This window comes from Saccharopolyspora halophila, assembly GCF_039531955.1.
Taxonomy (GTDB): Bacteria; Actinomycetota; Actinomycetes; order Mycobacteriales; family Pseudonocardiaceae; genus Saccharopolyspora; species Saccharopolyspora halophila.
On the sequence record NZ_BAAARA010000007.1, the window covers coordinates 113,370 to 309,941 of the forward strand.

Below are 196,572 nucleotides of genomic sequence, written 5' to 3' on the forward strand. Positions count from 1 at the left end.
CGCCAGCAGCCGCTCAGCCCCGTCCAGCGGGTGCGCCGAGACGTAGAGGCCGAGCATCTCGCGCTCGTAGGCCAGCAGTTGCTTGCGCGGCCACTCCTCGTCGGTGAACTGCAGGTGCGCCAGCGGCGACGTCTCGTCGGGGGGTCCCGCGTCGTCGCCGCCGAACAGGTCGAACTGGCCCATCGCCTGCTGCCGCTTGAGCCCGATCACGGCATCGACCGCGGCCTCGTGGTGCTGGTTCAGCGACATGCGGCTGTGCCCCAGCGAGTCGAAGGCGCCCGCCTTGATCAGCGATTCCACCACTCGCTTGTTGCACGCGGTGATCTCGATCTTGTCGAGGAAGTCGGTGAACGAGGCGTACTCGCCCTTCTCCTCGCGGCTCTTGATGATCGAGTCGACCACGTTCGAACCGACGTTGCGGATCGCGCTCAGCCCGAAGCGGATGTCGCCGTTGACCGCGGCGTGCCCCGAGGAGGACTCGTTGACGTCCGGCGGCAGCACCCGGATGCCCATCCGGCGGCACTCGGACAGGTAGACGGCGGTCTTGTCCTTGTTGTTCGAGTTCGCGGTCAGCAGCGCGGCCATGTACTCGGCCGGGTAGTGCGCCTTCAGGTAGGCGGTCCAGTAGGTAACCAGGCCGTAGGCCGCCGCGTGCGACTTGTTGAACGCGTAACCGGCGAAGGGCAGCACGGTCGCCCACAGCTGCTCGATGGCTTCGTTCGAGTAGCCGTTCTCGCTCATCCCGGCCTGGAACTTGGCGAACTGCTCGTCCATCACCTCCTTCTTCTTCTTGCCCATCGCGCGGCGGAGCAGGTCGGCTTGTCCGAGGCTGTAACCGGCGACCTTCTGGGCGATGGCCATGATCTGCTCCTGATACACGATCAGACCGTAGGTCTCGCCGAGAATGTCCTGCAGCGGTTCGTCGAGCTCCTGGTGGATCGGCTCGACCGGCTTCTTGCCGTTCTTGCGGTCGGCGTAGTCCAGGTGCGCGTTGACGTCCATCGGGCCCGGCCGGTACAGCGCAACGCAGGCCACGATGTCGCCGAAGCGGGTGGGCTGCATGCGCTTGAGCAGCGACTGCATGCCGCCACCTTCGAGCTGGAACACGCCCAGGCTCTCGCCGCCGCCGAGCATCTCGTAGGTCTTGGTGTCGTCGAGCGCGATCTGGAGCGGTTCGACCTCGTCACCGTGGTTGGCCCTCACCATCCGCACGGTGTCGTCGATCATGGTCATGTTGACCAGCCCGAGAATATCGATCTTGAGCAGACCCACGTCCTCGCACTGCGGACCGTCCCAGCCGGTGATGATCTCGCCGTCGTCGCGCTTCCACAGCGGCAGCACGTCCAGCAGCGGCTCGCGCGAGATGATGTGCGCGCACGCGTGCACGCCCGCGTTGCGGATCAGGCCCTCCAGGCCGCGGGCGGTGTCGAAGATCTTGCCGATCTGCGGATCGTTCTCGATCAGGCTGCGCACCTCGGCGGCCTCGGCGTAGCGCTCGTGCTCCGGGTCGACGATCCCGGCCAGCGGGATGTCCTTGGCCGCGATCGGCGCGGGCAGCGCCTTGGAGAACTGGTCGGCGACCTGGAAGCCCGGCTGGCCCAGGTGCACGCGCGCGGCGTCCTTGAAGGCCGCCTTCGTCTTAATCGTGCCGTAGGTGATGACCTTGGCGAAGTACTCCTCGCCGTACTTCTCCTTGGCGTACTGGATGACCCGCTCGCGCTGGCGCTCGTCGAAGTCGATGTCGATGTCGGGCGGCGAGTCGCGCTCGGGGTTGAGGAACCGCTCGAACAGCAGACCGTGCCGCAGCGGGTCGATGTCGATGATGTGCAGCACGTAGGACAGCAGCGCACCGGCCGCCGAACCACGACCGGGACCGACCCGGATGCCGTTGTTCTTGGCCCACCGGATCATGTCGCCGACCACCAGGAAGTACGAGGAGTACCCCTTCTCGGTGATGACCTTGAGCTCCCATTCGAGCTGGTCGCGGTAGGCCTGGGTGAACTCGCCCTCGGCGAACCGGGTCGGGATGAACTCCTCGACCTCGTCGCGCAGCACCTCCACGTCGGTGCGGCCGACCTCGATCTTGGCCTGCGGCATCCGGTTGTGCGGCGCGAAGGCGTCCTCGTAGCCCTCGACCATGTCGGTGATCAGCAGGGTCGAGTCGCAGGCGTCCGGGACCTCCTGGTCCCAGTACTCGCGCATCTCCGCGGAGGACTTGATGTGGTAGCCGTCGCCCTGGAACTTGAACCGGTCGGTGTCGGCCAGCATCGATCGCGTCTGCAGGCACAGCAACGCGTCGTGGTGCCCGGCCTGGTCCTGGGTGACGTAGTGGCTGTCGTTGGTCGCGACCGTGCGCAGATCGAGCTGCTTGGCGATGTCGAGCAGCTCGCCGCGGATGTTGCGCTCCATCTGGATGCCGTGGTCCATCACCTCGATGAAGAACCGGTCGGCGCCGAAGATGTCCTTGTAGTCCGAGGCCGCCTGCAACGCCTCCTGCTTCTGCCCGAGCCGCAGCCGGGTGAGCACCTCGCCCGCCAGGCAGCCGCTGGTGGCGATGATGCCCTCGGCGTGCTCGGCGATGAGCTCCTTGTCCATCCGGGGCTTCTTGAAGAAGCCCTGCATCGAGGCCAGCGAGCTCAGCTTGAACAGGTTGCGCAGCCCGGCCGAGTTCTGCGCGAGCATGGTCATGTGGGTGTAGGCACCCGCGCCCGAGACGTCGCCGCCCTCTTCCTCGTCCTTCTTGCCGGTCACCGCCCGGGATCCCCAGAACACCGGCTTCTTGTGGTACCGGCTCTCCGGAGCCACGTACGCCTCGATGCCGATGATCGGCTTGACCCCGGCCTTCGTCGCCTGGGCGTAGAAGCCGTGCGCGCCGAACATGTTCCCGTGGTCGGTCATCGCCACCGCGGGCTGCTCGAGCCGAGCCACCTCGGCGAACAGCTTGTCGTGCTGGGCGGCACCGTCGAGCATGCTGAACTCGGTGTGCACGTGCAGGTGAACGAACTGATCAGACACTCAAACATCTCCGAGGACATCGGCGTGGCGGGATCCCCCGACTCTAGCCGCCTCACTCGGCGTACCCGCGCACCCTGGGCCCCGTGTTGCCCGCGCCGAATCCCTTGCGCCCCTAGCCCACTCGAGCTCGGCGAAATCCGGAATCCTACCTGCACCTGCGCGAACAACAGGGGTGTTCTGCATCAAACGACCCCGGTGAGCTACCTGCGCGCCCGGGCTGATCGGCGGACCTCTGCACTGCCCTCAACGGTGGGTGCGAGCGGCCAAGGCTGCAGCCGTTCCAACACCGCGGCCATCCGGATCAGGCGCAGTTCTCGTCCGCGCGCGGCGATCATCTGCAGCCCGGTCGGCGCTCCCGTGTCGTCCATGCCCGCGGGCACCGTCAGCGCCGGATGCCCGCTCAGGTTGAATGCCCAGGTCAGGTCGACGCTCATCTGATCTCCGGGCCCGCTGTGCCCGTGCGGGGGCATCGGAGTCGTGGGCGTGAAGAGGAGATCTGCGTCGGCGAAGACCTCGTCCAACGCGGCGTCGTTGACCCCGCGCAGTCGCTCCCCTTCGGGCAAGGAGAGTCGCGCGGCGTGCCGACGCAACCCGAGCCAGGCCTCCCCCGGATCGGTCAGTCGCACCGCAGCGCGCCGCAGGTGCAGCGCGCCGGCCCCGGAAAGCGAACTCGCGGCCCTTTCGGCCACAGCAGCTGTGCGCGGTTCGGCGTGGGCGAACCCCAGGTCTGCCGAGAAGACCGCACGAGCCGGCTCACTGCTGTCGATGCCAGCACCGAAGTCAGTTTCCAGCGTGACAGCGAGATAGGTCGCGGCGTCGGCCACGGAACGTGCGATCGGCCCGCCGATCGCAAGCTGCGACACATCTCGGGAGGGCAATCGGCCCCGCGTGGGTTTGACCCCGACGACACCGCACCAAGCCGCCGGGATCCGCGTAGAACCAGCACCGTCCACTCCGGTAGCCATCGGGACGATCCCCGCAGCTACCGCAGCCGCCGAACCCGCCGACGAGCCACCCGGCGTCCAGTCCGGCCCCCAAGGGTTCCGGGTGTGCCCGCGGTCGGTACAACCCCAGGTCTGCCAACTGGTTCCACGCGGCACCGATGTCGCCCCGATCGGCACGCAGCCCGCGTTGAGCAGGCGGCGCACCTGCACCGAACGCAGTCCTTCGCTGGCCTTGATCGCCAAGGGCACCCCGGCGAGCGGAAGCCGCGCACCAGCGGCCACCGCGCGATCCACCGCGCGGGCACGCGCTCGGGCTCGTCCCGGCCAGGTTCGTCGAAAACAACGCAGGTAGTCGTCCTGGCTCTCCAGCTCGGCGAAGGCCCGGTCGACGACTTGCACGGCGGTCGTCCTGCCCTCCGTCACCGCCGCGCTGATCGACCGCGCACCCCAGTGCCGGTAGGAACCCTCCAGCAAAACCCGATTCACCAGAACATTCCCAGCGGCCGAGGATCAGTCGGAGACGCCGCGACCGGCCGCGATCGCGGCTTCGATGCGCAGTCCGCTGCCGGCTACCGCGAGCAGAACCGCCAGCAAGTCCGGCCAACGGTCATACCCGGTACCAACGGCTTGCAGAACAACGATGATGAACGCGGCGAACAGGGCCGCAGTCCCAAACGCGGCCCTGCCCGTCGCAGCACTCTTGGTGCTCGTCCCTGTACTCATGATCCTGATTATGTCCTAAACACCTGGATGGCCTTCTGCAGTGCAGGAGGCGCGCCGGAGGAGTAGCTCAGCGAGAAACCCGCGATGCCGATGCCGAAACTCCAGCCGCCGTCCTGGTTGTGCTCGAAGTAGTATCGCGCCTGCAGTGGCTGTCCGGCACAACCTGCGGATTGACGTTTGAAGCTGATCGTGTGGCTACCGTTGTCGGTGAGCATCGTAAAGTTCGACGCAGCATCTTCGACAGCGAACACGCTCGCGGTCAAACCGGCGTTCTGGAGGATGAGCGGCCCTCCGTAACTATTCCCCTGATAATCGAACGCGCTGATCCACTCACCATCATTCACCCAGCAGCTCGGGACGTCCGCCGCCAGGCCACTCGCGTCCCTCGGTGCGCTGCCGTTGACGTAGTCATTTCGGAAGTTCCAAGTACCCGTAGCGTTCCACCATTCCCCGTACTGATCTTGAACGTGGCACCAAGCCCCGCTTACGTCGAATGAGTTCGCTGGCACATCGAACGCTTCGGCATCTTCGGAAACCCGCGGGCCGACAGCCTGATCGTACAATCGTTGTGCCTCGCCAGCCGAGAGTTCACCGCGCCCCTCCGCGGCGAACTTCACGCAATCACCACCAGCCTCATGGATGGCCTGCTCGAGCCCCACATAATCATGTGGATGGCGAGCGGAGTACTCAGCGACGACCTTGGCACTCGTACTTCGCCGGCAGTTGCCGCCTTGCGTGATCGGCGGTGGCGACTCCAGCTGCCGCGCCGTTGAAAGACAGGGCGACAACAAGGCCCCACAGCATCATTCTTCGCGCAGTTGAGCGCACAAACCCTCCCAGAATCCACTGCTAGCAAAGCGCGCCAGCTCGACCCGAGTTCAGGTCGGGCAGCGACCTTACGACCCTACCCGGGAACGGAATCCGCAAACGCCACTTTATGGGTGCATAGAAGTTCTCCCTGACGCAGTTTTCACGTTTTTCGGGCCGAAAAACTCGTCGAACTCGTCCCCACGGAGGGAGAGGCGATCGCGCCATGTCAGCACCCGAGTCCGGCGGGCCTGGCCGTCCCGCAGGCGACGCGGAGGGCCTCCCCGGGAAGGAACCGCTCGGCCTCGGCGGGGTTCCTGCGGGCGGCGCGTAATAATTGCCCGGTGACCGAGCGCCATCCCCAGGCGGGGCCTCCCGAGCATCCCGGCGGACGTCGAGCGCGGTCCGGACAGGGTGGATGGCGACCACCACCCGCCGACCGGCAGCAACCGCCTCCGCCCGGAGCTCAGCCGCCTCCGCGCCGCAGGGCCGAGCAGCCGCAGCAGCGCGAGACCTCGCCACGGCGGCACCGGTCCGAACCCGAGGAGCCGCGCCCCGCGCGTCCGCCCGAGGCGCGGCGCAAGCGCGATCCCGAGGAGCAGGCGCGACCCGCCGCACCGCGCCGCGCCAAGCGCCGCAGGACGCCGGAACCCACCAGCGGCCACGGGCACGGCCACGGCCACGGCTCGGCCCCGCCCGCGTCGAAGCGGGTCCGGATCTGGCTGGCCGCGCTGCTGGTGCCCTTCGCCCTCGCGTCGATCGTCGGGATGCTCGTGCTCTACCCGTTCGGGCACACCCAGCAGACCGGGGCGGACATCGGTTTCGGGCAGGACCCGGTCAACGGCGAGATCACCGCCGCCCGGACCTCCGACTGCACCCAGGGCGGCGGATCGAGCGGCGGGTCCGGTGACGGCTGCGTGACGCTGCAGGTGCGGATGCAGGACGGTCCGCGCCCGAACCAGACCATCGAGCAGGTCATGCCCACCGACCCCAGCACCCCGCACTTCGCCGTCGGCGACCAGGTGGTGCTGAGCTACGCCGGGACCAACCCGCAGGACCCGTCCTCGTTCCAGGTCGTGGACTTCCAGCGGGGAACCCCGCTGCTGGTGCTGGCGCTGGTGTTCGTCGCCGCCGTGCTGGTTCTCGGCCGCTGGCAGGGCCTCAAGTCGTTGATCGGGCTCGGGTTGAGCCTGGCGGTGCTGATCGGGTTCGTGCTGCCGGCCATCCTGGCCGGGGAGAACCCGCTGCTGGTCGCGGTGGCCGGAGCCGGGGCCACCATGTTCGTGGTGCTGTACCTGACGCACGGCATATCCGCGCGCACCTCCGCCGCGGTGCTCGGCACGATGGTGAGCCTGGCGCTGATCGGCGTGCTCAGCGCGGTGTTCTCGGCGGCCACGAACCTCACCGGGCTCGACGAGGACACCTCGAACCTGATCGGCGTGCTGGGCGCTCCGATCGATGCGCGCGGGCTGCTGCTGGCCGGGATCGTCATCGGTGCGCTGGGCGTGCTCGACGACGTCACGATCACCCAGACCAGCGCGGTGTGGGAGCTGCGCGCCGCCAACCCCGCCCTGACCTGGCGGCAGCTGTACGGCTCGGCGCTGCGCATCGGGCGCGACCACGTGTCCTCGGCGGTCAACACGCTGGTGCTGGCCTACGCCGGCGCCGCGCTGCCGATGCTGCTCGCCTACACGCTGTCCGGCCGGAGCTTCGGCGAGATCGTCAGCTCGCAGACCGTGGCCCAGGAGGTGGTGCGCACGCTGGTCGGCAGCATCGGGCTGGTCGCGGCCATCCCGGTCACCACCGCGCTGGCGGCCCTGGTCGTCACCCGCCAACCCGCGGGCGGCGAACCGCACGAGCCCACCCCTGGCGACGAGATCGGCGAGGGAGCCGAGCGCAGCGCCGAAGAGGCGCTCTGGTGGCGCCCCACCCAGAAGATCTCGCTGCCGAAGAAGCCCTGATCGCCGGGGATCACAGCGCGGCGACGAACCTGGCCACCGCGTCCGAGTTGAGGCGCTTGGCCATGCTTCCCTGCGGGGCCTGCGAGGCCAGTTGGTAGAGCGGCCGGTTCGGAGCCGCTTCGCCCCTGGCCTCGGCCTGCAGCTGCGCGACGATCAGCTGGGAGAGCACCAGCGCCCTGGTGTCCGCGTTGCCCGCGAGGGTGTCGGCCAGCCTGCGGAGCCCGTAGATGCCGAGCTCGCGGCCGCCAGTGCCCGCGTACATCGCCAGCGAGACGCTGACCGCCTTGCCGTTGCCGCCGATCAGGACGTTGATCGTGCGCGTGCCGCGCAGATCGGTGACGAACAGGTCGAAGCGGGTCGCCTCGTGCACGTCCACCACGCGGCTGCCCAGCGCCTTCGCGACGACCTCGTGACCGCGCAGCTGCACCGTCTTGCGCGATTCGGTCAGCGCCAGCAGCAGCAGCGGGATCGCCACCACCGCTGCGGTGACGCCGAAACCGAGGGGCCCGGCGAAGAGGCTCACGATGCCGCCGAGCGCGGCGGCCACCACGACCGCCGCGATCGCCACGTTGCGGGCCCGCGCTCGCACGGCGCGCCGATCCAGCAGGTCCAGCGACACCGTCTCCGCTTCGCCCATCAGCGGCCCAGCGCCTCGCGCACGCCGGAGACCAGCGAGTCCAGCGAGACCTGCCGCTGCTCACCGGTCGCCAGCTCCTTGAGCTGCGCCGAACCGGACTCCAGGTCCCGCTCGCCGACCACGAGCGCGAACCGGGCGCCCGAGCGGTCGGCGGCCTTCATGGCGCCCTTGAGGCCCTTGCCGCCGTAGGCGAGATCGACCCGCACGCCCGCGTCGCGCAGCCCGCCCGCGGCCTCGACCAGCTTCCGCTTGGCGGTCTCTCCCATCGGCACGCAGTAGACGTCGCAGCGCGCCTGGTCGCCGACGGCCAGCCCCTCGGCCTGGCAGGCGAGCAGCGTGCGGTCCACGCCGAGGCCGAATCCGATGCCGGACAACTCCTGGCCGCCCAGTTCGGACATCAGGCCGTCGTAGCGGCCGCCGCCACCGATGCCGGACTGCGAGCCGAGTCCGTCGTGGACGAACTCGAAGGTCGTCTTGGTGTAGTAGTCCAGACCGCGCACCATCCGCGGGTTCTCGGTGAACGCAACTCCCAGGTCGATCAGGTGCGACTTGACCTCTTCGTAGTGCTCCTTGGCCTCCGCCGACAGGTGGTCGACCATCAGCGGGGCGTCGGCCATCATCTCGCGCACCTCGGGCCGCTTGTCGTCGAGCACCCGCAGCGGGTTGAGCTCGGCGCGACGCCGGGTCTCCTCGTCCAGCGGCAGCTTCGCGAGGAACTCCTGCAGCTTGGCGCGGTAGGGCGGGCGGCAGGTGCTGTCGCCGAGGGAGGTCAGCTCGATGCGGTGACCCGTGATGCCCAGGCGCCGGTAGGCCTCGTCGGCGATCGCGATGACCTCGGCGTCCAGCGCCGGGTCGTCCACGCCGATGGCCTCCACGCCGACCTGCTGCAGCTGCCGGTAGCGGCCGGCCTGCGGGCGCTCGTAGCGGAAGAACGCGCCGGAGTAGTACAGCTTCACCGGCAGCTGGCCCCGGTCCAGGCCGTGCTCGATCACCGAACGGATCACGCCCGCAGTGCCCTCCGGGCGCAGCGTCACCGACCGACCGCCGCGGTCGGCGAAGGTGTACATCTCCTTGCTGACCACGTCGGTGGACTCGCCGACACCGCGCGCGAACAGCGAGGTGTCCTCGAAGAGGGGCAGCTCGATGTAGCCGTAACCCGCGCGGCGCGCGGCGTCCGAGAACGCCTCGCGAACCGCGAGGAAGCCGGCCGATTCCGGCGGGTAGTACTCCGGGATGCCCTTGGGGGCGTTGAACTCGCTCATGCTCTCTGGTCGCAGTCCTCGTCAGTGGGCGTCGGCGGGCAGGCCCAGGATGAACGGGTTGCCCGCGCGCTCGCGCCCGATGGTGGTGGTCGGCCCGTGGCCCGGCAGCACGACGGTCTCGTCGTCCAACGGCAGCACCTTGGTGCTCAGCGACTCGAGCATCTGGCCGTGGTCGCCGCCGGGCAGATCGGTGCGCCCGATGGCGCCGGTGAACAGGGTGTCGCCGGACAGCAGCAGCCGTCCTCCCTCGTCCGTGCCGACGCCGAACAGCACCGACCCGCCGGTATGGCCCGGGGTGTGCGTGACGTCGATGCGCAGGCCCGCGATTTCCAGCACGTCGCCGTCGGCGAGCTCGCGGACGTCGGCGGGTTCTTCCCCTGCCGGGCCGTCGCCGAACAGCTGCTTGCCCATCTCGCCCAGGGCGGCGCCCGGGTCGGCGAGCATGTAGCGGTCGGCCGGGTGGATGTGCGCCGGGATGTCGTGGTCCGCGCAGAGCTGCGCGGCCGCGAAGACGTGATCGAAGTGCCCGTGGGTCAGCAGCACGGCCTCCGGGGTGAGGCCGTGCTTGTCCAGCTGCTGGGCCACCGGCTCGGCTGCGTCCTGCCCCGGATCGACGACCACGCACGGCTCGCCTTCGCCGCGAGCCAGCAGGTAGCAGTTCGCCTGCAGCGGTCCGGCCGGAAACCCGAGGACTAGCACGTGGGCCCTTTCGTCGAAGGAGGTGAGCCGCCCCAGGTTATCGTCCGCCGCTCCCGCACCCGCGCACACCGGCGCGGGCTCTCAGCAAAACGAATCGGACGACCCCATAAACTGCGAGGACGACATCACGGACAGTATTGGGGAGGGAGCAGGTGCCCAGCAACGAGCAGCGGCGCGAGGCGGCCAAGCGAAAGCTCGAGCGCCAGATGGAGCGCCGGGCGGAGCAGGCCAAACGGCGCCGGATGATCACCATCGGCACCACGATCGTCGTGGTCGTCGCGGTCGTGGTCGGCGTTTTCTACTTCACCCACGGCAGCGACAGCTCCGCGGCGCCGCAGGAAGCGGCGAACCAGTCGAAGCAGCAGCCGAAGGTCGACATCCCTACCGAGAAGGCGCCGGTGCCCGAGCGGCCGCAGCCCTTGGCCGACCCGGTCTCGTGCACCTACCGCCCGGACGGCGAGCCGAGCAAGCCGGTGCAGCGGCCCGCCGACGGCGAGGTCTCCTCGAAGGGCACCGTGCAGGCCACCATCGCGACCAACCAGGGCGACATCCCGCTGACCCTGGACCGCTCGCTGGCCCCGTGCACGGTCAACAGCTTCGTCCACCTGGCCGAGCAGTCGTTCTACGACGGCACCAGCTGCCACCGGTTGGGCACCGACGGCCTGCAGATGCTGCAGTGCGGCGACCCGACCGGCAAGGGCAGCGGCGGTCCCGGCTACGCCTTCGACGACGAGACCTTCCCGGAGCTCAACTACGGCCGCGGCATCCTGGCGATGGCCAACTCGGGCCCGAACACCAACGGAAGCCAGTTCTTCATGGTCTTCGGCGAGGCTCCCCTGCCGCCGAACTACACGGTGTTCGGCACCATCTCCGAGGAGGGCCTGAAGGTCATCGACGACATCGCCCGCGCGGGCACCGACGGCGCCTTCGAACCGTCGCCAGGTGGCGGTCACCCGAACAAGGAGGTCACCTTCGAGAAGGTCGACGTCCAGGCCTGACCCGCAACGCGAGACGAGGCGCCGCCGGAGTTCCGGTGGCGCCTCGTTCTCTCGGCCCGGGTCAGGTCGCCGAGGTCACGCGGTAGACGTCGTAGACGCCCTCGATGTTGCGGACCGCCTTGAGCACGTGGCCGAGGTGCTTCGGATCGCCCATCTCGAAGGAGAAGCGGCTGACCGCCACCCGGTCCTTCGAGGTGGTCACCGACGCGGACAGGATGTTGACCCGCTCGTCGGCCAGCACCTTGGTGACGTCCGAGAGCAGCCGGTGCCGGTCCAGGGCCTCCACCTGGATGGCCACCAGGAACACCGAGGACGACGACGGCGCCCAGTGGACCTCGACCAGCCGCTCCGGCGTGGAGCGGAGCTCGTCGGCGTTGGTGCAATCGGTGCGGTGCACGCTGACCCAGCCGCCCCGGGTGATGAACCCGAGGATCTCGTCCCCGGGAACCGGCGTGCAGCAGCGCGCGAGCTTGGCGTACACGTCGTTGAGGTCCTGCACGACCACACCGGAGTCGCCGCTGACCCGCCGCTTGCCGCGCAGCGTGGACGGGGTGGCGCGCTCGGCGACCTCGTCGGCGGCCTGCTCCGGACCGCCCATCCCGGCGACCAGGCGCTGCACCAGGTGCTGCGCGGAGAGCTGCTTCTCGCCCACCGCCGCGTACAGCGCGGTGACGTCGACGTAGTGCAACTCGCGGGCGACCGCGCCCAGCGCCTCGGCCGTGACCAGCCGCTGGACCGGGAGCCCGAGTCGCCGGACCTCCTTGGTGATCAGCTCCTTGCCGGACTCGATGGCCTCTTCGCGGCGCTCCTTGGCGAACCACTGCTTGATCTTGGCCTTGGCGCGCGGCGAGGCGACGAACGACAGCCAGTCCCTGCTCGGCCCGGAGCCCTCGGCCTTGGACGTGAAGATCTCCACGACCTCGCCGTTCTCCAGCTTGCGCTCCAGCGCCACCAACCTGCCGTTGACCCGGGAGCCGATGCAGCGGTGCCCGACCTCGGTGTGCACCGCGTAGGCGAAGTCCACCGGCGTCGAACCGCTGGGCAGGGTGATCACGTCGCCCTTGGGGGTGAAGACGAAGATCTCCCTGGTGGCCAGGTCGTAGCGCAGCGACTCCAGGAACTCGCCCGGGTCGGCGGCCTCGCGCTGCCAGTCCAGCAGCTGACGCATCCAGGCCATCTCGTCGGCCTCGACGGTGCCCTGCCCGCTGCCGGAGTTGCGGCCCTTGGTCTCCTTGTAGCGCCAGTGCGCTGCGATGCCGTACTCGGCCGTGCGGTGCATGTCGTGGGTGCGGATCTGCACCTCGAGCGGCTTGCCCTCGGGGCCGACGACCGTGGTGTGCAGCGACTGGTAGACGCCGAAGCGGGGCTGGGCGATGTAGTCCTTGAACCGGCCGGGCATCGGCTGCCACAGCGCGTGCACCACGCCCATGGCCGCGTAGCAGTCGCGGATCTCGTCGACCAGGATCCGCACGCCCACCAGGTCGTGGATGTCGTCGAAGTCGCGCCCGCGCACGATCATCTTCTGGTGGATCGAGTAGTAGTGCTTCGGCCTGCCCTCGACCTTGGCGGCCAGCCGGGCGGCGTCGAGGTGCTGGGAGATCTCGTCGACCACGCCGCGCAGGTAGGTGTCGCGGGACGGGGCGCGGTTGGCGACCAGCCGCACGATCTCGTCGTACTTCTTGGGCTGCAGGATGGCGAAGGCCAGGTCCTCCAGCTCCCACTTGATCGTGGCCATCCCGAGCCGGTGCGCCAGCGGCGCGAGGACCTCGAGCGTCTCGCGGGCCTTGCGGGCCTGCTTCTCCGGCGGCAGGAAGCGCATGGTGCGCATGTTGTGCAGCCGGTCGGCGAGCTTGATCACCAGCACCCGGGGGTCGCGGGCCATCGCGATGACCATCTTGCGGATGGTCTCGGCCTCGGCGGCCGCGCCGAGCTTGACCTTGTCCAGCTTGGTGACGCCATCGACCAGGTGCGAGACCTCGTCGCCGAAGTCGGCGCCCAGCCGCTCCAGCGAGTAGTCGGTGTCCTCGACCGTGTCGTGCAGCAGGCCGGCCACCAGCGTCGTGGTGTCCATGCCCAGCTCGGCGAGGATCGTGGCCACGGCGAGCGGGTGGGTGATGTAGGGATCGCCGGACTTGCGCTGCTGGGTGCGGTGCTTCTCCTCGGCGACGTCGTAGGCGCGTTGCAGCAGTCCCAGATCGGCCTGCGGGTGGAGTTCGCGATGGACCGCGGCGAGGGGCTCGAGAACCTGTTTTACCTGCGCAGCGCGCTGCGCCGTGATCCTCCGCGCCAGGCGCGCCCGCACGCGGCGGGTGGCCCCCGCGCGCGGTTCGGCAACCTGGTCGGTTGCCGAGGCGGGGGAATCAACGTGATGGCTCACCGCACGCTCCCGGGCTCAGGCGTTGCATTGAAGTCCCAGGTCCGGGGGACCCGGACACTGAGAATAACGCTCATCGGGTCCACGCCCTTCCCCGGTGTGGCCGTCAATACGCTCAGCGGTCCCGTTCGACAGCCGAAACGACCACCGCAGTTCGGCTGAACCGATCACCCGCGCCGGTCGGCCGGGCCGGAAATGAAGAATCCCCCGGGCTCCCGCATCGGGAGCCCGGGGGATTCCGAGCTTGCTCGCGTGCCTGGTCAGGCCTTGAGCAGCGTGCGAATCTCGGTGCCGCTGACGTTGTCCCGGCCCCGCAGCCCGGTGAGCTCCATGACCACCGCGGCCGCGGTGACCTCGGCGCCCGCTTGAGCGATCAGGTGGCAGGCCGCGCCCAGCGTGCCGCCGGTGGCCAGCACGTCGTCGACGACCAGGACCCGCTGCCCCGCGGCGAGCGTGTCGGCGGGCAGCTCCAGGGTCGCGTGGCCGTACTCCAGCTCGTAGGAGATGGAGTCGGCGACCGCCGGGAGCTTGCCGGGTTTGCGCAGCCCGATGACACCCGTGCCGAAGTGCTGCGCCACGGCCGCGCCGAGCAGGAAGCCGCGAGCCTCGACCCCGGCCACCACGTCGAACTCGAGATCGCGGCCCAGCGCCGCGGTGATCGCCCGCAGCGCCGTCGAGTCCGACAGCATCGGACCGATGTCGCGGAACAGCACGCCCGGCTCCGGGAAGTCCGGAACCTCCCGGATCAGGTCGACCGACCGCACGAGCTCGGCATCGGTCTCGTCGGTGACCTGGACGGACGTCATCGCTTCCTGCACTGCTTCCTCACTCACAACTCAACGCCGCTTCTTGCCGCTCGGCCGCTGCGCCTTGCCCGCGGGCCGGGCGGCGGGGCGCTTGGCGCCCGCACCCGCGGCCACCGGGGGCTTGGGCTCCTCGGTCTGCTGCTGCTCGGCGACCTCTTCGCCGGTCTCGCGTCCCGCGGCCCTGGCCCGGCGCTGCTCGACCTTGGCAGCGTGCGCGCGGTACTTCGGCTCGCGCATCTTCAGGTCCACCAGCAGCGGCGTGGCCAGGAAGATCGACGAGACCATACCGGCGAGCATGCCGACCAGCTGCACCAGCCCCAGGTCGCGCAGCACGCCGACGCCCAGCATCCCGGCGCCGACGATCAGCAGGCCCAGCACCGGCAGCAGCGCGATGACCGAGGTGTTGATCGAGCGCATCAGCGTCTGGTTGACCGCCAGGTTCGCCGCCTCCGGATAGGTCCGGCGGGTCAACGACAGCAGGCCGCGGGTGTTCTCCTTGACCTTGTCGAAGACGACCACGGTGTCGTACAGCGAGAAACCGAGGATGGTCAGCAGACCGATCACGGTGCTCGGCGTGACCTCGAAGCCCACCAGGGCGTAGATGCCCATGGTGATGACCACGTCGTGCACCAGCGCGACCAGCGCGGCCACGGCCATCCACTTCTCGAAGTAGAACGCCAGGAAGATCGTGACCAGCACCAGGAACACCGCCAGCGCGATCAGCGCCTGCTGGGTGATCTCGCCGCCCCAGGTGCCCGAGACGGCGCTGTCGCTGATCACCGCCTCGCTGGGCTGTCCGTTGGCGGCCAGCGGCTGGGTGGCCTGGTAGATCTCCTGCTTGGCCGCGGCGACCTCGTCCACGGACAGCGAGGTGGCCCGCACCTGGATGCTCCGGTTGGCACCGGAACCCACCTCCTGGGTGGTCGCGGGCGGGTGGCCGACCGCCTCGGCGAAGGCGTCCTCCACCTCGTCAGGCTGGATCGGGCCCTGGGCGCCGACCGCGGGCATGGACAGCTGGGTACCGCCCACGAAGTCGATGCCCAGGTTGAAGCCCTTGAAGCCCATCCCGCCGATGCAGATCAGCACCAGCAGGCCCAGCGCGATGTAGAACCGGGATCGCTTGCCGACGATGTCGAAGGCGCCGGTACCGGTGTGCAGCCGGTGGAAGACGCTGCCCTGCTCCTTCACGTCTTCGGTACCTGGAGTCGTCACCTTCACGCCTCCTTGGCGGTGGTCGCGTTCGCCTTGCGGCGGGAGGCCCGGTTCCGGTCACCGATCTTCTGCACTGCGCCCAGACCGGAGACCGAGGGCTTGGACAGGAACTTGTTCTTCGAGGCCATCGCGACCAGCGGGTGCGTCACCAGGAAGACCACGATCAGGTCCAGCACGGTGGACATCCCGAGGGTGAACGCGAAGCCCTTCACCTGCCCCACGGCCAGGATGTAGAGCACGGCGGCGGCCAGGAAGCTGACCGCGTCGGCGGACAGGATCGTCTTGCGCGCCCGCACCCAGGCCCGCGGAACCGCCGAGCGGAACGTGCGGCCTTCCCGGACCTCGTCCTTGAGTCTCTCGAAGAAGACGATGAACGAGTCGGCGGTGATGCCGATCGCGACGATGAAGCCAGCCACACCCGCCAGGTCCAGCGTGAATCCGATCCAGCGCCCCAGCAGCACCAGCACCGCGTACACGATGCCGCCGGAGAGCACCAGCGAAAGGATGGTCAGCAGGCCCAGCACCCGGTAGTAGAGCAGGCAATAGATCGCGACGAGTGCCAGACCGATGGCACCGGCGAACAGACCCGCCTCCAGCGAGGCCACGCCCAGCGTGGGCGAGACCGTCTGGGCCTCGGACTGGTCGAAGGCCAGCGGCAGCGAGCCGTACTTGAGGATCTGGGCGAGGTCGCCCGCGCTCTGCTGGTTGAACTGCCCCGTGACCCGAGCGCTACCGCCCGGCATCGCCTCGGTGATGGACGGCGCGGAGACGACCTCTCCGTCGAGCACGAAGGCCGCCCGCTCCTGGACGTTGTTCGCGGTGAAGCTGGCCCACTGCTGGCCGCCCTCGGCCTTGAAGTCGACGTTGACCGTCCAGCCCGCGCTGCCGCCGCCCTGCGTGCTCGGCGGCTGGGCCTGCGCGTCGGCGATCTGCTTGCCCTGGATCACCACGGGTTCGAGGACGAACTTCTGGGTCCCGTCGCGGTTGCAGGTGACCAGCGGCAGGCTCGGGTCGGCGTTGCCGCGCAGCGGGTCCTTGGCATTGCAGTCGAGCGCCTGCAGCGCCTGCAGCTGGGTCGCCTGGTCGGTGCTCTGCCGGGTGGCCTTGGCCTCCTCGATGGCCTTGGCGTGGTCGTCCGGGTCGATCGCCTGCTGCGGCGTGGTGCCCGCGGGCGGCGCCTGCCCCGCCGGAATGGCCTGAGCGACCTTGCGGATGTTGAGCTTGGCGGTCTGGCCGAGTTGCTTGGCCTGCTCGCCACCGGCGCCGGGCACCGTGATGACCAGGTTGTTGCCCTCGAGCGCTACCTCGGAGCCGCTGATGCCCATGCCGTTGACGCGGGTCTCGATGATCGACCGCGCCTGGTCGAGCGATTCCTTGCTCGGGGGCTGACCATCGGTGGTGCGCGCGGTGAGCGTGACCCGCGTGCCTCCCTGCAGGTCGATGCCCAGTTTCGGTTTGGGCTCACCACCGCCGGTGAAGAACACCAGCGAGTACAGCGCAGCCGCGATCAGCACGAAGATCGCGAGATAACGCCCTGGGCGGATCTGCCCGGCCGGAGGTGCCACGGTGCGTAGTTCTCCTGTTCAGGGTCAGTGCGGATGCGCGGCCCGAGCGAGCCCGGCCGCGCAGGGGCCGACGAAATGCCACCGTCAAAACTACCGTCGGTTCTACACCGGCCGATCCGATCGATGCGATTTCGTGTCGATCTTCGCCACGGTCGGTGGGCACTGCGGTCGAGCCGACGGCGGCGCCACCACGTTCGGCACCCCAGTCTCCCAGGGCCGCACCCGGCGACGACGATGCGGGGTGGGCGACGAATTGATCACGCACAGTGAGTTCGGGCAAAACAGTGACGCGGACCCGCAACACGTGCGGATCCGCGTCATGGTTCTGCCGAGGCGCGCAACGCCCCCGGGCGGCTCGTCGCGCAGCGCCCGCTATCGGCCGGTGGCCAGCTCGATCAGCTGGTCTTCTGCTCCTCGGCCTTGACCTCGGAGGTCTCCTCGACGTCCGTGCTCTCGGCGTCCTCGGTGCTCTCGGCCTGAGCGGCTTCCTCGGTGTTGACCTTCTCGCGGACCGCCTGGCGCACCCAGGTGGTGGTCAGGCCCGGGGCCAGCTCCAGGTCGAGGGTGTCGTCGCCGGTGGCCACGACGGTGCCGAACACACCGGAGGTGGTCATGACCCGGTCACCCACCTCGATGGAGTTCTGCAGCTTCTGCTGCTCGGCCATCGCGCGCTTCTGCTTGCGGGCCTGCAGGAACAGCGGCACCGCCAGCAGGACGATCAGCAGCGGGAGGATCAGGGATTGGAGGTCCATCGTGCTCCGTTCAGCGGACGCTTCGGGGCGAGCCCTCGCAGCACTGCGCCCGAATTGTTCGGATGTTTAAGCCCCAGTGTGCCAGGCCGACATCGGTCGACCCGCTTTCCACCAGGTTGTCTTGGGTCTTCACGGCCGAGGCCCGGTGCGCACCGCCCGGTATCGCCGGGGCGGGACGTGACGAGGATAACGTCAAGCCCAGCCCGCCTGTCGGCGCCCCGACCGCGGTACCGGACGCCACCGTAGTGGCGCTTGGTCACCATTGGGTCACTGCTGAAAGAGCGATGGTGTCGCTTCTCCCGGCGCGTGCTCCGGCGGCGTCATGCCCAAGTGGTACCAGGCGGCCGCGGTGGCCACGCGCCCGCGCGGGGTCCGCGCCAGCATGCCGATCCGCACCAGGTACGGCTCGCAGACCTCCTCCACCGTAGTGGACTCCTCGCCCACGGCCACGGCGAGCGTGGAGATGCCCACCGGACCGCCGTGGAAGGACTTGATCAGCGCGCGCAGCACCGCGCGGTCCAGGCGGTCGAGGCCGATCTCGTCGACGTCGTAGACCTCGAGCGCGGCACGGGCGATCTCGCGGGTGACCGCGCCGTCCGAGCGCACCTCGGCGTAGTCGCGGACCCGGCGCAGCAGCCGGTTGGCGATGCGCGGTGTGCCGCGGGACCGGGTGGCGATCTCGGTGGCACCGTCATCGCGCAGGTCCACGCCGAGGATGCTCGCCGAACGGCGCACGACCAGGTCCAGCTCGTCTGCGGTGTAGAACTCCATGTGCGCGGTGAACCCGAACCGGTCGCGCAGCGGCCCGGTCAGCGATCCCGATCGGGTGGTGGCGCCGACCAGCGTGAAGGGCGCCAGCTCGAGCGGGATGCTGGTGGCTCCGGGGCCCTTGCCGACCACGATGTCCACCCGGTAGTCCTCCATCGCCAGGTAGAGCATCTCCTCGGCGGGACGCGCGATGCGGTGGATCTCGTCGATGAACAGCACGTCGCCCTCGGTGAGGTTGGACAGCATCGCCGCCAGATCACCGGGCTTCTCCAGGGCAGGGCCGGAGGTGACGCGGATCGCCGAACCGATCTCGGCGGCGATGATCATCGACAGGCTGGTCTTGCCCAGGCCGGGCGGGCCGGCGAACAGCACGTGGTCTGGCTGATCACCGCGTCGCAGGGCGCCGTGCAGCACCAGTTCGAGCTGTTCGCGCACGCGTCCCTGACCGACGAACTCGCCGAGCTTGCGGGGACGCAGCGAGGTCTCGACGTCCTGGTCGGCCGACTCCTGGTGCGGGGTCAGCGAAACGGCGTCGCCCGGCGCGGGCCACTCCTGCGGTTCCTCGTGCATCGGCTACCTCACTTGGGCCCGAGAGCGGCCAGCGCCTTGCGCAGCACCGCCGAGGTGTCCAGCTCGGCGCCGCCGTTGGACAGCACCTGCTCCACGCTCTGGTCCGCCTGCTTGCTCGAGAAGCCCAGGCCCACCAGCGCTTCGGAGACCTCGCTGCGGATCTGGCCGTGGTCGGGAGCCGCCTGCGCCGGGGTCTCGGTGGCGCCGGCCAGGACGCCGACCTTGTCGCGCAGCTCCAGGATCAGGCGCTCGGCGCTCTTGCGGCCGATGCCCGGAACCTGGGTGAGCACCGTGAGGTTCCCGTCGGCCAGCGCCTGGCTGAGCTGGTCCGGGGAGAGCACCGCCAGGGTGGCCAGCGCGAGGCGCGGGCCCACACCGGAGGCGGTCTGCAGCAGGGCGAACAGGTCGCGGGCCTCGGCGTCGGCGAACCCGTAGAGCGTCAGCGAGTCCTCGCGCACGATCAGCGTGGTCCACAACCGGGTCTCCTCGCCGCGGCGCAGCCCGGCGAGAGTGCTCGGCGTGGCGTAGACCGCCATGCCCACGCCGCCGACCTCGATCACGGCGTGGTCCAGCCCGATCGAGAGCACCGGGCCGCGCACCGTGGAGATCATTTCTTCTTCCCTCCTGTCCGGGCCTGGGTGGCCTGCTGCGCCTGCTTGAGGCGGGCGCGGTGGTTGCGGGCGAGCTCCGCGGCGCGCGCCTCGGCCTGCGCCAGCCGGTCCATCATCGGCGCCCGCCACAGGTGGCAGACGGCCAGGGCCAGGGCGTCGGCGGCGTCGGCCGGCTTCGGCGCGGAGGACAGCCCGAGGATCTTGGTGATCATGGTGGTCACCTGGTTCTTGTCCGCCCGGCCCGAGCCGCTGATGGCGGCCTTGACCTCGCTGGGCGTGTGGAAGACCACCGGCAGCTCGCGGCGCGCGGCCGCCAGCGCGATCACGCCGGAGATCTGCGCGGTGCCCATCACGGTGCGCACGTTGTGCTGGCTGAAGACGCGTTCGATCGCGACGACCTCGGGGCGGTGGGCGTCCATCCAGCGCTCGACCTCGTCACCGACGGCCAGCAGCCGCGATGCCAGCTCGTCCTCCGCCGACGACCGCGCGACCCCCACGGCCACGCAGTCGGCCTCGCGCCCGCGCCCGCCGTCGACGATCCCGAGCCCGCAACGCGTCAGCCCCGGATCGACTCCCAGCACGCGCACGACGCCACCCACTAACTCCGCAGAAGAACACCCGTTCGAACTCTATCGAACGCGAACCACCCCAGAAGGACCGACACGCCAATCCCTCCCCCGCCCGAGTGGCCCGCGACAGTTTTGCCTAAAACCGTGCGGCTCCGGCGCCCGAAATGTCCGGGACAGTTATAGGCAAAACTGTCAGGGGCCGTCCACGCCGGGGGTCCAGGACTCCGGGGATCCCGAGTCGGTGAGGATCGGCTGGTACTCCGCGAACCCGCCCGGGGCGTCCGGCTGCCAGGGGAACTTCGCGTCCTCCGGACTGGAGACGATCAGCTGCAGCGCCGGGAAGTCCGGGCCGCTGTAGACCAGGAAGGCGCTGCCCAGGTACTCCGGGTAGTGCTGCAGCGCGATCTTCTCGAAGGTCACCGGGCAGCCCTGCAGGAAGCCGTCGTAGAGCAGGCCGGGCTTGAAGCGCTCGCCCTGACCCGCGCGCTGCACGTAGGTGTTGACCACCGCGTGCGCGACCTCCTGGGGCAGCCCGATGACCACGACCTCCGGCTTGCCGAAGCGGCGCCAGGCCCCCACCGAGAACGCGTACGAGGCCCCGCTGTCATCTCCGGCGACGTGCATGACCGCGGCGCCGTGCTCCTCCGCGGTGTTGACCATCCACCTGCGCAAACCCTCATCCGTGTCGACCACGGCGCCATTGTGCACACAACGGCAATCTCCCCCGCCCGCGGACCTCACCGGACACGCGAACCGACACCGCGGGGCCTTTCGCCCCTACCGTGCGTATACGACCGGGGAGGATTCTCTGGGTAACCGCATCGTCGGATGGTTACCGAGGGGTTGATCCGAATGACCGCCGAACAGCCCTACTACCCGCAACAGCTGCCATCCGTCGTGCCGCCGCAAGCCCCCACGAACGGCATGGCGGTCGCCGCGCTGGTGCTGGGCATCCTCGGCATCGCCCCGCTGGCGGTGATCTTCGGGCACATCGCCGCGCGGGACATCAGGAACAACCCACCGCAGTCGGGACACGGCATGGCGGTCGCGGGCCTCGTGCTGGGATACGTGGTCCTGGCTGTCTGGGCCATCCTCATCCTGCTCCTGATCGTCCTGATCGGAGTCTCCAGCACCGGCGCGACGAGCTAAAGCGCGGCCACGCGCCGACGAGTCGGTGATGCAGCGATGAACCCCGGCAAGCACGCCGCCCTGATCGCCGGACTCGCGCTGGCCCTGTCCGGCTGCATCGGCACCGCGGAGGAGGAGAAACCCGCTCCACCTCCACCATCGGTGAGCGAGCAGGAGCAACCTCCGCCGTCGCAGGACGTCGAACCCGCACCAGCCGCACCACCCGCCGGATCCCCTGCGGACAACTGCGAGCTGAACCCAGCGGACGTGGACGCGCAGACGAAGGCCCGATGCGGGTTGTCGACTAGCGGGTCCTCGACCGGACCATCACCGGGCTCGGGCGCGCCCCCGGAGGGCGATCACTCCTTCGAAACGTTCTGCAGCGAGGGGCTGCTCGGGCCCGAGCACGGCTGCCCGAGCGCGCTCACACCGGAGGACGACGGGCCGGGCAGCTCGTACACCAACCCGGAGTCCCCGCAGTACCAGCAGTACCGCGAGGACACCGGCTACCCGTACCCGGAAGAGCAGTACGACGAGCTCCACGGCTACCAGCAGTGCGGCACCGCCTGCGGACAGGACCCCACCAGCGGCGAGCTCCAGCACCAGCACGGGTGCGAGCAGGGCTACATCACCGAGGGCTGCTGAACGCCCCAGCACGCGGAAAACGGCCGGAACCCACCCCTGCGGGAACCGGCCGCTGCGCGCGTCGGTCGAGGTCAGCCGACCTCGGCCATGACCTCGTCGGAGACGTCGAAGGCGGCGTAGACGTTCTGCACGTCGTCGCAGTCCTCCAGGGCCTCGATCAGCTTGAAGATCTTGCGGGCACCCTCGGCGTCGAGCTCGACGTTGGTGGTGGCCAGGAAGTTGGTCTCGGCCGAGTCGTACTCGATGCCCTCGGCCTGCAACGCCTTGCGGACGTCGACCAGATCACTGGGGTCGGTGAGGATCTCGAAGCTCTCACCGAGGTCGTTGATCTCCTCGGCGCCCGCGTCGAGGACCACCGCGAGCAGGTCGTCCTCGGTCATCCCGGCCTTCGGCAGCAGCACCACGCCGCGGCGGTTGAACATGTAGGCGACCGAGCCCGCGTCGGCCATCGAGCCACCGCTGCGGTTCATCGCGGTGCGCACCTCGCCCGCGGCGCGGTTCTTGTTGTCCGTCAGGCACTCCACCAGAACGCCGACGCCGTTCGGGGCGTAGCCCTCGTACATGACGGTCTGCCAGTCGGCGCCACCGGCTTCCTCACCGGCACCGCGCTTGCGCGCGCGCTCGATGTTGTCGGCGGGAACGGAGTTCTTCCGCGCCTTCTGCATCGCGTCGTACAGCGTCGGGTTGCCCTCCGGATCGCCTCCACCGGTGCGGGCGGCAACCTCAACGTTCTTGATCAGCTTCGCGAAGAGCTTGCCGCGCTTGGCGTCGAGGGCGGCCTTCTTGTGCTTGGTGGTGGCCCACTTGGAGTGGCCGCTCATCTCTCCTCCGTATTTCCACGCCTGCGCTGCGAGTTCAGCGCGCGCGGACGATCTGTACGAAATAGCGGTGCACGCGCTCGTCCCCCGCGACCAGTTCCGGGTGGAAGGCCGTGGCGAGCACCGCTCCCTGCTGAACCGCAACGATCCTACCGGCGGCCTCCGAGCGCTCGGACACATCCGGCCCTTCAGGCACGACGGCCAGGACCGACACGCCGTCACCGATCTTGTCCACCCACGGAGCACGGATGAACACCGCGTGCACCTGGCCGTCGATCCCGGCGAATTCCAGGTCGGTCTCGAAGGAGTCGACCTGCCTGCCGAAGGCGTTCCGGCGCACGGACACGTCCAGCGCGCCCAGCGGGCGCACCGCAGGAGCTGCGGCTCCGTCCCCACCATCGCATACCGCGCCGGACAGCATGATCATCCCCGCGCACGAGCCGTACGCGGGCAGCCCGCCCGCCAGCTTCTCGCGCAACGGCTCGTGGAGCTCGAAGACGTCCAGCAGCCGGCTCATGGTGGTCGACTCCCCGCCGGGCAGCACGATCCCGTGCAGACCGTCGAGCTCCTCGGCCCGCCGCACCGGCCGCGCCCGGGCTCCGGAACGCTCCAGCGCGGCCAGGTGCTCGGCCACCCCGCCCTGCAATGCCAGCACTCCGACGACAGGCGTACCCAAAGTTCCTCCTCATCCCTTCAACCACATGGCCAACCGAACGACGAATCCCCCGGACCCGCCCACCGAGAACCGGGGAACTCGTGCGGCGGCTCCGAGGGATCGGTCTCCCGTCGGTGGGGCTCTCACCAGCCGCGGTCGGCGTAGCGCTGGTTCTCCGGGAGGTCGGTGACGTTGAGCCCGACCATGGCCTCGCCGAGGCCGCGGGAGACCTTGGCCAGCACGTCCGGGTCGTCGTAGAAGGTGGCGGCCTTGACGATGGCCTCGGCGCGCCCGACCGGATCCCCGGACTTGAAGATGCCGGAACCGACGAACACGCCCTCGGCGCCGAGCTGACGCATCATCGCCGCGTCCGCCGGGGTGGCGATGCCACCGGCGGTGAACAGCACGACCGGGAGCTCGCCCGTGCGAGCGATCTCCTTGACCAGCTCGACCGGGGCGCGCAGCTCCTTGGCCGCCACGTAGAGCTCGTCGGAATCCAGCACCGACAGCCTGCGGATGTCGGCGCGGATCTGGCGCATGTGGCGGGTCGCCTCGACGACGTTGCCGGTTCCCGCCTCTCCCTTGGAGCGGATCATCGCCGCGCCCTCACCGATCCGGCGCAGCGCCTCGCCGAGGTTCGTCGCGCCGCAGACGAACGGCGCGGTGAACGCCCACTTGTCGATGTGGTTGGCCTCGTCGGCCGGGGTGAGCACCTCGGACTCGTCGATGTAGTCCACCCCGAGCGCCTGCAGGATCTGGGACTCGACGAAGTGCCCGATGCGGGCCTTGGCCATCACCGGGATGGACACCGAGTTGACGATTCCCTCGATCATGTCCGGGTCCGACATCCGGGCCACGCCGCCCTGCGAGCGGATGTCGGCGGGAACCCGTTCCAGGGCCATCACCGCGACCGCGCCGGCCTGCTCGGCGATCTTCGCTTGCTCCGGGGTGACCACGTCCATGATCACGCCGCCCTTGAGCATCTCGGCCATGCCCCGCTTGACGCCGTCGGTGCCGGTGGGAGCCACATCCGCTGCGGTAGCCAACTTCGACCATCCTTGAAAGCTCGTCGGTTCTGCCGCCACCAGCCTAGATGCGAACTGGACCATTCCCACGGTCCAGTTGGGGGCGATTTCAGTAGTCCACTTCGTGCCGTGGGCGTGTCATCCGACAGCGCCCTTGCGCCCCGAAAAGGCCGGGTGTGTGATCGGAGACACATCCGCACGCGCGCCCGAGTGCCCTTTCCTCCAGGGAGCAAGCCATGGGAAGCAAGCAAACCGGCACAGCAGGGGGGCCGGTCGTCCCGGCCCCCGCAGATCCCGCGCAGATCCGCAACGTCGTCCTGGTCGGCCCATCCGCGGCGGGAAAGACCACGCTCGTCGAGGCGATGCTGACCGCGAGCTCGACCATCCCGCGCCCCGGCGCGGTCACCGAGGGCAGCACCGTCTGCGACCACGAACCCGCTTCGATCGAGCAGCAGCGCTCGATCTCGGTGTCCATCGCTCCGCTGCAGCACGACGAGTGCAAGATCAACCTGATCGACACCCCCGGCTACGCGGACTTCGTCGGCGAACTGCGCGCCGGGTTGCGCGCTGCGGACGCGGCGCTGTTCGTGGTGGCCGCGACCGAGGGCGTCGACGCAGCGACCCGTGCGATCTGGCACGAGTGCGCCGAGGTCGGGATGCCGCGCGCCGTGGTGATCTCCCGGCTGGACCAGCCGCGCGCGGACTTCGACACCGCGTTGCTGAACTGCCAGGACGCCTTCGGCTCCGGGGTGCTGCCGCTGTACCTGCCGACGATGGACGGCGGCGAGCTCACCGGCTTGCTCGGCTGCCTGACCGAGAGCCACTACACCGCCGACGGCGTCCGTCCCGCGGATGCCCGGTTGCGCGAGGTCCTGGAGCAACCGCGCGGCGAGCTGATCGAGGCGATCATCGCCGAGAGCGAGAACGAGGCGCTGATGGAGCGCTACCTCGACGGCGAGCAGGTCGACGAGGACGCCCTCATCGCCGACCTGGAGAAGGCGGTGGCAGGCGGCGGCCTGCACCCGGTGCTGCCGGCCTCGGCGCTGAGCGGGGTGGGCGTGCCGCAGATCCTCGACGGCATCCGGCGCGGTTTCCCCAGCCCGCTGGAGCACCTGCTGCCGGAGTTCACGGACCCGCAGGGCGCCCACCCGCGGGTGCTCACCCCGGATCCGAGCGGACCGCTGGCCGCCGAGGTGGTGCACACCTCGGTCGACTCCTACGTCGGACGCGTCTCGCTGGCCAGGGTGTTCTCCGGCACGATGCTGCCCGAGCGACCCGTCCACGTCTCCGGGCACGGCATGGCCGAGCGCGGGCACCCCGACCACGACGAGGACGAGCGGGTCGCGCACCTGTACTCGCCGCTGGGCTCGAACCTGCGGGAGGTGCCGCGCTGCGTCGCGGGCGACCTGTGCGCGCTGACCAAGCTCGGCTCCGCCGAGACCGGTGACACGTTGTCCGACCCCGCCGACCCGCTGCTGCTCACACCCTGGCCGATGCCCGAACCGCAGCTGCCGATGGCGGTCGTCGCGCACAACCGCTCCGACGAGGACGCCCTGGCGCGCAATCTCAACCGGCTCATCGCCGCGGATCCGAGCCTGCGCCTGGAGCGCGACACCGAGACCCACCAGCTGGTGCTGTGGTGCACCGGCGAGGCGCACGCCGAAGTGGTGCTGCAACGGCTGCGCGAGGGCGGTGCCGAGGTCGACACCGAACCGGTGCGGGTACCGCTGCGGCAGACCTTCGCGCAGGCCGCAAAGGGGCACGGCAGGCACATCAAGCAGTCCGGCGGGCACGGCCAGTACGCGGTCTGCGACATCGAGGTCGAACCGCTGCCCCGCGGTTCTGGCGTCGAGTTCGTCGAGAAGGTCGTCGGTGGCGCGGTGCCCAGGCAGTTCATCCCGAGCGTCGAGAAGGGCGCGCGGGCGCAGCTGACCAAGGGCATCACCGAGGGCTGCCCGGTGGTGGACGTGCGGATCACGCTCGTCGACGGCAAGGCGCACAGCGTGGATTCCTCCGACCAGGCGTTCCAGGCGGCGGGCGCCCTCGCCGTCAAGGCAGCTGCCGAGCAGGCCGGCATGCGGACCCTCGAACCCGTCGACGAAGTCGCGGTGCACATCCCGGAGGAGCACCTCGGCGCGATCCTCGGCGATCTCTCCAGCCGCCGCGGCAAGGTCGTCGGCACCGAGCCCGAGAACGGCGGCTGGACGGTGGTCCGCGCCCACGTGCCTGCCAGCGAGCTGACCCACTACACGGTCAACGTCCGCTCGCTGACCTCGGGCAGCGCCACCTTCACCCGCCACTTCGAAACGTACGAACCCATGCCGGAGAACCTCGTCCCCAAGTGATGGTTGCACCTACCGGAATACCCCGGTTCGCGACGGTGCGGGCAGCGACGCTGACAGTTTTGCCTAAAACTGTCCGGACATTTCGGGCGCCGAAGCCGCACAGTTTTAGGCAAAACTGTCAGTCGTGCTCGTCGGGGGAGGACGCGTGGACCGCTGCTAGGCGTTGGGCGATGGTGATCAGGGAGAGGGCGACCAGCAGCCAGATGGCCAGGTCCAGGACGTAGGGGACGCCGAGTCCGTGCAGGCCCGTGCCGGTGAGCACGATCAGGAAGCGTTCGGCGCGCTCGGCCAGGCCGCCGCCGGCCTGCAGGCCGTTGGCCTCGGCGCGAGCCTTCACGTAGGAGATGACCTGGGCGGCCACCAAGCAGATGAGCAGGCCGAGACCGCGCGCCCGGTCGTCGTCGACGACCAGCGCCCACCACACCAGCGCGCCGAACAGGACGCCGTCGACCAGGCGGTCGCAGCTGGCGTCGAGCACGCCGCCGAAGCGCGTGACGGCTCCGCCCACCCGCGCCATGGCGCCGTCGAGCAGGTCGAAGAGCAGGAAGACCGCCGTCACGACCGTGCCGACGAACAGCTCGCCGCGCGGGAAGAACCACAACGCCGACGTGGCGGCGGCCAAGGCGCCCGCCACGGTGATGCCGTTCGGCGTCAACCCGAACCGGACCAGCGCCGCGCCGATCGGATTGGTCACCCGGGCCAGACTCGCCCGCGCGAAGATGTTGATCATGTGCCTTCAGATGCCAGCCGTCGGTCTGTGAATCGCTCCCTCCACGCAGATTAGCCGCGTTGCGATCATCCGAATCACCTGGTGCGCAGCCGACCGCTACGAGTGACCGCCGACACATCCGGGAATGGTTGAAACTTCAACAGTGTTTGGCAGACTAGACGTCAGCACGACCCGACTTGGAGGAATCACGATGACTGCGACCGAGCAGATTTCCGGCTACACGGTGGGCACCTGGGACATCGACGCGGTGCACTCGGACATCATCTTCAGCCTGCGGCACATGGGCGTCGGCAAGTCCAAGGGCCGCTTCGGCAACTTCGAGGGCGAGATCGTCACCGCGGCCGACCCGCTCGAGTCCTCGGTGACCGCCAAGATCGACATCACCTCGATCGACACCAGCAACGCCGACCGGGACGCGCACGTGCGCAGCGCCGACTTCTTCGACGCCGAGCAGTACCCGACCGCGACCTTCCGCTCCACCGGTATCCGGCAGGACGGCGAGGACTTCCTGATCGACGGCGAGCTCACCATCAAGGGCGTCACCAAGCCGGTGACCCTGCAGACCGAGCTCGGCGGCTTCAACGGCGAGGGCCTGGTCGGCCTCTCGGCGACCACCACGATCAACCGGACCGACTTCGGCATCGGCCCGGCAGGCGGCGCCATGCTCGGCGAGAAGGTCACCCTGACCCTCGACATCGAGGCCCAGCAGCGCAGCTGAGCTGCTGAGCCTCCGCCACCGGCGGAAGCGACACCGCACGAGAAGGAGCCCGGGACGGTGAATCCGTCCCGGGCTCCTTCTCGTGCGGTGAGCTCACCAAGCGTCGGCGAGCAGTTTCCGGGTCTCCCCCAGCAGCTGCGGCAGCACCTTGGTGTGCCCGATGACCGGCATGAAGTTGGAGTCACCGCCCCAGCGCGGGACCACGTGCTGGTGCAGGTGCGCGGCGATGCCAGCACCGGCGACCGGCCCCTGGTTGAGGCCGATGTTGAACCCGTGCGGCGCCGAGACCTCGCGGATGACCCGCATCGCGTGCTGGGTGTACTCGGCGACCGCGACCGTCTCCTCCGGCGTGAGCTCGGTGTAGTCGGCGACGTGCCGGTACGGCAGCACCATCAGGTGCCCCGGGTTGTACGGGTACAGGTTCAGGATCGCGAAGACCAGCTCGTCGCGGGCCACGATCAGCGTGTCGTCATCCGGCTTGCCGGACTCCACCAGGCGGCAGAACGGGCAGCCGTCGCTGTGGTCGCTCTCGGGCTTGTTCTCGCCCTGGATGTAGGCCATCCGGTGCGGGGTCCACAGCCGCTGCAGCGCGTCGGAGACCCCGACGCCCTCCTGCGCGGTCAGCTCGACGTTCTCGGGTCCGCTCACACCGCCTCCACCACGAAGTTCTCAGCGGTCGGCGAGGCGTTCTCCCGCCGCTGCACCCAGTCGACCAGCGCGTTGACCGCGTCGTCGACCGGAACGCCGTTGATCTGCGAACCATCGCGGAAGCGGAACGACACCGCGCCCGCCTCGACGTCCTTGCCACCGGCGAGCAGCAGGAACGGCACCTTCTGCGTGGTGTGGTTGCGGATCTTCTTCTGCATCCGGTCGTCGCTGGTGTCGATGTCGACGCGCAGCCCCTTGGCGCGCAGCGCACGCGAGACGGACTGCAGGTGCTCGACGTGCTCGTCGGCGATCGGGATGCCCATGACCTGCACCGGCGAGAGCCATGCCGGGAACGCGCCCGCGTAGTGCTCGGTGAGCACGCCGAAGAACCGCTCGATGGAGCCGAACAGCGCGCGGTGGATCTTGATCGGCCGCTGCTTGTTCCCGTCCGGGCCGGTGTACTCCAGGTCGAAGCGCTCCGGCAGGTGGTAGTCGACCTGGATGGTGGACATCTGCCAGGTGCGGCCCAGCGCGTCGCGGGCCTGCACCGAGACCTTCGGCCCGTAGAAGGCCGCGCCGCCCGGGTCCGGCACCAGCTCGAGCCCGGAGCTCTCGGCCGCGCTGCGCAGCGCCTCGGTGGCCACGTCCCAGCTCTCGTCGTCACCGACGTACTTCTCGTCGTTGCGGGTGGACAGCTCCAGGTAGAAGTCGTCCAGGCCGTAGTCGCGCAGCAGGTCCAGCACGAAGCCCAGCAGCGACTTGAGCTCGTCCTGCAGCTGCTCGGGCATGCAGTAGATGTGCGCGTCGTCCTGGGTCATGCCGCGCACGCGAGTCAGCCCGTGCACCACGCCGGACTTCTCGTAGCGGTAGACCGATCCGAACTCGAACATCCGCAGCGGCAGCTCGCGGTAGGAGCGCCCGCGCGAGCGGAAGATCAGGTTGTGGAACGGGCAGTTCATCGGCTTGAGGAAGTAGTCCACGCCCGGCTTGCGGACCTCGCCCTCGGCATCGCGCTCCTCGTCGAGGTGCATCGCCGGGAACATGCCGTCCTGGTACCAGTCGAGGTGACCCGAGGTCTTGAACAGCGTGTCCTTGGTGATGTGCGGCGAGTTGACGAACTCGTAGCCGGCTTCCTCGTGCCGCTTGCGCGAGTAGTCCTCCATCTCGCGGCGGATGATGCCGCCCTTGGGATGGAAGACCGGCAGGCCCGAACCGATCTCGTCCGGGAAGGAGAACAGGTCGAGCTCGGCACCGAGGCGGCGGTGGTCTCGGCGCTCGGCCTCGGCCAGCCACTCGAGGTGCTCGTCGAGCTTCTCCTTGGACTCCCAGGCGGTGCCGTAGACGCGCTGCAGCTGCTGGTTGTTCTGGTCACCGCGCCAGTAGGCGGCGGCCACGCGGGTGAGCTTGACGGCCGGGATGAACCGGGTGTGCGGCACGTGCGGGCCGCGGCAGAGGTCGCCCCAGACCCGCTCGCCGTGCCGGTCGATGTTGTCGTAGACGGTCAGCTCGCCGCCGCCGACCTCCATCACCTCGTCGGTGTCCACATCGGACTTGAGATCGACCAGCTCCAGCTTGTACGGCTCGTCGGCGAGCTCTTCCTTCGCGGCGTCGGTGGACTCCACCAACCTGCGGGAGAACTTCTGGCCGGACTTGAGGATCTGCTTCATGCGCTTCTCCAGCGCCTGCAGGTCGTCCGGGGTGAACGGCTTGTCCACGGCGAAGTCGTAGTAGAAGCCGTCCTTGACCGGCGGGCCGATGCCCAGCTTCGCGTCCGGGAACAGGTTCTGCACCGCCTGGGCCAGCACGTGCGCGGCGGAGTGCCGGATGACGCTGCGGCCGTCCTCGGTCCCGGCCGCCACGGCCTCGACCTCGGCGTCCGACTCCGGCGCCCAATCCAGGTCGCGCAGCGCGCCCTCGGCGTCGCGGACCACCACGATCGCCTCCGGACCCTTGCTCGGCAGGCCTGCCTCGGCCACGGCGGAGCCCGCTGTAGTGCCCGCCGGAACCTTCACCCGGGGTGCTTGCTGGGCTTGGGAAGGCTGTACGGACACGATCACTCCTAGACTGGGCCGGAGATCACCGGCACTGGGGTTAAAAACTTCGCAACCCGATGCTATCGGCCAGGGCTGTTCGGTTAACGCGCAGCTCCCGCCGCGCTCGGGCACCCCCGGCGACCGGTTCAGCCCGCGACCGCCACTTCGAGTTCCAGCGCCGAGCTGCGCTCTCCCGCGTAGGGCCCCAGGACGGTTCGCACCCCCACCTCGCGCAGCCGGTCGGCCTGCATCACCCCCTGGATGCCACCGGCCATCACGGGCAGCCCCATCAGATCCGCCGCCTGGGCGGCGGCGCGAACCAGGTGGGCGTCCAGGGCATCGGCTCCCGCGGGGTCGGCGAAGGCCTCCAGGTGCGGACCGTCCACCCGCACGCCGTGCAGCGGGAGACCGCGCAACCGCCCCAGCCGGGTGTAGTCGTCACCGAACTGGTCGACGATCAGCCGGATGCCCATCTGGGCGAAGATCTCGACGATGTCCACCGGGTCGCCCTCGTGGTCGAACAGCGCCGACTCGGGCATGCCCAGCGCCAGCCGGTCCGGCGGCAACCCGGACTCGCGCAACATCCGCCGCACGTCGTTGACCAGCTCGGGATCCCGGCAGTGCCGGCGCGAGAGGTTCAGCACCGCGATCGGGGCGTCATCGCCGAGCCGCTCGGTCCAGCGGGCCGCGTGCTCGCAGACCTGCTCCAGGGCCCACCGCCCGAGGCGAGTGATCAGCCCGGTCTCCTCGGCCAGACCCAGGAAGGACTCCTGGCCGAGCTCGCCGAACTCGGGGTGGTCCCAGCGGATCGTCGCCGCGGCACCCACGATCTTGTCGCGGGCCAGGTTCCAACCCGCCAGGTCGTCATCGGTGAGCGAAACGATCGGCTCGTACTCGACGAACAGCTCGTACTGGTCCAGCGCGGCTGGCAAACCCGCGGAGAGCTTGAACCGGTCGCGCGCCTCGGCGTTGCGCTCGGGGTCGAACAGCACCCATTGCGCGCGGCCGTCCTCCTTGGCGCGGTAGAGCGTGGTGTCCGCGTCGCGCAGCAGGCTCTCGCCGTCGGTCTCGGCGACCGGGCGCTCGACCACGCCGACGCTGGCCGAGGCCGCCAGCTCGTGGCAGCCGATGCGGCACGGCCGGGTGATCTCGGCCAGCATCGCCTCGACGCGCTCGACCAGCTGCGCGGCGCCGGAGGTGTCGGGCACCAGCACGACGAACTCGTCACCGCCCATCCGGGCGGGCAGCGCACCCATCTCCGCGGTCTGCGCCTGGATCCGCTGGGCGATGGCGCGCAGCAGCTGGTCGCCGACCGCGTGCCCGAGGCTGTCGTTGACCGCTTTGAACCCGTCCAGGTCGAAGAAGCACAGCCCGACCCGGCGACCCGGATGCGAGCGCTCCAGCGCGTGGTCGAGGCTGGTCTGCAGCTGCGTCCGGTTGGCCAGTCCGGTCAGCGGGTCGTGCACGGCCTGGCGGCGGAACTGCTCCTGGAGCATGTGCCGATCGGTGATGTCCTCGTAGAGCAGGACCTGGTAGTCGGGCCCGCCGGTGGGGTCGCGCACCAGCGAAGCCGACAGCTGGGTCCAGACGTGCGAACCGTGCTGCTCGGTGAACCGGGTCTCGAGCTGGTAGCGATCCACCCGGCCGCGGACCAGGTCCGCGTTGGCCCCGGTCAGCTCGGCGAGCCACGTCGCATCGGTGAGTTCGAAGATCGTGCGCCCCACCATCTCCTCGCTGCGGCGGCGGAAGATCCGGGTCATCGAGGGGTTGATCTCCTCGATGACGCCGTCGAGCGTGACCACCGCGATGCCCAGCGCCGAGGAGGCGAACACCGCCCGGGATCGGGCTTCCGACGAGCGCAGCGCGGTCTCGGCTGCGGCGCGCGCGTCCAGCACCGACTTCTTGATCAGCTCCTGCTCAGCGAGGGTCTGCTCGCGCAGCGCGCCCGCGAACCCGGCGGAGACCGCGCCGAGCACCTCGACGAGCCGCTGCTGGTCCACACCCGTGCAGCGCGGCAGCACACCGCCCAGGTGCGTCACGGTGCGGTGCAGCGCGACCGGGCTGGTGAAGTGCACGTCGACCAGGCGCTCGCCCACCATCCGAGCGGATTCCAGGGGGCCGTCGCAGGCCGCGAACACGTCGTCGAGGCACTTGGCCAGGAACGCCTCGAGTTCCGGACGCCCCATCGCGACGTAGCTGGTGTGGATGATCTCGCGAGTCCACTGCCGGACGACCGCGCGAAGCTCATCGCGGTCGACGAATCCGTCCGTGGCGGACATTCTCATTCACCTTCTGGTGCCGGCCGGGTGATCCGGTCGGCGGATCTCCCGGTCCCGAGCGTTCGTTGTCAGACCTTGCGACCGACGAGCCCGTAGACGATGGATTCCTCGGGCTTGTCGGTGACGTCCTCGGGATCGTCGGGATGCCACTCGGGCACGTAGACCACGCCCGGGTCGACCAGGTCGAAGTCCGAGACCAGCTCGGCGACCTCGGCGCGGGTGCGCAGCGTGACGGGGTTGCTGCTGTTCTCGTAGAGCTTGACCAGCCCGGTGGTGCCCTCCGGGTAGTCGTCGCCGGTCACGTGCGAGAAGCCCAGGTAGCTGCCGGCGGGCAACCGGTCGTAGTAGCGGCGGATCACCTCGCGGGGACGCTCGCTGTCCGGCACGAAGTGCACCAGCGCCACCATCATCACCGCGATGGGCTGCGAGAAGTCCAGCAACCTGCGAGTTGCCGGTGCGTCGAGCACCTCGTCCACGTCGAGCAGGTCGGCCTGGACCACCGAGGCGTTGTCCACGCCGTCGAGGATGGTGTTGCTGTGCGCCACCGCGACCGGCTCGTTGTCCACGTAGACCACGCGGGCCTGCTGATCCACCGCGTGCGCGATCTCGTGCACGTTGCCCGCGGTGGGAATCCCGGAACCGATGTCGAGGAACTGGCGGATCCCCTGATCTAAGCAGTACCGCACGGCTCGGCGCAGGAACGCGCGGTTGTGCAGGGCGATCTCTTGAACGTTCGGGACCACTTCCATGACCTTGCGGCCGAGTTCGCGGTCCACGGCGAAGTTGTGCGCTCCGCCCAGGTAGAAGTCGTAGCAACGGGCGGCGCTGGCGGTCTCGAGATCGACGCCATCGGGTATCCAGTCAGGGTGCTGCTCCACGAGTTCGACCTCCCGGTGGTGGACTGACGGGGAGAGGCGGCCTGCTCGGCCGCCGGAGTTCTTCGTCGATCAACATCGTTCGGAGGGGAGCCGAACGGGTTGATCAAGTAGGCAATACTACTGTTACGGACCGCAGTCAGTCACCCACCTGGCGTGAGAATCGTCGCCCGGCCAAGGGATGCAGGTCAGGCGCGCTCCTGCACGAGCCCGCCGATTTCGATCGCCGACAACCGGTCGCTGACGTGCGGGCCCTGGATCATCGAGACACCCAGTTCGCTCAACCGGTGGGCCTGGCGCTCGTTGGTCACACCGGTGGCGAGCACCGGGAGCCCCATCAGGCGGGCGGCGCCGACCGCGCTGTGCACCAGGTGCTCGCTGAGCGGGTCGGCGCCCTCGGGATCGGCCATCCCGGCGATGTGCGGACCGTCGAGCTTCACCCCGGCCAGCGGCAGATCGCGCAACCGGTCCACGCGGGAGTAGTGCGACCCGAATTCCTGCACGAACAGGCGAATTCCGAGTTCGGCGAAGATCTCCACGGTGTCCACCGGATCACCCTGGTGGTCGAACAGCGCGGCTTCCGGCAAGCACAGCACCAGCGACTCGGCGGGTAACCCGGTGCGATCCAGGATGTCGCGCACCTCGCGCACGAGGTCGGGCTCGCGGCAATGCCGGGCGGAAAGCGTCACCGCCAGCAGCGGTGCCCGCGATCCCAGCTCGCCGGCCCAGCGCGCGGCGTGCCCCCCGGCCTGCTCGAGGGTCCAGGCGCCGAGCTTGGTGAGCAGGCCGATCTCCTCGGCGAATCCGATGAAGCGCTCCGCGCCCAGCTCGCCGAGCTCTGGGTGGTCCCAGCGGATGTTGGCCGCCGCGGCCACCACCGCGCCGGTGCCCAGATCCAGGATCGGGTCGTACTCGACGAAGAGCTCGTTCGACTGCAACGCGGCGGGCAGCGTGGCGGCGAGCCGGAAGTTCTCGTGCTCCCTGGCGTTGCGCTCGGGGTCGAACAGCACCCACAGCGCGCGGCCGTCGCGCTTCGCCCGGTAGAGCGTGATGTCGGCATCGCGCAGCAACGCCTCGGCGTCGGTGCCGAGAACCTCGCGCTCGACGATGCCCACGCTGGCCGAGGCGCTCAGCTCGTGCTGGCCGATGCCCATCGGCCGGGCGATCTCCTGCAGCAGCCGCTCCACCAGGTCGACCACCGCGTTCGCGTCGATGGAGTCCGGGATGGCCACGGCGAACTCGTCGCCACCGGTGCGGGCGACCACCGCGCTGTCCGGAGCGGCCAGCGTACGCAACCGGTGCGCCACTTCGCGCAGCAGCCGGTTGCCGACGCGGTGGCCGAGGCTGTCGTTGACGGCCTTGAACCCGTCCAGGTCGAACAGGCACAGGCCGATCCGGCGGCCCGGGTAGACCGGGGTCAGGGCGGCGTGCAGGCAGGATTCCAGCTGGGTGCGATTGGCCAGCCCGGTGAGCGGATCCTGCACGTTCTGCCTGCGGAACTGCTCCTGCAGCATGTGCCGGTGGGTGATGTCCTCGCACATCACCACCAGGTAGTCCGGGTCACCGTCCGCGTCGCGCACCAGCGATGCCGACACCCGGGCCCAGACCTGGGTGTCGTCCGGCAGCGTGCGCCGCACGTCCAGGCCCGCGCGCTCGTCCGCGCCCGCGGCCAGCTCGGCCAGCGCGGCGGTGACGCCGGCGCGCCACCGCTGATCGACCAGGTCGGTGATCAGCACGCCGACCAGGCTCCCGGGTTCGCGGCCGAAGAGCTGACCGAGCGCCCCGTTGGCCTCCGTGATCACGCCGTTGATGCCCGCGACGGCCATGCCCAGCGCCGCGGAGTCGAACACCGCGTTGAACCGCTCCCTGCTGGCGCGCAGCGCCTCGTTGCCCGCCTCGCGGGTGTGGCCGACGGCGTGCTTGAGCACCAGCGCCTGCTCGTCGACCGTCTTCTCGCGCAGCTTGCCCGCGAAACCGCCCGCGAACTCGCCCAGGACACCGAACAGGCGTTCCGGGGCGACCTCGGGCAGCAGTTCCGGGAGCTCGAGCGCCAGCAGCTTCAGCGAACGCGAGAGCATCGCGGGGCTGGTGAAGTGCAGGGAGACCAGATCGGCGCCCGCCTGCCTGGCCTCACCGGCGCGGTCCGGGCACGCGAGTTCGCCGAGCACGTGCTCCAGGCAGTCGGCCAACTGGTCGTCGACGTCGCTGCGCTGCAGCGGGACGTACCCGGCGTGGGCGATCTCGTGCTTCCATCGCCGGACGAGCTCCAGTCGGTCCACCTTGGTGATCACGATTCGGCTCCGTCGGGTCCGTGTGGCCTGCGCCGCCTTCCCAACCCCTGCGCTCTTCGCATGCCGTCACCACATGTGATCGTGCTGGCGAAGCGCACCGGCGCGGTTAATCCGGTCAGGATCTTACTGTCACGCACCGCACCGGGTCACGCGCTCAGCGCAGAAGAATTCGGGCCCGGTTCGACCGGCTACGGCGAATCGCCGGATTCGCCGCAAACGTGATTCGCGGCACGGCTCCGTCGGCGGAGGTCACGCCGCTATGAGCATTGTCACCAGCCCGCATCGCGGGATCGGGGGTAAGGGGGCCCTAAGCTGGAATTGATTCCGCGCAGAGCAGCCACCCGGAATTCGGGTGCGCGCCCGCGCGGCTTCGTAGTCGAGCGCGCCGAGCACGGCGCACAGGAGGAGAGTGCATGACCCGCCCGTTGCGCGTCGCGATCGTCGGGGCCGGCCCGGCCGGCGTTTACGCCGCCGACATCCTGACCAAGTCCGAGACCCCGGTCGAGATCGACCTGCTGGACCGGATGCCTGCACCCTACGGCCTGATCCGCTACGGCGTGTCGCCCGACCACCCTCGAATCAAGGGCATCATCACCGCCCTGCAGCGGATCATGGAGAAGCCGGAGATCCGCTTCCTCGGGCACGTCAACTACGGCGTGGACCTCAAGCTCGAGGACCTGCAGCGGCACTACGACACGGTCATCTTCGCGACCGGTGCCGATCAGGACCGCCCGCTGGACATCCCCGGCATCGACCTGCCGGGCAGCCACGGCGCCGCGGAGTTCGTCTACTGGTACGACGGCTACCCCGAGGCGCCGCGCGAGTGGACCCTCGACGGTGAGCAGGTCGCGGTGATCGGCGCGGGCAACGTCGCGCTGGACGTGGCGCGCGTGCTGGCCAAGCAGGCCGACGATCTGCTGACCACCGAGATCCCGGACAACGTCTACGCCGGGTTGAAGGACTCCGCGGTCACCGACGTCCACCTGTTCGCCCGGCGCGGCCCGGCGCAGGCGAAGTTCACCCCGCTGGAGCTGCGCGAGCTCGACCACCAGAACGAGGTCGAGATCATCCTGCACCCGGAGGGCTTCGAGCTGGACGAGGCCAGCGAAGAGGAGATCCGGACCAACAACCAGACCAAGACCATCGTCAAGACCCTGCAGGACTGGGCGCTGCGCGACCCGCAGTACAACACCAAGCGGCGGCTGCACCTGCACTTCCTGCGCTCCCCCGTCGCGGTGGAGGGCACCGACCGGGTCGAGGGCTTCAAGGTCGAGGTCATGGAGCTCACCGGCGACGGCAACGTGCGCGGCACCGGCGAGTACGAGACCCACCCGGCCCAGCAGGTCTACCGCGCGGTCGGCTACCTGAGCTCGCCGATCCCGGACATCCCGTTCGACCACAAGAAGGGCACGGTGCCCAACGAGGCCGGCCGGGTGCTGGACCTCGACGGCGAGCACATCCCGGGCGTCTACACCACGGGTTGGATCAAGCGGGGCCCGGTGGGCCTGATCGGCCACACCAAGGGCGACGCGCTGGAGACGATCAACAACCTGCTCGACGACCTCGACGGCCTGCCCGAGGCCGAGCAGCCGGATGCCGACAGCATCATCGCGCTGCTCGAGGAGCGCGGCGTGGAGTACACGACCTGGGACGGCTGGATCAAGCTCAACGCCCACGAGCAGTCCCTCGGCGAGTCGCACGGCCGCGAGCGCATCAAGGTCGTCCCCCGCGAGGACATGGTCAAGATCTCCCGCGGAGAGTGACCACCACCCCTGAAAAACCCCTGCTTCCCACTCGGGAGGCAGGGGTTTGACAGTTAAAACTGTGCAGACCAAACGAACATGATCATGCGGTGCGGGTGTGGTGGTGGGCGTAGTAGCCGCCCAGGGCGGTGATCAGTGCCAGGAACACCAGCAGCGTTGCCGTCGACCAGGATTGCTCGTCGCTGGCGATCAGGAGGGCGCTCGCCGCGAGGGGGACGAAGCCGCTGAGCAGGCCGCTGAAGTTCGACGAGATCGCGACGCCGCTGTAGCGCAGGTGCACCGGGAACAGGCCCGCCAGCAACGATCCCGACACCGCGTACGGGATGGACAGGCAGTTGATGCCGAGCACGACGGCAGCGATCACCAGCGCGGGGTTGCGCGTGTCGATCAGCCAGAAGACCGGGAACGCCACGACCGCCGAGAGCACCCCACCCCACAGGCAGACCTTGCCGGGGCTGAACCTGTCGGCGAGCCTGCCGCCGAAGGTCAGCGTCAGGACCTGGCCCGCTGCGGCCAGCAACGTCGCACCCAGCATCAGCGACTTCGGCAGGTCCAGCTGACCGACGCCGTAGCTGATCACGAACGTGGTCAGCAGGTAGAACCCGCCGATGCCGATCAGCGAGGCCGCGACACCGATCAGCACCTGCCGCCACGCGGTGCGGAACAGCTCCACCGCGGGCACCGAGGCGCGGTCGTGCTCGGCGAGCATCTGCTCGAACAGCGGCGACTCGCCCACCCGCCTGCGCAAGTACAGGGCCACGCCCAGCAGCGGGAAGGCGGCGAGGAACGGCAGCCGCCAGCCCCACGCGTCGAACGAGTCGTCCGGCATCATCGCGACCAGGTAGAAGCCGCCGGAGGACAGCAGAGTGCCGATGGGCGAGCCGATCTGCGGCAGTGCCGCGAACCGGCCGCGCTGCTCGGGCGGTGCGTGCTCCACGGCGAGCGTGATCGCGCCGCCCCACTCGCCGCCGACGGCGATGCCCTGCAGCAGGCGCAACGACGTCAGCAGCAGCGGCGCGGCCAGACCGATCGCCGCGAAGTCCGGCAGCAGGCCGATCAGACCGGTCACCACGCTGATCAGCGTGACCGTGACGAGCAGGCAGCGCCTGCGGCCGATGCGGTCGCCGAGGTGCCCGAACAGCACGGCGCCGAACGGCCTGGCGACGAACCCGACGGCGAACGAGGCGAAGGCGGCGAGCGTGGCCACCGCCGGGTCCTCGGTCGCGAAGTACAACCGGTCGAACACGATCGACGCGGCCGTGCCGTAGAGGAAGTAGTCGTACCACTCCAGCGCGGTACCGACGAACGCGGCGAACGCGACCTTGCGCGCCTCTTCGGGATGGATGCGTGAAGTGCTTGCCGTACCGGCGGTTTCGGTCACGGTGCCTCCCTGCTCTGTGCGGTCCGGGACACCCGGGCCCGGCCACCCGCGGCGAGTCGCTCACCGGGTCGCCGGGCCGGGATCAGGTGGGGACTTCTGGGAACTCCTCCGCGCCGTGCACCGCGCGACCGGCGACGAACGTGGCGCGCACGTCGATGTCGCCGATCGCCGGGGCGGCCACGGCGGTCGGATCGTCGTCGAGCAGCACGAGATCGGCGAACATGCCCGCGCCGATGCGGCCTCGCTCGTGCTCCTGACCAGCCGCCCACGCGGCGTGGGTGGTGTAAGCGCGCAGCGCTTCCTCCGCGTCGACGCTCTCGCCGGGACTGAGCACGCGACCGGCCCTGGTCGTGCGTTCGACCATCGAGCGCATCCCGAGCAGCGGCGCTCCGTTCGAAACGCACGGCCGGTCGGAACTCCCGGGCACCACCAACCCCGCGTCCAAGAAGGACCGCTGCCGGTAGAGCCACGGAACGCGCTCCTCGCCGAGGGCCTCGACCATCGTGTCGCCGATCTCGTAGAGGAACCGCGACTGCGGCACCGGGACGACGCCGAGCGCGGCCATCCGGGAGAGCTGGTCTGGTCGCACCATCGCCGAGTGCTCGATGCGGTGCCGGGCCTGCGGCCTCGGCATCTCGCGCTGCGCCTGCTCGAAGACCTCCAGAGTCAGATCGATCGCGCGGTCGCCGATCGCGTGCGCGGCGACCCGCCAGCCACCGCGGTGCGCGGTCAGGATCCGCTCGCGCAGCACGTCCGGGTCGTCGCCGAGCACGCCGTGGCCGCCGTGACCGAGGAAGGGCTCGGTCACCGCCGCCGTGCGGCTCGACAGCGCACCGTCGGTGAAGATCTTCATCGGCCCGATGCGCAGGAAGTCGTCGCCGAACCCGGTGCGCAGGCCCAGATCCAGACCGAACGCGTCGGGCCCGACCGGGTGCAGCACCTCCGCGGCGGGCATCAGCTCGGCGCGCAACGGCAGCTCGCCGCGCATCCGCGCGAGCTGGTAAGCGGCGGCCTCCGCGGGGCTGTGCCCGATCCAGCCGCCGCCGATGCCAGCCTCGGTGACGTGCGTGAGCCCTTCGGCGAGGTAGCGCTTCGCGGCCCTGCCGATCGCCGCCGCCAGCTCCTCCACCGGATACGGCTTGACCAGCGCGTCGACCAGCTGCTGGGCCTGCTCGGCGAGCAGACCGGTCGGCGCGCCGTCCTCGGCGCGCTCCACGACGCCGCCCTCCGGCACGCGCGCCGAGCCGTCCAGCACGCCCGCCTCGGCGAGGATCTCGGTGCTGGCCACGCACATGTGCGCGGAGCGGTGCTTGAGCCACACCGGCCTGCCGCCGCCCGCGCGATCGAGCGCCGCGCGGTCGGGATGACCGCCGAGCGCGAAGTCGTCGTAGCCGGACCCGATGACCCAGGCATCGGAGGGCAGTTCCGCGGCCCGCCGGGCCACGAGGTCGTAGAGCTCGTCCGCCGACCGGCACCCGGAGAGGTCCAGCTCGCCCAGCGACAACCCGTACCAGACCATGTGGTTGTGCGAGTCGGCGAAACCGGGCGTGACGACGGCGCCGTCGCCGCGCACCACGCGCTCGGCGGGCAGCTCGGCGACCTCGTCGTCCACTCCGACGATCCGGCCGCCGAGCACGCCGATCGCGTGCGCCACGGGGTGTTCCGGGTTCATGGTCAGCGCGCGCACGTCGCGCAGCAGCAGGTCCAGCACTTCTCGGTCCCTTCTCAGGCCAGGTGGTGCAGCCGGGTCAGCGGCAGCGTGGGTGCCCGGTGGACGTCGACCTCCGCGCCGTCGACGAGCACCGGACCCGGATCGCGCGGTACGTCGACCCGCGGGGTCGCGGTGTTGCGCACCATGTCGGCCCTGGTGAGCTGCCTGCTGTCGCGCACGGACGCGTAGTTCGGGCCGCTGGGCAGGCGCGCGCGGTCGGCGGCGTCGGCGACGAACACCGTCGACAGCCTGCGCGGCGCGGCCCCGAGCCCGCCGAAGAACGGACGCATGACCCTCGGTTGAGTGAGTCGGGTCGAGCCCGATCCGGAACCGCCTGCGCCCCAGGCGACGAAACCGGACTTGATCACCAGCTCGGGTTCCGCTCCGAACCACGCCGGTTGCCACAGCACCAGGTCGGCGAGCCTGCCCGGCCGCAGCGAGCCGACCTCGTGGGCCATGCCGTGCGCGATCGCCGGGTTGAGCGTGATCTTCGCGAGGTAGCGCAGCGCGCGTTCGTTGTCCGGGTTCTCCGGGCCGGTGCTGCCCGCCAGCGCGGCCTGCACGTGCGCGAGCTGCCAGGTGCGCCGCGCGGTCTCGGCGATGCGCCCCATGCCCATCGAGTCGGAGTTGACGATGCTGATCGCGCCCGAGTCGTGCAGCGCGTTCTCCGCGGCGATCCCGTGCTCGCGCACCCGGCTCCCCGCGATCCCCCTGTCGCTGTCCACGAGGGAGTGTCCTTTGTGCACTGTCATGGTCATCGGGAACAGCTCGTCCACCGTGGCGGGCGTCAGCGGCAGCGTCGGCGTGGTCGAGGAAGTCAGCACGTGCGGACTGCCGACGATCTCCAGCAGATCGGGGTGACCGCCGCCGCCCTCGACGTGGTAGGCGTGCACCGTGCGGCCCCGGGTGGCATCGAGCGTGTCGGCGAGGAAACCGGACTCGTTGAGCGTGTCGGTGTGCAGCGCGACGGGCAGGTCCGCCTCGTCGGCGACCCCGAGGCAGGTGTCCACGATGTGCGGTGTCGCGCCCCAGTCCTCGTGGATCTTGAACCCGCCCGCACCGGAGAGCACGGCCCGTTCGAGCAGGTCGTTCGACGACGAGGAGCCACGCGCGAGGAACGCGACGTTGATCGGCACGTCCCGCCACGCCTCGATCATCGAGTGCAGGTTGTAGGCGGGGTTGGCACCGACGTCCCACACGCCGCCCATGCCCATGCCCACCAGCGAGGTCACACCCGCCGCGAGCGCGGACGGCACCACCTCCGGGCTGGACAGGTGCACGTGGGAGTCCACCACACCCGGCGTGGCGATCATCCCCTCGCCGGTGATCATCGCGGTGTGCGAGTCGACGACCAGCTCGACGCCGTCGATGGCCTGCGGGTTGCCCGCGCGGCCGACCCCGACGATCCGGCCCTCCTTGATGCCGATGTTGGTCTTGCGCACGCCCAGCAGCGGATCGAGCAGGAGCACGCCGAGGACGACCATGTCCAGCGCGCTGTCGCGTCCCGCCTTCGGCGCGACCAGCAGTCCGTCGCGAGTCGTCTTCGCACAGCCGCCGAGCATCTCCTCGCCCGGTTCGGTGTCGTCCTGCTCGACGCGGACCCACAGATCGGTGTCACCCAGCCGCACCAGGTCGCCCGTGGTCGGTCCGTACAGCGCCGCGTAGCGCTCGCGGGACAGGCTCGTCACTCGGCACCTCCCATTGCCACGACGGTGAGTTCCCTGCTCTCCCCCGGCTCCAGGCACACCGCCATGCCCGCGGGGATCGCCAGCCGGTAACCGGCGAGCTCGACATCGGCGCGCACGGCCCCGTTGAGCTGGCTCAACGGGAAGTGCGAGGAGATCCACACGGAGCGCTCGCCCTCGTTGAGCAACGTCACGTCCCGGTGCTCGCGCCCCGCGGCCAGCTCGATCTCGCCCGCGGCCGCGCGGACGGCACCGGGCGCGTCCTCCCCGGGCGGGCCGAACGGCCGGGCCACGTGCACCAGCGAGCTGCCGTGCGGGAACAGCGCCTCGACCTGGATGACCGGGACCGCTGCGGGCACCCCGGGTTGCAACCGGTCGGGTCCGAGCAACTCGCCGGCGCGGCGCACGATCTCCTCGAGATCGACGCCGTCCCAGGCCAGTTCGAGGATCTCGTCGCACACGTAGGCCACGGCGTCCGCGGCGCCGAGCAGCGCGCCGCGGGCCAGCCTGCGGCGCGCCAGCTCGGCCGCGGAGAACAGCGTCAACCGCTCCTGCTCTCGGGGTGTGAGGTGCATGGGAGCACAGTCCTCTGTTCACCGGCCCAGAACAATGATGGATCTACCCCGTTTCGCGGTTCTAGATTGGGCAGATGCACACCCCGTTTCACGCGCCCGTTACCCCGGACGAGTCGCTGCGCAGGCTCGTGCACGCCTGCCTGGACGACCTCGACGAGCTCGTCGCGGTGTTCCTGGCCGAGCTGCGCGCGATGGAGCCCTACGCCAGCGATGCCGTCCCGTGGCCGGAGCTGCGCGAGCACGCCGAGGAGAGCATGGAGCTGCTGCTGCGGCTCATCGGCGGCGGATCCGTGCCCGACCGGCTCTCGGACCTGTGCGAGCGGATCGGCCGGAGCCGCGCGCAGGCGGGGGTTCCGCTGGAGGTGCTGCTGCACGCGGTGCGGATGGACTTCCGGGTGCTGTGGGACGCGCTCGTCCGCCGGGTGTCCCAGCAGGACCTGCCCTCGCTGGTGCACAGCGCCGCCCTCGTGTGGGCCGCGGTCGACCACCACACCACCCGGATCCACCTCGCCTACCTGGCCGAGGCCGCGGTACTCGCCCGGGAGCAGGAGCACGAGCGCAGCCAGCTCGTGGCCCGGCTGCTGACCACCGACGCGCGGGATCCGCAGGTCGTCGCTCAGGTGGCGACGGCGCTGGACGTGGCGCCGGGAGCGGACTTCGCGGTGGCGGCCGCGCCGCTGTCGGAAACGCGACCGCTGCGGCACGCCGTCGACGGGCTCGCGGCCCGCGGCATCGCGGTGCACCTGCAGGACGTCGACCGCAGGCCGGTCCTCATCGCACAACTGCCCGCGGGCACCCGGGAGCTCCCGCCGCGCTGGCTGCGCGACGTGCCGTGCGGGCTGGCCCCGGTCGCGCAGGCGCTCACCGGGGTGCCGCGCGCGGTGCGGATCGCGGTCGAGCTGGCGGGCACCAGCGCGGCCGAGGGCGGCCCGAGCGCGCTGACCGACGTGTGGCCCTCGCTCGTGGCGGGCAGGCTCGGCGAACTCGGCGACGCGCTGGCGAGCGGGGTGTTCGCCAGCCTGCGCGGCACCGGCGCGAGCGAGCGGGGCCGGCTGCTGGAGACCGCAGCGGCCTACCTGCGCACCGGCTCGGCCGGTGCGGTGGCCGCGGAGCTCTACTGCCACCGCAACACGGTGCTCAACCGGCTGCGCAGGATCGCCGACCTGACCGGCTGCGACCTCACCAAGCCCGACCAGGCCGCGCTGTTCACCGTCGCCGAAGCCTGCCGGCGCGACGGCGCCCCCCTTTCCCATCAGCGCACCGCCGCGACGCGCGGGAGGCGAATCGCGGGTGCGTGATTTCGAACGGCGTGCGGCGTTCCGGTTGTTCGAGGTACTACGGTGAACACGACCCCTCTCGTATCGTGCAAAGGATGGGACGTTGACCGCGACTCAGATCCCGGACACCACCCAAGCCGAACTCGACAGCGCGCTGCAGCGCGCCGCCGACGCCGCCGAACCCTTCGGCGCGCAATCCCCGGCTGAGCGCGCCCGTCAGCTGCGCGCCGTCGCCGACGCGCTCGACGCCAACGCGGGCGACCTGATCCCGCTGGCCATGGACGAATCCAACCTGGGCGAGGGCCGGCTGACCGGCGAGCTCAAGCGCACCACCTTCCAGCTGCGGCTGTTCGCCGAGGTCCTCGACGAGGGCTCCTACCTGCAGGTCACCTTCGACCGCCCGGACGCGGACTTCGCGCTCGGGCCGAAGCCGGACCTGCGCCGGATGCAGCTGCCGATCGGGCCGGTCCTGGTGTTCGCCGCCAGCAACTTCCCGTTCGCCTTCTCGGTCGCCGGTGGCGACACCGCCTCCGCGCTCGCCGCGGGCTGCCCGGTGGTGCTCAAGGGCCACCCCGGCCACCCGGAGCTGTCGGTGCGCACCGGTGAGATCGTCGCCGAGGCGCTGCGCTCGGCGGGCGCCCCGGAGGGCGCGTTCACCGTGGTGCTCGGCTTCGAGATCGGCACCACGGCGCTGCGCGACGAGCGGATCAAGGCCGCCGCGTTCACCGGTTCGGTCCCGGCCGGGCGCGCCCTGTTCGACATCGCCAACTCGCGCCCGAAGCCGATCCCGTTCTTCGGCGAGCTGGGCAGCCTGAACCCGGTCTTCGCCGCCCCCGAGGCGGTGGCCGCCCGCGGCGAGGAGATCGCGAAGGGCTTCGTGACCTCCTACTCGGGGAACGCGGGCCAGCTGTGCACCAAGCCCGGCCTGCTGTTCCTGCCCGCCGAGCACGGCCTGGAGAACGTGCTGGCCGAGGAGTCGGCGAAGGTCTCCGCGCACCGGCTGCTCAACGAGAAGCTGCACGGCGGCTACTGCGACCGCCGCACCGCGGTCACCGAGGTGCCGGGCGTGCGGGTGCTGGCCGAGGGCTCGGCGGACAGCTCCGCCGCCGACGACGGCGCGCTGCCGACGCTGCTCACCACCGATGTGGACACCCTGCTGGCCAACCGGGAGGCGCTGCTGGAGGAGGTGTTCGGGCCGCTGTCCATCGTGGTCACCTACTCCTCGGCGGACGAGGCCCGTCGCGCGGCCGAGGCGTTCGAGGGCAACCTCACCGCCACGGTGCACGCCGACGACGCCGACACCGAGTTCGCCGGGTCGCTGGTGCCGCTGCTGCGCGACCGCGCGGGCAGGTTGCTGTTCAACGGCTGGCCGACCGGTGTGGCCGTCTCGCCCGCGATGCAGCACGGCGGTCCGTACCCGGCCACCACCGACGCCCGCTTCACCTCGGTGGGCACCGCGTCGATCGACCGGTTCGTGCGCCCGGTGACCTACCAGAACGTCCCGGCCGCGCTGCTGCCGCCGGCGCTGCGCGACGACAACCCGTGGGGCGTCCCGCAGCGGGTGCACCACCCGCGCTGATCTCCCGGCCGAGGAGATGTTTCCGTTCGCGGTTCGCGCGGCGGAACCTCGGACGTCGCCGGGCTGCGGGATCCCCGCGACTCGAGCAGCGGCCTGCGCGGCGCCGCGGCTGTCCTCGCCCGGCGACGTCCGAGAACCCGCCGAGGTGCGGGCTGAGTCCTGCACCGCACGCGGCCGGCGCCGCATGCTGCAAGGAGCCCCGAGCCGTCCTCGCACCCGGGTGCGGGGACGGCTTCGTCACGTGCGCCGGTAGGTCGCGACGGTCACCGACGCGGTGGCCGCCACCGGATCGCCCAGGTCGCGGACGCGCTCGCGCAGCTCTTCCGATCCGGTGTGCCAGGCGCTCGGCCCCATCGCCACCGCGGATTCGGCCTCCTCGTGCGAGAGCACCAGCGGGAACTCCAGCGTGTCCGAAGCGGACGGCGCGAAGCGGCCCGCCAGCTGATCCGAAAGCCGCTGCCGCTTCTGCGCGTCCACGTTGAGCAGGCCCAGTTCGTCGACGAGCCCGGCCAGGTGACCGGAGTTGGGCACCACCACGACGAGCTCGCCGCCCGGCCGCAGCACGCGGTGCATCTCCGCGGCGTTGCGCGGCGCGAACACGTTGAGCAGCACCGAAGCGGCACCGGAGCGGATCGGCAGGCCGTGCCAGGCATCGGCGACCGCGGCCCCCACCCGCGGATGCGCCTTGGCCGCCCGGCGGCAGGCGTACTTGGACACGTCCAGCGCGACGCCCGCGCGGCCGGATTCCCCCAGCGCCCGCGCGAGGTAGTAGCCGGTCCCGGCTCCCACGTCGACCACGGGACCGTCGCCGGAGACCGCCTCCGCAACCGCCTCCGCGATCGGCGCGTAGTGCCCGGCGGCTTGGAAGGCCGCGCGCGCCGCGATCATCTCCGCGGTGTCGCCGACGACCTTGCTCCCGCCCGGAAGCAGGCTGACGTAGCCCTGCCGCGCGATGTCGAACACGTGGTGCGACGTGCAGCGCAGCGCACCCCCGATGCGGTCCAGGCTCGAACCGCAGTGCGGGCAGGCCAGCAGCTCCACCACGTCGTCCAGCAAACCGAGCCTCCACACCGGGTCACAACCGGTGAGATTCTAGTTCCCGCCACCCCGGCGACCCGGCGAGGCGGTTCCGGCGGCGGCTCGCCCGCACCCCTCGCACCGGTCCTACGATGCGACTGCGACCCGTGCACGTCGTGGAGATGCCCCCGGCGAACCGGAAGGAGTCGGCGATGTGGCAGTGGCTGAGCGCGCCGGACTACTGGTCCGCCCGATTGGTGGTGTCGCACCTGCTGGCGCTGGGCTACCTGATCGGCTTCGTCTGCTTCTTGCGGCAGTTCCGCGGCCTGCTGGGTTCGCGGGGCATGACGCCGATCGCCGACCACGTCGAGCGGGTGCCGTTCAAGCGTTCGCCCAGCCTGTTCCACCTGCGCAGCTCGGATCGCTGGCTGACGGCGGCGGGCTGGACCGGTGTGGTGGCCAGTCTGCTGGCACAGGTCGCCGACTTCGCCCCGCTGTGGGCTTGGCCGCTGCTGTGGGGACTGCTGTGGGTGCTCTACCTGTCGATCGTCAACGTCGGACAGATCTGGTACTCGTTCGGCTGGGAGTCGCTGCTGCTGGAGGCCGGGTTCCTGGCGATCTTCCTGGGACCTGCGCACCTGGCACCGCCCGCACCGGTGCTGTGGCTGCTGTGCTGGCTGCTCTTCCGGGTGGAGTTCGGCGCCGGGTTGATCAAGTTGCGCGGTGACTCCTGCTGGCGCGATCTCACCGCGCTGCACTACCACCACGAGACCCAGCCGATGCCCGGTCCGCTGAGCCGCTGGTTCCACCGGATCCCGCGTCCGCTGCACAAGGTCGAGGTCCTGGCCAACCACGCGACGCAGCTCGTGGTGCCGTTCCTGCTGTTCGCCCCGCAACCCGCCGCGGGGATCGCGGGCCTGATCATCGTGATCACCCAGCTGTGGCTGATGCTCAGCGGCAACTTCGCCTGGCTGAACTTCATCACGATCGCACTGGCGTTCGCGGGCATGGGCTCGTGGCTGCTGGACCCGGTCACCCCCGCTCCCCCGCCGCTGCAGGACTCGCCCGCGTGGTTCGCGGTCCCGGTGCTGGTGGTGACCGCCCTGTTCGTGGTGCTGGCCTGGTGGCCGATCCAGAACATGCTCGGCAGCGCGCAGGTGATGAACCGCAGCTTCAACAAGCTCCACCTGGGCAACACCTACGGCGCCTTCGGCAGCATCACCCGCACCCGCTACGAGGTCATCGTCGAGGGCGCCGCCGGCCCGCACGGCCCGTGGCTGGAGTACGAGTTCAAGGGCAAACCCGGCGACCCGCACCGCAGGCCCCCGCAGGTCGCCCCGTACCACCTGCGGCTGGACTGGCTGATGTGGTTCCTGGCGATCTCGCCCAGCTACGGCCGCTCCTGGCTGCCCGGCTTCCTGGAAGCGCTGCTGCGCAACGAACCCGAGGTGCTGAAGCTGCTGCGCGACAACCCGTTCCCGGACGAGCCGCCGAAGCTCGTCCGCGCCGACCTGTACCGCTACCGCTTCAACACCCGCAGCGAGCGCAAGACCACCGGCCGCCACTGGACCAGGACCAAGACCTCGGAATTCATCCGCCCGCTCGGCCTGGAAGACCTCCGCTGACCGCGCTTCGGCGGATCAGCGAGCTCGCCAGGAGCGCAGCTCGAGCGCGGCGGCCACGTGGACCGCGTTCTCCGACAGCGGGCGCGGCAGCAGGTCGTCGATGCGCCGGAGCCTGCGGATCACCGTGTTGCGGTGGGTGTAGAGCCGCTCGGCGGTGCGGGTGACGTTGCCGAGCTCGCGCAGGTAGGTCAGCGCGACCTCGCGCAGCTCCGGGTCCGCTTCGGCGAGATCGCCGAGCGTGTGCTCCAGGAAGGCGTCGGCGGCCTTGGCATCGCGCTCCAGCAGGCCGACCAGCTGCACCTCGTCGTAGGAGGCGATGCCCGCGCGCATGTCCGCGCGATCGACGACCTGCTGAGTCGTGAGCGCTTCGAGGTGGCTCGAGCGGAAGCCGGCCAGGTCCCGGCCGGGACGACCGACGGCGATGCGGACGCCGTCCGGAACGGCGATCGGCGGCATCTCGCGCGGGGAGACCGCCGCGGGCAGCCACACCCACAGGGTCGCCGCGTTGGCCACCAGGGTCAGCCGCCGCTCGGCGCCCGCGGCTTCGAGCAGGCCCTCCGCCGCTTCCTCCAGCCGCGCGCTGTCCACATCCGGCGGGCCCCAGACGATCGCCGCGGTGTGCGGGCCGGTGAGCCGGTGGCCGAGCCGCGCTTCGGCCTGGCGGACCGTGATCGGCGCGCCCTCCACCAGCAGCGTCACCGTCGCCAGCCGCTCGGCGTGGCTGCCGCGGGCGAGGTCGTCGCGCTCGGCGTTCATCTGCTCGCGGATCGCCTCGACGGTGTCGTCGAGGTAGGTGCTGATCGACAGCTCGCTGATCTCCAGCAGCTGGTGCAGCTCGTCCGGGTCGTCGGTGAGCCCGAAGCACACGTCCATCCAGCGCCGCCACGCGGCCGACTGCCCCTTGCGGAAGGCATCCAGCGCATCGGTGTCGAGCCCGCGCCGCACCAGGTCGCGCGCGTTGGCGATCGAGTCCGGTGACAACGAAGGCGGCACGCGGGTTCCCGGCTTGTCGATGTTGTGCGCGACCCAGGCCAGCAGGTTGGCCACGTTGGCCCGGCGGGTCGACTCGGCCAGCACCGGGTCGGCGGCGACCGCGCGCATCCCCGGGCCGCTGAGGGCGGCCTCGTGCAGCTCGCGCCACCACTCCTCGCCGGGGTCGGCGACCTCCTGCGCGCCGCGGCGGATCAGTTCGGCGATGCGCGGCGGTACCACCGGCCAGGGTTCGGGAGCCTGCACGCCGCACATTGTGCACCACCTACCATCGAGATCGGGTGCGATCCGAAACTCCCTTCCCGGACCCGGCCGGGCCAGGCTGGTGGCACCCGCGACCGGAGGAGATCGATGACCAGCGCACCCCACCTCGAGCACGTCGACGTCCTGATCGTCGGTGCGGGCATCTCCGGCATCGGTGCCGCCCGCTACCTGAACGTGGAGCACCCGCACCGCTCCGTGGCGATCCTGGAGGGGCGCGAGAACGCCGGAGGCACCTGGGACCTGTTCCGGTACCCGGGAATCCGGTCGGATTCCGACCTGCACACCTTCGGCTACGAGTTCAAGCCGTGGCGGGACGAGGAGTCGATCGCGGACGCCGAGCAGATCCTGCGGTACCTGCGCGAGACGATCGAGGAGAACGGCCTCGCCGACCGGATCCGCTACCGGCACCGGGTGGAGGCCGCGGATTGGTCGAGCGAGAGCGCGCGCTGGATCGTCACCGTGCGGGGACCCGACGGCGAGCGGTTCCGGATGAGCGCGGGCTGGATCTTCAGCGGCACCGGCTACTACCGCTACGACCAGGGCTACACGCCGACCTTCCCGGGCCGGGAGCGGTTCACCGGCGAGATCGTGCACCCGCAGCACTGGCCCGAGGACCTGGACTACGCGGGCAAGCGCGTCGTGGTCATCGGCAGCGGGGCCACCGCGGTGACCCTGGTTCCAGCCATGGCCGAGCAGGCAGCGCAGGTCACGATGCTCCAGCGCACGCCCACCTACATCCTCCCGGTGCCCAAGGTCGACCCCTTCGCCCGCGCGGTCCAGCGGATCTTCGGCGCCGAACGCGGCTACGCGATCGCCCGTCGCAAGAACATCCTGCAGCAGAGCGCGATCTGGCGTTTCTGCCAGCGCTTCCCGAAGGCGGCGCGAGCGATCATCCGCTACGTCAACAAGAAGCAACTTCCCGAGGGCTTCGACGTCGACCGGCACTTCAACCCGCCGTACAACCCCTGGGACCAGCGATTGTGCGCGGTTCCCGACGGCGACCTGTTCAAGACCATCCGCCGCGGCGAAGCCGACGTGGTCACCGACCGGATCGAGACCTTCACCGAGACCGGCATCAAGTTGCGCGGCGGGCAGCACCTCGACGCCGACGTGATCGTCACGGCCACCGGGTTGAACCTGCAGCTGTTCGGCGGCATGGAGCTGGCCGTCGACGGCGAGCCGGTGGTTCCCTCGGAGACGGTGATCCACCGCGGCACGATGCTCTCCGGCGTGCCGAACTTCTCGCTGGCCATCGGCTACACGAACTCCTCGTGGACGCTCAAGATCGGGATCCTCTGCGAGTACCTCTGCCACCTGCTCAAGCGGATGGACGCGCGCGGGCACGACACCGCGTGGGTGGTGGCTGACCCAGACCTGCCCACCCGGCCGCTGCTCGACTTCGACGCGGGCTACGTGCAGCGCTCCCTCGACGAGCTGCCCAGGCAGGGCCCGCGCGCGCCGTGGCTGATGTCCATGAGCTACCTCGAAGACCGGCGGCTGCTCGACGGTCCGCTCGTCTCCGAGGGACTGCGCTTCGCCGGCCCCGCCGATCGCACGACCTCGCAGGCGTCCTCCGCCGAGGCCACCGCATGACGGCGGGGATCGAGGAGCACATCGTCGGGCTGTCCACCGGGATCACGGTCTGCCACACCGTCGACGGCCCCGGCGACGGCGTTCCGCTGCTGCTCGTGGCCGGTCTCGGCCAGCACCTGCACGCCTGGCCCGCCGAACTGGTGGACGGCCTGGTGCAGCGCGGGTTCCGGGTGATCCGGCTGGACAACCGCGATGCCGGGCGCTCCGCGCGGATCGACGCCCCGCCACCGACGAACTGGCGAAAACTGCGGGGACGCGCGCGTTCCGATTCCTACACCCTGGAGGACATGGCCGCGGACGTGGTCGGGCTGCTCGACCACCTCGGAGTGCGACGGACGCACGTCGCCGGGATGTCGATGGGCGGGATGATCGCCCAGACCCTCGCCGCCGGACACCCCGAGCGGGTGCTGAGCCTGACCTCGATCATCTCCACCACCGGCCGGTCCGGCGTCGGGCAACCCGCCTGGTCGACCAAGGTCCGGCTGGCACGGCGCCCGGCGCGCACCCGCGCCGAATCGATCGAACGGCACCTGGGGATGACCGCGCACCTGGCGGGCACCGCGCACCCGATCGACCCCGCGGTGGAAACGGCCTACGCCGAACTCGCCTGGGACCGCGTCGAAGATCCGCGCGCGACGAGCGCGGGTACCGGGCGTCAGATCCAGGCCATCCAGGCCTCCGGGGACCGCACCGCGCAACTGCGCCGGATCACCGCGCCCACGCTGGTGGTGCACGGAGATCGCGACCTGATCGTGCACCCCTCGGGCGGGCGCGCGACCGCGGAGGCGATCCCGGGCGCGGACCTGGTGACCATCCCGGGAATGGGCCACCACCTCGCCCCCGGCCTGCTGCCCCGGTTCTGCGACCTCATCTCCCGACACGCCCGAGGAGTCAGCGCATGAGCAGGTACCCGGTCCGCGGCAAGGTCGCCGCCATCACCGGAGCGGGTTCGGGCATCGGCCGCGCCCTCGCCGTGGAGCTCAGTCGCCGGGGCGCCTCGGTGGCGCTCAGCGACATCGACGAGGTGGGGCTCGAGGAGACCGCCGACCAGCTGACCGGCCCCGCGCACACCGCGCTGGTCGACACCAGCGACCGCGATGCCGTGATGTCCTGGGCCTCGGAGGTGACCGGGCGCTTCGGCGCGGTCCACCAGGTCTACAACAACGCGGGGATCGCGACCAACCGCCCGGTGCTGGAGAGCACCTGGCAGGACTACGAGCGGGTCTTCGCGGTGAACCTGGCAGGCGTGATCCACGGGACGCAGGCGTTCCTGCCGCAGCTGATCGCCTCCGGCGACGGCGCCGTGGTCAACCTCTCGAGCCTCAACGGCTACCTCGCCCAGCCCGGGATGTCCCAGTACTGCGCGGCCAAGTTCGGCGTCCGCGGCTTCACCGAGGCGCTGCGCGCCGAGATGCTGCGCGACGGCCACCCGGTCCGGGTGAGCGTCGTGCACCCGGGCGGCGTCCGGACCGCGATCGCGGACAACGCCACCCGCATCGCCGAGGAGGCCGGCGAGGTGCTCACGCCCGCTCAGCGCGCGCGCCAGCGGGTCTACCGCGAGAAGCTGCTCAAGCTCCCGCCGGCTGACGCGGCGCGCATCATCGCCGACGGCGTCGAACGGGGCCGCCCCCGCATCCGCGTGGGACGCGACGCGGTCGCCGTCGACCTGCTCACCCGAGCGGCCCCGGCCCTGGCCACCCGCTTGGCCGTCTCCCTCGAGCGCAAGATCTTCCCGGCCTCCGGGCGGTGAAGCGCGCCGCGGCGGCTGCTCAACCGCGAGCGGCCTCCTCGAGTTGGGCGATGTCGAGCTTGACCATGTCGAGCATGGCCTTCATGACCCGGTCGGTGGTGGCCTCGTCGCCGGTGGCCAGCAGCTCGTTGAGGCGTTGCGGCACGACCTGCCAGGACAGGCCGTAGCGGTCCTTGAGCCAGCCGCACTGCACGTACGAGCCGCCCTCGCCGAGCCGGTTCCAGTAGTGCTCGACCTCCTGCTGGTCGGCGCAGACGATCTCCAGCGAGATCGCCTCGGTGAAGGTGAACATCGGTCCGCCGTTGATGCCGACGAAGCGCTGACCGGCGAGCTCGAACTCCACGGTCACCACGGTCCCGGGCTCGCCGGGGCCGACCTCGGTGTAGTGCTGCTTGGTCACGATCCGCGAATCCGGGAAGACGCCGCAGTAGAACTCAGCTGCTTCCTCGGCTTGGCCGTCGAACCACAGGTTCGTTCGGATCTTCTGCTTGATCTCGCCCATGACCGGTCCGTCCCTTCGACTCGAATTCCATGCCGAAGGGACAGACCGGCCGGTGCGGCGAAACTCATCGCTCACCAGTCGAGGCGAAGCGGCATCCTCGCGTCTGTGTCGTCGAGCTTGGTGCCCAGCACCTGGTGCAGCTGGACGACGTTGCGCTCGAAGCCGAGCCTGCAGGCCGCCATGTACAGCCGCCAGACCCGCGCGCGGTCCAGGCCCGCCTCGGCGACCGCGGCGTCCCAGTTGCGGTCGAGGTTGGCGCACCAGCCCGCCAGGGTCAGCGCGTAGTGCTCGCGGAGGTTCTCCTCGTGGCGCACCTCGAAACCGTTGTCGTTCATCTCCGAGACCAGCGTGCCCACCGGCTCGAGCTCGCCGTCCGGGAACACGTAGCGGCTGATGAACTTGCCGGGGCGCGAGCCGTGCGTGCCGTCGGGCCGGGTGATGCAGTGGTTGAGCAACCGGCCACCGGGCACCAGCTTGTCGGCCAGCGTCGAGAAGTACGACGGCAGCTGCTTGAGCCCGATGTGCTCGGTGAGCCCGATCGAGCTGATCGCGTCGAAACCCGTCTCGGCCACGTCGCGGTAGTCCATGTGCCGGACCTCGGCGAGATCGGCCAGGCCGCGTTCGGCGATGGTCTTCTGCGCCCACTGGGCCTGCTGCCGCGACAGCGTCACGCCCAGCGCGCGCACGCCGTAGTGCTCGGCGGCGTGCATGACCATGCCGCCCCAGCCGCAGCCCACGTCGAGCAGCCGCTGCCCCTCCTCGAGGCCGAGCTTGCGGGCGACGAGGTCGTGCTTCTCGTGCTGCGCCTGCTCCAGCGTGGCCTCGGCCGAGGGGAAGACCGCGCAGGTGTAGGCCATCGAATCGCCCAGGACGTACTCGTAGAACCGGTTCGAGACGTCGTAGTGGTACGAGATCACCTCGCTGTCCCGGCTCTTGGAGTGCCTGCGCCAGGCGCGCTTCGGCCGGTGCTCCACCGCGGGGACCTTGACCGGCCACCACAGCCGGTAGGCCGCGAGCTTGACCGCCAGCTCGCGGCGCAGCTCCGGCGCGAGGTCGCCCAGCGCCACCGCGGGGAACGACGCCAGCGCGGCGTACATGTCGCCGTGAACCTCGATCGCGCCGCTGGCGTAGGCGCGGGCCAGACCCAGCTCGCCGGGCGCGGCCGCCAGGTGTGACAGCGCCAGCGGCGAGCGGATCTCCAGGCTCACGTCCGCGTCCCGCCCGCCTGCGCGGCTACCGTCGAAGGCGCGGATCTCCACCGACAGATCGCTGCCGAGGATCCGCGTGAACACATCTGCCCACCCCATCAGCGGATCTCCTTTCGATTCGTTCTCGAGTTTTTCGGTGCCGCCCCGGAGCACTCGCACCGCTGCGGGTTCTCAGACGTCCCCCGGTGAGGACGACGGCGGCGCCGCGCGTTCGGCGTGCACGGATCTCGGGTCCCGGAGCCGGGAAGCGTCCGAGGTTCGGCCACCGGAACCTGACGGCAAGACGAGCACCTCCCCCGTTCCCACTCACTTCTCGCGCACGCACTTCTCGTACAGACCGGGAAGGCGGTTCTTCGGGTCGTAGCGGGCCTTGAGCTCGTCGTAGGCGGGCCGGTTGTAGAGCCGCCAGAACTCGTCCTCGGTGTAGTAGGAGTTCGAGTACAACGACTTGTGCCCGTCGAGCTCGGTGACCGCCTGTTCGATCGCGCGGTTGTGCCTGCCGGGAAGCTCGCCCAGCTCCAGCGGCACCGTCGCCCAGAAGCCGACGTTGACGTACAGCGTTTCCGGGTCCATCGGGTACAGCGGCCAGCCCTGCCCGTCGCGCAGCCGCACCGGGCACAGCCAGATCGGCGAGATCCCGATCTCGCGGTGGAAGAACTCCAGGAACTCGGCCAGCCGGTCGACCGGGATCTCCACGTCCTGGATCACCGGCTCGTTGACGCCCTTGCCCTGCAGCACGGCGATCCGATCGGTGATCGAGTGCCGCCGGTCCCAGGCGACCGCGCGCCGGTAGACGTCCGAGCGCTTGTACCGCCTGGGCCAGAACGGCCGGATCAGCGGGTGCTGGACGCCCAGCGCGCGCGAGCACCAGAACCAGTCGGTGTCCCAGCGCCACAGGTAGTCGTGAACGGTCAGGTAGTCGCGTCCGATCTCCTGCATGGACCGGTAGTAGATCCGGCGCCCGGTGTAGTCGCTGACGAACGGCGCGTCGTCCACGTAGGAGCCGAGCGTGAGGTAGTGCTCCCCGGCGGAGAAGACCGTGCCGTCGACGAAGTCCACGCGTTCGCCGTCGAAGGCGCTCTCGGCGCACACCGCCGCTATGGCCTCGGCGCACTCCTCGGCGGTGGAGAACCGGATGTGCCGCAGCTGGACGTAGGGCTTAACCCGTTCGAGTTCAATCTCCAGGCGCAGGGTGTAGCCGAGCGTGCCGTAGGAGTTGGGGAATCCCCGGAACAGCGCCGCGTGCTCGTTGTCCGGCCGCGCTCGCACGACCTCACCGGATCCGGTGAGGACCTCCAGCTCCCGCACCGACTCGTGCGGCAGGCCGTTGCGGTAGGAGGTCGACTCGATGCCGAGGCCGGCGATCGCGCCACCGAGCGTGATGGTCTTGAGCTGCGGCACCACCTCGGGCATGTGCCCGGTGGGCAGCAGCGCGTCCACCAGCCGCTCGTAGGTGGTCATCCCCTGCACCTGGGCGGTTCCGCGCGCGGAATCGATCTCCAGCACCTGGTTGAACCGGCCCACGTCCAGCCCCGGGGAATCGCCCTCCTCCCGGAACCGGAACAGGTTCGACGTCGGCTTCGCCAGCCGTACCGGAGCCCCCTCCGGCAGCTGCTCGTACTGCGCGACCAGCTCGGCCACGTCGTCGGAATGCTCGCCCCGCACCGATGATCCCGAATCCGCCATACCCTGACTGTATTGCCGCGCGCAGTCGCAGGCACCCCTGCAAAATCAGGATGGTTGTGTCAGACAACCGGACTAATCGGGCAAAGCGACACTTCGGTGCGTGACCGGGCGAGCACGACCACCCGGAGAATCCCTGCTTAGCCGATCATGAACGATCGCCAACAGGCTCATTTGCTTGGCGCATGCAAATTCATCGGGATCTCGATCACATTTGCGCTGGCTGCTCCCCGCCCGCCCGGCGCAGTGCCCAGGCGCGCAACCCGCGGAAGCTCTGCACCTTGGTCGGTCCCACCGAGATCAGGCGAAACGCCGAGTCCCCGCGCAACGCGGCGGCGACCTCCCGGTCCACCAGCACCGATGCGGGCCGGGCCACCGAGGTCAGCCTGCTGGCGATGTTGACCGTGGACCCGTAGACGTCACCGAACCGCGCCAGCACCGGTCCCTTGGCCAGGCCGATGCGCAGCGGGGGCAGCAGGTCGGTCTTGGCGATCTCCTCGTTGAGCGCCAGCGCGATCTCCGCGGCCTCGGCGGCGCCCTCGGTGGCGAACAGCACCTCGTCGCCCACGGTCTTGATCACCCGGCCGTGGTTCTGCGCGACCACGCCACCGGCCAGCGACTCGAAGCCGTCGATCAGCCGGGCCAGCTCCAGCTCGGTGAAGTCGCGAATCAGGCGGGTGTAGCCGACCAGGTCGGCGAATCCGATGACCTGCACCCGCTCGTCGCCGGGATCGCGCTGGTCGAGCTCCCGGGAAACCGTGGCGGCCAGGTGCCTGCGCCACACGTAGTTCTGCAGGCGCTCCATCACCGGCAGGATCGCCGAGGCGACCTCCGAGGTTGCCTCCAGGTCCGAGAACTGATCGCCCAGCAGCGATTTGAAGATCCCGGTCTGCCACTCGGCCAGCCGCGACATCGTCTGCGCCAGCGAGCGGGCCACCGCCGACTCCAGGTCGGTCGGGATCACCTCCGCCGACACGAGCGAGACCAGAGCGCGCAGCGCCGCGATGTCGGCCTCGGTGAACACCGCGTCATCGGGACCGACGTGGGCGAACCCCATCGCCTGCCAGAGATCCTCCGCGCGCTCGATCGGAACTCCGGCGGCTTCGGTCACCTCGCCCTTGGTGTAGTGCGGCGGGCTGCCGAGGACCGTCTCCTCCACCCGCCGCATCCGGTCATCGCGATGTTCGGACAACGAGCACGTCGCAATCAGATCGGCGGGACACTTCGGAAGGCACCGACCCGAGGATGCGTCCCTTGAGCGTGTTCAGCCCGCGGCTGCCCACGACCAGGAGGTCGGCGCCGTGCTTGTCGGCCGCGGCCAGCAGCACGGCGATCGGCTCGCCCACCGAGGCGAAGGTCTCGATCTCGCCGCTCGCCCCGGCCGCGCGCGCCGTGTCGGAAGCCGTGCGCAGCGTGTCCTCGGCAGGCGCAGAACCCATGACCTGGAAGGCCTCGTCGCCGAGCTCGTCCTGAGCGCGTTCGAGGTCCTTCGGATCGGTCGGGTAGTAGGCACAGACGATCACCAGTCGCGCCCCCGCATCAGCGGCCACCGACGCGGCGCGGGACACCGCGCGCAACGACGGCGCCGATCCGTCGGTTCCGACGACAACGGTGCGGTAATTGGACATCGCACTCTCACTTCCACGAGCAGGCCGACATTCGACACACCAGGTGAGAACACTAACGAGCGCGGGCGCGCGCGGAAACGCTCCGGCACGTTCGGTTGTGCCCCCGTTACTCCGGCCCCGCCGCGCGGGTGCTCGACGTAACACTCGATCTTGCAGCCTACCCGCCCGCGAAGCCCTTTCCGCAGCCGTGCGCACCGCGGCGCGGCGGCCTTGATCGGTCGAGCCGCACCGACCGCCTGCGCAGGTGAAGCGGGTTCGTTGACCGGTTCGAGTGTCTGGTGCGTCTCAGCGTGCACTGAATCACAGCGTTGCACCGCCGCGAAGGCCTAGGGTTCTGACGTCCTAGGGTTTTGCGGGCATCTCCGGCGAACCGGCGGTGCCGCGGTGTTGCCCGGCCTCGATGCTGAGGGGTGCTTTGTGACGCGCGTACGCGAACTGAGCCCGTACGTGGAGCTGAATCGCGCGCAGTGGCGCGAGCTGCGCGACTCGTTGCCCCTCCCGCTGAGCGAGGACGAACTCGTCGCGCTCCGCGGCCTGGGCGAACCGGTCGATCTCGACGAGGTCGCCGACGTGTACCTGCCGCTGTCGCGGCTGATCAACCTGCAGGTGGCCGCGCGGCAGCACGCCCACTCGACTACCACGGGATTCCTCGGCGAGGACTGCGGCACGAAGGTGCCGTTCGTGATCGGCGTGGCCGGCAGCGTCGCGGTCGGCAAGTCCACCACCGCGCGGATCCTGCGCACGCTGCTGGCCCGCTGGCCCGACCACCCGCGCGTGGACCTGGTGACCACCGACGGTTTCCTCTACCCCAAGGCCGAGCTGGTGCGGCGCGGCCTGATGCACCGCAAGGGCTTCCCGGAGAGCTACGACCGGCGCTCGCTGCTGCGGTTCGTCACCGAGGTCAAATCCGGTGCGCGCGAAGTATCCGCGCCGGTGTACTCGCACACGGCTTACGACATCGTGCCCGACGAGCAGCACGTGGTGCGTCAGCCGGACATCCTCATCGTCGAAGGCCTCAACGTGCTGCAGCCCGGCCCGAGCCTCAGCGTCTCCGACCTGTTCGACTTCTCGATCTACGTCGACGCCCGGACCGAGCACATCGCCAGCTGGTACGTCGACCGGTTCCTGGCGCTGCGCGAGACCGCCTTCGCCAACCCGAACTCGCACTTCCACCACTTCGCCGAGCTGTCCGACCCGGAAGCCCGCGTCGAGGCCGAGCACCTCTGGAGCACCATCAACGAGCCGAACCTGGTGGACAACATCCTGCCGACCCGTCCCCGGGCAACCCTGGTGCTGCGCAAGGACATCGACCACTCCATCAACCGAGTCCGCCTCCGCAAGCTCTGAACGCCTCGACCTCCGAGGAAACCAGCCGCACCCGACGAGACGCCCGGCGTCGAGCCCACTTCCCCTCATCACGCGATCGTCCAGACAGGGCATCACCGCGCTGAGCGAACCCGAGAACCGGGAGCTGCGGATGACTTCGGGGCGGCGCCCGTGACAGTTTTGCCTAAAACTGTGCGGACATTTCGGGCTCCGCAGCCGTACAGTTTTAGGCAAAACTGTTGCGGACTGGAGGGACCGTGTCGACGGGAAGTCGCAACGAGGCGGGGGCCTCGATCGCGCTGGTCGCTATTTTCACGCCGTTGTCAGTACTTTTCGCGACTCGAGGTTGGTGGGTCGGCTTCGCGTTCGCCTTCGTCGCGATGCTGGCCGCCATCTCGTGGATGGGCGCGCAGTGGGCGCGGTCGCGCTGAGCGAGCGGCTCAGCGGCGTGCCCGCTTCGCCAGCAGCAGCTGGAGGTGCGTGTTGAGGCGTTCGGTCGGGCTGGTGAGGTCGATGCCGGTGAGGTCGCCCGCTCGACGGACGCGATAGCGCAGGGTGTTCGGGTGCACGTGCAGGGCGGCGCTGGCGCTGCGGACCTCGCCGAAGTGCTCCAGGTAGGTCAGCAGACTCCGGGCCAGCTCTGCGCCGTGCTCGGCGTCGTGCTCGTGCAGGACCTCGAGCCGCGAGTCCCGGTAGCGGTCGTTGCCCTGCAGCATGGTGAGGATCTCGCTGACCACCACCTGCGCCCGGACGTCGGAGATGGTGGCGACCTCGGTGCCACCATCGTGCAGCAGCGCCTCCAGCACCCGGTCGGCCTCGGCCCGCGACTCCACGACGTCGTCCAGAGTGGACACCGCAGACCCCACACCCACCTGCACCCGAGCGCGCAGGTGTTGCCCGGCTGCGGTGACGATCTCCTTGGTCAGCTGCAACGCCGCCGAACCCGCCGAGCGCTCGGGCAGTTCCGGCAGCAGCACGTACACCCGCGATCCGATGGTGGTGACCAGGGCGCTGCGCCGGTACGCCGAAGCGTGCACCGAGATCAGGCCGGTCATCTCCGAGCGCTGCAGCTCCAGCTCGGAGCGGTCCGCGCCGCCCGCCGGGCGCAGGGTGAACACCGCGACCACCGCGGGACGCTCCGCGTCGGCACCGATGTTGTCGGCCACCGAGCGGGCGTCGACCCGCCCATCGAGCAGTCCGGCCAGCAGGTTCTCCCGCAGGCGCGGTTCGCCGCCTACCTCCGAGCGCTGCCGGATCAGCTGCACCGCGGCCAGCCGCGCCGCCCCGAGCAGGGCGCGCTCGGACCTCTCGGAGAGCGGGCGCGCGCCCTCCTGCACCCAGATCGAGCCCAGCGGCTGACTGCCCGCGTGGATGCCGACCGCCATCCGCCGCCGAATCCCCAGGTCGGGCCGCTCCTCCAGGCGCACCACGTCCTCACCGGCGCGTAGCCGGTGGTAGACACCCCACTCGCGCAGCATCGCCAGGTAGGCCTCCGGCCCCTGCCGCCCCAGGATGGACAGCCTGCGCAGCTCGTCGACCTCGTCATCGGAGCGCGAATAGGCCAGCACGCGGCTGGCGGTGTCCTCGATGCTGACGATCCCGTCGGTCATCGCCGCCACGGTCTGGGCCAACGAGAACAGGTCGCCGAGCGCCTCGCCCAGATCGGCATCGGTGGTCAGCCGCGCGTTGTCGATCGCGGTGTGCGCGTAGGACTCGAGTCGCTCCCAGCGAACCTCGGGCCGCACGCCCAGCAGCGCGATACCGGTGTCGATGGCGGTGTCGCGCAGCGCCCCGGCGTCGGCCTCGGAACCGATCTTGACCGCCACGGCGGTCGCACCGCCGCGCGCGGCGTCGCGCACCAGCCGCATCGCGGCCCGGCCGCGCGCGCCGATGACCAGTACGAAGTCGCCGCTTCGAGAGCTGCCGGACTCCTCTTCCGGGTCGACAATGACCACATCACGCACTTCGACATCCAGACCGGCGGGCGCGGCGAGCACGTCCACCAGGGGGTCGCCGATGGTGGTCAGCAGCTGCCGCAGCGGCACTCCGACCTCGGTCACGTCGACCGAGTCAACCTCGCCAGCCATTTTGTCCAATCCCACAACTCCACCACCCCAAATATAGCCGATCCGACAGGCTCGAGCGCCCAGCAAGTCCTTAATCTCCCAAGCAACGAACACTTCAACGACTCAAGGAGGCGGGTCATGGACGCGATCACCTCGGTACCGGTGCCCTACAACGAGCCGGTCAAGGGCTATGCGCCCGGATCGCCCGAGCGCGAGTCGTTGCAGAAGCGGATGGCCGAGCTCGAATCCGAGCGCTTCGACCTGACGCAGACCATCGGTGGCGTCCAGCGGATGGCCGGCGGCGAGCGCTTCGACGTCGTCCAGCCGCACGACCACCAGCACGTGCTGGGCACCTGCGCGCAAGCCACCGCCGACGACGTCGCCGAGGCGGTCCAGGCGGCCAAGGACGCCGCCGAGAGCTGGGCGGCCACCCCGTTCGACGAGCGGGCCGCGGTGCTGCTGCGCGCCGCCGACCTGCTGGCCGGTCCGTGGCGCGACACCATCAACGCAGCCACCATCCTGGGTCAGTCGAAGTCGGTGCAGCAGGCCGAGATCGACGCGGCCTGCGAGTTCATCGACTTCCTGCGGTTCAACGTGCACTACGCGCGCCAGATCATGGCCGAGCAGCCGCGCTCGGTGCCCGGCGAGTGGAACCGGATGGACTACCGGCCGCTGGACGGGTTCGTCACCGCGATCACGCCGTTCAACTTCACCGCCATCGCGGGCAACCTGCCGACCGCCCCGGCTCTGATGGGCAACACGGTCGTGTGGAAGCCGACGCCGTCGCAGCAGTTCGCCGCGCACTTCACCATGCGCATGCTCGAGGCCGCAGGCCTGCCGCCCGGCGTGATCAACATGGTCACCGGCGACGGTGAAGCGGTCAGCGATGTCGCGCTGACCGACCCGGGCTTCGCCGGGCTGCACTTCACCGGTTCCACCGCGACGTTCAAGAAGCTCTGGCGCACCATCGGGGACAACCTCGACGCCTACGGCTGCTACCCGCGCATCGTGGGCGAGACCGGCGGCAAGGACTTCATCGTGGTCCACCCGTCGGCCGACCCGGCGCCGCTGGCCACCGCCTTCGCCCGGGGCGCCTTCGAGTTCCAGGGCCAGAAGTGCTCGGCGGCCTCCCGCGCCTACGTCCCGCGCTCCATCTGGGAGGGCGGCCTGCGCGAGGAGCTGGCCGACCTCGCGGGCAGCATCAAGTTCGGCGACGTCACCGACTTCTCCAACTTCGGCGGTGCGGTCATCGACTCCCGCGCCTTCGCCAAGCACAAGCGCGCGCTGGACCGCGCCAAGGAGACCTCCTCGATCGAGGTGCTCGCCGGTGGCGGCTACGACGACTCGGTGGGCTACTTCGTCGAGCCCACGGTGCTGGTCGGCAGCGACCCGAACGACGAGGTGTTCACCACCGAGTACTTCGGCCCGATCATCGCGGTGCACGTCTACGAGGACGCCGAGTACTCCTCGCTCCTGGACGTGGTGGACTCCTCCAGCCCGTACGCGCTGACCGGTGCGGTCTTCGCCACCGACCGCAGCGCCATCGAGGAGGCGCACCGCAAGTTGCGCGGTGCGGCTGGCAACTTCTACGTCAACGACAAGCCGACCGGTTCGATCGTGTCCCGTCAGCCCTTCGGCGGCAGCCGGGCGTCGGGCACCAACGACAAGGCCGGTTCGCTGATGAACATCCAGCGCTGGACGAGCCCGCGGGCCATCAAGGAGACCTGGGACGCGCCGACCAGTCACGAATACCCCCACATGGGGTGATTTCCGGGCGGGGCGCCCGTGGTGGGCGTCCCGCTTCGCGTCGGTCTTCGTTGTCTCGTAGGAGGTTTCGGTGTTGCGTACTGCGTTGCTGACCGCTGGGCGGTCGGAGAGCGTGCGTCGGCTGGTGGAGGCGAATCCGCTGACGCGCCCGGTGGTTCAGCGGTTCGTGGCGGCAGCCACGCCGCAGGAAGCGGCCGCGGCGACGCGGCGACTGCGCGAGCAGGGACTGCACGTCACCCTGGACCGGCTCGGCGAGGACACGCTCGATTCCGGTCAGGCCGCCGAGACCGTCGCCGGTTACCAGGAGATGCTGCGGCTGCTGGCATCCGAAGGCCTGGCGCAGCACGCCGAGGTGTCGGTCAAGCTCTCGGCGGTCGGGCAGTTCCTGCCCGCCGACGGCGAGAAGATCGCGCTGGACAACGCCCGGCTGATCTGCGAGGCGGCGCAGGCCGCCGGGACCACGGTCACGCTGGACATGGAAGACCACACCACCGTGGACTCCACGCTGAGCATCCTGCGGGATCTGCGGGTGGACTTCCCCTGGGTGGGCGCGGTGCTGCAGGCCTACCTCCGGCGCACCGAGCAGGACTGCCGCGACCTGGCGGGCGAGGGTTCGCGGGTGCGGCTGTGCAAGGGCGCCTACGCCGAACCCGCGTCGGTGGCCTACCAGGACAAGTCCGAAGTGGACCGCTCCTACGTCCGCTGCCTGAAGATCCTCATGCAGGGCGAGGGCTACCCGATGGTCGCCAGCCACGACCCGAGGCTGGTCGCCATCGCGGGTGAGCTGGCGGCACGCGCGGGCCGCGGTGCCGACGACTTCGAGTACCAGATGCTCTTCGGCATCCGCCCCGACGAGCAGCGGCGGATCGCCGAGGAAGGCGGCAAGCTCCGCGTCTACGTCGCCTACGGCGACGAGTGGTACGGCTACTTCATGCGCCGCCTCGCGGAACGCCCCGCCAACCTCGCCTTCTTCCTCCGCTCCCTCGCCACCCGAGGCTGACCACCCCGAACTCCTGGAAATCGGGCCCCTGAATTCCCTGGAATTCGGGGGCCCGTTTTCGAGGGTTTTGCGGGGACCGCTCGGTGCGGGTCTGGTGGGGCGGGTTGGTGGGTGCTCCTGGTCTGGGCCTCGGTGCGGGGTCAGTGGGGCATGTGCAGGATCGGTTTGATCGTGGCGCCGTCGCGGCTGTCGGCGATCGCCTGATCGAGGTCGGCGAGCGCGTAGTGAGCGGTCAGGCGGTCGAACGGGAACCTGCCCTGGGCGTGCAGGTCGATCAGGCCACCGATCAAGACCTCGCTGCGACCGCTGCCCCCGAGGGTTCCCACGATCCGCTTGCCCCACAGGGTCGACAGGTGGTCGAGCGTGACCTCGGCACCGGCGGGCGCACCCCCGATGAGCACGCACGTGCCGCGCAGCCCCACGCTGTCGGCGGCCCGGCGAACCACGTCGATGACTCCGGTGCATTCCAGCGAGTAGTCCGCCGGGCCGCCGCAGATCCGGTGCACCTCGGCGAGCACGTCCCGCTCTTGCGCGTTGATGGTGTGCGTGGCGCCCAGCTCCCCGGCCAGCTCCAGCCTGCCGGGATACCGGTCGACGGCGATGATCGTGGTGGCCGCGGACAGCCGAGCCGCCATCACCGCCGCCAAGCCGACCGCACCGGCGCCGAAGACCACGAGCCGATCCCCGATGCCGGGCCGCACGGTGTTGAACACGGCGCCCGCACCGGTGGAGATCCCGCAGGCCAGCGGCCCGAGCAGTTCCAGCGGCGCCGACCCGGGCACCCGAACCAGCCAGTCCGCCCAGGTCAGCGAATGGGTGGCCAACGAGGACTGACCGAAGAAGTGGCTGTGCACCCGCGATCCGTCCGGCCGGCGCAGCGCGGGTTGCCCGGCGCGCTGGCCGAGCAGCCGGGCACCACCTGCCACGGCCTCGCCGATGCGGACGCAGTACCGCGGTTCGCCGTCGCGGCAGTTGCGGCAGCCGCCGCAGGACGGCCAGCCCAGCACCACCCGATCACCGGGCGAGACCGAGGAGACGCCGTCGCCGACCGCCACGACCTCACCCGCGCCCTCGTGGCCGAGCACCCCCGGCAACGGCATCGGCAGATCGCCGTCCCGCGTGATCACATCGGTGTGGCACAGCCCGGTGGCGACGACCTTCACCAGGGCCTCGCCCGGCCCCGGTTCGTCGACCTCGAGCTCCTCCAGCCGGAACGGTCCGCCCGTTTCGGCCACGACTGCGGCGTTCACTCGCATGCTCAACCTCCCGAGGAACCGAGCCTGGTGGACCGGACGCCCGCGCGGAACCCGATTTCGCACGGCGAATCGGGTTCGGGTGTCCGGATTCGACGGCGCTACTGGCCGCGGGCCTCCGCTCGGAAGGTCAGCGGGGTTCTGCCGTCGTGCTTGCGGAAGAACTTGGTGAAATCTCCCGGGCCGGGAAAGCCGAGGTGGCGGGCCACGTCCGCGGCGGAGGCGTCGGTGTGCACCAGCAGGCGCTTGGCCTCCAGGACGATGCGGGCGTCGAGGTAGGCCTTGGCCGTCGTTCCGGTGGCGGCCAAGGTCGCGCGGGTGAGGGTCCGCGTGCTGTAGCCGAGCGCGGCCGCGTAGTCCGCGACCCGGTGGGTGCTCGCGAAATCGTGCTCCACGGCGGTCCGGAACCGGTCGAACGGGCCGTCCGGAGGAATCTCGGTCGCGGGCGGCGGACCGGCGTTGGCCAGTCGCACCAGCAGCACCGACAGCAGCATCCGCAGCGTCGTGTTGTGCGCCTGCAGGCTCAACGTGCCCAGGTGCCCGTACTCGGCGAGCAGGTGATCCAGCGCCATCCGCACCAGCTCGCGATCGGAACCCGTTGGTGACAGCGGCTCCTCGTCGGGCATGTCGGCGGTGACGAAACCCGGCCGCCAGATCACGATCGTGCCGCGGGTTCGTTCCAGGACCTCCTCGGCGGCGAACTGGTGCACCCGGCCGGGCCGCACCCACAGCCAGCCGTCCGGCGGGATCAGGTGCGTCGTGAAGTCCACGGTGTGCCGCAGCGGATCGCCGCCCGCCTCGACGTGGATCAGGTGGTGGAAGTCGGGGCGCTGCGGCTCCGACAGGTCGATCTCCCGGCGGCGGCCGCGCTCGCACAGCTCGGCGAAACCCACGACGTCCATGCCGATCGGCACGCTCAACCACGGCCGATAGGCGACCTCGGTGATGTGTTGACCGATTTTCCCCATAGATTGTCGCAATCGTACCCGCTCACCTGCGCTGCGGCGTCCTAGCGTGGATGTGTCGGAACGAAATGACCGAAAAGGACAAGCGTGCGACTGATCGTGGGGATGACCGGCGCCACCGGTGCGCCGATCGCGGTACGGCTACTGGAGCAGCTGCGCGAGCTACCCGAGGTGGAGACCCACCTGGTGCTCAGCCGCTGGGCACGAGCCACGCTCGAACTGGAGACGGGACGCTCGGTCAAGCAGATCGGCGAGCTGTCCGACGTGGTCTACAACCCCGAGGACCAGGGCGCCAGCATCTCCTCCGGGTCGTTTCGCACCGACGGCATGGTGATCGTGCCCTGCTCGATGAAGACCCTCGCCGGAATCCGCACGGGCTACGCCGACGGCCTGGTGGCCCGCGCGGCGGACGTGACCATCAAGGAGCGCAGACCGCTGGTGCTGGTTCCGCGCGAAACGCCGCTGAGCGAGATCCACCTGGAGAACATGCTCGCGCTCTCGCGGATGGGGGCGCGCATCGTGCCGCCGATGCCCGCCTTCTACAACCACCCGCTGACCATCGACGACTTCGTCGAGCACATCACCGCCCGAGTCCTGGACCAGCTCGACCTCCCGGCACCGGCCGCTCGCCGGTGGGAGGGCATGCGCGAAGCGCGGCTGCAGGGCAGGGCTTCCTGAAGAAGCGACGAGGAGAGTTTCACATGGCCTACGACGACCTGAGGTCGTTCCTGGACGCCCTGGACGAGCAGGGGCAGCTGCTGCGGATCAGCGAGGAGGTCGCGCCCGAGCCGGACCTGGCCGCCGCGGCCAACGCCGCGGGCCGCATCGGCGAGGGCGCACCCGCGCTGTGGTTCGACAACGTCACCGGCTTCACCGACGCGCGCATCGCGATGAACGTGCACGGTTCCTGGCGCAACCACGCGATGGCGCTGGGCTTGCCGAAGGAGACCTCCACGCGCGAGCAGGTCGAGGAGTTCGCCCGCCGCTGGGACGAGTTCCCGGTCGCCCCGGAGCGTCGCGAGGACGCGCCCTGGAAGGAGAACAGCGTCGAGGGCGCCGGCATCGACCTGTTCGACGTGCTGCCGCTGTTCCGGCTCAACGACGGCGACGGCGGTTTCTACCTGGACAAGGCGGCCGTGGTCTCCCGCGACCCGGATGATGCCGGCAACTTCGACAAGCAGAACCTGGGCATCTACCGCATCGAGGTGATGGGCGCGGACCGGCTGGCGCTGCAGCCGGTGCCGATGCACGACATCGCCCAGCACCTGCGCAAGGCCGAGGAGCTCGACGAGGACCTGCCGATCGCGATCACCCTCGGCAACGATCCGGTCGTGCCGATCGTCGCGGGGATGCCGATGGGCTACGACCAGTCCGAGTACGAGATGGCGGGCGCCCTGCGCCAGTCCCCGATGCCGATCGCGACCGCCCCGCTGACCGGCCTGGACGTGCCGTGGGGCGCGGAGGTCGTCATCGAGGGCCACATCGAATCGCGCAAGCGCGAGCTGGAGGGCCCGTTCGGCGAGTTCACCGGGCACTACTCGGGCGGGCGCCGGATGCCCGTGGTGCGCGTCGAGAAGATCTCCTACCGCACCAACCCGATCTTCGAGTCGCTGTACCTGGGCATGCCCTGGACCGAGTGCGACTACCTGGTCGGGCCGAACACCTGCGTGCCGCTGCTCAAGCAGCTGCGCGCGGAGTTCCCCGAGGTCAAGGCCGTCAACGCGATGTACACCCACGGGCTGCTGGTGATCATCTCCACGGCCAAGCGCTACGGCGGTTTCGCCAAGGCCGTCGGCATGCGCGCCATGACCACGCCGCACGGCCTGGGCTACGTCAGCCAGGTCATCGTGGTCGACGAGGACGTGGACCCGTTCGACCTGCCGCAGGTGATGTGGGCGCAGTCGTCGAAGGTCAACCCGTCCGACGACGTGGTCGTCATCCCGAACCTGTCGGTGGTGGGCCTCGCTCCGGCATCGGAGCCCGCAGGCGTGATCAGCAAGATGGTCATCGACGCGACCACGCCGGTAGAGCCCGATGTGCGCGGCAACTTCGGCACCCCGACCAAGGACCTGCCCGAGACCGCCGAGTGGACCGAGCGGCTTCGCTCGATGCTGGCCAACCGCTGAATCACGTCGTAGCGAGGAGTTTTCGCATGAGCGCACAGGAAACCGTCTGCCCGCGCTGCGCGGACCCGAACATCCGCAGCGTCACCACTTCCCCGGTGCCGGGTGCCTGGGAGGTGCTGCAGTGCCCGCGCTGCCTGTACATGTGGCGCACCACCGAGCCCGCCAGGCGCAGCAGCCGGGAGCACTACCCGGAGCAGTACCGGCTGACCGAACAGGACATCGAAATCGCCTCGGAGGTACCGGCGATCCCGCCGCTGCGGTGATTCAGGAGACGCTGCGGCTAGGAGTTCGCGTGGCGGTGCGCGCAGCGGAACCTCGGACGCCGGGCGGGACCCGCGACTCGAGCAAGCGACCTGCGCGGCGCCGCCGTCGTCCTCGCCCGGCGTCCGAGAACCCGCCGCAGCGCGGGCTGAGTCCCACACCGCATGCGGATCCGCCGCGTTCTCCATGGACCCGTTAACGTCTAGAGGCGCTCGGTGAGCATCGGCATCCCTCGTCCGTCGAGATCACCGAGCGCCTCCTTCCGTCCGGCCAGGGCTAGCAGCAACGCTTCGCCCGGGCCGGTGACCTCGGGTCCTTCGCCGTGCGTCCAGTCGAGATCGGTGGCACGCGCGGTCAGGCCCTCGGCCCGCTTCTTCGCACCGGTCGGCGGGGCTTTGAGCGCCAGATCGAGCACCACGCGCAGCCGCTCCGCCGGGATCTGCCTGGGCATGCCCAGCGGGCGCCGGATGTCTTGGTGGTGGATCGTGCCGTCGACCAGCGGGATCTGGCCACCGAGCGCCGTGATCGGCCCCGTGGGGCGCAGATTCGCGCGCAGCACGGCGAGGAGTCGTTCCGCGCCGAGTTCCGCGTAGTCGGCGACCCCGAGCTCGTTGATTCGGTCCGGCCGGAAACCGCCGCGCACGGCTCGCTTGAACACGCCGAACCAGCTCAGCTCGTCGTAGCTGATCACATGAGCGACCACGCGGCGCACGCTCCAGCCCGCGCACAAGCTGGGCGATTCCCACTGCTCGGGCGTCAGCGTCTCGAGGAAGGTCAGCAGATCGGTGCGCTCCTGCACCGCCATCTCCAGAACCTCTGCCCGATCCGCCATCTTTGCCCCCGTTGTCCGATGTGCACCCAAGCCTGGCCGGACCCCGCAGCGGTGTCAATCGCCGCCCTCGCGGATGCCCCGCGCGCACCCCGTGATCACTCCGGCAGACCCGGCCCCCGGCAGTGCCGGTCCCGGCGCGGGAGCTCGCCGTCGACCAGGTAGGCGGCGACCGCGTCGTCCACGCAACGGATCCGCTGGCTGGCGAACACGCCGTGCGAGTAGCTGCGGTCCGCGGTGATCATGCGGGAACCCGGCAGTTCGGCCTGCATGCGCAAGGCCCCGGCCCGCGGCGTGGTCGGGTCGTGCTCTGCCTGCGTGAGCAGGATCGGCGGCATGGCGGGATCACCGAAGCGGGCCGGTTCTTCCGGAGCCGCCCAGTAGGCGCACACGTCGGCTTCCAGCCCGGTCAGGATCGGGAGCGGATCGGCGCGGCGCAGCGCCCGGACGTCCTCGACGACCTCGGCGGGGCCGGGCCGACGACTGTCCGCGCACTTCACCGCGCGCAAGGCGGCTTCGTAGTTGCGGGACTCGGCGTCGGTTTCGGGCAGCTGCGGTTCGAGCCCCGCGGCATCGCCGGTCCGGACGTAGGAGCCCAGCGCCCGCGCGAACGGTCGCCAGCGCTGGGTGCGCGACAGCGTCCGGTAGACGAGGTTGTCGAACTCGGCCGCTCCGAAGGTGCCGCGCGCCGGATGCTCGGCGAGGTCCGCGCGGGCGCGGGCGTATGCCGCGCGGACCTGCTCGCGCGTGTCGCCAAGGGCGAACTCCGGACGGTCAGCGATCCACTCGAAGAGGGTTTCGCGCTGATCGAGCATGGCGACGGCCTGGTGGACGTCGAAGTCGTGCCAGTCATCCGGACTCACCACGCTGTCCAGGACCATCCGACCGACGTGGTCGGGATGCTCGGCGGCGTAGGCGGCACCGAGGTAGCTGCCGTAGGAAACGCCGAGGAAGTTGAGTTCGCTCTCCCCCAGCGCTCCCGGACGCGGTCGACATCGCGCGCGGTGTTCGTCGTGCTCATCAGCGCCGCGTCCGGGCTTTCCCGCAGGCAATCCCCCGCCATCGCGCGCGATCGGCTCAGCCGGTCCTGTTCGGACGTATCATCGGCCGGAACCGGTTCCGGAGCGGGATGTTCGAAGAGACCGCCGAGCTCAGCGCGGTCCAGCGGAGCGCTGCGGCCGACGCCGCGCGGGTCGAAGCCGATGATGTCGTAGGAGCGCCGCACCCGCTCGGGCAGTTTGGCGCCCTTCTCCACCGCGTACTCCAACCCGGAACCGCCCGGACCGCCCGGATTGACCAGCAGCGCGCCCCGGTACTCGTCCGGATCACCCGATGCCCGCACGCGCGAAACCGCGATCGAGATCCACCGGCCGTCCGGATCGGCCGTATCGACCGGCGCCCGCACCTCGGAGCACTCCGCCCCCTCGAACGGGCAGGGGCCGAACACCAGCGGATCCGCGCGCACCGGAGCGGCGCTCAACAACGGGACCACCAGAACCGGGGCGAGCAGCGGACACAGCGTTCGGGTGATCACGATCGGTCACATCACTTTCACCGGATGGAAGGTTGAGCCACTTCTTGAAAACGATTATCATCACCGATCGTTGCCCCGTAAACATCGGATAGGAGTCGTCGTGGGTCACCTCTTGTTGGTGGAGAGCTGGGTAGGCGCGATGAGCACGCTGCTGCCCAGAGGCATCCGCGAGGGCGGCCACCGGTTCAGCTTCGCCACCCGGGACCTGCAGCACTACCTGCGCTCGACACCCGGCCCTGGACCGCATCCGCTGCTGGGCGCGGGCAACGTGCTGACCGTCGAGACCAACGACCCCGACGAGCTGCTGCCGCACCTGGAGCGGCTGCAGCCGATCCTGAACTTCGACGGCGTCGCGACCTCGTGCGACTACTACCTCGGCACCGCCGCCCGACTGGCCGAACGACTCGGCCTGCCCGGACCGCCACCCGAAGCCGTCGAGCGGGCCTGCGCCAAGGACCGCACCCGGCTCGCGCTGCGCGAAGCCGATGTGCCGGGGCCCGCTTTCGCGCTCGCCGAATCGCTGCGCGGGTTGGAAGAGGGCGCGGCGGCGCTGGGCTATCCGCTGGTGGTCAAGCCGGCGGATCTGTGCGCGGGGATGTTCGTGCGCGAGGTGGCCGATGCCGGTCAGCTCCGCGAGGCCTTCGAGGACATCCGGAGTTTCCCGGTCAACGCCCGAGGCCAGCAGCGCAGTCCCGTGGTGCTGTTGGAGGAACGGCTGACCGGGGCCGAGGTGAGCGTGGAAACGGTCACCTTCGGCGGGCGGACCGCGGTCGTCGGCGTCACCGACAAGAGCGTCGCCGGCGCACCGTGGTTCGTCGAGACCGGGCACATGTTCCCGGCCGCGCTCGACGCAGCCACCGAGCACCGGGTCACCGAGACCGCGGTGGCCGCCATCGAGGCCCTCGGGCTGGACAACACCGTGTGCCACACCGAGCTCAAGCTCACCGAGGACGGGCCGAAGCTCGTTGAGGTCAACCCGCGACCGGCGGGCAACCAGATCACCGAGCTCGTCCGGCGGGTCACCGGTATCGACCTGCCCGCCGCCTACGCGCAGGTCGCACTTGGCGAGAAACCGGACCTGTCCAGGGTGGACACCGGAGCCGCGAGCGCGGCCATCTCCTTCCTGCTGCCACCGAGGTCCGGACCGATCGAGGAGATCCGCGGCACCGAGGCGCTGCGAGACCCGGCGGTGGCCGATTTCCGGGTCAAGCCCAGCGGGCATCACGCCGGCGCGGCCACCAGCAACAACAACTACCTCGGGCACGTGATGGTCACCAGCGAGCGGCCGGGCGCGGCGCGCGCCCGCGCCGAGGCGCTGATCGGGTCGCTGGACGTGCGCTACGCCGAGGACGCCGCATGACCGCGCCGCGATCGATGGACGAGCTGATCGAACAGGTCCACGACGGACACCACGGCGAGCAGCTCGCGGACGCCTCGGTCAGCGTGGGATTTCTTACCCAGCAGGGAGTTCGGCACGCGTCACGACGAAGCTCCTACCGCAACCACGTGCTGAGCCTGCGGGTCGACGAGGCCGTTGGCTCCTGCGCGGTGGAGCCGGGAGAACTCGGCGAGGACGTGGTGCTGGACTGCGTCGGCGAACCGGTGCGCGAGCTCCTGCGGCATCCGCTGCCCGCGGTCCGGGTGGCCGCGCTGGACGGCTACCTGCAGTCCGTCCGCCCGCACCACCGCCACGCCGAGGAGGTCACCACCGGCCGCGGCAGCTCGCTGCAGAAGTCGCTGGACCGCGCGAAGCTCGTGGTCGATCTGCTTCCCGAGGTGCGCCGGGTGCTGGTGATCGGGGTGGTCAACTCGCTGCTGCACCAGCTGCGGGAACGCGGCACCGAATACATCGCGTGCGATCACAAGGGCGGTGCGACCGAGTGGGGCGAACCGGTGCGCACCGATGCCGCGGCCGTGCTGGACGACTGCGACGCCGTGCTGGCGTCCGGAATGGTGCTGGGCAACGGCACGTTCCAGCCGCTGCTGGAGCACGCGCGCGCCACCGGCAAGCCGCTGGTGCTGTTCGCGCAGACCGGTAGCGGGATCCTGCCGCGCTTCCTCGGCGCCGGTGTCACAGCCGTCTCCGCCGAGCCCTACCCGTTCTTCTGGCTCGACGGCGGCGCCAGCCTGCTCTACCGCTACCCGGGGGAGGTCCTGGATTGAATCCCGATCTGCTCGACCTGGTGCGCGATACCCCGCTGGCGCGGGTGTCGGCACCGCTGCCGCAACCGCATCCGGGATTCTGGGCGAAGCTGGAATGCCTCAGCGCCGGTGGGATGAAGGCACGTGCGGCCCTGTCCATGCTGCGCGGCGCGCGGCGTCGCGGCGAGCTCGCGTCGGGTGCGCCGGTGGTGGAGTCGACCAGCGGCACCCTCGGCGTGGGACTGGCTTTCGCGGGCAACGCGCTAGGCCACCCGATCGTGCTGGTGGTCGACAGCGATCTGGAACCCGGCATGCGGGCGCTGCTGCGCGCGCACGGAGCCCGGCTGGAGGTCGTCGACCAGCCCCATCCCGAAGGCGGCTGGCAGCAGGCGAGGCTGGACCGAGTTCGGGAGATCCGCCGAGCGCTGCCCGGCGCCTACTGGCCGGACCAGTACAACAACCCGGACAACCCCGCCGGATACGCCGAGATGGGCGCCGAGATCGTGCGCGGGCTGAACCGGGTGGACGTGCTGGTGTGCAGCGTCGGTTCCGGCGGGCACAGCGCCGGAGTGATCCGCGCGGTCCGGCGGCGCTGGCCGCACGCGCGGCTCATCGGGGTGGACACCGTGGGCTCGACCATCTTCGGCCAGCCGGCGCGCCCGCGCGTGATGCGCGGGCTGGGCAGCAGCATTCACCCGCGCAACGTCGACTACGCGCAGTTCGACGAGGTGCACTGGGTCGGCCCCGGGGAGGCGGTGTCCGCCTGCCGGACGCTGGCGCGGGACTCGTTCGTCACCGGCGGCTGGAGCACCGGTGCGGTCGCCGTGGTGGCGGCGTGGGCGTCGCGGGTCGAGCCCGGCGCGAACGTGGTGACCATCTTCCCCGACGGGCCGCACCGCTACCTGGGGACCGTCTTCGACGACGACTTCTGCCGAGCGCGCGGACTGCTGGACGACCCGATCGCGACCCGGCCGATCGAGGTCGCCCACCCCGATGTCGAGGCGACCGGGTGGACGCGCTGCCGGGTGGTCGTCGATCCGCTGCTGAACGTGGAGGTTCCCGCGTGAGGTTCACCTGGGCGGCAACCGGTCTCGCGCTGCGCGAGCCGTTCCGGATCTCGCGTTCGGTGATGACCGAGCGCGAGGCCGTGACGATCACCGCCGAGCACGAGGGCGTCGCGGGCCACGGCGAAGTGGTCACCAGCGTCTACTACGGACTCGACGTGTCCCGCATCGAGGAGGAGCTCGAAGCGGCGCAGCGGCAGCTCGCCGGGAGGACACCGGACGAGGCGCTGGTCGGCGAGCTGCCCGCGGTCTCTGCGGGCGTTCGCGCGGGGCTGGACGCCGCCCTGCACGATCTGGTCGCGCGGATGCGCGGCGTGCCGGTCCACGAGCTCGTCGGGGCCGCTCTGCGGCAGCCGGTACCGACGGCGCGCACGATAGGGATCGTCCCGACCGCCCGGGCCGTGGCGGCGGCCGGTGACCTGACCCGGCGAGGGTTCCAGGTGCTCAAGATCAAGCTCGCCGGCGGCGCCGACGAGATCGCCCGCCTGGCCGCGATCCGCGAGGTCGCTCCGGACGCCCGGCTGCTGCTGGACCCCAACGGCGCGTGGGAGGTCGCCGAGGCGAAGCGGATGCTCTCCGCCGCAGCGGAATTCGAAGTCGACGCGGTGGAACAGCCGATCGCGCCGGGACACCCGGACCTCCTCGCCGAGGTCGCCGAGTCGTCTCCGGTACCGGTGATCGCCGACGAGGACGCCCGCAGCGCCGAAGACGTGCGTCGGCTCGGTTCGCGAGTGCACGGGGTCAACGTCAAGCTGCCCGAGTGCGGTGGAATTCGTGCCGCGCGCGAGATCATCGACACCGCACGCGGTTTCGGCGTCGAGGTGATGCTGGGCTGCCAGGTCGCCAGCTCGCTGGGCATCGCTCCCGCGGTGCACCTGAGCGGCCTGGCTCGCTGGGTCGATCTCGACGGCCACCTGCTGCTCTCCCGCGACCCGTGGACCGGCCTGGGCGGCGAGAACGGTCTGCTGCGCATCGCGGGCGACGTCGGTTTAGGGGTGCATCCCTCGTGAGCACCTGGCGGCTCCTGCGCGGCCATCCGCTCGCCGTGCAGGTACTGCTGGTCAACCAGCTCGGCGTCAACACCGGCTTCTACCTGCTCATCCCCTACCTCGCCGGTTATCTGGGGCGGGATATCGGGCTGTCGGCGGCCGTCGTCGGGGTGATCCTGGGCGTGCGCAACCTCAGCCAGCAGGGCCTGTTCCTGCTCGGCGGGTCTGCATCGGACCGGCTCGGCGCGCGCGGCGTGATCATCGCGGGCTGCGCGCTGCGCTCGATCGGGTTCGGCATGTTCGCCTTCGGCACCGCGCTGCCGGTGCTGCTGACGGCCTCGGTGCTGACCGGACTGGCCGGGGCGCTGTTCAACCCGGCGGTGCGCTCCTACCTCGCGCAGGAGGCCGACGATCGGCGGGCCGAGATGTTCTCGCTGTTCAACGTCTTCGCCAACGTCGGGATGCTGCTCGGCCCGCTGCTGGGCAGCGCACTGCTGCTGGTCGACTTCCGCGCTTCGGCGGTCGTGGCCGCGGTGATCTTCGCGCTGCTGACCATCGCGCAGGTCCTGGTGCTACCGGCCCGAGCGGTAGTGCGATCGGAGACCTCGGTGCTCGCCGATTGGCGCGGGGTGCTCACCGACCGCCGGTTCCTGGCCTTCACCGGGGCGATGACCGGGCTGTTCGCGCTGCAGAACCAGCTGTACCTGGTGCTGCCGATGCAGGCGCAACGCTTCACCGGCACTTCCGCATCGGTCTCGGTGATCTTCCTGGTGTCCACGGCCGCGAGCCTGCTGCTGCAAGTGCGGCTCACCCGATGGTTCAGCGGGCGCTGGAGCCGCGGTCGATCGATCACCACCGGACTCGCGGTGATGGGCGGCGGTTTCGCGATCACCGCGATCGCCGCGACCCTGATGCCGGAGCAACCGGCCGCCAGCGCTGCCAGCGCGGCCCTGCGACTGATGCCGGTGCTGGCGACCGCCTTCGCTCTGTCGGTCGGCGTGATGCTGGCCCAGCCGTTCGTCTACGAGCTCATCCCGTCCTTCGGCCGCACCGAGCTGTCCGGCACCTACTTCGGCGTGTTCTACCTGGCCTCGGGTCTGACCGCGGCGGGCGGGAACGCCTTGATCGGCATGGCCACCGACGTGGCCGGGGCGCGCTGGCCGTGGCTGCCCTCGGTGCTGTGTGTAGCCATCGGCCTGGCCTCGGCGCTGGCCGCGCTCATCGCGCACCGGCGCGGCGTCATCGATCCGCGCACCGAATCGAACGAGGAGATGGCGTGCCCAACTTCCTGACCGACAACCCGGCCATCTACGAATCCTGGTTCCCCGATCCCGAGCACGTCGCCGCCCGGTTCGTCGAGGACCTGGTGCACCGCTTCGGCGGCGGCGGCGACCTGCTCGACATCGGTTGCGGCACCGGACGTGACGCGCGCTACTGGAGCGCGCGGGGATACCGGGTCACCGGGCTCGACAGCTCGCCGGAAATGGTCGCGCACGCCGCCCGGCACTGCCCGCGGGCGCGGTTCTCCGTGGCCGACATGCGGAACTTCGCGCTGTCGTCCGATTTCGACGTGATCACGTGTCTGGACAGCGCGCTGCTGTACTGCCACCGCAACAGCGAGCTCGACGCGTTCCTGACCCGCTGCGGGAAGCACCTTCGGCCCGGCGGGCTGCTCATCGCCGAAGCGCGCAACGGGGCGTTCTTCCTGGGCAACACCGAGCTGCTCGACGGCGTGCGGGACCGCACGCTCAGCTACGAGGGCGTGGACTACCGGTCGCTGACCCGCTTGTGGATCGACCACGCGGAACAGCTGCTGCGCCGGGAGCGGCGCTGGTCGTGGCCGGGCGCCGACGAGCTGGTGCAGCACTCGGAGTGGCGGCTGCTGTTCCCGCAGGAGTTGCGCCACTTCGCCGCCCGGCACGGCTTCGAGGTGCTGGCGCTCTTCGACGAGCCCGGCCCGCGCACCGATTCCCCTTGGCGGGCCGACGCCGAGCTGTCCGAACGCATGTCCGGCGACCGGCTGCACCTGGTCGCCCGGCGCATCGACTGATCGCATCCCCGCACCCGAGTGAGGAGACCCGCAATGCACGAGCTCGATCGACGCGGCTTCCTGGGCCTGACCGCAGCGGCCGCGTGATCAGGTGGCGCGCTGCTGGCAGGCTGCTCGCCCGCAGGCGCGCCCCCGGTCGGCCCGCCCAAGCCGGCGGGCGGTTGCGCGCCGCCTTCTCCGGCGGCGGATCGGCCGAAACGCTCGACCCGCACGAGACCGACCTCTACATCGAGATCGCCCGCGCCAAAGCGCTCTTCGACAAGCTCGCGGACTACGGCAGCGACATGTCCCCGCAGCCGCGCCCGGCCGAGCGCTGGGAATCCTCGACCGACCTGCGGACCTGGCGGATCACCCTGCGGCAAGCGAACTTCCACGACGGCCGCCCGGTTCGGGCAGCGGACGTGTTGGCCAGCTACGCGCGCATCACCGAACCGTTGTACGCGGCACCGGAGTTCGCGATGCCGATCCTGCTGGTCGCCGTGTTCGCGGTCCAGCTGGGCTGGTTCCCGCCCACCGCGATCGGCGGGTCGCTGCCGATCGATCCGGCGCTGCTGGTGCTGCCGATCACCGTGCTGCTGCTGCGTCCGATCTGCTCGCTGAGCCGCCTGGTGCGCGCGGGATGATCGATGGCCAGCGATCGCCCTACGTCGAGCACGCCCGCCGCCTCGGGCTCTCCGCCACGCGGATCCGGTTCGCGCACGCGCTGCCCAACGCCGCGGCGCCCGCGGTGCAGCAGCTCGCGCGCACGGCCGACTGGCTGATCGATCGTGGTGGAGGCGATCTTCGTCATTCCTGGTCTGGTAACCGCGCTGCTGGAAGCGATTTCGGCCCGCGACCTGCCGGCCATCCAGGGTCCGTCGGTGGTCTTCGGCCGCACCACGGTTCTGGTCAACCTCGGCGCGGACCTCGCGGCCCGCGCGCTGTCCCCACCTCGGAGATCGGCCGATGACCAAGTGAGCGATCCCCGTCCTGCTTGTGGCCGTGCCGGTCCTGGTGGCCCTGCTCGGACCGCCACGGACGACACCAGCAAGGACGTTGCCTTCCCTGTTCGGTGGCGGGCACCTGCTCGGCACCGACTTCCTCGACGGAAGCGGGAAGACCACCCTCGCGCGCTGCCTCGCGGGCCTGCACCGCTTCAGCTCCGGCGAGCTCGCGCTCGGCGGCCGCACGTTGTCCCCGGTGCTGCGCCGCCGATCCCGGGAGCAGCTGGCGCGCGTGCAGTACGTGTTCCAGGACGCCCGCGCCTCGTTCGGCGAGTTCACCTCGGTGCTGCACCAGGTCGCGCGCACCGCCGAGCGGCTTCGCGGCGCGCCCCGCGCCGAGGCGCGTACGCGGGCCGCCGAGGAATTAGCCGCCCTCGGCGTGCCCGAGTCCACAGCGGCGCGTCTGCCCGCGGCGCTGTCCGGCGGCGAGCTGCAGCGAGCCGCGCTGGCCCGCGCCACGCTCGCCGAGCCGGACCTGCTGATCTGCGACGAGATCACCTCGGGCCTGGACGCCCGGCGCCGCGCCGAGCTGCTCGACGTGCTGGCGAAGCTGCAGCACAACACGGGCTGCGCGCTGATGATGATCACTCACGACGTGCGCGACGTCGCCGCGTCGGCACACCGCGTGCTGGTCGTCGACGAGGGCCGGGTCGTCGAGCGCGGTCGCGCCGCGGAGGTGCTGGCGGCGCCGCAGCACCCGGCCACCCGTGCGCTCGTCGAGGCCACCTCCCCGGAAACCGCAGGTCGGATCACATAGCGAACCACGAATTGAATACCATTTTCAACAACTGGATCCAATGAGGGAGGTAATCGTGGCGGAGCTCGCACAACGGCAGGTCGGTCGCTACGCGGTCCGGGAAGCCGGGCCCGCGGATGCCAACGGCGCCCGGTCGGTCATGCTGGACACCTTCTACAACGTCTTCGGCCACGGCTACCGCCCGCGCTGGCACGGCGACGTGATCGACATGGACCGCGCCTACTTCTCGCACCCCCGGCAGGCGCTGTTCGTCGCCGCGCTGAACGACGAGGTCGTCGGCACCACGGCCGTGCGCGCCGACGGGCCGAAGAGCCCGCCGCACGCCCCGTGGCTGGCGGAGCGCTACCCGTCGGGCAGCACGGCGCAGGTCTTCCGCGTCTACATCCGCCCCGAACACCGCAGGAACGGCCTGGCCCGGGAACTGGTCGACCTCGCCTGCCGGTTCGTGGCGCGCACGCCCGGATACGAGCGGATCTACCTGCACACCAACGTGGAGATCGAAGGTGCGGAACCGTTCTGGCGCAGCATCGGCACGGAGATCCACGATGGACGGACCGACCCGGCGCACAGCCCGGCGGTGCACTTCGAGATCCCGATCCCGGTGAGCGGTGACCAGCAGGTATCCGATCTCGCCATGCCGGCAGGCCACTCGATCGGTTGAAGACTGTCGCGTGGTGACCTCGACGCAACGCGATGGGAACCCGCAGATGGCTCAATGGGCACATGGCGGGTGAGCTCGACATCGAGTATCGGACCATTCACGGGTATCGGCGGGCATTCCGGATCGCCGGTGACGGACCCGCGCTGCTGCTGATCCACGGGATCGGCGACAGCTCGCGCACCTGGCGAAAGGTGTTCAAACCGCTGGCCGAGCACTACACCGTGATCGCACCGGACATGCTGGGGCACGGCGACTCGGACAAGCCCAGGGCCGACTACTCGGTGGGCGCCTACGCCTGCGGAATCCGGGACCTGCTCGCGGTGCTGGGGATCTCGAGCGCCACCGTGATCGGGCACTCGCTGGGCGGTGGTGTGGCGATGCAGTTCGCCTACCAGTTCCCCGAGCGCTGCGAACGGCTCGTGCTGACCTGCCCGGGCGGCGCAGGACCGGAGGTGCACCCGGTCCTGCGCGCGCTCGCCGCGCCGGGAGCCGAAGCGGCGTTGCCGCTGATCACCGGCACACCGCTGAGCAAGCTGTCCGCCATGCTCGGACCGGTCCCCCGCTGGACCGGGGAACTCGGCATGGGCGAGGACTACGAGTTCGTGCTGGACTGCTACACCGCGATGCGCACCGCCACCGCGCGGGCGTCCTTCCTGCGGACGCTGCGCTCGGTCGTCGACGCGAGCGGCCAGGTGGCCTCCATGCTGGATCGCTGCTACCTCACCGAGGGCATGCCGACGTTGCTGGTCTGGGGCGAGCGCGACCAGGTCATCCCGGTCTCGCACGCCGAGATCCTGCACGAGGCGATGCCGTGGAGCCGCCTGGAGATCTTCCAGGACGCCGGGCACTTCCCGCACCTGTCCGAACCGGAGCGCTACGTCGACCTGCTGAAGGGATTCGCGGCCGAAACCGAACCCGCGCACCACGATCCGGACCGCTGGGTCTCGCTGCTGCGGCAAGGCGGGCCGAACCCGTTCCCCTCCAGCGGAACCTGACGGGCTCGGCGAACCGGCGCGTCAGCTCCGGATTCGGCGCTGGGCGATCGCCACGAACCCCGGGTTGCCGGTGTCCAGACCGTGCAGGCCCAGGGACACGCCGAAGCGGAAACCGCTGAGCAGCTCGATGTGCTCGCGCAGCCGCGGACGCGGGAGGCCACCCGCGGCCCGGTAGGCGGCGAGCAGGCGTTCCAGCCCGGCCTCGCCGAAGGCGTTGTGCACCGCGACGAAGTCCACGGCCGGATCGTCGATGGCGGCATCGGTCCAGTCCAGCACTCCGAGCAGGCGACCGCTCTCGTCGACCAGCGTGTGCCCGGGATGCAGGTCGGCGTGCACGAAGCAGTGCTCCCCCGGCCAGTGGCGATCGTCGTCCAGCCAAGCGCGCCACAGCCTCGAACGCGCCGCGGGCACCTCCAGTTCGGTCTCCGCGCGCCGCAGCTCGACGCCGAGCTCCTGCCGCAGCCCATCCGAAGCCGCGATCCCCAGTGCGGCGACGTCCTCGGCCGGGATCCGGTGGAGCTCGGCGATCACTTCGCCCAGGACCTTGAAGAATTCCGCCGGCGCCTCGGTCCACCACTGGTACTCGAGGGTCTCGGGGTGTTCCGGGGCCAGCGGGCGGCCTGGCAGGCGCCGGTAGGCGACCAGCTCGGGCGAGCAGATCTCCCATTCCGGCAAGCGCACCCGCAGCCGCGTGCGCAGGTATGCCAGCAGCCGGCGTTCGACCTCCAGCTGCTCGGCGACCTCGGTCCGGCGCGGAACCCGGAGCACCCAGCGCACGCCGGCGGCGTCCACGGCATGTCCGACCCGGAAGTCCCAACCGGTCTCGTCGACGTCGAGCACGCGCACCCGGAGCCCGTGCCGCCTCGCCAGTTCTTCGAGCACGGCACGACGATAGCGCGGCGGTATCGCCGCCGTCCCGACTGGCGATAGTCTGCGCACCGCAGAGGCCGATCCTGCGGATCGGTGGTAACTCCGCCGCGGCAGCCCGCCGCGGCGCCGGTGGTCGGCGGATACCGACTCGGAAGCGGGCGCGGTGATGGCGGCGAACGGTTCGACACCGGTGATCTTGGGCCGGGATGCGGAACTCGACCGGATCCGCCAGCTGATCGACCGAGTCACGGCCGGGACCGGCGATGTGCTCCGAATCGACGGCGAGCCGGGGATCGGCAAGACCGCGCTGCTCGAACAGCTCACCACCGAGGCCGCGCTGCGCGGATGCGCGGTGCGCGGCGCAGCCGCCGACCGCTCGTACGGGCCGCACGCCCTGCTGGAACGCCTCGACCTGCCCGCAGGCGACCCCGACGCGATCCGCGCGGCGGTCGAGCAGCGGTGCGACGAGGCGCCGCTGGTGCTGGTGATCGACGACGCCCACCAAGCCGACGACGCCCTGCTGCAGCGGCTCGCCCGGCTCGCCGAGGAGCTACCACTGCTCCTCGTCACCGCCGCGCGGCCCACACGGGCCGACGGCGGTTCCCGCGTCAGCGCGACGCGGATCACGCTGCCACCGCTCGACCGCGCGACCAGCGCGCAATTGGCCGCGCGGCTCGCGGGCGCGACCGGAATCGGCCCGCGAATGCGCGCGCAGCTGCAGCACACCGCCGGAAACCCCGGCCTGCTCGGCGAGCTGGTCCGGACCCGGCACCTGGAGGTCGTCGACGGAAGGGCGGAGCTCGTCGCCGCCGAACCACCGCACTCCTCGGCCGAGTCGATCATCGCCCGGCTGGACTTCATCGACGAGACGACCTGCGAGTTGCTGCGCATCGCCGCGCTGCTGGGGTCACCGTTCTCGGTCACCGAACTGCGCGCCGTCTCGGAACAGCCGATGATCGAACTCACCGGCCGGCTCGGCGAGGCGTTGCGAACCGGGCTGCTGCTCGAATCCGGCCCCCGGCTGACCTTCCAGCACGAGCTGGTCCGGCAGGCGCTGCGCGAGACCACTCCCACCCCGCTGCGGGTGGCGTTGCACCACCAGGCCGCGCAGGCGCTGCAGAGCTCCGGCGCGCCGGCCGAGCGAGTCGGCGAGCAGCTGCTGGCCTCGGTGAACCTCGCCGACGCCGAGTTCGACGACTGGGGCATGAACTGGCTAGCCGAGCACGCCCGGGCGCTCGCCCAGCACAGCCCTGATTGCGCCGAGCAGCTGCTCACCATCGCCGTCGGGAAGCTGCCCCGCCACGATCGACGCCGCGCGGAGCTGCGCGTGAGCAAGGTGCTCGCCCTGGTGCAGCTCAACCGCCCCGGCCAGGTCCGCGAGCTGGCCCGCGAAATGCTCGCCGAGGAGGGCGAGCAGTCGCACGCGGCCGAGCTCAACTGGTACCTGACCTGGTCGCTGGCCACCCTGGGGCTGACCGGCGAAGCCACCGAGGTCGCGGAGAAGGCGCTGCACACGCCTGGTTTCGAGCGACCGTGGTCGGCGCGGACGCAGGCCGTGCTGGGCCGGGCGCTGCTGGCCGAGGACCGCTTCGAGGATGCCTACCTCGCGGTGGAGCGCGCGGCGGACGAGGCACGCGCCGCGAACGACCCCTACGCCCTCGGGCTCGCGCTGCACGTGCGCGGGAGCGGTCTGGCCCGGCAGTGCGATCTGACCGAGGCGGTGGTCTGCCTCGAGGAGGCGACCGCCGCGCTGGGCGACGCCCGCGAGCACACCGATCTGCGGTTGCAGGTGCTCAGCGACCGGATGATGCTGCTGTTCGCGCTCGGCCGCAGCGACGAGGCCGACCGCGCGCTGCACGAACTGCTGGCGATCGCCGAGAGCAGCGCCACCTGGAACCGGCTCGCGGCGATCCGGCTCTCCGCCGCCTACCACTACTTCACGGTCGGCCGCTGGGACGACGCGACCGCGGAGCTCGAGGCCGCGTCGGAACTCACCGCTCACATGAGCGAGCCAGATCGCAGCAGGCTGCACGGGCTCTCGGCGATGATCGCGGGCCAGCGCGACGACAACGAGTCGTTCCGCGGCCACCTCGACCGGCTCGGCCCGGCTTCCCGCGGGTTCCCGCTGGTCGCCGAGGTGATGCGTGCCGAGATCGACGGCGAGACCGAGCTCGCGGTGCAGCTGCTGACCGGATTCCTGCACCGGGGCGACCGCTTCGCCACCCGGTACGTCTTCCTGCCGCAGCTGGTGCGGCTGGCGGTCGAGATCGGAGACACCGGCACCGCCGCGGAAGCCAACGACGCCTGCGCGCAGGACGCCTCGGTCGGCGCGGTGCCCAACATCCTCGCCGCCTCGCAGCACTGCAGGGGACTGCTGGACCGGGACCCGCCCGCGCTGCGCGCGGCGATCGAGCTCTACCGCAAGACCAACCAGACGCCCAAGTGCGCCCGCGCGCTCGAGGACCTGGCGCTGCTGCAGGCGGAACGAGGTGAGCAGACCGCAGCGCGCAAGTCCTACGCGGAGGCGGTGGAGATCTTCCAGGCGCTGGGCGCGGCCTGGGACCTGCGGCGCATCGACTCCGCGATGCACGCGCACGGCCTGCAGCGCCCCCGCAAGCGCAAGCAGCGGGCGAGCACCGGCTGGGAGGCGCTGACCAACACCGAGCGGCGGATCGCGCTGCTGGTCGGTGACGGCCTCGCCAATCCCGAGATCGCCGCGGCGCTGTCCTCCTCGCGGCGCACCGTGGAGGTGCACGTCTCGCACGTGCTGAGCAAGCTCGGAGCTCGCTCCCGCGTGGAGATCGCGGTGGAAGCGACCAAGCACCGCGAGGTGGAGGACTCCGCTTGAGCACCCACCTCCAGGAAAACTAACCCTGTTAGTCCACTGTGGCTGTTCAAGCCGACGATTCTTATTGCGGCCCAAAGCTGTTGCGCCGTTCGGCCGCTCCCCAATTCACCCGATCCCGCTCATCTGAGCATTTTCCAGACCTCGCGCGGGAAATCTACGTGAGCTCCTGGATTACCCGCTACCGCGAAAACCGGCAAACTGTGGACGTCCCGCCAAGACGTTCCCCGGCGTCCACCGATCACAGTGGACTCTCGAAAACCGGGGCGCACAACCGAATGCAGACGGACCCATGACCACAGTCGCCCTGGAACGGCCCGACAGCGCCGCCGAGCCCGCCGCCGAACGAGCGCTGAGAACCCTCTACGACGAGCACTACTCGCGGCTGTTGTCCTACGTGAACCAGATCCTCTCCGACCCGCACCACGCGGAGGACGTCGTGCAGGAGACCATGCTGCGCGCCTGGCAGCACGCGGACTCGCTGACCCCGGAGCGCGGATCGATCTGGGGCTGGCTGACCCGGGTCGCGCACAACATCGCCATCGACCGCATCCGCGCGCGGAAGGCACGCCCCGCGGAGGTCGAGGAGCACGCGGGGGCCTCGGTCACCGCCGAGCTCGCCGATCACTCCGAGGCGGTGGTGACCCGGATCGCGGTCACCAGCATGGTCAACCGGCTCAACCCGGCCCACCGCTCGGTCGTCTACGAGGTCTACTACAACGACTGCACCGCCGACCGGGCCGCCTCGGCCCTGGGCATCCCCCCTGGCACGGTCAAATCCCGCCTGCACCACGCGATGCGCCACCTCAAGGACTCCACCGAGCCCCGCGTCTGAACGCACCCGGGACGCTCCTGCGCCTTCAGCGGCAGCCGCAGGAGTTCCGGTGCACCAGGCGGCTGGGCAACCGGTGGGTCTCCGGCTCGACCGAGGGATCGGCCAGCCTGCGCAGCAGCAGCTGGGCGGCCTTCGCACCGATGTCCGCGCAGGGCTGGGCGACCACCGTCAGGCGCGGAGCGAAGTGGTCGGCCCACGGGAAGTCGTCGAAGCCGACCAGAGCCACGTCGCTGGGAACCTCCAGCCCGGCATCGCCGAATGCGCTCATGGCACCGATGGTCATGCTGTTGTTGGCCGCGATGAAGGCCGTGGGGCGGTCCGGGACCGCCAGCAACCGCGCAACGGCGTCCGCGGCGCCCGCGCTGTCCGAGCGACCGGAGTCGACCAACGCCGAGTCGTACTCGAAACCGTTGCGGGCCAACCCTTCCCGATAACCGATGAGGCGCTCCTCGGTGGTGGACAGCCCGGCCAGACCGGCGATCATGCCGATCCGGCGGTGCCCCAGCCCTGCGAGGTGGTCTACCAGCTGCGCGGTGGGCTCGGTGTTCTCCGGCCCGACCTGGTCGTAGCGCTCGTCGAGCAGCCGGTCGGCCAGCACCACCGGCACGTTCTGCGCGTCGAGGTGGTCCAGCGCCGGACGCGGGTCCGCCGAGGCGGCCAGGACGATCCCGTCGACCCGGCGCTCGCGCATGGTGCGCACCACGGTCAGCTCGTGCTCCGGATCGTCGTGCGGGTCGGCGAGCAGCAGCGTGTAACCCTGTCGGACCACCTCGGCCTCCACGCCCTGCAACACCTGCCCGAAGTACGGGTTGGAGATCGCCGACATCACCACCGCGATCGAGCTGGTACCGCCGGTGGCCAACGAGCGCGCGAGGGTGTTCGGGCTGTAACCGGTGGAAGCGATGGCGTCCTCGACCGCTCGCCGGGTCTCCTCCCGCACGGCCCTGGTCCCGTTGACGACGTGCGAGACCGTCGCCGCGGACACTCCCGCGACGCGCGCGACATCGGTCATCGTCGCCATGACGGCAAGCACTCCCTCGGGCTCGTCAGTGGCACGCACGATAGCAGTTAAGCGGTTGCGCAAGCGCTTAACCGAGGTTTAGATTTCCGATCGCTCAACGTGGAGATCGCGCCACCGGCGCAGGTCGACCCGCACCGCCGCGGGTCTGGGAGGCAGAGCATGACCACCGCAACACCGCCACCGCAGGTGGCCGACCTCGGACACCGCGGCGCAGTGCTCGGCGCCTCCGCCATCGCCGCGCTCGGCGGCCTGCTGTTCGCCCCGAACGCCGAGGTCCTGATGGGCCTGGACTTCCTGATCTCGATCTCGGTGCTGACCCTGATCAACGCGCTCACCGCGACCGGGCTGTTCTGGATCTACGGCGCGTTCGGCATCCTCTTCTTGGTCTGCCTGCACCGGAACCTGCCGGAGACGAAGAACCGCACGCTGGAGGACATCGAGAGCTCGCTGCGCGCGCGGAGCAAGGCGTGACCGGGCACCAGGGCGGACTTCCCGCCCTGATCGAGCGCGCCCGCGAGCTGGCCTCGACCGGCCGGCGCCGAATCCTGGGCATCACCGGCCCGCCCGGCTCCGGCAAGGGCACGCTGGCCGAGAAGCTGCGCACCGAACTCGGTCCCGCGGCCGTCGTGGTGCCGATGGACGGGTTCCACCTGGCCGAGGCCGAACTGCACCGCCTCGGCCGCCGGGACCGCAAGGGCGCACCGGACACCTTCGACGCGGCGGGCTACGCCGCACTGCTGCAGCGGTTGCGCACCCCCGGTGAGCACCCGATCTACGCGCCGGAGTTCCACCGCGAGGTCGAGGAGTCCTACGCCGGTTCCATCGCGGTAGGCCCCGAGGTGCCCCTGGTCATCACCGAGGGCAACTACCTCCTGCTGGACGAGGGGCCGTGGAGCGAGGTCCGCGGGCTGCTGGACGAGGCGTGGTTCCTCGACCCGCCGCACGAGGAGCTGGTGTCACGCCTGCTCGCGCGGCACACGGGTCACGGCAAGACCCCGTCGGCGGCGCGGGAGTGGGTCAAGACCACGGACCTGCCGAACGCAGCCCGCATCGCTCCCACCCGCGCCAGGGCCGATCTGGTCATCGACGAGGACTGGTGACACCGCCGGAACGGGCCCGGTTCACCAGGTGCGGGCATCGGCGAGCAGCCGTTCTCGGATGCTGGTGACCGTCGGGCGCTCGGGGGCTCCGGCGCGCTCGGCGAGGTAGAGCGTGTTGATCGGCGGGTCCTCCGGTTCCAGCAGCGGCACCAGGGCTCCCGAAGCCAGTTCGGCCGCGCACAGGTAGCGCGGCAGCACGGTGATGCCCGCACCCGCAGCGGTCGCGGCCAGCAGGCCGCGCAGGTCCGGGACGACCACCGCCGCCTGGGTCGTCAACCGCCGCCCGAACACGTGGCGCCAGTACCGCCGCACGATCGGCAGGTCCTCGGCGTAGGTCAGCAGCGGCACCCCCGCCAGTCCCGCCGGGTCGGCGGTGTCGATGCCGCGGGCCCGGTCCGGTGATGCGACGAGCAGGAACTCCTCGTCGACCAGCGGGATCGCGGTCACGCTCCTGCCGCGCGGGCGGATCGAGGACACCACCAGGTCGTAGGCGGCCGCGCGCAATCCGTCGAGGAGCTCGTCGGCCAGGCCGGTGGTCACCCGCAGCCGCAGCCCGTCGGAGACCAGCGGCGCGAGCGCGGGAAGCACCCGCGCGCACAGCAGCTCGGCGGGACCGGCCAGCTGCACCGGCTCGGACAACGCGCCCAGCTCGCGTTCGGTCACCGCCGCGAGCTCGTCCAGCGGGGCGGCGACCTGCATGGCCAGTTCGCTGGCCGCGGCGGTTGGCGCGGCGCCGCGCGGCAACCGCTCGAACAGCTTGCGCCCGAGCCGCTGTTCGAGCGCGCGGATCTGCCCGGTCACCGTGGGCTGGGACAGCCCGAGCGCGCCCGCGGCCGCCGTGAACGAACCCGTCCGGTGGACCGCGAGGAATGCGCGCAGCAGCCCGAGGTCGACCGGGCCATTGGATTCACTGGACACCACGCCCAGGATGCTAGCCCGGGCGGCATCGTTGATCCATCAGGATTTCTATACCTGCCATCGCACTCGTAATTGGCACCCTGATGGCGGCGCATCTACCGTCGAGGACGCAAGCACGACTCTCAAGCGGAATGCGAAGTGCAATGGCAACCATCCTGTTCGTGATGACCGGCTCCGACCAGTGGACGCTGGCCGACGGCACCAAGCACCCGACCGGGTTCTGGGCCGAGGAGTTCACCGCGCCCTACGAAGCGCTCACCGCCGCCGGGCACGAGGTCGTGGTGGCCACCCCGGGCGCCGTCGAGCCCCCGGTCGACCAGGGCAGCCTGGCCACCGAGGCCAACGGTGGCCAGGACAACGCCGATCACATCGCCAAGGTCCTGGAGCAGGCGGGCACCGAGCTGCGCAACCCGATCGACCTCGCGCAGGCCGACCTCGCCGACTACGACGCGGTGTTCTACCCGGGCGGGCACGGCCCGATGGAGGACCTGGCGGTCAACACCGACTCCGGGCAGCTGCTGAGCGAGACCCTGGCCTCCGGCAAGCCGCTGGCCGTGGTCTGCCACGCACCGGCCGCGCTGCTGGCCACCGGCCCGGACTCGCCGTTCCGCGGTTACCAGGTCACCGGGTTCACCAACACCGAGGAGACCCAGGCGGGCCTGGCCGACAAGGCAAAGTGGCTGCTGCAGGACCGCCTCGTCAACCTCGGCGCCGAGTTCTCCGAGGGCGAGCCGTGGGCGCCCAACGTGGTCATCGACCGCAACCTCTACACCGGTCAGAACCCGGCGTCCTCGGCACCGCTGGCCCAGGAGCTGCTCAAGGCGCTCTGAGCGGAGTCCGCGCGAAGGAAGGGCCCGGTAGGCGGTGTCTCGCCTACCGGGCCCTGCTACGTCCGCGTCCGGTCCGCTCGGGAATGCGCGGCAACCGCCTCAGGTGCGGGGTGAACCCGCGCCTAACCGCGTTGCTCGGCGCGCTGAGGGCTGCGGCCCGGCGTCACCGTGGTGACGTACCAGGCGTTGGCGCCGCCGTGGTGGTGGATGTAGTGCTCCGCGGTTGCGCGATCGCCGAAGCGCAGCTCCTGCCGCAGCTCGGTGTGCACGATCTTGACCGCCACCAGGTGTCCCCCCGTCTGCTCGAAAACCCATTCAGGCCCCCGATGTTGGCATCCGGAGCAACTCGTCGCCACCGACCGACGCACGGGCGTGTCCCACCCGGCCCGTCCGTCGTGCACCACCGGCGCCCCTAGCGGTGACAGTTTTGCCTAAAACTGTGCGGACAAAACGGGCATGATCACGTGACAGTTATAGGCAAAACTGTCACCGCTCATCCACACCGGCGCGTGGAACACCCGTGGAGAAATGGGAATGTTTCACCCCGGGGCGCGAAAGCGTCGCCGCATCAAGGCAGTCGTTTGGCTCAGCGCTGGGATTACCTGGATTACGGGGAAAACGGCAACTCGCGGACGGCGCTGCAGTGCCGTCCGCGAGCCCTTCCCTTCCGGATCTTGATCGGTCTAGGGTGCCGCCTGAGAGCGCTCTCTGCTCTGTTCCTTCAGGAGGTGCGTTATCCCATGACCCCCGTCTCACAACGGCGTGGGCGCCGCCGGTTCCCGTTCTTCGCCGGGATGGCCGCGCTCGCCGTCGTCACCGCGACGGCGCCCGCCGCCGGGGCCGCTCCAGCAGCGAAAGCTCCGCAGCCCAACGATGTTCGACCGCAGGCCTGCGGCGGCACGGACACGCCGGACTTCGGCGAGAACGTGAACATCTTCGACCCGAGCATGCCCGCGGATCAGATCCAGCAGCAGCTCGACGCCGACTTCGAGAACCTCAAGGACACCCAGACCGACCAGATGTCGGAAGACCGGGTGGCCGAGCTGTTCATGCCGGGCGACTACGACAACAACATCAACGTCGGCTACTACACGTCGGTGGCCGGGCTGGGCAAGAACCCCGGCGACGTGAACCTCAACGGCAACCTCACCGTCGACGCCTTCAACGAGAGCGACGAGGGCAAGGCCACCCAGAACTTCTGGCGTTCGGCCGAGAACATGACGGTCACGCCGCAGGGCTCCAACCGCTGGGCCGTGTCGCAGGCGGCGCCGTTCCGCCGGATGCACATCAAGGGCGACCTCGACCTGTACCCGAAGAGCTACGGCTGGGCGAGCGGCGGCTACATCTCGGACTCCGTGGTCGACGGCAGCGCCGAGTCCTCGTCGCAGCAGCAGTGGTACTCCAAGGACTCCAAGTTCGGCAGCTGGGACGGCGGCGTCTGGAACATGACGTTCTCCGGCGTGGAGGGCGCCCCGCCCACCGCGTTCCCGGAGCCGCCGCACACCACCCTGCCGACCACCCCGGTCTCCCGGGACGTGCCGTACCTCTACGCCGACGCCCAGGGCAAGTTCCACGTGAACAAGCCGGAACTGCGCCCCGACGCATCGGGCCCGAGCTGGGCAGGTGGTGACACGCCGGGCACCTCGGTGCCGATGAGCGAGTTCTACGTCGCCAAGCCCGACGACACCGCGCAGACCATCAACGATGCGCTCTCGCGGGGCTGCAACCTGCTCTTCACCCCGGGCGTCTACCATCTCGACGACACCATCCAGGTGAACAACCCGGACACCGTGGTGCTGGGCATCGGCTACCCGACGCTGCAGCCGACCACCGGCAAGCCGGCCATGCAGGTCGCCGACGCCGACGGCATCCGCCTCAAGGGCCTGCTGTTCGACGCGGGCGAGACGAACTCGCCGAGCCTGCTGACCATCGGCGAGGAGGGCGCTTCGGCGGACCACTCGCAGAACCCGATCAGCGCGCAGGACGTGTTCTTCCGCATCGGCGGCTCGGTGGCGGGCAAGGCCACCCAGAGCCTGGTGGTCAACAGCAACAACACGCTGCTGGACCACGTCTGGGCCTGGCGCGCCGACCACGGCAACGAGGGCACCTACGGGTGGGACATCAACACCGCTGAGACCGGTGTGACCGTCAACGGCGATGACGTGACCGCCACCGGTCTGTTCGTCGAGCACTACCAGAAGTACCAGACGATCTGGAACGGCAACGGCGGCAAGACCATCTTCTACCAGAACGAGCAGCCCTACGACGTGCCCGACCAGGCGTCGTACATGAACGACAACGGGCTCAAGGGCTGGGCCGCCTACAAGGTCGCCGATGACGTCACCTCGCACGAGGCGTGGGGCCTGGGCAGCTACAACTACTTCAACACCAACCCGGACGTGCGCAACTACCACGCGTTCGAGGTTCCGGAGAACCCGAACGTGAAGTTCCACAGCCTGGTGACGGTTTCGCTGAACAACAAGGGCGCGACCGAGCACGTCATCAACGACACCGGCGCGGTGACTCCGCCGGAGACCCAGCCGTCGAACGTGGTCAGCTACCCCTGACCCGGCGGCACCCCGAAATGAGGTTCCGGACGGAAATCATCCGTCCGGAACCTCATTTCGGTCCGCATTCACCCGGCGGTCGGCGAAGAGGGCTGAACCACCACTCGATTCCGGCGAGAATCGTCCGCCCGCGCCCCATTTCTGCCTGAACCGGGAATCAGCCCGATGCGCGCAGGACCAGTTCCGTCGGCAACGTGATCGCGGGCTCGATCTGCTGCCCGTCGATGGCCCGCAGCAGTTGCCCCGCCATGCTGCGGCCGATGCCCGTGATGGGTTGACGCACGGTGGTCATCGGCGGATCGGTCTGCCGGGCGAGCTCGATGTCGTCGAAGCCGATCACCGCGATGTCGTCGGGCACCCGCACGCCCTCCCGCTGCAACGTGCGCAGGGCGCCGTCGGCCATCAGGTCCGAGGCGACGAAAACCGCGTCGATATCCGGGGTCTCGGCCAGCAGCCGGCTCATGGCGTCCGCACCGGAGCTCCTGGTGAAGTCCCCGGTGGCCTCGACCAGTGCCATGCCCGCCTCGCCGAGCGCGTCCCGGTAGCCCTGCCTGCGGTCGATCCCGGCGATCATGTCCGGCGGCCCGGTGATGCTGGCGATGCGGCCGCGCCCCGCAGCGATGAGGTGCTCCACCGCCGCCCGAGCGCCGCCGTGGTTGTCCACGTCCACGTGCGGCACTTCCACCGGCCCGAGCGCTCGCTCGTTGCTGACCACCGGGATCTTCGAGCGCACCAGCGCCGCGGTCAGCGGATTGGTGCCGTGCAGCGACGCGAGCATCACCCCGTCGACGTGCCTGGCCTGCGCCGAGTGCTCGATGCGCTGCCTGCTCTCCACCGATCCCGCCAGCATCAGCACCAGCTGCCGATCGGCCTCGTCGAGCTCCTGGCTGATGCCCTGGATGAGCTGCGAGAAGAACTGGTCCTCGGAGAACACCCTGGTCGACGATTCCGGCAGCACCAGCGCGATAAGCCCGGTGCGCTGCGTGACCAAGGTGCGCGCGGCCAGGTTCGGCACATATCCGAGTTCGGAGATCGCCGCTTCGACCGCGCGGCGGCTTTCTGGAGTGGACGGCTGCTCGTTGACCACCCTGGACACCGTCGCGCGAGAGACACCGGCACGTTCGGCCACCGTTTCCAGCGTCGGTCTGCGGTGCCCCTGCACCATCACGCTCCTCCTCGCGGCGGGAACCAATGCCGCGAAGGCTACATCCCCGCATTCCCGCTTCCGAATTACGCCGGATGATCCGCAGCCGGCGCCCGCGCTTTTCGGAGCGCGGAAAAACCGCGCGTGCCAGCGGAAGTGCGCGCACGACGAGCCCGACCACGCACTTCCGCGCGAAACCGGCCGAGCGCGGAATCCGAGAGCGCTCTCCAGTTCGCCGAAACGGAATTCTTCGTTCCGGATTGATTCTCCGGCGAATCCGGCAGTTCGCGCGATTCAGGTGTCGTGGCGCGGGATGACCGCGAAGACGGACAGGTCGTTCGGGGCGCCCTTGGCCCGGAATCGGCGGGGGCGCGCGACGTAGCGGTCGCGCCGGGCGGCGGCCAGCACCTGCTCGGAGGCCAGGACCTCCCCGCCTCCGGCGGCATCGGCGATGCGGGAGGCGATGTTGACGTCGACACCCAGGTAGTCGCGACCGACTCGCCGGGGCCGGCCGCGGTGCAGGCCGACGCGGAGCTGCGGGCGATACCCGTCGACGTTGACGACGTTGACGGCCGCGCCCACCGCCGAGGCCGCCTGGATCGCCTTGTCCGCGTCGGTGAAGGAGACCATCACGCCGTCGCCGAGCGACTTGACGACCTTGCCGCCGTAGGCGCTGACCACGTCGTCGGTCACGTCGAAGACCTCGCGCAGCAGGCGCAGCACCTGGTCGTCACCCGCGTGCAGCGCCCAGGTGGAGAACCCGACGAGGTCGGTGAACATGATCGTCACGGGGTGATCGGCCGAGCGGGTCATGGCCTGCCACGCCTGCACGGCGGCCAGCCCGAATTCCTGCGCCGCGCTGGGCGCGTCCCCGGAGGCCTGCAGGATCAAGCGCGCCACCCGGTCGGACCCCTTGGCCGGAAACGCCGGATCGACCGCGCCGGGCAGCATTCGGCGCAACCCGCGAGCCACCCCGACGACCCCGGGGCTCTGATTGGCCCGCCGCACCGCGTTCGCGGTCCTTCCCCAATACCGCTGCGGGCCCGATTCCTCGATCATGCGCATCCCCACTGAGCTCTCGCCCCGCCCGAACCGGACGGGGCGAGACCAGCATACCCGGATACCTACTCAGCAGTAGCAAAGCTGACGAGAATCACCACGCGCTGGGGAATCCCTGGGATTCAGGCACTTTCATCCGGACCGAACCGGCGGCGAGGAACAACGAGCAGGCGGCCACCGGCACCAGCAGGATCGTGGCCACCGCCATCCAGGTCACCGCGGTCGTCAGCGGCCACGTCGAGGTCAGCAAGCCCACGATCACCGCGGGGCACCCCGATCCCAGGTAGAAGGCCAGGTAGAGCGCACCGGTGATGCCCCCGCGCCGCTCCTCGGGCGTGCGCTCGGCGACCGCCGCCGACGCGCCACCGTAGACCAGCCCGTGCCCGACCCCGGCCGCCACCGCCATCGCGCACGTCACCCACACCGACGTGCCCGCGGTCGCGGCCAGCAGCACCAGGCTGACCAGCAGCGCCCCCAGCCCGCGGAGCTGCGCCCGCCGCGGTCCCAGGGATCGCACCAGCGGCTGCACCAGCACCGAGCAGATCAGCACGCTGCCGACCACCAGGCCGGTGACCGCCGGATCCGCCCGGAGCAGGCTCGGGATCAGGGATAGGAACAGCCCCACCACCGTCCAGGCCAGGAACCCGTTCACGGCCGAAGCCGCGAACAGCACGCGCATCCCACCGGGGATCGCCGGCAGGGCGAGGTGCCACCGCCCGGCCCCGGGAGCGGACTCCAGGGCCGACACCAGCCGCCACGCGCCCCAGAGCAGCACGAGGTGCACCAGGTACGGCAGCAACCCTGCGTCGACCCGGCCGAGCACTCCCCCGGCGATCGGCCCCGCGGCGGTACCTGCCAGGAACGCGGTGCTGGCGAGCAGCGCCCCGCGCCCGGGCGAGCCGCGCGCGATCAGCGCCCCGGCCGCTCCAGTCGCCGCGCCGAGCGCGATCCCCTGCAGCGCCCGCCCGGCCAGCAGCCAGCCGGGTCCAACGGCCAGCGCGAAGCACAGCGAGCCCGCCGCCGCTGCCAACGTGCTCCAGCGCAGCACCGCGCGGGGCCCCAGCGCGTCCGAGGCCTGGCCGAACAGTACCAGCGCGGGAGCGCTGACCAGCGCGAACGTCGCGTAGATCAACGTCATGGTCAGGTCGCTGAACTCGAAGACGCGCTGGTACTCGGGATACAGCGGGCTCGGCAGGTAGGCACCGGCGGTGAGCACGACCAGCACGTACGCACCGGCGCGCAGCTCCCGGGGACGATCAGCGGCATCGGGCAGCGTGCGGGGGAAGGAACGGGCCGAAGGAATCACGTGGCCAGTCTCCGGCCATCGACCGCTCAACAGAATCAGACGTTTCTCAACGCGATCGTGCAAAATGTTCGCATGCTCGATCCGAAGCTCAAGGTGCTGCAGCTGGTCGCCCACCACGGCACGGTCACCGCCGCGGCGGCGGCTTCGCACTACACGCCGTCAACGGTGTCGTACCAGCTCAGGCAGCTGTCAGAGGAGCTCGGCGTGGAGTTGCTGGCGCAGTCCGGCAGGGGCGTGCAGCTGACCGCCGCGGCCCGCACGGTGCTGCGGCACGCCGAGACGCTGCAGGCGCAGGCCGAGCGCGCTTACGCCGAGCTCGCCGCCACCGGCGACGAGCCGAGCGGTTCGTGCACGCTCTGCGGGTTCTCCACCGCCGCGACCCGGCTGCTGCCGCCCACCGCCGCGGCGCTTCGGGAGCGGTACCCGCACGTGCGGGTGCGGATGATCGAGGCAGAGCCATCGCGGTGCTTCGACCTGCTGCTGTCCGGTGACGCCGACCTCGCGCTGGTGATCAACACCGCCGACACGCCGCCCGCCGCGGACGAGCGATTCGTGCAACTGCCCCTGCTCGACGATCCGCTGGACCTGGTCGTGCCCAGCGACCACCGGCTGACCGCCCAGCGCCGGGTGACCCTGGCCGACGCCGCCGGCGAACCGTGGATCCTCGGACGCCCCGGCAGCACCTACCACCACCTGGTGCGCACCGCGTGCCTGACCGCCGGGTTCACTCCTAGCATCGCGCACTACGCCGACGAGTGGGACACCGGAACCGCGCTGGTGGCACACGGTTTCGGCATCATCCTGGTGCCGCGGCTGGCCCGGCTGCACATGGACTGGCCGGTCGTCCGCATCCCGCTGCACGGCGAACCCGCCCCGGCCCGGCGCGTGCTGGCCGCGACCCGCCGGGGCGCCGAGGAGCACCCCGTCACCGCAACGGCGCTGGACCAGATCAACCGCACCGCGACGACGTTGCTGCCCTAGACGGGATCCGGGGTCGCCACCGAGCGGAGATCACCGAGCGAGCAGTCCGCGTTCCGAGATCGCACCGACACTGGACGACGCGCTCAACGGCGCGCCCGGCGATCCGAAAACCCGTGCTTTCACGCGAGATTGTTCACGATGTTCGTCGCCCGCCGCCGGGAACGCGACCTGCTTTCCCGCCCGAAGCGCTCCCGCCCCGGTCATCGCGCCCGGCACGACCGGTCGGCCATCCCGCCGACGCGGAGGCGAAGCGTGCCCGGGCGTTTCCGAAAGTGAGACCTCGCAGCATCGACATCGAGATGACGACAGGCGATCATGAACGCCACGCACGATGAGCGCCTGGCCGCCGAGATCGACACCGATTCGCCCAGCGTTGCCCGTGGCTACGACCACTGGCTGGGCGGCAAGGACAACTTCGAGGTCGACAGGACCATCCTGCAGGCCATCGAGGAGGTCGTGCCGGAGGCCCGCCCGCTCGCGCAGGAGAACCGCAACTGGCTGGTCCGAGCCGTCCGGTTCCTGAGCTCGCCGCTGCACGCGGGCATCGACCAGTTCCTCGACCTGGGCTGCGGGCTGCCGACCATGCAGAACGTGCACCAGGTCGCCCAGCACAACAACCCGGAGTCCGTGGTCGTCTACGTCGACAACGATCCGACGGTCGCCGCCTACGGCCGGGCGATGCTGGTGGAGAACGATCACACCCACTTCTCCATCAACGACCTCCGCTACCCGGACGGGATCCTCAACGACCCGCTCGTCACCGCGAACCTGGACTTCGACCGCCCGATCGCGCTCATCCACTCGGGCACGATGCACCACACCGCCGACGAGTACCGGCCCCGCGAGATCATGCAGCGCTACATCGAAGCGCTGCCCTCCGGCTCGTACGTGGCGATGTCGCACTTCAGCTGGCCGCCGGACTCCGAGCACTACCGGGAGATGGCCACCAAGATCGAGAACTTGCTGCACGACCTGGTCGCCTCCTGCTGGTGGCGCAGCAACGACGTGGTCGAGAGCTTCCTCGACGGCCTGGAGCTCCTCCCGCCCGGCCTGGTCCGCACCGTCGACTGGTGGCCGGAAGGCCCGTTCCTCCAGGAGAAGTCCGAGATCCCCAACCTCATCTACGCAGCACTCGCCCGCAAGCCCTGACGGGCTCCCGCCTGCCGCGTCGAGGTGACTGGATGCGGCGCTGCGCTCCGCTGAAGACCACCCTCGAGACATCGGCCGCCTGCAGAGCGCACCGACCCGCCCGCACCTGCTAGAACCGGGAGATGCCGAATCACGAGTTGCCGATCGGCGAGGCGGACGAGGACTGCGCGACGCGGGTGACGCGCGAGCCGCTGAGCGCCGAGCAGGCCACCGAGCTCGCCCGGACGTTCAAGGCGATCGGCGATCCGGTTCGGCTGCGGCTGCTGTCCCTGATCGCCTCGCACGCTGGCGGCGAGGCCTGCGTATGCGACGTGACCGAGGCCTTCGACCTCTCCGGGCCGACCATCTCGCACCACCTCAAGGTGCTGCGCGAGGCAGGCCTCATCACGGGCGACCGGCGCGGCACCTGGATCTACTACCGGGTGCGGCCGGAAGCCCTGCGGCAGCTCTCCGAGTCGCTGCTGCCCGCGGCGGAGACGGCTGTCACGGCGTAACCGCGGGCCCGCGTCAACCCGGGTGGGTCTCCCCACCGACCGGGGCGAGCACCTCACCGGTGTAGTAGCTGGACAACCGATCGGACGCGAAGAACACGTAGGACGGCGCGATCTCGTCCGGATGGGCCATCCGCTGCATCGGGGTCTGCTCGCCGAAACCGTCGACCTTCTCCTCGTGCAACGTGGACGGGATCAGTGGTGTCCACACCGGACCCGGGGCCACGCAGTTCACCCGAATCCCGCTGGTGGCCAAGGACTGCGAGAGCGATTGCGTGAGCACGTGCACCGCTCCCTTGCTGGCCGAGTAGTCCATCAGCTCCTTGTTGCCCCGAAGGCCGTTCACCGAACCGGTGTTGATGATGGCGCCGCCTTCGGGCAGGTGCCGCAACGCGGCCTTGCACAGCCAGAAGACGGCGTAGACGTTGACCTCGAAGGTGCGGGTGAACTGCTCGGTCGTGATCGACTTCAGGTCGTCCTGCGGTGTTTGCGTACCCGCGTGGTTGACCAGCACGTCCAGTCCGCCCAACCGATCGGCCGCCTCGTCGACCAGGCGCGAGCAGAACGCCTCGTCGGCCACGTCACCGCGGAAAAGGTGGCACGAACGCCCCTGCTGACGCACCAGCGCGCCGGTGTGCTCGGCCTCGCCGTCCTCCATCTCGTCCAAGTAGGCGACGGCGACGTCGGCCCCCTCCTTGGCGAAGGCGATCGCGACCGCGCGACCGATTCCCGAGTCGCCTCCCACGACCAGCGCCCGCTTGCCATCGAGGTGCCCGGCGCCGGTGTACTCGCGCATCTCGTCCCTGGGACGCGGCTCCATCTCCTCCGTCGTTCCCGGCGGCTCCTGCTGCTGGGCAGGGGCGCTCCGAGGCTGCTCGTTCACGGGCGATCCCTCCTCGCGAAAGCTCGGTCGATTCGGCTCGAGCCGCGCGCCGACCGGCGCGGCCTCGTGGCTACCCGGATGTCCGGGCCGCTGAACACGAACACCTCTGCGATCCCGGCGTGACCACCGAAGCACCGCGCCCGGACCACCACGACGCCGTTTAGGAACCGCTCCAGCGGAACAACCTCTGGGCAGCTCGATCAACAACGGGAGGTGACGTCCGTGACCGCCCTCGGGGCACAACGAGCGGAAGAGCTCGCCCGCTACCGCCGAGCGTGCGACTACATCGCGGCCGCGATGATCTACCTGCGGAGCAACGTCCTGCTCGATCGACCGCTGCGGTCCGAAGACGTCAAGCCCCGGGTGCTCGGGCACTGGGGGACCTGCCCCGGCATCACCTTGGTCTACAGCGGCTTGAACCGCCTCGTCCGCGACACCGGCAGGCGAACCCTGCTGGTCACCGGCCCCGGGCACGGCGCGCCCGCGGTGCACGCGAACCTCTGGCTGGAGGGCACGCACGCCGAGCACGACCCCGAGCTCAGCGTCGACGGCCACGGGCTTCGCGAGCTGATCCAGCGCTTCTCCTGGCCCGGCGGCTTTCCCAGCCACCTCTCCCCGGAGGTTCCCGGGGTGGTGCACGAGGGCGGTGAGCTCGGCTACGCGCTGGCCACCGCCGTCGGCGCGGCCCTCGACAAGCCCGACCTGCTGGTCGCGTGCATCGTCGGCGACGGCGAAGCCGAAACGGGACCGACGGCAGGCTCGTGGCAGAGCGCGAAGTTCCTGGACCCGAAGACCAGCGGAGCCGTGCTGCCGATCCTGCACCTCAACCGGTACAAGATCTCCTCGCCCACGGTCTTCGCCTCGATGAGCGATCGGGAACTGGTCGAGTACTTCGGCGGCTGCGGCTGGTCCCCGCGCATCGTCGACGTCACGGGCAGACAGGTCGAAGCCGACGCGGTCCTGGCCGAAGCGCTGGATCGCGCGCACTCCGACATCGCCGAAATCCAGCGCGAGGCGGACCGCTCCCGCGACGCGGCCTGGCCGATGATCGTGCTGCGCAGCCCGAAAGGCCTCGGGCTGCCGGAGACCGACCTCGACGGCGCGCCCCTGGAAGGCAGCTTCCACGCGCACCAGGTCCCGATCGACGACGTGCACGACGATCCCGAGGCCCTGCGGCTGCTGGAGTCGTGGCTGTCCTCCTACCGGCCGCGCGAGCTGTTCGACGCCCACGGCACGCCGAACGACGACCTCCTGAGCGTGCCGCCGTCGAACTCGCTGCGGATCGGCATGACCGCCGAGTCCAATGGCGGCAGGCTGCGCACCGAGCTGCCACTTCCCGATGTCGGCCGCTTCGCCGTGGACGTGCCCGCTCCGGGCGGCGCGCAGGCCGGAGCGACCCCGACGCTCGGTCCGTGGCTGACCCGGATCCTGCGGGACACCGCCGATCGCCGGGACTTCCGCATCTTCTGCCCCGACGAGCTCGAGTCGAACAAGCTGGACGCCGCGCTGGAGGCGACCGACCGGTGCTTCACCCGCGAGGTGGCCGGTTACGACCGCCCGCTGTCGCCCGACGGCCGCGTGATGGAGGTCCTTTCCGAACACCTCTGCCAGGGCTGGATCGAGGGCTACCTGCTCACCGGCGGCCACGGTCTCTTCCCGTGCTACGAGGCGTTCGCCTCGATCATCGACAGCATGCTCAACCAGTACGCCAAGTTCCTCAAGATGTCCGGCGAGGTCCCGTGGCGCGAACCGGTCTCGAGCCTCAACTACCTGCTGACCTCCGAGGGCTGGCGCCAGGAGCACAACGGGTACTCGCACCAAGGCCCCGGTTTCATCAACAACGTCCTCACCAAGAAGACCTCCGGAGGCCGCGTGCTGCTCCCACCGGACGCCAACACGCTGCTGGTCACCATGCGCGAGTGCCTGTCCTCGGTCGATCGGATCAATCTGGTGGTCGCGGGCAAGCACGACGCTCCGCAATGGCTCGACCTGCCCGCCGCCGAGGAGCACTGCCGCAACGGCTTGGGCACCTGGCCCTGGGCGTCCTCCGATGGCGGCGGGGAACCGGACGTCGTGCTCGCCTGCGCGGGCAACATCCCCACCATCGAGACCCTCGCCGCCGTGCAGCTGCTGCGCCGCGCGCTGCCGGAGCTGCGGGTGCGGGTCGTCAACATCGTTGATCTCCTGGCGCTGGCCACGCCGCAAGCGCACCCGAACGGCGCGGGCGACGAGGTCTTCGCCGAGTGCTTCGGCGGCGCCGGCACGCCCGTGGTCTTCGCCTTCCACGGATATCCCTCCGCCGTGCACGAGCTGCTGCACGGCAGGCCGGAACCCAACCGGTTCCACCTGCACGGCTACCGGGAGGAGGGAACGACGACCACCCCGTACTGCCTGCTCGCGAGCAACACGATGACCCGGCACGACCTGGCCGCCGACGCGGCGAGGCGCTCGCGCCTGCCGCACCGCGAGGAAGTCGCCCGGGAACTGCTGCGGGAACGCGACGAGCTCGTCGAGCACGCGCACCGAAACGGTACCGATGCCCCCGCGATCCGCGAGTGGAGGTGGACGTGAGCACAGCGGTCATCACCGTCAACGCGGGCTCCAACAGCCTGCGCCTCGACCTCGTCGAAGTCACCGACGGACGGGAACCGCAGGTGCACGACTCGCACCACACCGGCTCCTCGCCCACCGGCGAGGAGAGCCTGGGAGCGTTCGACTCCTTCATCGACCGGCACGGGGCGGACGCGGCCTGCCTCGGGCATCGGCTGGTGCACGGCGGCGAGCTCATCCAGCGGCCGCGCGAGGTCGACGAGAACGTGCCCGCACAGCTGCGCGCCGCGGAACCTCTGGCCCCGCAACACGTCCCGGCAGCGCGACAGCTCGTCGAGCGCGCCCGGGACGCGTACCCGGCGCTGCGGCAGATCGTATGCCCGGACACCGCCTTTCACACCACGATGCCCGAACAGGCGCGCGCGGAGCCGCTTCCGCGCCGCTGGCGCTCGCAGGTCCGCCGCTTCGGCTTCCACGGCCTGTCCTACGCCTGGGCGCTGCAACGGGCCGCGAAGCTCCTCGACCGACCCGCCGAGCGGCTCAACACCGTCATCGCCCACCTCAGCGGAGGCTGCTCGGTGTGCGCGGTCCGCGACGGGCGCAGCGTCGACACCACGATGGGCTTCACCCCGCACGGCGGCATCACCATGAGCCGCCGCAGCGGCGACCTCGACCCCGGGACGCTGTTCTGGTTGCTGCGCAACTCCGGTGAGAGCCTCGACGAGGTGGAGCAGGCCCTGGGACGCGAATCGGGGCTGCTCGGACTCTCCGACGGTCTCTCCAACGACACCCGGGATCTCGTCGCCGCAGCCGAGCGGGGCGACGCGGCGGCCGGCTACGCGATCGACGTGTTCTGCAGACGAACGGCCTCGGGCATCGCGTCGATGGCCACCAACCTGCAAACCCTGGACGCGCTCGTGCTCACCGGGGACATCGGCTGGAACCAGCCGGAGGTCCGCAGCGGCATCTGCGAGCGCCTGGGCCTGCTCGGCATTCCGTCGCGGTTGTCGGGCAACCGCGATGACGACGGCTTCGTGGGACGTGTCGACGGCAGACCACCGGTGATCGTCATCGAGCCGCGGGAGGAGCTGCAGATGGCCATCGAATGCCATCGAGCGCTGGTCGGCCGCTGAGGCTCGAACGGACCCTCTTGAAATTACCGCGAAATCAGAGGTATTCGAGCGCGCTACCCGAAAGGACCCGGAACGCCGCGAATCTCGCATCCCCCTTGGTGAGCCTTCCCGCGACGAGTCGAGTCCGGCGGGTTCACTCCCGGCCTGCGGCGGTTGCGCGCAGTTCCTCGAGGCGCTTCCGGGCATTGGTGAGCGAACGCCCCCGCCGCAGGAAGCCCGACCACGGATCGCCCAGGTCGCGAAGCCGCTCGGGAACGCTGCGGACGTCGAACCGGTCGGGCCGCGCGCTGTCTAGCTCGTCCCAGGACAGCGGCGTCGCCACCGGCGCCCCCGGGCGGGCGCGCACCGCGTACGGCGCCACCGACGTCTGGGCGTACCCGTTGCGCAGGTAGTCCACGAAGATGCGGGAACCGCGCTGGTCCTTGCGCTGCTCCACGGTCAGGTTGGCCGGGTCGCGCTCGACCAGAGCTGTGGCCACCTGCCGCGCGAAGTCCCGCACGCCGTCGAAGTCCTCCTCCCGGCGCAGCGGCGAAACCACGTGGAACCCGCGCGATCCGGTCGCCATCAACCACGCGCTCAGGCCGAGTTCGCCGAGCGCGTCCCGCGCGCCGCGGGACGCCGCGCGGAGCCGCTCCAGATCGTCATCGGCCGGATCCAGGTCGAGGATCAGCCGGTCCGGCCGGTCCAGGGCGTCGACCCGCGACAGCCAGACGTGCGGTGTGACGCAGCCCTGATCCACCAAGTACACCAAGGTGGCCACGTCCTGGCCGACCGCGTGAACGGTCTCGCCGCCCTCCTTCTTGGGTACCTCGACGGACCGGATCCAATCCGGGTAGTGCGCGGGCACGTTCTTCTGGAAGATCCGTTGGCCCTCGATCCCGTCCGGATAGCGCTCCAGCGCCAGCGGCCGCCCGCGCACGTGTCCCACGACGGTCTTGCCGACCTGTCGGTAGTACTCGGCGAGCTGCCCCTTGGTGATCCCGTCGTCGGGGAAGAAGAGCTTGTCGGCGCGCGAAACCCGCACCGTCCTGCTTCCCGCTCGCAGGTCTTCGGAACTCATCCGAGGTCACCCCCGGCACCGCGCGTCGGACGGGTTCGCATCGGCCAGGAGCCCCGTAGAAGCGCTCGTCGACGTCTCCCGCACGACGTGCCGGAGCCGTCCCTCGTGGAGCCCGGGGTCACTCGACCTCTTCGCCGCCGTCCGGAGGCAGCGGCCGGTTCTCCACCTCCGGCGTGTCATCGGCGGGCGGCTCGGCGTCGAGGGATTCGTCCGCGCGAGTGGGGTGATTGCCCCGAAGGCGCCCTTCCTGCTCCTTCTCCAACGCGTCGTCCTGCATCGGGCCGTGCTTGTCACTACCGCGGGTCATGCTCACCTCCGTGGACGGCCGATCCGGTCGGACAGAGCCGATGACCGTTGCCTTCCCGCCGCAGCGGCTCGGCAAACCTGATCGAGGCGCGTCGCCGAGGACAGCCGAGTGCGGCCGAGGCCGGATCGTCCCGGCGTCCGGCGGAGCCCTGCGGCCACGGGCAATGGCGGGTCGAACACGCAAAAACCCCGCCGGCCCAAAGGTCAACGGGGTTCTGAAAATGCTCTTCGAAATGGTGCGCGATGCTGGGATTGAACCAGCGACCTCTACCGTGTCAAGGTAGCGCTCTCCCACTGAGCTAATCGCGCGAGGCGGAGGCGGGAATCGAACCCGCGTACAGGGCTTTGCAGGCCCTTGCCTAAGCCACTCGGCCACTCCGCCGGACTCCGCGTCCACACGGAACACCAGAGGATCCAGAGCGGATGACGGGATTCGAACCCGCGACCCTCACCTTGGCAAGGTGATGCGCTACCGCTGCGCTACATCCGCCTGCTGCGGCTTCACCGCCCGGTTTCCCGTGCGCCCCTGCCGCTTGCATAGAGAACTTTAGACCACGCCTTCGATCGCGATCAAAGGGGGGTCCCATCCCGCTCGGCGCGGGGTCGCGCCGAGCCGGATTCACCCAGTTCACCCCATGTCGAAAGGCAGCAGCCGGGTCAGCGCGTCGTCGACGTCGACCCAGAGGTTCTCGTTCCCCGGCACCACCACGTCGTAGGTGCGATCCAGGAAATCCGCGAGCTCCTGCGCCGAGGCTTCGAACACGGCGTGACCCGACGGCGAGCTCAGCTCGATCGCGACGACCTCCGGGTCGTCCACGGCCGGACGGATGGCCACGTCGCCTTCACCGGCGTGCGCGATCAGGCCATCTGCCAGCAGATCGCGCGCGAAGACCCACTCGACCCAACCGGCACGGCCGGTGCGGAACGCGGCCACCACCGCGTACGGGTCGCGCGTGTCGTAGCGGAGCTCGACCTGGACCGGCACAGCGGGCGCCTGCGGAGCCAACAGATCGAACACAGCCGTCGAACGGAGTGTCACGTGATCGTTACGCATTGTCCTCCCCTTCCTGCTCCCCCCGGTCCCCATATCGACCGAGCAACACAGTTGTGACGCGTCGGCGGGCAGATTTACTCGCAACTCCCGCATACATCACCCGGTCGGGCCACAACCCAATTCGTAGGGCAATCACGCGAGCGCGCAGCGTGTTCGTTTTCCCTGCCGCCAACTCTTCTGATGTCGAGCGGTCGGTCTCAAGACCGTTGCCCACCCAGCGCCACTACCGACTACTTGCAGTAACCGGGCTAACCGTGCTTGAGCCTGGCCTTCGATCCGTCGCTCAACGCCTCGCGAACCTCGCTCCACGTGTCGGTTGACCACCGCGTTCACGCTTCGCCGCCTCGTTCGGCGTCCCACTTAGAATAGGCGACAAAAGCCCTTCGCATTTCCCTGAAGCGTGCCTGCATGAGATGTCCACCACGCCATGTCACCGTATCGGGCTAATCGAAATCCTCGCGTTAGTTACTGGCCACGCACGAAACCGAACGGCTGGTCGAGTCGGGCGTCACAGTGTGACCAGGATCGAAGCGCCACCGCGTGGCCGACGATCACGACCCATCGTAGAGCCGACGATGATCCCAATCACAATTCAGACACGCCGCCGTGGGGCGAGCACCCGAGTGTCCGCTTGACAGCCAACCGCTGTTCACCGGCCTGCGGGAGACTGTGCGGCCGTCGCGTGTCCACGGGCCCCGGCCCAAGTGCGTGCGCGACCGTATCCTGAGCTCACAGCAATCGAGCCCGCGGCACCAGACCGGACAGGTGAGTCCCCCTGTGAACAACAAAGCCGAGCCGGGATCCCGTCACGCCGGCGCGGACCCGGTCAACGAAGACCCCCAGCCCGACGAAGGCCGGCAGCCCAACGACGCGCACCGGTCCAAGCGGCGGCTGCACGCGGTGCGCGTCCGGCTCCACGACTACCGCGAGCGGGTCCGCCGCAAGCCGGGCATGAACATGACCTACCGCGTCGTGCTCGGCGCCTTCGGCACCATCGTGCTCCTCGCCGGCATCGCGATGATCCCCTACCCCGGCCCCGGCTGGCTCGTCGTCTTCGCCGGCCTCGGAATCCTCGCCACCGAGTTCTCGTGGGCGCACCGGGTCAACATGTTCGCCAAGCGCTACTACCACCGCTGGACCCGCTGGCTCGGACGCCAGCACCTCGCCACGAAACTGGCGATCATGGCGACCACCGGGATGATCGTGCTGGTCACGCTGTGGCTGCTGGGCATTTTCGACACCTTCGGCGAGTGGGTCGGGCTGCGGTGGAGCTGGTTGGCCTCCCCCCTGTTCGGGCCCTGAATTCGATCGTGTAAAGTTCTCCATGTCGCCGCGAGAGCGGGGAACGACAAAAGAACGAGGGCGATTAGCTCAGGGGGAGAGCGCTTCGTTCACACCGAAGAGGTCACTGGTTCGATCCCAGTATCGCCCACACAAGAAAGACCCTGGTCAGAGCTCCACACGGAGATCAGACCAGGGTCTTTCCCATTTGGTCACCGAGCTCGGACTAAGCAAAAACTAAGCATCCGATGATCGCGACGTCACAGCGGTTCCGCGTTCTTCAGTCGTCTCGAAGCGCCTCAAGGATGCGGTCACCGCCATCCGTCCGGTGCGCGTAGAGATCCAGCGTTGTTGATGACCGCTGTGCCCGAGCACCCGCTGAACCCGGTTTACCGGGACTCCGTCGTCCACGAATCAGGTCGCGTAGGAGTGGCGGAGATCGTGGAAATTCAGGCCACCCGCAGCGTTCTTGGCAATGGCCTGAACCACCTTCGCCTCAGTGGGGTGAGCCTCTCGGTGCCGCTCCCCCAGCGCGTCGGCCAAGGAAGCCCAGAACTCGCGGAAACGCAGGACGCTGCACGATGAGCGGAGCACACCGGGGCGGCGACGAATGCAGACCCTCGACTGCCGGATTTGCGAGGAGCGGTCGCCACGACCGGCCGTCATCCCGGATCAAGCGGCGGGCGGTACAGAATCGGGATGGAACACGATCCGTCCCGGGAGGCCGCGCGATGACGAGTCCGTCCGAGTTCCTCGAGCGATACGGCGTGGTGCTGCTCGGCTTCGACGGTCCGATCTGCGCCGCCTTCAGCGGATCGAGCGACCGCGAGTTCTTCCTCGAGCTGCAAGCGCTGTTCCCGGAACGGCTGCCGGAGCGGCTCCGGGCCGGGCCGGACCCGTTCGCCGTGCTCGAACACGCCCTGCAGCACGACGGGCTCGTCGAGCGAGTCGAGCAGAAGCTTCGCCAGCTGGAGATCCGTGCGGTGTCCCGCGCGTCGCCGACACCCGCTGCCGCCGAGTTGCTCCGGGCATTGCACGGCCGCGGGGTTCGGGCCGCGGTGGTGTCCAACCTCTCGGAGCACGCGGTGCAGGCGTACCTGCACGCGCGGGGCCTCGCGGGGTCGGTCGCCGCTGTGTCGGCCCGGACCAGCTCGCAGCTCGCCGAGCTCAAGCCAGCTCCGTTCTTGCTCCAGCAGGCCATGAATCAGCTCGGCGCGGCTGCCGAGGAATGCGTCATGATCGGCGATTCCGCAGCGGACCTCGAGGCGGCTCGGCACGCCGGAACCGCGATCATCGCCTACGGCGCCGAACCGAGCGAGCGAGAGCGGTTCGAGCCCCACCAGCCGGACGCGATCATCGGGAGCATGGCCGAGCTGGTCACCACCGCGCCCTGACTCGCAGGTGGTGGGAACGGGTCCGCGCCCCGAACGCGGTCACCGGATATCGTGAACCTCGACCATGAACGCGTCGAACATCGTTCCCGCGGAGCTTCGCGCGGATGTGGAGATCCTGTGGGACTACCAGGATCCGCGCCACGAGCTGCGGCCTTGCGATGTCGGCGTCGGTCTCGGCAGCCACGATCTCGGCGTCGCCGACCACGTCGCCGATCTCTTCCACCAGGGCTACTTCCCCGGGGTCGTGTTCACCGGTGCGAACGCGCCGACCACCGCCGAGCGGTTCCCCCGAGGCGAAGCCGTGCACTACCGGGAACGCGCCTTGGAACGCGGCGTTCCGGACTCCGCGATCCTGGTGGAGGCACGTGCGACCAACACCGGCGAGAACATCGAACTCACCCGCGAGCTGCTCCGGGCCGAGGGCGTGGACGTCTCCTCGCTGCTGCTCGTGTCCAAGCCGTACCAGCAGCGGCGGGCCTATGCCACGGCCAAGAAGATCTGGCCGGAGATCGACGTCGTGTGCAGCGCACGGCGCATGCCCCTGGACGACTACGCCTACTCCATCGGTGACGCGGCCCGCGTGATCAACATGCTGGTCGGCGACACCCAGCGAATCTGGCGCTACGCGCGGCGCGGCTTCGCCATTCCCCAGCACGTCCCGAACGAGGTCGAAGCCGCCTACCACCGCCTCGTCGACGCGGGCTACACCGCACGTCTCCTCCCCGACTGAGGCCCGTGACAGTTTTGCCTATAACTGTCCGGACATTTCGGGCGCCGAAGCCCTCGCGGTTTAGGGGTCCTTGCAGAATGCGGTGGAGCCGCTGTTTCAGGTGGGGGACTCAGCCTGCGCCGCTGCAGGTTCTCAGGCGTCGTCGGGCGAGGACAGCCGCAGCGCCGCGCAGGTGGCTACTCAAGCAGCGGATCCCGCAGCCCGGCGGCGTCTGAGGTTCCGCTCCCGGCACCGCCACGCAAACCCCGAACCGAAATGTCCAATCAGGCAAACTGTCGCGGGCGCACGATCGTGGGTTAGCGGTATCGGTCGGTGGCTTCGACGAGGGCGTTCAGGATGCCCGGTTCGTCGTAGGCGTGGCCCGCGTCCGGGATGAGCTGCAGGTCCGCTTCCGGCCAGGCCCGGGCCAGGTCCCAGGCGGTGGAGGCGGGGGTGATGACGTCGTAGCGGCCTTGGACGATCGTGCCCGGGATGCCGTGCAGGCGATGGGCGTTGTCGATCAGTTGGCCCTCTTCCAGCCAGGCCCGGTGGTGGAAGTAGTGCACTTCGATCCCCGCGAAGGTCTTGGCGAAGCCGGGTTCGCTGAACGCCTCGACCATTTCGGGACGCGGCAGCAAGCCGATCAGGCTCGCCTCCCAACGGCTCCAAGCGCTCGCGGCGTTCTCCCGGACCTGTTCCGAGGGATCGTGCAGCAGCCGGTGGTAGGCACCGACCAGGTCGTGCCGCTCGGATTCCGGGACGAGCGCGATCAGCTCCGCCCAGCGGTCCGGGAACAGGTTCGCCGCTCCTCCCCCGTAGTACCAGTCCACTTCGGACTGCCGCATGGTGAAGATCCCGCGCAGCACGAGGTCGGTGACCCGCCCCGGATGCGTCTCGGCGTAGGCCAGCGCGAGCGTGCTCCCCCAGGAACCGCCGAACACCTGCCAGCGCTCGATGCCGAGGTGCTCGCGCAGCCGCTCCACGTCCGCGACCAGGTGCCAGGTCGTGTTGGTGCTCAGATCGGCCCCGAACACGCCCGCGTCGGGCGTGCTGCGCCCGCACCCGCGCTGGTCGAACAGCACGACGCGGTAGGCCGCCGGGTCGAAGAGCCTGCGGTGGGCCGGGGAGCAGCCACCACCGGGACCGCCGTGCAGGAACACGACCGGCTTGCCGTCCGGGTTGCCGCATTCCTCCCAGTAGACGAGGTTCCCGTCGCCGACGTCGAGGTGTCCGGAAGCGTTGGGCTCCAGTGCCGGGTAGAGCTCGCGCATTTCGACAGGTGCTCCTTCGAAGGTGGTCGCGGTGGGGGCAGCGCGGTGATCCTAGAGCCTGCGAAGGCCCTCGAGCACCGTCTCGAGCACCGCGCGGTCTGGCGGGGAAGCCATCCTGGCCTTCGCGTCGGTGGTCAGCTGACCCTGGTCGATGAGGTCGCTGACCAGGACCTTGACCACGACGATCGGGGTGTCCAAGTAGGACGCCACCTCGGCCAGCGACAGCGGTCGGACGCACAGCCGCAGGATTTCCTCGTGCTCCACCGAGAAGCTCCTGAGATCCCGCCGCGAGGTGAGTAGCTGGGTGACGACGTCGAGCTCCGGGCGAGCCGGCCTGGTGCGGCCCTGCGTCATCGCGTAGGGCCGCACCAGGGGTCCGGACTCGCCGTCGAGCCAGAGCTGATCATCACGGGGCATGGCGTCAGCGTTGGTGCAGCTGCGCCAACGGATCCTGCCTCGGGGCCGAGCTCAGGTAGTTGCCCACGCGCACGACCATCAGGTTCATCTCGTAGGCGATCATGCCGACGTCGGCGTTCTCCTCGCCCAGCACTGCCATGCACGCGCCCTCGCCCGCGGCCGTGACGAACAGGAAGGCGCTCTCCAGCTCGATGACGGTCTGGCGCACGCCGCCGCCGTCGAAGTGCCTACCGGTCTCCTTCGCCAGGCTCTGCATCGCCGAGGCCATCGCGCACAGGTGGTCCGCGTCGCCCTGGGACAGCCCCTCGGACTTGGCAAGGAGCAGCCCATCACCGGAGAGCACCACGCCGTCGCGAGCGCCCACGACCCGATGGACCAGGTCGTCCAACAACCAGTTGAGGTCCTCGTCGGAACCGATCGATTGGCTCATTGCTGCGCTGCTCCTTGCTTCGTCGGTCGGGATCACTCGTGGCCGCGGGCCTGTCGCGCGCTCGAAGTTCCCTTCTGGAACGCGGACATGTTGCCACGCGTGCGTTCCGGAGTGTGCGCGGCTGTGTCCTCGCTAACCGTGCCGTCCTTCTCGTCGCGCAACTGCGGCACCAGGTTCTCGCCGCCCTTCCGGCGCGGCAGTTCCGGGCGTTCCGGGAGCTCGTCGGGGTCGGCCGACGGGAACGGCGGATCCGCCGGGACCGCGCTGACCGGTCGGGTCACCTCGACCGCGGCCGGTGCTCCCGGGGCGGTCTCCTCGGCCGGGGAGACGGCGGGCGGCCGGGGAGCGCCGGTTTCCCCGGCGATGATCTCCCGCGGCAGCAGCACGAACGCGACCGTGCCCCGCTCCTCGCCCGGGCGCAGGTCGACATCGATGCCGCGCCGAGCGGCCAGCCTGGCGACCACGAACAGCCCGAGCCGGGAATCGCCGCGCAGCGTGATGTCCTCGAACTTCGGGGTGCTGGACAGCAGCGAATTGGCCTCGTCGAGATCGGCCGGGCGCATCCCGAGCCCCTCGTCGACGATCCGGACGAACACCCCGCCCTCGGCCTCGCCGCTGTGGACCTGCACCTGCGAGCGCGGAGGGGAGAACGACGTGGCGTTGTCCATCAGCTCGGCGAGCAGGTGGATCACGTCGCCGACCGCAGCGCCGATCAACGACACCTCGGGGGTCGGCTGCACCCGGATCCGGTAGTAGTGCTCGGTCTCGGCCACCGCCGAGCGCACCACGTCGACCAACCGAACCGGCTTGCGCCACTGCCTGCCGGGCTTCTCGCCGGCGAGGATGATCAGGCTCTCGGCGTTGCGGCGGGCGCGGGTGGCCAGGTGGTCGAGCTGGAACAGCCCGTCGAGGCGCTCGGGGTGCTCCTCGCTGCGCTCCATCTTGTCGAGCACCTTGAGCTGGCGGTGCACCAGGCCCTGGTTGCGGTGCGCGATGCCCAGGAAGACCTTGTTCGCACCGGTCTTGGCCTGGTTCTGGTTGATCGCGGCGAGGATGGCGGTGTGGTGGGCGGTGCTGAAGGCCTCGGCGACCTGACCGATCTCGTCGGAGCCGTAGTCCAGCGGCGCGAGCTCGGCTTCCACGGCGACGTCGTCGCCGTCCTCCAGCCGATCCATCACGCTGGGCAGCCGATCGCTGGCCAGCGTCAGGGTGTCGTCGCGCAGTGACTCGAGCCTGCTCACCAGGAACTTGTTGACCAGCCGCCGAGCGTTGCGGACCGCGAGCAGGATGCCCAGCAGCATCGCGCCCAGCGCGATCAGGCTGGAGATGACGATCCCGGTGAGCCTGCCGTCGGCGTTGTGCACGCCCAGGTCCGCGCCCGCTCGGGTCTGCGCGAGCGAGATCCGGGACAGGTCCTCGGCGACCTCGCCGGTGACCTGCTGCCATTCGGCCCGGTCCACGTCGAAGGCGCCGGGCCGCTGCGGCGGGTGCTCGACCAGCTCGTCCTCCAGAGCCGACAACCGCTGCCAGGCTTGGCTTTCGGCGAGCTCGCGGCTCAGCGCCGCCGGTCGGCCGGCCGCTGCGGGAAGTTCGGCCTCGATGGTGTCCCGGTAGGCGCCGACGAAACCGGCGAACTCCAGGTGCTCGGCCCGGGTGAACTCGCCGGCGGCCAGCGCGGCCGTGCCCAGCGCTGCGGCGCGCGACATCTGGTCGGCGGAGCGGAACAGCTCGGTGGCGACGTGACCCGCGCGCCCGCTCTGCAAGTCCGGGCCGAAGTGGGACTGGGTCTCGAACAGCTCGATGCCGGAATCGAGGACCTTGTTGTAGTAGTCCAGGGTTTCGGCGCGCCCCCCCTGTTCGGAGTCGACCCGATCGCGCTGCCGGGGCAGCTGCGTGATCAGGCTGTCCAGCGTGCGGATGCGCGAGACGACCGCGGCCGGAGCGTCCTCGGCCAGGGCGCGCAGCGAGCGGCGCATCGCGGCGATCTCGCGGTCGGTCCTCGACCGCTGACTCTCGAGCCGGTCCGGTTCGGCCGCCCCCGCGAGCACCTCGACCGACAGGCCGCGCTCGGCGCGCAGCTCGGTCAGCGCGGTCGCGGCGGGAACGGCGGCCTCGCGCGCCTGCGCGGCGAGGGTGCGCGAGTGGATCACCTGGTACACCGGGACGGCCGAGAAGACCAACCAGATGGCCAGCAGGATGATGGTGGGTACCACGCCGACGCGTGTCAGGCCCGCCCGAATCGTGCCGTGCCCAGTACCCGAACTGCTCCGCGTCACAGCGCTCCGCAACTGTCGAACCGCGCCGCGACAACCCCTCCGGAGCTTCGCGGCTCAACTCAGCAGGACCCCGCGACCAAGCCTCGATGCCGGCGCGGCAAAGCGGCGCGGAAGGGACGGAGCGGCCGGTGGCGACCCTCTGTTCACATCCGAGCCGATATCACTGTCGAAACGAAAACCGTTCGCCCGACAGAATGAACGAACCCTAGCACAGGGTGATCATGACCCATCAAGATCATCTCGGGCGTACCCAGCGTTTCCGGACGAACCTCCTCCGCCCCGGTGGACTGGAATCCCGCCGCCCGAGCTAACAGGATGTCGCTCATGGCCAACGACGTGACGATCATCGGCGGCGGCATCGTGGGCCTGGCGACCGCCCACGCGCTGATCGAGCAGCAACCCGGTCTGCGGATCACCGTGCTGGACAAGGAACGGCACTGGGGAGCGCACCAGACCGGGCACAACTCCGGTGTCATCCACAGCGGGCTGTACTACCCGCCGGGCAGCACGAAGGCCCGCTTCGCCCGGGCCGGCGGCGAGGCGATGTACCGGTTCTGCGCCGACCACGGCATCCCGGTGCGACGCACCGGCAAGGTCGTGGTGGCCACCTCACCCGACCAGCTGGACCGGCTCGCCGAGCTGCACCGGCGCGGCACCGCCAACGGCGTCGCGGTCACCGAGCTCGACCGAGCGGGGTTGCGCGAGCGCGAACCCAACGTGGCCGGAATCCGGGCGCTGGAGGTCCCCGATGCCGGGATCACCGACTTCGCCGAGGTGGCGCGCAAGCTCGCCCAGCTGCTCGCCGAACGCGGGGTCGACCTGCGGTCCGGCACCGAACTGCTCGGCGTGCGCCAGGACCCCGCGCAGCTGGTGCTGCTGACCAGCGACGGAGAGATCCGCACCCGCCGGGCGGTCAACTGCGCCGGGCTGCACAGCGACGCGGTCGCCGAGCTGGCCGGGACCACGCCGCCCGCCCGGGTGCTGCCCTTCCGCGGGGAGTACTACGAGACGACCTCGTTCACCCGGGACCTGGTCAACGCGCTGGTCTACCCGGTCCCCGACCCGGCCTTCCCGTTCCTCGGGGTGCACCTGACGCGGATGATCGACGGCGGCCTGCACATCGGCCCCAACGCGGTGCCGGCGCTGGCCCGCGAGGGCTACCGCTGGGGAGCGATCTCGCCGGAGCACCTGCGCCGCCTGGTGCGCGACCCGGGGCTGCGCGTGCTGGCCAAGAAGTACTGGCGCACCGGAGCCGCCGAAATCGCCCGCTCGGCCGTCAAACCCCTCTTCGTCCGGGCCGCCCAGCGACTGCTGCCGGGGCTGCGCGGACACGATCTGCTGCGCTCCGAGGCGGGCGTGCGCGCCCAGGCGGTCGCACCGGACGGAACCCTCGTCGACGACTTCCTGGTCGTCCAGGACTCCCGCTGGGTCCACGTGCTCAACGCGCCGTCCCCCGCGGCGACCGCGTCGCTGCTCATCGGCAGGGACATCGCCGAGCGCCTGGCCAAGGACTAGGAGCGGCGCGGGCGCTCCCACTCCGGCGGAACGGCCGGATTCCCAGGACTTTCCCTAGTATCGGGTGCCCGACAGGTGTTCCAGGTACTCCTGCAGCGATTTGGACAGCAGGTAGGTATCGGCCGGGGCGACGAGGGTGAAGCCGTCGTCCGGTGCTTCCGGGACGATCGCGACCCGGCCGGTGGCGGCGTGGCGGATCTCGACGTGCCGGGGCCAGTGGTGGACCCGGCCGTCGGGCCGCCAGGCGACCGAGAGCCGAGCGCTGAAGTCGTCGACGCAGGTGAGCAGGTCGGCCACCGCTCGCGCGTCGTCGGGCGGCACCAGGCGCCGCCTGAGCTCGTGGGCGAACCGCTCCGCGTCCGGCTCGCGGGCATCGCACTCGGTCCGGGCCTCGGCGAGCTCCTCCGTGGGCACCGTGACCTCGCAACCCGCGGCAGGTTCGCGTTCCGGCAGGCAGCCGACCAGGGCGGGCCAGGGAGCGTCGTTGCGCATCACGTCGGTGGTCACCTGCCCGTCCCGCACGCGCACCCGGATGCCGCCGTCCCCGATCGCGACCAGCCCGCGCACCGGCTCGGCTCCGCCGACCTCGGCGAACCCGAGCACCGAGGCGGTCCGCAGCGCGCGCAGCACCTCGGTCCAGTCCCCCTCCGGCAGCTCGCCCTCCGCCGGGACCGCGCCGAGAAAACCGGTGAGCTCCGGCGCCACCTCCGCCCCCGCCAGCAGCGCGCGGAACTCGTCCAGGCTGCACCGCATCGCCAAACCTCCCCGATGATCACTCTCGATCAAGCGTATCGGGTTCGACATCGGACGTTCAGCCGCGAAACGGGCGGCTCGGTCAGACCTCCTCCGGGCGCCTGCCGCGCTCGAGGAGACCGGCCAGCACGCTGCTGACGATCGACACGATCAGCGCACCCCACAGGGCGGGCCAGAACCCGTCCACGTGGAACGGCAGGCCGAGCTCGCCGGCGAGGTAGCTGGTCAGCCAGAACAGCAGGCCGTTGACCACCAGGCCGAACAGGCCGAGCGTGAGGATGTAGAGCAGGCACCCGAGGGTCTTGGCGATCGGCTTGAGGACCAGGTTGACGATGCCGAAGATCACCGAGACCGCCAGCAGGGTGAGGATCTTCGCCGCGGTGTCCTGCCCGGCGAGCGTGATCCCCGGCAACGCCGTGGTGACCCACACCGCCACCATCGTGATCAGAAGGTGCACGAACAGCACCGCGATCCCTCCATCGGCAACCGGCAACATCGGCACACCGACGCTACTCCGATCACCCCGTCCGCCGCAGTTCCAACCGCGCACCGGTTCCGCGAACGATCAGGTGAACAGGTCTCCCGCCAGGGCCAGGGCATCGCGGGGAGTTTCGGTCCGGGCCTCCACGAAGAGGTAGACCAGGCCCTCGCGCAGTCCCCACGGGCAGATCTCCAGCTCCTCGATGCCCAGCGTTTCGAGGACGAGTTCGGCGGTCATCGCGCCTGCGAGGATCCGGCGCCCCCGATTCCGGGAGACACCGGGGAGTTTGGCGCGCTGCCGCTGGTCGAGCTCGGCCAGCTGCGGGATCCAGGGCCGGAGGCGATGAAGGCGCAGCCGATAGGGGTGGCGGGCGGTGCTGTCCGGGCTGCTCTCGGTGAGCACCGCGAGTTGCCGCAGCACTTTGGACAACGCCATCGGATGCCCCAGCTCGCGCCCGGCGAGCCCGCTCAGCGCCCGGGGGACCGTTTCGCGCAGCAGCTCGGCGAGTTCGGCGACCTGGCCCGGCCCGGGCGGATCGTCCGGCAGGTACGTCCTGGTGAGCCGAGCCGCGCCGAACGGCAAGGCCACGACCTCGGGCGAGCCGTCGCCCGTTCCGGCGACGACGTCGGTGGTGCCGCCGCCGATGTCCACTGTGGTCAGCATCTGTCCACTTCGGCCTCGCCAGCGCCGGGCGGCGTGGTGCGCCACGGCCGCCTCGTCGCTCGGGCTCAACGCGCGGATCCGCACGCCCGCGGCCTCGCCGAGGCGCTCGCGCAGCTCCGCGGCGTTGACGGCGTCGCGGACCGCGGCGGTGCCGTACGCGATCAAGGCATCCGGCTGGACCTCCTCGGCCGCGCGCACGCAGTGCCGCACCGCGCCGACCGCCCGCTGGACACCGTCCTCGGTGACCTCACCGCTGACCTGGGTGTGCTCGGCCAATCGGGTCCGCGCCTTGACGCTCCAGGCCGCGCGCGGCATTCGCGGGTCGTCCAGCTCCACGACCTCCAGGCGGGCGGCGGCCGAACCGATGTCCAGCAACGCGAGTCTCAAGCCGCCCCCGCCCGCACGCCGCCCGCAGCGGCGTCTTTGGTGAACAGCGAGTACCTCATGACTGAACACGGAGACACGAAATCCGGATTAAGTCAAGTTTTCGCGAGATGCAGCTCACACCCGTCCGGTCGCCGAGCTAAGTGACCCGCGGGTAACCTCCCATGCGAACTTCGGCGGTGCTGCCGATCCCGGCGCACCTCGCCGCGCGGACACGGAAGGGTTTGGCCGATGCGCATCGGGATGCCGCTGAACTACAGCGGAGGATTCAAGGAAACCGTCGACGACCTGGCCACCTACGAGAAGGCCGGACTCGACATCGTCTACGTCCCCGAAGCCTATTCCTTCGACGCGGTCAGTCAGATGGGGTTCATCGCGGCCAAGACCGAACGTCTGGAGATCGCCTCCGGAATCCTGCAGATCTACACCCGCACCCCCAGCCTGACCGCGATGACCGCGGCAGGCATGGACTTCGTCTCCGACGGCCGGTTCACCCTGGGCATCGGCGCCTCGGGGCCGCAGGTGATCGAGGGCTTCCACGGCGTGCCGTACCACGCGCCGCTGGGGCGGACCCGCGAGATCGTCGACATCTGCCGCCAGGTGTGGCGCCGGGAGAAGGTGCAGCACAGCGGCAAGCACTACAACATCCCGCTGCCCGACGACCAGGGCACCGGCCTGGGCAAGCCGCTGAAGCTGATCAATCACCCGGTGCGCGAGCGGATCCCGATCATGATCGCCGCGATCGGCCCGAAGAACGTCGAGCTGGTCTCCGAGATCGCCGAGGCGTGGGAACCGATCTTCTTCCTGCCGGAGAAGGCCGGCGACGTCTGGGGCGAGCCGCTGGCCAAGGGCAAGGCCAAGCGCGACCCCGCGCTGCCCGCGCTCGACGTGGTCGCCCAGGCGCCGCTGGCCATCGGTGAGGGCCTGGAGGACCTGGTCGACTTCGTGCGCCCGATGATCGCGCTCTACGTCGGCGGCATGGGCGCCAAGGGCAAGAACTTCTACAACAACCTCGCCCAGCGCTACGGGTACGAGGCCGAGGCGGAGAAGATCCAGGACCTCTACCTCGACGGCAAGAAGGACGAGGCCGCCGCCGAGGTCCCCCGCGACCTCCTCGAGAAGATGTCGCTGATCGGACCGGCCGGCCACGTCAAGGAGCGCTTGGCCGCGATGAAGGAAGCCGGGGTGACCACCCTCAACGTCACCCCGTTCGCCTCCAGCGCCGAGGAGCGGGCGTCCCTCATCGAGCAGGTCAAGACCCTCGCCTCCGAGGTCTGATCGAGCTTCCGCCGCGCGACGAGCGGACGACGGCGATGGGGCGGTTCCGGGTGGAACCGCCCCATCGCTGCCCGGCGGGCGTCATGGTTGTGCGGTGCTAGCCGCACGCGGTGCGGGGCTCGGCCCGCACCGCCACGCAGCCCGAGCCGCAACAGCTCCTCAGACGGTCGCCTTCGACCTCGGCTCGCCCACCCGGGTCTCCCGCAGCAGGTACGCCGAGACCAGGGTGCAGACGGCCATCAGGAAGAGGAACAGCGAGACCGACGCCGAGGTCCCGGTGGCCGCCAGCAGGGCGGTCATGATGAACGGCGTTCCGCCGCTGACCAGGATCGCGGCCAACTGGTACGCGAGCGAGGCCCCGGAGTAGCGGACCCTGGGCTCGAAGAGCTCGCTGAGGTAGGCGGCGACCGGGCCGTAGGTCATGCTCTGGCCCACGGTCCCGACCACGGTGGCGAACGCGATCAGCCAGATCGATCCGGTGTCGATCAGCCAGAAGAACGGGAACGCCCAGATCGCCAGCATGCCCGCACCCGCCAGGATCATCGGCCGCCTGCCGAGCCGGTCGGACAGCGAACCCGAGTAGAAGATCACGAAGATGCCCACCAGCGAACTCAGCAGCGTGACACCGAGGAGCCACTGGCGCGGCAGCCCGAGCTCGCGGGTGCCGTAGTCGAGCAACCCGGAAATGCCGATGTAGAAGAACGTGTTGGTGGCGAACAGCAGACCTGCGCCCAGCAGCACGCTGCGCTTGTGCTCGCGCACGACCTCCAGCAGCGGGGCCTTCACGACCTGCTGCTCCTTGCGCTCCTTGTGCTCCTGCAGCTCCTGGAACACCGGGGTGTCCTCGATCTTGAGCTGGATGTAGAGCACCACCGGCGCGAGCACCGCGCTGAACAGGAACGGCAACCGCCAGCCCCACGAGGCGAATGCTTCCGGACCCAGCAGCGCACCGATTCCCAGGAACGCGAGGTTGCCGGAGATCACGCCGAACGGCACACCCATCTGCCCGAAGGTGCCCGCCATGCCGCGCTTGCCACCGGTGGTGCTCTCGGTCAGCAGCAGCACGATGCCGCCCCACTGCCCGCCGACCGCGATGCCCTGCAGGAATCGCAGCGTCACCAGCAGCAGCGGAGCCGCGACGCCGATCGTGGCCGCGCCCGGCAGCACGCCGATCAGGAACGTCGACAGCCCCATCAGGATCAGGCAGGTGACCACGGCCGGTTTCCGGCCGATCCGGTCACCGAGGTGCCCGAAGAACAGGCCGCCGATCGGACGGGCGATGAACCCGGCCCAGAAGGTGGCGAACGACAGCAGCACGCCGATCAGCGGCGTGGCGTCCGGGAAGAACGTGGTTCCGAACACCAGCGCGGCAGCCGTGGCGTAGATGAAGAAGTCGTACCACTCGATGGAACTGGCGATCAGAGCCGCCGTGAGGAGTTTCTTCGGCGTTCTCGGCGGATGCTCAGGGCTTGCGGTCATCGGAAGGCTCCCTTGACTTCGACGGGGTCACACCGACCAGTCGGTATGACTGTGATGTCAGTCTCTTGCCGCGTCAAGGGGCATTTCTCGTTCAGAGCGAAACGGGCGCTTCAGCCCGCGTTGAGCACCCGGATCGGTTCGCCGTCGCGGAACGCCGCGATGTCCTCCACGGTCTCCCGGAAGAACGCCTGGTAGGTGCCCTCGGTGACGTAGCCGAGGTGCGGGGTGAGGACGGTGCGCGGGGTGTTGCGCCACGGATCGCCGGCGGGCAGCGGCTCGCTCTCGTAGACGTCGATCCCCGCTCCCGCGAGCCGCCCCTCGTGCAGCGCCGCGCGCAGCGCGGGCTCGTCCACGATCGGGCCGCGGGAGGTGTTGATCAGATAGGCCGTGGGCTTCATCAGGGCCAGGTCGTCGGCCGAGACCAGCCCCCGGCTGCGGTCGCTGAGCACCAGGTGGATGCTCAGCACGTCCGAGGTCCCGAAAAGCTCGCGCTTGGACACCCGGCGGACCCCGACCTCGGCGGCGCGCTCATCGGTGAGGTTGGGGCTCCAAGCGATGACGTCCATGCCGAAGGCCTTGCCGACGCCCGCCATGTGCGAACCGAGCCTGCCCAGCCCGGCCACGCCCAGGGTCTTGCCCGCGATCTCCAGGCCGATCGTGCGCTGCCAGCCGCCCTCGCGAATCCCGCGGTCCTCCTCCGGGATGCGCCGGGTCAGCGCGAAGATCAGTCCCCAGGCGAGCTCGACCGTCGCGCCCCAGCCGGAGGATCCGCTCCCGGTCCCGCACACGGTCACGCCCAGCTCGCGGGCCGCTTCGGTGTCGATGGCGGCATTGCGCATCCCGGTGGTGACCAGCAGTTTCAGCTCGGGAAGCCGCTCCAGCACCGCGCGCGGGAAACCGGTGCGCTCGCGCATCGCGGCGATCACGTCGAACGGCTCCAGCCGCCGCACGAGCTCATCGGCATCGGAGATGTGCTCGGTGAACACCTCGACCTCGGCCGACAGCGAGTCCCAATCGGCGCAGCTCCGCGCGACGCCCTGGTAGTCGTCGAGCACCGCAACCCGCATGTGCCGTGAACCTCCTTCTGCGCGTGATCGGGCGGGCCGAATCCTACGCCGGAGATCGCGCTCGCCACCGGTTCCGAGGGAGACTGTCGTGGTGACTGGATCGACCCTGCTGCATCTGCTGCCGCTGCGCGCCTTCCAAGCCGACAAGGAAGCGCCGATCGTGGCCGAGAGCCTGCACACCGAAGGCTTCGCGCACTGCTCACCGGACGTGACCACCACGCTCGCCGTGGCCAACGCGCTCTACTCCGACGTGACCGAGCCGATGGTCGCCGTGGAGCTGAACCCGGAGAAGCTCTCTGCCCCGGTTCGCTGGGAGGCCGCGGCACCGGCGCCACCGCCCGGGGTGTCCGGTGACACGCTGTTCCCGCACGTCTACGGACCGATCGAGCGGGGAGCGGTGATCAGCGTCCGGTACGCGCGGCGCGATGTGCGGGGAACCTTCCTGTCGCTGGAGACGCGCAGCCGCACCGCCGAGGAATTCGACCTGATGCCGCATCCGGAGGGCGGCTGGTACCGCCGCAGCTGGACCAGCCCGATGCATGTCGAGCATCCCAACGGCACCAGGCCGACCGCTACGACGATCTACTTCCTGCTCCCGCCCGGCCAGCGCTCGGCGTGGCATCAGGTCGCCTCCGACGAGGTCTGGCTGTGGCACCGCGGCGGCCCGTTGACGCTGTGGCTGGGCGGCACCGGCGAGGAGCCGGGCACCGACCCGCAGCAGATCGCCCTGGGGGTCGGTGCCGGTCAGTCGCCGCAGGCGGTGATCCCCGCCGGGACGTGGCAGTGCGCGGTCGCCGCGGCGACCGTGGAGACGCTGGTCACCTGCGTGGTGTCACCGGGCTTCGACTTCGCCGACTTCCGCGTGCAATAGGCGGGTCGAACGAGTGCCGGATCCCCGGACGCCGCATCGCACCGGGGCCACCGGCCGAGACCACCTCGCGGGGACGGCGCACCGCGCCCATCGCGCGCACCAAGGCCGGGACGGCGGCACCACCCGGAAGCGACCTGCGCCGGGGGTTCGCTCGCCGGGTGCGGTCGGCCGAGCGCAGGCGCCCGGGCCGGCGGTGCCTGCCACGCGCTGTTCCGGTGCCGACCAGCGCCTGCTCCACCCGGACCATCACAAGCAGCATGCCGATGATCGTGCCGAGGCCGGCCACCGCCGCCACCGCGAAACCGCTCAACGAATTGATCACCGGCACCACCCCCACGAAGTCGCGAGGCCACACTCGTCCCCGGCTCGAATTCATGATCGCGGGCGGGCCGCGCATCGACCGTCGCGCGTGAAAAGCGCCCGCACCCGCACAGATCCACTGTGACCTCTCGTCTTCCACGGTAGGGCTCGACCCCGAGCCGCGCCGGATGCGCCGCGAGCCCGTCGCCCTAACGGGTGAAACATCGTTTTTGCTGATCATCGAGCCGGTAAGCCGGTCTTCGACCCAGCGACCAGGGGACGACCGGGCTTACCATCGACCCGGATTCGCGGCGTTGACCTGGGCAACCCCGAAACCCGCGGGCACGCGTGCTCGCGGGAGCGGGCTTTCGTCGCGTTCGTCGATCGGAGGTGTCGGACCATGCGGGGTTACGCCGTCCACCTGCTGTTCCACGCCCTCGCCGTCGTCTGCGGTGCCGCGTTCGGCGTGGCCGCGGTGCTGTGGTGGTTCGACCGCGAAAACTACAACGCTCTCTACCTGGCGGTCGGCGCGCTGGTCATGGGGGTGGCCGTGCTGCTGATCCAGGCCCTCTACATCGCCACCGAGCCGTCTGCGCGCCGACGGCCCCGGCAGGTCCAGCGGGCCGAACCGCACCCGCTGTCGCAACCGGGCATGCAGTCGGTGGATCGGCGCAATCCCACCCGGCCGGAGATGGAGCCGGTGTCGCCGCAGCCCCATCCCGAGCAGTTCGACCAGGAGACCAAGACGCCCGCCCTGGAGGCTCTGGAGGAGCACTCCCGCCGGCAGGGCTAGCGGCCGAGTTGTTCGTCCTCGTAGCACCACATCCAGGACTCGCCCGGTTCGAACGACCGCACCACCGGGTGGCCGGTCTCCCGGTGATGCGCGCTGGCGTGCCGCCGCGGGCTGGAGTCGCAGCAGCCCACGTATCCGCACTCGGTGCACAACCGCAGGTGCGCCCAGACCTGTTCGCCCACGGCCGCGCAGCCCGCGCAACCGCCCCGGGTGCTGGGGGCCGGGTCGCGGGTGGACGCGGCACTCAGGTGCGCGCAACGTTCGGACATCGCGGTTCCCTCCTCGTGGCTGCCTGCTGCACCGACCGCTCCGCGCGTCACCGGCCGCGGAGCCTGCGGTGCGACCAGAATGTCCGCTCGAAGAGAACCACGCCGCACCGGAGTGAGCATGCACGAGCTTCCCGCAGTGATCGCCCTGCTGGTGGGAGCGCTGGCGGTCACCGCCGTGTCCCGGAGGCTGGGGGTGTCGGCTCCGCTGGTGCTGGTCGTGGTGGGGCTCGGGGCGTCGGCCGTTCCGGGCGTGCCGAACTACACCATCGACCCGCAGGTGATCCTGCTGCTGATCCTGCCGCCGCTGCTCTACACCGCGGCGCTGAACAGCTCGTCGATCGGGATCCGGGCGAACCTGCGGCCGATCGGTCTGCTGGCGGTCGGCCTGGTGCTGTTCTCCACCGCGGCGGCCGGGCTGACCGCGTGGGCGCTGCTGCCGGGGTTGCCGCTGAGCGTGGCGCTGGTGCTGGGCGCGGTGATCGCGCCCCCGGACGCGGTGGCGGCGACCGCCATCGGGCGGCGCGTCGGGCTGCCGCGCCGGATCATGACGGTGCTCAGCGGGGAAAGCCTGGTCAACGACGCGACCGCGCTGACCGCCTACCGGGTCGCCGTGGCTGCGGCGATCGGTACCGGAACCTCGCTGCTGAGCGGGATCGGCACGTTCCTGCTGGCCGCGATCGGCGGAACGGTCATCGGCTACGCGATCGGCTGGGCCGTGCACCGGATCCGCTCGCTGCTGCGCGACGACATGCTGGAGAGCGCGGTCGGGCTGATCGTGCCGTTCGCCGCCTACCTGATCGCCGAGGAGGTGCACGCCTCCGGAGTGCTGGCCGTGGTGGTGGCCGGCCTGTACCTGGGGCACCGCTCGACCGCGCGCAACGCGGCGACCCGGCTGCAGGACCGCGCGGTGTGGAGCGCGGCCGACACGCTGCTCGAAGCGGTGGTGTTCGCGTTGATCGGGTTGCAGTTGAGCACCGTCGTGGCCGGGGTCTCGACCGCGTTCGGACCGCTGCTGCTGACCGGGGTTCTGCTGACCGCGGCCGTGCTGCTGGCACGGGTGGTGTGGGTGTTCGGCGTCATGTACCTGCCGGCGAAGCTGCGCGGCAAGCGGCCGGACTGGCGGCACTGGGCGATCGTGTCCTGGGCCGGGATGCGCGGTGTGGTGTCGCTGGCTGCGGCCTCGGCGATTCCCGCGTTCACCGATACCGGCGAGCCCTTCCCGCACCGCTCGGAAGTGCTGTTCCTGACCTTCTTCGTGACCCTCGCGACGTTGTTGTTGCAGGGCACCACGCTTTCCCGGTTGATCAGGGCGCTCGGGGTGCGCGGTGGCGAGGACTACACCGACGCGCTGGCCGAGGCCGAGGCCCAGCAGGTCGCGGCTCGCAAGGCGCAGGAGCGGCTCGATGAGCTCACCGCGGGCACGAACCGCTACGACGAGATCACCGGCGTGCTCCGCCAGGCCTCGCAGCAGCGCAGCAACCAGGCCTGGGAACGCCTCGGCCGCTCCGACGCCGAACTCGGCGAATCCCCGTCGGCCGCCTACCGCCGCCTCCGCGGCGAGATGCTGGCGGCCGAGCGCGAGGTCTTCATCAGCTTCCGGGACGAACGCCGCCTCGACGACGAGGTCCTGCGCCGCGTGATGCACCAACTGGACCTGGAAGAGCTCTGGCTCTCCCGAGACTGACCCGCTCGCCTAGGCGACAGTTTTGCCTAAAACTTTCCGGACATTTCGGACATCGAGGCCTCGCAGTTTTAGGCAAAACTGTCACCGCCCACCCACCAAGGTGAGGCCGGGGAGCAAGCCGGCCACCGGAGCAAACCTCAGTCCAAGTACCCCAGCTGGGCCGAGAGGTCTTGGGCGGCTTCGCTCATGGCACCTACCACCTCGCGCATCCGCTTGCGGGAGAACCGGTAGGACGGGCCGGAGGCGCTCAGCGCGGCGATGACCACGCCGTCGTGGTCGTGCACGGCCACCGCGGCCGCGTTGAGGCCGAGCTCGAACTCCTCGTAGCTGGTGGCGTAGCCGTCCCGGACGATCAGGTCGAAGTCCTTGCGCAGCTGCCGGACGCTGGTGACGGTGCGCTCGGTGAAGGACTCCAGTCGGCGGCCCAGCAGCCGGTCGCGATCTTCCTCGGGGGCGTGGGCGAACAAGACCTTGCCGCTGGAGGTGGCGTGCAACGGGGTGCGCTGGCCGACCCAGTTGTGCGCCGTGACAGCGGCGGTGCCGCGCGCCTGGCTGATGTTGATGGCCACCTCGTCGTCGCGGATGGCGATGTTGACGGTCTCGCCCAGTTCTCCGGCGAGCTTGTCGCAGAACGGCCTGCCCAACCTGGAGAGATCCAGCCGCTCGGTGGCGGCCCCGGCGAGTCGGACCACGCCGAAGCCGATGCAGTACTTGCCGCGGTCGCCCAGCTGCTCCACCAGGCCGCGCGATTCCAGGACGCTGACCAATCGCGAGGCCGTGGACTTGTGCACGCCGAGCTCACCTGCGATTTCGGTAATGCCGACCTCGCCGTTGCGCGCCACCAGTTCCAGGACGGAAATCGCCCGGTCCACGGACTGCACGAGGGCGCCCGGGCTTCGTCCGCGTGATTCATCCGCTTCAGTCACCGGTCAACCGTATCCGCTTGGCAAAGCTTCCGGCGATCATCTGACAGTTCCTCATTGTGCAACGCCTCGACTCATCTCGCGAGGTTACGAGTTCCAGGGGACGTCCGTGCCGCGTTGCCGGGGTAGATCGGCGTGCTCCGCGGCCGCGTCGAGCAGCGCCGCGGCGAGGTGATCGGCGAAGGAGTTGCGGACCAGGAGGCGGTAGGTGGGCTCGTCGTCCAGCTGCCAGATGACGACCTGGACCCGGGCCACCAGGGTCTGCGCGACGTGACCCGGAGCGAACGAGCGGGGGTGGAGGTCGATCGAGCAGAGCTTGGACAGCAGGTCGCGTGCTGCCGTGCCGTGCAGGCGCAGCGCGGTGCGGGCCGCGGAGACGTCGACGGCGCTGCGGTACGCGGCGGGCTGCCGGGTCGTGCCGAACAGCAGCCACTCGTCCGGGCCGAGCCAGAGCGCGGCGAGGTGTTCATCGCCGGTGACGCGGTTCGGTCCGGGCAACCGCATCCCGAGCGCCTCGCCCGCACGCGTGCGCAGGTTCAACTGGGGCCGGAACGGTTCCTCGACCAGCCGGACCGGTCCGCGCAGTGCCGCGAACTCGGCGGCGCGGTGCGCCAGCGGGCTGCGGCGCAGGGTCTCCCGATCAACGTGCACCGTCACGGCGCGCTCCTTCCGGGTCGTAGAACACCGGCTCGCTCACCCGCACCGGCACCACCCGCGAGCCCAGCGGCACGTCGAGCACCTGGCCGTGGCGTTCGCGTCCGCCGCTGAGCAGCGCGAGGGCGAAGGTGCGGGACAGGATCGCGCTGCGGTAGCTGGAGGTGACGTGCCCGAGCGGGCCCCCCTCCTCGGAGACCAGGTGGGCGCCTTCCGGTAGCAGCTCGGCGGGATCCTCCGGCAGCAGGCCGACGAGCTGCTTTCGATCCGCGCGGGCGGTGTCGGCGCGGTCGAACGAGCGGCGGCCGAGGAAGAAGTCCTTGCGTCGTGAGACCGCCCAATCCATGCCGAGGTCGTACGGGGTGACGGTGCCGTCGGTGTCCTGGCCGACGATGACGAAGCCCTTCTCCGCGCGCAGCACGTGCATGGTCTCGGTGCCGTAGGGCGTGGCGCCGGTTTCCAGCACCGCGTCCCACAGCGCGGGTCCGTACCAGGAGGCGACGTTGATCTCGTAGGCCAGCTCACCGGAGAACGAGATCCGGCAGATCCGCGCTTCGATGCCGTTGCGCAGCACGGTCTCCCGGAGCTGCAGGAACCCGAACTCCGCGGCGGAGACGTCCAGCTGCGGCGCGAGCCGGGCCACCACGTCGCGGGATCCGGGGCCGCTCACCGCCACCGCCGCCCACTGCTCGGTCACCGAGGTCAGCGTCACGTCGAGGTCGGTCCACTCCGTCTGCAACCACTCCTCGAGCCAGTCCAGCACCCCGGCGGCTCCACCGGTGGTGGTGGAGACCAGGTAGCGGTCGGTGGCCAGGCGCAGCGCGACCCCGTCGTCGAAGACCATGCCGTCGGTGGTGCACATGATCCCGTAGCGGCCCTTGCCGACTGCGAGCTTGGCGAAACCGCCGGTGTAGACGCGGTTGAGGAACTCCGGTGCGTCCGGACCGACGACCTCGATGCGGCCCAGTGTGCTGACGTCCTGCGCGGCGACGCCGGTGCGCGCGGCCAGGCACTCCCGGTGCACCGCCGCCGCCATGTCCTCGCCGGGCAGCGGGTAGTAGCGCGGGCGCTTCCACTGGCCGACGTCCTCGAACACCGCTCCCGCGGCGACGTGCTGCGCGTGCATCGGCGTGGTGCGCACCGGATCGTGCAGCGCACCGCGTTCCCGCCCGGCCCACAGAGCCGCGGGGACCGGGACGTAGGGCGGCCGGGCGGCGGTGGTGCCGACGTCCCCGGGGGTGTTGCCGAGGAGTTCGGCGAGCACGCCGATGGCGTTGACCGAGGAGGTCTTCCCCTGATCGCTACCGGTGCCGATGGTGGTGTAGCGCTTGATGTGCTCCACCGACCGCATGCCCGCGCCGACCGCGCGGCGGATGTCGGCGACGGTGGCGTCGCGCTGCAGGTCCACGAAGTGCTCGCGCCAGTCGCCGTGCGGGGTCAGCCACTGCGGCCGCGGTGCCGCGACGGGTTCGGGCGGCAGGTCCGGAAGACGTGGCGGCTCGGCGGGAAAGCCGACCTCGCGGGCTGCTTCGATGCCCGCGGCCACTCCCTCGGCCAGGCAGCCCGGAAGGTCGAAGGTCCCCGCGGCGGCACCGACGACCGGGGGTCCGGTGCCGTGCACCGGGAGGAAAGCGCTGCCGTTCCAGCGGAGCTCACCGCCGAAGAGGTGCAGCACCGGGCTCCAGCCACCGCCGACCGCGAGCAGGTCGCAACCGATCTCCTCGCCGGTGCTCAGCCGGACCGATTCGAGGTGCTCGCCGGTCGTGGCCGCCACCGCGCCGGTGTGCACCCGCGCGCCCAGCTCACGGGCGCCGTCGACCAGGTGGCGCGGCGGCTCCGGACGGGTGTCGACGACCGCGTGCACCCGGCAGCCCGCGGCGGCGAGGGCCGTGGCGGTGGCGTATGCGCTGTCCTCGGTGGTGGCCACGACCGCGTCCCGGCCCGGTAGCACGGCGAACCGGTTCAGGTAGGTGCGCACGGCGGAGGCGAGCATGATGCCGGGCCGGTCGTTGCCCGCGAAGACCAGCGGGCGCTCGTGCGCCCCGGTGGCGAGGACGAGCCGTGTGGTGCGCACGTGCCACATCCGGGTGCCCTGCGCGACGAGCAGGTACCCGTGGTCGTAGTGACCGATGGCGGTGGCCCCGCGCAGCACCCGCGTCTCCGGGAGCTCGGCCAGCTCGGCCACTGCCCGGGAGATCCAGTCCGCCGCGCGATCTCCGCCGAGCTCGTCGTCCTGCTCGACCAGCAGCACGCGCGCTCCCCCGCGCCCGGCCGCGAGCGCGGTAGCGACCCCTGCAGGACCGCCGCCGACCACGGCGACGTCGAAGTGCGCGTACTTGCGGTCGCACTCCGGGGCTTCGGCGCCGGTCAGCCGCCCCACGCCCGCGAGGCTTCGGGCGTCCAGGCCGTCGTGAATCGGCAGCGTGGTCGCCGCGACCATCGGGTCGCCACCGATCTGCGCGAAGGCGTTCGGTTCGGTGCAGTCCGCGGTCAGCACGCCCCTCGGCCGATCCCGGTAGATCGACCGCGCCACCTCGCGGTGCCCGCAGGCCAGCAGCGCCGACGCCAGGGTGTCCCCGGGGTGACCGGTGAACTCGGTGCCGTCGAAGGTGAACCGCACCAGCCGGGAGCGGTCGATCCGGCCGCCGGAGGACAACCTCATCGCCGCACCTCCGCCATCTCGTTGGTCACCGTGTTGCGCTCGACGACGAACCACTGCCTGCAGCCCGCCGAGTGCACCCAGCGCTCCCGGAACCAGCCCGCCGGGTTGTCCCGCACGAACAGGAACTCGCCCCACGCGGAATCGTCGAGCTCCTCCGGTTTCGCGGGGTGGGCGACATCGGCCTGCCCGCCGTAGCGGAACTCGACCTCGTCGCGCTCCCCGCACCAGGGACACCGAATCCGAAGCATCGCCACCTCCTCTAGTGGGCCACACCTGCGGCGCCGTGCTCGTCGATCAGCGCTCCGGTGGTGAAGCGGGACAGGGAGTAAGGCTCGGCCAGCGGGTGCGGCCTGCCGTTGGCGATCGTGTCCGCGTAGACCCAGCCCGCGCCCGGAGTGGCCTTGAAACCTCCTGTGCCCCAACCACAATTGACGTAGAGCCCGTCCCACGGGGTGAGTCCGATGATCGGCGAGGCGTCCGGGGTGACGTCGACGGTGCCCGCCCAGGTGCGGATCACGTGCGCGCGGGCGAAGATCGGGAACAGCTCGAGCGCGGCGGCGAGCTGGCGCTCGATGACGTGCACCGAACCGCGCTGACCGTAGCCGTTGTAGCCGTCGACGCCCGCGCCCAGCACGAGTTCGCCCTTGTGCGCCTGGCTGCAGTAGGCGTGCACGTGGTTGGACATCACCACGCACGGGTGCACCTGCTCCAGCAGCTCGGAGACCATCGCCTGCAGCGGATGGCTCTGCAGCGGCAGCCGCAGTCCGAGCGTGTCGGTGAGCGTGCTGGTGCGCCCGGCAGCCGCGAGGGCGACCCGGTCCGCCCCGATGTCGCCGAGCGAGGTCCGCACGCCGCGCACCCGCTCGCCGTCCCGCAGGAAGCCGGTGACCTCGCAGCCCTGCACGAGGTCTACGCCCATCTCGTCAGCGCGCTTGGCGAACGCCCACGCCACCCGATCGTGCTTGGCGGTACCGGCGCGCGGCTGCCAGGTGGCTCCGAGCACGGGGTAGCGAGCCTGCGGCGAGACGTTGAGGATCGGGCAGATGCGGGCGATCTCGTCCGGTCCCACCCATTCGGCGTCGATCCCGTTGATCCGGTTGGCGAACACCCGCCGGTTGGCGTCGCGGGCTTCCTGCTCGGTGTGCGCCAGGTTGAGCACCCCGCACTGGCTGAGCAGCAGCTCGCAGTCGAGTTCCGCGGGCAGCGTCTCCCACAGCTTCAGGGCGTGCTCGTAGATGCCCGCGCTGGCGTCGAAGAGGTAGTTGGATCGGATGATCGTGGTGTTGCGGGCCATGTTGCCACCGGCCAGCCAGCCGCGCTCGAGCACCGCGACGTCGCGGACGCCGTGGTTGCGCGCCAGGTAGTAGGCCGTGGCGAGTCCGTGACCGCCGGAGCCGACGATCACCACGTCGTAGTGCCGCTTCGGGTCGGGGTTGCGCCACAGCCTCGGTGGCGGTTCGGGTAGGACTGCTGCTGCCACCGCGGCCTCCCAGAGAAGATCCGGGTCCGGCTCTCGCAGCGGCGAATTCGCTTGATCCAGTTGGACTTTCCTCGCGAATCGCCCGCTGTGCGAGTCAGGCTACGAGCGCCGTGCGGGCCGGTCAAACGCCGGGTCCGAATTGGACCGCGCCCGTCAGGAACCTCGGATCTTTCCTTTGACTGCCAACAAGATCCGCTTCTCCGAGAGTTCCGAAATTGCCCCTCTCGTGTTCTTGACGCACCCCTGTGACGAGGCGCACTGTTGCGGTATACGCAGGGAGTTGTCGTAGACGCAACAAGGCGGGCAGCCATGGTTTCGAACGTGGGAACCCTCCTCATCGGGGCGGGCATCGTCGGATGCAGCACCGCCTATCACCTCGCGCGCCTCGGCATCACCGATGTTCTGGTGATCGACCAAGGGCCGCTGCCCGCTACCGGCGGCTCCAGTTCGCACGCTCCCGGCCTGGTCTTCCAGACCAACCCGTCGCTGTCGATGACCAGGCTGGCCGCGGAGACCGTCTCGCTGTTCTCCGAACTCGAGGTCGACGGGCAGCCGTGCTTCTACCCGGTCGGCGGCATCGAGGCCGCGACGACTCCGGAGCGGTGGGACGAGCTGGCCCGCAGGCTGGGGATGGCCACGGCGGCCGGTGTCGAGGGCGAACTGCTCGACCCCGCGCAGGTGCGCGAGCGGTTCCCGCAGGTCGATCCGGAACGGCTGCACGGCGGGCTGCACGTGCCCTCCGACGGCGTGGCCAAGCCGGTGCGGGCCGCCGAGGCGATGATGCGCGAGGCCCGCCGGCTCGGCGTGCGCTTCCTCGGCGGCACCGAGGTGACCGGTTTCGACGTCCAGGACGGGCGGGTGCGCGCGGTGCGCACCAGCGCGGGCGAGATCGTCGCCGAGACCGTGCTGTGCTGCGCGGGCATCTGGGGTCCGAAGATCGGGCGGATGGCCGGGGTGAGCATCCCGGTGCAGCCCGTGGCCCACCAATACGCGGTGACCACGCCGGTGCCGGAACTCCCGCGCGGCGAGGTCGAGGTCGAGCAGCCGACGCTGCGGCACCAGGACCACTCGATGTACTTCCGGCAGATCCACGACCGGATCGGCATCGGTTCCTACCGGCACCGGGTGATGCCGGTGCACAGCGAGGAGATCGTGCCCACCGCCGCACCCGGTGGCGGCGCCGAGGCCTCGTCGGAAGGCGGGGGCTGGAAGGGCATGGCCTCGGTGCAGTCGTTCACGCCGGAGGACTTCGCCGAGCCCTGGGACGAGGCCCGCGCGATGCTGCCCGCGCTGCGCAACACCGAGGTCGGCGAAGGGATGAACGGGCTGTTCCTGTTCACCGCCGACGGGATGCCGGTGCTCGGGCCCTCCCGCGAGCTGGAGAACTTCTGGGTGGCCGAGGCCGTCTGGATCACCCACGCTGGCGGGGTCGGCCGCGCGATGGCGCAGTGGATCGCCGGGCAGGTGCCCGACGTGGACCTGCGTCAAGCCGACCTGCGGCGGTTCGAGGACTTCGCGCACTCCTCGGCCTACGTGGCCGAGCGCAGCGCGCAGACCTTCCGCGAGGTCTACGACATCATCCACCCGCAGCAACCGCCGGAGCGGCCGCGCCCGCTGCGCACCAGCCCGTTCTACGAACGGCAGCGCGAGCTCGGCGCGGTGTTCCTGGAGGCCAACGGGTGGGAGCGTCCGCACTGGTACGAGAACAACGCCGCGCTGCTGGGCGACCGGGAGATCACCGCGCCCGGCACGTGGGCGGGCCGGTTCTTCTCCCCGATCATCGGAGCCGAGCACCAGGCCGCGCGCGAGCGGGTGGCCATGTTCGACATGACCTCGCTGGCCCGCGCCGAGGTCAGCGGTCGTGGTGCGCTGGGCCTGCTGCAGCGGCTGACCACCAACCAGCTGGACCGCAAGCCCGGCTACGTGACCTACACGCTGATGCTCGAACCCACCGGCGGGGTGCGCGCCGACATCACCGTGGCACGGCTGGAAACCGGGCACTTCCAGGTCGGCTGCAACGGGCCCCGCGACATCGCCTGGCTGCGCGCGCACGCCGACGAGACCACGCACGTCCGCGACATCACCGGCGGCACCTGCTGCATCGGGCTGTGGGGACCGCGCGCACGCGACGTGCTGGCATCGCTGGCCGACACCGACGTCTCCGACACGGCGTTCCGGTTCTTCCGCGCGCAGCGGCTGCACGTCGGTGAAGTCCCGGTGGTGGCGCTGCGACTGTCCTATGTGGGCGAGCTCGGCTGGGAGCTCTACACCTCCGCCGAGTTCGGCAGGCGCCTGTGGGACCTGCTGGCCGAGGCCGGGCGGCCGCACGGGATCTTCGCGGCCGGGCGCGGCGCGTTCAACGGGATGCGCCTGGAGAAGGGCTACCGCGCCTGGGGCGCGGACATGTGGAGCGAGCACGACCCGGACGAGGCGGGACTGGCCTTCGCGGTCAAACCGGACAAGGGCGAGTTCATCGGTCGCGACGCTCTGCTGCGCCGCCGCGAGACCCCGCCGCAGCGTCGCCTGTGCTGCCTGCGCATCGACGACGGGACGGTGCTGATGGGCGGTGAACCGGTCCTCGCCGACGGCTCCGCGGTCGGTTTCACCACCAGCGCCGGTTACGGCCACACCGTCGGAGCCGGCCTGGCCTACGCCTGGCTGCCCGCGGCGCGGTCCGAACCGGGCACCTCGCTGGAGGTGTCCTACTTCCACCACCGACATCCGGCCACGGTCGTCGAGGACCCCGTCTTCGACCCGGAAATGCACCGCATGCGCGCATAAGGACGGTCTCCCCAGCACGGGGACGACACCACCCAAGGCCCCGGCGAACCTCGGGGTCCCCTCCCAGCACCCCAAAAAACCTCGAAAACGCAACACCGATTTCCAGGGAATTCGGTCCCCCGATTTCCCTGGAAATCCGTCACTCATCACTCCGACGTGGCTCTGGAGGGGCACATGACGATCAACCCGAACCCTGGGGTTCTGCTCTACCCGCGACTGCGGAAGTCGCCGTTCTTCTACGCCTCGCGGCGGCACGGCGTGGAGCTCTACAGCGTGTACAACCACACGTACCACGCCCGGCACTACGGCGATCCGGTCGAGGAGTACTGGGCGCTGCTCGAGGGCGTGACGTTGTGGGACGTCGGCGTCGAGCGGCAAGTCGAGATCACCGGCCCCGACGCGTTCGAGTTCACCAACATGCTCGTGCCCCGCGACCTGAACAAGTGCAAGGTCGGGCAGTGCAAGTACGTGTTCGTCACCGGCACCGACGGCGGGATCCTCAACGACCCGGTGCTGCTGCGGCTCGGCGAGAACCACTTCTGGCTCTCGCTCGCCGACAGCGACATCCTCATGTGGGCGCGCGCGCTGGCCTACGGCCTGGGCATGGACGTGCAGATCCGCGAGCCCGACGTCGGACCGGTGCAGGTGCAGGGCCCGCTGTCCGGCGCGGTGATGTCGGACCTGTTCGGGGAATCCATCTTGGATATTCCCTATTACTACGCGGTGGAACGAGAGCTCGACGGCATGCAGGTCGTCGTCTCGCGGACCGGCTACACCGCCGAGCTCGGCTACGAGATCTACCTGCACAACGCCTCGCGCGACGGGGTGCGGCTGTGGGACCGGATCTGGGAGGCCGGCGAGCCGCACGGGCTCAAGGTGATCGGCCCGTGCCACATCCGCCGCATCGAGGCCGGAATCCTGTCCTGGGGTTGCGACATCACCGCCGAGACCAACCCCTTCGAGGCGGGCTACGGCTTCGAGAAGACGTGGATGGTCGATCTCGACCAGGAAGCGGATTTCATCGGCAAGGACGCGCTGCGGCGCATCAAGTCCGAGGGGATCAGCCGCAAGCTGGTCGGCGTGGAGATCGGCGGACCGAGCGTGGGGTCGTTCAACGACGGTTCCATGATCGACGTGTTCGACGTGCACGACCCGCACGGGCTGCGCATCGGAGAGGTGACCTCGGCCTGCCGCTCGCCGCGGCTGGAACGCAACATCGGCTACGCGACCGTGCCGATCGCCTACCACGAACCCGGCACCGAGCTGGTCGTGCACACCCAGCACGGTCCGCAGCAGGCCGTGGTGGTCGAGAAGCCGTTCCTCGACCCGACCAAGGACATCCCCAAGCGCCTCCAGCGCACGGCATGAGAACCGCGGCGGAGAGATAGGGGCGGTTGAAAATGACCGAGACGATGGACCGAGCGGCGCTGCACCGCTCGCTGGAAGCGATGCGCTTCGAAGTGCTGCCGGTCAAGGGCGCGCTCGCGCAAGCCGAACTGCTCGAACCCGGCAGCACGGTGACCGTGACCGCCTCGGCGGCCAAGGGCATCGAACCGACCCTGGACACCGCTGCCCGGCTCACCGCGCTCGGTCTGCACGTGGTGCCGCACCTGGCGGCCCGTTCGGTCGGTGATCGCGCGCACCTGCGCGCGATCACCGACCGGCTGGCCGGGCTCGGGGTGACCGAGGTGTTCGTGGTGGCCGGTGACGCGAATCAACCTGCCGGCGAGTTCGCCGACTCGCTATCGCTGCTGCAGGCGATGGACGAGGTGCCCAACCGGCCCGGGCGCATCGGCATCAGCGGCTACCCCGAACGCCACGCGTTCATCCCGGACGCCTCGGCCATCCGGTCCATGAGCGATAAAGCCCGTTACGCCGACTACGTGGTTTCGCAGATTTGCTTCGACCCGGAAACGATCTCCGCATGGGCCCGTGACGTGCAGTTTCGCGGGGTCGGACTGCCCATCTACGTGGGTGCTCCTGGGGTGGTGGACGCGCGACGGCTGTTGCGCATCGCGCTGAAGATCGGGTTGGGTGAGTCGACGCGCTTCCTCAGGAAGCAGTACGGAACAGTGTCGCGAATGCTGACCCGCTACACCCCGGAGGAGCTGTTCGACGAGCTGGCACCGCAGCTGATCGACCCGGCGACCGGGATCGCGGGATGGCACCTGTTCACCTTCAACGAGATAGCCAGGACCGTGCAGTGGCGGGACGAGCTGATCGCCCGGCTGGCCGGCCGCGCCGACCAGTCGGCCTAGCCCTGCACCGGGTTTTCGGCCGGGTGACCACCAGGGAGGTCCCAGCATGGCAATTCCGTCCGATTTGGACATCTCGCGCTCCGCGCAGCTGCAGCCGATGACCGATGTCGCGGCTCAGCTGGGCATCGGCGAGCACCTGCTCGAACCGTACGGACGCAACGTCGCGAAGATCTCGCTGGACGCCGTCGAAGAGCTCGCCGATCGGCCCCGGGCGCGCTACGTGGTGGTCTCGGCCATCACCCCGACCCCGCTCGGCGAGGGCAAGACGACCACGACGGTCGGGCTCGGGCAGGCGCTGAACCACATCGGCAAGCGCTCGACGGTGGCCGTGCGCCAACCGTCGATGGGCCCGACCTTCGGCATCAAGGGCGGTGCCGCCGGCGGCGGCTACAGCCAGGTCGTGCCGATGGAATCGCTGAACCTGCACCTCACCGGTGACATGCACGCGGTCACGGCCGCGCACAACCTGCTGGCCGCGATGGTGGACAACCACCTGCACAAGGGCAACGAGCTGGGCCTGGACCCGCACAAGATCACTTGGCGGCGGGTGCTCGACGTCAACGACCGGGATCTGCGCAACATCATCTCCGGGCTCGGCGGCAAGCAGGACGGCGCGCCCCGGCAGTCGGGCTTCGACATCACCGCGGCCAGCGAGGTCATGGCCGTGCTCGCGCTGTCCACCTCGCTGCAGGACCTGCGCAAGCGGCTGGGCCGGATCGTGGTCGGCTACACCACCGACGGCGATCCGGTCACCGCCGAGCAGCTCAAGGCCGCGGGCGCGATGGCGGTCATCATGCGCGAGGCGCTGAAGCCGAACCTGATGCAGACCACCGAGAACACGCCGGTGCTGGTGCACGCGGGTCCGTTCGGCAACATCGCGCACGGCAACTCCTCGATCGTGGCCGACCTGGTCGCCAGCCGATGCACCGATTACCTGATCACCGAGGCCGGGTTCGGCGCGGACATGGGCGCCGAGCGGTTCTTCAACATCAAGTGCCGCACCTCCGGGCTGCAGCCGGACGCGGCGGTGCTGGTGGCCACGGTGCGCGCGCTCAAGGCGCACTCGGGTCGTTACAAGGTGGTCGCGGGCAAGCCGTTGCCGCCGGAACTGCTGGCCGAGGGCCCCGAGGACGTGCTCGCGGGTGCGGACAACCTGCGCAAGCAGATCGACAACATCCGGCTGCACGGCGTGTCCCCGGTGGTGGCGATCAACGCCTTCCCCACCGATCACCCCAGCGAGCACGAGGCCATCCGGCAGGTCGCCGAGGCCGAGGGCGCCCGCGTGGCGGTCAGCAACCACTTCACCGAGGGCGGCCCCGGCGGTGCGGAGCTGGCCGAGGCCGTCGCCGAGGCCGCCGAGGAGCCCTCCGGGTTCCAGGTCCTCTACCCCGATGAAGCGGACCTGCGCACCAAGATCGAGACGATCGCGACCAAGGTCTACGGCGCCGACGGCGTCTCGTACGCGCCCGCGGCCGCGCGAGCGCTGGACAGCTACGAGGCCAACGGCTACGGCGAGCTGCCGGTCTGCATCGCCAAGACCCATCTGTCGCTGAGCTCGGATCCCGGCCTGCTGGGCGCTCCGACGGGCTGGACGCTACCGGTCCGCGAGGTCCGCGCCTCGGTCGGCGCGGGGTTCGTCTACCCCATCTGCGGGGACATGCGCACCATGCCCGGCCTCGGCTCGCGCCCCGCGGCCGAGTCCATCGACCTCGACGACCAGGGCAACATCACCGGTCTCAGCTGACCCCCGGCGCGAGCGGGACGCGGAATTCCAGGGAATTCCGCGTCCCGTTTCTCGCGGTTCCCGGGGCGCGAGGGTGAGCTCGGGCGTGTCCTGGCAGGTCAGGCGGGACGCGGCATGTACATGATCACCGCGACCCCGATCAGGCAGATCACGGCACCGGTGATGTCCCAGCGATCCGGGCGGAAGCCGTCCATGACCACGCCCCACACCAGCGAGCCCGCGACGAAGACCCCGCCGTAGGCGGCCAGGATCCGGCCGAAGTGCGGGTCGGGTTGCAGGGTCGCGACGAAGCCGTAGAGGCCCAGCGCGATCACTCCCGCACCCATCCAGAGCAGCCCGCGGTGCTCGCGCACGCCTTGCCAGATCAGCCAGGCACCGCCGATCTCGGCGATGGCGGCCAGCACGAACAACACCACGGACCGGAACACACCCATGGCGGGCACGCTAGCCCGGCCGTCGAACGCTCGCCGCAGGCGGGATCACTCGCCGGCCGGGATCGGCGAGGACTCCCGCTCGGCCGCGCGCAAGCTGGTGATCAGACCGGTTGACTTGCCCGCGAGCCGAGCGGTCACGTAGCGGTTCAGGACCGGGAGCTTTGCCAGGGCCAACGTCGCGCGGCGGAAGTGCAGCTGCAGCTTGGATCCGGGCAGGAACCAGCGCGCCGCGCTGCGCCCGGTCTGCTGCTTCTCCTCCACGACCGGACGCCACAGCCGCTCGTAGTCGGCCAGCGCCTCCGGAACCGAAGTCGAGCGAGCCAGCCGGTCGGCGAGCACGTAGGCGCCCGAGATGGCCAGCGAAGCACCCTGCCCGGCCAGCAACGATACCGCGTAGCAGGCGTCGCCGAGCAGCACCACGCGCCCGGAGCTCCAGCTCGGCATCCGGATCTGGGCGACCTGGTCGTAGTAGATGTCCTCGGCGGGGCACGCCCGCAACGCCTGCGGCACCACCCAGCCGAGACCCCGGTAGGCCTCGCGGATCGCGGGCCGCGGCTCGGCAGGCAGTCGCGGGTCCGCGGGGCGGTGCACGGCGAACGCGGCGACCCGCCCGTCGCGGAGCCCGTAGAAGCCCATCTGCCGGTCCACGGTGTCGGTGAGGCAGAACCGGCCCGCCACCTCGGCGTGGATCTCCGGGTCGTCGAAGCTGAACGCGGCGGTGTGCAGTCCCAGGTCGTGCAGGAACCGCTCCTCGGGCCCGAACACCGCCGCGCGCACGGCGGAGTGCACGCCGTCCGCCCCGACGAGCAGGTCCGCTTCCACCGAGGTGTCGTCGAGCTCGACGGTGACCCGGTCGCCGGTGTCGTCCACGCCGGTCAGCCGGGTGCCGTACCGCAGGTCAACGTCGTCCGGAAGCGCCTCGCGCAACACCTCTTCCAGATCCGGACGCATGATGCTCAGCAGGCGCCCGGAGGCGACCGCGGGCGTGTGGATGCTGGCCCGTTCCCGACCGGTCTCGTCGACGAAGCTCGCCCGCTCGATGGCGTACGCGCGCGCACCGATCGCGGGCAACAGCCCCATCGCCTCGGCCGCGTCGTAGCCCGGACCGAAGAAGTCGATCATGTAGCCCTGCCCGCGCGGGCCGGGTGCCCGCTCGACGACCACGACCTCGTCGCCCCGGGCGGACAACCGGTTGGCCAGCGCGAGCCCGGCGATGCCGGCTCCGCAGATCACGACCTTCATGGCAGATCCCTCCTCTGCTCGACGAGTCGCAGCAGGACCTGCACCAGCTGTTCGGTGTCCTGGCCCGCGCCCAGCCCGCGGTGCAGCAGCAGCCCGTCCAGCGCGCCACCCAGCACGGCCGCGGTGGCCTCCGGTGCGGGCACGTCGTTGCGGGCGAGCAGGGCGCTCAACCAGTCGGTGAACCGCTCGACCTCGCCGCGGACCGCCTCGCGCAGCTGCTCGTCGCGCGTGGCGGCCAGGTAGCCCTCGATGAACACCTGCGAGGTCGGATCGTCGCCGGAGTAGCCCTCCACCATCGAGAACATCGCGCGCACTACCTCGGCCGGATCGGCCGTCTCGGTGAGGGCGGACTCGAACTCGGTCATCATCCGCCGCATCAGCTCGTGGACGGCCTCGTTCATCAGCTCGCGCACCGACGCGAAGTGGTAGTGCACCACGCTCGGATTCACCCCGGCGCGATCGGCGAGCACGCGGGTGCTCACCCCGGCCCAGCCGCGCTCCGGAATGAGCTCGACGGCCGCGGCCAGCAGCTTCTCCCGAACCACGCGCCCCCGTTCCGCCGCAGCCGAACTCACCGGACACCTCCAGGTCGATTGTTCAGGTCAGTCGTCCTGTACGACTGCCCTGACAGTACGCCGCACATCGCCCAGACGCCAGCGGCGCGCGCCGTCGATTGCGGCGAAGAACGTGCGATTCCCGGGAAACCAGCAGGTCAGCGAACCACGACGACCGGGCAGACGGCGTGGTGAACGATCTTGAGCGCCACCGATCCGACCAACATGCCGGTGAAAGCACCGTGCCCCTTGTCCCCCACGACCATCAGGTCGGCCTGCCGGGACAGCGCGATGAACTCGTCGACGGTGTTCCCGCGGATCACCCGAGAACGGACGTCCGCCCTCGGGTACTCGGACTGGACGGTGGCCACCGCCGCACCCAGGGCCTCGCGAGCCTGGCCCGCCAGCTCGCTCTCCGTGGCCGCCATCCGGTACCCGAACTGCACCGGCTGGTGCCAGACGGTGATCGCGTGCACCAGCCCACCGACCTGGCAGATGTGGTCCGCGGCCCAGCGCAGGGCCTTCACCGACTCCTCGGAACCGTCCACCCCGACGACGACGGTCTGCGGCATTCCCGACCTCCTACGAGCCACCACGGCACAACGCCCGCAGCCTAGAAGCCCGCGCGATCAGTCGCACCCCACATCACACGACCGGCGGCGGGAACGGGAGCGCAAGACACCGGTCGCCCGGCGTTCGGCCCTTGCCAGACCGCCCCGGCGGCCGGGCGCCCGGCTCACTGCGGACCGACGTCGGTCACCCGCAGCACGGCGTGGCCGGCCTCGTCGGAGGCCTCGAGATCCACCTCGGCGCTGATTCCCCAGTCGTGGTCCTGCTCGGGGTCGGCGAAGATCTGGCGCACCAGCCAGCGCGTGGACTCCTCGGTGATCATCAGCAGCGCGGGCCCGCGGGCGTCCTGGCCGATCCCGATCTCGTCGTACTCCTCGAAGTAGTCCTCGATGGCCGATTCCCAGGCCGCGGCGTCCCAGCCGTCCTCGCCGTCGAGCTCGCCGAGCTCGGCGTAGCGGCGCAGCGAGGCGAGCTCGACGCGGCGGAACATCGCGTTGCGCACCTGCACCCGGAAGGCGCGAGTGTTGCGGGTGACGCGTTCGGGCGCGTGCTCGACGATCGGGGTGTCGTCCTCGTCGCCGGGGTTGCGCAGCTTCTCCCACTCGTCGAGCAGGCTGGAGTCGACCTGGCGGACCAGTTCGCCGAGCCACTCGATGATGTCGGTGAGCTCCTCGGACTTGGCATCGTCCGGCACCGTGTGCCGCAACGCCTTGTAGACGTCGGCGAGGTAGCGCAGCACCAGCCCTTCGGAGCGGGCCAGGCTGTAGTGGTTGACGAACTCGACGAAGTTCATCGCCCGTTCGAACATGTCGCGGGCCACCGACTTCGGCGACAGCTCGTGCTCGCCGACCCAGGGGTGACCCTTTCGATAGGTCTCGTAAGCGGCCTCGAGGATCTCCTCGAGGGGCTTGGGATAGGTGATCTCCTCGAGCAGTTCCATCCGCTCGTCGTACTCGATGCCGTCGGCCTTCATCTGCGCGACGGCCTCGCCGCGGGCCTTGAACTGCTGCTGCGCCAGCACCTGCCTCGGGTTGTCCAGCGTGGACTCGATGACCGAGAGCACGTCCAGCGCGTAGGTCGGCGACTGCTCGTCGAACAGCTCGATGGCCGCCAGCGCGAACGGCGACAGCGGCTGGTTGAGCGCGAAGTCGAACTGCAGGTCCACGGTCACCCGCACCCGGCGGCCCTGCTCGTCGGGTGCGTCAAGGCGCTCGACCACGTCCGCGGCCAGCAGCGCCCGGTAGATCGCGATGGCTCGCAGGATGTGCTTGCGCTGGGAAGCGCGGTCCTCGTGGTTGTCCTCGAGCAGGTGCCGCATCGCGGTGAACGCGTCGCCGGGGCGGTTGATGACGTTGAGCAGCATCGAGTGGCTGACGTTGAAGCTCGACCGCAGCGGCTCGGGCTCGGCCGAGACCAGCTTCTCGAAGGTCTTCTCGCTCCAGGACACGAAGCCCTCGGGAGCCTTCTTGCGCACCAGCTTGCGCTTCTTCTTCGGGTCGTCAGCCACCTTGGCCAGCGCCCGCTCGTTCTCGATCTCGTGCTCGGGCGCCTGCACCACCACGTACCCGGCGGTGTCGTAGCCCGCGCGGCCCGCGCGACCGGCGACCTGGTGGAACTCGCGGGCCTTGAGGTGCCGGGTGCGCACGCCGTCGTACTTGGTCAGGCCGGTGATCAGCACGGTCCGGATCGGCACGTTGATGCCCACGCCGAGGGTGTCCGTGCCGCAGATGACCTTCAGCAGTCCGGCCTGCGCGAGCTGCTCCACCAGCCGCCGGTACTTGGGCAGCATCCCGGCGTGGTGCACGCCGATGCCGTGCCGCACCAGCCGCGAGAGCGTCTTGCCGAAGCCCGCGGTGAACCGGAAGTCCCCGATCGCCTCGGCGATCCGGTCGCGCTGCTCGCGGGAGGCGACCTTGACGCTCATCAGCGCTTGCGCCTGCTCCAGGGCGTGGGCCTGGTTGAAGTAGACGACGTAGATCGGGGCCTGCTGACCGGCCAGCAGCTCCTCGATGGTCTCGTGCAGCGGTGTCTTCGCGTAGCGGAAGTTCAGCGGGATGGGCCGCTCAGCGGAGGTGACCACCGCCGTATCGCGGCCGGTGCGCCGCGCGAGGTCCTTCTCGAAGTAGCTGACGTCGCCCAGCGTGGCCGACATGATCACGAACTGGGCGCGGCGCAGCTCCAGCATCGGCACCTGCCACGCCCAGCCGCGGTCGGGCTCGGCGTAGAAGTGGAACTCGTCCATCACGACCTGATCCACATCGGCCTCGGCGCCGTCGCGCAGCGCGATGTTGGCCAGGATCTCGGCGGTGCAGCAGATGATCGGAGCCTCGGCGTTGACGCTGGAATCGCCGGTCATCATCCCGACGTTGTCCGGACCGAAGACCTCGACGAGGCTGAAGAACTTCTCCGAGACCAGCGCCTTGATCGGCGCGGTGTAGAAGCTGCGCTTGCCCGCGGCCAGCGCGGTGAAGTGCGCCCCGACGGCGACCAGGCTCTTGCCCGACCCGGTCGGCGTGCTCAGGATCAGGTTCGCACCGGTGACGACCTCCATCAGCGCCTCCTCCTGCGCCGGATAGAGCTCGATGCCCTGATCGAGGGTCCATTCGACGAACCCCTCGAACAGAGCGTCCGAGTCCGGTTCACCGGCGGCAGAGTCTGGGAGCTGATCCGTGAGCATCATCGTGGCCCCATCGTCCCCGGTCACCCCGACAACGGAGCACCCGGGGTCGGGGTGGGCCGGTTGCTCCAGCGAGGTGGCGGAACTGGTGCGGGGCGGCGCCGATCGGGGACCATTCGGACGAGGTCTGCACCGAACAGGAGGGAGGAGACCTTGGAACGCAGCGTTCGGTTCGTCGGCGGGCCGCTGGACGGGCGGGTCCAGGACCTGCGCGAGCACGAAGCCGTGACCGGACGGCTGCTCAAGCACATCCACCTGCACGACGGCCCCAAGATCGAAACGCACTACGAGCTGCACTACACCCCGCAACACGGCTGGGTCTACCACCTCGCACCGCGCAGCCGCGACAGTCTTGCCTGAAGGAGAGGCTTCGCTTCGCGGCCTGCCCAGCGGCGCTGACAGTTTTGCCTAAAACTGTGCGGAGGCCGCGCCCGAAACGTCCGGACAGTTTTAGGCAAAACTGTCGGATTGCCGCGCCGGTGGGGCGGGGTTGCGACGGGGCTCACAGCTGTGATCGGTTTCGCCCACTGGCTGGCGGCTTACCATTCTGGCCATGGTGGCGCACTCAACGTCGAGCGGCGGCAAGCCCGAGCTCGCCCTGGCCGCGGAGTTCGACGAACCGACCCGCGAGCAGTGGAGGGCCCAGGTTCAGCAGGCCCTGAAACGATCCGGACTGATCGGCGAACAGCCACCGGACGGCCCGATCGAGGACGTGCTGGCCTCCCGGACCTACGACGGCATCCGGATCCACCCGCTCTACACATCCGCGTCCGCGGACGGCGGAGTGCCCGGGTCAGCTCCGTTCGTGCGGGGCAGCAGCCCGCTGGGCAGCGCCGCCGAGGGCTGGCAGGTCCGGCAGCTGCACGAGCACCCGGACCCCACCGAGACCAACCGCGAGGTGCTGGCCGACCTGCACAACGGCGTCGGCTCGCTGTGGCTGCGGCTGGGCTCCGGCGGCATCGCCATCGACGCGCTCGCCGACGCCCTCAACGGCGTGCACCTGGACATGATCAGCGTGGCGCTGGACACCGACGCGGACTTCGCCGAGGCCGCCGAGGCCTTCCTGGCCCTGGCCGCCGAGCGGGGCGTGCCCGCCGGCGAACTGCGCGGCAACCTCGGCGCCGACCCGCTGGGCGTGCGGGCCCGCACCGGACGACCCGGCGACAACGCGGCCGCGATCGCCCTCGCCCGCCGCTGCGCGGCCGAGTTCCCCCAGCTCACCGCCATCGTCGTCGACGCGCTCCCGTACCACCGAGCAGGCGGTTCGGACGCCCAGGAGCTGGGTTGCTCGCTGGCGGTGGCCACGACCTACCTGCGCGAGCTCACCGCCGCCGGACTGGACATCGACACCGCCGCGTCGCAGCTCGAATTCCGCTACGCAACCACCGCCGACCAGTTCCTGACCATCGCCAAGCTGCGCGCGGCGCGGCGGCTGTGGGAGCAGGTGACCCGCTCCTGCGGCGCGGGCGAGCAGGCGCGGGCGCAGACCCAGCACGCCGTGACCTCGCCCGCGATGCTCACCCGCCGCGACCCGTGGGTGAACCTGCTCCGCGGCACGATCGCGACCTTCGCCGCCGGCGTCGGTGGTGCGCAGTCGGTGACCACGCTGCCGTTCGACGCGGCCGCGGGCCTGCCGGACGAGTTCGCCCGGCGGATCGCGCGCAACACCCAGTCGCTGCTGCTCGACGAGTCGCACCTGGCGCAGGTGATCGACCCCGCGGGCGGCTCCTACTACGTGGAGTCGCTGACCGATGAGCTCGCCCGCGCCGCCTGGGAGTGGTTCCAGCGCATCGAAGCCGCGGGAGGGCTGCCCGCCGCGCTGGATTCCGGGTTGATCGCCGAAGAGCTCGACGCCACCTGGCGACGCCGCCGCGACGCCATCGCGGACCGCTCCGACGCGCTCACCGGGGTCAGCGAGTTCCCGGACCTCGACGAGGAACCGCTGCAGCGCACGCCGGCTCCCGCGCGCCCGGCCGGTGGCCTGCCGGTGCACCGCTACGCCGAGGACTACGAGGCGCTGCGCGACGCGGCCGATCAGCACCGGACCGAGACCGGTTCGCGGCCAACGGTCTTCCTGGCGACCCTGGGCCCGCTCGCGAAGTACAACGCGCGAGCCTCCTTCGCCCGCAACCTGTTCGCGGCGGGCGGGATCGACGCCGCGGAGGCAGGCGCCACCGAGGACACCGACCAGGTGCTGGCCGCCTACACCGGATCCGCGGTGGTGTGCCTGTGCTCGAGCGATTCGGTCTACGCCGAGCGGGCCGCCGAGACCGCGAGCGCGCTCAAGCGCGCGGGTGCGAAGACCGTGCTGCTGGCGGGCAAGCCGGGTGAGCCGCTGGAGAGCGTGGACGGCTACGTCCACGCGGGCGGTGATGCGCTGACCGTGCTGGAAGACGTCCACGCCGAGCTGGGAGTCCGACGATGACGCAGATCCCGAACTTCGCCGAGATCGGCCTCGAATCACCCCAACCGGTCGGCGAGGACCGCTGGCAGAGCGAGGTGCGCGCCGCCACCGGCAAGGACGTCGACGCGCTGACCTGGGAGGCCCCCGAGGGAATCGGGGTCAAGCCGCTCTACACCGAGTCCGATGTGGACGGCCTGGACTTCCTGAACACCTACCCGGGCGTGGTGCCGTTCCTGCGCGGGCCCTACTCGACGATGTACGTCAACCAGCCGTGGACGGTGCGGCAGTACGCGGGCTTCTCCACCGCGGCGGCCTCCAACGCCTTCTACCGCCGCAACCTCGCCGCCGGGCAGAAGGGCCTGTCGGTGGCCTTCGACCTGGCCACCCACCGCGGCTACGACTCCGACCACCCGCGGGTGTCCGGCGACGTCGGCATGGCGGGCGTGGCCATCGACTCCATCTACGACATGCGCCAGCTCTTCGACGGCATCCCGCTGGACCGGATGAGCGTGTCGATGACCATGAACGGCGCGGTGCTGCCGGTGATGGCGCTCTACATCGTCGCCGCCGAGGAGCAGGGCGTCGCGCCCGAGCAGTTGGCCGGGACCATCCAGAACGACATCCTCAAGGAGTTCATGGTCCGCAACACCTACATCTACCCGCCGCAGCCGTCGATGCGGATCATCTCGGACATCTTCGCCTACACCAGCCGGAAGATGCCGAAGTTCAACTCCATCTCGATCTCCGGCTACCACATCCAGGAGGCCGGGGCCACCGCCGACCTCGAGCTCGCCTACACGCTGGCCGACGGCGTGGAATACCTGCGCGCCGGGCGCCAGGCGGGACTCGACATCGACGCGTTCGCACCCCGGTTGTCGTTCTTCTGGGGAATCGGCATGAACTTCGCGATGGAGGTCGCGAAGCTCCGCGCCGCGCGCCTGCTCTGGTCCAAGCTGGTCAAGAAGTTCGACCCGCAGAACTCGAAATCGCTTTCCCTGCGCACTCATTCGCAGACCTCCGGCTGGTCGCTGACCGCGCAGGACGTCTACAACAACGTGGTGCGCACCTGCGTGGAGGCGATGGCCGCGACCCAGGGCCACACCCAGTCGCTGCACACCAACGCCCTCGACGAGGCGCTGGCGCTGCCCACCGACTTCTCGGCGCGCATCGCCCGCAACACCCAGCTCGTGCTGCAGCAGGAGTCGGGCACCACCCGGGTCGTCGACCCGTGGGGCGGCAGCCACTACATCGAACGACTCACCCAGGACCTCGCCGAGCGAGCCTGGGCGCACCTCACCGAGGTCGAGGACGCCGGCGGCATGGCCCAGGCCATCGACGCGGGCATCCCGAAGATGCGCATCGAGGAGTCCGCCGCGCGCACCCAGGCGCGCATCGACTCCGGCCGCCAGCCGCTCATCGGCGTGAACAAGTACCGCTTCGACGGCGACGAGCAGATCGACGTGCTCAAGGTCGACAACGCCGACGTGCGCGCCCAGCAGCTGGACAAGCTCCGCAGGCTGCGCGAGGAGCGCGACCAGGGGGCCTGCGAGGACGCGCTGCGCAAGCTCACCGCCGCGGCCGAGGCCTCGATGTCCGACGAGCGCCCGGACGACCTCGAGCACAACCTCCTGACGCTGGCCGTCGACGCGGCGCGCGCCAAGGCCACGGTCGGCGAGATCTCCGACGCGCTGGAGAAGGTCTTCGGCCGCCACTCCGGGCAGATCCGTACCATCACCGGTGTGTACCGGGAGGAATCCGGCCCGTCCGACCAGCTCGAATCCGCTCGTCAGCAGGTCGAGGAGTTCGCCGAGGCCGAAGGGCGGCGCCCGCGCATCCTGGTGGCCAAGATGGGCCAGGACGGCCACGACCGCGGTCAGAAGGTCATCTCCACCGCCTTCGCCGATCTCGGGTTCGACGTCGACGTGGGCCCGCTGTTCCAGACCCCGGCCGAGGTCGCCCGCCAGGCGGCCGAGTCCGACGTGCACGTCGTCGGCGTCTCCAGCCTCGCCGCCGGGCACCTCACGCTGGTGCCCGCGCTGCGCGACGAGCTGGCCGCCGTCGGCCGCGACGACGTGATGATCGTCGTGGGCGGCGTCATCCCGCCCGCCGACTTCGACGCCCTCCGCCAGGCGGGCGCGAGCGCGATCTTCCCGCCCGGCACGGTGATCGCCGACGCCGCGAGCGGGCTGCTGGCCGAACTCCGGACGCGGCTCGAGCACTGAAGGCTCGGCCCGTGACCCGAATTCCGCGAGGTGCCGAACCGACCCGGGCGATCGAAGGACCCGTGCCGGGTTCGGCCACCCGCCCCGCTGAGCACGACGAGCTCGGAGACAGGTTCTGATGCCCCGACGGATCGACATCGACGAGTACGCCAAGGGGGTCCTGGAGGGCTCGCGAACCAAGCTGGCGCAGGCGATCACGCTGGTGGAGTCCACCAACGCCGGGCATCGCGCACAGGCCCAGCGACTGCTCGGCGAGCTGCTGCCGCACAGCGGTGGTGCGCACCGGGTCGGCATCACCGGCGTGCCCGGGGTGGGCAAGTCGACGTTCATCGAAGCGCTCGGCTCGACGCTCACCGAAGCCGGCCATCGCGTCGCGGTGCTCGCGGTGGACCCGTCGTCGACGCGCAGCGGCGGCAGCATCCTCGGCGACAAGACCCGGATGGGCAGACTCGCCTCGGACCCGTCGGCGTTCGTGCGGCCCTCTCCGTCGGCGGGCACGCTCGGCGGAGTCGCCCGCGCCACCCGCGAGACGATCCTGCTGATGGAGGCCGCGGGCTACGACGTGGTGCTGGTCGAAACCGTGGGCGTCGGCCAGTCCGAGGTGACCGTGGCGGGAATGGTGGACTGCTTCCTGCTGCTGTCGCTGGCGCGCACCGGCGACCAGCTGCAGGGCATCAAGAAGGGCGTCCTCGAACTCGCCGACGTGATCGCGGTCAACAAGGCCGACGGCGAGCACGCCACCGAGGCCAAGAAGGCCGCGCGCGAGCTGCGCAGCGCCCTGCGGCTGCTCACCCCGGCCAGCCCCTCGTGGACTCCCCCCGTGCTGACCTGCAGCGGCCTGCACGGGCTCGGTCTGGACGCGGTGTGGGAGCAGATCCAGCAGCACCACACCACGCTGTCCGAATCCGGTGAACTCGCCGCCAAGCGCAGTCGCCAGCAGGTCGAGTGGACCTGGTCGCTGGTCCGCGAGCAGCTGATGGCCGAACTCACCCAGCACCCCGGTGTGCAGGCGATCGTCGACGACGTCGAATCCCGGGTCCGCGAAGGCGATCTCACGGCCGGACTGGCGGCCACCCGCCTGTTGGAGGCGTTCCGGCAGAGCTGATCGCCGTCCTCGACTGCTGCAGACGGGGCAACATCGCCCGTTCCGGGAACTTCGTCCTCCCGGACGGCGTCTCATGGATCGGTTGAACGCCGAAGCCGTGGGAGACAGCCGTGAGCAACGACTTCACCGGAAGCGCCACCAACGTCGTGCAGGCCGAGCACATCAGCGGGGGCGTGCACTTCCACCAGGCGCCCGAGCGCGACCTCCCGGTCCCCCGGCAGCTCCCGCCGCGCATCACGCACTTCACCAACCGCGTCGGCATTCAGACCCAACTGAATTCGTGGCTCGACGAGACCGGTGACGACCGAGCCGGGCTGATCACCGGCTCCGGCGGCGTCGGCAAGAGCTCGCTGACCACGTACTGGGCCTACCGGGTGCGGGAGCGCTTCCCCGACGGCGATCTCTTCCTGGATCTGCGCGGGTACCACGATCGCGGCAGGCTCAGCGCCGACGAGGCGCTGGAGCAGCTGCTGCGCTCGCTGGGCGTGACCGGCGAGGACCTGGCCCTGGACACCGAGGCGAAGGCCGCGCTGTATCGGTCGTTGCTGCACGGCCGCCGTATGCTGATCGTGCTCGACAACGCGGTGACGGCCGAACAGGTCCGGCCGTTGCTGCCCGGCTCGCCGACCTGCCGCGTGCTGGTCACCAGCCGCAACCTGCTGGCGAGCCTGACCGCCAGGGAAGGAGCCCACCGGATGCCGCTGGACGTGCTGTCCCCGGAGCACGCGATCGAACTGCTGCGCAGCACCACCGGCGCGGACCGGATCGACGTCGAGCCCGAAGCCGCCGCCGAGCTCGCCCGCTACTGCGGACATCTGCCGCTGGCCCTGCGGATCGCCGCCGAACGCCTGGTCGCCGAGGCGCACCTCGGCGTCGCCGAGCTGGTCGAGGAACTCGCCGACGAGCGCGCGCGATTGGACGCACTGTCCACGGAGGACGAATCGAACGCGGTGCGCGCCGTGCTGTCCTGGTCGTATCGCAACCTGCCCGCCGAGTCCGCGCGCCTGTTCCGCCTGCTGGGCCTGACCGGAGCGCCCGACATCGGTCTGGAGGCCGCCGCGGCGCTGGCGGACCTGCCGCGCGCCAAGACGCGTCGGTTGCTGAGCGATCTGACCGGTGCGCACCTGCTCGACGAGCACCGGGCCCGGCGCTACCGCTTCCACGACCTGACCGCGCTGTACGCGTCCGAATGCGCCGAGCACGACGAGCCCGCCGAGGAGCGCGACGCGGCGGTGCGGCGGTTGCTCTCCTGGTACCTGCACACCACGATCACCGCTTCCTGGCGGGCGGCACCGGAATTCAGCCGCATCCCGATGCGAACCCCGGAGCAGGCGGGCGAGGTGCCCGATTTCCCCGACCGTCCGAGCGCGCTGCGCTGGTACGACGAGGAACGGGAGAACCTGCTGGCCGCCGTGCGGCTGGCCGCCGACCGCGGCGAGCACCTGCACGCCTGGCAGCTGCCCACGAGTCTCTTCGGATTCCTGCTCGTGCGCTGGCCCTTGGCGGACTGGATGGAGACGCACCGCATCGGCCTGGCCGCTGCCCGGGAGCTGGACGATCCGCAGGCCGAGGCTTGGATGCTGACCTGCACGGCCATCGCCCGCCGGAGCTTGCGGGACAACGAAACCGCGCTGGCCGAACTGCAACGAGCCATCGAGCTGTGGCAGCGCACCGGACCGGCCTGGGCGCACGCGTGGGCGTTGCGCGATCTCGGTGAGCTGCATTTCAAGATGGGCCGCGACGCGGAGGCCGACGAGGTCCTGGAGCGCGCTCTGGCGGCGCACGTCGAGCTCGGCGACGACTACGGCGAGGCCACCACGCTCGCGGTGCTGGCCAAGGCCGAACACCGGCTCGGCCAGCACGACGAGGCGCTGCGCCACCTGCAGCGCACCCTCGAACTCCGGCGCGCCCACGACGATTCCCGCAACGAGGCGAGCTGCCTGCACCACATCGGGCGGGTGCTGGGTGCGCTCGGGCGCACCGACGAAGCGCACGAGCACCTGGAGCGCGCGCTGGAACTGCACCGGCGGTTGGAGTTCGGCCTCGGCGAGGCCGAAGCGCGCGAGTTCCTCGGCGAGCTGCTGCAGGCCTCCGGCAGGTCCGACGAGGCCCGCGAGCAACTGCGCCTGGCCGCTCAGCGCTACGACGAGATGGGCGTTCCCCACGAACTCGCGGGTTGAGGGGGCCTTGCAGCATGCGGTGCGGGACTCAACTCGCGCTGCGCGGGGTCGCAGACGTCACCGGGCGAGGACAGCCGCGATACCGCGCACCGGCTACTCGAGGAGCGGATCCCGCAGCCGCACGGCGCGTCAGGTTCCGCCACCCGCACCGCCACGAAAGCCCCGAGCTGAAGTATCTCCCAAGCACCGGAGGCTCCGCCACGCCGAAGCAACTCCCCCGAGACCACTCCTCGCGCGCTCTCGGCGATACTGAGCGGGTCAGCCGCGACCGCGCTATCCGGGACGGTGCCCCATGCGGATCCACGTCGACCCGAACTCCGACGTACCGCCCTTCGAACAGATTCGCTCGACCATCGCCGAGCAGATCTCCTCGGGCGAGCTCGCGGTGGGCACCAAGCTGCCCACCGTGCGCGCCCTGGCGACCGAACTCGGCGTCGCGCCGAACACGGCGGCAAAGGCCTACCGCGAACTCGAACAGGTCGGACTGCTGGAAACGCGCGGGCGCGCGGGGACTTTCGTCAGCGACGCGGGAAATCAGGCCGCTGCCCGCGCGGCCGAGGCGGCCGCCTACTACGCGCAGGTCACGCGCGCGCTGGGCGTCTCGCGGAGCGAAGCGCTGGCGATCGTGCAAGCGGCGCTGAAGGCCTGAGGACCGGCGAAACCACCAGCAGCACCGGTTCGCGGGCGCTCAGAACAGGCGTTCCGGCACCTCGAACGCGTGCAGCGGTTCCCCGAAGCACGGCCCTTCGGCCACCTCGCAGCCCATCTCGCGCCAATGCGCTGCCTGGTGGTCGGTTTCCAGCCCGGGCACCCAGATCCGCGTGCCGCAGGAGCGAATCAGCGGCACCAGGGATCGCATGGCGTCCACCTCGGCCGACTCGGCGAACTCCGCCTCGTGGACCAGCCGCACCACGTCCGCGGCGAGGCGCGCTGACTCGATCGGGAGCTCGCGCAGCAATCGCAGCTCCACCGGGGAGGCGCGGAAGTCGTGCAGCGCGACGTGCACCCGGTTTCCGAGATTGCGGACGTTCTCCATTGATTCGTCGTCGCCGGTGATCGCCGAGACGGGAACGGAGAGCCGCAGCCAGTGCGGCTCCAGCTCGCCACCGGCGAGCAGATCCCGCACCGCGGCCGCCAGGTCGGGATCCCCGGCCTGGCTCGGGCTCAGGGCGACCGAGAGCCGCACCCGGTGCCCCTCGCGGTGCCATTCGGCGAGCTGGCGCCACGCGGTGCGCAGCACCCAGTCCCGCAGCGCCAACGCGACGCCGGAGCGCTCCGCGAGCCGCTGGCACTGGCCGTGCTCGATGACTCGGTCGTCATCGGTGTCCCAGCGGAGTTCGGCCTGCAAACCGGCGAGTTCCCCGTCGTCCAAGCCCAGCTGGGGGCGGTAGACCACGTCGAACTCGCCCATCTCGAGCCCGCCGGGCATCACCGCGGCGAGCCTCGCCTCGATGCGCTCCTCGGGCGCGCCGTCCGGATCGAACAGCTCCCACTGCCGCTTGCCGGCGGCCTCCGCGCGCCGCAGGGCGACGTCGGCGGACCACAGGAGATCATCGGTCCGCGCCTCACCCACCCGGCGGTGCACCACGCCGATGCTGGCCGTGGCCGCGATGCCACGACCGGAGAGGTAGACCGGTTCGGCGAGCAGATCGTTGATCTCGCGAACGAGATCGGGAACCCGCGGAGTGCCGTGCTGCTCCCACAGCAGCACCGCGAACTCGGTGCCGCCGAACCGGGCGACGATGGACTCCTCGTTCTCGAGCAGCTGCTCGAGCCTGCGGGCCACGGTCTTGATCAGCTTGTCGCCCGCCTGGTAACCGAGACCGTCGTTGATCAGCTCGAAACCGTCCAGGCCGAGGTGGTACAGCGCAACCCGGGAAGCCGGCGGCAGCTTCACCAGCGCGGTTTCCAGGCGGCTCCGGAAGAACTGCCGGTTGGGTAGGCCGGTCAGCGCGTCGTGCAGCGCCTGGTGCTGGAACCGCTCCTGCAGCAGGTGCAGCTCGGTGATGTCCTCGACCATCGTCACGACGTCGGTGGGCGAACCCGCGCCGTCCCGCAGCACCGTCGCGCACAGGTAGACCCAGACCTCTGCCCCGTCGGCGCGCACCAACCGCCTGCGATCGCCGATCCGCTTGGCGTCCGGCTCGTCGATCAGCTCGCGGTAGGCGGCCGAGAGGTGGTCGGCGTCCTCGGGGTGGAAGACGTCGTGGACGGTCTTCTCGAGCAACTCCTCGGCCGAGAAGCCGAGCAGCCGCTCCAGCGCGGGGTTGACCCGCACCAGACGTCCCCCGGTGTCGCTGAACGCGATGCCGATCGGGCTGGCCGCGAACACCTCGTCGAAGCGCGCCTGCACGATCCCGGGCGCTACCGCGTAGGAACCTCCCGCGACCGCGCCCTCGGCTTCTGCCTCGGCCATTCCAACCCGTTCGTCGAATCCGGCGCCACGGGAACGGTAACCCTGCGCGGCCACGGCTCCCATCGGGCATCCCGGCGAGCGGGGGCGCACCCGGCTCCCGCTTCCGAACGCGCCCCGCTCGCCGGATTCATCGGTCCCGTCGGCCCTCAGGTCACTCGGCGACATCGACCGACCACGCAACTCATAGCACCTCGAACCGACCCGTTCGATCAACGGTGGCGGTCGGGCGCACGACGACGAGGTTGCGAGCGGTTTTCAGTGCCCGGCCGACTCGAGGCTCTCGCCGTCGGCGACCAGCGCGTCCAGTTCGGCGATCTCGTCGTCGCCCAGCGCCAGGACGGCCGCGGCCGTGTTCTCGTCGAGGTGGGTCAGCGACGAGGTACCCGGGATGAGCAGGACGTTCGGCGAACGACGCAGCAGCCAGGCGAGGGAGACCTGCGCCTGCGTCGCCCGGTGGTTTTCGGCGATCTTGTTCAGCAGCTCGTGCTCGCGCGCGTAGCTGTCGGCGAAGCCCGAGCCCAGCGGGAAGAACGGCACGAACGACACGCCCAGCTCGGCGGTGCGGGCCAGCAGATCGGCCGAGGTCCGGTTGACCACGTTGTAGAGGTTCTGCACCGAGACGATCTCGGCGTGCTCGCGCCCCCGCTCGAACTGCTCGAGAGACACGTTCGACATCCCGATACCGCGCACCAGGCCCTGCTCCTGGAGTTCGGTCAGGGCGCCGAGCTGATCGGCCAGCGGGATGGACGTGTCCCCCTCGTGCAGCCGCAGGTTGACCAGGTCGATGCTGTCGACCTTGAGCCTGCGCAAGTTGTCGTGCACCGCGGAGCGCAGCGCGTCCGGGTGCTGCGCGGGCAACCAGTTGCCCTTGTCGTCGCGGCAGGCGCCGATCTTGGTGGCCAGCGCGAGATCGTCGCTGTAGGGGTGGAGGGCCTCTGCGATGAGTTCGTTGACCACCCACGGCCCGTAGAAGTCGCTGGTGTCGATGTGGTCGATGCCGAGCTCGACGGCGCGGCGCAGGATCTGAATCGCCCTGTCCCGATCGGCGGGCGGACCGAACACGCCCGGACCGGCAAGTTGCATCGCGCCGAATCCGACTCGGTGCACCCGCCGTTCGGAGCTCAGCGGGAACACGCCACCTAAGGAATTCGCAGTCGTCACGACGCGATGCTGCGGCAAAACGCGGATTTCGGCAAGGAGTTCCGCGTCATACCTGCGGCATCAGCAGCAGCCAGTAGCCGCCCACCACGAGCGCTGCGATCCCGATGAGGAACCAGCCGAACAGCCAGGCGCCACCGGGTATCCGGGTGAGCCGGGCGAGCTGGTCGGCGTCGGAATCACCTGCTCGCCTGCGAGCGCGCTTGCGGCTGAGCTCGGTGATCGGGCGCAGTCCGCCGATGAGCAGGAACCAGCACAGCAGCGCACCGCACAGCGCCTGCCAGGCCGGGGTCGCGAACCAGGACACCAGGAACAGCGCACCGCCGGTGACCAGAACGGAGACCACGCCGAAGGCGTTGCGCACGGCCAGCAGCACGGCCACCAGCAGCGCGACACCGCCCCACAGCATCTGCCGCGCGAGGTCGGCGTTGACCAGCCACGCCCCACCGAGACCGAGCAGCGAGACCGCCGGATACCCGGCGAGCAGCGTGCAGACCATGCCCGGCCCGTGCGACTTGCCGGTGGAGACGGTCAGCCCCGAGGTGTCGGAGTGCAGCCGGATCCCGTTGAGCTTGCGCCCGCTGAGCAGCGCCACCACGGCGTGCCCGCCCTCGTGCGCGATCGTCACGATGTTGCGCAGCGGCAACCAGCTGGTCCGGTTGAGCACCAGCAGGAGCGCGATCAACCCCGCGACCAGCGAGGCGAGGTTCCCCGAGTCCATCAACCGCGCGGTGTACTCCCGCACCAATCCGTCCACAGCAGACACCCGGGCCTCGTCGACAACAGGACCCAACCACCCTATCCGGTGATCCCCACACCCCACCGCGGCCCGGACCCGCGACAGTTTTGCCTAAAACTGTGGCACTCCGGAGCCCGAAATGTCCGGAAAGTTCCAGGGGTCCTTGCGGTATGCGGCGGAGCCGCTGTTTCAGGTGTGGGACTCAGCCGGCGCCGCCGCGGGTTCTGACGCGGCGCGTCAGGTTCCGCCACCCGCACCGCCACGCAAGCCCCACGCTGAATATCTCCTCAGGCAAAAACTGTCAGGCCGAGCTCCGGATTTGGAGGGTGGGCTTGATCGCCGTGCGGCGTGTGGCCGGTTTCCCGCCGGCGAGGTGCTCGTGCAGCACCCGGACCGCCTCGGCGGCGATCTCGGCCTGGGGTTGGCGGACGGTGGTCAGGGCGGGTTGTGACAGCTCGGCGTAGGGGATGTCGTCGAAGCCGGTCACGCGCACGTCCTCGGGGACGCCGACGCCCTGACGGGACAGCTCGGCCAGCACGCCGAGGGCGATGCTGTCGTTGCCGCAGACCACGACTTCGGGAAGGCCGTCGGCGAGCAACCGGCGGGCAGCCGTCTCGCCCCATTCCTTGCTGAAGTCGCCGAGCAGCACCTCTCCCCCGCCGACCGCGCGGCGATAGCCCTCCAGGCGCGACTGCGCGGCGGAGTCGGTGGGCTCGGAGCCCACGTAGACCGTGCGCCCGGCGCCCAGATGGCGGACGAGCTCGTGCATGCCCGACTCGTTGTCCACCCCGACCCAGCTGCCGTCGAAACCGTCGACCCGCAGGTCCAGCTGCACCACCGGGATCCGCGCGGCCGCTGCGGCCAGCGCCTCGCCGCTGCGTTCGCGATGGCACGGGATGAGCAGCAGCGCGTCCACGCGCCGGTCCAGCAGGGCCTGCACCTGACGGCGCTCCACCTCGGGCCGGTAGTCGGAGTTGGCCAGCAGGAGGCTGCGCTTGCCGTCCTGCAGCTGCTTCTCCACTTCTTCCACCAGCGTGGCGAAGAAGGGATTGCCGATGCGCGGCACGACCATGCCGATCGTGTGCGTGGTCCGGCTGCGCAGCGAGGCTGCCACCACGTTGGGCTCGTACCCGAGCTCGCTCGCCGCCGCGACGACGTTGTCCCGGTTGGCCTGCCGCACGCCGCGCTGACCGGACAGCGCCCTCGACGCGGTCGCGACCGAGACACCTGCCCGCGCCGCGACGTCGTGAATGGTGACGTCCACGCACTTCCCCTTCGTCGGTTGGGCGATCGGATTGTAATCGGTTTCCGTCACATTTCCGGGATAACTAATCGATTCAGTGTGCTCGAATGTCCGGCAACACGGAAACCGATTACACCCATACATCCCTACACCCCTGCTCAACGATGAGTGGAGCCGCGATGACCGACGAAGGGCGCCTGGAGCTGATCGGGGTCGGCAAGACCTATCCGGGCGTGCGCGCGCTGGACGAGGTCGACTTCGACCTGCGGCCAGGTGAGGTGCACGTGCTGCTCGGCGAGAACGGCGCGGGCAAGAGCACGCTGATCAAGATGATGGCCGGGGTGCACCGCTCGGACACCGGTGAGATCCGGGTGGACGGACGGGTCGTGCGGTTCAACGGCCCCGAGGACGCCGAGAAGCTGGGCATCGCCACCATCCACCAGGAGATGGCCCTGGTCCCGCAGCTGACCGTCGCCGAGAACATCTACCTGGGACGCCCGCCGCGCCGGTTCGGCGTGCTCGATCGCGCCGCACTGCGCCGCGACGCCCGCGCGATCCTGGACCGGATGGGCCTGTCCCTGGACGTGGACGCGGTCGTCGGCGAGCTGGGCGTGGCGCAGCGGCAGCTGGTGGAGATCGCCAAGGCGCTCAGCCTGAACACCCGATTCCTGATCATGGACGAACCCACCGCGGTGCTCAGCCGCTCCGAGGTGGACCGGCTGTTCAGCCTGGTGCGCGAGCTGACCGCGCAGGGTGTCGGCGTCGTGTTCATCTCGCACCTGCTCGGCGAGGTCGCCGAGATCGGCGATCGGGTCAGCGTGCTGCGCGACGGCGCGAAGGTCGGCGAACGACCCGCCGGCACCGACCCGGACGAGCTGGTGCGGCTGATGGTCGGCCGCACCGTGGACGCCCAGTACCCGCCGCGCGAGGCCGAGATCGGCGAGGAGCGCCTGCGGGTGCGCGGACTGACCGCGCGCGGTCTGCTCGAGGACATCTCGTTCACCGCCCGCGCCGGTGAGGTCGTCGGCATCGGCGGCCTGGTCGGCGCTGGCCGCACCGAACTGGTGCGCGCCCTGTTCGGCGCCGACCGCTACGACGCCGGCGAGGTGGTGGTCGACGGCCGCCGGATCCCGCCGGGCGACATCGCCGCCGCCCGCGCTGCCGGGCTCGCCCTGGTCCCGGAGGACCGCGGCGGTCAAGGTCTGGTCCTCGGCGCCTCGGTGGCGGAAAACCTGGGCATGGCGACGCTTTCGGACAACACCCGGGGCGGCCTGGTCGATCTGGGCAGGCAGCGCGAACGCGCCGCCGAGTCGGTCCGGCGACTGGGAATCCGCGTCGCCGGACTGGACCAGCCCGCGCTGACCCTCTCCGGCGGGAACCAGCAGAAGATCGTCATCGGCAAGTGGCTGCAGGCGCAGCCGAGCGTGCTGATCCTCGACGAGCCCACCCGCGGCATCGACGTCGGGGCGCGCGCCGAGATCTACGAACTCATCAACGAACTCGCCCGCGCGGGCAACACCGTGCTGGTCGTCTCCAGCGACCTGCCGGAACTGCTCGGCCTCAGCGACCGAGTGCTGGTCATGGCCGACGGACGGCTGCGCGGTGAACTCGACGGTGCCGAGGCGACCCAGGAGCGCGTGCTCGCGCTGGCGGTCTCGGCCGACTCCGAAGGGAACGACGATGCCTGACAACGAGGTCGGCGCCGGAACCCGGTTGCGGTCGGCGCTGGGCCGGGCCGGTGGTCCGCTCGGCGGCCTGGTGGTGCTGGTGGTGCTGCTCTCGCTGCTATCGCCCGACTTCCTGACCCCGAACAACCTGCTCAACGTCGGCGTGCAGGCGTCGGTGGTGGCGATCCTCGCGTTCGGTCTGACGTTCGTGATCGTCAGCGGCGGCATCGACCTGTCGGTCGGCAGCGTCGCGGGTCTGGCCGGGATCGTGGCCGGATGGGCGGCGAACTCGCTGGGATTGCCGCTGTGGCTGGCGATTCCGATCGGCTTGGGCTCGGGTGCGCTGGCCGGTCTGGCCTCGGGTGCGCTGGTCACCGCCGGTCGGGTGCCGCCGTTCATCGCCACGCTGGCGATGCTGTCGGTGGCGCGCGGTCTGGCGCTGGTGGTCGCCGACGGACGACCGATCTCGATGGACGGCTGGATCGGCCGCATCGGCAGCGGCGAGCTCTTCGGCGTGCTGCCGTACCCGGTGCTGATCATGCTGGTGATCGGTCTGCTCACGGCCTTCGTGCTGCGCCGCACCTACGCGGGCCGCGCGATGTACGCGATCGGCGGCAACGCGGAGGCGGCCCGCCTGTCGGGCATCAAGGTCACCCGCCAGAAGCTGCTGGTCTACGCGCTGTCCGGTCTGTTCGCCGCGGTGGCGGGCATCCTGCTCGCGGCCCGGCTGGCCTCGGCGCAGCCGGAGGCGGGCACCGGCTACGAACTGGACGCCATCGCGGCCGTGGTCATCGGTGGCGCGAGCTTGGCGGGCGGTGTCGGTTCGGCGCTGGGCACCTTCGTCGGCGCCCTGGTGCTGGCGGTGCTGCGCAACGGCCTGAACCTGCTGGACGTCTCGGCGTTCTGGCAGCAGGTCGTGATCGGCCTGGTGATCGCGGCGGCGGTGCTGTTCGACACGCTGCGCCAGCGTCGCCGCAGCGGACGCAGAACCCCGGTGCTGCGCACGCCCGCGGTGCGCCGCGCGATCGCCGCCGGAACCGCGCTGATCGTGGTGGCCGCGGGCTGGGCGGTCTACCAGCGCCAGCAGGCCGCCGACACCGGCAAGCCGGAGATCGCCATGTCGGTCTCGACGCTGAACAACCCGTTCTTCGTGGACCTGCGCGCGGGCGCCGAGGCGGAGGCCGACCGGCTCGGCGTGGACCTGCGGGTCACCGACGCCTCGGAGGATTCTTCCCAGCAGGCCAACGCGGTGCAGAACGCCATCGCGCAGAACTCGGACGCGATCATCGTCAACCCGGTCGACTCGGACGCGATCGTGCCGTCGGTGAAGGCCGCCAACGAAGCGGGCATCCCGCTCGTCGGTGTGGACCGCGCCCCCAGCGCGGGAACGGTGGTCACCACCGTGGCCTCGGACAACGTCGAGGGCGGCCGGATGGCAGCGCGGAGCCTGGTCGAGCAGGTCGGGTCCGGCCCGGTCGCGGTGCTGGAGGGCGAGCCGGGAACCTCGGCGGCCCGGGAACGCGGCAAGGGCTTCACCGAGGAGATCGCCAAGCACCCGCAGATCGAGGTCGTGGCCTCGCAGCCTGCCGACTTCGACCGCACCAAGGCCCTGGACACGATGCAGAACATCCTGCAAGCCCACCCGGATGTCCGAGGCGTGTTCGCGGCCAACGACGAGATGGCCCTCGGCGCGGTCAAGGCGCTGGGCGCCCGCGCGGGCGAGGACGTCAAGGTCGTCGGCTTCGACGGCACCCCGGAGGGCCTGACCGCGGTCGAGTCCGGCCAGATCAACGCCGACATCGCCCAGCAGCCCAAGCTCCTGGGCAAGGCGGCGGTGCAGAAGGCGGTGGAGGCGGCCCGCACCGGCGACATCGGCCCGGGCGAGACGACCAACATCCCGGTCCAGGCGGTGACCAGGGGAACCTTGGAAGCATTCCGAGCCGCCAACCGATGAAGTGACAGGAAGGTTCCCTTGCTCGCGCGTGAGCAAGGGAACCTTCCTGTCAGTCCTCCAGCCTCTGAACGAAGGCATCCCAATGCCTGCGCGAGAACACCAACGTCCCGCCCTCGCGATCCTTGGTGTCGCGCACTCCGACCAGCTCAGATCCCGGAGCGACCTCGACACAGTCGCCTTGGACGCCGCTGTGACTGGACTTTCGCCAGTTCCCTAATCGGGACAACTTCATGCCTCGCTTTCGTACCGCTCCTGATACTCGCTCAGTATCTCCCGTGAAGCGGCCTGACCCGAGGCCTGAGCGCGCAAACGTTCGAGGGCATCCGAGAAAAGCGCGACATCGTCGTGATCATCGATGAAGGCGCCTGAACTACGCCCTTCCATATAGACGATCGGGCGAGACCTGACGAACTCGTAGACAACGAACGTCCCGCTCAGCCCCGCATGAGCACCGTGCTTGAGCGGTAGCACCCGAATCTCGACGTTGTCGGCGGCGCTGACCGAGACGACATGACGTAGCTGTTCAGCCATCACGCGGCCATTGCCGACCGGTCGAAGTAGCGCCGTCTCGTCGATGAAGGCCGTGAGACTTGCCGGATCTTTCCTCGTCAGCACACCCTGCCGGACCTGGCGGATCGAGATGTGATCGTCCAGCTCATCCGCAGGCATGCCTCCACGTTCCATGACCTCGCGCGTGTAAGCACGGGTCTGCAGAAGCCCGGGGATCATGTTCAACGCAACGTTCGTAATCCGAACCGCCCGCTGCTCCGCGTCGATGAGCGCGGTCAGCTGCTCCGGCAAATCGCGTCCCAGCTCCCACCAGGCCGGCTGGCCGATCTCGCGAGCCATCTTCAGCAGCCGGTCGCGGTCGGACCCCGTCACGCGCAGCACCGCGAGGATCGCCGAGACATCCGACTCGGTAATGCCCTGCTTGGCGTTCTCCACCCGAGAGACCTTCGCCTCGGACCACCCGAGCTGGTTGCCCACCAAACGCATGGACAAACCCACTTCATTCCGCGCGGCACGAAGTTCCTTCGCCAGTGCACGAGCACGCGATGAGTTCGACACGCGATGACCTTACAAGCGATAACCACCTAGTTCATACACTCAATCGTGGATCTTGCAAGGCTTGCACTCACGCGGGACGCTCGCCAGACCAACAACTGGGGAGGCAACGATGCCCGCGAACCTCACCTACGTCTGGCGGCCGATAACCGGCGGTCGCCACGCGTTCCCGATCGACAACACCAGGCTGGACACCGACGAGGAAGCCACCGCCTACTGCGGCGCGGCGACGCTCGCCCAAAACCTCCACGAGACAACAGAACTCGCCTGGATCATGGAGCCGACCTGCATGGACTGCTGGCAGCACTTGGCAGCCAAGCTCACGGACTGTGGAGACATTTCAGTTCGGGGTTTGCGTGGCGGTGCGGGGAGCGGAACCTCAGACGCCGCCGGGCTGCGGGATCCGCTCCTTGAGTAGCGGCCTACGCGGCGTCGCGGCTGTCCTCGCCCGGCGACGTCCGAGAACCCGCCGCGGTGCCGGCTGAGTTCCACACCGCATGCGGCTCCGCCGCATACTGAAAGGACGCCTTAGCGTCATCGGTTCGCGCTCACCCGCTCGGCCCGGGCCCGCATCAGGCGGGCCGACGTCAGCACCAGGAAGCCGCAGCAGGCGCTCAGCGCGGGAGCGGTGAAAGCCGCTTCGAGACTGAGGTGTTCCAGTGCGGTGCCCGCCAGGCTGGTTCCGATGGCGTTGCCCATGACGAAAATCGTGACCAACCAGGCGAACGCCTCGGTCGTCGTACCTGCGGGGACGACATCGCCGATCACGGCGAACACGCAGGCCAGGGCGGGAGCCAGGCAGATGCCGCTGAGAACCGCCAACGGCAGGAACAGGGCGGGCGACGGGGTGAAGGCCAGCGGCACGTACCCGAGCGCCAGACCGAGCATGAGCCAGGTCAGGCGCGACTGCGCGCTGCCCGGCCAGTCGCGCGCACCGTAGACCAGACCGCCGATCAGGGCACCGAACGCGTTGGCGCCCAGGATGATTCCCGACAGCGCCGCCGAGTGCCGCGCCTCCGCGTAGGCCACGGCCAGGATGTTGAGCATGCCGATGGTCCCGCCGACGAACACGAAGGCCAGCAGGACGTACCGCAGCGTCGACGATCGCAGCGGACCGAGCCAGTCGGCTGCGCGGCGCTCCGCACGCCAGCTGCGAGTAGGCGGAGCGGCTAGGAACCCGAGCGTTCCGATCGCCGCGAGCACACCGGTCACCACCACCGCGCCCGAGGTGCCCAGCGCGCTGACGAAGGCGACCACGAGCAGCGGGCCGGCCACGAAGATCACTTCCTGCAGCGCGGCGTCCAACGCGTAGGCCGCGCTGACCGCACGCGGACTGTCCAGCACGTACGGCCACAACGAACGCAGGCAGGGTTCCAGCGGTGGGGTGAACAAACCCGCGATCACGATCGAGAGCGCCGCGACCGCCACTTGCTCGCGGCTGGTCACGGACAACGTGAGGAAACCCGCCGTCGATGCCGCGGCGCTGCCGAGGAGCACCCGGGTCTGGCCGTGCAGATCGACGAACCGTCCGAGCACGGGACCGCCCACTGCGGTCGCGAGACCGTAGAGGGCGGCCAGGAGGCCGACAACCGCGTAGTCGAATCCCTGCGCTCGCAGGAACAGCGCCACCACCAGCGGGCCCATGCCGTTGGGCAGCCGCCCGACGATGTTCGTCGAGACCAAGTGCTTCACGTGTCGCTGCCGAAGGCACTCGGCGTACGCCCGCATCCCACTCCCCCAGCAGCCGAATCGGTCGATCGGTTGATCAGCCTCGCAACGCGCGAAAACCCGCGCCAGAGATCGAACGGGTGAAGACGTTCACCCGCGCATGGCGGCTACTTTGGCGAACGTGAACCCATATCGTGACACCGAATACCTCGAGCTCGTGCGAGATCTCGTTCCCCGCACGATGGGCGTCGTGCAGGGGAAAGGAGCGACCGTCTCCGGCGTCGTGCGCCCGGAACGGGACTCGACGTGGGTCGGCGTCACCCCGCACAACCAGCTCGGGTGGCGCTACGCCCTTCGGATCCCTCGGTTCGAGCCGGCACCGACCGCCCACGACGTCGTGCTGGTGCTGCGCCGGGCCGAATCCGTCCGCAACCACAACCGGCCTCGGTTCGACGCGCTGCCCGTCGTCGGCGACCTCCACGGGGCGCCGCTGCTGGACGCCGCCGACCTCGTCGACGACCCGACGCTGGACATGACCATCGACACCTTCCGAAGCCTGCTGATCTCCGCAACAGGTGGCCCCACACCGCTACCCGCCGAGGGCCGACCGCGGCTGGCCGGTTTTTCCTGGTTCGATCCCGACTACATCCGGATCTACACCGCGGCCCCGGACGGCGACGTCGTCGGAATCGACGTGGATCCGGCCGCCACCCCGGAGGGACTGGGCCAGGCGATGCACCACGGCGCGAACCTTCCCGAGCACCACGGCGCACCACCCGCGGACGACCCGTTCGCGGACACCGTCCTGGCCGCGGCGCGGTAGCGGAGCGCGAAAGCCGGCAGCACTCGTCCAGGCCCGCATCAGATCAGCGAGACACCGCAAAACCGCCGGAAGCCCACGATGATCTGTCCCGACCGAATACCAGCAGAACTCCGATGCAGATCACCGTGGCGCCCGCCCGACAAACCGCACTGGCCATGCGCCCCACCCCACGACCGCAGATCTCGATCGGACGAGTTTCGTCACTCAACCGAACTAGGCACGCCCGAAAACCCTCGAAAACGCGACCCCGAATTCCAGGGAATTCCGTACCCAGATTTCCAGGGAATTCGGATTCGGGGTGGGTGGGTTAGGTGAAGTAGGTGGGGACGTCGAGGGGGCCTCCTTGGGAGTGGAACTCCTTCTGGACCGCTGCGCGGAGGGTTTCATCCGATAGGTAGTCCACTGTGGTCATCGCCAGGCCGATGGCACCGTCGATCACCGCCCGATCGCCCGCTTCCGAAACCGCTGCTGCGGCGAACTCCTCGGTGTGCAGGGAGAGGTTGGCGTCCCCGAGGCCGATCATCGGATGGATGGACGGCACGCGGTAGCTGATGTTGCCCAGGTCCGTGGAGCCCGTGAGGTACTCCGGGACCACTCCGCGGGGCAGCGAGGTCCGGCCGCGGGCCTGCTGGTGACGGGCCCAGTGGGCGGCGAGGGCTTCGTTGTGCCGGATCGGCAGGTAGGCCGGGTTGTCGTCCCAGCGCAGCTCCACACCGCAGCCGGTCATCCGCGCGGCGCCTTCAGCGATCGACTCGATGCGACCCGCCAGATCCCGCAGCGACTCCGGCTCCGGCGAGCGAGCGTAGAACAGCATCGCAGCGCGGTCCGGCACCACGTTGGGGCGCTTGCCGCCATCGGTGATCACCCCGTGCACGCGATCGGTGGAGGGAATGTGCTGGCGCATCGCCGCGATGCCCTGGTAAGCCGACACCGCCGCGTCCAGCGCGTTGCGACCCATGAACGGCTGCGCCGAGGCGTGTGCCGCCACGCCGCGGAAGACGATCTCGACCTGGCGGCGTCCCAGGAACGGGTGGGTGGCGATGTCGTGCGAGAACGGGTGCAGCATCACCACCGCGTCCACGTCGTCGAAAAGTCCTGCGCGGGCGAGGTGCTCCTTGCCACCACCGCCTTCCTCGGCCGGGGTGCCGAACAGGCTCACCCGCCCGCCCGTGCGCTCGACAGCACCGGCCGCGGCCAGGAACCCGCCGACTCCGGCCGAGCAGATGATGTTGTGCCCGCAGCCGTGCCCGATTCCCGGCAGCGCGTCGTACTCGGCCAGCACCGCCACGTGCGGACCGCCCGAGCCCGTCGTGGCGCGCAGCGCCGTGGCCAGACCGCCGACTCCGACCTCGGTCTCGTGACCGTGCCGTCCCAGCAGTTCGGCGACCTCGCCGGCCGAGCGGTGCTCGGCGAAGGCTTCCTCCGGGTGCTCGTGGAGGTCGTGGCTGAGCGCGAGCAGGTCCTCCGCGTGCTGGGTCACCCACTGCTCGGCGCCGGCGAGCGAGGTCTCCGAGGCACCGGTGAACTCCGAGCGGATCGGCTCGGCGGAGGCAACCGCCCTCTCCGTCGCCGCGGCAACGGATCGCAGGTAGGAGTCGTCGGGCTGTGCGGGCTTGGTCACGCCCCGACTCTAGGCGCCGGAATTAGCCGCCGGAATACCGCGGAGCAACGACACCTTTCCGGGTGTCGAGAACGCGGTGCGCCAGCATCGTCCCGCCGACCACCGCCGCCGGGATCACCACCAGCTGCAACACCGGGACCAGGCACAACAGGTAAGCCGGCAGTCCGAAGCCGAGCACCATCGCGCGGTGCTCGCGCAACCTGCGGTGGCGCTCGCCGAAGGGGAGCCCGCGCCTGCCGAACACCAGCCCGACCATCTCCAGGCTGATCACCCATGCGCCGAACAACGCGCCCAGCACCAGTGCGGCGATCTGCCCGGCCACCGGGATCAGTCCGATCAGGAAGAGCAGGATCGCCCCGGGCAGCGCGATCGCGAGCAGCTTGATCGAGTCCCGGATCCCTCGGGCCAGTTGCCGGGTGAAGCCCGCGCCATCACCGGAGGTGTCCAGTTCGAGTTGCTCCTCGGCGTGCTCGGCGATGGTCTCGTAGAACGGTCCACCGATGAGCAGGGTGAGCGCGATGAACGACAGCACGCCGAGCAGCCCCACGGCGCCGACCAGCGCGATGGCCAGCAGCACCCGCAGCGCCTGCCGGGCGAACTCGGCCCAGCCGTCGGCGAACGGGGTCAACCAGGACACCAGGTCCGGGCTGAAGTAGATCAGCGTGCCCAGGCAGCCCAGCAGCAGCACGGCGCTGAGCAGGGCCGGGACGGCGCCCAGCAACAGATGTTTCGGACTGCGCAGCAGGACTGCGAAGCCGGTTCCGAGAAAGCGGGCACCGCTGGCGAACGACTTCATCCCCTCCACCGTAGCCCGAGTCGATCTCGGCCGGGTCCCTAACGGGTCCTTTCGGCGCGCGGCGGTGCGGGACGCAGGTCGCTGCCCAGGTCGCGGATCCCGCAGCCCGACGGCGTCCGAGTTCCGCTACCCGCACCACGCACCCCGAGCTGGGATATCCCCTAACGCACCACCCGGTGCCGGTTGAGGTGCCGGGCCTGGCGGGGCAGCCGGGTCGGCGTGCGGCGCTCCCGGCGGTCCTCGCGCTGCTGGGCGTAGAGCTCCAGCAGCAGCACGTCCGGGTTCTCCCCCACGTAGCTGCGCCAGAGCAGCTGCAGCAGCTCGTCCTCGGCGAGGGACCAGCGTCGGCCGAACACGTCGTCGTCGGACATGACTCCTCCAACGGTCGCCCAGGGTGCGCGGACGATTACTGCGCGCACCCGGCATCGACGATACGCGCTGCGGTGATCGGATTCACCGGATCGAGACTCCTCAGTCGAATTTCGTTAGGTTAGCCTTGCTTCGCAAATTTCGGGCAGCTGGCCCGAACCGGACCCCAGAAGGACTCGCTGATGACTCCTACGCACAACGCGATCGGCCGCCGGAGCTTCCTGGCAGGCGCGACCGGCCTACTCGCGGCGGGGCTGGCCGCCTGTGGCGCCGGAGGCGGTTCCGGGTCGGCGGGCAACGCCCAGTCCGGCCCCGGTTTCCCGGTCAACATCCCCAACCGATACGGCACCGCCGAGATCGGAGCCGCGCCGAAGAACGTGGTGAGCCTGGGCATCACCGACCACGACGTGCTGCTGCCGCTGGGCGTGATCCCGGCAGGCCTCACCGCGTGGGGGCCGTGGGACAGCGGGGTCGGCCCGTGGGTGGAGCCGATGCTGGGCGGGCAGCGCCCGAAGGTGCTCGGCAGCGAGGTCGACGTGGAGAAGGTCATCGCGCTGCAGCCCGACGTGATGGTCGCGTTGCAGAGCGCGCTGACCCAGGAGCAGTACAACCGGCTCGCCGCGTTCAACCCGGTGGTGGCGCAGCCGCCGAACTCCATCGACTACGGCGTGAACTGGCGCGAGCAGGCCGAAGCCATCGGCAAGGCCGTCGGCAAGCAGGCAGAGGTCGAAGAACTCATCCGGCAGACCCAGTCGCGCATCGATCAGACCCGCGAGGCCAACCCGAAGTTGCGGGGCAAGACGCACGTCACCGTGCGCACCGACTCAAAGGGCACCTACGCGGCCTACACCAAGCCCGATGCCCGCACCGCGCTGCTCGAGCAGCTGGGCCTGAAGCTGTCGCCGGAGATCGAGAAGCTGGACGCCGGCGGCAAGTTCAACGTCAAGATCAGCAAGGAGCAGGTCGGCCTGCTCGACGCCGACGTCGTCATCGTCACCACCGCCAAGCCCGCCGACGTCGACGTGGTCCGCAACGACCCGTTGCTGAACAACCTCCCGGCCACCAAGCGCGGATCGCTGGTGCTGCTCGACGACTACGACCTCACCATGGCCCTCGGCTCGGCCACCGTCTCCAGCATCCCCTTCACCCTGGACAACCTCACCCCGAAGCTCTCGGCCGCGGTGAAGTGACAGTTTTGCCTAAAACTGTCCGGGCATTTCGGGCGCCGAAGGTTCACAGTTTTAGGCAAAACTGTCAGCGGCCCGAGGTGAGTGCCCCCGGGCCGCGCCGGGTCAGGCTTCGAGGGAGTCGAGGAGTTCCTTCCAGGGTTCCCAGGGCATGTCCGGGCCCGGTTGCGCGGTGGTGTGCATGTCGCCGCTGCGGCCGACCGCGAACAGCGCGCAGGTGCCGTCCGGGCGGCTGACCGCGACCGGATCGCCCTCGAGGTCGCCACCGATGCCGGTCCACGCCGACCAGCCGCCCTCGTCCGTGAGCTGCTCGGCGGTGTGCATCTCGCCGTTGCTGCCGCGGGCGAAGACCTGGACCCGGCCGTGCTGGTTGAGCGCGATGGCCGGGGTCCCGGTGAAATCGCCGCCGAGGGCGGACCAGGTGCCGCCTTCGCCCGGGCGGGACATGACGTAGAGCTGGTCGTCATCGCCCACAACCAGCAGCACCACCAGACCGTCCGGCAGCGTGGTCACCACCGGATCTCCGGACATGCTGCCGCCCAGGCTCTGCCAGTCGGACCAGCCCGCGCCCGCCGTGCCCCGGGCGCAGAAGACGACCTCGCGCTGCGAGTTGCGGGCGAACACCGACACCTCGCCACCGTCACTTAGGGAGACGGCCGGGCGGCCGATGAGCTCGCCGTCCTGCTCGACCCAGTCGGTCCAGTGCCCGCCGCGGCCCGCCTGAGAAGCGGTGTGCAGCTTGCCGTCGCGGCCCACCGCGTAGAGCGCCATCGCACCGTCGGGCCGCACCACCGCCACCGGGTCGGCGGCGATGTCGCCGCGCAGGCCGATCCACGGCCCCCACTTGGCGCCCGGCTTCACGCAGGTGGAGGTGATGACCTCGCCGTTGTGGTCGCGGACGAAAACCGTCATGGCGCCGGACGGTTCGCGCACCACCACCGGACGCCCCTCGGGGTCGCCGCCGATGCCGAGCCAGCCGACCCAGTCGCCACCGGCCTCGACCTGCCACGCCGTGACGACCTCACCCTCGACGCTGCTGGCGAACGCCCACAGCGCGCCGTCGGCGCTGGGCAGCACCCAGGAACCGAACACCGTGGGCACCACGGGTTCCGGCGCGGGGCGCGGCGGCACGGGTGGTTTCGAAGCAGGAGGCCGCTTGCCCCGCGGAGGCCGGGGCGGCTGCTGACCCTGCTGCGGAGGGTGCCCGTTCTGCGGCGGCTGCGGCTGGCCCTGCGGCGGGTGCGGCTGGTGCGGAGTGCCGAGCACCGCCCGCTCCGTATCGGCGATCAGCTTCTTCGCCTCGGCCTCGCGCTCGTCGTAGCGCCCGCCGAATCCGGACTGCTGCACCGCCTGGGCGAGCGCACCGGCACTGGGGTGCCGATTGCCCTCCTCCTGCACCGCCTTCTCGAAGAACTTCCGCGCGGCGTAGCGGACGTCCATGATCTGCTCGGGCTTGCCCCACCACTCCGGACGCTGCTGGAACACGCCGAGCGAACTCTTGTCGCCCCAGTTCAGGTTGGACATCTGCGATTCGACCAGGCCGGCCTCGAAACCGGCCAGCATCACGAAGTCCGAGACGTTCAGGTGCTTGCCGACCAGGAAGACCACCCGCATCACGGCCGGGTCGGGCGGCCCCGGAGGACCACCGCGCGGCGACGGGCTGTCCGGGATCGGCGGCAGCGGCGGCGGGGTCGGGGGCTGCGGCGGCTGACCCCGCTGCGGCGGAGGCGGCTGCGGCGGCCGGCCCTGCGGAGGCGGCTGCGGATCGGGGTTCGGCTGGATCATCGCATCCCCCACGTGCTGCCGGAACCGGTTCATGTCCACGTGCCCCGGGTCGATCTTCCCGGTCACCGAGGTCTCCTTGTGCCCGCGCGCGTGCTCGGCGGGGACGTTCAGGTAGTGCAGCACTGCGGCGGTGGCGCGCACCGCGGCGTCGTACTGCTCGCGGGACGGATGCTGCTGCACGCCCTGGTAGTCCCACTCGAACCCGATGTAGATCCCGTTGCCGCTGCCTGCCGCGGGCATCGGCCCGGATGCCTTGGCCTCCCCCGCGTGGTTCGCGCGCCCGGCGGCGATCAGGTGGATCGCGCCGTCCAGGCCGATCAGCGCGTTGCACAGCGGCCCGTCCAGGTCCGGGCGGCCGTTGCTGCACATGCCAACGGTGGGCGCGGGGTTCTCCGGAGTCGTGACGGTGGCCGTGTGGTGCTGCAGCACCCCGATCGGTGCCGGTGGATCACCTGCGGCGGCGCGGTCCCGCCAGCCATCGGTCTCGAGCACGTTCAGACCGGCCCGACGTAAGACGTCGACCAGCCACACCAGTGGTTGTGGCATCTTTCCTCCCCTTCATCTCGGCGACGGTCAGCTGCCGTCGCCGTAGACCTTGCGGAACGCGGTGGCCTCGACCAGCCCGTTGCGGCGGACCGCGCCGTACCACGGCGCCGACAGGGAGCGGTCTCCCCGGGCGGCGTGAACTGCAGCACTTCCGATTCCGCGCACGGGGCCTGGTAGATGTCCCAGGTCAGATCCATGCCCGCGGACTGGCTCCGCTGCAACGCGATGACCGGCGGATCGGCCTGCATCCGGTTGATCTCGGTGGGCAACGGATTGCCGTCGTGGTCCGCGAACCGCAGGCCGCCGCAACCGCGAATCTGGCACATGCGCCCGCTGGTGCTGGTGACCTCGAGCGTGGTCTGCTGCCCGCTGTCCGGACCCATCGGGTCCAGCTGCATCTGCAGCTCGCGGCTGCTGCAGGCGAGCCCGCCCTCGGCTTCCGGAACCCCGGTCCGCGTCCCTTCGGAGTCCGCAGTGGACTCCTCCGCCGCGGTCCGCGTTCCCGACGTCCGCGTCGCGGAGTCCTGCGCGCCGGTCGTGGGCTGCGCCGGCGCCGGTCGGGTCACGGTCACCGTGGCGGGCTGCTGCTGCGACTACCGCGCCAGCTGCCCCGCACCCGGCCGAGGCCGCCACCGCGGCCAGCGCTGCGCGGCGATTCCCCCTGTTGCTCAACGCCTTCCGGTTCCTCCCAGTTGCCGTGGCCGACGCGGGAACGCGTCGTCGGCTGAGTTCCGGGCCGGGAGTCTTCCAAGCGGTGCGGACTCGCACGGCCGATTCGGGGAAACCAGCGGGCAAGATCACCGGATGAGAGGAGCAACCTACGCAACGTGTCCGAAGCCGCAACCCGAACAGCGGTTGCCGTGGTGCTGTCCCGGGGGATCGATGCGAAAAGCGGCGGTGGCCGACCCGAAGGTCGGCCACCGCCGCTCGTCCCCCTTCGATCAGGCGATGATGCGGATGGGGTCCTCCAGCAGGTTGGTGAGCTGCTGCAGGAAGGCCGCACCGACCGCCCCGTCCACGGCGCGGTGATCCGCCGAGAGCGTGACGCGCAGGATCTTGCGGGCCACGAATTCGCCGTCGCGGACCTGGATCTCGTCGCGCGCGGCGCCCACCGCCAGAATTCCCGCCTCCGGCGGGTTGATCACGGCGCTGAACTGCTCGATGCCGAACATGCCCAGGTTCGAGATGGAGAAGGTGCCGCCGGACATCTCGTCCAGCTTCAGCTTCCCGTCCCGGGCCTTGCCCGCGAGCTCGCGGCTCTCGGTGGCGATCTCCGAGACGCTCTTGCGGTCCGCGTCCTTGACCACCGGCACCACCAGACCACCGTCGATGGCCACCGCGACGCCGAGGTTGATGCGCTTGTGCTGCAGCAGCTTGTCCCCGGCGAAGGAGACGTTGACCGACGGGTTGGCGCGCAGCGAGGTCGCCACGGCCTTGACGATCAGGTCGTTGACGCTGACCTTCGGGCCGTCGGCCGCCTGCAACCGCTCGTTGAGGTTCGCCCGGAAGTCCAGCAGCTCGGTGACGTCGATGGCACTGGTCAGGTAGAAGTGCGGCGCCGTCTGCTTGCTCTCCGTCAGGCGCTTGGCGGTCACCTTCCGGATGTTGGACAGCGGGATCTCCTCGACGTCCTCGCTGGCCGCAGCCGGAGCGGCCTCCGCAGCGGACGGAGCCGGAGCGGCCGCCGGAGCCGGTGCCGAGGCGGTCGTCGAAGCGGCGGCCTCGATGTCGGCGCGGATGATCCGCCCGCCCGGGCCGGTGCCCTGCACCGCGCTCAGGTCGACGCCCTTCTCCCGGGCGACGGCCTTGGCCAGCGGCGAAGCCTTGGGCTTCGAGCCCGGCTCGGCCGCAGGTGTGGAATCGGCGGCAGGAGCGGCGGCGGGCGCCTCGGCCGGGGCAGCGGGCTCGGCCGACGGAGCCGCCGCGGGGGCGGCGGGTTCGGCCGAAGCCGCCTCGGCAGCCGAACCGGAACCATCGCCCAGCACGCCGATCGGCGTACCGATCGGAACCGTGGTGCCCGGCTCGACGAGGATCTTCTCCAGCACCCCGTCGTCGAAGGCCTCCAGCTCCATGAGGGCCTTGTCGGTCTCGATCTCGGCCACGACATCGCCGCGGTTGACCTGGTCACCGACGTTCTTGTGCCAGGTCGAGATGACGCCCTCCTCCATGGTGTCGGAGAGCCTCGGCATCTGAATCTCAGTCATCGTCTTCCTCGGGGAGAGCGCGGGTCTCAGCGACGCCGACCGACGGCGTCCAGCGTCTGGTGCACGGCGGTGGTCAGCGATTCGGCGGACGGCAGCGCGGCCTTCTCCAGCGGCTTGGCATAGGGCAGCGGCACCTCGGCCGCGGCGACCCGCCGAACCGGGGCGTCCAGGTAGTCGAAGGCGCCGTCGGAGATCGACGCGGCGAGCTCCGCGCCGATGCCGTAGGTCAGCCAGTCGTCCTCGGCGATCACGGCGCAGCCGGTCTTGCGCACCGACTCGACGAGCGTGTCGCGGTCCAGCGGACGCAGGCTCCGCAGGTCGATGACCTCGGCGTTGATGCCCTCGTCGGCGTGCAGCTGCTCGGCGACCTGCTGGGCGACGGTGGCCATCCGGGAGTAGCCGATGATGGTGACGTCGCTGCCCTCGCGAGTCACCTTCGCCTTGCCGATCTCGGCGGGCTCGATGTCGTCCGGGACCTCGCCCTTGGTGTTGTAGAGCGCGAGGTTCTCGAGGAACAGCACCGGGTCGTTGTCCCGCATGGACGCCAGCAGCAGCGCCTTGGCGTCGGCGGGCGTGCTCGGCGCGACGACCTTCAGGCCGGGCACGAACGCGTAGTAGAGCTCGATGTTCTGCGAGTGCGTGGCGCCCAGCTGCTGACCACCGCCACCGGGGGTGCGCAGCACCATCGGCACGCTGGTCTGGCCGCCGAACATGCCGTAGATCTTGGCGGCGTGGTTGACGATCTGGTCCAGCGCGACCAGCGAGAAGTTGATCGTCATCAGCTCGACGACCGGGCGCAGGCCCAGCATCGCCGCACCGACCGAAGCGCCGACGAAGCCCTCTTCGGCGATCGGGGTGTCGCGGACGCGCTTTTCGCCGAACTCCTTGAGCAGACCGGCGGTGATCTTGTAGGAGCCTTCGAAGACTCCGATTTCCTCGCCGATGAGGAGCACGTCCTCATCGCGCAGCATTTCCTCGCGAAGCGTGTCGTGCAGCGCTTGGCGATAAGTGATGACTGCCAAGGGTGATTCTCCTGGACAAAAGGGCATGGATGGCCCGCGCACCGATCGGGTGGTGAGTTCCGCGAGTGGCGTTGGCCGAACTCACCACCCGATCCGCGACGAACCTGTGGCGGGGTGTCGCAAAAACCGCAACGGGACTGCGGAAAGACCCGGGTGGCGTTAGAAGACCGGGTCGGCGGGGAGCCTGCGCGAGTCGTTGTCGACCGGAGTGGCGTAGGTGTAGTCGAACAGCGTCGCGGGGTCCGGGTGCGGGCTGTCGTCGGCGAAGGCCACGGCGGCGTCCGCCTCGGCCTGCGCCTTGCGCTCGATCTCGACCGCGGCGTCCTCGTCGAGCACACCGGCCTCGATCAGCTGCGCCCGGAAGTGGGCGACCGGGTCGGCCTGCTTGGCCTTCTCGACCGACTCCTCGCTGCGGTACTTGGCCGGGTCGACCACCGAGTGGCCCTTGAGCCGTTCGCTGACCAGCTCCAAGAGCGCCGGGCGGCCGCTGTTGCGCGCCTCCTCGACCAGCCTGGAGGACGCGTCGCGCACCGCGAGGACGTCGTTGCCGTCCACCCGCTCGCCGTGCATCTTGTAGGCGGCGGCGCGCTTGTAGAGCTCGGACTCCGCCGAGGACATCTCCACGGTGGTGCCCATGCCGAGCTGGTTGTTGATGACCACGAACACGACCGGCAGGTTCCACAGCGCCGCGATGTTCAGCGCCTCGTGGAAGGCACCGATGTTGGTGGTGCCGTCTCCCATCTGGCACATCACGACCTGGTCGCCGCTGCGGTAGTCGATGGCCAGCGCCGCGCCGGTCGCCAGCGGGATCTGCCCGCCGACGATGCCGTAGCCGCCCAGCAGCCCGGCCTCCACGTCGAACATGTGCATCGAGCCGCCCCAGCCCTTGGAGGTGCCGGTGGTGCGGCCGTAGAGCTCGGCCATCACGCGGCCGGGCTCGATGCCCTTGGCGATGGCGTAGCCGTGCTCGCGGTAGTTGGTGAACAGCAGGTCGGTCTTGCGCAGCGAGCGCATGAGACCGACGACCGAGGCTTCCTCACCCAGGTTGAGGTGGCAGTAGCCGCCGATCTTGGCCTGGGTGTAGCCCTGCGCCGCGCGCTCCTCGAAGCGGCGGATCAGGGTCATCTCCCGGAAGTAGTCGCGCAGCAGTTCCGGCGACTCACCGGAGAACGGCCCACGATTGGCCTGCGCCGAGGTGCTGCGGCGCGACTTGGTCGTGGTGCGCGTGGACGGCTTGCTGCGGGTGGCAGTCTGTGCCATCACTTACCCCTTTTCTGGTCAGGGTCTGCTTTGAAGTGGCGAAACCACTTGCTCCTATGGGGACCGCCTTGCAGCGCTCGCACCGCCGGTTTCTGAGCGGCTTCGTGGCGCGGACGGCCCGGACGCCGCGATGGCTGTTCGAGGAGGGGACCCGTCAGCCCCCGACCCGCACCGCCACGCCCGCGGACTTCACAACGCGCCTATCGCTTCTTCGGCGGGGCAACGTGGACCGGCAGGCCGAGGGCGCTCATCGCGGCCTCCATGCCGACCTCACCGAGGGTCGGGTGCGCGTGGATCGTCTCGGAGAGCTCGTCGAGGGTGGCTTCCAGGCCCATCGCCAACGCGCCTTCGGTGATCAGGTCGCTGGCCGAGTGCCCGATGATGTGCACGCCCAGCACCTCGCCGTACTTCTTGCCCGCGACGATCTTCATGAAGCCCTCGGTGTCGCCGTAGCTCTGCGCGCGGCCGAGCGCGGCGAACGGGAACTTCGAGGTGACCACCTCGTGGCCCGCCTCGGTGGCCTGGGCCTCGGTGAGGCCGACGCTGGCGATCTCCGGGTGCGTGAAGGTCGCGGCCGGGATGACGTTGTAGTCGATCGAAGCGTGCTCGCCCGCAACGGTTTCCGCGGCGACGACGCCCTGGTGCGAGGCGACGTGGGCCAGCAGCGCCTTGCCGGTCACGTCGCCGATGGCGTAGACGTGCTCGACGTTGGTGCGCAGCTTGTCGTCGACCTCGATGAACCCGCGCTCACCGGTGGACACGCCTGCCTTGTCCAGGTCCAGGCTGGCGGTGTTGGGCTTGCGGCCCACGCCGACCAGGACGAAGTCGGCGTCGATCTGCTGCGGCTTGGCACCGTCCACAGTGACCTGCAGGCCGTCGGAGCCCTGGTCGATGCGGGAGACCTGGGCCTCGGTGAGGACCTTGATGCCCTTCTTGGAGAAGGTGCGGCCCAGCGTCTTGCCGATCTCGGCGTCCTCGGCGGGGACCAGGGTCTTCTGCATCTCGATGATGCTGACCTCGCTGCCCAGCGTGTTGAACAGCGTCGCCCACTCGGCGCCGACCGCGCTGCCGCCGATGATGGCGATGCGCTTGGGGACCTCGGTCAGGCCGAAGGCGCCGTCGGAGGTGATCACACCGGGCAGGTCCGCGCCGGGCAGCGGCAGCTGGACCGGGACCGAGCCGGTGGCGATGATGACGTCGCGGGCGGAAACCCGGTCGATCGGCTGGGCGCCGGAGGGGTCGGCGGCGTAGCGCGGACCGTCGGCGCCCAGCGGGGACTCACCGGTGGCGTAGACGTCCACGGTGGTCGGCCCGGTGAAGCGGGCGTGCCCGTCGATGACCTTGACACCGTTGGCCTTGAGCAGGCCCGCGACGCCGTCGGTCAGACCCTTGACCACGCCGGCCTTGCGCCGGGTGACGGTGTCGTAGTCGATCGAGACGTTGTCCACGTTGATGCCGAAATCGGCCGCGTGCAGCACAGTTTCGTAAACCTCTGCCGAACGCAGCATCGCCTTGGTGGGGATGCATCCCCAGTTGAGGCACACGCCGCCGGGGCGCTCCTTCTCCACCACGGCCACCGACAGGCCGCGCTGCGCGGCCCGAATCGCGGCGACGTAGCCACCTGGGCCGCCGCCCACAACCAGAAGGTCGAACTCCTGCACTTCGCTGTGCTCCTTTGATCGCACGCGCCGATTACCCAGGGCCACTCGAAGCGGCCCATCCTCACACAGAGTTTCGTGACAACCACCACTTCGGCGCCATGCCCGCTCGCCCAGAGTTTGCGCAGGGCGACTGTGCAGACTGCACAGCCGCAGGCGCGGAGGACACCGCGAGTAATCCTCCCATCACCGAACTCGTCGGTAACCTCGCTCACACCCGCCCGTCGCGCGCCCCACGAAACCCCGCGCCAACCCGACCCCGCCGCCAAACATCGCGAACCACCCGACTGTCACCTCTGCACAACGAACCCAACCGAGCACCACCCCGGCGGCCCCAACTCCCCGCGAAGACCGAGCCAGCCCCACCGGCACCACCACCCCGCGCAGTACCCCGCCAAGACGCCAGGCGACTCACCCCAGTGCACCTCGGCCTGGCCTGGTGACAGTTTTGCCTAAAACTGTGAGGCTCTGGCGCCCGAAATGTCCGGACAGTTTTAGGCAAAACTGTCACTTCCCGCCGCGTGCTCGTTCCGCCACCCGGGCCGTCACGCCAACCGCGAACTGGAACAGGGCCTCGCGGGGCGTCGGCGTTAGGTGCGGAGGCCGTCTTTGAGGCGGTGGGCCGAGAGGGCCAGGGAGAGGGAGACGTAGGCCGTTCGGCCGTGGAGGGGTTGGCCGATCAGCGAGGTGATGCGGTGCAGCCGGTTGAGCACCGTGTTGCGGTGGCAGTGCAGGCGGACGGCGGCGTTGGCCGTGGAGCAGTTCTCCTCCAGCCAGGCCGCGAGGGTTTCCAGCAGCATGTCGCGTTCCTTGACCGGCAGCTCCAGGACCGGGCCGAGCTGGGAATCCAGCAATCGCTGAGCGAGGTCCGGGGATTGCACCAGCAGGGCCTCCGGGAAGCGCTCCTCGAGGGTGACCAGTTCGGCGCTGCCGTGCGCGGAGGTGCCCAGCGTCGTCAACGCCAGCTGGTGGGCGAGCCCGACCTCGGCCAGCCCCCGAACCTTCGGCGAGACCGCCACGCGACCGCGCGCCAGCGGCCGCAGCGCGTCGACGGCCTGCTCGGCGTGATGCTGCTCGAGGGCCACCAGGCCGACCAGGGAGTCAGCGCGGACCTGCCAGACCGAGCGGAAGTGCATGGCCCCGAGCGCGTCGGCCTGCCCGCGCAGCGCGAAGCCGCTGTCGTCGATCATCTCGGCGACCACGACCAGGTAGGCGCCACCGGTGGGCAGATCGAGCTCCTTGGCGGTTCGTTGCGCGAACGCCGTGTCGCGGGCCCGACCGGCCAGCAGGTCCTCGACGAGGGCGTGGCGACGCTGATCGTCGCGTCGCAGGCGTTCGAGCTCGGCGTTGCGGTAGGAGGTCGACAGGGCCGAGGACAGGGTGTCGATGACCGTCCACACGGAGGTCGCCACGCCCAGCAGCGCGTCCGGATCGGCGCCGTCGTGGTGCGCCCGGTCCACCAGGGCCTCCCAGACCACGCGGCCTCCGAGGCGGAAGGTCCGCAGCATCGCTTCCAGCGGTACGCCCTGCTCAGCGCGGCGGCGGCCGATCTTGCCGGCCACGTCGTCACGGTCGGAGCCTTCGACCTCGCCGTCGAGCACCTGCAGCACTCGTTCCAGGTACTGGCGACAGCCCTCCCAGAGATCTTCCTTGGGCACCGGGCTGTAGTCGGTCCACTCGGGGTTGTCGGTGAAGATCGCCGACATCAGGCGTTCGGTCAGCGTCTGGACGTCATCCAGACCGGCCTTGGCGAGCACGTGCGTCACCGCGGCCGGTCGGCCGGACTCGGGGGCAGGATCGGCTACCACGTCGCGCAACGATACCGGCCCGCGACGAACCCCGACCGCGCTCGCGACCGGATCACCTCGGCCGATGCGCCCGCAACCATCGATTCCACTGTGGACACCACTTGATCACGACGGTGCGTAGTGACCTGATGACTGTCCGGATTGTTCTTCGTTTCCGTTGCGCTACAACGGAGTTGCGCATCACACCAGGAACAGGAGCAAGGTCGTTAACGTTGTGCCCGCAGCGAACGACAAGCAGTACGGAACCGCCGCTTCCGGCGCTCCACCTGGAACGATCTTTTCCCATCACTGCACGAGAATTCAGGGGTACCTCATCATGCAGAGCAACAACCACACCTTCGTGTCGGTTGTCGGAACCGTGGCCATGGTCGTCATGACCGTTGTTCTTGCTGCAGTGAGCCCGCAACCTAATGATCAACAGGTCGAGCCCGCCGCCGAGCAGCACCCGATCGCGGTCGCGGAGCGCTAACTCCCGCCTCGCACGTCCTCGGCTGGCTTGTCGTCGCGCAGTCCGCGGAACCGGGGGTGGCGGAGCCTGCCGTCCGGGGTCCACTCGCCGAACTCCACCTGGACGACCAGCTCCGGCGCGACCCAGTGCGCACCGGGTTCGCTGACCGGATCCGCGAACGGAGATTCACCGCGGGTCATCCCGCCGAGCCTGCTCCGCAGATTCCGCAGAGTCGATTCGTCGTATCCGGTGCCGACCTTTCCCGCGTAGCGCAAGGCGCCCTGCTGGTAGTAGCCGACCAGCAGGGCGCCGAACCCGGTGCGCGATCCCCGCGGATCGGTGTAACCGCCGACGACGAACTCCTGGCTGTGCACGCACTTCAACTTCAGCCAATCCCCGCCGCGCCCGCTGCGGTAGGGAGTCTCGGCCCGCTTGGCGATGAGTCCCTCCCAACCGCTTTCGCACGCCTGCCGGAAGAGCTCTCGGCCATCGCCCACCCGGTGCTCGCCGAGCACCAGCGGGTCCTCGAAGTCGAAGCACTCGGCCAGCAGCGCCTTTCTGGTGCGCAGCGGCAGGCCGGTCAGATCCACACCGCCGAAGGCGATCAGGTCGAAGACGTAGTACTGCACAGCTACGCCGGTGCGCCGGGCCGCCGCCGCGTCGGTGAGGTGCATGCGCTGCTGCAACCGGGCGAAGCTGGTGCGATCACCGTGGAAGGCGACCACCTCGCCGTCGATCACGAACCGGGACGCGGCCTGCGCGGCGAGGGCCTCGACGATCTCCGGGTACGCGGTGTCGGCGCGCTTGCGGTTGCGGGACCACAACTGCGGCTCGCCGCCGTCGGCTCCGGCGATCACCCGGACCCCGTCGAGCTTGCGCTCGAACAGCCAGCCGTCCCCGGGGAACGACTCGGCGGGCGTGGCCAGCGCGGGATACTGCCAGGTCCCGCCCGTCCACGCGCTCAGCCGGGTGCGCGCCCGGGCGTCGAGCAGCTGCAGCGGATCCGTCATCCCTCACGTCATACCGGTTGCAGGATCGGGCGGAAAGCTGAGAACCGGCTGTGAACCCCCTGTGACTCGCACCCCGTAGCAATTCCCGATCGGGTGAATGAGCCAAACTGCAGATGTCGGCTCTCCCCCACGACCGCCGAAGGTGAATGCGCTCGATGTCGAAGAACCAGAACCTCGTCACCCAGAAGAACAGCGGGATGACGACCAACATCATCCTGACGATCATCGTGGTGATCGTCGCGGTGGCGGTGATCGGTGGTGTGCTGCTGTTCAACCGCAGCGGCGACAGCGGTGGCGGCAACGCGAGCGGCGGACCGACCGTGGCCGCCGACGTGCTGCGCAAGCCGGACAGCAACGTGCTGACCGAAGCGCCCGACGGCAAGGTCACCGTGGTCGAGTTCCTCGACTACCAGTGCTCGAGCTGCCGCGCCTACTACGAAGGCCTGACCAAGAAGATCGAGCAGGACTACGCGGGCAAGGTCACCTTCGTGACCCGCAACTACCCGCTGGAGATGCACGCGCTGGCGCAGCCGGCCGCGCGCGCCGCGGAGGCCGCCGCGCTGCAGGGCAAGTACAAGGAGATGTACCACGCCATCTTCGACAACTACGAGTCGTGGGCGCAGGACGGCCAGCAGCTCAGCAGCGACAAGAACCGGGCCAACGCTCAGTTCGAGAAGTTCGCGCAGCAGATCGGCCTGGACATGGCCAAGTACCGCCAGGACCTGAACTCGCCGCAGGTGCAGCAGAAGATCGACGCCGACATCGCCGACGGGCAGAAGGCCGGCGTCAGCGGCACCCCGACGATCTTCATCAACGGCAAGCAGTTCCAGCCGGAGTCGGGCACCCAGTCGTTCACCGAGCTGAACAAGCAGTTCCGGCAGCAGCTCGACCAGGAGCTGAACAAGTGACCGGCACGCGGGCACCTCAGGAGACGGTCTCGGCGACCCCGGAGCCGTCGGCCCGGCCGCGCGGGCTGGCCTGGCTCTACGTCATCGGCGGCCTCATCGGGCTGGCGTCCTCGTTCGCGCTCATGCTCGAGAAGCTCGAGAAGCTGGTCAACCCGGACTACGTGCCGTCCTGCAGCATCAACCCGATCGTCTCCTGCGGTTCGGTGATGGACAGCGCGCAGGCCGCGCTGCTCGGCTTCCCGAACCCGCTGATCGGGCTGATGGCCTTCCCGGTCGTGATCACCGCAGGTGCCGCGATGCTGGCCGGCTACGCCGCGCCGCGCTGGTTCTGGCTGGGTCTGCAGCTGGGCACGACGCTGGCCGTGGTGTTCATCCACTGGCTGGTGGTGCAGAGCCTCTACTCCATCGGTGCCCTGTGCCCCTACTGCATGATCGTCTGGGTCGTCACGATCCCAATCTTCTGGTACACCACGCTGCACAACCTGAAGGCGGGTCACTTCGGCGGCGGTCGCTCCATCGGCGTGGCGCTCGGCCGGTTCCACAGCGTGGTGCTGGTCGTGTGGTACCTGGTGATCGTGGTACTCATCCTGCAGCGCTTCTGGGACTACTGGACCAGCTTGTAACAGTGTTCCTAGGTCAGTTTGTGGGGCGCGGGGTCCGGGTACCAGAAGATTGCGAGGCGCACCGACCGAACGAGGTAGCCCGGATGAGAACGAGGTGGCCCGGATGAGCGTGGAACGCGAGGTCGCGCACGTCGAGCCTGAGACGCCGGCGGCGAACCAGGTCGAGGTGCGAGTGCCCGCCGATGCGACGCAGCTCGCGGTGATGCGTGCCGTGGTCGGTGATCTGGCGATGCGCGCCGACTACGACGTCGACACGATCGCCGACCTCAGGCTCGCGGTCGATGAGGCTTGCTCCTCGCTCGTCCGGCTCGCCGCCGAAGAGGCGACGCTGGTCTGCCGCTTCCTCTCCGGGAGCGATCAGCTGTCGGTGGCCGCCGAAGTGCGCAGCACCGACGCGTTCGGCCCGCGCAAGGACACGTTCAGCTGGCGCGTGCTCAGCGCACTGGCCGATGCTGTGTCAACCTCGGTCGAGTCGGACCCCGCCAACGGCAGCAACCTGGTGCGGATCGAGTTGACCAAGGGGAAGCAAGTGTGAAACGAGCGGATTCCAAGTCGAGCCAGCGTTCGCGCAACGAGCACTACGACGAGTTGGCGCCGCTCTTCGGCGAGCTAGCGAAACTGGACGAGCAGAATCCCCGTCGCACCGAGCTCCGGGACCACCTGGTCACCGAGCACCTCCCGGTCGCCGAGCACATCGCTCGCCGGTTCAGCCATCGAGGCGAGGCCCAGGAGGACCTCTCGCAGGTGGCGATCCTGGGCCTGATCAACGCCGTGGACCGGTTCGACCCGGAACGCGGGGTGGACTTCCTGTCCTACGCGGTGCCGACCATCATGGGCGAGGTGCGCAGGCACTTCCGCGACACCGGTTGGGCGGTGCGGATGCCGCGCAGGCTGCAGGAGCTCCACCTGTCGGTCTCCGGGGCCATCGCGCGCCTCTCCCAGGAGTACGGCCGGGCTCCCACGCCGAGCGAGCTGGCCACCGACCTGGGCATCAGCACCGACGACGTCTACCGCGGCCTGGAAGCGGGCAACGCCTACCGCAGCACCTCGCTCGACGAGCTGCTCACCGACACCGACGAGATCCCGCTCGGCGACGCGATCGGGTCCGATGACGCCGAGCTGGCCGAGGTGGAGAACCGCGAGATGGTGCGCCCGCTGCTCGACGAGCTCCCCGAGCGCGAGCGCCGCATCGTCATCATGCGCTTCTTCCGCGGCATGACCCAGACCCAGATCGCCGACCAGGTCGGCATCTCCCAGATGCACGTCTCGCGCCTGCTCACCAAGACGCTCACCTGGCTGCGCTCCAGGCTGGACGAGGGGGCGGCGCAGCCGACCGAATCCTGATCGGTCCGACCGGGGAGTCGCCGATGTGGAACGGCCGCCCGGACCCTGTCGGGGGGAAGGTCCGGACGGCCGGGTCTGAAGCCGATCAGGTGATGTCGATGCCCCTGGAGGACAGCCACGAGACCGGGTTGACGTAGTCACCGCCCTGCTCCACGCCGAAGTGGAGATGCGGGCCGGTGGACTGCCCCCGGTTGCCCATCGTGGCGATCTGGTCGCCAGCACCGACGTGATCGCCCTCGCTGACCAGCGTCGAGTTGACGTGGCCGTAGACGGTGATGGTGCCGTCGTCGTGCTGGACCCGGACCCACAGGCCGAAGCCGCTGGCCGAACCGGCGTCGATGACCTCGCCGGAGGCCACCGAGTAGATCGGGGTCCCGACGGAGTTGGCGATGTCGATGCCGTCGTGGCTGGTTCCCCAGCGGGCGCCGAAACCGGAGGTGAAGGTGCCCTCGGTCGGCTTGACGAAGCCGTTCTCCCGCTTCCAGGCCTCCTCGGCGGCCTTGCGGGCGGCTTCCTCGGCGCGCTTGCGCTCGGCTTCGGCGGCCTTGCGCTCGGCTTCGGCGCGGGCGATGCGCTCGGCCTCGATGCGCTGGCTCTTGACGGCCTTGGCGGCTTCGGTCGCCGGCTCGATCGGCTGCTGATTGCTCAGCAGGCGCACCGAGGCGGGACTGTTCCAGGTTCCCGTCACGGCTGCCTTGAGCTCCTTCTCGCCGGCCAACGGCTGGACGTCGCGCTGCTCATCGGCACCGGCGTTGGCCACCAGCGGCTGACCGACGGCGGCGAAGGCGCCACCGGCCACGACCATCGCCATCATCTTGTTGCGAAGCGGGAGACCGGCCTTCGGGGGATGGCCGCTCTCCTTTCGGTGCTTGCCCATTTCCACCTTCCGTCTCGGGGACGGTCCGGTCGGACCCGCGTCGGGGAATGCGGGCGCAAGACCCCTCGGGGAGCGAGATCTTGCTGTGATCGAACCGTGACGTGCAGGGCGTGAACGTAGCTGAGCGTCACGGGGGGCGCAAGGCTTGCCTCTTTCGGTCCATTGAACAGTGGTGATCTCAGTCAAAATCGCGCGTTCGTGTAACGCTCGGTATCTACAACCCTTGATCGGAATATAACGGCCGAGATCCGGAACAGGGCTCGACGCGGGCGTGGTCCGCACCGCCGCCGCCCACCGGCGCGCCGCTCGAATCCGAACGGTTCACGCTGGTCAACTCACGGATCAACAACCGAGACCCCGCGGGCGAACCCGCGGGGAGGCACTTCAGATCGCCGTGATCATCCACATCGGACATGGCAGCACGGCCACTCCGGGGTCGCACGCCGAAGCCGCCGACAGGACCGGATCAGGGGTAACGGTGGCGTTGGCCACAAATGCCACGCGAACGGGCCACACAGGCCCTCCCGAATTATGAGAGACCTTCCCACGGATGCTCGGGGCATGTTTGACTGACGCCCATGACGCCCGGTGATCAGTGGCGGCTGCTCGCGCAGCGCCTCCACGTAGACCTCCGCCGAGTCGCCTCCGCACGGTGTCGGCGCCACAGCTGAAACCAAGCCGCGCCCGCACATCTCGATCCCCCAGCGCGCCGTGGACCCGCTCGCCGCGCGCCCGAAGGGGCCGATCCCTCACCACGGAGACATCGTGCAAGCATTCCTGATCTTCGCGATCGGCGGTTTCATCGCCCAGCTGGTCGACGGCTCGCTCGGCATGGCCTACGGCGTCACCTCGACGACCATCCTGCTCACCGCAGGCCTGACCCCGGCGCTCGCCTCCGCCTCGGTGCACCTCGCCGAGCTCGGCACCTCGGTGGCCTCCGGCGTCAGCCACTGGAAGTTCGGCAACGTCGACTGGAAGATCGTGGGCATGCTCGGCGTGCCCGGCGGGATCGGCGCGTTCCTCGGCGCCACCGCGCTGAGCAACGTGGCCACCGAGGCCGCCGCCCCCTGGATGTCGACGATCCTGCTCGCGCTGGGCCTGTACGTGCTGCTGCGCTTCGCGATCCGGCCGCTGCGGCGCCGGCGCCTCACCGGCGTCAGCCCCAAGCTGCTGGCCCCGCTGGGCCTGGTGGCGGGCTTCATGGACGCCACCGGCGGTGGCGGCTGGGGCCCGGTGGCCACTCCGACCCTGCTGAGCACCGGCAAGGTGGAACCGCGCAAGGTCATCGGGTCGGTGGACACCAGCGAGTTCATCATCGCCGTCGCCGCCAGCCTCGGCTTCCTGATCGCGCTGTCCGACGCGCAGCTGAGCTGGCTGCTCGTGGGCGGGCTGCTGCTCGGCGGCGTGGTGGCCGCGCCGCTGGCGGCCTACCTGGTGCGGATCGTCCCGATGCGGATCATCGGCGTCGGCGCGGGCGGCATGATCGTGCTGACCAACGCCCGCACCCTGGTCAACGCGATCGACCTGCCCTCCCCCAGCCCGGTGCTGGTCTACGCCGTGATCGCCACGGCCTGGATCGCCCTGCTGGCCTACACCGTCCGAGTGGTCGTCAACGAGCGCCGCGAGTTCGACAACCTCGAGGAAGAGGCCGCGGAAGCGAGCCAGGACGAGGAAGTGGCGGAACCGGCGCGGGGCTGAACGGGCGCCGGTTCCCTCCGGAAGACACCCGCGCGTCCGCGTCGCCGGAGTCACGGCCGCTGACGCGCCGCGGAAGACCCGCGCAGGACGAGGCCCCGGGCTCGCGCCCGGGGCCTCGTCCTGCGAGCTCTACGCCCCCGTAGTCGAGCCGGGGGCGCGCCGAGTCACTTGTCCGCGCGCAGCGGGCTCTGGGCGGTCCGCCAGCTGACCGTCGGGCGCATGGCACCCAGGTCCACGCGGTCCTTGTACTTGTCCGCGACCGAGAACATGTTCTCGATCAGCGTCTCGGACAGCAGGTGCGGCTGCAGGCCGAGATCCACCAGACCGGTGTGCTTGACGTTGTAGTAGTGCTCGCCCTGCTCCACGCGCGGGTTGTCCACGTACTCGATCTCCGCGCTGCCGTCGAACTTGTCGGCGACGATCTTGGCGACCTGGTCGATGGAGTAGCTCTCGGTCATCTGGTTGAAGACCCGGAACTCACCCTTGTCGGCCGGGTTCTCGCAGGCCAGCCGGATGCACTCGACCGTGTCGCGGATGTCGAGCATGCCGCGGGTCTGCCCGCCCGGCTTGTAGACCGTCAGCGGGTGGCCCAGGACGGCCTGGATGACGAAGCGGTTGAGCACAGTGCCGAAGATGGCGTCGTAGTCGAACCGGGTCGCCAGCCGCTGGTCGCGAGCCGTCTGGTCGGTCTCCTGGCCGTAGACCACGCCCTGGTTGAGGTCGGTTGCGCGCAGGCCCCAGATACGAGTGGCGAACTCGATGTTGTGGCTGTCGTGCACCTTGCTCAGGTGGTAGAACGAGCCCGGCTTCTTCGGATAGAGCATCCGGTCGGTCCGCCCGTTGTGGGTGACCTCCAGCCAGCCCTCCTCGATGTCGATGTTGGGCGTGCCGTACTCGCCCATCGTGCCCAGCTTGACCAGGTGGATCTCCGGATCCACCTGCTCGATCGCGAACAGCACGTTGAGGTTGCCCACGACGTTGTTCTGCTGGGTGTAGACCGCGTGCTTGCGGTCGATCATCGAGTAGGGCGCCGCCCGCTGCTCGGCGAAGTGCACGATCGCATCCGGGCGGAAGTCGGCGATCATGTCGATGGTGAACTCACCGTCGCACAGGTCGCCGTAGTAGGACTTGATGGTCTTGCCGGAAACCTCGCGCCAGGCGTCCAGACGGACCTGCATGGGCTCGATCGGCACAAGGCTCTCGACGCCCATCTCGTGGTCGTAGCCCCGACGGGCGAAGTTGTCCGCGACTGCAACCTCGTGACCGCAGTCGGACAAATGCAGAGCGGTCGGCCATCCGAGGTAGCCGTCCCCTCCGAGGACGAGGATTCGCACGCCTGTCTCCCTCATTTCAGCCGTTAGTGCAGCAACAGCACACGAATGTTCTCAGATACGAGCCGGTCGGCGAAGAGTTCGCCAACCGATCGGTATCGTGCAGTCCAGCACACATCCGTGTGAAATTGGTAGGAGGCGAGATGCCCCAGCGAATGTCCGGTGTCCGATTCGGTCGGTATTGGCATTTGCTGAGCAGATTCGCGGCCGCCTCGGTGATCGCCACCGTGATCAGCCAGCTCGTCTTCCTGGTCTCCTACTCGCTGGGGTCCGCTCCGATCTTCGCCACCGTGCTGGCCTGGTTGGCCGGGGCGATCCCCAACTTCGTGCTCAACCGCCGCACCTGGGGTGGTGGCGGTCGTTCCGCATTGCGCGGTGAGATCATCCGCTTCGGGGTGATCTCCATCGGCACCGCGCTGGTCGCGGCGCTCGCCGCGCACGGTGCCGAAATCCTTGCTACCTCCCAGTTCCCGCACAACCGACCCGCCCAGATCGCCATCGTCTGGGGCGCTTTCGCCGGAACCTACGTGGCGATGTTCGCGGTCAAGTTCGTGCTCTTCGACAAGATCGTCTTCACCGCTCACCGGCAGCAGCAGCGGGCTCGCTGAACTCGGTCGTCGACCCGACGATCACGGCGTCGCGCTTCGCGCGGCGCTCGCGCCACCAGGTGCCGAGCACGACCTTGGCGTAGCGGTAGCCGTAGGCGAAGCTGCCGCCCTTCTTGCTCTCCCCCGCCGCGCGCGGAAGCATCCGCATCGGCTGCTCCAGGACCCGGTAGCCGTGGCTGAGCGCGCCGACGAGCAGTTCCGAGGACTGGTACTGCGGCTGCTGCAGGGTCACCGCGTTGGGCACGTCCACCCGCATGCCGCGGAAGCCGAACGAGGTGTCGGTGATGCGCTGCCGGGTCAGCGCGCTGACCAGCCAGGCGAACACGTAGGTGCCGATCCGGCGGATCAGCGCCGGGCGCTCGTTGCTGCCCAGGACCCGCGAGCCGGTGACGAAGTCCGCGCGCCCCTCCACCAGCGGCTCCAGCAGCATCGGCAGCTCGTCGATGTCGTACTGGCCGTCGGCGTCGGTGGTGATCACGTAGCGCGCGCCGCGCTGCGCGGCCAGCCGGTAGCCCAGTCGCAGCGCCGCGCCCTGGCCCCGGTTGACCGGAGCCACGCAGGTCTGCGCCCCGTGCTTGAGGGCCTGGCCAGCGCTGTCGTCCTTGGCGCCGTCGACGACCACCAGGGTGTCGACGTCCAGATCACCGCTGCGCGCCGGAATCGAGTCCAGCACGCCGCCGATCGACTCCTCCTCGTTGTAGGCCGCGATCAGCACGACGACCGGGGCGAACCGGTGATCGCCGTAGCGGTTGTCGTAGTCCTCCAACGCGGCGCGGTCGACCTCATCGGGGAAGGTCGTCAGCATGCGGTTCTCCTTCTGGAACTGTGCGGTCGTATCCAACGGACGGGGCAGTACCGGAGCCCTTCGCCCGAAGATCGCGGTCGCGGCCAAAGCACCGGCGATGGGAATCAATACCAGACCGGGCAGTTGATAGCGCCACGAGAACTCCATCGCTGCCGCGGTGGACAGCAGCGCCATGATCATTCCAACGGGCAGCAGGATCACCGCGCGCAGACCGCTGCGCACCGCCCTACCGACGCCGATCAGCGCGGTCGCGGCCAGCAGCAGCCCGAAGCCGAGCACGATGCCCGGCGTGTAGCCGCCGTGCAGCTGGTAGTCGCGCAGGAAGGAAGCGAGTTCGGTGCGCACCCGCACCGGGCCGTCGTCGTAGATCTCGGCCCACTCGTCGGTGTACCAGTCGGACTCGTACAGCGGGTAGGCGAGCTGGAAGTGCCAGCGATCAAGCGGAACGTCGCCGACGCTCTGGGTGCGGGTCGGGGCGAAGCCCTTGAGGAAGTCCCGCACGATGCCGCTGGCGATGTCCAGCGGCTGCTGCGCGATGACCTTGTTGGTCATGCCGCGCTGGGCGGCGGAGATGTCCATGCCCTCGGGCAAGGTGTCACGCGTCCACGGGACGTCCCAGTAGTGCAAGTAGTGGTCGATGCCCAGCTCCTGGCGCTTGGCCGGCGACTGGTCGTGCGGGCAGACCAGGTACTCCTCCCGCGTCAGGCCCAGCCGATCGCAGTCGGCGACCACTGCGGCTCGACCGTAGAGCACGCCACCGCCCGTGGAGCCGCCGATGCCGAACCGGCCCGCGGCGACCGCGCTGAAGGTGGCGTAGGCCAGCACTCCGGCGACGAACACGCCCACCAGCGCTCCGGTGGCGATCAGCCGGGACTTCCAGCCCTCCCTCGGCCGCAGCCCCGCGGCCAGCAGCACGAAGACCGCGACCGGCACCACCAGCGTCACGCCCACCGACCGGGTGATCACGCCGAAGGCGAGCACCGCACCGGCGCCGGCCGCCAGCCGCGGTCCCGGCGTGCCCCAGAAGCACAGCAGGTAGATGGCGGCCAGCAGCACCACCTGGAAGAGCAGATCGGACATGATGTTGGCTTCGATCTGCAGCTGGTAGGCGTCCAGCAGGACCGGCGCGGCGGCCAGCGCGGCCAGCCACCGGCGCACCGCGAAGCGGCGCAGCAGGATGTAGATGCCCACGCCCAGCGCCAGGCCGAGCAGGTGCTGCACGGCCGCGACCAGGCTCATGCCACCGATCCACAGCAGCGGAGCCAGGAAGAACTCGTACCCCACCGGGTTTATCCCGCCGGGGTAGAACACCCCGACGTCGTTGAGGTAGCGGAACGAGTCGATGTAGAGCAGGGCCGGCCGGTAGGCGAGGTGCACGACGGCGCGCAGCACCGCGCCGGCCAGCACCAGCAGCACCAGCAGCCAGTGCCGGCGGACCACGCGCGCGAGCGCGGTGGTCATCGGGCTCCGCCGAAGTCGGACCAGACCGTGCGCAGCCCCTCGGTGAGCTCCACGGCCGGGTGGTACCCGAGCTCGCGCTGGGCCTTGGCGACTTCGACGATCACCGCGGGCATCTCCCCGTTCTTGGCAGGTACGTGGGTTACCGGGATGTCGATCTCAGTGGCGGCTTTGACCGCGTCGATGAGCTCGAGCACGCTGATGGAGCGCCCGGAGCCGATCACCGCGGTGCCGGTGTACTCCTTGTCCCACGCGGCGAGGATGCCCTGCACGACGTCGTCGATGTGCACGAAGTCGCGGCACTGCGAGCCGTCGCCGTAGACCTCGACACCGGTACCGGACAGCGCGGCGCGCATCAAGCGCGGGATGAAGCTGTCCTTCTGGTTCATACCGGGGCCGTAGATGTTGGTGAAGCGCAGCGCCGTGGTGGCGAGGCCGTAGGAGCCAGCGTAACCCGCCAGCAGCATCTCGCAGGCCGCCTTGGTGGCGCCGTAAGGCGTCAGCGGCCGGACCGGGAGCTCCTCGTTGATCGTCCCGTGGCCGATGTCGCCGACCACCGCGTTGGTGGAAGCGAGGATGAACTGGCCGACGCCGCGCTGCCTGCACAGCTCGAGCAGTTCGTGGGTCACCTCGACGTTGTTGGTGTAGGTCTCGGCCGGCTTCTCCACCGACTTGAGCACCGAGGTGATCGCGGCGAGGTGGATGATGCCCGCGGTCGCCTGGCTTATGGCCCGCTCGCGGGTAGCGGCTTCGCGCAAGTCGCCCTCCACGAAGGTCACCCGGGGATCGTCGAGGTCCGCAGGCGGTGCCTGGAGATCCACGATCGTCACCGGGGTACCGCGTTTGAGGAACGCGCGAACCACGGAGCGGCCGACGAAACCGGAGCCACCGGTGACGACGACGCGATCGGCTTGTGCGGCGTCTGCTTCGGGAGGAATAGACCTGCTTGGCACGAGCCGACTCTAACCGGCCGCTTCGAAGCTTCCATTCACACCTGGCCGCAACGGCCTCATTCCCTCAACCGGAGAGGTGATCGGCGAGGCCGTTCAGACCAGTGGCGTACACCCCCTGGGCGAAAGTCCGGTCGAGTTCTGCCTCGTCAGCGGCGTCCGCGTCGAAGTCGGCGAACCACTGGACGAAGCTCTTGCCGGAGGCGGTCACCGGCATCGCCTGGATGGTGCAGCGGTAGCTGCGAACGTTGAACGGACTCGTTACGAATTCGTAAGTGCAGCTGCGGGCGGAGTCGTCCAGCGCGACCAGCCGCTCGCGCGCCTCGGCGCCGTCGCCCAGCGTCAGCCTGCGAACGCAGCCGACCCGGGCCGCGTCGCCGCCGTCCTCGATCTCGCTGGCCGAGATGGCCGGGTGCCAGGCGGGCAGGCCGTCGAAGTCGCGGATCGCCTCCCACACCTTCTCGACCGGTGCGTCGATGACCGTGCTCGCGTAGCTGCGCATGCGTCCTCCTCGACGGGCGGGTGGATCGAACTCGCGGATCGTTTCCGGCGTGCGTCGGTGGCCACGTGCGGTGCGCGACTCAGCGGGCACCGCCGCGCGCGTCCCACCTCAGAACTTGATGCCCTTGAAGGCCTTGGTCTGCTCGGTCAGCGCCTGCTCGGTGGGCAGGCGCTCCATGCTGCTGGCGCCGTAGAAGCCGTGGCAGCGCTCGGTGCGGGCCAGCACGTAGGAGGCGTCGGCGGGCATCGCGATGGGGCCGCCGTGGCACAGCACCAGCACGTCCTCGCGCACCTCGGCGGCGGCCCGCGCGCACTCGTCGATGAGCGCGACGCAGTCGTCGAGCGTCTTGGCCGTCTCGGCGCCGATGTTGCCGCCGGTGGTCAGGCCCATGTGGCAGACGATGATGTCGGCACCCGCCTCGGCCATCGCCCGCGCGTCCTCGGCGGAGAACACGTACGGAGTGGTCAGCAGCCCCGCTTCCCGGGCCGCGGCGACGAGCTCGACCTCCAGGCCGAACCCCATGCCGGTTTCCTCCAGGTTCGCCCGGAACACGCCGTCGATGAGGCCCACGGTGGGAAAGTTCTGAATGCCCGCGAAGCCCATTTCGCGCAGTTCCCGCAGGAACGGCTCGCGCAGCAGGAACGGGTCGGTTCCGTTGACGCCCGCGAGCACCGGCGTGCGCTGCACGACCGGCAGCACCTCGCGGGCCATGTCGACCACGATCTCGTTGGCGTTGCCGTAGGCGAGCAGCCCGGCCAGCGAACCGCGCCCGGCCATCCGGTAGCGGCCCGAGTTGTAGATGACGATCAGATCGATGCCGCCGGCTTCCTCGCACTTCGCGGACAGACCGGTGCCCGCGCCGCCGCCGACGATCGGTTCGCCGCGATCGGCCTTGGCGCGGAATTCCCGCAGCAGCTCCGCGCGATCGAATCGACTCATGAGACCTCCTGAAGCTCTTGCGTCCCCAGCGTTTCAGGCCGGGCGCGCGGTCACCAGCTCGCGGAAGCAGTCCAGCAGCGCGTCGGTGAACTCCGGATCGTTGACGTTGTGGCCGACGCGCACGACCTGCCGGTCGGCGGTGGTCTCGACCCGGCTCTCGATGGTGTCGAACAGGACCGCGTCGGCCTCGGGATCGTGGAAGGGCTGCCCCGGCGCGTCCAGCATGGACACCCCGCCAGTCGGCAGCAGGAACCGCACGGGACCGGTGCAGGCGTTGAGCTTGCCGGCGATGAACTCCCCGATCTCGCGGCATTCCTCGGCCGAGGTGCGCATCAGGGTGACCTGCGGGTTGTGCACGTAGAGGTTGCGGCCGGAGTAGCGCTCCGGAACGGTGTCCCGAGCGCCGAAGTTGACCATGTCCAGCGCGCCGCACGAACCGACGTAGGGCACGCGGGTGCGGGCGATGGCGTCCAGGCGCTGCTCACCGGCGCTCATCACGCCCCCGGCGATCAGATCGCAGACCTCGGTGGTGGTGATGTCCAGGACCGCGCGCACCAGGCCGTCGTCGACGAGCTTCTCCATCGCGCGGCCGCCGGTCCCGGTCGCGTGGAAGACCAGCGGGTCGAACTCGGGCTCGAGCCGTTCGGCCGCCGCTGTCACGCACGGGGTGGTGACGCCGAACATGGACAGCGCGACGGCGGGCTTGTCGTCGGCGGGCGGCAGCGGGTGGCTGATCGCGCCGAGCAGCGCATGCGCGGCGTTGGCCAGCACGCGGCGGGAGATCCGGTTCAATCCGGCGACATCGGTGACCGAGGGGAACATCGCGATGTCCGTGGCGTCCACATAGGGCGCGACGTCGCCGGAAGCCACAGTGGACACCATCATCTTCGGCACGCCGATCGGCAGCTGGCGCATCGCCGGGGTCACCAGCGCGGTACCGCCGGAGCCGCCGAGCCCGAGAACGCCGTCGACGTCGCGTCCGGCGAGGAACCGGGCGAAGGCCTCGGCCATCGCGGTGACCGCCGTTCCCCGGTCGCCGGTGAACACCGCCTCCACCCCGCCGGGATGATGCGCGGCCACCTCGGCCGCCGAAACGTCCGCGCGCGTCGCCGACTCGCCGGTGGACAGGTCGACGGTGGTGACCGGATGGCCGCGCGCGACGAGCTCGGCGGCGAAACCCAGCTCCGCGCCCTTGGTGTCGAACGTCCCGACCACGTACGCACTGCCCACAGCGATCCGACCTCCCGGCGCTCGACGTTGAGACGACCCGGGGCGGACTCTACTTTCGATCACGCGCCGGTACAGGACTCCGAACAGGCGACAACCGAGAACGCCCCCGGCATCGGCCGGGGGCGTTGTCGTGCGCCGGGATCAGTAGCCGCCGCGGGATCCTCCGGAACCGCCCTTGCCCGTGATCTTGTTCTTGACCTGGTCGATCTTTTCCTTGTTCTTCGGGTCGGAGGCGTACTTCTTGGCCTGGTTGATCACCTTCTTGCCCTGCGGGCTGGAGGCGAACTGCGCGACCTTCTTGAACAACGACATGGCATCTCCCGATAGATCGAAGCCGGTGGTGCCCAGTCTACCGACATCGGCGCGACCACTCGGGCAACACGGGCCGCACGGCTCTCCCGAAGGTGGGATGCGGAATCGCGCAGCTCCGGGTGCCGATCCACGCGGATCGCCCGGATCAGCCCAGGGCGCCGCTGACCGAGGCGTGCCCCTTGAGCACGTTGCGGGCGATGGTGCGCCGCTGGATCTCGTCGGTTCCCTCGAAGATGCGCAGCAGCCGCAGATCGCGGTACCAGCGCTCGATCGGGAGCTCCTTGGTGTAGCCCATGCCGCCGTGGATCTGCAGGACGCGGTCCACGATCTGGTTGGCGTGGGTGGCACCGAACAGCTTGGCGATGGACTGCGCGTGCCGCGAGTCCACGCCCTGGTCGACCTGCCAGGCGGCCTGCAGGACCAGCCAGCGCAGCGCCTCGATCTCGACCGCGGAGTCGGCGATCATCCACTGGATGGCCTGCCGGTCGGCGATCGGTTCGCCGAAGGTCTCGCGGTTCTTGGCGTAGTCCGAGGCCATCTCGACCATGCGCTCGCAGGCGCCCAGCGCGTGCGCGGGCAGCAAGTAGCGGCCGCGGCCGATCCACTGCATGGCCAGGCCGAAGCCGTTGCCGACCTCGCCGAGGACGTTCTCGTGCGGCACTCGCACGTTGTCGAAGACCAGCGCGGCGGGCTGGCGCTCGTCCGGGCCCATGATGTCGATCGGCTCGGACTTCCAACCCATGTCGCGGTCGACTAGGAAGCAGGTCACCCCGCCGTTGGCGCCCTTCTCCCGGTCGGTGACGGCGAAGACCATCGTGAAGTCGGCGTCGATGCCGCCGGTGATGAAGGTCTTCTCGCCGTTGATCACCCACTCGTCGCCGTCCCGCACGGCCGTGGTGCGCAGGTTCTTCGCGTCCGAACCCGCGCCCGGCTCGGTGATGGCGAAGCAGGACTTGCGGGTGCCCTCGATGGTCGGCAGCAGGTAGCGCTGCTGCTGCTCCTCGTTGGCGTAGTAGAGGATGTTGTCGGCGCCGCCGCCGAAGCGGAACGGCACGTAGCTGCGACCGAGCTCGACCTCGATCAACGCCGCCATCACCGCCGAGAGGTTCATCCCCCCGTACTCCTCGGGCGTCATCACGCCCCAGAACCCGGCCTGCTTGGCCTTGTCCTGCAGTTCCTTGAGCTCGTCCTTGGTCAGACCGCGCTCGCCCGCGCGCTCGCGGCGCAGCACCTCCGGTTCCAGCGGCATGAGCTCGCGCTGGACGAAGTTGCGCACCCAGTCGCGGATGTCGCGCTCGGTGTCCGACAGCGAGAAGTCGACCATCGCCGATGTCCTTTCCTACGATCCCGGTAACTAACATCGTTAGTTTTGTGGCAGCCTAGGACTGTTGTGACCGACGCCGCAAGAGACCCGGTGAGGTGGAGCAGTGCCACGACCAAGCACACCCCGACTCTCGCCGGAACGCATCCGGCAGGTCGGCCTGGAGATCATCGACCGGGAGGGCCCGGAAGCGCTGTCCATGCGCAGGCTGGCCGAGCGCCTCGACGTGCGGGCGGCCTCGCTGTACAACCACGTGTCGAACAAGGACGAGCTGCTCGACAAGATCGCCGACGAGGCGATGAGCACGGTCGACGTCTCCGGCTTCGAGCAGGACTGGATCACCGGCCTGCGCACCTGGGCCCGCTCCTACCGCGCCGCGCTGCTCGCGCACCCGAACCTGGTCGCGTTCATCGCCTACGGCCCGGACCGCCGCGAGAACTCCCTGCGCGTGGCCGACGCCGTGCACGGCGGCCTGACCAGCGCGGGTTGGCCCCAGCGCTACGCGACCATGATCGGCGCATCGACGAAGTACCTGGTCATCGGTTCTGCGATGAGCTCCTTCGGAGGCGGCTTCCCCGATGACGCGGCGGTGTACACCAACCGCTTCCCGCACCTCAACCAGGCCCACCGCCTGCGCGAGAAGGCGACCGAGATCGACACCGGCAGCTTCGAACTCGCCCTGTCCGCCCTGATCGACGGCCTGCAAGTGCAGTACCGCGGCCTGCCCGACGAGTCGACCGAGGGCTGAAGCGCCCGAAACGCGCGTTCCCGATCTGCCGGACGGCTTCCCCGCCGCGGGTGAGCGTTCGCGTAGCACGGACACGACCAACTCACCAGGGCCGAGATCACTCGCCCTTCCGGTTGACTGGGGGTGCGGGGGTTCGTAGCGTCCTTGAGCGGAACAACCGCATATCGCGCCGACGACGTCTCGCGGGAGAGCTCTCACCCGATCCGGGTGGGGCGCCGAAGGAGCAACACTCCCCAGCAAACTCTCAGGCACCGTTACCGCAGGACAACAGGCGAACGCACGGAGAAAAGCAGAAGCGCGAGCTTCTCGCCCACGGTGCAAGCCGCCCAGCCGGGCGGTGAAACTCTCAGGCCAATGACTCCGGGGAGACCCGCCCGACCAGCGCAGATGCACCGGTCGGGGGTCGTGGGCGCCCCGGATAAGGTGGGTGCGCCTGCAATGCTGACCGGCCCCTGACTGCCGACCGGCACCCACCAGGAGGAGTTTCACCATGTCGTCGTCTCGACAGACACCGCTGCACCGGGTGCACGAATCACTCGGCGCGAGCTTCACCGAGTTCGCCGGCTGGCAGATGCCCGTGCGCTACAGCGGCGACACCGCCGAGCACAACGCGGTGCGCACCGGAGCGGGCCTGTTCGACCTCACTCACATGGGCGAGATCATCATCAGCGGCCCGCAGGCCGCCGAGGCGCTTGACTACGCGCTGGTCGCCAACACGAGCGCCATCACGCCAGGCCGCGCGCGCTACACCATGCTCTGCAACGAGAGCGGTGGCGTGCTCGACGACCTGATCGTCTACCGGCTCGCCGATCACGAGTTCATGGTCGTGGCCAACGCGGCCAACGCCGCCGTGGTCTCCGCGGAGCTCGAGAAGCGGGTCGCGGGCTTCGACGCGACCCACCGCGACGCCTCCGACGACTACGCCCTGATCGCCGTGCAGGGCCCCAACGCCGTCGCGATCCTCGCCCCGCTGACCGACACCGACCTCTCGACCGTCAAGTACTACGCGGGCTACCGCAGCACCGTCGCCGGCAAGGACGTGCTGCTGGCCCGCACCGGCTACACCGGCGAGGACGGGTTCGAGCTGTTCACCGCGCCCGGCGACGCCGAGGCCGTCTGGCAGGCGCTGACCGACTCCGGCGCGGGCCACGACCTGCAGCCCTGCGGGTTGTCCTGCCGCGACACGCTGCGGCTGGAAGCCGGCATGCCGCTGTACGGCAACGAGCTCTCCGCCGAGCTGACCCCCTTCCACGCCAACCTCGGCCGGGTGGTCAAGCTGGACAAGACGGCCGACTTCGTCGGCAAGTCCGCGCTGGCCGCCACCGCCGAGCAGCCCACCGAGCGCACGCTGGTCGGCCTGACCACCGACGGGCGCCGAGCGCCCCGGCACGGCTACAAGGTGCTCGACGACGAGGGCCACGAAATCGGCGAGGTCACCTCCGGCGCACCCTCCCCGACCCTGGGCCACCCGATCGGGATGGCCTATGTCGACCGGGCGCACAGCGGCCCCGGTACGGCGCTGCAGGTCGACATCCGCGGACGCAACGTCCCGGTCCAGGTCGTCGAGCTGCCCTTCTACCGCCGCAACGCCTGATCTCCATAGATCAAGAACCAGGAGGCACACACTGATGTCGACACCGGATCTGTTCAACGACGCGCTCGCCGCGGTGGACCCGGAGGTGGCGACGGCGGTCGGCGCCGA

174 protein-coding genes, 4 tRNA genes and 2 riboswitches (1 of these 180 cut by a window edge) are annotated in these 196,572 nt (G+C 70.0%); of the genes, 75 read left to right on the forward strand and 103 right to left on the reverse strand.

What is annotated here, in order from left to right:
* From dnaE to ABD289_RS11645, 4 genes are all read right to left on the reverse strand, one after another.
* Positions 1-3,015 carry the 5' portion of a DNA polymerase III subunit alpha gene (gene dnaE, locus ABD289_RS11630; protein WP_344130047.1) on the reverse strand. Its footprint begins 564 nt before the window's first position, so only the first 3,015 of its 3,579 coding nucleotides appear in the window; it begins with the start codon at positions 3,013-3,015; its stop codon lies off the left edge, out of view.
* 200 nt (positions 3,016-3,215) lie between these two features.
* Entirely contained in the window at positions 3,216-4,445 is a 1,230-nt protein-coding gene (locus ABD289_RS11635) for an amidase family protein (protein ID WP_344130050.1), read from the reverse strand.
* A gap of 24 nt (positions 4,446-4,469) precedes the next feature.
* The gene (locus ABD289_RS11640) at positions 4,470-4,682 is read right to left on the reverse strand and encodes a hypothetical protein (protein WP_344130053.1); all 213 of its coding nucleotides are present in this window, start codon (positions 4,680-4,682) and stop codon (positions 4,470-4,472) included.
* Positions 4,683-4,690: 8 nt separating this feature from the next.
* Positions 4,691-5,341, reverse strand: a complete 651-nt coding sequence (locus tag ABD289_RS11645) for a hypothetical protein (RefSeq protein ID WP_344130056.1) — start codon at positions 5,339-5,341, stop codon at positions 4,691-4,693.
* A 915-nt stretch (positions 5,342-6,256) separates the two neighbouring features.
* Here ABD289_RS11645 and ABD289_RS11650 point away from each other — a divergent pair.
* Positions 6,257-7,450 (forward strand): YibE/F family protein, encoded by a 1,194-nt coding sequence (locus ABD289_RS11650; protein ID WP_425564664.1) that lies wholly within the window; start codon positions 6,257-6,259, stop codon positions 7,448-7,450.
* 10 nt (positions 7,451-7,460) lie between these two features.
* Here the strand turns inward: ABD289_RS11650 and ABD289_RS11655 are convergent, their stop codons facing one another.
* The 3 genes from ABD289_RS11655 to ABD289_RS11665 are packed head-to-tail and all read right to left on the reverse strand — an operon-like array spanning position 7,461 to position 10,048.
* Positions 7,461-8,087, reverse strand: coding sequence for a hypothetical protein (locus tag ABD289_RS11655; protein ID WP_344130061.1), 627 nt, complete (start codon positions 8,085-8,087; stop codon positions 7,461-7,463).
* Entirely contained in the window at positions 8,087-9,349 is a 1,263-nt protein-coding gene (gene hisS, locus ABD289_RS11660; protein WP_344130064.1) for a histidine--tRNA ligase, read from the reverse strand. Before hisS ends, ABD289_RS11655 begins: the two co-directional genes overlap by 1 nt.
* A gap of 21 nt (positions 9,350-9,370) precedes the next feature.
* Entirely contained in the window at positions 9,371-10,048 is a 678-nt protein-coding gene (locus tag ABD289_RS11665; protein WP_344130067.1) for an MBL fold metallo-hydrolase, read from the reverse strand.
* Positions 10,049-10,200: 152 nt separating this feature from the next.
* Here ABD289_RS11665 and ABD289_RS11670 point away from each other — a divergent pair, with 152 nt between their 5' ends.
* Positions 10,201-11,046 (forward strand): peptidylprolyl isomerase, encoded by an 846-nt coding sequence (locus tag ABD289_RS11670; protein ID WP_344130070.1) that lies wholly within the window; start codon positions 10,201-10,203, stop codon positions 11,044-11,046.
* Between the two features lie 61 nt (positions 11,047-11,107).
* On the opposite strand, the gene ABD289_RS11675 is transcribed toward ABD289_RS11670, so the two are convergent.
* From ABD289_RS11675 to ABD289_RS11715, 9 genes are all read right to left on the reverse strand, one after another.
* Positions 11,108-13,423, reverse strand: coding sequence for a RelA/SpoT family protein (locus tag ABD289_RS11675; RefSeq protein WP_344130073.1), 2,316 nt, complete (start codon positions 13,421-13,423; stop codon positions 11,108-11,110).
* 257 nt (positions 13,424-13,680) lie between these two features.
* Positions 13,681-14,226: an adenine phosphoribosyltransferase gene (locus tag ABD289_RS11680; RefSeq protein WP_344130076.1), complete on the reverse strand. Its 546-nt coding sequence runs from the start codon at positions 14,224-14,226 to the stop codon at positions 13,681-13,683.
* A 30-nt stretch (positions 14,227-14,256) separates the two neighbouring features.
* The gene (secF, locus tag ABD289_RS11685) at positions 14,257-15,444 is read right to left on the reverse strand and encodes a protein translocase subunit SecF (protein ID WP_344130079.1); all 1,188 of its coding nucleotides are present in this window, start codon (positions 15,442-15,444) and stop codon (positions 14,257-14,259) included.
* Positions 15,441-17,003, reverse strand: coding sequence for a protein translocase subunit SecD (gene secD, locus ABD289_RS11690; RefSeq protein ID WP_344130082.1), 1,563 nt, complete (start codon positions 17,001-17,003; stop codon positions 15,441-15,443). Before secD ends, secF begins: the two co-directional genes overlap by 4 nt.
* A 395-nt stretch (positions 17,004-17,398) precedes the next feature.
* A complete protein-coding gene (yajC, locus tag ABD289_RS11695; protein ID WP_344130085.1) occupies positions 17,399-17,755 on the reverse strand; it encodes a preprotein translocase subunit YajC in 357 nt (118 codons plus the stop codon).
* 267 nt (positions 17,756-18,022) lie between these two features.
* Positions 18,023-19,093, reverse strand: a complete 1,071-nt coding sequence (gene ruvB, locus ABD289_RS11700; protein WP_344130090.1) for a Holliday junction branch migration DNA helicase RuvB — start codon at positions 19,091-19,093, stop codon at positions 18,023-18,025.
* An 8-nt stretch (positions 19,094-19,101) separates the two neighbouring features.
* Positions 19,102-19,704, reverse strand: coding sequence for a Holliday junction branch migration protein RuvA (gene ruvA, locus ABD289_RS11705; RefSeq protein WP_344130094.1), 603 nt, complete (start codon positions 19,702-19,704; stop codon positions 19,102-19,104).
* Entirely contained in the window at positions 19,701-20,291 is a 591-nt protein-coding gene (gene ruvC / locus ABD289_RS11710; protein ID WP_344130097.1) for a crossover junction endodeoxyribonuclease RuvC, read from the reverse strand. Before ruvC ends, ruvA begins: the two co-directional genes overlap by 4 nt.
* A 174-nt stretch (positions 20,292-20,465) precedes the next feature.
* Positions 20,466-20,933: a DUF4262 domain-containing protein gene (locus ABD289_RS11715; RefSeq protein WP_344130574.1), complete on the reverse strand. Its 468-nt coding sequence runs from the start codon at positions 20,931-20,933 to the stop codon at positions 20,466-20,468.
* A 192-nt stretch (positions 20,934-21,125) separates the two neighbouring features.
* Between ABD289_RS11715 and ABD289_RS11720 the strand changes: the two genes are divergently transcribed.
* Positions 21,126-21,422, forward strand: a complete 297-nt coding sequence (locus ABD289_RS11720; RefSeq protein WP_344130100.1) for a DUF4190 domain-containing protein — start codon at positions 21,126-21,128, stop codon at positions 21,420-21,422.
* Positions 21,423-21,458: 36 nt separating this feature from the next.
* Positions 21,459-22,046 carry a hypothetical protein gene (locus ABD289_RS11725; RefSeq protein WP_344130103.1) on the forward strand — a complete coding sequence of 196 codons (588 nt, stop codon included), beginning with the start codon at positions 21,459-21,461 and terminating at the stop codon, positions 22,044-22,046.
* Positions 22,047-22,117: 71 nt separating this feature from the next.
* Here the strand turns inward: ABD289_RS11725 and ABD289_RS11730 are convergent, their stop codons facing one another.
* The 3 genes from ABD289_RS11730 to pdxS all read right to left on the reverse strand — a co-directional run bounded on the left by ABD289_RS11730 (position 22,118) and on the right by pdxS (position 24,565).
* Positions 22,118-22,867, reverse strand: coding sequence for a YebC/PmpR family DNA-binding transcriptional regulator (locus ABD289_RS11730; protein WP_344130106.1), 750 nt, complete (start codon positions 22,865-22,867; stop codon positions 22,118-22,120).
* 34 nt (positions 22,868-22,901) lie between these two features.
* Positions 22,902-23,540, reverse strand: a complete 639-nt coding sequence (pdxT, locus tag ABD289_RS11735; RefSeq protein ID WP_344130109.1) for a pyridoxal 5'-phosphate synthase glutaminase subunit PdxT — start codon at positions 23,538-23,540, stop codon at positions 22,902-22,904.
* Between the two features lie 122 nt (positions 23,541-23,662).
* Positions 23,663-24,565: a pyridoxal 5'-phosphate synthase lyase subunit PdxS gene (gene pdxS, locus ABD289_RS11740; RefSeq protein WP_344130112.1), complete on the reverse strand. Its 903-nt coding sequence runs from the start codon at positions 24,563-24,565 to the stop codon at positions 23,663-23,665.
* 215 nt (positions 24,566-24,780) lie between these two features.
* Here pdxS and ABD289_RS11745 point away from each other — a divergent pair, with 215 nt between their 5' ends.
* Positions 24,781-26,889, forward strand: coding sequence for an elongation factor G-like protein EF-G2 (locus ABD289_RS11745; RefSeq protein WP_344130115.1), 2,109 nt, complete (start codon positions 24,781-24,783; stop codon positions 26,887-26,889).
* Between the two features lie 118 nt (positions 26,890-27,007).
* Here ABD289_RS11745 and pgsA read toward each other — a convergent pair whose 3' ends face one another.
* Positions 27,008-27,619, reverse strand: coding sequence for a phosphatidylinositol phosphate synthase (gene pgsA, locus ABD289_RS11750; RefSeq protein ID WP_344130118.1), 612 nt, complete (start codon positions 27,617-27,619; stop codon positions 27,008-27,010).
* Positions 27,620-27,809: 190 nt separating this feature from the next.
* On the opposite strand from pgsA, the gene ABD289_RS11755 reads away from it, so the two are divergent.
* Positions 27,810-28,337 (forward strand): YceI family protein, encoded by a 528-nt coding sequence (locus tag ABD289_RS11755; RefSeq protein WP_344130122.1) that lies wholly within the window; start codon positions 27,810-27,812, stop codon positions 28,335-28,337.
* 93 nt (positions 28,338-28,430) lie between these two features.
* Here the strand turns inward: ABD289_RS11755 and ABD289_RS11760 are convergent, their stop codons facing one another.
* From ABD289_RS11760 to ABD289_RS11780, 5 genes are all read right to left on the reverse strand, one after another.
* The gene (locus tag ABD289_RS11760; RefSeq protein ID WP_425564665.1) at positions 28,431-28,898 is read right to left on the reverse strand and encodes an HIT family protein; all 468 of its coding nucleotides are present in this window, start codon (positions 28,896-28,898) and stop codon (positions 28,431-28,433) included.
* Positions 28,899-28,981: 83 nt separating this feature from the next.
* Positions 28,982-30,997 carry a threonine--tRNA ligase gene (thrS, locus tag ABD289_RS11765; RefSeq protein WP_344130577.1) on the reverse strand — a complete coding sequence of 672 codons (2,016 nt, stop codon included), beginning with the start codon at positions 30,995-30,997 and terminating at the stop codon, positions 28,982-28,984.
* A gap of 167 nt (positions 30,998-31,164) precedes the next feature.
* Positions 31,165-33,297 carry a putative bifunctional diguanylate cyclase/phosphodiesterase gene (locus tag ABD289_RS11770; RefSeq protein ID WP_344130130.1) on the reverse strand — a complete coding sequence of 711 codons (2,133 nt, stop codon included), beginning with the start codon at positions 33,295-33,297 and terminating at the stop codon, positions 31,165-31,167.
* Positions 33,298-33,365: 68 nt separating this feature from the next.
* Positions 33,366-34,175: an SAM-dependent methyltransferase gene (locus ABD289_RS11775; protein ID WP_344130133.1), complete on the reverse strand. Its 810-nt coding sequence runs from the start codon at positions 34,173-34,175 to the stop codon at positions 33,366-33,368.
* 185 nt (positions 34,176-34,360) lie between these two features.
* Positions 34,361-36,463: a putative bifunctional diguanylate cyclase/phosphodiesterase gene (locus ABD289_RS11780; protein ID WP_344130136.1), complete on the reverse strand. Its 2,103-nt coding sequence runs from the start codon at positions 36,461-36,463 to the stop codon at positions 34,361-34,363.
* A 413-nt stretch (positions 36,464-36,876) separates the two neighbouring features.
* On the opposite strand from ABD289_RS11780, the gene ABD289_RS11785 reads away from it, so the two are divergent.
* A complete protein-coding gene (locus ABD289_RS11785) occupies positions 36,877-38,226 on the forward strand; it encodes an FAD-dependent oxidoreductase (RefSeq protein ID WP_344130140.1) in 1,350 nt (449 codons plus the stop codon).
* Between the two features lie 82 nt (positions 38,227-38,308).
* On the opposite strand, the gene ABD289_RS11790 is transcribed toward ABD289_RS11785, so the two are convergent.
* The 4 genes from ABD289_RS11790 to ABD289_RS11805 all read right to left on the reverse strand — a co-directional run bounded on the left by ABD289_RS11790 (position 38,309) and on the right by ABD289_RS11805 (position 43,578).
* Entirely contained in the window at positions 38,309-39,607 is a 1,299-nt protein-coding gene (locus ABD289_RS11790; protein ID WP_344130143.1) for an MFS transporter, read from the reverse strand.
* A gap of 82 nt (positions 39,608-39,689) precedes the next feature.
* Complete coding sequence (locus ABD289_RS11795) at positions 39,690-41,318, reverse strand: amidohydrolase (RefSeq protein ID WP_344130146.1); 1,629 nt, start codon at positions 41,316-41,318, stop codon at positions 39,690-39,692.
* A 14-nt stretch (positions 41,319-41,332) separates the two neighbouring features.
* A complete protein-coding gene (locus ABD289_RS11800; RefSeq protein ID WP_344130149.1) occupies positions 41,333-43,006 on the reverse strand; it encodes an urease subunit alpha in 1,674 nt (557 codons plus the stop codon).
* A complete protein-coding gene (locus ABD289_RS11805; protein WP_344130152.1) occupies positions 43,003-43,578 on the reverse strand; it encodes an urease subunit gamma in 576 nt (191 codons plus the stop codon). The genes ABD289_RS11800 and ABD289_RS11805 overlap by 4 nt, the downstream gene beginning before the upstream one ends.
* 74 nt (positions 43,579-43,652) lie before the next feature.
* On the opposite strand from ABD289_RS11805, the gene ABD289_RS11810 reads away from it, so the two are divergent.
* Positions 43,653-44,876, forward strand: a complete 1,224-nt coding sequence (locus ABD289_RS11810; protein WP_344130155.1) for a PucR family transcriptional regulator — start codon at positions 43,653-43,655, stop codon at positions 44,874-44,876.
* 82 nt (positions 44,877-44,958) lie between these two features.
* Positions 44,959-46,434: an aldehyde dehydrogenase (NADP(+)) gene (locus tag ABD289_RS11815; protein ID WP_344130158.1), complete on the forward strand. Its 1,476-nt coding sequence runs from the start codon at positions 44,959-44,961 to the stop codon at positions 46,432-46,434.
* A 237-nt stretch (positions 46,435-46,671) separates the two neighbouring features.
* On the opposite strand, the gene ABD289_RS11820 is transcribed toward ABD289_RS11815, so the two are convergent.
* On the reverse strand, positions 46,672-47,490 hold the full coding sequence (locus ABD289_RS11820; protein ID WP_344130161.1) for a putative RNA methyltransferase: 819 nt from the start codon (positions 47,488-47,490) through the stop codon (positions 46,672-46,674).
* A gap of 173 nt (positions 47,491-47,663) precedes the next feature.
* On the opposite strand from ABD289_RS11820, the gene ABD289_RS11825 reads away from it, so the two are divergent.
* Positions 47,664-49,076: a lipase maturation factor family protein gene (locus ABD289_RS11825; RefSeq protein WP_344130580.1), complete on the forward strand. Its 1,413-nt coding sequence runs from the start codon at positions 47,664-47,666 to the stop codon at positions 49,074-49,076.
* 15 nt (positions 49,077-49,091) lie between these two features.
* On the opposite strand, the gene ABD289_RS11830 is transcribed toward ABD289_RS11825, so the two are convergent.
* Positions 49,092-50,312: a PucR family transcriptional regulator gene (locus ABD289_RS11830; protein ID WP_344130164.1), complete on the reverse strand. Its 1,221-nt coding sequence runs from the start codon at positions 50,310-50,312 to the stop codon at positions 49,092-49,094.
* 105 nt (positions 50,313-50,417) lie between these two features.
* Between ABD289_RS11830 and ABD289_RS11835 the strand changes: the two genes are divergently transcribed.
* From ABD289_RS11835 to ABD289_RS11845, 3 genes are read left to right on the forward strand one after another with little or no spacing between them, the layout of a single operon-like run.
* The gene (locus ABD289_RS11835) at positions 50,418-51,923 is read left to right on the forward strand and encodes a flavin-containing monooxygenase (protein ID WP_344130167.1); all 1,506 of its coding nucleotides are present in this window, start codon (positions 50,418-50,420) and stop codon (positions 51,921-51,923) included.
* On the forward strand, positions 51,920-52,825 hold the full coding sequence (locus ABD289_RS11840; protein ID WP_344130170.1) for an alpha/beta fold hydrolase: 906 nt from the start codon (positions 51,920-51,922) through the stop codon (positions 52,823-52,825). The genes ABD289_RS11835 and ABD289_RS11840 overlap by 4 nt, the downstream gene beginning before the upstream one ends.
* The gene (locus tag ABD289_RS11845) at positions 52,822-53,673 is read left to right on the forward strand and encodes an SDR family NAD(P)-dependent oxidoreductase (RefSeq protein ID WP_344130173.1); all 852 of its coding nucleotides are present in this window, start codon (positions 52,822-52,824) and stop codon (positions 53,671-53,673) included. Before ABD289_RS11840 ends, ABD289_RS11845 begins: the two co-directional genes overlap by 4 nt.
* Before the next feature lie 19 nt (positions 53,674-53,692).
* Here the strand turns inward: ABD289_RS11845 and ABD289_RS11850 are convergent, their stop codons facing one another.
* The 5 genes from ABD289_RS11850 to ABD289_RS11870 form a co-directional block, all read right to left on the reverse strand.
* Complete coding sequence (locus ABD289_RS11850; RefSeq protein WP_344130176.1) at positions 53,693-54,175, reverse strand: VOC family protein; 483 nt, start codon at positions 54,173-54,175, stop codon at positions 53,693-53,695.
* A 71-nt stretch (positions 54,176-54,246) separates the two neighbouring features.
* Positions 54,247-55,482, reverse strand: a complete 1,236-nt coding sequence (locus ABD289_RS11855; RefSeq protein WP_344130179.1) for a class I SAM-dependent methyltransferase — start codon at positions 55,480-55,482, stop codon at positions 54,247-54,249.
* Positions 55,483-55,689: 207 nt separating this feature from the next.
* On the reverse strand, positions 55,690-57,069 hold the full coding sequence (locus ABD289_RS11860) for an FAD-binding oxidoreductase (RefSeq protein ID WP_344130182.1): 1,380 nt from the start codon (positions 57,067-57,069) through the stop codon (positions 55,690-55,692).
* A 205-nt stretch (positions 57,070-57,274) separates the two neighbouring features.
* Positions 57,275-58,258 (reverse strand): adenylate/guanylate cyclase domain-containing protein, encoded by a 984-nt coding sequence (locus tag ABD289_RS11865; protein WP_344130185.1) that lies wholly within the window; start codon positions 58,256-58,258, stop codon positions 57,275-57,277.
* A complete protein-coding gene (locus tag ABD289_RS11870; protein WP_344130190.1) occupies positions 58,239-58,694 on the reverse strand; it encodes a universal stress protein in 456 nt (151 codons plus the stop codon). The genes ABD289_RS11865 and ABD289_RS11870 overlap by 20 nt, the downstream gene beginning before the upstream one ends.
* Before the next feature lie 417 nt (positions 58,695-59,111).
* Here ABD289_RS11870 and coaA point away from each other — a divergent pair, with 417 nt between their 5' ends.
* Together coaA and ABD289_RS11880 are read left to right on the forward strand one after the other, a co-directional pair.
* Positions 59,112-60,041 carry a type I pantothenate kinase gene (coaA, locus tag ABD289_RS11875; protein ID WP_344130193.1) on the forward strand — a complete coding sequence of 310 codons (930 nt, stop codon included), beginning with the start codon at positions 59,112-59,114 and terminating at the stop codon, positions 60,039-60,041.
* 236 nt (positions 60,042-60,277) lie between these two features.
* The gene (locus ABD289_RS11880) at positions 60,278-60,451 is read left to right on the forward strand and encodes a hypothetical protein (protein ID WP_344130197.1); all 174 of its coding nucleotides are present in this window, start codon (positions 60,278-60,280) and stop codon (positions 60,449-60,451) included.
* 9 nt (positions 60,452-60,460) lie between these two features.
* Here the strand turns inward: ABD289_RS11880 and ABD289_RS11885 are convergent, their stop codons facing one another.
* Positions 60,461-62,107: a helix-turn-helix domain-containing protein gene (locus ABD289_RS11885; RefSeq protein WP_344130200.1), complete on the reverse strand. Its 1,647-nt coding sequence runs from the start codon at positions 62,105-62,107 to the stop codon at positions 60,461-60,463.
* Positions 62,108-62,224: 117 nt separating this feature from the next.
* Here ABD289_RS11885 and pruA point away from each other — a divergent pair, with 117 nt between their 5' ends.
* Positions 62,225-63,853, forward strand: coding sequence for an L-glutamate gamma-semialdehyde dehydrogenase (pruA, locus tag ABD289_RS11890; protein ID WP_344130203.1), 1,629 nt, complete (start codon positions 62,225-62,227; stop codon positions 63,851-63,853).
* Positions 63,854-63,923: 70 nt separating this feature from the next.
* Positions 63,924-64,853, forward strand: coding sequence for a proline dehydrogenase family protein (locus ABD289_RS11895; protein ID WP_344130206.1), 930 nt, complete (start codon positions 63,924-63,926; stop codon positions 64,851-64,853).
* A 140-nt stretch (positions 64,854-64,993) separates the two neighbouring features.
* Here ABD289_RS11895 and ABD289_RS11900 read toward each other — a convergent pair whose 3' ends face one another.
* Both ABD289_RS11900 and ABD289_RS11905 read right to left on the reverse strand, forming a co-directional pair.
* Positions 64,994-66,109 (reverse strand): NAD(P)-dependent alcohol dehydrogenase, encoded by a 1,116-nt coding sequence (locus tag ABD289_RS11900; RefSeq protein ID WP_344130209.1) that lies wholly within the window; start codon positions 66,107-66,109, stop codon positions 64,994-64,996.
* A gap of 98 nt (positions 66,110-66,207) precedes the next feature.
* Complete coding sequence (locus ABD289_RS11905) at positions 66,208-67,074, reverse strand: helix-turn-helix domain-containing protein (RefSeq protein WP_344130212.1); 867 nt, start codon at positions 67,072-67,074, stop codon at positions 66,208-66,210.
* An 84-nt stretch (positions 67,075-67,158) separates the two neighbouring features.
* Here ABD289_RS11905 and ABD289_RS11910 point away from each other — a divergent pair, with 84 nt between their 5' ends.
* From ABD289_RS11910 to ABD289_RS11920, 3 genes are read left to right on the forward strand one after another with little or no spacing between them, the layout of a single operon-like run.
* On the forward strand, positions 67,159-67,749 hold the full coding sequence (locus tag ABD289_RS11910) for a non-oxidative hydroxyarylic acid decarboxylases subunit B (protein WP_344130217.1): 591 nt from the start codon (positions 67,159-67,161) through the stop codon (positions 67,747-67,749).
* Between the two features lie 23 nt (positions 67,750-67,772).
* Entirely contained in the window at positions 67,773-69,197 is a 1,425-nt protein-coding gene (locus ABD289_RS11915) for a non-oxidative hydroxyarylic acid decarboxylases subunit C (RefSeq protein ID WP_344130220.1), read from the forward strand.
* A gap of 26 nt (positions 69,198-69,223) precedes the next feature.
* A complete protein-coding gene (locus ABD289_RS11920; RefSeq protein WP_344130222.1) occupies positions 69,224-69,460 on the forward strand; it encodes a non-oxidative hydroxyarylic acid decarboxylases subunit D in 237 nt (78 codons plus the stop codon).
* 200 nt (positions 69,461-69,660) lie between these two features.
* Here the strand turns inward: ABD289_RS11920 and ABD289_RS11925 are convergent, their stop codons facing one another.
* The 3 genes from ABD289_RS11925 to ABD289_RS11935 all read right to left on the reverse strand — a co-directional run bounded on the left by ABD289_RS11925 (position 69,661) and on the right by ABD289_RS11935 (position 71,821).
* Positions 69,661-70,290: a maleylpyruvate isomerase family mycothiol-dependent enzyme gene (locus tag ABD289_RS11925; protein ID WP_344130225.1), complete on the reverse strand. Its 630-nt coding sequence runs from the start codon at positions 70,288-70,290 to the stop codon at positions 69,661-69,663.
* 95 nt (positions 70,291-70,385) lie between these two features.
* The gene (locus ABD289_RS11930) at positions 70,386-71,261 is read right to left on the reverse strand and encodes an alpha/beta hydrolase (protein WP_344130583.1); all 876 of its coding nucleotides are present in this window, start codon (positions 71,259-71,261) and stop codon (positions 70,386-70,388) included.
* The gene (locus tag ABD289_RS11935) at positions 71,147-71,821 is read right to left on the reverse strand and encodes a hypothetical protein (protein ID WP_344130228.1); all 675 of its coding nucleotides are present in this window, start codon (positions 71,819-71,821) and stop codon (positions 71,147-71,149) included. The genes ABD289_RS11930 and ABD289_RS11935 overlap by 115 nt, the downstream gene beginning before the upstream one ends.
* A gap of 100 nt (positions 71,822-71,921) precedes the next feature.
* Between ABD289_RS11935 and ABD289_RS11940 the strand changes: the two genes are divergently transcribed.
* The 10 genes from ABD289_RS11940 to ABD289_RS11985 all read left to right on the forward strand — a co-directional run bounded on the left by ABD289_RS11940 (position 71,922) and on the right by ABD289_RS11985 (position 81,462).
* Positions 71,922-73,181: an ATP-grasp domain-containing protein gene (locus ABD289_RS11940; RefSeq protein WP_344130231.1), complete on the forward strand. Its 1,260-nt coding sequence runs from the start codon at positions 71,922-71,924 to the stop codon at positions 73,179-73,181.
* Positions 73,178-73,984, forward strand: coding sequence for a Rossmann-like domain-containing protein (locus ABD289_RS11945; RefSeq protein WP_344130234.1), 807 nt, complete (start codon positions 73,178-73,180; stop codon positions 73,982-73,984). Before ABD289_RS11940 ends, ABD289_RS11945 begins: the two co-directional genes overlap by 4 nt.
* Positions 73,981-75,030, forward strand: a complete 1,050-nt coding sequence (locus ABD289_RS11950; protein ID WP_344130237.1) for a PLP-dependent cysteine synthase family protein — start codon at positions 73,981-73,983, stop codon at positions 75,028-75,030. The genes ABD289_RS11945 and ABD289_RS11950 overlap by 4 nt, the downstream gene beginning before the upstream one ends.
* Positions 75,027-76,037: a dipeptide epimerase gene (locus ABD289_RS11955; protein ID WP_344130240.1), complete on the forward strand. Its 1,011-nt coding sequence runs from the start codon at positions 75,027-75,029 to the stop codon at positions 76,035-76,037. Before ABD289_RS11950 ends, ABD289_RS11955 begins: the two co-directional genes overlap by 4 nt.
* On the forward strand, positions 76,034-77,308 hold the full coding sequence (locus ABD289_RS11960; protein ID WP_344130243.1) for an MFS transporter: 1,275 nt from the start codon (positions 76,034-76,036) through the stop codon (positions 77,306-77,308). The genes ABD289_RS11955 and ABD289_RS11960 overlap by 4 nt, the downstream gene beginning before the upstream one ends.
* Entirely contained in the window at positions 77,293-78,066 is a 774-nt protein-coding gene (locus ABD289_RS11965; RefSeq protein WP_344130246.1) for a class I SAM-dependent methyltransferase, read from the forward strand. The genes ABD289_RS11960 and ABD289_RS11965 overlap by 16 nt, the downstream gene beginning before the upstream one ends.
* An 83-nt stretch (positions 78,067-78,149) precedes the next feature.
* Positions 78,150-78,689 carry an ABC transporter substrate-binding protein gene (locus tag ABD289_RS11970; RefSeq protein ID WP_344130249.1) on the forward strand — a complete coding sequence of 180 codons (540 nt, stop codon included), beginning with the start codon at positions 78,150-78,152 and terminating at the stop codon, positions 78,687-78,689.
* Positions 78,690-79,101: 412 nt separating this feature from the next.
* The gene (locus tag ABD289_RS11975; protein ID WP_344130252.1) at positions 79,102-79,806 is read left to right on the forward strand and encodes an ATP-binding cassette domain-containing protein; all 705 of its coding nucleotides are present in this window, start codon (positions 79,102-79,104) and stop codon (positions 79,804-79,806) included.
* A gap of 55 nt (positions 79,807-79,861) precedes the next feature.
* Positions 79,862-80,467: a GNAT family N-acetyltransferase gene (locus ABD289_RS11980; RefSeq protein ID WP_344130255.1), complete on the forward strand. Its 606-nt coding sequence runs from the start codon at positions 79,862-79,864 to the stop codon at positions 80,465-80,467.
* A gap of 62 nt (positions 80,468-80,529) precedes the next feature.
* The gene (locus ABD289_RS11985) at positions 80,530-81,462 is read left to right on the forward strand and encodes an alpha/beta fold hydrolase (RefSeq protein ID WP_344130258.1); all 933 of its coding nucleotides are present in this window, start codon (positions 80,530-80,532) and stop codon (positions 81,460-81,462) included.
* Positions 81,463-81,483: 21 nt separating this feature from the next.
* Here the strand turns inward: ABD289_RS11985 and ABD289_RS11990 are convergent, their stop codons facing one another.
* The gene (locus tag ABD289_RS11990; protein WP_344130261.1) at positions 81,484-82,344 is read right to left on the reverse strand and encodes a macrolide 2'-phosphotransferase; all 861 of its coding nucleotides are present in this window, start codon (positions 82,342-82,344) and stop codon (positions 81,484-81,486) included.
* Positions 82,345-82,522: 178 nt separating this feature from the next.
* Here ABD289_RS11990 and ABD289_RS11995 point away from each other — a divergent pair, with 178 nt between their 5' ends.
* Together ABD289_RS11995 and ABD289_RS12000 are read left to right on the forward strand one after the other, a co-directional pair.
* Complete coding sequence (locus tag ABD289_RS11995) at positions 82,523-85,180, forward strand: ATP-binding protein (protein ID WP_344130264.1); 2,658 nt, start codon at positions 82,523-82,525, stop codon at positions 85,178-85,180.
* A 289-nt stretch (positions 85,181-85,469) separates the two neighbouring features.
* A complete protein-coding gene (locus tag ABD289_RS12000; RefSeq protein ID WP_344130266.1) occupies positions 85,470-86,012 on the forward strand; it encodes a sigma-70 family RNA polymerase sigma factor in 543 nt (180 codons plus the stop codon).
* Positions 86,013-86,037: 25 nt separating this feature from the next.
* Here ABD289_RS12000 and ABD289_RS12005 read toward each other — a convergent pair whose 3' ends face one another.
* Complete coding sequence (locus ABD289_RS12005; protein ID WP_344130268.1) at positions 86,038-87,072, reverse strand: LacI family DNA-binding transcriptional regulator; 1,035 nt, start codon at positions 87,070-87,072, stop codon at positions 86,038-86,040.
* Positions 87,073-87,192: 120 nt separating this feature from the next.
* On the opposite strand from ABD289_RS12005, the gene ABD289_RS12010 reads away from it, so the two are divergent.
* Together ABD289_RS12010 and ABD289_RS12015 are read left to right on the forward strand one after the other, a co-directional pair.
* Positions 87,193-87,504, forward strand: coding sequence for an MFS transporter (locus ABD289_RS12010; RefSeq protein ID WP_344130271.1), 312 nt, complete (start codon positions 87,193-87,195; stop codon positions 87,502-87,504).
* Positions 87,501-88,133, forward strand: a complete 633-nt coding sequence (locus ABD289_RS12015; RefSeq protein ID WP_344130274.1) for a nucleoside/nucleotide kinase family protein — start codon at positions 87,501-87,503, stop codon at positions 88,131-88,133. The genes ABD289_RS12010 and ABD289_RS12015 overlap by 4 nt, the downstream gene beginning before the upstream one ends.
* A 21-nt stretch (positions 88,134-88,154) precedes the next feature.
* Here the strand turns inward: ABD289_RS12015 and ABD289_RS12020 are convergent, their stop codons facing one another.
* Positions 88,155-89,054: a LysR family transcriptional regulator gene (locus ABD289_RS12020; RefSeq protein ID WP_344130277.1), complete on the reverse strand. Its 900-nt coding sequence runs from the start codon at positions 89,052-89,054 to the stop codon at positions 88,155-88,157.
* A gap of 140 nt (positions 89,055-89,194) precedes the next feature.
* Between ABD289_RS12020 and ABD289_RS12025 the strand changes: the two genes are divergently transcribed.
* The gene (locus ABD289_RS12025; protein WP_344130280.1) at positions 89,195-89,881 is read left to right on the forward strand and encodes a type 1 glutamine amidotransferase domain-containing protein; all 687 of its coding nucleotides are present in this window, start codon (positions 89,195-89,197) and stop codon (positions 89,879-89,881) included.
* Positions 89,882-90,003: 122 nt separating this feature from the next.
* Here ABD289_RS12025 and ABD289_RS12030 read toward each other — a convergent pair whose 3' ends face one another.
* Complete coding sequence (locus ABD289_RS12030) at positions 90,004-90,165, reverse strand: hypothetical protein (RefSeq protein WP_344130283.1); 162 nt, start codon at positions 90,163-90,165, stop codon at positions 90,004-90,006.
* Between the two features lie 456 nt (positions 90,166-90,621).
* On the opposite strand from ABD289_RS12030, the gene ABD289_RS12035 reads away from it, so the two are divergent.
* Entirely contained in the window at positions 90,622-92,448 is a 1,827-nt protein-coding gene (locus ABD289_RS12035; RefSeq protein ID WP_344130286.1) for a hypothetical protein, read from the forward strand.
* A 157-nt stretch (positions 92,449-92,605) separates the two neighbouring features.
* On the opposite strand, the gene ABD289_RS12040 is transcribed toward ABD289_RS12035, so the two are convergent.
* The 3 genes from ABD289_RS12040 to ABD289_RS12050 all read right to left on the reverse strand — a co-directional run bounded on the left by ABD289_RS12040 (position 92,606) and on the right by ABD289_RS12050 (position 95,957).
* Positions 92,606-93,613, reverse strand: a complete 1,008-nt coding sequence (locus ABD289_RS12040) for a LacI family DNA-binding transcriptional regulator (RefSeq protein WP_344130289.1) — start codon at positions 93,611-93,613, stop codon at positions 92,606-92,608.
* 273 nt (positions 93,614-93,886) lie between these two features.
* The gene (locus tag ABD289_RS12045) at positions 93,887-94,651 is read right to left on the reverse strand and encodes an adenylate/guanylate cyclase domain-containing protein (RefSeq protein ID WP_344130292.1); all 765 of its coding nucleotides are present in this window, start codon (positions 94,649-94,651) and stop codon (positions 93,887-93,889) included.
* 94 nt (positions 94,652-94,745) lie between these two features.
* A complete protein-coding gene (locus tag ABD289_RS12050) occupies positions 94,746-95,957 on the reverse strand; it encodes an MFS transporter (RefSeq protein WP_344130297.1) in 1,212 nt (403 codons plus the stop codon).
* Between the two features lie 72 nt (positions 95,958-96,029).
* Between ABD289_RS12050 and ABD289_RS12055 the strand changes: the two genes are divergently transcribed.
* The 3 genes from ABD289_RS12055 (at position 96,030) to ABD289_RS12065 (ending at position 98,581) form a co-directional block, all read left to right on the forward strand.
* A complete protein-coding gene (locus tag ABD289_RS12055) occupies positions 96,030-96,938 on the forward strand; it encodes a LysR substrate-binding domain-containing protein (protein ID WP_344130300.1) in 909 nt (302 codons plus the stop codon).
* Positions 96,939-97,253: 315 nt separating this feature from the next.
* Entirely contained in the window at positions 97,254-98,087 is an 834-nt protein-coding gene (locus tag ABD289_RS12060) for an SAM-dependent methyltransferase (protein WP_344130305.1), read from the forward strand.
* 122 nt (positions 98,088-98,209) lie between these two features.
* Positions 98,210-98,581 (forward strand): ArsR/SmtB family transcription factor, encoded by a 372-nt coding sequence (locus ABD289_RS12065; RefSeq protein WP_344130308.1) that lies wholly within the window; start codon positions 98,210-98,212, stop codon positions 98,579-98,581.
* Between the two features lie 13 nt (positions 98,582-98,594).
* Here the strand turns inward: ABD289_RS12065 and ABD289_RS12070 are convergent, their stop codons facing one another.
* A complete protein-coding gene (locus tag ABD289_RS12070; RefSeq protein WP_344130586.1) occupies positions 98,595-99,398 on the reverse strand; it encodes an SDR family oxidoreductase in 804 nt (267 codons plus the stop codon).
* Positions 99,399-99,683: 285 nt separating this feature from the next.
* On the opposite strand from ABD289_RS12070, the gene ABD289_RS12075 reads away from it, so the two are divergent.
* Both ABD289_RS12075 and ABD289_RS12080 read left to right on the forward strand, forming a co-directional pair.
* On the forward strand, positions 99,684-102,032 hold the full coding sequence (locus tag ABD289_RS12075; RefSeq protein ID WP_344130311.1) for a phosphoketolase family protein: 2,349 nt from the start codon (positions 99,684-99,686) through the stop codon (positions 102,030-102,032).
* The gene (locus tag ABD289_RS12080; protein WP_344130316.1) at positions 102,029-103,144 is read left to right on the forward strand and encodes an acetate/propionate family kinase; all 1,116 of its coding nucleotides are present in this window, start codon (positions 102,029-102,031) and stop codon (positions 103,142-103,144) included. Before ABD289_RS12075 ends, ABD289_RS12080 begins: the two co-directional genes overlap by 4 nt.
* 133 nt (positions 103,145-103,277) lie before the next feature.
* Here the strand turns inward: ABD289_RS12080 and ligD (ABD289_RS12085) are convergent, their stop codons facing one another.
* The 6 genes from ligD (ABD289_RS12085) to ABD289_RS12110 all read right to left on the reverse strand — a co-directional run bounded on the left by ligD (ABD289_RS12085) (position 103,278) and on the right by ABD289_RS12110 (position 105,564).
* Positions 103,278-104,204 carry a non-homologous end-joining DNA ligase gene (gene ligD, locus ABD289_RS12085; protein WP_344130319.1) on the reverse strand — a complete coding sequence of 309 codons (927 nt, stop codon included), beginning with the start codon at positions 104,202-104,204 and terminating at the stop codon, positions 103,278-103,280.
* A gap of 118 nt (positions 104,205-104,322) precedes the next feature.
* Positions 104,323-104,511, reverse strand: a complete 189-nt coding sequence (locus ABD289_RS12090) for a hypothetical protein (protein ID WP_344130321.1) — start codon at positions 104,509-104,511, stop codon at positions 104,323-104,325.
* A gap of 233 nt (positions 104,512-104,744) precedes the next feature.
* Positions 104,745-104,819 (reverse strand) — tRNA-Val (locus ABD289_RS12095).
* 1 nt (position 104,820) lies between these two features.
* Positions 104,821-104,892: transfer RNA gene (locus tag ABD289_RS12100), tRNA-Cys, on the reverse strand.
* A gap of 36 nt (positions 104,893-104,928) precedes the next feature.
* Positions 104,929-105,000 (reverse strand) — tRNA-Gly (locus ABD289_RS12105).
* Positions 105,001-105,138: 138 nt separating this feature from the next.
* Complete coding sequence (locus ABD289_RS12110) at positions 105,139-105,564, reverse strand: SsgA family sporulation/cell division regulator (RefSeq protein ID WP_344130325.1); 426 nt, start codon at positions 105,562-105,564, stop codon at positions 105,139-105,141.
* Between the two features lie 777 nt (positions 105,565-106,341).
* Here ABD289_RS12110 and ABD289_RS12115 point away from each other — a divergent pair.
* From ABD289_RS12115 to ABD289_RS12130, 4 genes are all read left to right on the forward strand, one after another.
* The gene (locus tag ABD289_RS12115; protein WP_344130328.1) at positions 106,342-106,866 is read left to right on the forward strand and encodes a TIGR02611 family protein; all 525 of its coding nucleotides are present in this window, start codon (positions 106,342-106,344) and stop codon (positions 106,864-106,866) included.
* A 58-nt stretch (positions 106,867-106,924) separates the two neighbouring features.
* Positions 106,925-106,996: transfer RNA gene (locus ABD289_RS12120), tRNA-Val, on the forward strand.
* A gap of 580 nt (positions 106,997-107,576) precedes the next feature.
* Positions 107,577-108,239: an HAD family hydrolase gene (locus ABD289_RS12125; protein ID WP_344130331.1), complete on the forward strand. Its 663-nt coding sequence runs from the start codon at positions 107,577-107,579 to the stop codon at positions 108,237-108,239.
* 64 nt (positions 108,240-108,303) lie between these two features.
* The gene (locus ABD289_RS12130) at positions 108,304-108,969 is read left to right on the forward strand and encodes a YdcF family protein (protein WP_344130334.1); all 666 of its coding nucleotides are present in this window, start codon (positions 108,304-108,306) and stop codon (positions 108,967-108,969) included.
* Between the two features lie 296 nt (positions 108,970-109,265).
* Here the strand turns inward: ABD289_RS12130 and pip are convergent, their stop codons facing one another.
* Genes pip through ABD289_RS12150 form a run of 4 tightly spaced genes read right to left on the reverse strand, consistent with a single transcriptional unit; the run spans position 109,266 to position 113,279 of the window.
* Positions 109,266-110,219: a prolyl aminopeptidase gene (gene pip, locus ABD289_RS12135; protein ID WP_344130337.1), complete on the reverse strand. Its 954-nt coding sequence runs from the start codon at positions 110,217-110,219 to the stop codon at positions 109,266-109,268.
* A 51-nt stretch (positions 110,220-110,270) separates the two neighbouring features.
* A complete protein-coding gene (locus ABD289_RS12140; RefSeq protein ID WP_344130340.1) occupies positions 110,271-110,636 on the reverse strand; it encodes a DUF742 domain-containing protein in 366 nt (121 codons plus the stop codon).
* Positions 110,637-110,640: 4 nt separating this feature from the next.
* Positions 110,641-111,066: a roadblock/LC7 domain-containing protein gene (locus ABD289_RS12145; protein WP_344130343.1), complete on the reverse strand. Its 426-nt coding sequence runs from the start codon at positions 111,064-111,066 to the stop codon at positions 110,641-110,643.
* A gap of 32 nt (positions 111,067-111,098) precedes the next feature.
* The gene (locus tag ABD289_RS12150) at positions 111,099-113,279 is read right to left on the reverse strand and encodes a sensor histidine kinase (RefSeq protein WP_344130347.1); all 2,181 of its coding nucleotides are present in this window, start codon (positions 113,277-113,279) and stop codon (positions 111,099-111,101) included.
* A gap of 387 nt (positions 113,280-113,666) precedes the next feature.
* On the opposite strand from ABD289_RS12150, the gene lhgO reads away from it, so the two are divergent.
* Positions 113,667-114,857, forward strand: coding sequence for an L-2-hydroxyglutarate oxidase (gene lhgO / locus ABD289_RS12155; protein WP_344130350.1), 1,191 nt, complete (start codon positions 113,667-113,669; stop codon positions 114,855-114,857).
* 54 nt (positions 114,858-114,911) lie between these two features.
* Here lhgO and ABD289_RS12160 read toward each other — a convergent pair whose 3' ends face one another.
* The 3 genes from ABD289_RS12160 to ABD289_RS12170 form a co-directional block, all read right to left on the reverse strand.
* Complete coding sequence (locus ABD289_RS12160; RefSeq protein WP_344130353.1) at positions 114,912-115,610, reverse strand: ESX secretion-associated protein EspG; 699 nt, start codon at positions 115,608-115,610, stop codon at positions 114,912-114,914.
* A gap of 82 nt (positions 115,611-115,692) precedes the next feature.
* Complete coding sequence (locus ABD289_RS12165; RefSeq protein ID WP_344130356.1) at positions 115,693-116,106, reverse strand: phage holin family protein; 414 nt, start codon at positions 116,104-116,106, stop codon at positions 115,693-115,695.
* 69 nt (positions 116,107-116,175) lie between these two features.
* Positions 116,176-117,141 (reverse strand): Ppx/GppA phosphatase family protein, encoded by a 966-nt coding sequence (locus ABD289_RS12170; protein WP_344130359.1) that lies wholly within the window; start codon positions 117,139-117,141, stop codon positions 116,176-116,178.
* Positions 117,142-117,369: 228 nt separating this feature from the next.
* Here ABD289_RS12170 and ABD289_RS12175 point away from each other — a divergent pair, with 228 nt between their 5' ends.
* Entirely contained in the window at positions 117,370-118,416 is a 1,047-nt protein-coding gene (locus ABD289_RS12175) for an LLM class F420-dependent oxidoreductase (RefSeq protein ID WP_344130362.1), read from the forward strand.
* A 159-nt stretch (positions 118,417-118,575) separates the two neighbouring features.
* Here the strand turns inward: ABD289_RS12175 and ABD289_RS12180 are convergent, their stop codons facing one another.
* A complete protein-coding gene (locus ABD289_RS12180; protein ID WP_344130365.1) occupies positions 118,576-119,895 on the reverse strand; it encodes an MFS transporter in 1,320 nt (439 codons plus the stop codon).
* Positions 119,896-120,005: 110 nt separating this feature from the next.
* Complete coding sequence (locus ABD289_RS12185) at positions 120,006-120,962, reverse strand: D-2-hydroxyacid dehydrogenase family protein (protein WP_344130368.1); 957 nt, start codon at positions 120,960-120,962, stop codon at positions 120,006-120,008.
* Between the two features lie 91 nt (positions 120,963-121,053).
* On the opposite strand from ABD289_RS12185, the gene ABD289_RS12190 reads away from it, so the two are divergent.
* The 3 genes from ABD289_RS12190 (at position 121,054) to ABD289_RS12200 (ending at position 122,926) form a co-directional block, all read left to right on the forward strand.
* Positions 121,054-121,833: a cupin domain-containing protein gene (locus tag ABD289_RS12190; RefSeq protein WP_344130371.1), complete on the forward strand. Its 780-nt coding sequence runs from the start codon at positions 121,054-121,056 to the stop codon at positions 121,831-121,833.
* 257 nt (positions 121,834-122,090) lie between these two features.
* A complete protein-coding gene (locus ABD289_RS12195; protein ID WP_344130374.1) occupies positions 122,091-122,246 on the forward strand; it encodes a hypothetical protein in 156 nt (51 codons plus the stop codon).
* A gap of 287 nt (positions 122,247-122,533) precedes the next feature.
* Positions 122,534-122,926, forward strand: coding sequence for a hypothetical protein (locus tag ABD289_RS12200; protein ID WP_344130377.1), 393 nt, complete (start codon positions 122,534-122,536; stop codon positions 122,924-122,926).
* On the opposite strand, the gene ABD289_RS12205 is transcribed toward ABD289_RS12200, so the two are convergent.
* Positions 122,923-123,195, reverse strand: a complete 273-nt coding sequence (locus tag ABD289_RS12205; protein ID WP_344130380.1) for a UBP-type zinc finger domain-containing protein — start codon at positions 123,193-123,195, stop codon at positions 122,923-122,925. The two genes, ABD289_RS12200 and ABD289_RS12205, sit on opposite strands and share 4 nt — an antisense overlap.
* A gap of 118 nt (positions 123,196-123,313) precedes the next feature.
* On the opposite strand from ABD289_RS12205, the gene ABD289_RS12210 reads away from it, so the two are divergent.
* Positions 123,314-124,879, forward strand: coding sequence for a Na+/H+ antiporter (locus ABD289_RS12210; RefSeq protein WP_344130384.1), 1,566 nt, complete (start codon positions 123,314-123,316; stop codon positions 124,877-124,879).
* 137 nt (positions 124,880-125,016) lie between these two features.
* On the opposite strand, the gene ABD289_RS12215 is transcribed toward ABD289_RS12210, so the two are convergent.
* The 5 genes from ABD289_RS12215 to ABD289_RS12235 form a co-directional block, all read right to left on the reverse strand.
* Positions 125,017-125,760 carry an IclR family transcriptional regulator gene (locus ABD289_RS12215; protein ID WP_344130589.1) on the reverse strand — a complete coding sequence of 248 codons (744 nt, stop codon included), beginning with the start codon at positions 125,758-125,760 and terminating at the stop codon, positions 125,017-125,019.
* A gap of 129 nt (positions 125,761-125,889) precedes the next feature.
* Positions 125,890-126,459, reverse strand: a complete 570-nt coding sequence (locus ABD289_RS12220; protein ID WP_344130387.1) for a sarcosine oxidase subunit gamma — start codon at positions 126,457-126,459, stop codon at positions 125,890-125,892.
* Entirely contained in the window at positions 126,443-129,118 is a 2,676-nt protein-coding gene (locus ABD289_RS12225; protein ID WP_344130390.1) for a 2Fe-2S iron-sulfur cluster-binding protein, read from the reverse strand. The genes ABD289_RS12220 and ABD289_RS12225 overlap by 17 nt, the downstream gene beginning before the upstream one ends.
* Positions 129,115-129,366, reverse strand: a complete 252-nt coding sequence (locus tag ABD289_RS12230) for a sarcosine oxidase subunit delta (protein WP_344130393.1) — start codon at positions 129,364-129,366, stop codon at positions 129,115-129,117. Before ABD289_RS12230 ends, ABD289_RS12225 begins: the two co-directional genes overlap by 4 nt.
* Before the next feature lie 11 nt (positions 129,367-129,377).
* Positions 129,378-130,598, reverse strand: coding sequence for a sarcosine oxidase subunit beta family protein (locus ABD289_RS12235; protein ID WP_344130396.1), 1,221 nt, complete (start codon positions 130,596-130,598; stop codon positions 129,378-129,380).
* Between the two features lie 309 nt (positions 130,599-130,907).
* On the opposite strand from ABD289_RS12235, the gene ABD289_RS12240 reads away from it, so the two are divergent.
* The 4 genes from ABD289_RS12240 to ABD289_RS12255 all read left to right on the forward strand — a co-directional run bounded on the left by ABD289_RS12240 (position 130,908) and on the right by ABD289_RS12255 (position 137,381).
* Positions 130,908-133,379: a GcvT family protein gene (locus tag ABD289_RS12240; RefSeq protein WP_425564661.1), complete on the forward strand. Its 2,472-nt coding sequence runs from the start codon at positions 130,908-130,910 to the stop codon at positions 133,377-133,379.
* A 174-nt stretch (positions 133,380-133,553) separates the two neighbouring features.
* Positions 133,554-134,747: a glycine cleavage T C-terminal barrel domain-containing protein gene (locus ABD289_RS12245; RefSeq protein ID WP_344130402.1), complete on the forward strand. Its 1,194-nt coding sequence runs from the start codon at positions 133,554-133,556 to the stop codon at positions 134,745-134,747.
* A 32-nt stretch (positions 134,748-134,779) separates the two neighbouring features.
* The gene (locus ABD289_RS12250) at positions 134,780-135,637 is read left to right on the forward strand and encodes a methylenetetrahydrofolate reductase (RefSeq protein WP_344130405.1); all 858 of its coding nucleotides are present in this window, start codon (positions 134,780-134,782) and stop codon (positions 135,635-135,637) included.
* A gap of 46 nt (positions 135,638-135,683) precedes the next feature.
* Positions 135,684-137,381 carry a formate--tetrahydrofolate ligase gene (locus ABD289_RS12255; protein ID WP_344130408.1) on the forward strand — a complete coding sequence of 566 codons (1,698 nt, stop codon included), beginning with the start codon at positions 135,684-135,686 and terminating at the stop codon, positions 137,379-137,381.
* A 98-nt stretch (positions 137,382-137,479) separates the two neighbouring features.
* Here ABD289_RS12255 and ABD289_RS12260 read toward each other — a convergent pair whose 3' ends face one another.
* The 5 genes from ABD289_RS12260 to ABD289_RS12280 form a co-directional block, all read right to left on the reverse strand.
* Entirely contained in the window at positions 137,480-137,815 is a 336-nt protein-coding gene (locus tag ABD289_RS12260) for a YnfA family protein (RefSeq protein ID WP_344130411.1), read from the reverse strand.
* Between the two features lie 45 nt (positions 137,816-137,860).
* Complete coding sequence (locus ABD289_RS12265) at positions 137,861-139,057, reverse strand: FAD-dependent oxidoreductase (protein WP_344130414.1); 1,197 nt, start codon at positions 139,055-139,057, stop codon at positions 137,861-137,863.
* Positions 139,054-139,632: a TetR/AcrR family transcriptional regulator gene (locus tag ABD289_RS12270; protein ID WP_344130417.1), complete on the reverse strand. Its 579-nt coding sequence runs from the start codon at positions 139,630-139,632 to the stop codon at positions 139,054-139,056. Before ABD289_RS12270 ends, ABD289_RS12265 begins: the two co-directional genes overlap by 4 nt.
* A gap of 137 nt (positions 139,633-139,769) precedes the next feature.
* On the reverse strand, positions 139,770-140,183 hold the full coding sequence (locus ABD289_RS12275) for a universal stress protein (protein WP_344130420.1): 414 nt from the start codon (positions 140,181-140,183) through the stop codon (positions 139,770-139,772).
* A gap of 164 nt (positions 140,184-140,347) precedes the next feature.
* Positions 140,348-142,861, reverse strand: coding sequence for a DEAD/DEAH box helicase (locus ABD289_RS12280; protein ID WP_344130423.1), 2,514 nt, complete (start codon positions 142,859-142,861; stop codon positions 140,348-140,350).
* Between the two features lie 150 nt (positions 142,862-143,011).
* Here ABD289_RS12280 and ABD289_RS12285 point away from each other — a divergent pair, with 150 nt between their 5' ends.
* From ABD289_RS12285 to ABD289_RS12310, 6 genes are all read left to right on the forward strand, one after another.
* A complete protein-coding gene (locus tag ABD289_RS12285; protein WP_344130426.1) occupies positions 143,012-143,218 on the forward strand; it encodes a hypothetical protein in 207 nt (68 codons plus the stop codon).
* Positions 143,219-143,411: 193 nt separating this feature from the next.
* The gene (locus ABD289_RS12290; protein ID WP_344130429.1) at positions 143,412-145,283 is read left to right on the forward strand and encodes a methylmalonyl-CoA mutase family protein; all 1,872 of its coding nucleotides are present in this window, start codon (positions 143,412-143,414) and stop codon (positions 145,281-145,283) included.
* The gene (scpA, locus tag ABD289_RS12295; protein WP_344130432.1) at positions 145,280-147,484 is read left to right on the forward strand and encodes a methylmalonyl-CoA mutase; all 2,205 of its coding nucleotides are present in this window, start codon (positions 145,280-145,282) and stop codon (positions 147,482-147,484) included. The genes ABD289_RS12290 and scpA overlap by 4 nt, the downstream gene beginning before the upstream one ends.
* Positions 147,485-147,602: 118 nt before the next feature.
* Entirely contained in the window at positions 147,603-148,589 is a 987-nt protein-coding gene (gene meaB, locus ABD289_RS12300; protein WP_344130434.1) for a methylmalonyl Co-A mutase-associated GTPase MeaB, read from the forward strand.
* A gap of 110 nt (positions 148,590-148,699) precedes the next feature.
* Positions 148,700-150,769, forward strand: coding sequence for an ATP-binding protein (locus tag ABD289_RS12305; RefSeq protein ID WP_344130436.1), 2,070 nt, complete (start codon positions 148,700-148,702; stop codon positions 150,767-150,769).
* 292 nt (positions 150,770-151,061) lie between these two features.
* Complete coding sequence (locus tag ABD289_RS12310; protein ID WP_344130439.1) at positions 151,062-151,418, forward strand: GntR family transcriptional regulator; 357 nt, start codon at positions 151,062-151,064, stop codon at positions 151,416-151,418.
* 39 nt (positions 151,419-151,457) lie between these two features.
* On the opposite strand, the gene ABD289_RS12315 is transcribed toward ABD289_RS12310, so the two are convergent.
* The 4 genes from ABD289_RS12315 to ABD289_RS12330 form a co-directional block, all read right to left on the reverse strand.
* Positions 151,458-153,185, reverse strand: coding sequence for a putative bifunctional diguanylate cyclase/phosphodiesterase (locus ABD289_RS12315; RefSeq protein ID WP_344130442.1), 1,728 nt, complete (start codon positions 153,183-153,185; stop codon positions 151,458-151,460).
* A 255-nt stretch (positions 153,186-153,440) separates the two neighbouring features.
* On the reverse strand, positions 153,441-154,346 hold the full coding sequence (locus ABD289_RS12320; protein WP_344130445.1) for an oxidoreductase: 906 nt from the start codon (positions 154,344-154,346) through the stop codon (positions 153,441-153,443).
* A gap of 46 nt (positions 154,347-154,392) precedes the next feature.
* Positions 154,393-155,109 carry a M50 family metallopeptidase gene (locus ABD289_RS12325; RefSeq protein WP_344130448.1) on the reverse strand — a complete coding sequence of 239 codons (717 nt, stop codon included), beginning with the start codon at positions 155,107-155,109 and terminating at the stop codon, positions 154,393-154,395.
* A 274-nt stretch (positions 155,110-155,383) separates the two neighbouring features.
* Positions 155,384-156,346, reverse strand: a complete 963-nt coding sequence (locus tag ABD289_RS12330) for a LacI family DNA-binding transcriptional regulator (protein WP_344130451.1) — start codon at positions 156,344-156,346, stop codon at positions 155,384-155,386.
* 158 nt (positions 156,347-156,504) lie between these two features.
* On the opposite strand from ABD289_RS12330, the gene ABD289_RS12335 reads away from it, so the two are divergent.
* Complete coding sequence (locus ABD289_RS12335) at positions 156,505-158,013, forward strand: sugar ABC transporter ATP-binding protein (protein WP_344130454.1); 1,509 nt, start codon at positions 156,505-156,507, stop codon at positions 158,011-158,013.
* Entirely contained in the window at positions 158,006-159,946 is a 1,941-nt protein-coding gene (locus tag ABD289_RS12340; protein ID WP_344130457.1) for an ABC transporter permease/substrate-binding protein, read from the forward strand. Before ABD289_RS12335 ends, ABD289_RS12340 begins: the two co-directional genes overlap by 8 nt.
* Before the next feature lie 49 nt (positions 159,947-159,995).
* On the opposite strand, the gene ABD289_RS12345 is transcribed toward ABD289_RS12340, so the two are convergent.
* Complete coding sequence (locus tag ABD289_RS12345; protein WP_344130460.1) at positions 159,996-160,178, reverse strand: DUF397 domain-containing protein; 183 nt, start codon at positions 160,176-160,178, stop codon at positions 159,996-159,998.
* Positions 160,175-161,014 carry a helix-turn-helix domain-containing protein gene (locus ABD289_RS12350; protein ID WP_344130463.1) on the reverse strand — a complete coding sequence of 280 codons (840 nt, stop codon included), beginning with the start codon at positions 161,012-161,014 and terminating at the stop codon, positions 160,175-160,177. Before ABD289_RS12350 ends, ABD289_RS12345 begins: the two co-directional genes overlap by 4 nt.
* Positions 161,015-161,123: 109 nt before the next feature.
* On the opposite strand from ABD289_RS12350, the gene ABD289_RS12355 reads away from it, so the two are divergent.
* Complete coding sequence (locus ABD289_RS12355) at positions 161,124-161,429, forward strand: HC3 family zinc finger protein (protein ID WP_344130466.1); 306 nt, start codon at positions 161,124-161,126, stop codon at positions 161,427-161,429.
* Between the two features lie 116 nt (positions 161,430-161,545).
* Here ABD289_RS12355 and ABD289_RS12360 read toward each other — a convergent pair whose 3' ends face one another.
* Positions 161,546-162,703, reverse strand: coding sequence for an MFS transporter (locus tag ABD289_RS12360; RefSeq protein ID WP_344130469.1), 1,158 nt, complete (start codon positions 162,701-162,703; stop codon positions 161,546-161,548).
* Positions 162,704-162,860: 157 nt separating this feature from the next.
* On the opposite strand from ABD289_RS12360, the gene ABD289_RS12365 reads away from it, so the two are divergent.
* Complete coding sequence (locus ABD289_RS12365) at positions 162,861-163,502, forward strand: hypothetical protein (protein WP_344130472.1); 642 nt, start codon at positions 162,861-162,863, stop codon at positions 163,500-163,502.
* A 307-nt stretch (positions 163,503-163,809) separates the two neighbouring features.
* Here the strand turns inward: ABD289_RS12365 and ABD289_RS12370 are convergent, their stop codons facing one another.
* From ABD289_RS12370 to ABD289_RS12380, 3 genes are all read right to left on the reverse strand, one after another.
* Positions 163,810-165,123 (reverse strand): M20 family metallopeptidase, encoded by a 1,314-nt coding sequence (locus tag ABD289_RS12370; protein WP_344130475.1) that lies wholly within the window; start codon positions 165,121-165,123, stop codon positions 163,810-163,812.
* A 22-nt stretch (positions 165,124-165,145) separates the two neighbouring features.
* Positions 165,146-165,919: an EI24 domain-containing protein gene (locus ABD289_RS12375; RefSeq protein WP_344130478.1), complete on the reverse strand. Its 774-nt coding sequence runs from the start codon at positions 165,917-165,919 to the stop codon at positions 165,146-165,148.
* A 161-nt stretch (positions 165,920-166,080) separates the two neighbouring features.
* A complete protein-coding gene (locus ABD289_RS12380; RefSeq protein ID WP_344130481.1) occupies positions 166,081-166,290 on the reverse strand; it encodes a hypothetical protein in 210 nt (69 codons plus the stop codon).
* A gap of 180 nt (positions 166,291-166,470) precedes the next feature.
* Here ABD289_RS12380 and ABD289_RS12385 point away from each other — a divergent pair, with 180 nt between their 5' ends.
* Positions 166,471-167,478 (forward strand): iron-siderophore ABC transporter substrate-binding protein, encoded by a 1,008-nt coding sequence (locus ABD289_RS12385; RefSeq protein ID WP_344130484.1) that lies wholly within the window; start codon positions 166,471-166,473, stop codon positions 167,476-167,478.
* A gap of 102 nt (positions 167,479-167,580) precedes the next feature.
* Here the strand turns inward: ABD289_RS12385 and ABD289_RS12390 are convergent, their stop codons facing one another.
* The 7 genes from ABD289_RS12390 to ABD289_RS12420 all read right to left on the reverse strand — a co-directional run bounded on the left by ABD289_RS12390 (position 167,581) and on the right by ABD289_RS12420 (position 177,758).
* On the reverse strand, positions 167,581-169,806 hold the full coding sequence (locus ABD289_RS12390; RefSeq protein WP_344130487.1) for a DUF8189 domain-containing protein: 2,226 nt from the start codon (positions 169,804-169,806) through the stop codon (positions 167,581-167,583).
* Positions 169,755-170,372, reverse strand: a complete 618-nt coding sequence (locus ABD289_RS12395) for a DUF4232 domain-containing protein (RefSeq protein WP_344130490.1) — start codon at positions 170,370-170,372, stop codon at positions 169,755-169,757. Before ABD289_RS12395 ends, ABD289_RS12390 begins: the two co-directional genes overlap by 52 nt.
* Before the next feature lie 375 nt (positions 170,373-170,747).
* Positions 170,748-172,010, reverse strand: a complete 1,263-nt coding sequence (locus tag ABD289_RS12400; protein ID WP_344130493.1) for a pyruvate dehydrogenase complex dihydrolipoamide acetyltransferase — start codon at positions 172,008-172,010, stop codon at positions 170,748-170,750.
* A gap of 26 nt (positions 172,011-172,036) precedes the next feature.
* Positions 172,037-173,032 carry an alpha-ketoacid dehydrogenase subunit beta gene (locus ABD289_RS12405; protein WP_344130496.1) on the reverse strand — a complete coding sequence of 332 codons (996 nt, stop codon included), beginning with the start codon at positions 173,030-173,032 and terminating at the stop codon, positions 172,037-172,039.
* A 159-nt stretch (positions 173,033-173,191) separates the two neighbouring features.
* The gene (gene pdhA / locus ABD289_RS12410) at positions 173,192-174,292 is read right to left on the reverse strand and encodes a pyruvate dehydrogenase (acetyl-transferring) E1 component subunit alpha (protein WP_344130499.1); all 1,101 of its coding nucleotides are present in this window, start codon (positions 174,290-174,292) and stop codon (positions 173,192-173,194) included.
* Positions 174,293-174,492: 200 nt separating this feature from the next.
* Positions 174,493-175,953: a dihydrolipoyl dehydrogenase gene (lpdA, locus tag ABD289_RS12415; protein ID WP_344130502.1), complete on the reverse strand. Its 1,461-nt coding sequence runs from the start codon at positions 175,951-175,953 to the stop codon at positions 174,493-174,495.
* Between the two features lie 587 nt (positions 175,954-176,540).
* Positions 176,541-177,758 (reverse strand): PucR family transcriptional regulator, encoded by a 1,218-nt coding sequence (locus tag ABD289_RS12420; protein WP_344130505.1) that lies wholly within the window; start codon positions 177,756-177,758, stop codon positions 176,541-176,543.
* A gap of 214 nt (positions 177,759-177,972) precedes the next feature.
* Between ABD289_RS12420 and ABD289_RS12425 the strand changes: the two genes are divergently transcribed.
* Positions 177,973-178,227 (forward strand): hypothetical protein, encoded by a 255-nt coding sequence (locus ABD289_RS12425; RefSeq protein WP_344130508.1) that lies wholly within the window; start codon positions 177,973-177,975, stop codon positions 178,225-178,227.
* Here the strand turns inward: ABD289_RS12425 and ligD (ABD289_RS12430) are convergent.
* Positions 178,224-179,216, reverse strand: coding sequence for a non-homologous end-joining DNA ligase (ligD, locus tag ABD289_RS12430; protein ID WP_344130511.1), 993 nt, complete (start codon positions 179,214-179,216; stop codon positions 178,224-178,226). The two genes, ABD289_RS12425 and ligD (ABD289_RS12430), sit on opposite strands and share 4 nt — an antisense overlap.
* Positions 179,217-179,371: 155 nt before the next feature.
* Between ligD (ABD289_RS12430) and ABD289_RS12435 the strand changes: the two genes are divergently transcribed.
* From ABD289_RS12435 to ABD289_RS12450, 4 genes are all read left to right on the forward strand, one after another.
* Positions 179,372-180,124 (forward strand): DsbA family protein, encoded by a 753-nt coding sequence (locus ABD289_RS12435; RefSeq protein ID WP_344130514.1) that lies wholly within the window; start codon positions 179,372-179,374, stop codon positions 180,122-180,124.
* Positions 180,121-180,747, forward strand: coding sequence for a vitamin K epoxide reductase family protein (locus tag ABD289_RS12440; protein WP_425564663.1), 627 nt, complete (start codon positions 180,121-180,123; stop codon positions 180,745-180,747). The genes ABD289_RS12435 and ABD289_RS12440 overlap by 4 nt, the downstream gene beginning before the upstream one ends.
* A 103-nt stretch (positions 180,748-180,850) precedes the next feature.
* The gene (locus tag ABD289_RS12445) at positions 180,851-181,282 is read left to right on the forward strand and encodes an ATP-binding protein (RefSeq protein ID WP_344130517.1); all 432 of its coding nucleotides are present in this window, start codon (positions 180,851-180,853) and stop codon (positions 181,280-181,282) included.
* A complete protein-coding gene (locus ABD289_RS12450) occupies positions 181,279-182,091 on the forward strand; it encodes a SigB/SigF/SigG family RNA polymerase sigma factor (RefSeq protein WP_344130520.1) in 813 nt (270 codons plus the stop codon). Before ABD289_RS12445 ends, ABD289_RS12450 begins: the two co-directional genes overlap by 4 nt.
* A gap of 85 nt (positions 182,092-182,176) precedes the next feature.
* Here ABD289_RS12450 and ABD289_RS12455 read toward each other — a convergent pair whose 3' ends face one another.
* Positions 182,177-182,968 carry a M23 family metallopeptidase gene (locus ABD289_RS12455; RefSeq protein WP_344130523.1) on the reverse strand — a complete coding sequence of 264 codons (792 nt, stop codon included), beginning with the start codon at positions 182,966-182,968 and terminating at the stop codon, positions 182,177-182,179.
* 765 nt (positions 182,969-183,733) lie between these two features.
* On the opposite strand from ABD289_RS12455, the gene ABD289_RS12460 reads away from it, so the two are divergent.
* Complete coding sequence (locus ABD289_RS12460; RefSeq protein WP_344130526.1) at positions 183,734-184,666, forward strand: sulfite exporter TauE/SafE family protein; 933 nt, start codon at positions 183,734-183,736, stop codon at positions 184,664-184,666.
* Positions 184,667-184,830: 164 nt separating this feature from the next.
* Here ABD289_RS12460 and ABD289_RS12465 read toward each other — a convergent pair whose 3' ends face one another.
* A complete protein-coding gene (locus tag ABD289_RS12465; RefSeq protein WP_344130529.1) occupies positions 184,831-186,000 on the reverse strand; it encodes an NAD-dependent epimerase/dehydratase family protein in 1,170 nt (389 codons plus the stop codon).
* Between the two features lie 185 nt (positions 186,001-186,185).
* On the opposite strand from ABD289_RS12465, the gene ABD289_RS12470 reads away from it, so the two are divergent.
* Positions 186,186-186,605, forward strand: a complete 420-nt coding sequence (locus tag ABD289_RS12470; RefSeq protein ID WP_344130532.1) for a GtrA family protein — start codon at positions 186,186-186,188, stop codon at positions 186,603-186,605.
* Here ABD289_RS12470 and ABD289_RS12475 read toward each other — a convergent pair.
* The 7 genes from ABD289_RS12475 to ABD289_RS12505 form a co-directional block, all read right to left on the reverse strand.
* Positions 186,571-188,871: a glycosyltransferase family 2 protein gene (locus ABD289_RS12475; RefSeq protein ID WP_344130535.1), complete on the reverse strand. Its 2,301-nt coding sequence runs from the start codon at positions 188,869-188,871 to the stop codon at positions 186,571-186,573. The two genes, ABD289_RS12470 and ABD289_RS12475, sit on opposite strands and share 35 nt — an antisense overlap.
* Positions 188,868-189,821, reverse strand: coding sequence for an NAD-dependent epimerase/dehydratase family protein (locus tag ABD289_RS12480; RefSeq protein ID WP_344130538.1), 954 nt, complete (start codon positions 189,819-189,821; stop codon positions 188,868-188,870). The genes ABD289_RS12475 and ABD289_RS12480 overlap by 4 nt, the downstream gene beginning before the upstream one ends.
* Before the next feature lie 64 nt (positions 189,822-189,885).
* Positions 189,886-190,320 (reverse strand): SRPBCC family protein, encoded by a 435-nt coding sequence (locus ABD289_RS12485; protein ID WP_344130541.1) that lies wholly within the window; start codon positions 190,318-190,320, stop codon positions 189,886-189,888.
* A 108-nt stretch (positions 190,321-190,428) separates the two neighbouring features.
* Positions 190,429-191,259 carry a phosphoenolpyruvate hydrolase family protein gene (locus ABD289_RS12490; RefSeq protein WP_344130544.1) on the reverse strand — a complete coding sequence of 277 codons (831 nt, stop codon included), beginning with the start codon at positions 191,257-191,259 and terminating at the stop codon, positions 190,429-190,431.
* Positions 191,260-191,292: 33 nt separating this feature from the next.
* Positions 191,293-192,489, reverse strand: coding sequence for a Tm-1-like ATP-binding domain-containing protein (locus ABD289_RS12495; RefSeq protein WP_344130547.1), 1,197 nt, complete (start codon positions 192,487-192,489; stop codon positions 191,293-191,295).
* Positions 192,490-192,630: 141 nt separating this feature from the next.
* Complete coding sequence (locus ABD289_RS12500; RefSeq protein ID WP_344130550.1) at positions 192,631-192,801, reverse strand: hypothetical protein; 171 nt, start codon at positions 192,799-192,801, stop codon at positions 192,631-192,633.
* 145 nt (positions 192,802-192,946) lie between these two features.
* Positions 192,947-194,125 carry an acyl-CoA dehydrogenase family protein gene (locus ABD289_RS12505; protein ID WP_344130553.1) on the reverse strand — a complete coding sequence of 393 codons (1,179 nt, stop codon included), beginning with the start codon at positions 194,123-194,125 and terminating at the stop codon, positions 192,947-192,949.
* Positions 194,126-194,228: 103 nt separating this feature from the next.
* On the opposite strand from ABD289_RS12505, the gene ABD289_RS12510 reads away from it, so the two are divergent.
* Positions 194,229-194,870: a TetR/AcrR family transcriptional regulator gene (locus ABD289_RS12510; RefSeq protein ID WP_344130556.1), complete on the forward strand. Its 642-nt coding sequence runs from the start codon at positions 194,229-194,231 to the stop codon at positions 194,868-194,870.
* 173 nt (positions 194,871-195,043) lie between these two features.
* Positions 195,044-195,140: riboswitch (glycine riboswitch) on the forward strand.
* A gap of 2 nt (positions 195,141-195,142) precedes the next feature.
* Positions 195,143-195,241, forward strand: a riboswitch (glycine riboswitch).
* Between the two features lie 119 nt (positions 195,242-195,360).
* A complete protein-coding gene (gene gcvT / locus ABD289_RS12515) occupies positions 195,361-196,464 on the forward strand; it encodes a glycine cleavage system aminomethyltransferase GcvT (protein WP_344130559.1) in 1,104 nt (367 codons plus the stop codon).
* The last annotated feature ends 108 nt before the right edge of the window (positions 196,465-196,572 follow it).

Coding starts and splice junctions, on each gene's coding strand:
- ABD289_RS12250 (WP_344130405.1), top strand. CDS start 134,780: ATGACCGAGACGATGGACCGAGCGGCGCTGCACCGCTCGCTGGAAGCG.
- ABD289_RS11805 (WP_344130152.1), bottom strand. CDS start 43,578: ATGCACCTCACACCCCGAGAGCAGGAGCGGTTGACGCTGTTCTCCGCG.
- ABD289_RS12490 (WP_344130544.1), bottom strand. CDS start 191,259: ATGAGTCGATTCGATCGCGCGGAGCTGCTGCGGGAATTCCGCGCCAAG.
- ABD289_RS12035 (WP_344130286.1), top strand. CDS start 90,622: ATGACCCCCGTCTCACAACGGCGTGGGCGCCGCCGGTTCCCGTTCTTC.
- ABD289_RS12000 (WP_344130266.1), top strand. CDS start 85,470: ATGACCACAGTCGCCCTGGAACGGCCCGACAGCGCCGCCGAGCCCGCC.
- ABD289_RS12210 (WP_344130384.1), top strand. CDS start 123,314: ATGCACGAGCTTCCCGCAGTGATCGCCCTGCTGGTGGGAGCGCTGGCG.
- ABD289_RS12045 (WP_344130292.1), bottom strand. CDS start 94,651: ATGATCGAGGAATCGGGCCCGCAGCGGTATTGGGGAAGGACCGCGAAC.
- ABD289_RS12225 (WP_344130390.1), bottom strand. CDS start 129,118: ATGAGGTTGTCCTCCGGCGGCCGGATCGACCGCTCCCGGCTGGTGCGG.
- pgsA (WP_344130118.1), bottom strand. CDS start 27,619: ATGATCAACATCTTCGCGCGGGCGAGTCTGGCCCGGGTGACCAATCCG.
- ABD289_RS12240 (WP_425564661.1), top strand. CDS start 130,908: ATGGTTTCGAACGTGGGAACCCTCCTCATCGGGGCGGGCATCGTCGGA.
- ABD289_RS12180 (WP_344130365.1), bottom strand. CDS start 119,895: ATGACCGCAAGCCCTGAGCATCCGCCGAGAACGCCGAAGAAACTCCTC.
- ABD289_RS11860 (WP_344130182.1), bottom strand. CDS start 57,069: ATGGCGGATTCGGGATCATCGGTGCGGGGCGAGCATTCCGACGACGTG.
- ABD289_RS11840 (WP_344130170.1), top strand. CDS start 51,920: ATGACGGCGGGGATCGAGGAGCACATCGTCGGGCTGTCCACCGGGATC.
- ruvB (WP_344130090.1), bottom strand. CDS start 19,093: ATGCACGAGGAACCGCAGGAGTGGCCCGCGCCGGGCGACGCCGTTTCG.
- ABD289_RS12475 (WP_344130535.1), bottom strand. CDS start 188,871: ATGACCACCGCGCTCGCGCGCGTGGTCCGCCGGCACTGGCTGCTGGTG.
- ABD289_RS11850 (WP_344130176.1), bottom strand. CDS start 54,175: ATGGGCGAGATCAAGCAGAAGATCCGAACGAACCTGTGGTTCGACGGC.
- ABD289_RS11725 (WP_344130103.1), top strand. CDS start 21,459: ATGAACCCCGGCAAGCACGCCGCCCTGATCGCCGGACTCGCGCTGGCC.
- ABD289_RS12280 (WP_344130423.1), bottom strand. CDS start 142,861: ATGATGCTCACGGATCAGCTCCCAGACTCTGCCGCCGGTGAACCGGAC.
- ABD289_RS12485 (WP_344130541.1), bottom strand. CDS start 190,320: ATGCGCAGCTACGCGAGCACGGTCATCGACGCACCGGTCGAGAAGGTG.
- ABD289_RS12385 (WP_344130484.1), top strand. CDS start 166,471: ATGACTCCTACGCACAACGCGATCGGCCGCCGGAGCTTCCTGGCAGGC.
- ABD289_RS11825 (WP_344130580.1), top strand. CDS start 47,664: ATGTGGCAGTGGCTGAGCGCGCCGGACTACTGGTCCGCCCGATTGGTG.
- ABD289_RS11915 (WP_344130220.1), top strand. CDS start 67,773: ATGGCCTACGACGACCTGAGGTCGTTCCTGGACGCCCTGGACGAGCAG.
- ABD289_RS12310 (WP_344130439.1), top strand. CDS start 151,062: ATGCGGATCCACGTCGACCCGAACTCCGACGTACCGCCCTTCGAACAG.
- ABD289_RS12110 (WP_344130325.1), bottom strand. CDS start 105,564: ATGCGTAACGATCACGTGACACTCCGTTCGACGGCTGTGTTCGATCTG.
- ABD289_RS12290 (WP_344130429.1), top strand. CDS start 143,412: ATGGTGGCGCACTCAACGTCGAGCGGCGGCAAGCCCGAGCTCGCCCTG.
- ABD289_RS11760 (WP_425564665.1), bottom strand. CDS start 28,898: ATGGCCTACATCCAGGGCGAGAACAAGCCCGAGAGCGACCACAGCGAC.
- ABD289_RS11770 (WP_344130130.1), bottom strand. CDS start 33,297: ATGTCCGCCACGGACGGATTCGTCGACCGCGATGAGCTTCGCGCGGTC.
- ABD289_RS12345 (WP_344130460.1), bottom strand. CDS start 160,178: ATGAAGTTGTCCCGATTAGGGAACTGGCGAAAGTCCAGTCACAGCGGC.
- ABD289_RS12390 (WP_344130487.1), bottom strand. CDS start 169,806: ATGCCACAACCACTGGTGTGGCTGGTCGACGTCTTACGTCGGGCCGGT.
- ABD289_RS12010 (WP_344130271.1), top strand. CDS start 87,193: ATGACCACCGCAACACCGCCACCGCAGGTGGCCGACCTCGGACACCGC.
- ABD289_RS11855 (WP_344130179.1), bottom strand. CDS start 55,482: ATGGGGTGGGCAGATGTGTTCACGCGGATCCTCGGCAGCGATCTGTCG.
- ABD289_RS11870 (WP_344130190.1), bottom strand. CDS start 58,694: ATGTCCAATTACCGCACCGTTGTCGTCGGAACCGACGGATCGGCGCCG.
- ABD289_RS12230 (WP_344130393.1), bottom strand. CDS start 129,366: ATGCTTCGGATTCGGTGTCCCTGGTGCGGGGAGCGCGACGAGGTCGAG.
- ABD289_RS12185 (WP_344130368.1), bottom strand. CDS start 120,962: ATGCGGGTTGCGGTGCTCGACGACTACCAGGGCGTCGCGCGGAGCTGC.
- yajC (WP_344130085.1), bottom strand. CDS start 17,755: ATGGACCTCCAATCCCTGATCCTCCCGCTGCTGATCGTCCTGCTGGCG.
- ABD289_RS11835 (WP_344130167.1), top strand. CDS start 50,418: ATGACCAGCGCACCCCACCTCGAGCACGTCGACGTCCTGATCGTCGGT.
- ABD289_RS12505 (WP_344130553.1), bottom strand. CDS start 194,125: ATGGTCGACTTCTCGCTGTCGGACACCGAGCGCGACATCCGCGACTGG.
- ABD289_RS12275 (WP_344130420.1), bottom strand. CDS start 140,183: ATGCCGCAGACCGTCGTCGTCGGGGTGGACGGTTCCGAGGAGTCGGTG.
- ABD289_RS12445 (WP_344130517.1), top strand. CDS start 180,851: ATGAGCGTGGAACGCGAGGTCGCGCACGTCGAGCCTGAGACGCCGGCG.
- ABD289_RS11925 (WP_344130225.1), bottom strand. CDS start 70,290: ATGGCGGATCGGGCAGAGGTTCTGGAGATGGCGGTGCAGGAGCGCACC.
- ligD (WP_344130319.1), bottom strand. CDS start 104,204: ATGAGTTCCGAAGACCTGCGAGCGGGAAGCAGGACGGTGCGGGTTTCG.
- ABD289_RS12025 (WP_344130280.1), top strand. CDS start 89,195: ATGGCAACCATCCTGTTCGTGATGACCGGCTCCGACCAGTGGACGCTG.
- ABD289_RS11885 (WP_344130200.1), bottom strand. CDS start 62,107: ATGGCTGGCGAGGTTGACTCGGTCGACGTGACCGAGGTCGGAGTGCCG.
- ABD289_RS12195 (WP_344130374.1), top strand. CDS start 122,091: ATGCCGATGATCGTGCCGAGGCCGGCCACCGCCGCCACCGCGAAACCG.
- ABD289_RS12340 (WP_344130457.1), top strand. CDS start 158,006: ATGCCTGACAACGAGGTCGGCGCCGGAACCCGGTTGCGGTCGGCGCTG.
- ABD289_RS11640 (WP_344130053.1), bottom strand. CDS start 4,682: ATGAGTACAGGGACGAGCACCAAGAGTGCTGCGACGGGCAGGGCCGCG.
- ABD289_RS12065 (WP_344130308.1), top strand. CDS start 98,210: ATGCCGAATCACGAGTTGCCGATCGGCGAGGCGGACGAGGACTGCGCG.
- ABD289_RS12245 (WP_344130402.1), top strand. CDS start 133,554: ATGACGATCAACCCGAACCCTGGGGTTCTGCTCTACCCGCGACTGCGG.
- ABD289_RS12265 (WP_344130414.1), bottom strand. CDS start 139,057: ATGAAGGTCGTGATCTGCGGAGCCGGCATCGCCGGGCTCGCGCTGGCC.
- ABD289_RS11745 (WP_344130115.1), top strand. CDS start 24,781: ATGGGAAGCAAGCAAACCGGCACAGCAGGGGGGCCGGTCGTCCCGGCC.
- ligD (WP_344130511.1), bottom strand. CDS start 179,216: ATGACGGATCCGCTGCAGCTGCTCGACGCCCGGGCGCGCACCCGGCTG.
- ABD289_RS12165 (WP_344130356.1), bottom strand. CDS start 116,106: ATGTTGCCGGTTGCCGATGGAGGGATCGCGGTGCTGTTCGTGCACCTT.
- ABD289_RS11715 (WP_344130574.1), bottom strand. CDS start 20,933: ATGGTCAACACCGCGGAGGAGCACGGCGCCGCGGTCATGCACGTCGCC.
- ABD289_RS12055 (WP_344130300.1), top strand. CDS start 96,030: ATGCTCGATCCGAAGCTCAAGGTGCTGCAGCTGGTCGCCCACCACGGC.
- ABD289_RS12160 (WP_344130353.1), bottom strand. CDS start 115,610: ATGCGGTGCAGCCTGGACGAGTTCCGCGCGCTGCTGGCGGGGGCGGAG.
- ABD289_RS12125 (WP_344130331.1), top strand. CDS start 107,577: ATGACGAGTCCGTCCGAGTTCCTCGAGCGATACGGCGTGGTGCTGCTC.
- ABD289_RS11945 (WP_344130234.1), top strand. CDS start 73,178: ATGACCGCGCCGCGATCGATGGACGAGCTGATCGAACAGGTCCACGAC.
- pip (WP_344130337.1), bottom strand. CDS start 110,219: ATGCGCGAGCTCTACCCGGCACTGGAGCCCAACGCTTCCGGACACCTC.
- ABD289_RS11785 (WP_344130140.1), top strand. CDS start 36,877: ATGACCCGCCCGTTGCGCGTCGCGATCGTCGGGGCCGGCCCGGCCGGC.
- ABD289_RS11905 (WP_344130212.1), bottom strand. CDS start 67,074: ATGGGGAAAATCGGTCAACACATCACCGAGGTCGCCTATCGGCCGTGG.
- ABD289_RS12455 (WP_344130523.1), bottom strand. CDS start 182,968: ATGGGCAAGCACCGAAAGGAGAGCGGCCATCCCCCGAAGGCCGGTCTC.
- ABD289_RS11680 (WP_344130076.1), bottom strand. CDS start 14,226: ATGACGTCCGTCCAGGTCACCGACGAGACCGATGCCGAGCTCGTGCGG.
- ABD289_RS12130 (WP_344130334.1), top strand. CDS start 108,304: ATGAACGCGTCGAACATCGTTCCCGCGGAGCTTCGCGCGGATGTGGAG.
- ABD289_RS12260 (WP_344130411.1), bottom strand. CDS start 137,815: ATGGGTGTGTTCCGGTCCGTGGTGTTGTTCGTGCTGGCCGCCATCGCC.
- ABD289_RS12140 (WP_344130340.1), bottom strand. CDS start 110,636: ATGCCCCGTGATGATCAGCTCTGGCTCGACGGCGAGTCCGGACCCCTG.
- ABD289_RS11985 (WP_344130258.1), top strand. CDS start 80,530: ATGGCGGGTGAGCTCGACATCGAGTATCGGACCATTCACGGGTATCGG.
- ABD289_RS12315 (WP_344130442.1), bottom strand. CDS start 153,185: ATGGCCGAGGCAGAAGCCGAGGGCGCGGTCGCGGGAGGTTCCTACGCG.
- ABD289_RS12435 (WP_344130514.1), top strand. CDS start 179,372: ATGTCGAAGAACCAGAACCTCGTCACCCAGAAGAACAGCGGGATGACG.
- ABD289_RS11655 (WP_344130061.1), bottom strand. CDS start 8,087: ATGGGCGAAGCGGAGACGGTGTCGCTGGACCTGCTGGATCGGCGCGCC.
- ABD289_RS11810 (WP_344130155.1), top strand. CDS start 43,653: ATGCACACCCCGTTTCACGCGCCCGTTACCCCGGACGAGTCGCTGCGC.
- ruvA (WP_344130094.1), bottom strand. CDS start 19,704: ATGATCTCCACGGTGCGCGGCCCGGTGCTCTCGATCGGGCTGGACCAC.
- ABD289_RS12375 (WP_344130478.1), bottom strand. CDS start 165,919: ATGAAGTCGTTCGCCAGCGGTGCCCGCTTTCTCGGAACCGGCTTCGCA.
- pdhA (WP_344130499.1), bottom strand. CDS start 174,292: ATGGCACAGACTGCCACCCGCAGCAAGCCGTCCACGCGCACCACGACC.
- ABD289_RS12205 (WP_344130380.1), bottom strand. CDS start 123,195: ATGTCCGAACGTTGCGCGCACCTGAGTGCCGCGTCCACCCGCGACCCG.
- ABD289_RS12355 (WP_344130466.1), top strand. CDS start 161,124: ATGCCCGCGAACCTCACCTACGTCTGGCGGCCGATAACCGGCGGTCGC.
- scpA (WP_344130432.1), top strand. CDS start 145,280: ATGACGCAGATCCCGAACTTCGCCGAGATCGGCCTCGAATCACCCCAA.
- ABD289_RS11720 (WP_344130100.1), top strand. CDS start 21,126: ATGACCGCCGAACAGCCCTACTACCCGCAACAGCTGCCATCCGTCGTG.
- ABD289_RS12040 (WP_344130289.1), bottom strand. CDS start 93,613: ATGGTGCAGGGGCACCGCAGACCGACGCTGGAAACGGTGGCCGAACGT.
- meaB (WP_344130434.1), top strand. CDS start 147,603: ATGCCCCGACGGATCGACATCGACGAGTACGCCAAGGGGGTCCTGGAG.
- gcvT (WP_344130559.1), top strand. CDS start 195,361: ATGTCGTCGTCTCGACAGACACCGCTGCACCGGGTGCACGAATCACTC.
- ABD289_RS11650 (WP_425564664.1), top strand. CDS start 6,257: ATGCTCGTGCTCTACCCGTTCGGGCACACCCAGCAGACCGGGGCGGAC.
- ABD289_RS11845 (WP_344130173.1), top strand. CDS start 52,822: ATGAGCAGGTACCCGGTCCGCGGCAAGGTCGCCGCCATCACCGGAGCG.
- ABD289_RS12090 (WP_344130321.1), bottom strand. CDS start 104,511: ATGACCCGCGGTAGTGACAAGCACGGCCCGATGCAGGACGACGCGTTG.
- ABD289_RS12380 (WP_344130481.1), bottom strand. CDS start 166,290: ATGTCCGACGACGACGTGTTCGGCCGACGCTGGTCCCTCGCCGAGGAC.
- pruA (WP_344130203.1), top strand. CDS start 62,225: ATGGACGCGATCACCTCGGTACCGGTGCCCTACAACGAGCCGGTCAAG.
- ABD289_RS12200 (WP_344130377.1), top strand. CDS start 122,534: ATGCGGGGTTACGCCGTCCACCTGCTGTTCCACGCCCTCGCCGTCGTC.
- ABD289_RS11900 (WP_344130209.1), bottom strand. CDS start 66,109: ATGCGAGTGAACGCCGCAGTCGTGGCCGAAACGGGCGGACCGTTCCGG.
- ABD289_RS12255 (WP_344130408.1), top strand. CDS start 135,684: ATGGCAATTCCGTCCGATTTGGACATCTCGCGCTCCGCGCAGCTGCAG.
- ABD289_RS12400 (WP_344130493.1), bottom strand. CDS start 172,010: ATGACTGAGATTCAGATGCCGAGGCTCTCCGACACCATGGAGGAGGGC.
- ABD289_RS12500 (WP_344130550.1), bottom strand. CDS start 192,801: ATGTCGTTGTTCAAGAAGGTCGCGCAGTTCGCCTCCAGCCCGCAGGGC.
- lhgO (WP_344130350.1), top strand. CDS start 113,667: ATGGCCAACGACGTGACGATCATCGGCGGCGGCATCGTGGGCCTGGCG.
- ABD289_RS12070 (WP_344130586.1), bottom strand. CDS start 99,398: ATGGAGCCGCGTCCCAGGGACGAGATGCGCGAGTACACCGGCGCCGGG.
- ABD289_RS11920 (WP_344130222.1), top strand. CDS start 69,224: ATGAGCGCACAGGAAACCGTCTGCCCGCGCTGCGCGGACCCGAACATC.
- ABD289_RS12175 (WP_344130362.1), top strand. CDS start 117,370: ATGCGCATCGGGATGCCGCTGAACTACAGCGGAGGATTCAAGGAAACC.
- ABD289_RS12145 (WP_344130343.1), bottom strand. CDS start 111,066: ATGAGCCAATCGATCGGTTCCGACGAGGACCTCAACTGGTTGTTGGAC.
- ABD289_RS11730 (WP_344130106.1), bottom strand. CDS start 22,867: ATGAGCGGCCACTCCAAGTGGGCCACCACCAAGCACAAGAAGGCCGCC.
- ABD289_RS12335 (WP_344130454.1), top strand. CDS start 156,505: ATGACCGACGAAGGGCGCCTGGAGCTGATCGGGGTCGGCAAGACCTAT.
- ABD289_RS12060 (WP_344130305.1), top strand. CDS start 97,254: ATGAACGCCACGCACGATGAGCGCCTGGCCGCCGAGATCGACACCGAT.
- hisS (WP_344130064.1), bottom strand. CDS start 9,349: ATGAGCGAGTTCAACGCCCCCAAGGGCATCCCGGAGTACTACCCGCCG.
- ABD289_RS11755 (WP_344130122.1), top strand. CDS start 27,810: ATGACTGCGACCGAGCAGATTTCCGGCTACACGGTGGGCACCTGGGAC.